Source organism: Streptomyces sp. NBC_01255 (assembly GCF_036226445.1).
Taxonomy (GTDB): domain Bacteria; phylum Actinomycetota; class Actinomycetes; order Streptomycetales; family Streptomycetaceae; genus Streptomyces.
In genome coordinates, this window is record NZ_CP108474.1 from 5,179,278 (window position 1) to 5,409,963 (window position 230,686).

The 230,686-nt window shown below is 71.8% G+C and carries 184 protein-coding genes, 1 tRNA gene, 3 rRNA genes, 1 other RNA gene, 3 pseudogenes and 1 riboswitch (2 of these 193 only partly in view); of the genes and pseudogenes, 123 read left to right on the top strand and 69 right to left on the bottom strand.

What is annotated here, in order from left to right; translation table 11 throughout:
* The 3 genes from OG357_RS23525 to OG357_RS23535 all read right to left on the bottom strand — a co-directional run.
* Positions 1-447, bottom strand: partial view of an alpha/beta fold hydrolase gene (locus OG357_RS23525; protein WP_329623031.1) — the 5' portion only. It extends 384 nt beyond the left edge of the window; only the first 447 of its 831 coding nucleotides appear in the window; the start codon lies at positions 445-447; its stop codon lies off the left edge, out of view.
* Positions 448-492: 45 nt separating this feature from the next.
* On the bottom strand, positions 493-1,164 hold the full coding sequence (locus tag OG357_RS23530; protein WP_329623032.1) for a DUF4097 family beta strand repeat-containing protein: 672 nt from the start codon (positions 1,162-1,164) through the stop codon (positions 493-495).
* 237 nt (positions 1,165-1,401) lie between these two features.
* Positions 1,402-2,964 (bottom strand): MFS transporter, encoded by a 1,563-nt coding sequence (locus tag OG357_RS23535; protein ID WP_329623033.1) that lies wholly within the window; start codon positions 2,962-2,964, stop codon positions 1,402-1,404.
* Between the two features lie 201 nt (positions 2,965-3,165).
* Here OG357_RS23535 and OG357_RS23540 point away from each other — a divergent pair, with 201 nt between their 5' ends.
* The 3 genes from OG357_RS23540 (at position 3,166) to mfd (ending at position 10,264) form a co-directional block, all read left to right on the top strand.
* Positions 3,166-3,954, top strand: coding sequence for an ABC transporter ATP-binding protein (locus OG357_RS23540; protein ID WP_329623034.1), 789 nt, complete (start codon positions 3,166-3,168; stop codon positions 3,952-3,954).
* Positions 3,951-6,527, top strand: a complete 2,577-nt coding sequence (locus OG357_RS23545) for an ABC transporter permease (protein ID WP_329623035.1) — start codon at positions 3,951-3,953, stop codon at positions 6,525-6,527. The genes OG357_RS23540 and OG357_RS23545 overlap by 4 nt, the downstream gene beginning before the upstream one ends.
* Positions 6,528-6,733: 206 nt before the next feature.
* On the top strand, positions 6,734-10,264 hold the full coding sequence (gene mfd, locus OG357_RS23550; RefSeq protein WP_329623036.1) for a transcription-repair coupling factor: 3,531 nt from the start codon (positions 6,734-6,736) through the stop codon (positions 10,262-10,264).
* A 113-nt stretch (positions 10,265-10,377) separates the two neighbouring features.
* Here mfd and OG357_RS23555 read toward each other — a convergent pair whose 3' ends face one another.
* The 3 genes from OG357_RS23555 to OG357_RS23565 form a co-directional block, all read right to left on the bottom strand.
* On the bottom strand, positions 10,378-11,637 hold the full coding sequence (locus tag OG357_RS23555; RefSeq protein WP_329623037.1) for an SGNH/GDSL hydrolase family protein: 1,260 nt from the start codon (positions 11,635-11,637) through the stop codon (positions 10,378-10,380).
* Between the two features lie 46 nt (positions 11,638-11,683).
* Positions 11,684-12,301, bottom strand: a complete 618-nt coding sequence (locus tag OG357_RS23560; protein WP_329623038.1) for a DUF1707 SHOCT-like domain-containing protein — start codon at positions 12,299-12,301, stop codon at positions 11,684-11,686.
* A 61-nt stretch (positions 12,302-12,362) separates the two neighbouring features.
* Entirely contained in the window at positions 12,363-12,941 is a 579-nt protein-coding gene (locus tag OG357_RS23565) for a TetR/AcrR family transcriptional regulator (RefSeq protein WP_329623039.1), read from the bottom strand.
* A 133-nt stretch (positions 12,942-13,074) separates the two neighbouring features.
* Between OG357_RS23565 and OG357_RS23570 the strand changes: the two genes are divergently transcribed.
* Positions 13,075-13,932, top strand: coding sequence for an SCO6745 family protein (locus tag OG357_RS23570; protein WP_329625673.1), 858 nt, complete (start codon positions 13,075-13,077; stop codon positions 13,930-13,932).
* Positions 13,933-13,966: 34 nt separating this feature from the next.
* On the opposite strand, the gene OG357_RS23575 is transcribed toward OG357_RS23570, so the two are convergent.
* Positions 13,967-15,820, bottom strand: coding sequence for a VCBS repeat-containing protein (locus OG357_RS23575; protein ID WP_329623040.1), 1,854 nt, complete (start codon positions 15,818-15,820; stop codon positions 13,967-13,969).
* Positions 15,821-16,010: 190 nt separating this feature from the next.
* Here OG357_RS23575 and OG357_RS23580 point away from each other — a divergent pair, with 190 nt between their 5' ends.
* Both OG357_RS23580 and OG357_RS23585 read left to right on the top strand, forming a co-directional pair.
* A complete protein-coding gene (locus OG357_RS23580) occupies positions 16,011-16,646 on the top strand; it encodes an HNH endonuclease family protein (protein WP_329625674.1) in 636 nt (211 codons plus the stop codon).
* A 60-nt stretch (positions 16,647-16,706) separates the two neighbouring features.
* Positions 16,707-17,453: an N-acetyltransferase gene (locus OG357_RS23585; protein WP_329623041.1), complete on the top strand. Its 747-nt coding sequence runs from the start codon at positions 16,707-16,709 to the stop codon at positions 17,451-17,453.
* Between the two features lie 7 nt (positions 17,454-17,460).
* Here the strand turns inward: OG357_RS23585 and OG357_RS23590 are convergent, their stop codons facing one another.
* Positions 17,461-18,174: a hypothetical protein gene (locus OG357_RS23590; protein ID WP_329623042.1), complete on the bottom strand. Its 714-nt coding sequence runs from the start codon at positions 18,172-18,174 to the stop codon at positions 17,461-17,463.
* Positions 18,175-18,263: 89 nt separating this feature from the next.
* Positions 18,264-19,070 carry a DUF4190 domain-containing protein gene (locus tag OG357_RS23595; protein WP_329623043.1) on the bottom strand — a complete coding sequence of 269 codons (807 nt, stop codon included), beginning with the start codon at positions 19,068-19,070 and terminating at the stop codon, positions 18,264-18,266.
* A 243-nt stretch (positions 19,071-19,313) separates the two neighbouring features.
* On the opposite strand from OG357_RS23595, the gene OG357_RS23600 reads away from it, so the two are divergent.
* The 6 genes from OG357_RS23600 to OG357_RS23625 all read left to right on the top strand — a co-directional run bounded on the left by OG357_RS23600 (position 19,314) and on the right by OG357_RS23625 (position 26,210).
* Positions 19,314-21,428: an N-6 DNA methylase gene (locus tag OG357_RS23600; protein ID WP_329625675.1), complete on the top strand. Its 2,115-nt coding sequence runs from the start codon at positions 19,314-19,316 to the stop codon at positions 21,426-21,428.
* A 156-nt stretch (positions 21,429-21,584) separates the two neighbouring features.
* Positions 21,585-22,199 carry a hypothetical protein gene (locus OG357_RS23605; protein ID WP_329623044.1) on the top strand — a complete coding sequence of 205 codons (615 nt, stop codon included), beginning with the start codon at positions 21,585-21,587 and terminating at the stop codon, positions 22,197-22,199.
* Positions 22,196-23,782 carry a serine/threonine-protein kinase gene (locus tag OG357_RS23610; RefSeq protein WP_329623045.1) on the top strand — a complete coding sequence of 529 codons (1,587 nt, stop codon included), beginning with the start codon at positions 22,196-22,198 and terminating at the stop codon, positions 23,780-23,782. The genes OG357_RS23605 and OG357_RS23610 overlap by 4 nt, the downstream gene beginning before the upstream one ends.
* Positions 23,783-23,936: 154 nt before the next feature.
* On the top strand, positions 23,937-24,344 hold the full coding sequence (locus tag OG357_RS23615) for an LppU/SCO3897 family protein (protein ID WP_329623046.1): 408 nt from the start codon (positions 23,937-23,939) through the stop codon (positions 24,342-24,344).
* Between the two features lie 191 nt (positions 24,345-24,535).
* Positions 24,536-24,931 (top strand): VOC family protein, encoded by a 396-nt coding sequence (locus OG357_RS23620; protein WP_329623047.1) that lies wholly within the window; start codon positions 24,536-24,538, stop codon positions 24,929-24,931.
* 499 nt (positions 24,932-25,430) lie between these two features.
* Positions 25,431-26,210, top strand: coding sequence for a helix-turn-helix domain-containing protein (locus OG357_RS23625; protein WP_329623048.1), 780 nt, complete (start codon positions 25,431-25,433; stop codon positions 26,208-26,210).
* A 22-nt stretch (positions 26,211-26,232) separates the two neighbouring features.
* Here OG357_RS23625 and OG357_RS23630 read toward each other — a convergent pair whose 3' ends face one another.
* Positions 26,233-26,622 carry a hypothetical protein gene (locus OG357_RS23630; RefSeq protein WP_329623049.1) on the bottom strand — a complete coding sequence of 130 codons (390 nt, stop codon included), beginning with the start codon at positions 26,620-26,622 and terminating at the stop codon, positions 26,233-26,235.
* A gap of 92 nt (positions 26,623-26,714) precedes the next feature.
* Here OG357_RS23630 and OG357_RS23635 point away from each other — a divergent pair, with 92 nt between their 5' ends.
* Positions 26,715-28,082, top strand: coding sequence for a choice-of-anchor A family protein (locus OG357_RS23635; RefSeq protein ID WP_329623050.1), 1,368 nt, complete (start codon positions 26,715-26,717; stop codon positions 28,080-28,082).
* Here the strand turns inward: OG357_RS23635 and OG357_RS23640 are convergent.
* The gene (locus OG357_RS23640; RefSeq protein WP_329623051.1) at positions 28,072-28,368 is read right to left on the bottom strand and encodes a DUF397 domain-containing protein; all 297 of its coding nucleotides are present in this window, start codon (positions 28,366-28,368) and stop codon (positions 28,072-28,074) included. The two genes, OG357_RS23635 and OG357_RS23640, sit on opposite strands and share 11 nt — an antisense overlap.
* Positions 28,369-28,470: 102 nt before the next feature.
* Here OG357_RS23640 and OG357_RS23645 point away from each other — a divergent pair, with 102 nt between their 5' ends.
* The 4 genes from OG357_RS23645 (at position 28,471) to OG357_RS23660 (ending at position 30,675) form a co-directional block, all read left to right on the top strand.
* A complete protein-coding gene (locus OG357_RS23645; protein ID WP_329623052.1) occupies positions 28,471-28,803 on the top strand; it encodes a hypothetical protein in 333 nt (110 codons plus the stop codon).
* 158 nt (positions 28,804-28,961) lie between these two features.
* Positions 28,962-29,357, top strand: a complete 396-nt coding sequence (locus OG357_RS23650) for a PPOX class F420-dependent oxidoreductase (protein WP_329623053.1) — start codon at positions 28,962-28,964, stop codon at positions 29,355-29,357.
* 86 nt (positions 29,358-29,443) lie between these two features.
* Entirely contained in the window at positions 29,444-30,172 is a 729-nt protein-coding gene (locus OG357_RS23655) for a DUF2625 domain-containing protein (protein ID WP_329623054.1), read from the top strand.
* Positions 30,169-30,675 carry a GNAT family N-acetyltransferase gene (locus tag OG357_RS23660; RefSeq protein WP_329623055.1) on the top strand — a complete coding sequence of 169 codons (507 nt, stop codon included), beginning with the start codon at positions 30,169-30,171 and terminating at the stop codon, positions 30,673-30,675. The genes OG357_RS23655 and OG357_RS23660 overlap by 4 nt, the downstream gene beginning before the upstream one ends.
* A gap of 104 nt (positions 30,676-30,779) precedes the next feature.
* Here OG357_RS23660 and OG357_RS23665 read toward each other — a convergent pair whose 3' ends face one another.
* Together OG357_RS23665 and OG357_RS23670 are read right to left on the bottom strand one after the other, a co-directional pair.
* The gene (locus OG357_RS23665; protein WP_329623056.1) at positions 30,780-31,598 is read right to left on the bottom strand and encodes a tetratricopeptide repeat protein; all 819 of its coding nucleotides are present in this window, start codon (positions 31,596-31,598) and stop codon (positions 30,780-30,782) included.
* Positions 31,599-31,607: 9 nt separating this feature from the next.
* Positions 31,608-33,947 (bottom strand): YfhO family protein, encoded by a 2,340-nt coding sequence (locus OG357_RS23670; protein WP_329623057.1) that lies wholly within the window; start codon positions 33,945-33,947, stop codon positions 31,608-31,610.
* 126 nt (positions 33,948-34,073) lie between these two features.
* Here OG357_RS23670 and OG357_RS23675 point away from each other — a divergent pair, with 126 nt between their 5' ends.
* The 4 genes from OG357_RS23675 (at position 34,074) to OG357_RS23690 (ending at position 37,073) form a co-directional block, all read left to right on the top strand.
* Positions 34,074-35,069 (top strand): glycosyltransferase family 2 protein, encoded by a 996-nt coding sequence (locus OG357_RS23675; RefSeq protein ID WP_329623058.1) that lies wholly within the window; start codon positions 34,074-34,076, stop codon positions 35,067-35,069.
* Positions 35,070-35,149: 80 nt separating this feature from the next.
* The gene (locus tag OG357_RS23680; protein ID WP_329623059.1) at positions 35,150-35,806 is read left to right on the top strand and encodes a SurA N-terminal domain-containing protein; all 657 of its coding nucleotides are present in this window, start codon (positions 35,150-35,152) and stop codon (positions 35,804-35,806) included.
* Positions 35,807-35,889: 83 nt separating this feature from the next.
* Positions 35,890-36,849 (top strand): nucleoside triphosphate pyrophosphohydrolase, encoded by a 960-nt coding sequence (locus tag OG357_RS23685; protein ID WP_329623060.1) that lies wholly within the window; start codon positions 35,890-35,892, stop codon positions 36,847-36,849.
* On the top strand, positions 36,846-37,073 hold the full coding sequence (locus OG357_RS23690; protein ID WP_329623061.1) for a hypothetical protein: 228 nt from the start codon (positions 36,846-36,848) through the stop codon (positions 37,071-37,073). Before OG357_RS23685 ends, OG357_RS23690 begins: the two co-directional genes overlap by 4 nt.
* A 9-nt stretch (positions 37,074-37,082) precedes the next feature.
* Here OG357_RS23690 and OG357_RS23695 read toward each other — a convergent pair whose 3' ends face one another.
* Complete coding sequence (locus OG357_RS23695) at positions 37,083-38,294, bottom strand: globin domain-containing protein (protein WP_329623062.1); 1,212 nt, start codon at positions 38,292-38,294, stop codon at positions 37,083-37,085.
* Between the two features lie 52 nt (positions 38,295-38,346).
* Here OG357_RS23695 and OG357_RS23700 point away from each other — a divergent pair, with 52 nt between their 5' ends.
* From OG357_RS23700 to OG357_RS23740, 9 genes are all read left to right on the top strand, one after another.
* Positions 38,347-39,672: a cytochrome P450 family protein gene (locus OG357_RS23700; RefSeq protein ID WP_443066719.1), complete on the top strand. Its 1,326-nt coding sequence runs from the start codon at positions 38,347-38,349 to the stop codon at positions 39,670-39,672.
* 184 nt (positions 39,673-39,856) lie between these two features.
* The gene (locus OG357_RS23705; protein WP_329623064.1) at positions 39,857-40,942 is read left to right on the top strand and encodes a transglycosylase family protein; all 1,086 of its coding nucleotides are present in this window, start codon (positions 39,857-39,859) and stop codon (positions 40,940-40,942) included.
* Positions 40,943-41,196: 254 nt separating this feature from the next.
* A riboswitch (cyclic di-AMP (ydaO/yuaA leader) is annotated at positions 41,197-41,370 on the top strand.
* A gap of 3 nt (positions 41,371-41,373) precedes the next feature.
* Positions 41,374-42,117: a transglycosylase family protein gene (locus OG357_RS23710; protein WP_329623065.1), complete on the top strand. Its 744-nt coding sequence runs from the start codon at positions 41,374-41,376 to the stop codon at positions 42,115-42,117.
* Between the two features lie 357 nt (positions 42,118-42,474).
* Positions 42,475-43,761, top strand: coding sequence for a phosphopyruvate hydratase (gene eno, locus OG357_RS23715; RefSeq protein ID WP_329623066.1), 1,287 nt, complete (start codon positions 42,475-42,477; stop codon positions 43,759-43,761).
* A 110-nt stretch (positions 43,762-43,871) separates the two neighbouring features.
* Positions 43,872-44,342 carry an FtsB family cell division protein gene (locus OG357_RS23720; RefSeq protein WP_329623067.1) on the top strand — a complete coding sequence of 157 codons (471 nt, stop codon included), beginning with the start codon at positions 43,872-43,874 and terminating at the stop codon, positions 44,340-44,342.
* A 39-nt stretch (positions 44,343-44,381) separates the two neighbouring features.
* Positions 44,382-44,975, top strand: coding sequence for a DUF501 domain-containing protein (locus tag OG357_RS23725; protein ID WP_329623068.1), 594 nt, complete (start codon positions 44,382-44,384; stop codon positions 44,973-44,975).
* A complete protein-coding gene (locus tag OG357_RS23730; RefSeq protein ID WP_329623069.1) occupies positions 44,972-45,886 on the top strand; it encodes a Ppx/GppA phosphatase family protein in 915 nt (304 codons plus the stop codon). Before OG357_RS23725 ends, OG357_RS23730 begins: the two co-directional genes overlap by 4 nt.
* 380 nt (positions 45,887-46,266) lie before the next feature.
* The gene (locus OG357_RS23735) at positions 46,267-47,646 is read left to right on the top strand and encodes an NAD(P)/FAD-dependent oxidoreductase (protein WP_317596010.1); all 1,380 of its coding nucleotides are present in this window, start codon (positions 46,267-46,269) and stop codon (positions 47,644-47,646) included.
* Between the two features lie 171 nt (positions 47,647-47,817).
* Positions 47,818-49,131: a cyclopropane-fatty-acyl-phospholipid synthase family protein gene (locus OG357_RS23740; RefSeq protein ID WP_329623070.1), complete on the top strand. Its 1,314-nt coding sequence runs from the start codon at positions 47,818-47,820 to the stop codon at positions 49,129-49,131.
* Between the two features lie 70 nt (positions 49,132-49,201).
* Here the strand turns inward: OG357_RS23740 and OG357_RS23745 are convergent, their stop codons facing one another.
* Positions 49,202-51,733: an ABC transporter permease gene (locus tag OG357_RS23745; protein WP_329623071.1), complete on the bottom strand. Its 2,532-nt coding sequence runs from the start codon at positions 51,731-51,733 to the stop codon at positions 49,202-49,204.
* A 69-nt stretch (positions 51,734-51,802) separates the two neighbouring features.
* Positions 51,803-52,573, bottom strand: a complete 771-nt coding sequence (locus tag OG357_RS23750; RefSeq protein WP_329623072.1) for an ABC transporter ATP-binding protein — start codon at positions 52,571-52,573, stop codon at positions 51,803-51,805.
* A 379-nt stretch (positions 52,574-52,952) separates the two neighbouring features.
* On the opposite strand from OG357_RS23750, the gene OG357_RS23755 reads away from it, so the two are divergent.
* A tRNA-Leu gene (locus tag OG357_RS23755) sits at positions 52,953-53,039 on the top strand.
* Positions 53,040-53,086: 47 nt separating this feature from the next.
* On the opposite strand, the gene OG357_RS23760 is transcribed toward OG357_RS23755, so the two are convergent.
* Positions 53,087-53,710 carry a hypothetical protein gene (locus OG357_RS23760; RefSeq protein ID WP_329623073.1) on the bottom strand — a complete coding sequence of 208 codons (624 nt, stop codon included), beginning with the start codon at positions 53,708-53,710 and terminating at the stop codon, positions 53,087-53,089.
* A gap of 181 nt (positions 53,711-53,891) precedes the next feature.
* Here OG357_RS23760 and OG357_RS23765 point away from each other — a divergent pair, with 181 nt between their 5' ends.
* Positions 53,892-54,791 carry a Bax inhibitor-1/YccA family protein gene (locus OG357_RS23765; protein ID WP_329623074.1) on the top strand — a complete coding sequence of 300 codons (900 nt, stop codon included), beginning with the start codon at positions 53,892-53,894 and terminating at the stop codon, positions 54,789-54,791.
* Positions 54,792-54,861: 70 nt separating this feature from the next.
* Here the strand turns inward: OG357_RS23765 and OG357_RS23770 are convergent, their stop codons facing one another.
* Positions 54,862-55,419 (bottom strand): TetR/AcrR family transcriptional regulator, encoded by a 558-nt coding sequence (locus tag OG357_RS23770; protein ID WP_329623075.1) that lies wholly within the window; start codon positions 55,417-55,419, stop codon positions 54,862-54,864.
* A 110-nt stretch (positions 55,420-55,529) separates the two neighbouring features.
* On the opposite strand from OG357_RS23770, the gene OG357_RS23775 reads away from it, so the two are divergent.
* Both OG357_RS23775 and OG357_RS23780 read left to right on the top strand, forming a co-directional pair.
* The gene (locus OG357_RS23775) at positions 55,530-56,402 is read left to right on the top strand and encodes an alpha/beta fold hydrolase (protein ID WP_329623076.1); all 873 of its coding nucleotides are present in this window, start codon (positions 55,530-55,532) and stop codon (positions 56,400-56,402) included.
* 39 nt (positions 56,403-56,441) lie between these two features.
* A complete protein-coding gene (locus OG357_RS23780; protein WP_329623077.1) occupies positions 56,442-56,771 on the top strand; it encodes a hypothetical protein in 330 nt (109 codons plus the stop codon).
* Between the two features lie 71 nt (positions 56,772-56,842).
* On the opposite strand, the gene OG357_RS23785 is transcribed toward OG357_RS23780, so the two are convergent.
* From OG357_RS23785 to OG357_RS23795, 3 genes are all read right to left on the bottom strand, one after another.
* Entirely contained in the window at positions 56,843-57,670 is an 828-nt protein-coding gene (locus OG357_RS23785) for a hypothetical protein (RefSeq protein WP_443066819.1), read from the bottom strand.
* A gap of 220 nt (positions 57,671-57,890) precedes the next feature.
* Positions 57,891-59,111, bottom strand: a complete 1,221-nt coding sequence (locus OG357_RS23790) for an acetyl-CoA C-acetyltransferase (RefSeq protein ID WP_317595997.1) — start codon at positions 59,109-59,111, stop codon at positions 57,891-57,893.
* Positions 59,112-59,223: 112 nt separating this feature from the next.
* Positions 59,224-60,255 carry an SGNH/GDSL hydrolase family protein gene (locus OG357_RS23795; protein WP_329623079.1) on the bottom strand — a complete coding sequence of 344 codons (1,032 nt, stop codon included), beginning with the start codon at positions 60,253-60,255 and terminating at the stop codon, positions 59,224-59,226.
* A gap of 121 nt (positions 60,256-60,376) precedes the next feature.
* Between OG357_RS23795 and OG357_RS23800 the strand changes: the two genes are divergently transcribed.
* Positions 60,377-61,765 carry a cystathionine beta-synthase gene (locus OG357_RS23800; RefSeq protein ID WP_329623080.1) on the top strand — a complete coding sequence of 463 codons (1,389 nt, stop codon included), beginning with the start codon at positions 60,377-60,379 and terminating at the stop codon, positions 61,763-61,765.
* Between the two features lie 350 nt (positions 61,766-62,115).
* Positions 62,116-62,967, top strand: coding sequence for a MurR/RpiR family transcriptional regulator (locus tag OG357_RS23805; RefSeq protein WP_329623081.1), 852 nt, complete (start codon positions 62,116-62,118; stop codon positions 62,965-62,967).
* 15 nt (positions 62,968-62,982) lie between these two features.
* Here OG357_RS23805 and OG357_RS23810 read toward each other — a convergent pair whose 3' ends face one another.
* The 6 genes from OG357_RS23810 to OG357_RS23835 all read right to left on the bottom strand — a co-directional run bounded on the left by OG357_RS23810 (position 62,983) and on the right by OG357_RS23835 (position 67,056).
* A complete protein-coding gene (locus tag OG357_RS23810; protein WP_329623082.1) occupies positions 62,983-63,354 on the bottom strand; it encodes a hypothetical protein in 372 nt (123 codons plus the stop codon).
* Between the two features lie 74 nt (positions 63,355-63,428).
* Positions 63,429-63,821 (bottom strand): roadblock/LC7 domain-containing protein, encoded by a 393-nt coding sequence (locus tag OG357_RS23815; protein ID WP_329623083.1) that lies wholly within the window; start codon positions 63,819-63,821, stop codon positions 63,429-63,431.
* Between the two features lie 41 nt (positions 63,822-63,862).
* Positions 63,863-64,651, bottom strand: coding sequence for a transcriptional regulator (locus OG357_RS23820; RefSeq protein ID WP_329623084.1), 789 nt, complete (start codon positions 64,649-64,651; stop codon positions 63,863-63,865).
* Positions 64,648-65,043 carry a hypothetical protein gene (locus OG357_RS23825; protein WP_329623085.1) on the bottom strand — a complete coding sequence of 132 codons (396 nt, stop codon included), beginning with the start codon at positions 65,041-65,043 and terminating at the stop codon, positions 64,648-64,650. Before OG357_RS23825 ends, OG357_RS23820 begins: the two co-directional genes overlap by 4 nt.
* A gap of 140 nt (positions 65,044-65,183) precedes the next feature.
* Positions 65,184-65,663, bottom strand: coding sequence for an SRPBCC family protein (locus OG357_RS23830; protein ID WP_329623086.1), 480 nt, complete (start codon positions 65,661-65,663; stop codon positions 65,184-65,186).
* Between the two features lie 67 nt (positions 65,664-65,730).
* Complete coding sequence (locus tag OG357_RS23835) at positions 65,731-67,056, bottom strand: diaminopimelate decarboxylase (protein ID WP_329623087.1); 1,326 nt, start codon at positions 67,054-67,056, stop codon at positions 65,731-65,733.
* Positions 67,057-67,161: 105 nt separating this feature from the next.
* Between OG357_RS23835 and hutU the strand changes: the two genes are divergently transcribed.
* From hutU to OG357_RS23860, 5 genes are all read left to right on the top strand, one after another.
* On the top strand, positions 67,162-68,838 hold the full coding sequence (hutU, locus tag OG357_RS23840; protein ID WP_329623088.1) for a urocanate hydratase: 1,677 nt from the start codon (positions 67,162-67,164) through the stop codon (positions 68,836-68,838).
* Positions 68,839-68,855: 17 nt separating this feature from the next.
* Entirely contained in the window at positions 68,856-70,064 is a 1,209-nt protein-coding gene (locus OG357_RS23845) for an allantoate amidohydrolase (RefSeq protein WP_329625676.1), read from the top strand.
* Entirely contained in the window at positions 70,055-71,401 is a 1,347-nt protein-coding gene (locus tag OG357_RS23850; RefSeq protein WP_329623089.1) for a formimidoylglutamate deiminase, read from the top strand. The genes OG357_RS23845 and OG357_RS23850 overlap by 10 nt, the downstream gene beginning before the upstream one ends.
* Positions 71,402-71,427: 26 nt before the next feature.
* Positions 71,428-72,675: an imidazolonepropionase gene (gene hutI / locus OG357_RS23855; RefSeq protein WP_329623090.1), complete on the top strand. Its 1,248-nt coding sequence runs from the start codon at positions 71,428-71,430 to the stop codon at positions 72,673-72,675.
* Positions 72,676-72,784: 109 nt separating this feature from the next.
* Entirely contained in the window at positions 72,785-73,558 is a 774-nt protein-coding gene (locus OG357_RS23860) for a hypothetical protein (protein ID WP_329623091.1), read from the top strand.
* A gap of 3 nt (positions 73,559-73,561) precedes the next feature.
* On the opposite strand, the gene OG357_RS23865 is transcribed toward OG357_RS23860, so the two are convergent.
* A complete protein-coding gene (locus tag OG357_RS23865; protein ID WP_329623092.1) occupies positions 73,562-74,194 on the bottom strand; it encodes a phosphotransferase in 633 nt (210 codons plus the stop codon).
* 155 nt (positions 74,195-74,349) lie between these two features.
* Between OG357_RS23865 and OG357_RS23870 the strand changes: the two genes are divergently transcribed.
* The 6 genes from OG357_RS23870 to OG357_RS23895 all read left to right on the top strand — a co-directional run bounded on the left by OG357_RS23870 (position 74,350) and on the right by OG357_RS23895 (position 81,523).
* A complete protein-coding gene (locus OG357_RS23870; RefSeq protein WP_329623093.1) occupies positions 74,350-75,441 on the top strand; it encodes a GNAT family N-acetyltransferase in 1,092 nt (363 codons plus the stop codon).
* A 239-nt stretch (positions 75,442-75,680) separates the two neighbouring features.
* Positions 75,681-77,042 carry a glycosyltransferase gene (locus tag OG357_RS23875; RefSeq protein ID WP_443066720.1) on the top strand — a complete coding sequence of 454 codons (1,362 nt, stop codon included), beginning with the start codon at positions 75,681-75,683 and terminating at the stop codon, positions 77,040-77,042.
* Positions 77,039-77,848 carry a polysaccharide deacetylase family protein gene (locus OG357_RS23880; protein ID WP_329623094.1) on the top strand — a complete coding sequence of 270 codons (810 nt, stop codon included), beginning with the start codon at positions 77,039-77,041 and terminating at the stop codon, positions 77,846-77,848. The genes OG357_RS23875 and OG357_RS23880 overlap by 4 nt, the downstream gene beginning before the upstream one ends.
* A gap of 115 nt (positions 77,849-77,963) precedes the next feature.
* A complete protein-coding gene (locus tag OG357_RS23885; protein ID WP_329623095.1) occupies positions 77,964-79,946 on the top strand; it encodes a hypothetical protein in 1,983 nt (660 codons plus the stop codon).
* A 66-nt stretch (positions 79,947-80,012) separates the two neighbouring features.
* On the top strand, positions 80,013-80,465 hold the full coding sequence (locus tag OG357_RS23890; protein WP_329623096.1) for a hypothetical protein: 453 nt from the start codon (positions 80,013-80,015) through the stop codon (positions 80,463-80,465).
* On the top strand, positions 80,462-81,523 hold the full coding sequence (locus OG357_RS23895) for a glycosyl hydrolase (protein WP_329623097.1): 1,062 nt from the start codon (positions 80,462-80,464) through the stop codon (positions 81,521-81,523). Before OG357_RS23890 ends, OG357_RS23895 begins: the two co-directional genes overlap by 4 nt.
* A gap of 6 nt (positions 81,524-81,529) precedes the next feature.
* Here OG357_RS23895 and OG357_RS23900 read toward each other — a convergent pair whose 3' ends face one another.
* From OG357_RS23900 to OG357_RS23910, 3 genes are all read right to left on the bottom strand, one after another.
* Positions 81,530-83,674 carry a lipopolysaccharide biosynthesis protein gene (locus OG357_RS23900; RefSeq protein WP_329623098.1) on the bottom strand — a complete coding sequence of 715 codons (2,145 nt, stop codon included), beginning with the start codon at positions 83,672-83,674 and terminating at the stop codon, positions 81,530-81,532.
* A complete protein-coding gene (locus OG357_RS23905; RefSeq protein WP_329623099.1) occupies positions 83,671-84,867 on the bottom strand; it encodes a DegT/DnrJ/EryC1/StrS family aminotransferase in 1,197 nt (398 codons plus the stop codon). The genes OG357_RS23900 and OG357_RS23905 overlap by 4 nt, the downstream gene beginning before the upstream one ends.
* A gap of 204 nt (positions 84,868-85,071) precedes the next feature.
* A complete protein-coding gene (locus OG357_RS23910; RefSeq protein WP_329623100.1) occupies positions 85,072-85,971 on the bottom strand; it encodes an RNA polymerase sigma factor SigF in 900 nt (299 codons plus the stop codon).
* A gap of 233 nt (positions 85,972-86,204) precedes the next feature.
* On the opposite strand from OG357_RS23910, the gene OG357_RS23915 reads away from it, so the two are divergent.
* The 6 genes from OG357_RS23915 to OG357_RS23940 all read left to right on the top strand — a co-directional run bounded on the left by OG357_RS23915 (position 86,205) and on the right by OG357_RS23940 (position 91,396).
* Positions 86,205-86,576 (top strand): STAS domain-containing protein, encoded by a 372-nt coding sequence (locus OG357_RS23915; RefSeq protein WP_329623101.1) that lies wholly within the window; start codon positions 86,205-86,207, stop codon positions 86,574-86,576.
* A gap of 74 nt (positions 86,577-86,650) precedes the next feature.
* A complete protein-coding gene (locus OG357_RS23920; protein ID WP_329623102.1) occupies positions 86,651-87,070 on the top strand; it encodes an ATP-binding protein in 420 nt (139 codons plus the stop codon).
* Positions 87,071-87,238: 168 nt separating this feature from the next.
* Entirely contained in the window at positions 87,239-87,940 is a 702-nt protein-coding gene (locus tag OG357_RS23925; RefSeq protein WP_329625678.1) for a peptidase, read from the top strand.
* Positions 87,940-88,761, top strand: coding sequence for a COG1470 family protein (locus tag OG357_RS23930; protein ID WP_329623103.1), 822 nt, complete (start codon positions 87,940-87,942; stop codon positions 88,759-88,761). The genes OG357_RS23925 and OG357_RS23930 overlap by 1 nt, the downstream gene beginning before the upstream one ends.
* Complete coding sequence (locus OG357_RS23935) at positions 88,758-89,825, top strand: hypothetical protein (RefSeq protein ID WP_329623104.1); 1,068 nt, start codon at positions 88,758-88,760, stop codon at positions 89,823-89,825. The genes OG357_RS23930 and OG357_RS23935 overlap by 4 nt, the downstream gene beginning before the upstream one ends.
* 14 nt (positions 89,826-89,839) lie before the next feature.
* Positions 89,840-91,396: a hypothetical protein gene (locus OG357_RS23940; protein WP_329623105.1), complete on the top strand. Its 1,557-nt coding sequence runs from the start codon at positions 89,840-89,842 to the stop codon at positions 91,394-91,396.
* 75 nt (positions 91,397-91,471) lie between these two features.
* Here the strand turns inward: OG357_RS23940 and OG357_RS23945 are convergent, their stop codons facing one another.
* Entirely contained in the window at positions 91,472-92,992 is a 1,521-nt protein-coding gene (locus tag OG357_RS23945) for a peptide MFS transporter (RefSeq protein WP_329623106.1), read from the bottom strand.
* A gap of 427 nt (positions 92,993-93,419) precedes the next feature.
* Between OG357_RS23945 and OG357_RS23950 the strand changes: the two genes are divergently transcribed.
* Both OG357_RS23950 and OG357_RS23955 read left to right on the top strand, forming a co-directional pair.
* Positions 93,420-94,097, top strand: coding sequence for a response regulator transcription factor (locus OG357_RS23950; RefSeq protein WP_024757648.1), 678 nt, complete (start codon positions 93,420-93,422; stop codon positions 94,095-94,097).
* A 9-nt stretch (positions 94,098-94,106) separates the two neighbouring features.
* Complete coding sequence (locus OG357_RS23955; protein ID WP_329623107.1) at positions 94,107-95,378, top strand: ATP-binding protein; 1,272 nt, start codon at positions 94,107-94,109, stop codon at positions 95,376-95,378.
* 37 nt (positions 95,379-95,415) lie between these two features.
* Here the strand turns inward: OG357_RS23955 and OG357_RS23960 are convergent, their stop codons facing one another.
* On the bottom strand, positions 95,416-95,931 hold the full coding sequence (locus OG357_RS23960; RefSeq protein ID WP_329623108.1) for a GtrA family protein: 516 nt from the start codon (positions 95,929-95,931) through the stop codon (positions 95,416-95,418).
* 188 nt (positions 95,932-96,119) lie between these two features.
* On the opposite strand from OG357_RS23960, the gene OG357_RS23965 reads away from it, so the two are divergent.
* The 4 genes from OG357_RS23965 (at position 96,120) to OG357_RS23980 (ending at position 100,059) form a co-directional block, all read left to right on the top strand.
* Positions 96,120-97,259 (top strand): 5-(carboxyamino)imidazole ribonucleotide synthase, encoded by a 1,140-nt coding sequence (locus tag OG357_RS23965; RefSeq protein ID WP_329623109.1) that lies wholly within the window; start codon positions 96,120-96,122, stop codon positions 97,257-97,259.
* Positions 97,260-97,294: 35 nt separating this feature from the next.
* The gene (gene purE / locus OG357_RS23970) at positions 97,295-97,792 is read left to right on the top strand and encodes a 5-(carboxyamino)imidazole ribonucleotide mutase (RefSeq protein WP_329625679.1); all 498 of its coding nucleotides are present in this window, start codon (positions 97,295-97,297) and stop codon (positions 97,790-97,792) included.
* Positions 97,789-99,015 carry a dipeptidase gene (locus OG357_RS23975; protein ID WP_329623110.1) on the top strand — a complete coding sequence of 409 codons (1,227 nt, stop codon included), beginning with the start codon at positions 97,789-97,791 and terminating at the stop codon, positions 99,013-99,015. Before purE ends, OG357_RS23975 begins: the two co-directional genes overlap by 4 nt.
* A 123-nt stretch (positions 99,016-99,138) precedes the next feature.
* Entirely contained in the window at positions 99,139-100,059 is a 921-nt protein-coding gene (locus OG357_RS23980) for a membrane dipeptidase (RefSeq protein WP_329623111.1), read from the top strand.
* Positions 100,060-100,134: 75 nt separating this feature from the next.
* Here OG357_RS23980 and OG357_RS23985 read toward each other — a convergent pair whose 3' ends face one another.
* Positions 100,135-101,466 (bottom strand): UDP-glucose dehydrogenase family protein, encoded by a 1,332-nt coding sequence (locus OG357_RS23985; RefSeq protein WP_329623112.1) that lies wholly within the window; start codon positions 101,464-101,466, stop codon positions 100,135-100,137.
* Between the two features lie 125 nt (positions 101,467-101,591).
* Here OG357_RS23985 and OG357_RS23990 point away from each other — a divergent pair, with 125 nt between their 5' ends.
* Positions 101,592-102,764, top strand: a complete 1,173-nt coding sequence (locus tag OG357_RS23990) for an acyl-CoA dehydrogenase family protein (protein ID WP_329623113.1) — start codon at positions 101,592-101,594, stop codon at positions 102,762-102,764.
* 58 nt (positions 102,765-102,822) lie between these two features.
* Here OG357_RS23990 and OG357_RS23995 read toward each other — a convergent pair whose 3' ends face one another.
* Complete coding sequence (locus tag OG357_RS23995) at positions 102,823-104,127, bottom strand: LCP family protein (RefSeq protein ID WP_329623114.1); 1,305 nt, start codon at positions 104,125-104,127, stop codon at positions 102,823-102,825.
* Positions 104,128-104,257: 130 nt separating this feature from the next.
* Here OG357_RS23995 and OG357_RS24000 point away from each other — a divergent pair, with 130 nt between their 5' ends.
* On the top strand, positions 104,258-104,791 hold the full coding sequence (locus OG357_RS24000; protein ID WP_267043951.1) for an acyl-CoA thioesterase: 534 nt from the start codon (positions 104,258-104,260) through the stop codon (positions 104,789-104,791).
* Between the two features lie 28 nt (positions 104,792-104,819).
* Here OG357_RS24000 and OG357_RS24005 read toward each other — a convergent pair whose 3' ends face one another.
* The gene (locus tag OG357_RS24005; protein ID WP_443066721.1) at positions 104,820-106,310 is read right to left on the bottom strand and encodes an LCP family protein; all 1,491 of its coding nucleotides are present in this window, start codon (positions 106,308-106,310) and stop codon (positions 104,820-104,822) included.
* Between the two features lie 125 nt (positions 106,311-106,435).
* Here OG357_RS24005 and OG357_RS24010 point away from each other — a divergent pair, with 125 nt between their 5' ends.
* Positions 106,436-107,461, top strand: coding sequence for a glycosyltransferase family 2 protein (locus OG357_RS24010; protein ID WP_329623115.1), 1,026 nt, complete (start codon positions 106,436-106,438; stop codon positions 107,459-107,461).
* 81 nt (positions 107,462-107,542) lie between these two features.
* On the opposite strand, the gene OG357_RS24015 is transcribed toward OG357_RS24010, so the two are convergent.
* The 4 genes from OG357_RS24015 to OG357_RS24030 all read right to left on the bottom strand — a co-directional run bounded on the left by OG357_RS24015 (position 107,543) and on the right by OG357_RS24030 (position 113,692).
* Positions 107,543-109,339 (bottom strand): LCP family protein, encoded by a 1,797-nt coding sequence (locus tag OG357_RS24015; RefSeq protein ID WP_329623116.1) that lies wholly within the window; start codon positions 109,337-109,339, stop codon positions 107,543-107,545.
* Positions 109,340-109,389: 50 nt separating this feature from the next.
* Positions 109,390-111,156, bottom strand: a complete 1,767-nt coding sequence (locus OG357_RS24020; protein ID WP_329623117.1) for an LCP family protein — start codon at positions 111,154-111,156, stop codon at positions 109,390-109,392.
* 258 nt (positions 111,157-111,414) lie between these two features.
* Entirely contained in the window at positions 111,415-112,638 is a 1,224-nt protein-coding gene (locus OG357_RS24025) for an LCP family protein (RefSeq protein ID WP_329623118.1), read from the bottom strand.
* Between the two features lie 301 nt (positions 112,639-112,939).
* A complete protein-coding gene (locus OG357_RS24030; RefSeq protein WP_329623119.1) occupies positions 112,940-113,692 on the bottom strand; it encodes a TIGR03089 family protein in 753 nt (250 codons plus the stop codon).
* Positions 113,693-113,828: 136 nt separating this feature from the next.
* On the opposite strand from OG357_RS24030, the gene OG357_RS24035 reads away from it, so the two are divergent.
* The 3 genes from OG357_RS24035 (at position 113,829) to OG357_RS24045 (ending at position 118,079) form a co-directional block, all read left to right on the top strand.
* Entirely contained in the window at positions 113,829-115,235 is a 1,407-nt protein-coding gene (locus OG357_RS24035) for a peptidoglycan recognition protein family protein (protein WP_329623120.1), read from the top strand.
* Positions 115,236-115,339: 104 nt separating this feature from the next.
* Positions 115,340-116,422 carry an NDP-sugar synthase gene (locus OG357_RS24040; RefSeq protein ID WP_329623121.1) on the top strand — a complete coding sequence of 361 codons (1,083 nt, stop codon included), beginning with the start codon at positions 115,340-115,342 and terminating at the stop codon, positions 116,420-116,422.
* Positions 116,423-117,032: 610 nt separating this feature from the next.
* Positions 117,033-118,079 (top strand): DNA-3-methyladenine glycosylase family protein, encoded by a 1,047-nt coding sequence (locus tag OG357_RS24045; protein ID WP_329623122.1) that lies wholly within the window; start codon positions 117,033-117,035, stop codon positions 118,077-118,079.
* Between the two features lie 57 nt (positions 118,080-118,136).
* Here OG357_RS24045 and OG357_RS24050 read toward each other — a convergent pair whose 3' ends face one another.
* From OG357_RS24050 to OG357_RS24060, 3 genes are all read right to left on the bottom strand, one after another.
* Positions 118,137-119,417, bottom strand: coding sequence for a coenzyme F420-0:L-glutamate ligase (locus OG357_RS24050; RefSeq protein WP_443066722.1), 1,281 nt, complete (start codon positions 119,415-119,417; stop codon positions 118,137-118,139).
* A 131-nt stretch (positions 119,418-119,548) separates the two neighbouring features.
* Positions 119,549-120,514: a 2-phospho-L-lactate transferase gene (cofD, locus tag OG357_RS24055; RefSeq protein ID WP_329623124.1), complete on the bottom strand. Its 966-nt coding sequence runs from the start codon at positions 120,512-120,514 to the stop codon at positions 119,549-119,551.
* A gap of 13 nt (positions 120,515-120,527) precedes the next feature.
* Positions 120,528-121,076: a cysteine dioxygenase gene (locus OG357_RS24060; protein ID WP_329623125.1), complete on the bottom strand. Its 549-nt coding sequence runs from the start codon at positions 121,074-121,076 to the stop codon at positions 120,528-120,530.
* A gap of 699 nt (positions 121,077-121,775) precedes the next feature.
* Here OG357_RS24060 and OG357_RS24065 point away from each other — a divergent pair.
* The 3 genes from OG357_RS24065 (at position 121,776) to OG357_RS24075 (ending at position 127,576) form a co-directional block, all read left to right on the top strand.
* Complete coding sequence (locus OG357_RS24065; RefSeq protein WP_015033978.1) at positions 121,776-122,039, top strand: WhiB family transcriptional regulator; 264 nt, start codon at positions 121,776-121,778, stop codon at positions 122,037-122,039.
* A 243-nt stretch (positions 122,040-122,282) separates the two neighbouring features.
* Positions 122,283-126,029, top strand: a complete 3,747-nt coding sequence (locus OG357_RS24070) for a glycosyltransferase family 2 protein (RefSeq protein WP_329623126.1) — start codon at positions 122,283-122,285, stop codon at positions 126,027-126,029.
* Positions 126,026-127,576, top strand: a complete 1,551-nt coding sequence (locus OG357_RS24075; protein WP_329623127.1) for a DUF5719 family protein — start codon at positions 126,026-126,028, stop codon at positions 127,574-127,576. Before OG357_RS24070 ends, OG357_RS24075 begins: the two co-directional genes overlap by 4 nt.
* Positions 127,577-127,757: 181 nt before the next feature.
* On the opposite strand, the gene OG357_RS24080 is transcribed toward OG357_RS24075, so the two are convergent.
* Positions 127,758-128,213, bottom strand: coding sequence for a metallopeptidase family protein (locus tag OG357_RS24080; protein WP_329625681.1), 456 nt, complete (start codon positions 128,211-128,213; stop codon positions 127,758-127,760).
* 288 nt (positions 128,214-128,501) lie between these two features.
* Here OG357_RS24080 and OG357_RS24085 point away from each other — a divergent pair, with 288 nt between their 5' ends.
* The 8 genes from OG357_RS24085 to OG357_RS24120 all read left to right on the top strand — a co-directional run bounded on the left by OG357_RS24085 (position 128,502) and on the right by OG357_RS24120 (position 137,298).
* Entirely contained in the window at positions 128,502-128,936 is a 435-nt protein-coding gene (locus OG357_RS24085; RefSeq protein WP_317601886.1) for a DUF3499 domain-containing protein, read from the top strand.
* A gap of 101 nt (positions 128,937-129,037) precedes the next feature.
* Positions 129,038-130,405, top strand: a complete 1,368-nt coding sequence (locus OG357_RS24090) for a phosphomannomutase/phosphoglucomutase (protein ID WP_329623128.1) — start codon at positions 129,038-129,040, stop codon at positions 130,403-130,405.
* A 118-nt stretch (positions 130,406-130,523) separates the two neighbouring features.
* Positions 130,524-130,706, top strand: coding sequence for a Trm112 family protein (locus OG357_RS24095; protein ID WP_329623129.1), 183 nt, complete (start codon positions 130,524-130,526; stop codon positions 130,704-130,706).
* A 511-nt stretch (positions 130,707-131,217) separates the two neighbouring features.
* On the top strand, positions 131,218-132,372 hold the full coding sequence (locus OG357_RS24100) for an SIS domain-containing protein (protein WP_329623130.1): 1,155 nt from the start codon (positions 131,218-131,220) through the stop codon (positions 132,370-132,372).
* A gap of 128 nt (positions 132,373-132,500) precedes the next feature.
* Entirely contained in the window at positions 132,501-133,652 is a 1,152-nt protein-coding gene (gene manA / locus OG357_RS24105; RefSeq protein WP_329623131.1) for a mannose-6-phosphate isomerase, class I, read from the top strand.
* Positions 133,653-133,732: 80 nt separating this feature from the next.
* Positions 133,733-134,698 (top strand): cation diffusion facilitator family transporter, encoded by a 966-nt coding sequence (locus OG357_RS24110; protein ID WP_329623132.1) that lies wholly within the window; start codon positions 133,733-133,735, stop codon positions 134,696-134,698.
* 377 nt (positions 134,699-135,075) lie between these two features.
* Positions 135,076-136,530, top strand: a complete 1,455-nt coding sequence (ahcY, locus tag OG357_RS24115) for an adenosylhomocysteinase (protein ID WP_329623133.1) — start codon at positions 135,076-135,078, stop codon at positions 136,528-136,530.
* Between the two features lie 153 nt (positions 136,531-136,683).
* The gene (locus tag OG357_RS24120) at positions 136,684-137,298 is read left to right on the top strand and encodes a hypothetical protein (RefSeq protein ID WP_329623134.1); all 615 of its coding nucleotides are present in this window, start codon (positions 136,684-136,686) and stop codon (positions 137,296-137,298) included.
* Positions 137,299-137,315: 17 nt separating this feature from the next.
* Here OG357_RS24120 and OG357_RS24125 read toward each other — a convergent pair whose 3' ends face one another.
* Positions 137,316-138,191, bottom strand: coding sequence for an RDD family protein (locus OG357_RS24125; RefSeq protein WP_329623135.1), 876 nt, complete (start codon positions 138,189-138,191; stop codon positions 137,316-137,318).
* Between the two features lie 119 nt (positions 138,192-138,310).
* On the opposite strand from OG357_RS24125, the gene OG357_RS24130 reads away from it, so the two are divergent.
* The 4 genes from OG357_RS24130 (at position 138,311) to rrf (ending at position 145,043) form a co-directional block, all read left to right on the top strand.
* Positions 138,311-139,318 carry a stage II sporulation protein M gene (locus OG357_RS24130; protein ID WP_329623136.1) on the top strand — a complete coding sequence of 336 codons (1,008 nt, stop codon included), beginning with the start codon at positions 138,311-138,313 and terminating at the stop codon, positions 139,316-139,318.
* Positions 139,319-139,908: 590 nt separating this feature from the next.
* Positions 139,909-141,434 (top strand): 16S ribosomal RNA (locus OG357_RS24135).
* 288 nt (positions 141,435-141,722) lie between these two features.
* A 23S ribosomal RNA gene (locus OG357_RS24140) occupies positions 141,723-144,843 on the top strand.
* 83 nt (positions 144,844-144,926) lie between these two features.
* A 5S ribosomal RNA gene (gene rrf / locus OG357_RS24145) occupies positions 144,927-145,043 on the top strand.
* Together the 16S, 23S and 5S rRNA genes form the textbook arrangement of a ribosomal RNA operon.
* A gap of 97 nt (positions 145,044-145,140) precedes the next feature.
* Here the strand turns inward: rrf and OG357_RS24150 are convergent.
* From OG357_RS24150 to OG357_RS24170, 5 genes are read right to left on the bottom strand one after another with little or no spacing between them, the layout of a single operon-like run.
* Positions 145,141-146,451 carry a DUF58 domain-containing protein gene (locus tag OG357_RS24150; protein WP_329623137.1) on the bottom strand — a complete coding sequence of 437 codons (1,311 nt, stop codon included), beginning with the start codon at positions 146,449-146,451 and terminating at the stop codon, positions 145,141-145,143.
* Positions 146,452-146,463: 12 nt separating this feature from the next.
* Positions 146,464-147,447, bottom strand: coding sequence for an AAA family ATPase (locus tag OG357_RS24155; RefSeq protein ID WP_329623138.1), 984 nt, complete (start codon positions 147,445-147,447; stop codon positions 146,464-146,466).
* Positions 147,444-148,649: a DUF4350 domain-containing protein gene (locus OG357_RS24160; RefSeq protein ID WP_329623139.1), complete on the bottom strand. Its 1,206-nt coding sequence runs from the start codon at positions 148,647-148,649 to the stop codon at positions 147,444-147,446. Before OG357_RS24160 ends, OG357_RS24155 begins: the two co-directional genes overlap by 4 nt.
* The gene (locus OG357_RS24165) at positions 148,646-149,338 is read right to left on the bottom strand and encodes a DUF4129 domain-containing protein (protein ID WP_329623140.1); all 693 of its coding nucleotides are present in this window, start codon (positions 149,336-149,338) and stop codon (positions 148,646-148,648) included. Before OG357_RS24165 ends, OG357_RS24160 begins: the two co-directional genes overlap by 4 nt.
* Before the next feature lie 4 nt (positions 149,339-149,342).
* On the bottom strand, positions 149,343-150,557 hold the full coding sequence (locus OG357_RS24170) for a hypothetical protein (protein ID WP_329623141.1): 1,215 nt from the start codon (positions 150,555-150,557) through the stop codon (positions 149,343-149,345).
* A gap of 330 nt (positions 150,558-150,887) precedes the next feature.
* On the opposite strand from OG357_RS24170, the gene mtrA reads away from it, so the two are divergent.
* The 6 genes and pseudogenes from mtrA to OG357_RS24200 form a co-directional block, all read left to right on the top strand.
* Positions 150,888-151,565: a two-component system response regulator MtrA gene (mtrA, locus tag OG357_RS24175; RefSeq protein ID WP_024758631.1), complete on the top strand. Its 678-nt coding sequence runs from the start codon at positions 150,888-150,890 to the stop codon at positions 151,563-151,565.
* Position 151,566: 1 nt separating this feature from the next.
* Positions 151,567-153,579, top strand: coding sequence for an MtrAB system histidine kinase MtrB (gene mtrB / locus OG357_RS24180; protein ID WP_329623142.1), 2,013 nt, complete (start codon positions 151,567-151,569; stop codon positions 153,577-153,579).
* On the top strand, positions 153,569-155,434 hold the full coding sequence (locus OG357_RS24185) for an LpqB family beta-propeller domain-containing protein (protein WP_329623143.1): 1,866 nt from the start codon (positions 153,569-153,571) through the stop codon (positions 155,432-155,434). Before mtrB ends, OG357_RS24185 begins: the two co-directional genes overlap by 11 nt.
* A gap of 205 nt (positions 155,435-155,639) precedes the next feature.
* Positions 155,640-156,455 (top strand): ComF family protein, encoded by an 816-nt coding sequence (locus OG357_RS24190; protein ID WP_329623144.1) that lies wholly within the window; start codon positions 155,640-155,642, stop codon positions 156,453-156,455.
* A gap of 294 nt (positions 156,456-156,749) precedes the next feature.
* The gene (gene hpf / locus OG357_RS24195) at positions 156,750-157,430 is read left to right on the top strand and encodes a ribosome hibernation-promoting factor, HPF/YfiA family (protein WP_317595863.1); all 681 of its coding nucleotides are present in this window, start codon (positions 156,750-156,752) and stop codon (positions 157,428-157,430) included.
* A gap of 314 nt (positions 157,431-157,744) precedes the next feature.
* Positions 157,745-158,413: pseudogene (locus OG357_RS24200) on the top strand (response regulator); the annotation flags it as partial.
* Positions 158,414-158,434: 21 nt separating this feature from the next.
* Here the strand turns inward: OG357_RS24200 and OG357_RS24205 are convergent.
* On the bottom strand, positions 158,435-159,604 hold the full coding sequence (locus OG357_RS24205) for a winged helix-turn-helix domain-containing protein (RefSeq protein ID WP_329623146.1): 1,170 nt from the start codon (positions 159,602-159,604) through the stop codon (positions 158,435-158,437).
* A gap of 44 nt (positions 159,605-159,648) precedes the next feature.
* Entirely contained in the window at positions 159,649-160,236 is a 588-nt protein-coding gene (locus OG357_RS24210) for a GNAT family N-acetyltransferase (RefSeq protein ID WP_329623147.1), read from the bottom strand.
* Positions 160,237-160,475: 239 nt separating this feature from the next.
* On the opposite strand from OG357_RS24210, the gene secA reads away from it, so the two are divergent.
* Positions 160,476-163,283, top strand: coding sequence for a preprotein translocase subunit SecA (secA, locus tag OG357_RS24215; RefSeq protein WP_329623148.1), 2,808 nt, complete (start codon positions 160,476-160,478; stop codon positions 163,281-163,283).
* Between the two features lie 108 nt (positions 163,284-163,391).
* Here the strand turns inward: secA and OG357_RS24220 are convergent, their stop codons facing one another.
* Positions 163,392-163,853 carry an Rv3235 family protein gene (locus tag OG357_RS24220; protein ID WP_329623149.1) on the bottom strand — a complete coding sequence of 154 codons (462 nt, stop codon included), beginning with the start codon at positions 163,851-163,853 and terminating at the stop codon, positions 163,392-163,394.
* Between the two features lie 274 nt (positions 163,854-164,127).
* On the opposite strand from OG357_RS24220, the gene OG357_RS24225 reads away from it, so the two are divergent.
* Both OG357_RS24225 and OG357_RS24230 read left to right on the top strand, forming a co-directional pair.
* Positions 164,128-164,634, top strand: coding sequence for a DUF6912 family protein (locus tag OG357_RS24225; RefSeq protein WP_329623150.1), 507 nt, complete (start codon positions 164,128-164,130; stop codon positions 164,632-164,634).
* A gap of 47 nt (positions 164,635-164,681) precedes the next feature.
* Positions 164,682-165,338, top strand: a complete 657-nt coding sequence (locus OG357_RS24230; protein ID WP_329623151.1) for an HAD family hydrolase — start codon at positions 164,682-164,684, stop codon at positions 165,336-165,338.
* Between the two features lie 288 nt (positions 165,339-165,626).
* On the opposite strand, the gene OG357_RS24235 is transcribed toward OG357_RS24230, so the two are convergent.
* Positions 165,627-166,181 carry a DJ-1/PfpI family protein gene (locus OG357_RS24235; protein ID WP_329623152.1) on the bottom strand — a complete coding sequence of 185 codons (555 nt, stop codon included), beginning with the start codon at positions 166,179-166,181 and terminating at the stop codon, positions 165,627-165,629.
* A gap of 430 nt (positions 166,182-166,611) precedes the next feature.
* Between OG357_RS24235 and OG357_RS24240 the strand changes: the two genes are divergently transcribed.
* Entirely contained in the window at positions 166,612-171,579 is a 4,968-nt protein-coding gene (locus OG357_RS24240) for an NAD-glutamate dehydrogenase (protein ID WP_329623153.1), read from the top strand.
* 48 nt (positions 171,580-171,627) lie between these two features.
* On the opposite strand, the gene OG357_RS24245 is transcribed toward OG357_RS24240, so the two are convergent.
* The 3 genes from OG357_RS24245 to OG357_RS24255 all read right to left on the bottom strand — a co-directional run bounded on the left by OG357_RS24245 (position 171,628) and on the right by OG357_RS24255 (position 174,795).
* Positions 171,628-172,923, bottom strand: a complete 1,296-nt coding sequence (locus OG357_RS24245; protein WP_443066723.1) for a glycosyltransferase 87 family protein — start codon at positions 172,921-172,923, stop codon at positions 171,628-171,630.
* A gap of 149 nt (positions 172,924-173,072) precedes the next feature.
* Positions 173,073-173,882 (bottom strand): ABC transporter ATP-binding protein, encoded by an 810-nt coding sequence (locus OG357_RS24250; RefSeq protein ID WP_329623154.1) that lies wholly within the window; start codon positions 173,880-173,882, stop codon positions 173,073-173,075.
* Positions 173,875-174,795 (bottom strand): ABC transporter permease, encoded by a 921-nt coding sequence (locus tag OG357_RS24255; RefSeq protein ID WP_329623155.1) that lies wholly within the window; start codon positions 174,793-174,795, stop codon positions 173,875-173,877. Before OG357_RS24255 ends, OG357_RS24250 begins: the two co-directional genes overlap by 8 nt.
* Positions 174,796-174,934: 139 nt before the next feature.
* Here OG357_RS24255 and OG357_RS24260 point away from each other — a divergent pair, with 139 nt between their 5' ends.
* Positions 174,935-175,534 (top strand): TetR/AcrR family transcriptional regulator, encoded by a 600-nt coding sequence (locus OG357_RS24260; RefSeq protein WP_329623156.1) that lies wholly within the window; start codon positions 174,935-174,937, stop codon positions 175,532-175,534.
* Between the two features lie 36 nt (positions 175,535-175,570).
* Here OG357_RS24260 and OG357_RS24265 read toward each other — a convergent pair whose 3' ends face one another.
* From OG357_RS24265 to OG357_RS24280, 4 genes are all read right to left on the bottom strand, one after another.
* Positions 175,571-176,512 carry a carbohydrate ABC transporter permease gene (locus OG357_RS24265; RefSeq protein ID WP_329623157.1) on the bottom strand — a complete coding sequence of 314 codons (942 nt, stop codon included), beginning with the start codon at positions 176,510-176,512 and terminating at the stop codon, positions 175,571-175,573.
* Positions 176,509-177,864 carry a carbohydrate ABC transporter permease gene (locus tag OG357_RS24270; protein WP_329623158.1) on the bottom strand — a complete coding sequence of 452 codons (1,356 nt, stop codon included), beginning with the start codon at positions 177,862-177,864 and terminating at the stop codon, positions 176,509-176,511. The genes OG357_RS24265 and OG357_RS24270 overlap by 4 nt, the downstream gene beginning before the upstream one ends.
* Positions 177,865-177,873: 9 nt before the next feature.
* Positions 177,874-179,238: an ABC transporter substrate-binding protein gene (locus OG357_RS24275; RefSeq protein ID WP_329623159.1), complete on the bottom strand. Its 1,365-nt coding sequence runs from the start codon at positions 179,236-179,238 to the stop codon at positions 177,874-177,876.
* A gap of 124 nt (positions 179,239-179,362) precedes the next feature.
* Positions 179,363-183,283, bottom strand: coding sequence for an FHA domain-containing protein (locus OG357_RS24280; protein WP_329623160.1), 3,921 nt, complete (start codon positions 183,281-183,283; stop codon positions 179,363-179,365).
* Between the two features lie 447 nt (positions 183,284-183,730).
* Here OG357_RS24280 and OG357_RS24285 point away from each other — a divergent pair, with 447 nt between their 5' ends.
* The 4 genes from OG357_RS24285 to OG357_RS24300 all read left to right on the top strand — a co-directional run bounded on the left by OG357_RS24285 (position 183,731) and on the right by OG357_RS24300 (position 189,302).
* The gene (locus tag OG357_RS24285) at positions 183,731-185,506 is read left to right on the top strand and encodes a serine/threonine-protein kinase (protein WP_329623161.1); all 1,776 of its coding nucleotides are present in this window, start codon (positions 183,731-183,733) and stop codon (positions 185,504-185,506) included.
* A 107-nt stretch (positions 185,507-185,613) separates the two neighbouring features.
* Positions 185,614-186,864, top strand: a complete 1,251-nt coding sequence (locus tag OG357_RS24290; protein WP_317595842.1) for a serine/threonine-protein kinase — start codon at positions 185,614-185,616, stop codon at positions 186,862-186,864.
* A 105-nt stretch (positions 186,865-186,969) separates the two neighbouring features.
* The gene (gene prfB / locus OG357_RS24295; RefSeq protein WP_329623162.1) at positions 186,970-188,073 is read left to right on the top strand and encodes a peptide chain release factor 2; all 1,104 of its coding nucleotides are present in this window, start codon (positions 186,970-186,972) and stop codon (positions 188,071-188,073) included.
* A gap of 398 nt (positions 188,074-188,471) precedes the next feature.
* Complete coding sequence (locus OG357_RS24300) at positions 188,472-189,302, top strand: LPXTG cell wall anchor domain-containing protein (protein ID WP_329623163.1); 831 nt, start codon at positions 188,472-188,474, stop codon at positions 189,300-189,302.
* Positions 189,303-189,445: 143 nt separating this feature from the next.
* Here the strand turns inward: OG357_RS24300 and OG357_RS24305 are convergent, their stop codons facing one another.
* Entirely contained in the window at positions 189,446-189,628 is a 183-nt protein-coding gene (locus OG357_RS24305; RefSeq protein ID WP_317595836.1) for a hypothetical protein, read from the bottom strand.
* A gap of 235 nt (positions 189,629-189,863) precedes the next feature.
* Between OG357_RS24305 and ftsE the strand changes: the two genes are divergently transcribed.
* The 6 genes and pseudogenes from ftsE (at position 189,864) to OG357_RS38870 (ending at position 195,006) form a co-directional block, all read left to right on the top strand.
* On the top strand, positions 189,864-190,553 hold the full coding sequence (gene ftsE, locus OG357_RS24310; RefSeq protein WP_317595834.1) for a cell division ATP-binding protein FtsE: 690 nt from the start codon (positions 189,864-189,866) through the stop codon (positions 190,551-190,553).
* A 23-nt stretch (positions 190,554-190,576) separates the two neighbouring features.
* On the top strand, positions 190,577-191,494 hold the full coding sequence (gene ftsX / locus OG357_RS24315) for a permease-like cell division protein FtsX (RefSeq protein WP_329623164.1): 918 nt from the start codon (positions 190,577-190,579) through the stop codon (positions 191,492-191,494).
* A 78-nt stretch (positions 191,495-191,572) separates the two neighbouring features.
* Positions 191,573-192,745, top strand: a complete 1,173-nt coding sequence (locus OG357_RS24320; protein ID WP_329623165.1) for a S41 family peptidase — start codon at positions 191,573-191,575, stop codon at positions 192,743-192,745.
* An 18-nt stretch (positions 192,746-192,763) separates the two neighbouring features.
* On the top strand, positions 192,764-193,306 hold the full coding sequence (gene smpB / locus OG357_RS24325) for an SsrA-binding protein SmpB (protein ID WP_329623166.1): 543 nt from the start codon (positions 192,764-192,766) through the stop codon (positions 193,304-193,306).
* Between the two features lie 108 nt (positions 193,307-193,414).
* Positions 193,415-193,807: a transfer-messenger RNA gene (gene ssrA, locus OG357_RS24330) on the top strand.
* A gap of 166 nt (positions 193,808-193,973) precedes the next feature.
* Positions 193,974-195,006 (top strand): annotated as a pseudogene (locus tag OG357_RS38870) (RNA-guided endonuclease InsQ/TnpB family protein).
* Between the two features lie 48 nt (positions 195,007-195,054).
* Here OG357_RS38870 and OG357_RS24340 read toward each other — a convergent pair.
* The 3 genes and pseudogenes from OG357_RS24340 to OG357_RS24350 form a co-directional block, all read right to left on the bottom strand.
* Positions 195,055-195,255, bottom strand: a pseudogene (locus tag OG357_RS24340) (Txe/YoeB family addiction module toxin); the annotation flags it as partial.
* A complete protein-coding gene (locus OG357_RS24345) occupies positions 195,243-195,527 on the bottom strand; it encodes a type II toxin-antitoxin system Phd/YefM family antitoxin (RefSeq protein ID WP_329623167.1) in 285 nt (94 codons plus the stop codon). The pseudogene OG357_RS24340 and the gene OG357_RS24345, both read right to left, overlap by 13 nt.
* Before the next feature lie 65 nt (positions 195,528-195,592).
* The gene (locus OG357_RS24350; protein ID WP_329623168.1) at positions 195,593-196,882 is read right to left on the bottom strand and encodes an MFS transporter; all 1,290 of its coding nucleotides are present in this window, start codon (positions 196,880-196,882) and stop codon (positions 195,593-195,595) included.
* 83 nt (positions 196,883-196,965) lie between these two features.
* Here OG357_RS24350 and OG357_RS24355 point away from each other — a divergent pair, with 83 nt between their 5' ends.
* The 7 genes from OG357_RS24355 to OG357_RS24385 all read left to right on the top strand — a co-directional run bounded on the left by OG357_RS24355 (position 196,966) and on the right by OG357_RS24385 (position 206,161).
* The gene (locus tag OG357_RS24355; RefSeq protein WP_329623169.1) at positions 196,966-197,934 is read left to right on the top strand and encodes a LysR family transcriptional regulator; all 969 of its coding nucleotides are present in this window, start codon (positions 196,966-196,968) and stop codon (positions 197,932-197,934) included.
* Positions 197,935-198,086: 152 nt separating this feature from the next.
* On the top strand, positions 198,087-199,469 hold the full coding sequence (locus tag OG357_RS24360; RefSeq protein WP_329623170.1) for a nitrate/nitrite transporter: 1,383 nt from the start codon (positions 198,087-198,089) through the stop codon (positions 199,467-199,469).
* A gap of 84 nt (positions 199,470-199,553) precedes the next feature.
* Positions 199,554-200,693, top strand: coding sequence for a uroporphyrinogen-III synthase (locus tag OG357_RS24365; protein ID WP_329623171.1), 1,140 nt, complete (start codon positions 199,554-199,556; stop codon positions 200,691-200,693).
* Positions 200,694-200,726: 33 nt separating this feature from the next.
* Entirely contained in the window at positions 200,727-201,290 is a 564-nt protein-coding gene (locus OG357_RS24370) for a GNAT family N-acetyltransferase (RefSeq protein ID WP_329623172.1), read from the top strand.
* 63 nt (positions 201,291-201,353) lie between these two features.
* Complete coding sequence (locus OG357_RS24375) at positions 201,354-203,705, top strand: HelD family protein (RefSeq protein ID WP_329623173.1); 2,352 nt, start codon at positions 201,354-201,356, stop codon at positions 203,703-203,705.
* Positions 203,706-204,094: 389 nt separating this feature from the next.
* The gene (locus OG357_RS24380) at positions 204,095-205,519 is read left to right on the top strand and encodes an NAD-dependent malic enzyme (RefSeq protein WP_329623174.1); all 1,425 of its coding nucleotides are present in this window, start codon (positions 204,095-204,097) and stop codon (positions 205,517-205,519) included.
* 360 nt (positions 205,520-205,879) lie between these two features.
* Entirely contained in the window at positions 205,880-206,161 is a 282-nt protein-coding gene (locus OG357_RS24385) for an HU family DNA-binding protein (protein WP_017237029.1), read from the top strand.
* Positions 206,162-206,287: 126 nt separating this feature from the next.
* Here OG357_RS24385 and murA read toward each other — a convergent pair whose 3' ends face one another.
* The gene (murA, locus tag OG357_RS24390) at positions 206,288-207,628 is read right to left on the bottom strand and encodes a UDP-N-acetylglucosamine 1-carboxyvinyltransferase (protein WP_024761664.1); all 1,341 of its coding nucleotides are present in this window, start codon (positions 207,626-207,628) and stop codon (positions 206,288-206,290) included.
* 286 nt (positions 207,629-207,914) lie between these two features.
* Here murA and OG357_RS24395 point away from each other — a divergent pair, with 286 nt between their 5' ends.
* The 15 genes from OG357_RS24395 (at position 207,915) to OG357_RS24465 (ending at position 225,653) form a co-directional block, all read left to right on the top strand.
* On the top strand, positions 207,915-208,475 hold the full coding sequence (locus OG357_RS24395) for a YqgE/AlgH family protein (protein WP_329623175.1): 561 nt from the start codon (positions 207,915-207,917) through the stop codon (positions 208,473-208,475).
* A gap of 30 nt (positions 208,476-208,505) precedes the next feature.
* Positions 208,506-208,793 carry a DUF3039 domain-containing protein gene (locus tag OG357_RS24400; protein WP_024761666.1) on the top strand — a complete coding sequence of 96 codons (288 nt, stop codon included), beginning with the start codon at positions 208,506-208,508 and terminating at the stop codon, positions 208,791-208,793.
* A 270-nt stretch (positions 208,794-209,063) separates the two neighbouring features.
* A complete protein-coding gene (locus OG357_RS24405) occupies positions 209,064-210,374 on the top strand; it encodes an extracellular solute-binding protein (RefSeq protein ID WP_329623176.1) in 1,311 nt (436 codons plus the stop codon).
* A 5-nt stretch (positions 210,375-210,379) separates the two neighbouring features.
* A complete protein-coding gene (locus tag OG357_RS24410) occupies positions 210,380-211,348 on the top strand; it encodes a carbohydrate ABC transporter permease (RefSeq protein ID WP_329623177.1) in 969 nt (322 codons plus the stop codon).
* On the top strand, positions 211,345-212,205 hold the full coding sequence (locus tag OG357_RS24415; RefSeq protein ID WP_329623178.1) for a carbohydrate ABC transporter permease: 861 nt from the start codon (positions 211,345-211,347) through the stop codon (positions 212,203-212,205). Before OG357_RS24410 ends, OG357_RS24415 begins: the two co-directional genes overlap by 4 nt.
* Before the next feature lie 4 nt (positions 212,206-212,209).
* Positions 212,210-213,880: a beta-N-acetylhexosaminidase gene (locus tag OG357_RS24420; RefSeq protein WP_329623179.1), complete on the top strand. Its 1,671-nt coding sequence runs from the start codon at positions 212,210-212,212 to the stop codon at positions 213,878-213,880.
* 225 nt (positions 213,881-214,105) lie between these two features.
* Positions 214,106-214,981, top strand: coding sequence for an FAD binding domain-containing protein (locus OG357_RS24425; protein WP_024761671.1), 876 nt, complete (start codon positions 214,106-214,108; stop codon positions 214,979-214,981).
* Positions 214,978-216,372: a (2Fe-2S)-binding protein gene (locus OG357_RS24430; RefSeq protein ID WP_329623180.1), complete on the top strand. Its 1,395-nt coding sequence runs from the start codon at positions 214,978-214,980 to the stop codon at positions 216,370-216,372. The genes OG357_RS24425 and OG357_RS24430 overlap by 4 nt, the downstream gene beginning before the upstream one ends.
* Positions 216,369-218,696 carry a xanthine dehydrogenase family protein molybdopterin-binding subunit gene (locus OG357_RS24435; RefSeq protein ID WP_329623181.1) on the top strand — a complete coding sequence of 776 codons (2,328 nt, stop codon included), beginning with the start codon at positions 216,369-216,371 and terminating at the stop codon, positions 218,694-218,696. Before OG357_RS24430 ends, OG357_RS24435 begins: the two co-directional genes overlap by 4 nt.
* A 121-nt stretch (positions 218,697-218,817) precedes the next feature.
* Entirely contained in the window at positions 218,818-219,288 is a 471-nt protein-coding gene (locus tag OG357_RS24440) for a hypothetical protein (protein ID WP_329623182.1), read from the top strand.
* Between the two features lie 92 nt (positions 219,289-219,380).
* Positions 219,381-220,886 (top strand): WXG100 family type VII secretion target, encoded by a 1,506-nt coding sequence (locus OG357_RS24445; RefSeq protein WP_329623183.1) that lies wholly within the window; start codon positions 219,381-219,383, stop codon positions 220,884-220,886.
* A 17-nt stretch (positions 220,887-220,903) separates the two neighbouring features.
* Positions 220,904-222,145 carry a type VII secretion-associated serine protease mycosin gene (gene mycP / locus OG357_RS24450; RefSeq protein WP_329623184.1) on the top strand — a complete coding sequence of 414 codons (1,242 nt, stop codon included), beginning with the start codon at positions 220,904-220,906 and terminating at the stop codon, positions 222,143-222,145.
* 45 nt (positions 222,146-222,190) lie between these two features.
* Complete coding sequence (locus tag OG357_RS24455; protein WP_329623185.1) at positions 222,191-222,607, top strand: hypothetical protein; 417 nt, start codon at positions 222,191-222,193, stop codon at positions 222,605-222,607.
* Between the two features lie 56 nt (positions 222,608-222,663).
* Positions 222,664-224,985 carry a DUF6571 family protein gene (locus tag OG357_RS24460; protein ID WP_329623186.1) on the top strand — a complete coding sequence of 774 codons (2,322 nt, stop codon included), beginning with the start codon at positions 222,664-222,666 and terminating at the stop codon, positions 224,983-224,985.
* A 5-nt stretch (positions 224,986-224,990) separates the two neighbouring features.
* Entirely contained in the window at positions 224,991-225,653 is a 663-nt protein-coding gene (locus tag OG357_RS24465; RefSeq protein ID WP_329623187.1) for a hypothetical protein, read from the top strand.
* 31 nt (positions 225,654-225,684) lie between these two features.
* Here OG357_RS24465 and OG357_RS24470 read toward each other — a convergent pair whose 3' ends face one another.
* The 3 genes from OG357_RS24470 to OG357_RS24480 all read right to left on the bottom strand — a co-directional run.
* Positions 225,685-227,784 (bottom strand): serine/threonine-protein kinase, encoded by a 2,100-nt coding sequence (locus OG357_RS24470; RefSeq protein WP_329623188.1) that lies wholly within the window; start codon positions 227,782-227,784, stop codon positions 225,685-225,687.
* Between the two features lie 69 nt (positions 227,785-227,853).
* A complete protein-coding gene (locus tag OG357_RS24475) occupies positions 227,854-230,049 on the bottom strand; it encodes a protein kinase domain-containing protein (protein ID WP_329623189.1) in 2,196 nt (731 codons plus the stop codon).
* 57 nt (positions 230,050-230,106) lie between these two features.
* A protein-coding gene (locus OG357_RS24480; protein WP_329625684.1) for a serine/threonine protein kinase crosses the window boundary here: on the bottom strand, positions 230,107-230,686 show its 3' portion. The gene runs 335 nt beyond the window's last position; only the last 580 of its 915 coding nucleotides appear in the window; its start codon lies beyond the right edge, outside the window — the gene reads right to left on this strand; its stop codon occupies positions 230,107-230,109.

Consider the following 230,686-nt stretch of genomic DNA (forward strand, 5'->3'; position numbering starts at 1 on the left):
CTGGGTTTTGGTGGCGTCGTCGAGCCAGGAGTGGGGCATGGCGCCGTCCACGGACACGACCCCGTGGACGCGGTCGGGGTGTTGGGCGGCCCAGTGGACGGCGAGCATGGCGCCGTAGGACCAGCCGACGAGGATGGGGCGTTCGATGCCGCGGGCTGTGAGGACGGCGTCGAGGTCGCGCAGGCAGGCGGCGAAGGAGTAGTCGGTGGAGAGTGCGGACTTGCCGCGGGCGCGCTCGTCGTAGGTGATGTGGCGGTAGTCGCCGCCGAGTTCGGTGATGACGTGGCGCCAGTGCTTCTGGTCGGCGTAGGAGCCGTTGAGGTAGACGACGGGGCGGCCGGGGCCGCCGGTGTCGGTGACAGCGAGGCGGGTGTCGTCGACGCAGACCGTACCGGTCCAGGCAGCGGGGTGGATGGCGGCGGCGGTGGCGGTGACAGTGACGGTCATGGCAGGCCTTCTTTCTGGGTCGCAGGGCTGTGGGCGGGGTGGTGGTCAGAGGCTGCGGGCGGTGATGTCGCCGTGGGCGGTGGTCGCGGTGATGTTCAGGCCTGCGGCCGAACCCTCGCTGTTGTGGAGGGTGTTGGTGATGCGGCCGTAGGTGGTGCCGGCGTCGAGGGTGGCGGAGACGCCGCGGGCGGCGCCGATCTCCAGGTCGCCGGACTCGGTGCGGACCGTGACCGTGCCGGTCTTCGCCTCGGCGATCGTGATGTTGCCCTGCTGGGTGCGGAGTTCCGCGGGGCCGCCCAGGCGGCCGACGGTGATGTCACCGGCCTGGAGCGTCAGGCGGGCGGAGGCGGTCTCGTCGAGCTTGACGGTGCCCTGCGCGCTGTCGATGGTCACGTCGCCGAGGCGTCCGACGCCGCGGAGTTCGGCGGTGGCGGTCCTGGCCTCGACGCGGGAGCCGGCCGGGAGCTGGACGGTGACCTCGACCGCACCGGAGTTGCCCAGGATCCGGCTCTTCGGCTCGGCGGCCTCGATCCGCAGCACACCGTCGGCGTAGTCGACGCTGATCCGCTCGGCGGCCTTGATGTCGTTGCTCTTGGCCGGGTTCGCGGGGAGGACCTCGACCGTGGTGTCGGCCCGGTCGGCGGCGATGAACCGGATCCGGCCCGCCGGGACGGCGAGGACGGCGACGATCGCGGCGGGGGTGGCGAACTTCTGCATGATGCGCTCCTTGTGTTCTCCGGGCCCGGACTCTCTGTCCGCGCCGTTTCCGACAAGAGAAACGCTACGTTGCGTTCAAAGATCGAGCAACGTCTTCGTTGCGCCAGATGCGCATCCGCGCAGGTCATCACCCGTATTTCATTGCAACGGTCGTGCGACCTAACGCAATAGTCGCCACTCTGCGCGTTGCAATGAATTGAGCGTTAAGGTCCGGCCGCAACGGCAGTCGCCCCTGCCCTAGTCGTTCGTCTCCTCCTTCAGGACCGGGAAGCGGCGCGGTGCCAGCGTCAGTAGGGCCAGGAGCGCCAGGGCTGCCGCGCCCGCCGCGCCCAGGTAGACGTAGTCGACCGCCGCGTCGACCGCCCGGCGCAGGTGGTCCATGGTCTCGGCGGTCAGGGACGCCGGGGTGTCCAGTGCGCGGGCCAGGGTGTCCAGGTCGGTGCCGCCGCCCAGGCGGGCCGCCAGGACCCCGTTGGCCACCGCGCCGAAGAGGGCCGCGCCGACGGTCTGGCCGATCTGGCGGCAGAAGAGGACCGAGGCGGTCGTCGTGCCTCTTTCCTCGTACGGGACCGTCGACTGGACTCCGACGATCAGGGGGAGTTGGAAGAGGCCCAGCGTCCCGCCCAGGAGGAGCATGAGGAGCGCGGGCTGCCACGGTTCGCCGGGGAACGGCAGGAACGGGAACGCGAGCAGCAGGAGCAGCGCGCCCGAGATGCCGAGGATCGCGGTGGCGCGGAAGCCGATGCGGTTGTAGACGCGGTTGGAGAGCGCGGCCGTGATGGGCCAGCTCAGGGTCCAGGTGGAGAGGACGAAGCCGGCGGCTATGGGCCCCAGGCCGAGGACGGACTGCGCGTACGTCGGGAGGAAGACCGTCGGTGCGACCATCAGGAGGCCCAGGGCGCCCAGGGAGAGGTTGACGGCGGCTATCGTGCGGCGGCGCCAGACCCAGCCGGGGATGATCGGTTCGGCTGCGCGGCGCTCGATGACGACGGTGAGGGCGCCGAGGGCGGCGGCTCCGCCGAGCAGGCCGAGGGACGGGGCGGAGAGCCAGGGCCAGGCGACGCCGCCCTGGACGAGCGCGGTGATGAGCAGGGCGCCGGTGGCGAAGACGGCGAGCGCGCCGGCCCAGTCGATCCGGGGCTTCTCGCGGGGCGCGGTCGTGGTGCGCTTCGGCTCCACCAGGTGACGGGTGACCAGCCACAGCGCGACGAGGCCGACCGGCACGTTGATCAGGAAGATCCAGCGCCAGTCGGCGTATCCGGCGAGCAGTCCGCCGACCGCCGGGCCGGCGACGGAGGACGCGGCCCACACGGAGGAGAGCCTCGCCTGGATCTTCGGGCGTTCCTTCAGCGGGTACAGGTCGGCGGCGATCGTCTGGACCGTTCCCTGGAGCGCGCCGCCGCCGAGGCCCTGGACGACGCGGAAGGCGATGAGGGAGGCCATGCTCCAGGCGGCGGCGCAGAGCAGGGAGCCGATGAGGAAGAGGACGATTCCGGCGATGAGGACGGGCTTGCGGCCGAAGGTGTCGCTGAGCTTTCCGTACACCGGCAGGGTCACGGTCACGGCGAGCAGGTAGCCGGAGAACAGCCAGGAGAAGACGGCGAGTCCGCCGAGGTCGCCGACGATCTGGGGGACGGCGGTGGAGACGATCGTGCCGTCGAGGGCGGCGAGCCCCATGCCGAGCATGAGCGCGGCGACGACGGGCCCTCGGCGCGCGGCCGTTCGGGGGTCGGGGGTCGCGGTGGTGGCCGGTGTCCCGGTCCCGCCCGCTCCCGCCGGTGTCGTGGACGGCTCGGTCACCGCGCAGTTCCTTTCTTCGTACACCTAAATGTTCGCCGACAGGGTCTCACCCGGACCTGGGTCGGAGGAACCCCTAGGGGTAACTCCTCCATGCGGACCAGGGTTCAGTCGTCCCGGCGGAGGATGAGAAGGCCGGTTTTTGATTCTTAACTTGGGCTTACAAGCCCACTCACCCTTCCGTCCCACTCCTAGGAGAAGATCGTGACTTCGGCTGTGACCATCCCCCGGCACGGGGGTAGCGGAGGACGTACGGCCGTCGTCGCGCGGGCGCGACAGGTCGTCAAGGCGTACGGCACCGGGGAGACCCGGGTCGTCGCGCTGGACTCCGTCGACGTGGACATCGCCCGCGGCGCCTTCACCGCGATCATGGGGCCCTCGGGCTCGGGCAAGTCGACCCTGATGCACTGCCTCGCAGGGCTCGACACCGTCACCAGCGGTGAGATCTTCCTCGACGAGACCGAGATCACCGGGCTCAAGGACAAGAAGCTCACGCAGCTCCGCCGCGACCGGATCGGCTTCATCTTCCAGGCGTTCAACCTGCTGCCGACCCTGAACGCCATCGAGAACATCACGCTCCCGATGGACATCGCGGGGCGGAAGCCGGACGCCGAGTGGCTGCGGCGGGTCGTCGACACGGTCGGCCTCTCCGACCGGCTCAAGCACCGGCCGAACCAGCTCTCCGGCGGTCAGCAGCAGCGCGTAGCCGTGGCCCGCGCGCTCGCCGCCCAGCCCGAGATCATCTTCGGCGACGAGCCGACCGGAAACCTCGACTCCCGGGCCGGCGCCGAAGTCCTCGGCTTCCTGCGGCAGTCGGTCGACGAGCTGGGGCAGACGATCGTCATGGTCACGCACGACCCGGTCGCCGCCTCGTACGCCGACCGGGTCCTCTACCTCGCCGACGGGCGGATCGTGGACGAGATGGAGCGGCCCACCGCCGACGCCGTCCTCGACCGCATGAAGGACTTCGACGCGCGCGGGCGGACGTCATGACCGTCCTCAAGACCTCCCTGCGCAACTTCCTCGCGCACAAGGGGCGCATGGCGCTCTCCGCCGTCGCCGTCCTCCTCTCCGTCGCGTTCGTCTCGGGGACCCTCGTCTTCACCGACACGATGAACACGACGTTCGACAAGCTCTTCGCGGCGACCGCCTCCGACGTCACCATCAGCCCGAAGAGCGCGGACGCGACCGAGGCAGCCCCGCAGACCGGCCGCCCCGAGACCCTCCCCGCCTCGCTCGTCGAGCAGGTGAGGAAGGCGGAGGGCGTCGAGACCGCCCAGGGCGGCGTCGCCTCCGTCAGCGTCACCGTCGTCAACGCCGAGAACGAGAACGTCGGGCCCACCAGCGGCGCCCCGACGATCGCCATCAACTGGAGCCCGAACGAACTCCGTTCGATGGAGCTCGTCTCCGGCCACGAACCGCGCGGCCCCACCGACGTCGTCGTCGACAGCGCCACCGTCGAGAAGCACGGCCTGAAGATCGGCGACGAGCTGCGGACCATCGCCGTCGACGGCGACTTCACCGCGCGGATCTCCGGCATCGTCGACTTCAAGGCCACCAACCCCGGCGCCACGCTCGTCTACTTCGACACCGCCACCGCGCAGCGCGAACTCCTCGGCAAGGAAGGCCTGTTCACGCAGGTCGCCGTCGACGCGAAGCCCGGTGTCAGCGCCGACGCGCTCAAGGCGAACATCGCCGCGACCGTCGGGGGCGACGGCTACAAGCTCCAGACGGCCGCCGAGGCCGCCGACGCGGGCCGCGAGAGCATCGCCGGACTGCTCGACGTCATGAAGTACGCGATGCTCGGCTTCGCCGGGATCGCCTTCCTCGTCGGCATCTTCCTCATCGTCAACACCTTCTCCATGCTGGTCGCCCAGCGCACCCGCGAGATCGGCCTCATGCGGGCCATCGGCTCCAGCCGCAAGCAGGTCAACCGCTCCGTCCTCGTCGAGGCGTTTCTCCTCGGGATCGTCGGCTCGGTCGCCGGCGTCGCGGCGGGCGTCGGGCTCGCCGTGGGCCTCATGAAGCTCATGTCCTCGATGGGCATGGAGCTCTCCACCCGCGACCTCACCGTCGCGTGGACGACCCCCGTCGTCGGCCTCGCCCTCGGCATCGTCGTCACCGTCCTCGCCGCCTACATCCCGGCGCGCCGGGCCGGCAAGGTCTCCCCGATGGCCGCCCTCCGTGACGCCGGCACGCCCGCCGACGGGAAGGCCGGACGGGTCCGGGGCGTCCTCGGCCTCGCTTTCACCGCCGCCGGAGCCGCCGCCCTGTGGGCTGCGACCCGCGCCGACGAGGCCGGTCCCGGCTCGCTCTGGCTCGGCCTCGGCGTCGTCCTCTCCCTCCTCGGCTTCATCGTCATCGGCCCGCTCCTCGCGGGCGTGGTGGTCCGTGCCCTCGGCGTCGTCGTCCTGCGGGTCTTCGGCCCGGTCGGCCGGATGGCCGAGCGCAACGCCCTGCGCAACCCGCGCCGCACCGGCGCCACCGCCGCCGCCCTGATGATCGGCCTCGCCCTCGTCGCCGGCCTCTCGGTGGTCGGCTCCTCGATGGTCGCCTCGGCCACGCAGGAGCTGGACCGCTCCGTCGGCGCCGACTACATCGTCCGGTCCAACACCGGTCAGCCGATCGTGCCGCAGGCGCAGGCCGCCCTGGAGAAGGTCCCCGCCCTCGACCACGTCACCGAGTACAAGTCGGTCGACGTCACGATCACCGACCCGCGCGGCCGGACCACGACGGCCGACCTGGCCGCCACCGACCCGACGTACACGAAGGACCTCCGCCGCGAGGTCACCTCCGGCACGCTCGCCGGCGCCTACGGCGCGGACGCGATGTCCGTCGGCAGCGACTACGCCACCGAGCACGGCGTGAAGGTCGGCGACGTGATGACCGTCGCCTTCAAGGGCGGCGAGACGGCGAAGCTCAAGGTCGCGGCCATCACCGCGGACATCGGCCAGGTCGACAAGGGCGCGATGTACACCAACGTCACCACGGTCGCCCGGTACGTCCCCGCCGACCGGATGCCGAAGAGCCTGCTGATCCTCGCCAGCGCGAAGGACGGCCAGGAGACCCAGGCGTACGAAGCGGTCAAGGACGCCCTCGCGCCCTACCCGCAGTACAAGGCCAGCAACCAGGCCGACTACAAGGAGGACCTCAAGAGCCAGGTCGGCCAGCTCCTCAACATCGTGTACGGGCTCCTCGCCCTCGCGATCGTCGTGGCGATCCTCGGTGTCGTGAACACCCTGGCCCTCTCGGTGGTCGAGCGGACCCGCGAGATCGGCCTCATGCGGGCCATCGGCCTCTCCCGCCGCCAGCTGCGCCGCATGATCCGCCTGGAGTCCGTGGTCATCGCCCTCTTCGGCGCCCTTCTGGGCCTCGGCCTGGGCATGGGCTGGGGCACGGCCGCCCAGAAGCTGCTCGCCCTGGAGGGCCTCGGCGTCCTGGAGATCCCCTGGCCGACGATCATCACGGTGTTCGTCGGCTCGGCCTTCGTGGGCCTCTTCGCGGCCCTCGTCCCGGCCTTCCGGGCCGGCCGGATGAACGTCCTGAACGCGATCGCGAGCGAGTAGCGGTACGTGTACCCGAGCGGCCCCGGTGGACCCCCGAAAGGGGTGTACGCCGGGGCCGCACCGCGTCGCCGCCCGGTGTTTCGGAAGCGACTGTCGTTGCCCCGTCGTACGCTGGGCACCCCGGCCCGTTCGACGTGTCGGGCTGTTCGCGTTGTCCGCCCCCGCGCCACCGCGCCCCGTACTCCGAACCCGGGATGGAAAGCTCCATGAGCCTGCACGGCCTGCTTGATGTAGTCGTCAAGGACGCGGCCCTCGCCGAGGCGGTGAAGGCCGCCGCCGACGGGAACCGCCCGCACGTCGACCTGGTCGGGCCCGCCGCCGCGCGGCCGTTCGCCGTCGCCGCGCTCGCCCGTGACTCGGGGCGCCCGGTCCTGGCCGTCACGGCGACCGGGCGGGAGGCCGAGGACCTGGCCGCCGCGCTCCGCTCGCTCCTCGACCCCGACACGGTCGCCGAGTACCCCTCCTGGGAGACCCTGCCGCACGAGCGGCTCTCGCCCCGCTCCGACACCGTCGGCCGCCGCCTCGCCGTACTGCGCCGCCTCGCGCACCCGCGCGACGACGACCCGGCCGCCGGCCCCGTGAGCGTGGTCGTCGCGCCGATCCGCTCCGTGCTCCAGCCGCAGGTCAAGGGCCTCGGCGACCTGGAGCCGGTGGCGCTGCGCAGCGGCCAGAGCGCGGATCTGAACGAGATCGTCGAGGGCCTGGCGGCCGCCGCGTACTCCCGGGTCGAGCTCGTCGAGAAGCGCGGCGAGTTCGCCGTGCGCGGCGGCATCCTGGACGTCTTCCCGCCCACCGAGGAGCACCCGCTCCGCATCGAGTTCTGGGGCGACGACGTCGAGGAGATCCGCTACTTCAAGGTGGCGGACCAGCGCTCCCTCGAAGTCGCCGAGCACGGCCTGTGGGCGCCGCCCTGCCGCGAGCTGCTCCTCACCGACTCCGTACGGGAACGGGCCAGGGCACTGGCCGAGGCCCACCCCGAGCTGGGCGAGCTCCTCAACAAGATCGCGGAGGGCATCGCGGTCGAGGGCATGGAGTCCCTCGCCCCGGTCCTCGTCGACGACATGGAGCTGCTGCTCGACGTGCTGCCGAAGGGCTCCATGGCCGTGGTCTGCGACCCGGAGCGGGTCAGGACCCGGGCCTCGGACCTGGTCGCGACGTCGCAGGAGTTCCTCCAGGCCTCCTGGGCGGCGACCGCCGGCGGCGGCGAGGCCCCGATCGACGTCGGCGCGGCCTCCCTGTGGGGGATCGCGGACGTCCGCGACCGGGCGCGCGAGCTGGGCATCGCCTGGTGGTCGGTGGCGCCGTTCGCGGCGGACGAGGTCCTGTCCGGCGACACCCTCGTCCTCGGCATGCGCGCCCCGGAGTCGTACCGCGGCGACACCGCCCGCGCGCTCGCCGACACCAAGGGCTGGCTGGCCGACGGCTGGCGGACGGTGTACGTGACGGAGGCCCACGGCCCCGCGACCCGTACGGTCGAGGTCCTCGGCGGCGAGGGCATCGCCGCCCGCCTCGACGCGGACCTCGCCGAGATCTCCCCGTCCGTCGTGCACGTGTCGACCGGCTCCATCGACTTCGGCTTCGTCGACCCGGCGCTCAAGCTCGCCGTCCTCACCGAGACCGACCTGTCCGGCCAGAAGGCGGCCGGCAAGGACGGCCAGCGGATGCCGGCCAAGCGCCGCAAGACGATCGACCCGCTGACCCTGGAGGTCGGCGACTACATCGTGCACGAGCAGCACGGCGTCGGCCGGTACGTGGAGATGGTCCAGCGGACCGTGCAGGGCGCGACCCGCGAGTACCTCCTCGTCGAGTACGCCCCCGCCAAGCGCGGCCAGCCCGGCGACCGGCTGTACATCCCGACCGACCAGCTGGAGCAGGTCACCAAGTACGTCGGCGGCGAGGCCCCGACGCTGCACCGGCTCGGCGGCGCGGACTGGACGAAGACGAAGGCGCGCGCGAAGAAGGCCGTCAAGGAGATCGCCGCCGACCTGATCAAGCTGTACTCGGCGCGGATGGCGGCCCCCGGGCACGCCTTCGGCCAGGACACCCCGTGGCAGCGCGAGCTGGAGGACGCCTTCCCGTACGCGGAGACCCCCGACCAGCTGTCCACGATCGCCGAGGTCAAGGAGGACATGGAGAAGACGGTCCCCATGGACCGGCTGATCTGCGGCGACGTCGGCTACGGCAAGACGGAGATCGCGGTACGGGCCGCGTTCAAGGCGGTCCAGGACGGCAAGCAGGTCGCCGTCCTCGTCCCGACGACGCTGCTCGTGCAGCAGCACTTCGGCACGTTCAGCGAGCGCTACTCGCAGTTCCCGGTGAACGTGCGGGCGCTGTCCCGCTTCCAGTCCGACACCGAGGCGAAGGCGACCCTGGAGGGGATGCGGGAGGGCGCGGTCGACGTCGTCATCGGCACCCACCGACTCTTCGCCTCCGAGACGAAGTTCAAGGACCTGGGCCTGGTCATCGTCGACGAGGAGCAGCGCTTCGGCGTCGAGCACAAGGAGCAGCTGAAGAAGCTCCGCGCCAACGTCGACGTGCTGACGATGTCGGCCACCCCGATTCCCCGTACGCTCGAAATGGCGGTGACGGGCATCCGCGAGATGTCGACGATCACCACCCCGCCGGAGGAGCGGCACCCGGTCCTCACCTTCGTCGGCCCGTACGAGGAGAAGCAGATCGGCGCGGCGATCCGCCGTGAACTCCTGCGCGAGGGCCAGGTCTTCTACATCCACAACCGTGTCGACTCCATCGACCGCGCGGCCGCCCGCCTCCGGGAGATCGTGCCGGAGGCGCGGATCGCGACCGCCCACGGCCAGATGTCGGAATCGGCCCTGGAGCAGGTCGTCGTCGACTTCTGGGAGAAGAAGTTCGACGTGCTGGTCTCGACGACGATCGTCGAGTCCGGCATCGACATCTCCAACGCGAACACCCTCATCGTGGAGCGCGGCGACAACTTCGGCCTGTCGCAGCTCCACCAGCTCCGCGGCCGCGTCGGCCGTGGCCGCGAGCGCGGCTACGCCTACTTCCTGTACCCGCCGGAGAAGCCGCTGACGGAGACCGCGCACGAGCGGCTCGCGACGATCGCCCAGCACACCGAGATGGGCGCGGGCATGTACGTGGCGATGAAGGACCTGGAGATCCGCGGCGCGGGCAACCTCCTCGGCGGCGAGCAGTCCGGCCACATCGCGGGCGTCGGCTTCGACCTGTACGTCCGCATGGTCGGCGAGGCGGTCGCGGACTACCGGGCGCAGATGGAGGGCGGCGTGGAGGAGGAGGCGCCGCTGGAGGTCAAGATCGAGCTGCCGGTCGACGCCCACATGCCGCACGACTACGCGCCGGGGGAGCGGCTGCGCCTTCAGGCGTACCGCTCGATCGCCTCCGCGAACTCGGAGGAGGACATCAGGGCCGTACGCGAGGAACTCACCGACCGGTACGGCAAGTTGCCGGAGCCGGTGGAGAACCTGCTCCTGGTGGCGGGCCTGCGGATGCTGGCGCGCGCGTGCGGCGTCGGCGAGATCGTCCTCCAGGGCCCGAACATCCGCTTCGCGCCGGTGGAGTTGAGGGAGTCGCAGGAGCTGCGCCTGAAGCGGTTGTACCCGCGCACGGTCATCAAGCCAGCGGTCCACCAGATCCTGGTGCCGCGCCCGACGTCGGGCAAGATCGGCGGGAAGCCGGTGGTGGGGCGCGAACTGCTCGCGTGGACGGGCGAGTTCCTCACGACGATCCTCGGCTCGTAGCTCCGTGGGCGTCCCCGGTCCGGCAGCGAGTCCTTCGTCGACCGGCTGACGCGCCGTCTCCAGCGCGCGGCGCCCCCCCGAGCCGTAGGGGGCGGGGCGCCGCGCCGCGGGGACTACAGCTCGTTCAGGTCCACGGCCTGGGCCATCGCCTCGTAGCCCGCGTCGTTCGGGTGGAGGCCGTCGCCCGAGTCGTACGCCGGGAGGATGCGGTCCGGGTCCGTCGGGTCCGCGACCGCACGGTCGAAGTCGACGACCGCGTCGTACGCGCCGGACGTGCGGATCCAGTCGTTGACGGCTTCCCTCTTGGCCTCGTTCGCCGGGGTGTCGTAGAAGGAGCCCTTGATCGGGGTGAGGGTCGCGCCGAGGATCTTGAGGCCCTTCGCGTGGGCCTCGCGGATCAGGGTGCGGTGGCCCGCGATCAGCTGTGCGGCGGAGACGTCAGGGGTGGGCGCGGCGGGGAAGGTCGTCGTGCTGCCGCCGATGTCGTTGATGCCTTCGAGGACGATCACGGTCCGGACGCCGGGCTCCGCCAGCACGTCCTGCCGGAAGCGCTTGAGGCCCTTCTCGCCCGCCCAGGTGGTGTCGTTGACGACCTGGTTGCCGGCTATCCCGTGGTTGACGACGGCGCGCGGCCGCCCGGACTCGGCGAGGCGCTCCGCCAGCGCGTCGGGGTAGCGGCTCTCGGTGTCGAGCGTGGAGCCGACGCCGTCGGTGATGGAGTCGCCGAAGGTCACGACGCCGTTGCGGCGGGCGGTGTCACGGCCGCCGGTGACCTCGACGCCGGAGAGGAAGTACCAGGACGCGCTGGTCTCCTGGAAGGCCGCGCCGCCCAGGTCGCCGCGGTGGTCGCCGTCGGCGCGGTAGCTGGTGGCCGAGGAGAAGTGGTGGAAGGTCGCGGGGCCGGTCTTCTCCGCGAGGTAGAGCGTGACGGTAAGGGATTCGAAGGCCTCGACGGGGAGGTTCGCGGTGTCGCTGAGGAGTGTGCCGCCGGCCGGGATCGTCACGGACGCCCGCCCGTCGAAGCGGAGTTGGCGTACGGAGCCGGGGCGTACGGCGCTGCCCTTCGCCGTGCGGGCGACGGTCGCGCCCGTGATCCGCAGGGGAGTGGAGCCGTAACGGTTCGTCAGCTCGATCCGGGCCCGGCTGCCGCCGGTGGTGACCCGGACGACCTGGCGGACGGTGTGGTTGTCGAAGCCCTGCTGCGACCAGTTGGCGGTGAACGGCGCGGTCGGTGACTGCGGGGACGCGGCCCAGGCGGCACGCCAGGAGGGGCCGTGGTGGCCGGTGTCGGCGAGTGCGGCGGGGGCGATGCCGAGGGCGGCGGTGGTGAGCAGGGCTATGGCGGCGCGGCGGAGGGTGCTCGTCGTTTGCATGCTTGCGTCAATTAATGGCTGGCGCGGGGTATTCCCGCCGACAGGCCTATTTCTGCGGCGGGTTGCTGTCCAGCTTGCGCTGTTCCCTGCGGTTGGGGTGCCGGATGACCACTCCTCCCGCGCCGCCGGAACCGGCGAGCCGGATCAGCGGAGTTCCCGGGAGCCGGTCGGGAGTGGTTGTGTCCGTCAGGCCGCCGCGGCCGGGATCCATGCCGCTGGTGTCTGCGGCCCACCCGTCGGGGATGACGATCGTGACGCCGGAGGTCTCCCCGTACGCCTCCACCACGACCTCCGTGAGGCGGCACTCGACCCGGGTGAAGTCGACCTTCACGCCCCCCACGCCTCCGTGCGCGATCACGTGCCCGGGAACCTCCCAGCGCCCGGGGCCTTGGGACGCGCCGAACATGCCGCCCTTGAGGACCAGCGGCGGCAGGCTCCCGGCGGGATTCAGCTTCGGCAGGTCGGCGGTCAGGACGGCCAACTCGGCGTGAGTCCTGGACTTCAGCGCCAGCTCGAGGCGCGAATCCAGCTCGTCGAGATCGATGCGCCCCTCGGCTGCCGCGTCGCGCAGCTGCTCCACCACGGCTTCCCGGTCGTCGTGAGAGGCGCGGAGCTCTCCTGGTGGAGCAGGGCGCGGAGAGGGCTCGGGGGGCTGGGCGGTCATGGCCGCAAGGATATGCGGCCGGCGGACCGAGTGGACGGGGACTCCCCGTCGCGAACGCTGCCTAGTCGCGTTCTTCTGTGGGGAGTTGGCCGGGGAAGAGCAGGCCGGTCAGGGAGCGGAAGTACTCCTCCGGGTCCCGGTCGCCCAGCGCCGCGTCGATGTTCCGCGTCAGGAGCAGGGTCGCGAACCCGTGGGCGAGCGACCAGGCGGCGATGCCCGCCGTGCGGGCGTCGGGGACGTCCGGCAGGCCGGCGACGCCCGCGCGGAGTTCGGCGGAGGCGCGTTCCTTGGCGGCGAGGAGCTCCGGGTCGTCGGTGCGGAGCAGGTCCGGCTGGAACATGATCTGGAAGTGGGCGGGGTGGTCCGCCGCGAACCGTACGTACCGCACGCCGCGTTCGCGCAGCTCGGGCGTCCCGGCGAGGGCCGCGGCCAGGAGGTCGTATCCCTCGGCGGCGATCGCCGTGAGGAGTCCGGTGCGGTCCTTGAAGTGGTGGGCGGGGGCGGCGTGGGAGACGCCGGCGCGGCGGGCGAGGTCGCGCAGGCTCAGCGCCCCGGGGCCGTCGGCGGCGATCACGTCGAGGGCGGCGGCGAGGACGGACTGCCGCAGGTCGCCGTGGTGGTAGGTCTTCCGGCTCGTCATGGCAGCAGCCTAACCCTTATCTAGTCATTGACAAGTTTGTGGGAGCGGGTGCAATCTTGTCAGTGACAAGTCGATGGGTGAGTGAGAGTCGATCACTAGGGAGACCGCCGTGGAATCCGGACGCGTACGTCAGATGTGGCACCTGCTCGAACCCCTGCACGCCCTGCTCTACTACGCCCCCGAGGCCTTCGACGAGGCCGCCGCCCTCGGCTACGACACCGCCGAGCGCTGGCCCTCCTACTTCGCGTGGCGCTCCGCCCCGCTCGGCGCGCCCGGCCCGGCCCGGGTGGCCTCGGCGTTCTACAGCTTCAGCCCCGAGATGGTCGCCCGGTACGTCACGGAGGGCGCCGGCCGGGAGGCTCAGGCCCCCACCGCGCTCCCCGCCGACGTCCTCGCCGCCCGCCTCCGGGCCGTCGACCGCACCTACCGTTCCGTCCTCGGCGAGGACACCGTCAAGAGCCCCGAGCTCGCCGAGGCCGCCGCCCTCGCCCGCCGCGCCGCCGAGGCGGCCGGGACCGAGGGGCGCCCGCTCGCCGCCGCCAACGCCGCCCTGCCCTGGCCCGAGGCCCCGCACCTCGTCCTCTGGCAGGCCGCGACGATCCTGCGCGAGCACCGCGGCGACGGGCACCTCGCCGCGCTCCTCGTCGCCGGGCTCGACCCGGTCGAGGCGCTCGTCTCCTTCGCGGCGATCGGCGCCGCGCCCGAGGCCGTCTTCGAGAGCCGCGGCTGGTCCGCCGCCGCCTGGTCCGCCGCCCGCGCCCGCCTCGCCACCCGCGGTCTCGTCCACGCGACGGGCGCGGCCACCGACGAGGGCCGCGCGCTGCGCGACCAGGTCGAGCTGCGTACGGACGAACTGGCCGCCGCCCCCTGGGCCGCCCTCGGCCCGGACGGCACGAGCCGGCTCGCCGAACTGCTCGGCGGCCCTTGGCTGTCCGCGATCGGCTCCGGCCTGCTCCCCGCCGAGAACACGCTGGGCATCGGCAAGGTGTGAGACCGGAGCGTCACGGGACGCGGATCGCGGAAGGTCAGAAGAGCAGTTCCCCTGCCGGGAAGCTCGAACCGGCCTTCACGCGCGGGGCGTAGCCGCCGCTGCCGTCGCCCTTGTAGGTGTAGAGGTCACCCCCGGCCTCGCGGCCGACCAGGTCCGGCTTTCCGTCGCCGTCCAGGTCGCCGGGTGCGACGAGGGCGTCGTAGACGTTCCAGGCGGTGCCGATGGCCTGGCGCGCCGAGAGTGTTCCGTCGCCGTTCCCCCGGTGGAGCCAGAGGCGGCCGGTGTCGTCGATGGCGACGAGGTCGGCGACCTTCGGGCCGCCGGTGAGGTCCTGGTCGAAGTCGACGGCGACCACGGACCGGTAGGTGCTCCAGGTGCTCCCGTCGCCGCCGGTGCCGCCGGTGCCTTCGGTGTCGGCGATCGGCGTGCGCGGGGCGTAGCTGTGTGCTCCGGTCCCCTTGTGGAGCCAGAGTCCGCCCGTGGTGTCGCGGGTGATCAGGTCGGCGACGGTGTCGCCGTCGACGTCGCCGGGGGCGAGGAGGACGTTGTCGTTCCCGAACCCGGTCCCCGCCGCCTTGCGGCCGGAGCCGCCAGAGTACGAGCCGTCGGCGGCGGCCTCGTAGTGCCACAGGTCGCCGGCCGTGTCGACGGCGGCGAGGGTCGTTCCCTGGCGGGCGACCAGCTTCATCCCGTTCCAGCCCGTGCCGACCTTGCACGGCTTCGCCAGGGCGGCGTGGGTGCCGTCGGCCCGGCCTGCGTAGCGGTACAGCCCGCCGGCCGCGTCCCGCCGGAACACGGCGCCGGGGGTGGCCCCGTAGGCGCCGCAGTCCTCCCAGTAGGCCGCGCCGCGGATCGGCAGGTGGTCGGAGATCCACTTGCCGACGGTCGGGGTCGTCGGCTCGGGAGGCACGTCGCCGACCTCGCCGCGGAAGTACCGGGAGCTGAAGAAGGTGTAGTCGAGCTTCTGCTTCTGCGCCGTGTGCGCCGCGTCGAGCTTGGTCAGCTGTCCGCTGCGGCACCGCGCGACCGGGGCGGCGCAGAGGGCGCCGCGCATCCCGAAGCGATCGGCGTCGGTCTCGTCGGCCTCGGCGAACGTGCCGTGGCCGCCTTCGCCGGCGCCGGCCTCGTAGAAGCGGTCGAGGACGTCTCCCCACGGGGAGGAGTTGAAGTCGCCGCCGAGGACGACGGGGATGCCCGCGTCCTCCCAGGTCCTGGCCTGCGCGGCCAGCTTGTCGGCCTCCCTGGCCATCACCGCGTGCATCGCCTGCTGCTGGGCGGTGGGGTCGGCGGGGAGGGTGGGGAGGCCCCACCACAGGTGCACCGAGCACGCCCAGGTCTGCCGGGACTGCACCCAGGCCTTGATGCACGGGGCCTTGATGTCCTCCGCGTTCGATCCCGGGACGGTGCCCAGGATCGCGGCCCGCGTGTCCAGGGTGAGGTCGACGCCGTCGACGGCGAGGCCCCTGACGAACGTCGCCATCCCGTAGCTCGGGGTGGTGGACCCGACCGGGTCCTTGCAGAGCGACCCGAGGTTGCCGGCCGCGACGGTCTCGACGTACCGGCCGGTGTATCCCCGGCTGCCGAGGCGGGCCTTCAGATCGTCGAACTGGTACCTGCAGACCTCGACGAGGAAGAGGTAGTCGGCGTTCCAGACGCCCGCCGCCGTCTCGTCGACGATCGTGTCGTACCGCGCCTCGTTGCCCGCGGCGCTGACGTCGCAGCCGCCGGTCCCGCCGCTGCCGCACATGTTGTACGTGTACGTCCTGACCGGCGGCGCGGCCGACGGGCCCACCGTGTCGGCCTGGGCCTGAGGTGCCGTCACCGCCAGTCCCGCGCAGATGAAGGCCAGTACGGCCGTCAGCGCCCGGAGCACTCCGGACCTTCGCATGCGTCCCCCTGAGGATGCGTATGAGGATGCGCATGAGGATGTGCATCGGAAGGACGGAACGCTACCCTCCGGCCGCGGGGGACGAAGCGCCCGTATCAGCCCAAGTCCGGGATTCCGGGGCGCCTAGGATTCCAGGGTGCTGACGTATCGGAAGACCCTGACCGCGACCGCGCTCGCCGCCGCCACCCTGATGGCGGCCACCGCCTGCACGCCCGCCTCCGACACCCCTTCTGCCGAGGGCGGCTCGGGCGGCAAGCCCGCCGCGCGCGGCTCCGCGCTCGCCGCCGTGGACGCCCTCACCGTCAAGGGCCGGGCCCCGAAGACCGGTTACGAGCGGGAGAAGTTCGGCCGGGCCTGGGCGGACGTCGACGGCAACGGCTGCGGCACCCGCGACGACATACTCCGGCGCGACCTGACCGGCGTCCGCCTCACGGACGGCCGCTGCAAGGTCGCCTCCGGGACCCTCACCGACGACCCGTACACCGGGACCACCGTCGAGTACGTCCGGGGCCGCAGCAAGGTCGACATCGACCACGTCGTGGCGCTCTCCGACGCCTGGCAGAAGGGTGCCGGGAAGTGGGACAAGGACACCCGCCGCCGCTTCGCCAACGACCCCCTCAACCTCCTCGCCGTCGACTCGTCGACGAACCGGCGCAAGTCCGACGGCGACGCCGCGACCTGGCTCCCGCCGAACAAGGCGTACCGCTGCACGTACGTGGCCCGGCAGGTCGCCGTGAAGAAGAAGTACGGAGTGTGGGTGACCGGCGCCGAGCGGGACGCGATGAAGCGGGTCCTCAAGGGCTGCCCGCAGCAGAAGCTGCCGTAGCGGGCTTGCCTCTCGGGAAAATCGCTTCCTCTCCCCGAAGATGATCTTTATCCTGCCCGCATGGACCTGAACATATCGACCCTCGCCGCCCGTCCCGAGCTGGAAGGGCCGATGTGGAGCATGCTCGACCTCTGGCCCGAGTTCATGATGTACGACCCGGTCGGCTGGGCGAACATCGGCCGGATCGTGCGCGAGCTGCCGGAGTACGTCCTCGTCGCCACGAACGACGAGGGCAAGGTCGTCGCCCGCGGCTTCAGCGTCCCCTTCCGGATGGACGTCGACGGCCGCCGCGCGCTGCCGCCCCGGGGCTGGGACGAGGTGCTGCTCTGGGCCTTCTCGGACCTGCGGGCCGGCCGTGAGGCCGACACCGTCAGCGCGATCGAGATCACGGTCGACACGAGCGCCCTGGGCAACGGCGTCTCGCACCGGATGCTCGCCGCCATGCGGGAGAACGTGAAGCGGCTCGGCTTCTCGGAGCTCGTCGCCCCGGTGCGCCCCAACGGCAAGCACCTGGAGCACGAGTCCTCCATCCACGAGTACGCCTTCCGCACCCGCGAGTCCGACGGCCTGCCCGTCGACCCGTGGCTGCGCGTCCACGTCCGCGCGGGCGGTGTCGTCGAGGCGGTGGCCCCGGCGTCGATGACGATCGGCGGCTCCGTCGAGCAGTGGCGCACGTGGACCGGCCTGCCGTTCGACACGGACGGCCCGGTCGAGGTCGACAAGGCCCTCGTCCCGGTGCACTGCGAGGCCTCGCGCGGCTACGCGGTCTACGTCGAGCCCAACGTGTGGGTCCGCCACATCCTCTGACGACAGATCAGTCCGCTACGACGACGTCCTCGGCCGGCGGGGCCTTCGCCTCGACCGGCCTGTCGTAGTCGTAGGTGGTGGTCCCCGGCACGTCGCCGCCCTTCGTGACGATCTTCAGGATGTACGGCGGGCCCTCCGTGGCGACGTAGACGGTCGTCTCGCTTTCGTTGCCCGGCCTCACCAGCTTCAGCGCCTTCCGCCCGTCGACGGTGGTGGGCTCCCCCTTCGCGGGGTCGTCGTCCCAGCCCTGCTCCAGAGTGGAGTGGAAGCGCACCGGGCCGCAGAGCGTCAGCTCGTCCGGGGCGTCGGGGCCTTCGGCGGGCGACTTCGTCCAGCGGCCCCTGAGCTTGTCGATCAGGGCGTCCAGGTCCTCCGGGGTCCGGTCCCTCTCCTCCCCGCGCAGGTGCGTCTCGCTGCGGCGCACGTACACGTCCTTGTCGACCTTGATGACGTCGACCGTGTCCGACGTGCCGTAGGTCAGCGTCGCGGTGCAGTTCCCCCGACTGTCGCGGGAGGTGCGGCTCTTCATCGGCACCGCCAACGAGAACCCGGCGGAGTGTGTGGACGCGGACTCCGCCGACTCCGTCGCCTCGATCGCCTTGCCGAGGATCTCGGACTTGGCCGGGTCGTCGACGTGCCGGTCGCACGCGGTGGCGGAGAGGGTGAAGGCCCCGCAGAGGAAGGCGGCGGTGACGGGGTGGCGGCGGAGTAAGGCGTGCATCGTGGCAGTGTCGCCGAAGGGGGGGAACGGGGGAAGGGGCCCCGTGGGGCCCCCGGTCCTGGTGGTGCGTGGTGATGGGCTGAGCCCGGTCAGCCGAGCTTCAGCTCCCACTGCGAGGGGTTGTAGTCGAAGCCGGGGTTGACCTCGACGGTCAGGGTCTTGGCGGCCTTCGGGGCGTCGAAGGCGACGGTGAGCGTGGCCTTCTTGCCGGGCAGGACGGAGCCCTGGAAGCCCGCGCCGACCTTCTCGTCGAAGATCTGCTCCGCCTCGACGCCCTCCGCACCGGCCCGCGCGCTCAGCAGGACGCCGACCGCGTCGAACTTCTTCGTGCCGCCGTTCTCGACGACGACCGTGACCTGGTAGGCCTTGTTGCCCTTGGTGTGGCCCACCGCGTACTCGCTCGCCGTGTACGCCTTCGGGTCCGAGACCGTGATCTTCAGCTTGTCGTCGTAGACCGACGAGTCGCCGTCCGCCAGGCCCTTCCCCTTGTCCGCCGTCCCCTTGTCCGACGTCCCGGCGTCGCCCGACGAGCCCCCGGCCTTCGTCGGATCCTGCGGGGCCGCGTCCTTGATGGTCTTGTCGATCTCCTCCACCGCGTCGCTGACCGCCGTGACCGTGATGACCAGGCCGACCGTCGCGAGGATCAGGGACACGAGGCCGAGGATCGCGCCGGTGAGCGTCACACCCTTGTTGTTCGCCTCGCCGCGCTTCACGCGGCCCTTGCCGACCAGGCCCAGGATCAGGGCGATGACGCCGAGCGTGCCGGCCAGCCAGAAGAGCAGCGGGATCAGGCCGGAGACCGCGCCGATGATGCCGAGGATCAGGGCCGCGGTGCCGAGGCCGTTGCGCATGGCCTGCTGCGGGGCGGCGGGCGGGACCTGGGTGTCGTACGACATGAGTGTGTCCTCCCGGACAGAGAAGCTGTCTGAAGCGATGGGTCAATCACAGCAGAGCTTGTGAACCGAGTCAACACGGTTCACGGAAAAGAAGTCTGCTCACGCTGTGAAGTGGTGCCGTGTGCGTCCAGCAGTAAGATCGATGTCACACGAGGACGTGGACGCGGGCGAGTCAGGGAGATGAGTCAGGTGCCAGAGGAGAGCGCAGGAGACGCGGGCGCGACGGACGCGGGCTCCGCAGAAGTGACCGCCGCCGGGATCGCCCGGCTCGCGGGGGTCGGCAGGGCCGCCGTCAGCAACTGGCGCCGCCGCCACCCCGACTTCCCCAAGCCCGTGGGCGGCACGGAGGCCAGCCCTTCCTTCTCGCTCGCCGAGGTCGAGCGGTGGCTCCGCGACCAGGGCAAGCTGGCCGAGGTCCCGCTGCGCGAGCGCGTCTGGCAGCAGATCGCGGGCCACCCCGCCGGCGCCGTCACCGCCCTCGTCCACGCGGGCTGCGCCCTCCTTCTCGTACGGGACAGGTCGGCGGCCTGGCCGGCGCTCGCCGCGCTCCCGGACGAGCGGCTCACGGGCGTGCTCCCCGTCGCGCTGGAGGAGACGCTCACCGAGCGCCTCGGCCCCGAGCGGCCCGTCCTCACCCCCACCGCCGCCGCGCTGTCCGCCTCCGTCGCCCTCCTGCGCGGGGTCGCCGAGCTCGCGGCGGAGACGGGCGGTGTCCGTCAGACCTTCGAGTTCCTGCTCGGCCGGCACCTCGACGCCAACCCCCGGCAGTACACGCTGACCCCGCCCGGCCCCGCCTCCCTGATGGCGGCCCTCGCGACCGGCCGCACGGAGCCCCCCGCCCCCGACGGCACCGGCACCCCGCTCACCGTCCTCGACCCCGCCTCCGGCACCGGCGGCCTGCTCAGCGCGGTCGAGTGGCCCGGCGCGGTCTGCGGCCAGGACGCCGACCACGACCTCGCCGCGCTCACCGCCCTCCGCCTGGCCCTCTCCACCGACGCCGACATCCGCGTCCGCTCCGGCGACAGCCTCCGCGCCGACGCGTTCCCGGCGCTCGCCGCCGACGCCGTCCTCTGCCACCCGCCGTTCAACGAACGCAACTGGGGCCATGACGAACTGGCCTACGACCCGCGCTGGGAGTACGGCTTCCCGGCCCGTACGGAGTCCGAACTCGCCTGGGTGCAGCACGCCCTGGCCCGCCTCCGCCCCGGCGGCACCGCCGTCCTCCTCATGCCGCCGGCCGCCGCCTCCCGCCGCTCCGGCCGCCGGATCCGCGCCGACCTGCTCCGCCGGGGCGCCCTCCGCGCGGTCGTCGCCCTCCCGGCCGGCGCCGCGCCCCCGTACGGCATCCCGCTCCACCTCTGGGTCCTGCGCAAGCCCGTCCCCGGCGAGCGGCCCCCCGCCGAACTGCTCCTCGTCGACACCGCGTCCGAGCACACGGGCCAGGGCCGGGACGGCCAGGGCAGGGACGGCAGGGACAGCAGGGACCGGCTCGACTGGCCGGCCGTCCACTCGACCGTACTGGACGCCTGGACGGCCTTCGACCGGGACGGGACCGTCGCCGCGACCCCCGGCGAGAGCCGAGGCGTCCCCGTCATCGAGCTCCTCGACGACGACGTCGACCTCGCCCCCGCCCGCCACCTCCCGCCCCCGGCCGCCGCCGAGGGCGTGACCCAACTCGCCCTGGTCCGCGAGCGGCTCGCCGCGACCCTGCACCGGACCCGCGAGCTGACCCCGCCGCCCGTGACCGACCCGGCCACGGCGGGCGGCGGTGCGGCGGGCCGGCTCACGGCCACGGCCGGCACGACCACCGTCGGCGAACTCGCGCGCGCCGGCGCTCTGGAGCTGTACGCGGGCGGCACGGGCACGGCCCCCGCCGGCGCCCCCGTCGCCGTCCTCACCGACCACGACGTCCTCGCCGCCCAGCCGCCCACCGGCACGCTCCCCGACGGCCCGCCCGAGGACCCGGTCCTCCTCGCCGTCGGCGACGTCGTCGTCCCGGTCCTCGGCGGCGGCGCGGCCGTCCGCGTCGTCGGGGCCCCGGCCGAGGGCGCCGCCCTCGGCCGCAACCTCCAACTGCTCCGCCCCGACCCGGCGACCCTCGACCCGTGGTTCCTGGCCGGATTCCTCCGGGCCACCGCCAACACCCGGCAGGCCAGCAGTTACGCGTCCACCGCGACCCGGCTCGACGTGCGCCGCCTCCAGCTGCCCCGCCTGCCCCTGGCCGAACAGCGGCGGTACGGCGAGCGGTTCCGAGCCCTCGCGGAGTTCGAGGAGACCCTGCGACAGGCCTCCCGGCTCGGCGAACAACTCGTCCAGGGCCTGTACGACGGCCTGGCGGACGGCACGGTCGCGCCCTGATCGGGACCGTCGCGGGCCTGATCCGGACCGGCGCGGCCACCGTCGCGCTCTGAGTCTGTTCGACAACGGTTCTGGACAACCCGGAACCGTTGTCGGTGACGGTGTATACGCTCGTCCTCGACCCGATCCGATCCGTTCGAGCAGGAGCAGCAGCCGATGTACGGCCCCCCGCAGGCCCCGCGGCCGTCGCCGCAGTCGCCGCCCGGCCCCGCCTCCGGTGGCCTGATCGCGCTGCGCGTTCTCTTCGTCGCGCTCCCGCTGCTCAGTTGCGGCTTCCTGGCCTGGGCGCCGATGCTGCGTCTCGCGATCCTGACGCAGAAGGTGCGGGACTGGGTGTTCTTCGGTCTGGCCTTCCTCGCGGCCACCGCGCTCTTCGTGTACATGGGCGTCACGGGCGAGAAGGAGGCCTCCGACCTGGAGGCGGTCATCGGGGTCGGCACGATCCTGGCCCTGGGGGCCGGTTCCGTCGCCTACTACCTGGTGGGGGAGATCCGGCACTACGACCGCCGCCGCGCTCTGCCGGCGGCCGTGCCGCCCCCGTTCCGGCCGCTTGGCTACGCGTACGGGCCCGACGGCTCCGCCGTCACGACGACGCCGAGCGGCGCCCCGGCCCCGTACATCTGCGCCCCGCCGCCCCCGGCCCAGCCCGTCCAGCCCCACCAGCCCCCCACCGTGCCCCGCATCGACCAGGTCCGCGCCGAGCTGGACGAACTGAGCGATCTGCTGCGCAAGGACGGACGGGACGGACGGGAAGGCGAAGGCCACCGGTGAACGGACGCGTCATCGGCGGGCGTTACGAGCTCGCCACCGTCATCGGCCAGGGCGGCATGGGCCAGGTCTGGACGGCGTACGACGGGCGGCTCGACCGCCGGGTCGCGGTGAAGCTGCTGCACCCCGCCGGCATCGCCGGGCCCGCGACCGCCGCCGACGAGCTGCGCCGCCGCTTCGTGCGCGAGTGCCGGGTCACGGCGCAGGTCGACCACCCGGGCCTGGTCACCGTGCACGACGCGGGCAGCGACGGCGAGGACCTGTACCTCGTCATGCAGTACGTGGAGGGCGCGGACCTCGCCGACCACCTGGCGGAGAACGACCCGTACCCCTGGGAGTGGGCCGTCTGCGTCGCCGCGCAGCTGTGCGCGGTCCTCGCCGCCGTCCACGCGGTGCCGATCGTGCACCGCGACCTCAAGCCGCGGAACGTGATGGTCCGCCCGGACGGCACGGTCACCGTCCTCGACCTGGGCGTCGCCTCCGTCCTCGACTCGGACACCACCCGCCTCACCCACACCGGTTCGCCCATCGGCAGCCCGGCGTACATGGCGCCCGAGCAGGCCATGGGCGGCGCCGTCGGCCCGTACACCGACGTGTACGCGCTCGGTGTCGTCCTCCACGAACTCCTCAGCGGGGACGTGCCGTTCTCCGGTTCGACCGCGCTCGGCGTGCTGCACCGCCACCTGTACGAGCCGCCGCGCCCGATCCGCCAACTGCGCCCCGAGGTCCCCGAGGTGCTCGAAGCGCTCGTGCTGCGGCTCCTCGCGAAGGACCCGCGCGACCGGCCGTCGGGCGCGCAGGAGGTGTACGAGCACCTGCTCCCGCTGCTGCCCGCGCGCGGCGCCCCGGCGGGCCCGATGGACCCGACCCGCCCGTTCCTGCGCCCGCACGCGCCGTGGCCGGACCGGAGCGCGACGCCGGTCGCGGCCACGCCGCCCGTACCCGCACGGGCGCCCGTACCCGCACAGCCGGCGTCTCCGCCGCCACCGGTCGACCCCCGGACGTACGGGACGCCGCAGCCCCCCAGGCCGGACGTCGCCGCGGCCGTCGACGAGGTCAAGCGGCTGCTCGGGGAGGGCTCGCTGACGCAGGCCGTGGACATCCTCGGCGGCATCCTGCCCGCCGCCGCGGCCGAGCACGGCGAGCGTTCGCCGGTCGTCCGCATCCTGCGCAAGCAGTACGCGTCGACGCTGATGGACGACGGCCAGTACCGGCGCGCGCTGCCGGAGCTGCGCCGCCTCGCGGAGGACCGTGCGGCGGAGGCGGGCCCGGCGGACCCGCAGACGCTCCAGTTCCGGTACGACGCGGCGGTGTGCCTGGAGCAGTTGGGCGAGACGGCGGCCGCGCTCGCGGAGTTCCGCGCCGTCCTGCCGTTCTACGAGCAGGCCGCCGACCCGGCGCGGGCCTTCGACATCCGGCACCGGCTGGGTCTGCTGCACCTGGCGACCGGGGAGCACGCGGCCGGACAGGCGGAGCTCCAGCGGCTGTTGTTCGACGCGGAGCGCGCGTACGGCCCGTATCACCCGCTTCCGGTGGACTTGCGCAGGGCGCTGGACCGTCAGCGGCAGCTGGGGCCCGGCTCCTGACGGACTGTCGGCGCGTAACGGTCAGGCCTCTGACGGCACGCCAGAATCACGACTCGGCATCTGATCGGGAAGTGGATCTTCCGGGTCCTTTTTGCGCGTTTTGGCGCATGTAACGTTCGCGTCTGATCATGTCCGCGCCCAGCAAGGAATCCTCATGACGACGCCGTCCGCGCCCCTCACCCCCGAGCAGCAGCCCGCCGCCTTCGGCGCCCCCGAGGCCCCCCAGGCGCCTTCGAAGGGGAAGAAGATCCTCAAGAAGGTCGGCGCCGTCCTGGTCGCGATCGTGGCCGTCCTGGCCTGGAAGTTCGGCGTCCCGTACCTCACGGGCGAGGCCCCGGTGCACGCCGAGGCCGGCGAGTGCGTCACGGTGACGGGTCCCGACAACGACCCGAAGGTCGACACGGTCGACTGCGCGGCCGGCAAGGCCGACACGTTCAAGGTCGTCAAGGTCGTCGAGGACACCTTCGACGTGAACAAGTGCGGGGAGGACCTCTCGGCCCTCGCGCAGCAGCTGGAGACGATCAAGTTCGTGCTCTGCCTCGAAGAGGTCGCCGCGAAGTAACGCGCGGACACGCGTACGGAGAAGGGCCGGAACCTCACGGGGGTTCCGGCCCTTTCGTACGTCTCAGGCGTGGTGGGCGGGGGTGGCGGAGCCGCAGGCGGTTACCTGCATATCGTCAAGCGTGGCCGAAAACCGCGTGTCCCCGTATATCTCCCTTGGTCTGCTCGCGGGCCGCGACTACCGTCGGTCGGATGTCCCATCCTTCTGACGCGATCCAGCTGAACCACACCATCGTCTGCTCCTACGACCGCTCCCTCTCCGCCCATTTCCTCGCGGACATCCTCGGACTGGAGGTCGGCGCCCCCTTCGGCCCGTTCCTCCCCGTCGACCTCTCCAACGGCGTGACCCTCGACTACTACGAGTGGAAGGACAAGCCGATCCAGCCGCAGCACTACGCCTTCCTCGTCCCCGAGGGTCGCTTCGACGCGATGATCGACCGTCTGGAGGCGGCCGGCGTGACGTACTACGCCGACCCCGGACACACCGAACCGGGCAAGGTGAACGGCCTCTTCGGCGGCCGGGGCGCGTATTTCGACGACCCGGACGGCCACAACATGGAGATCATGACCACGCCGTACAAGCGGTAGCGGACGGACCGGCGGGTATGCGAAAGGGCCGGGTCGCGGGATTCCGCGACCCGGCCCCTTTGCGTATGGGCTCAGAGGCCGGGTCGGGGTTGGCGGACCATCCGCTGGTGGGCGAGCCGTTGCGCAGCTCCTCGAAGAGGTCGAACCGCTTCTGCAGCAGCTTGACGAGGCCCAGCGACCGGCCCGTGGGGACCCGCGACGCGGTCGCTCACGACGTCCCTTGAGTACCCAGGGCAAATACCAACCCCACCCTTCCCATCCCCCGGCGGTCACCCTGAGGGGGGTCGTCACCCACACGAGCGAACTCTGCCAACTGGACTGGATTCCAGGGTGGTTGCCTGGCATATGCTCACGCCGACCCCAACTGAAAACAGTTCGGCCCCCGGCCGGGACTCGCAATCCCGATCGAGGGCCTGACCAACGAGGAAGCAGAACCTTCCCGATGGATACCCAGCACCCTAGCGCGCCCGCTTCTCGCAGGGGCGTCATCCACGTCAACGTGCCCCACACGACCAGCTACGTGGTCGTCGGCAACCATCTCGCCCAGCACGAGGGCCTCTCGCTGATCGCGATCGGCCTGGCCGTGCACATCCAGTCGCTGCCCACCGGAACCTCCATCACGGTGAAAGCGCTGGCCGAGCGCTTCCCGGAGGGGGAGATCCGCATCGCCGGGGCCCTCCGCGAACTGGAGGCCGCCGGCTACCTGAAGCGGGTCCACGTGCGGCTCCCCAACGGCCGGATCACGACGGAGACGTACTCGTACAACAACCCAGGAGCATCAAGGGACTTGGTCCCGGATCCTGCCCCGGACCCCGGCTGTCGCCCAGAGCCAGGGCCCAAGGTCGCCCCCGCGCCCGCGCCCGCCCCCGCCCCCGCGCCCGCGCCCGACCTCGTACGTGCCGAAGCCACGCGGCTCCCGCACGGCCCGGCCGCCGAGCTGCTCGCGGGCCTGCGCGTCGAGGACCCCCGACTCCTGCTCTCGGTACGGGACGTCGAGAGACTGGCCCCGGCCGTGGACGCCTGGTTCGCCCGGGGAGCCACCCCGGAGGCGGTCACCCGTACGTTGACGGCGGCCCTCCCGGCGACCCTCCAGCGCCCGGCGGGCCTGCTCGCCCACCGTCTGACCACGCTCCTGCCGCCACCCGTGCCCGCACGGCCGCGAGCGGCCGCGCCGCACCCGATCCAGTTCTGCGTGACCTGCGACGAAACGGCCTTCCGCGCCCCGCAACCGGGTCAGTGCCCCGACTGCGTCGCGCTGGCCAGGGAGCACGCGGCCTGACTCACGCGGCCCGCGCCGGACGTCACACGGGGTGGTGACGGCCCCGGAACCGGTTCACGAGCGGCGCCGCGATCCCGACCGCCCCCATGAGCGCGGCAGCGACCCAGTACCTCGGCTCCTGCCCCAGCGTCAGTACGGCGACGACGCCCACCCCGGCGCCCAGGCTCAGGCTCATGGAGGGCCACCAGGCTTCGCGGCGCAGCAGCCCGGGCACGGAGTAGATCGACACGATGAGCCCGGCGAGCAGGCCGAGCTCGTACCACCCGCCGCCCTCGGGCAGGCCGTAGTAGTTCGCGCCCCTCCCGTTGCTGCCGGTCCGCTCGAACCCCAGATGGACCGCGCCCGCCACACCCCAACAGAACGCGACCGCGCCCACGGCACCGATCGCCGCCCGCCACCCCTGACTGATCACCCGCCGGATGCTACAGCCGTCCAGGTGTTCCGGAGCGGGGAGCCGGGCGTGTCAGCACGTACGCGGGGGAGGGGCGGCAGGACCGTCTCCGTATGACGAAGCCGACCCAGCCGACGAAGTCCCTCGGGCTCACCGCCTGCGCCGCCGCCTGCGCCGTGGCCTCGCTGGCCCTCCCGGCGGGGGCGGTGGAGCCCCGGGCGGCCGCCGCGGCCGTGACCGTGGGCAACCCCGTCGCCGGGAACAACGGCTTCGGCGTCGTCACCGAGAAGCACGCCCTCCTCGGCAGTACGGAGTCCGAGGGCCCTGTCGCCGTCGGCGGCGATCTGGCCTACGGCGCCGGGTACAACGTCTCCCTCCACACCGCCGGAACGTTCACCGTCCCCGGCGACGCCCGCCCCACCGCGCTCCTGGTCGGCGGCCGGATCGACTACGCGGACAGCAGCCCGGTGGGCGTGCTGAAGGTCCTCGCCGACGGTTACGTGAAGATCGGCGACGCGAAGGGAAGCGAGGTCGTGACGAAGGACGCCAACGGAGCCACGGTCAAGACACAGGTCACGGCGGCGGGCGCGGGCCACGACGCGACGCCCCGCATCGAGCTCACCAACGAGCAGCCCGCGTCCTCCGTGGCTCCGGCACCGGGCCTGATGGACTTCACGTCACTCTTCGCGACGTACCGGGACCGCGCGGACGCGCTGGCGACCTGCGCGAACACCGTCGAGATCGCCGACCCCGGCCGCATCACCCTCGACGCCACCCGCACCAACGTCCTGCGCCTGACAGGCGCCGAGCTGAACGGGCTCTCGGAGCTGACCTTCCTCAACCGCCCGACGGCGACGGGCCCGCTGGTCATCGACGTGGACACGACGGCCACGGGCTCCGTGTTCACCTGGGACGTCCCCAACCTCGCCGGGGTCAGCGGCGAGGACGCCCCGTACATCCTGTGGAATTTCGCCGACGCGACGGCGGTCACGATCGCCACCGGCGACTCGATCGAGGGAACGATCTACGCACCCCGCGCCCACCTGACGGACCTCGACCCGGCGAACATCGAGGGCGACGTCATCGTCCGCTCCCTGACGGCGGGACCTCTGGAGGTCAACAGCCGGGCGAAGTCCCCGCGCAGGGGAATCCAGCGGGAGCTACGGGCCCCGGTGAACGCGGGCGAGATCCACTACGCCCCGTTCGCGACGAACCTTAACTGCGGAGACGAACCGACGCCCACCCCGACGCCGACGCCCACGGAGCCGACCCCGACCCCGACCGAGCCGGAACCGGAGCCCTCGACAGAGACCCCGAGCACCCCGAGTACGCCGAGCACCCCCAGCGCCTCACCGGGCCGCCCCGGCCCCGACGGCGATCTCGCCGACAGCGGCACGAGTGCCCGCACCTATGCGGCGGCCGCCCTCGCCGTACTGAGCACGGTGGCCGGCCTCCTGCTGGTCCGCCGCTTCAGGCGCTGAGCTGCCCGCCCTTGAACCCGTCGACGAAGGACGCCCAGGCGCCGGCCTCGAAGAGGAGCGCGGGCCCGGCCGGGACCTTGCTGTCACGGACGGGGACGAGGGGGAGGTCGTCGACGACTTCGAGGCACTGCCCGCCATCCTGGTTGCTGTAGGAGCTCTTGCGCCACGTGACGTTGCTCGACCAGGTGGCGCGCGTCGTGGGGGAGTTCCGGGGGGAGGCCGGGCCGTACGTGATGCTGCGGCCCGTCGGGGGTGGCCGGGAGTGGCAGGCGGACCCCGCCCTCATCTCGCGCAGGACCACCCTGAGGGCCTCGGGTTGTGCTGATCGGGTGGCAGGGGATCTCGCGTGTAGCCGGAATCCTGTACGGATCGTTGGCCGGATATGAACATGAAGAGCATCACCCTCCGCATGGTCACGGTCCTCGCCGTCGCCACGGTTCCCCTCGGCCTCGTCGGCGCCGCTCACGCCGCCGACAGCCCGCAAGTCAAGGTCAGCGCCGTCGCCGCCGACGCCACGAAGAGCGGCGACGCGGTAGTGGGGACCCTGGTCCAAGACGTGAGGGACCTCCTCGGCACCGGCCTGACCGGCAAGCCCAAGGGGGGACTCGGCCTGGTCGAGAACCTGGCGGACGGCCTCCTGGGCGAGACCAGCACGGCGCAGGCGGCGGGCACCGGCGCAGTCGTCGCGGCCAAGGACGCAAAGAAGGGGGCCGGCAGCTAGGTCGAGAACGGCGGGCGCGAGGTGGCATGGGCAGGGCAATCGCCTCTGTCCCTCCCCTCGCCCCGCCGGCCTGCCTGGCCGGTGACGGGAAGGAACCGGCCCTCGTCGCTGTTCTGCGCACAGAGCGAACTCATGCTGGTCGACAGAAGGGTGAGGCTGTGTCAGTCATATTCAACGAGGAGACGCGCAAGCTGCTGGACGGGCGGAACTTCGCCACCGTCGCGACCCTGAACCGGGACGGCGGGCCGCAGACCTCCGTGGTCTGGATCGCGCGGGACGGGGACGCGGTGCTGTTCTCCACCACGGCGGGACGCCAGAAGGCGCGCAACCTCGCCCGGGACCCGCGGATCAGCCTCACCGTCTTCGACACCGAGAACCCGTACCGGTCCGTGGACATCCGCGGCACCGCCGAGCTCATAGAGGACCCGGAGAAGTCGCTGCCGCTCGAGCTCTCCCGGAAGTACCTCGGCGAGGACCCGCCGGCCGAGCCGGCCGAGGTGCTCCGGCTCGTCGTCCGCGTGACGCCGCAGAAGGTCACCGGCTTCTCCGTCTGACCTGCTCCCTCCGCGGGCGCAACGAGACCGCGGGTCGGCGCTACGTCCCGGCGGCTGCTCGCCCGCGTGCGTGCGAGCATGCTCCGGTGCGTGAACTGAGTGAGCTGATCGAGGTCGAGGACCCGGCGTGGCCGGTCCTCGGCGAGGAGTTGCGAGGCGCGGCCGTGCCCGTCGAGGTGCTGGACGCCGACGCGGGGCGCGCCGCCGCCACGCTGGTGCAGACGCAGGTGACCGCGCGGTCGTTCCTGGGCGCGTTCGTGCTGCACAGCGGCGGGGCGTTCGTCGACGACGGCTGGCTACGGGTGTACGGCAGTGCGGCCGCCGACGACTCCCGGCGGCTGCCCGCTCTCGCGAAGGTCAACAACTACCCGCCCGTGACCGTCCCCGACTGGCGGCCCCAGGCCGGGCTCGTCGTGGCCCATGACGTCCTGGGTGGGGTGTTCGTCGTCCAGGGCGGACCCGCGGACCAGGTCGGGCTGCCGGGACAGCCCGGGGAAATGGTCTACTTCGCGCCGGACTCGCTCCGGTGGGACGCGCTGGGCGCCGGCTACGGGGCCTGGCTGTCGTGGATGCTCGCCGGAGGCACGGAGGAGTTCTACGAGGGTCTCCGCTGGCCCGGCTGGCGCGACGAGGTCCGTGACCTGGACGGGGACCGGGGGCTCACCCTCTATCCGCCGCTGTGGTCCGCCGAGGCGCACCAGGACCTGGCGGCGACGAGCCGCGGCATCGTGGCGATGGCGGAACTCCTGGACTTCGAGCGGGAGACGAGCGTGCAGTTCGACGAGGCGGACCCCGGATTCCTCGGGGCGCTGTGAGCGGCACGGTCGTGCCGAGCACCGAGCGGCTCGACCTTCTGCCGCTCGCCGTCGCGCACGCGGAGGAGATGGCCGATGTCCTGGCGGACCCGGCTCTGCACGTGTTCATCGGGGGCGCCCCGCTGACCGCGCCCGAACTGCGCGCCCGGTACGAGCGGCTGGCCGCCGGGTCGCCGGACCCCGCGGTGGTCTGGTGCAACTGGGTCGTGCGGCTGCGCGACGAGGGCCGGCTCGCCGGGACCGTACAGGCGACGGTCACCGACGGAGGGCGGGTCGCGGAGATCGCGTGGGTCGTCGGCACGGACTGGCAGGGACGGGGGATCGCCCGCGAGGCGGCCCGGGGACTCGTGGCACTGCTCGCCGACCAGGGCGTACGGACGGTGCTCGCGCACGTCCACCCCGACCACACGGCCTCCGCCGCCGTTGCCCGCGCGGCCGGGCTCGCGCCGACGGAGGAGTGGGAGGACGGGGAGATCCGCTGGCGCCTCGACCTTCCTGATTGATCTCTCCGGGGCCGAGACCGGGGCCGGGGCCGGTGCCGGTCAGGCGTGACTCGGCGTGTTCCGGGCCGTGGACAAGCCGTGGTCAGGCCGGGGCCGGGCCGTGGTCAGGCCGTGGTTCTGATGTCCGACCCGCCGCCCCACACCGTGGCGATCAGGGCGTCCGCCGTGGCGGGGTCGCCCGCCAGGCGGCCCGCCTCGCGGACCTGGTCGGCGTCCAGGGCGCCGGACTTCGCCAGTTCGATCGCCTCGTGGACGCCGTCGCCCTCGCCGTGCGCGAGCATCGTGAAGAACCAGCGCACCGCCTGCACGGGGTCCGGGTCGGTGCCGAAGCCGTCGCGGTACCAGCAGGCGGCGGCGTGCATCGCGCCCGTGTGGCCGCGCTCGGCCGCCCAGAGGTACCAGGTCAGCGCCTCCTCGTCGCGGTCCAGCTCCGAGAGGCGGTCGGCGAGCAGGGCGCCGGCGATGTCGATGCCCTCCCGGGTGGCCGCCTCCAGGAGGCGCCGGGACTCGTCGGGGTCGTCGACGAGCTGGGCGAGGTTCAGGCAGGCGTAGGCGTCCCCGGCGTCGGCGGCCGACCTGAACAGGCCCGCGGCACGGTCGTGGTCCTCGTCGACGCCTATCCCTTCGAGCAGCATGTACCCGTAGGTGCGCTGCCCGGCCGGGTGCCCTGCCCCGGCCGCCGCGCGGGCGTACCGCACGGCGTCGGGCAGGGCCGACTCGTCGAAGTACTCCAGGTAGATCCCGGCCAGCAGCGCGGCGGCCTCCGCCGACCCCGCGTCCGCCAGCGGTACGAGGCCGACGGTCACCTGCGTCGCCAGCTCGGCGCCCTCCGCGCTGCCGTCCATGGCGGCCCGCACGAACGCGTGCCCGGCCGCCACCCACTCCCCGGCCTCGGCGGCCTTCCGTCCCTCGTCCAGATGCATGCGACGACCTTAAGGCCGGGGCCGGGAACGCCTGAGGGCGGTCAGGCGCCAGAGCAGCAGTGCCGCCAGTGCCGCCGCTCCGGCCGCGAGGCCAGCCCGCAGGCCTGGTGGGCGGAACGTGCAGTCGATGGTTCCGGACGCCGGTGCCGGGAAGGAGAGCAGGCCGCCGTACGACGTCGTCCGGGCTCCCCCGGCGCACTGCCAGCCCGCGATGCGGGGGGCCGCCATGACCACGGTGCCCGGGCCCGCGGGGACGGTCGCGGTGATGCCGTCCGGTGTGGGGCTGATCGCCGTGGCCGCCCTCGTGCGGAGGGAGTTCACCGCCGCCCGTAGACGCGCGTGGTCCAGGCAGCCGATCTCGGGCCTGCCGCCGGCCGGGACCTCCACCTTCGTGCCCGCCGTCCGCTGGACGCCCAGCGACGTCATGGCCGCGCTGCGTTTCGGCCGGCCGCCCAGGAGGCCGGCCGTGCTCGCGCCCAGGCGGGCCCGGCCCGTCGCGTCGGGGGCCCAGAGGAAGACCTCGGTGCCGACCCGGCAGGCGCCCGCGCGCGGAGCCTCGTACACCCGGGCGCCCAGCAGGAGTTCCTGGTTGCGGAAGGGGGACGGGCCGTAGACCGGGGGCGGGCCCGGCGGGCGTACCGTCACGAGCGGGAGGTACGTGTCCGTGCGGGCCACGGCGCCGTCCCGCCACCGCGCCCCCACCCCGAACACCGCGTCCGTCACCGGGTTGTCCAGGCTCAGCAGGTTCCGGCCCCGCGAGGTCCAGCCGCCGCCGAGCGCCGTCAGCGTCGCCGTGAGGACCGCCGGGGTGTGGCTGCTGTAGTACGCGGCGCCCTGACCGCCCAGGAGGAGGGGATCGTTCCCGGCGAACCGGGGGAGGCCCGTGTCCGTGCGGTACGCGGGCCAGCCGTCGGCCGCCGCCAGGGCCGCCGCCCGCCGCTCCTCCTCCGGACCCAGCGGGGGGTAGTCGTCGAGGCGGGTCAGTCGCTCGCGGTCCGCGTACGCCGTCGTCGCCGCTGCCTGGCCGAGCAGCGTCCCTGTGACGAGGAGCGCGGCGAGGATCCCGTACCGGCCCCGGCGGGGGAGGAGCAGCGCGCCCGCCACCGCCGCCAGGCCCGCGCCCGCCAGGAGCAGCGCCCAGCGCGTGACGACCTCGCTCGGCAGCGCGCCCGCCACGAGGACCACGACCACGCCCGCGCCGCCGAGCAGCGCCCGGCGGTCCGGGAGGCCGTGGGAGACGGCCGTCCAGGCGGCGAGGACGAGGATGCCGGAGAGGACGAAGGTCTGGCGGTACGGGCTGCCGTTCGGGGTGGCGAAGACATGCCAGAGGAGGTGGGTCGGGCCCCACTGCATCGAGAGCGCGACGGCCGCGCACAGGGCCGGCCACAGCCATCGCTCACGGCCCGGGACGTCCCGGCGGAAGAGCAGCGTCCCCGCGAGCAGCGGCACCGCCGTGCAGACGAAGGCGGCCGGGGTGGCGAAGCTGTACGTCGCCGGGAGCAGCCGGGCGAGGACGTCCGTACCGGCCGCCGGGCCGAACTCCCTGACCATGCCGGGGTGGGCGTGGCGGGAGCCGAGGAAGACGGGGACGAGGACGGGGGCCGCGAGGCCGATGCCGAGCGCCGTCGTCGCCACCGCCCGGACCAGGGTCCGTACGCGGAAGGCGTCCGTCGTCGCCAGCCGGACCAGGAGGACGAGGGCGGCGCCGAGCGTCGCCATGTACGCCGTGTAGAAGTTCGCCAGCCAGCAGACCGCCACCACCAGCGGCCCCAGGAGCGGCCTGCGGCCCTCCCGTACCCACTCGCCGACCAGGCAGAGCAGCGGGAAGGCGATCAGGCCGTCCAGCCACATCGGGTTGTACGTGCCCTCCGCGAGCGACCAGCCGCACAGCGCGTACGCGGCGCCCAGGACCGCCGCCCACCACCACGCGCCGGTGCGCGGGCCCGGGCCGAGGCGGCGCAGCAGGAACGTCATCGCGGCCGCCGCGACCGCCGTCTTCAGGACGGTGATCCCGTACACCGCGTACTCGATGTCCGCGCGGGGCAGGAGCGCCACCAGCGGGGCGAAGGGGCTCGACAGGTAGGTGCCGTAGTCGGGGAGGAAGCTCGTGCCCCAGCCCGCCCGCCAGTCGAGCAACAGCCCGCCGTCCGCGCGCCCGTGCAGCAGGTCCCAGAGGTGCGCGTGGAACGGCACGAACTGGTTCGCGAGGTCGTTGACGGCCCGGTGGCGCGGCCCGAAGGGGAAGACGCGGGCGACGGCGTCCCCGGCGCAGACGGCGACCGTGGCGAGCAGGGCGGCCAGCAGGGACGAGCGCCTGGTGTTCGAAGCAGTGTGGGCGGTGTTCGGCATGACGGGTCGAATATGCCAGCGACCGCGCGGGAAAGGCCCGGCCCGGCAGGCCAGTTCACGCGATGGTCGCCTGCCCGTCATCCGCGCGGACCGGCCGGGTCACCGGGCTCCGTTGTCGTGGTCCGCGTGCTGCTCTCGATCGTGGTCCCGTGCTTCAACGAGGACGACGTCCTCACCCGCTTCCATGCCCGCGTGACCGAGGAATTCTCCCGTCTCGACGGGGAGTTCGAACTGGTCTACGTGGACGACGGGAGCCGGGACCGGACCCTGCCGCTCCTCCAGGAGCTCGCCGCCGCCGACCCCGGCCGCGTCCGCTACGTCTCCTTCAGCCGCAACTTCGGCAAGGAGGCCGCGATGCTCGCCGGGCTCCGGCACGCCGTCGGGGACGCCGTCGTCATCATGGACGCCGACCTCCAGCACCCGCCCGAGCTCGTGCACCGCATGGTCGCCCTGCACGCCGAGGGGTACGACCAGGTCGTCGCCCGCCGCACCCGCGAGGGCGACCGGGTCACCCGGACCCTGACCGCCCGCCTCTACTACCGGGCGATCAACCGGCTCGTGGACGTCGAGCTCGTCGACGGCGTCGGCGACTTCCGGCTGCTGTCCCGCCGTACCGTCGACGCCCTCCTCGGCCTCGGCGAGTACAACCGCTTCTCCAAGGGCCTCTTCGCCTGGGTCGGCTTCCGCACCACGACGTTCTCCTACGAGAACGCCGTGCGCGAGGAGGGCCGGTCCAAGTGGACCTTCGGCAAGCTCCTCAACTACGGGCTCGACGGACTCCTCTCCTTCAACAACAAGCCCCTGCGGGCCGCCGTCTACCTCGGCCTGCTCCTCGTCTCCCTCGCCTGCGCCTACGCCGCCTGGATCGTCGTCGACGCCCTCGCCAACGGCGTCGACACGCCCGGCTACGTCACGCTCCTCGTCGCCGTCACCGCGCTCGCCGGCGTCCAGATGGTGATGGTCGGACTCATCGGCGAGTACGTCGGCCGCATCTACTACGAGGTGAAACGACGCCCCCATTACCTGGTGCAGGAGACGGAGACGGGTCAGGAGGAGAGGGAGTTGCGGGCCGACACCCGGCGGTCCGGTGACTCGTTGTGGGAAACAGTCGCTCCGAAGTAGTGGCTACGGCCCCGGCGACTCCCTACCATCGATCACCGCAAGGTCGTTCAACTGACGCACGACCCGCCCGGGAGGCTCCTGTGCACCGCCGCGATCGCCGCATTGCTCTCTCCGTCGCCGCCGCGCTCCTCGCGGCGCCGTTGCTCACCGCCTGCGGGAGCGACGCCCACCCAGGAGCGGCGGCCGTCGTCGGCGGCGAGCGGATCGAGGTGTCCACCCTCCAGGCGCAGGTCAAGGACGTGCGGGCCGCGCAGGCCGCCTCGCCGCAGTCCGCCCAGCTGCTCGGGGCAAGCGGCGACCTCAACCGCCGCAAACTCAACGCCCTGATCTTCGACCGGGTCGTGAACAAGGTCGCCGACGACAACGGCGTCACCGCGACCCGCGCCGAGCTCCAGCAGACCCGCGCCGCCTTCGTCCGCCAGAGCGGCGGCGAGGACCGGCTCGCGGCCGCGCTGCTCCAGGAGCAGGGCGTGGCGCCCGACCAGATCGACGACGTCGTCCGCCGCAACGTCCTCATGAACAAGATCGCCGCCAAGCTGGGGATCACCGAGACCCCCGAGGGCCAGCAGAAGCTGACGGACGTCTTCACCGCCGCCTCGAAGTCCCTCGACATCGACGTGAACCCGCGCTTCGGCGCCTGGGACGACGCCCAGGTCCAGCTCGACGGCGGCTACAACGGTGCGCCGTGGCTGCGGCAGGTCAGCCAGGACCCGGGCGCGGCCCAGGCCGGAGCCTGAGCGAGGCAGCTCGGGGCCGGGGGCCATGTCCGGTCCCCGGGACCGAGTCCGGGTCCCCGCCCCCGTCCGGGTAGGTTCGAGGGGTGACATCTGAGAGCCCCGGCCGCATCGTCCTGCTGACCGCCAGCCACCGCGTGGCGCCCGGACTGCTGTCCTGGCCCGCGTGGCAGGCCCTGCACGGCGCGGACCGGGTGCTCTGTCCCGACGAGCGCCACCCCCAGCTGCCGTATCTGACGGAGGCCGGGGTCGCCGTCGAGCACGTCCTGCCCACCGCGCAGGAGCTCGTCGAGGACTGCGCCGGCGGCCGGACGGTCGTGCTGCTGCCCTCCGGCGAGGGCGACCGCGCCCTGACCGACGGGCTCGCCCGGCTCGCCGGCTCCGGCCGGGTCTCCATGCCCGACCTGGAGCTGCTCCCCGGCTCGTACGACCTGCCCGGCTCCCGCCTGCTCGACCTGGTGCAGGTCATGGACCGGATCCGGCGCGAGTGCCCCTGGTCGTCGCAGCAGACGCACAAGGCGCTCGCCAAGTACGGCATCGAGGAGGCGTACGAGCTCGTCGAGGCGATCGAGGAGGGCGACCACGAGGAGCTCCGCGAGGAGCTCGGGGACGTCCTGCTCCAGGTCGTCTTCCATGCCCGGATCGCCGAGGAGGACCCGGAGGAGCCGTTCTCCGTGGACGACGTCGCCGGGACGATCGTCGAGAAGCTGATCCACCGGCACCCGCACGTCTTCGGGGACGCGACCGCCGAGACCCCGGAAGAGGTCAAGGCCCACTGGCTGCGGACCAAGGCCGTCGAGAAGCAGCGGGAGTCCGTGACCGACGGCGTGCCGCTCGGACAGCCGGGGCTCGCGCTCGCCGCGAAACTGGCGGGCCGCGTGCGGACGGCGGGGCTCGACGTGCCGCTGCCGGAGGGCGAGGGCATCGGGTACGAGCTGCTCGGCCTCGTCGCACGGGCGGAGGCGGCCGGCGTGGACCCGGAGGCGGCCCTGCGGGCGGCGGCCCGGGCGTACCGCGACGCGATCCGCGCGGCGGAGGGGCTGTGACGGAGCCGAAGGAGCGCCGGCGGCCGGCCGCCGCCAGGCAGTGGATCCAGATGATCCCGATCGCCCTGTTCGGCACGGCGAAGGCGCTGGACGACGCTTCGGCCTGGTGGGTACGGGTCCTCTGCGCACTGTTCGCGCTGTGGGCCGTCACGGGGCTGGTACGGGTGGCCGTGTGGCGCCTGCGCAGGCGCGCCCGCGTCGTCGCCCGCTTCCGCCGGGCCTGAACCCCCGGCTCAGGACTCGCGCGGGGCGCGGGCCTCGGGGTCGTGCCAGTGGAGTGGGGGCGGGCCGAGGAGGCGTTCGGCGGCGGTGCTCGGGCGGGTCGAGAAACGGCCGATCGCCGGCAGCGTGTCGTGGTGGATCCGGTCCGGGTCGGTGCCGAGCTCCGTCAGGACCTCGGTGACCTCCGTCAGGAAGCCGGGCGGCCCGGCGAGGTAGACCTCGTGCGCGGGCCACTGCTCGCAGGCCTGGAGCGCGTGGACGAGGCGTTCGGTCGCCTGGTCGCGCCGGCGGCCGGGGGCCGCGGTGATGTAGGTGACGTTCAGTCCGGGGAGACGTTCCTTCAGGGACTCCGCGTCGGGGCGCCCGTACAGATGGTCCTTCGCGCGGGCCACGACGAACAGCCGGCCCTCAAGGCCCGGCTCCGTCTCGGTGGCCTCCTCCAGGAGGGCCCGCACCGGCGCCCAGCCCGTACCCGCGCATATATACGTGCGGAGTCCGCCCGAAGACGTCCGTGCCGTGAGGCCGCCGCCGGCGGCGCTGAGCCGCAGGACCTCGCCGGGACCGGTCTCGCCGACGAGCGCCGTGCTCATCGCGCCGCCGGGGATCCGGCTCACATGGAGGTCGAGCGTGCCGTCGTCGCGGGGCGCGTTCGCGACGGAGTAGGTGCGCCAGACGCGCGGGACGCGCAGCGAGCTGACGCTGACGTACTGGCCGGGTACATAGGGGAAGGGCTGCCGGGGCCGCAGGGTCAGGACGGCCAGGCTGTCGCCGTACCGCTCGTGGCGGACGACGTCCGCGTCCCACCAGGCGGGCTCGCCGGCCCCGGCGGCCTCGTCGGCGCCCGCCTGCATCAGCTCGACCACGAGCCCGTACGCCTCGGTCCAGGCCTTCTCCGCCTCGATGGTCCACGCGGAGCCGGCGGCGTGCGCGAAGGCGCCGATCAGGCTCTCGCCGACGGCGGCGTACAGCGCGGGCGAGGCGAGGAACTTGCGGTGGTCGCGGCCCAGGTGCCCCAGATAGGCGGCGAGGGCGGGATCCTCCAGGTGGGTCACCACATGCGTCAGCGCGGCGAAGAGCCGGTCCCGCTGCGGGACCATGTCCTCGGGGAAGAGCTCGCGCACTCCCGGGTTGTTCCAGAAGAGGTGCGAGTAGAAGAAGGTGACGGCGTGCTCGGCCCGTCTCTCGACGATCGCGAACGTGCTTCTGATCAGCTGGGGATCCACTGACATGAATCTAGGGCACATCCGGCACCTCATGATCACAGGTTCTCCATACATGTGCCCCGCCTGCCCGCCGGCTGTGCCCTGCCTGCGCCCCGCCGGTGACCCGGGGGCCTCCCTGTACGGTCGGGGAGTGAGTACCAGCCCCGCCCCCGAGCTCTTCACCTGGGAGTTCGCCAGCGATCCCTATCCCGCCTACGCCTGGCTGCGGGAGCACGCGCCCGTGCACCGCACCAGACTGCCCAGCGGGGTCGAGGCCTGGCTCGTCACCCGGTACGCGGACGCCCGGCAGGCCCTCGCCGACCAGAGGCTCTCCAAGAACCCGGCGCACCATGACGAGTCCCCGCACGCGAAGGGGAAGACGGGCATCCCGGGCGAGCGCAAGGCCGAGCTGATGACGCATCTGCTCAACATCGACCCGCCGGACCACACCCGGCTGCGGCGGCTCGTGTCGAAGGCCTTCACGCCGCGCCGGGTCGCGGAGTTCGCGCCGCGCGTGCAGGAGCTGACCGACCGGCTCATGGACGACTTCGTGGAGAAGGGGAGCGCCGACCTCATCCACGAGTTCGCGTTCCCGCTCCCCATCTACGCGATCTGCGACCTGCTCGGCGTGCCCCCGGAGGACCAGGACGACTTCCGGGACTGGGCCGGGATGATGATCCGGCACGGCGGCGGGCCGCGCGGCGGGGTCGCCCGGTCGGTGAAGAAGATGCGCGGCTACCTCGCGGAGCTGATCCACCGCAAGCGCGAGGAGCCCGGCGAGGACCTCATCTCGGGGCTCATCAGGGCCTCCGACCACGGCGAGCACCTCACCGAGAACGAGGCCGCCGCCATGGCCTTCATCATCCTCTTCGCCGGCTTCGAGACGACCGTGAACCTCATCGGCAACGGCGTCTACCAGTTGCTCCGCCATCCCGAGCAGCGCGAGCGGCTCCAGGCCTCGGTCGCGGCGGGGGAGACGGGGCTCCTGGAGACGGGCGTCGAGGAGCTGCTGCGGTACGACGGGCCGGTGGAGATGGCGACCTGGCGGTACGCGACGCAGGCACTGACCGTCGGCGGGCAGGAGATCCCGGCGGGCGACCCGGTGCTCGTGGTCCTCGCCGCCGCCAACCGGGACCCGGAGCGGTTCGCGGAGCCGGACACGCTGGACCTCTCCCGGCGCGACAACCAGCACCTCGGGTACGGGCACGGCATCCACTACTGCCTGGGGGCGCCGCTCGCCCGCCTGGAAGGACAGGCCGCGCTGGCCACGCTCCTGACGCGCCTGCCCGACCTGCGACTTGCGGCCGATCCCGCCGAACTGCGGTGGCGCGGCGGGCTCATCATGCGGGGATTGCGCACGCTTCCGGTTGATTTCACCCCTTCCGTACGCCTCCTGTGAGTTGACGGACCGTCAGAAATGTGATCTTCACGTGATCGGGGGTCCATCGACTTGTGACGAGCGTTCGAATGCCGCTACGTTTCCCGGCAGTCTCAGCCGTCACGCGAAAGGCCTCCCTATGCGCTCCGGGAACGGACGACACCGTCGCCCCCGTCAGGCCCCCGCCATCGTCGTCGCCGCGGGAGTGACCGGATCCGCTCTGGCGCTGCCGCTGCTCGCCAGTGGCTCCGCCTCCGCCGCCGACGCGGCGACCTGGGACCGGGTCGCCGAGTGCGAGTCCGGTGGCCAGTGGAGTGCCAACTTCGGCAACGGCATGTACGGCGGCCTCCAGTTCACCCAGGACAGCTGGGAGCGGAACGGCGGCCTCGCCTACGCGCCCAGCCCCGACCTGGCCAGCCGCGCCCAGCAGATCGCGATCGCCGACACGGCGCTCGCCGGTGGCAGCAATGACTGGGCCACCTGCGCGCCCATCGCCGGTCTGGCGAACGACGGCAAGGTCACCGGGGTCAACCCGGGCCCCGCCGCTGCCACGAAGGCGCCCACGGGGCCCGTGGCGGAATCGAACCGGACCGCGGGCGTCCCGGTCACCCCGTCGGAGACCGCCGCTGCCGAGAAGGCCACCGCCGCGGAGAGGGCCGCCAAGGCCACCGCGACCACCGAGGCCGCCGAGTCGCCCCGTACCGCGTCGAAGGCCCCCGCCGCGCCCGCCACCCCTGTCAGCCCCACCGCGCCGGTCAGCCCGACCGCGCCGGCGACGGCGGCCACGCCGACCGCCCCGGGCACGGCGACCACGCCGGCCACGCCGGTCGGCCCGACCGCGCCGGGCACCTCGACCACCACCCCGGCAGCGCCCGACGCGTCCCTGACGCCCGTATCGCCCGAGACGCCGAAGGGTGACGCCTCGTCGGCCACGCCCGGCACCGGCAAGCACCGGGGCGACGCAGCTCCGGAGGAAACCGGCAAGACGGACACTCCTGCCGAATCCGGAAAGCATGCTTCATCGACGGACAAGCTGGCGGAAAGCCCCGCCGGCACGCCCGTCGCTGACGAGGTGAAGAATTCGGACACAACGGACAGTCAGGGCGCTTCGGGCGCGTACACCGTGCGGCCCGGTGACAACCTGTCCGAGATTGCACAGGAGAACGAACTCCCCGGCGGCTGGAACGCCCTCTACGACGCCAACCGCGGGACCGTGGGCATCGATCCGGACCTCATCGTCCCTGGTCAGAGCCTCGACCTGACGATCGGTTCGGAAGCGAAGGCCGAGTAGTTCGGGAGCTTATGTCCGGTTCTGGGCAAGTGAGACATGGGTCTCTTCGCCTCAACTGGCGTGTCCCGTCCGCGAACTTTGCTCCCGTCACCTCCCACCTGCGCAAACGCCCCCCACCGGAGGGCAAGTAGGGGCGATATTTCCGCAATACGCCTCTTTGAACTTCCGGTGGGTCTGTGTCTACGGTCGTAACCGCTCGCCACCGCGGGCCCCGTCGACCGAAACGCCGAATCCTGCCGTCGGCCGATGGGAACGTCGCGTAAGCGCCGTAGGCAGGAGCGGGGGACCCAAGGTAAGTGCCGACCCCGGCCGTTGAGACAGACGGCCGACGATCGGCTAGGGGTTAAGTCGCGTGCTAGGACACGCGGCCGGACAACTCATTGGTCCGAACCCGACAGCTCACCTCGTAGGCGTCGGTGAGGAGAATCTCCATGCTGTTTTCCGGCAAGGGCAAACACCGTCGTCCCTCCAAGGCCACCCAGGTCGCCACGCTCGTCGGCGTCACCGGTGTCGCCGTCGCCGCCCCGCTGATGACCGCGGGCACCGCCTCGGCCGCCACGTCCTCCGAGTGGGACCGCGTCGCCCAGTGCGAGTCCGGCGGCAACTGGTCGATCAACACCGGCAACGGGTACTACGGCGGCCTGCAGTTCTCCGCCTCCACCTGGGCCGCGTACGGCGGCACCGCCTACGCCTCGACCGCCAACCAGGCGTCGAAGTCCCAGCAGATCACCATCGCCGAGAAGGTCCTCGCGGGCCAGGGCAAGGGTGCCTGGCCGTCCTGTGGCGTGGGCCTCTCCGGCGCCTCGTACGACGGCGGCTCCGCCGAGAGCGCGCCGCAGCAGGCCGCGCCGAAGCAGGAGACCCAGCAGCAGTCGCAGCCGCAGCGCTCGACCGAGCAGCCGACCACCCGCAGCGAGCAGCGCCAGGCCCCGAAGCAGGCCACGCAGCAGCAGGCCGCCCCGAAGGCCGCCACCAAGAAGACGGTCACCACCCCGACCGGCAAGGTGGTCAAGAAGGGTGACGGCGAGTACAAGGTCGTCGCCGGCGACACCCTCAGCAAGATCGCCGAGGCGCACGGCGTCAAGGGCGGCTGGGCCGAGCTCTTCGAGCTGAACAAGGACGTCGTCGAGAACGCCGACCTCATCTACGTGGGCCAGCAGCTCCACCTCAAGTGAGCCCGGCGGCTCGGGTGAGTCCGGCGGCTCGCCCGACCCCTCCTATGACCCTCCCGCGGTGACCACCCCGGTCCGGCGCACTCTCCCCCGTGCGCGCCGGACCGGGGTTCCGTGTGTCCGGGGTCCGTATGTCAGGGGTCCGTACGTCAGGTTTCCCGGGTTCGGGACGACTTGACGGTTACCGCCCAGTAGATCTGGGGCCCTTCGTCCCGAGATGCATGCCCTTGGGTCCTTTTTCGTCCCAGGGGGCGGGCGCAGGGCCGGCCGGAGCCCCGGAGCCGGTTAGGCTCTTGTCGCAAGGCCAAGCGACCCTGCACCGGCCATGCGTCACATCCAGCGTCACATCCCAAAAAGGAGATGCTCGTGCCGTCCATCGACGTCGTCGTAGCCCGGGAAATCCTGGACTCCCGAGGCAACCCCACGGTCGAGGTCGAGGTCGGCCTCGACGACGGCAGCACCGGTCGTGCTGCTGTTCCGTCCGGTGCCTCCACCGGTGCGTTCGAGGCCATCGAGCTTCGCGACGGTGACCCGAACCGCTACCTCGGCAAGGGTGTCGAGAAGGCCGTCCTCGCCGTCATCGAGCAGATCGGCCCGGAGCTCGTCGGGTACGACGCCACCGAGCAGCGCCTGATCGACCAGGCGATGTTCGACCTCGACGCCACCGAGAACAAGGGCTCGCTCGGCGCCAACGCCATCCTCGGCGTCTCCCTCGCCGTCGCGCACGCCGCGTCCGAGGCCTCGGACCTCCCGCTCTTCCGCTACCTCGGCGGCCCGAACGCGCACCTGCTGCCCGTTCCGATGATGAACATCCTCAACGGTGGGTCGCACGCCGACTCCAACGTGGACATCCAGGAGTTCATGATCGCCCCGATCGGCGCGGAGTCCTTCTCCGAGGCCCTTCGCTGGGGTGCGGAGATCTACCACACCCTCAAGGGCGTGCTGAAGCGCAAGGGCCTCTCCACCGGCCTCGGCGACGAGGGCGGCTTCGCCCCGAACCTGGAGTCGAACCGCGCCGCCCTGGACCTCATCATCGAGGCCATCAAGGAGGCCGGCTACACCCCGGGCACCGACGTCGCGCTCGCACTCGACGTCGCCGCGTCCGAGTTCTACAAGGACGGCTCGTACGAGTTCGAGGGCAAGTCCCGCTCGGCCGCCGAGATGACCGAGTACTACGAGGAGCTCGTCTCCGCGTACCCGATGGTCTCCATCGAGGACCCGCTGTACGAGGACGACTGGGCGGGCTGGAAGGTCCTCACCGACAAGCTGGGCGCCAAGGTCCAGATCGTCGGCGACGACCTCTTCGTCACCAACCCGGAGCGCCTCGCCCGCGGCATCGAGGAGGGCACCGCGAACGCCCTCCTGGTCAAGGTCAACCAGATCGGCTCGCTGACCGAGACTCTGGACGCCGTCGAGCTGGCCCAGCGCAACGGCTTCAAGTGCATGATGTCCCACCGCTCCGGCGAGACCGAGGACGTCACCATCGCCGACCTCGCCGTCGCGGTGAACTGCGGTCAGATCAAGACCGGCGCCCCGGCCCGCTCGGACCGCGTCGCCAAGTACAACCAGCTCCTGCGCATCGAGGAGATCCTCGACGACGCCGCGGTCTACGCCGGCCGCAGCGCCTTCCCGCGCTTCAAGGGCTGATCAGCAGATCAAGGGCTGACACCTCTCCGTAGTGCAGCTTCCGTACGTCCCCGTACTCGGTCCCGTACCGTGTGCGGGGACGTACGTATGAACAGGGGAGGCGACACGACATGGCCGCGAAGGACCGGGACCGGTTCTCGACCGCGACCCGGATCAGGCTGCTCGGCGAGCAGACCGCCGCCCGTGTCTACCGCTCCCAGACCCGCCGCCAGGCCCGCCGCTCCCGGCTCACCGGCCGCGCGGCCTTCCTCGCCCTCGTGGTCTGCTCCCTCGTCGTGGCCCTCGCCTACCCGATGCGGAGCTACGTCTCGCAGCAGGGCGAGATCGCCGACCAGGAGCGCCGGGCGGCCGAGGCGGCCCGGCGGGTCGAGGAGCTGCGGGACGAGAAGGCCCGCCTCCAGGACCCGGCCTACGTCCGCCGCCTCGCCCGCGAGCACCTGCACTACCTGCTGCCCGGCGAGACCGGCTTCACCGTGAACGACCCCGACGCGGAGCAGCGGCCCCGCGCCGACCAGGGAACGGCGGACCGTCCCTGGTACGACAACCTCTGGGACGGCGTCGACCACGCCGACCGCCCCTGACCCCTCCTCCGCGACAACGATCAAGGCAACCGAAAAAACATGGAAACGCCCCCTCCGCAGACCGAACGCACCGAGCCCACCGAGAAGGACATCGCCGCCTTCGAGCTCCAGCTCGGTCGGCCGCCCCGCGGCCTGCGCGCCATCGCGCACCGCTGCCCGTGCGGCAATCCGGACGTCGTCGAGACGGCGCCGCGGCTCCCCGACGGCACGCCGTTCCCGACGACGTACTACCTGACCTGCCCCCGGGCGGCCTCGGCCATCGGCACCCTGGAGGCCAACGGGGTCATGAAGGAGATGCAGGCCCGGCTCGCCACGGACCCGGAGCTCGCCGCCGCCTACCGGGCCGCGCACGAGGACTACATCGCCCGCCGTGACGCGATCGAGGTCCTGGAGGGCTTCCCGAGCGCCGGCGGCATGCCGGACCGCGTCAAGTGCCTGCACGTCCTCGTCGGCCACTCGCTGGCCGCGGGCCCGGGCGTCAACCCGTTCGGCGACGAGGCCCTCGCGATGCTGCCGGAGTGGTGGGCGAAGGGCGCCTGCGTCACGCCGTGCGCCGACAAGGGCGCCGACAAGGGCGCCGACAAGGGCGCCGACAAGGGCGGGGACAAGGAAGAAGAGGAGCAGGGCGAGTGACCCGGGTCGCCGGAATCGACTGCGGGACGAACTCGATCCGTCTCCTCGTCGCCGACGTCCACCCCGAGACGGGTGACCTCGTCGAGCTGGACCGGCGGATGACGATCGTCCGGCTCGGGCAGGGCGTCGACAAGACGGGCCGGCTCGCGCCGGAGGCGCTGGAGCGGACCTTCGCGGCCTGCCGCGAGTACGCCGCGGTCATCGAGGAGCTGGGCGCCGAGAAGCTCCGCTTCGTCGCCACCTCCGCCTCGCGCGACGCCGAGAACCGCCAGGACTTCGTGAACGGGGTCGTGGAGATCCTGGGCGTCGAGCCCGAGGTGATCACCGGCGACCAGGAGGCGGAGTTCTCCTTCACCGGCGCCACCGGCGAGCTGCACGGCACGGAGACGTACCTCGTCGTGGACATCGGCGGCGGCTCGACCGAGTTCGTCACCGGTAACAAGCACGTCGAGGCCGCCCGCTCCGTCGACATCGGCTGCGTCCGGCTGACCGAGCGGCACGTCCGCCACGACCCGCCGACCGCGGAGGAGGTCGCCGCGATCCGCGCCGACGTCCGCGCCGCGCTCGACCTGGCCGCGGAGACCGTGCCGATCGGCACGGCGGACACCCTCGTCGGGCTCGCCGGCTCGGTCACCACCGTCGCCGCGATCGCCCTCGGGCTCACGGAGTACGACTCCGAGAAGATCCACCACTCCCGGATCTCCGCCGAGCGGGTCGCCGAGGTGACCGACCGCCTCCTCGCCTCCACGCACGACGAGCGGGCCGCGATCCCCGTCATCCACCCCGGACGGATCGACGTGATCATCGCCGGAGCGCTCGTCCTGAGGGAGATCGTGGAGCGCGTCGGAGCGAGCGAGGTCGTCGTCAGCGAGCACGACATCCTCGATGGGATCGCCCTATCCGTGGCATAGCGGGCATCTATCGAGCGTCCTGACGACACACCGTCGGGAAAGTTCGTGAAGTTCTTCACAAGGAAAAGGGCCCTGATGGCGCCCGAAGGGGGTCCGGAGGGGGTCTTTGGGCCTTCCGAGGGCCGTCTCAGGGCCCTTTCGCAGGCGCGGAGGCCACTTCGCTCGTTGTTTCCATCGCGTGAACGCACCCGGTGGTTCAGCGTTAACGAGGCCTCTCCAGGCCAGTTCACGAGGGGTGAACAACGTTCACCCCCGCACCCCGGTTCCTTTGCACCGTCATGACATGGATCACGTGGGCGGCGGAGTGTAGCAGAGGTGCGCCAGGACCTTGTGAAGGGGCGCACGAGCAACCCCCCAGGGGTGGGTGGATACTCGATCTCATGAGCACCACGGAGCGTCCCAGGATCCTCGTAGTAGGCGGCGGGTACGTAGGCCTGTACGCAGCTCGGCGCATCCTCAAGAAGATGCGCTATGCGGAAGCGACCGTCACGGTCGTCGACCCGCGGTCGTACATGACCTACCAGCCCTTCCTGCCCGAAGCCGCCGCCGGCAGCATCTCGCCGAGGCACGTCGTCGTCCCGCTGCGACGCGTCCTCCCCAAGGCCGAGGTGCTCACCGGTCGGGTCACCACCATCGACCAGGACCGCAAGGTCGCCACCGTCGCGCCGCTCGTCGGCGAGGCGTACGAGCTGCCTTTCGACTACCTCGTCATCGCGATGGGCGCGGTCTCCCGCACCTTCCCGATCCCCGGCCTCGCCGAGCAGGGCATCGGCATGAAGGGCATCGAGGAGGCCATCGGCCTGCGCAACCACGTCCTCGAGCAGCTCGACAAGGCCGACTCGACCACCGACGAGGAGGTCCGCCGCAAGGCGCTGACCTTCGTCTTCGTGGGCGGCGGCTTCGCCGGCGCGGAGACCATCGGCGAGGTCGAGGACCTGGCCCGTGACGCGTCGAAGTACTACCAGAACGTCAAGCGCGAGGACATGCGCTTCGTCCTGGTCGACGCGGCCGACAAGATCCTCCCCGAGGTGGGCCCCAAGCTCGGCCAGTACGGCAAGGAGCACCTCGAGGGCCGCGGTATCGAGATCTACCTCGAGACCTCGATGGACTCCTGCGTCGACGGCCACGTCGTGCTGAAGAACGGCCTCGAGGTCGACTCCAACACGATCGTGTGGACCGCCGGTGTGAAGCCGAACCCGGCGCTCTCCCGCTTCGGTCTGCCGCTCGGCCCCCGCGGCCACGTGGACTGCAACGAGAAGCTCCAGATCAACGGCCTCGACTACGCGTGGGCCGCGGGCGACAACGCCCAGGTGCCGGACATGGTCGGCCGCAAGGCCGGCAACCCGAACGCCTGGTGCCCGCCGAACGCCCAGCACGCGCTGCGTCAGGCGAAGGTCCTCGGCGACAACGTGGTGGCCGGCATGCGCGGCTTCCCGCAGGCCGACTACAGCCACGCCAACAAGGGCGCCGTGGCCGGCCTCGGCCTCCACAAGGGCGTCGCGATGATCGTCATGGGCAAGGTGAAGATCAAGCTCAAGGGCCGTCTCGCCTGGTACATGCACCGCGGCTACCACGGCATGGCCATGCCGACCTGGAACCGCAAGATCCGCGTCTTCGCGGACTGGACCCTCGCGATGTTCCTCAAGCGCGAGGTCGTCTCCCTCGGCGCCATCGAGACGCCGCGCGAGGAGTTCTACGAGGCCGCCAAGCCCGCCCCCGCCCCGGCCGCGCCGGCGCAGGAGAAGGCCAAGGCCTCCTAAGGCACCGCAGTACACGCAATACCCCGAAAGGGCCGTCCGCCATCCGTGGTGCGGACGGCCCTTCGCGTGTTTTGCCGAGTCGTTGCGCTGCGCCGGGATGGGAAATACCTACGCAGGGTGTTCCCTTGGTGACGAGCATTTCTGGGGCACGAGATCACGGAGGTGTGCACCATGGCCGACGCCGCGTCGCGGCTGACGACTCTCGCCGAGGAACTCCTCGGAGGACCGCTCCCGGTCCGACTGCGAGCCTGGGACGGCAGCGAAGCCGGCCCCGCGGGCGCCCCCGTCCTGATCGTCCGTGACCGCCGCGCCCTGCGGAGAATGATCTGGAAGCCCGGCGAACTGGGTCTTGCCCGTGCCTGGGTGGCCGGGGAGCTCGACGTCGAAGGGGACCTGTACGAGGTCCTGGACCGGATCTCGGGCCTCCTCTGGGAGCGCCCCGAGGACACCAGGAGCCGCCTCACGGCCCTGCGCGACTCCGTACGGGACCCGAAGCTCCGCGCCGCCGCCCGCGCCCTGCTCGGGCTCGCCGGGCCGTTCCCGCCCCCGCCGCCGCCCGCCGAGGAGATGCGCGGCCGCAGCGGCCACAGCCACAGCAGGCGCCGCGACAAGCAGGCGATCAGTCACCACTACGACGTGGGCAACGACTTCTACGAGATCGTCCTCGGCCCGTCCATGGTCTACTCCTGCGCCTACTGGACGGAGGACGGGACCCTGGAGGACGCCCAGCGCGACAAACTGGACCTCATCGCCCGCAAGCTGAACCTCACCGAGGGCGACCGGCTCCTCGACGTGGGGTGCGGCTGGGGCTCCATGGCCCTGCACGCCGCCCGCGAGTACGGCGCCCGGGTCGTCGGCATCACCCTCTCCCGCGAGCAGGCCGCCTACGCCCGCAAGCGCGTCGCGGACGAGGGCCTCACCGACCTCGTGGAGATCCGCGTCCAGGACTACCGGGACGTCGCGGACGGCCCGTACGACGCGATCTCCTCGATCGGCATGGCCGAGCACGTCGGGGCCGTGAAGTACCGGGAGTACGCCGACACGCTGTACGGGCTCCTCAAGCCCGGCGGACGGCTCCTCAACCACCAGATCTCCCGCCGGCCCGAGCCCGACGAGGAGGCCTACGAGATCGACCCCTTCATCGACGCGTACGTCTTCCCGGACGGCGAACTCGCCCCCATGGGCCGGACGCTGTCCACCCTGGAGGACGCCGGCTTCGAGGTCCGCGACGTCGAGGCGCTCCGCGAGCACTACGCGCTCACCCTGCGCCGGTGGGTGGCCAACCTGGAGCGGGAGTGGGACCGCGCGGTCCGGCTCACCTCGCCCGGCCGGGCCAGGATCTGGCGGCTCTACATGGCGGCCTCCGCCGTCTCCTTCGAACGCAACCGGATCGGCGTGAACCAGTTCCTCGCCGTGAAGACCCCGCTGTCGGGGAAGAGCGGGACGGCGCTGCGGCCGCGCGTCTGGAACGAGAAGACGGCCTGAACACGCCGAAGGGCCGGTCTCCCCGCGGCGGGGAGACCGGCCCTTCATACGCACTGCTTTCGCTACTCCGCTACTCGGCCTTGATGGCCGAGAGCATGTTCAGCCGCGCGGCGCTCCGGGCCGGCCACAGGGAGGCGAGGACGCCGACCAGGCCGGCCAGGACCAGGAAGATCCCGATCCGGTCCCAGGGCAGGACCAGGGAGTAGCCCGGCAGGCTGTCGGCGAAGGTCTCGCCGATGGCCCAGCCGAGGAACGCGCCCAGGCCGATGCCGACGACCGCGCCGAACACCGAGATGACCACGGCCTCCAGACGGACCATCCGCTTCACACGGCGCCGGTCGAGACCGATCGCCCGCAGCATGCCGATCTCCTGCTGACGCTCGAAGACGGACATTGCGAGGGTGTTGACGACGCCGAGGATGGCGATGAGCAGGGCCATCGCGAGCAGGCCGTAGACGATGTTCAGGAGCAGGTTGATCTGCCCGCCGAAGGTGTCACGGATGTCCTTCTCGTCCATGATGCTGATGGCCGGGTTGTCGCCCAGCGCCTTCGCCAGCGCCTTCTCGTTGGCGGCCGACGGGCCGCCGTCCGTCTTCACGAAGATCTGCGGCGTGTAGGCCCGCTGCTCGTGCGCCTTGATGGTCTTGTGGTCGATCAGGACCGGCGAGACGAACTCGCTGTCCTTGTAGACCGCGCCGATCGTGAGCTTGGCCTTGGCCTTGTCGAGGTACTCGACCGGGACGGTGTCGCCGACCTTCAGGCCGCGCTTCGTCGCGGTCTTCTCCGCGACGGCGATCTTGCCGTCCTTGAGGGAGCCGAGCGAGCCGGTCACGACGTCGAGCTTGAGGACCTGCTCGACGTCGCCGGGGGTGACGCCGGAGGCCGAGGCGTAGTCGCCCTTGATCTTCAGGGCGCCGGCCTGCTGCGGGGAGACCGCCGTGACGCCCGCGGCCTTCTCCAGGGCGGCCAGCGCCTCGTCGCCGAGGCTCTCGCCACTGGCCATGGTGATCATGTAGTCGGCCTTGATCTGGTCGACCGTCATCTTGTCCAGGGCGCTGCCGACGGTCGCGCCGAGCACCGAGAGGCCGGTGACCAGGGTCAGACCGATGGCGAGCGCGGAGGCGGTGGCGCCGGTACGGCGCGGGTTGCGGACCGCGTTGAGGCCGGCGAGCTTGCCGGAGACCCCGAAGACGCTCACGAAGAGCGGGCGGATCAGGGCGATCACGGGCCGGGACAGGAACGGGATCAGCACGATGACACCGATGAGGGTGACGAAGGCGCCGCCCGCGATGAGCATGCGGCCCTCGTCGCCGCCCTGGCCGGCGCCGAGCACGATCAGGACGACACCGAGCGCGGTGAGCGCGGCGCCGATGGAGTTCCGCACGACGAGCGACTTGCCGCTGGGGGTGGAGTGGACGCTGCTCATGGCGGCGACCGGCGGGATCTTCGCGGCGCGGCGGCCGGGCAGCCAGGCCGCGAGCATCGTGATGAGGACGCCGACGCCGAAGGCGGCGAGGACGGGGGTGGCTTCGAGGACGAGCGGGCCGCCCGGAACCTTCAGGTCGAAGGCGCTCATGGCCGAGCGGAGACCGGCGGCGAGACCGATGCCCAGGGCGTAGCCGACGGCCGAGGCGACGAGACCGACGAGACCGGCCTCGGCGAGGACGGAACGGGTGATCTGCTTGCGCGAGGCACCGACCGCGCGCATCAGCGCCAGTTCCTTGGTGCGCTGCGCGACCAGCATGGTGAAGGTGTTGGAGATCAGGAAGACGCCGACGAAGAGGGCGATGCCCGCGAAGCCGAGCAGGACCTGGTTGAGGTTGCCGAGGCCGGACTCGATGTCCTTGGCCTGCTGGTCGGCGAGGGCCGCGCCGGTCTGGGCCGTGGCGGACTTCGGGACGACCTTCAGGACCTCGGTGAGGATCTTGTCCGCGTCGGTGCCGGGGGCGGCGGTGACGGTCAGGTCCCGGAAGAACCCGGGCTTCAGGTAGAGCTTCTGGGCGACGGGGGTGTCGAAGAGGATCAGGCTGCCGCCCGCGTTGACGGCGCCGTCCTCGGTCGTGAAGACACCGGAGAGGGTGTACTCCTTCACCGGGCCGTTGGTGGCGACGCGGACGCTGTCGCCGACCTTGTAGTCGCCCTTGTCGGCGGTGTCCTTGTCCAGGGCGATCTGACCGGCCTCGACCGGCCCGTCGCCCGCGGTGAAGGCGTACGCGCGGTCCTTGCCGTCCTTGCCGGGCGCGAAGTTGGTGCCCTTGTTGGACCAGCCGACGCCGATCAGCTTGCCGTCCTTGTCGGGGACACCGGCGAAGCCGTCGACGCGGGCGGAGACGGAGGCGACGCCGTCGAGCTTCCCGACGCGGTCGACGACCGCCTGCGACAGGCCGGGGGTCTTCTGGGCCTCCGCGTCGCTCGGGTACATGTTCACGGCGACGGCGACGTCGTCGTAGCTCTTGGCGGACTGGCTGCGGAAGGCGCTGGAGAGGGTGTCGGTGAAGACGAGGGTGCCGGAGACGAAGGCCACGCCGAGCATCACGGCGAGGACGGTCATCAGCAGTCTCGCCTTGTGCGCGAGGACGTTGCGCAGGGCGGTACGGAACATGGGTGTGTCCTGAAGGAGGGTGGGGCGGGACGGAGGTCGGGGCGGCGTGACGCTTCGGCGTCGCTCGCGTCAGCTCGTGCGGCCCTTGGCGTCGAAGGCCTTCATGCGGTCGAGCACCCCGTCCGCCGTCGGGTGCAGCATCTCGTCGACGATCCGGCCGTCGGCGAGGAAGATCACGCGGTCCGCGTAGGAGGCGGCGACCGGGTCGTGGGTGACCATGACGACGGTCTGGCCCAGCTCGCGGACCGAGTTGCGCAGGAAGCCCAGGACCTCGGCGCCGGAGCGCGAGTCCAGGTTTCCGGTCGGCTCGTCACCGAAGATGATCTCGGGGCGGGAGGCCAGGGCGCGGGCCACGGCCACGCGCTGCTGCTGGCCGCCGGAGAGCTCGGTGGGGCGGTGGCTGAGCCGGGCGGAGAGGCCGAGCATGTCGATGACCTGCTGGACCCATTGCTTGTTGGCCTTGCGGCCCGCGATGTCCATCGGCAGCGTGATGTTCTCCAGGGCCGTCAGCGTCGGCAGCAGGTTGAAGGCCTGGAAGATGAAGCCGATCTTGTCCCGGCGGAGCTGGGTGAGCTGCTTGTCCTTGAGGGTGGAGAGCTCGGTCTCGCCGATCCGCACCGAGCCGGAGGAGAAGGAGTCCAGGCCGGCGACGCAGTGCATCAGGGTCGACTTGCCGGAGCCGGAGGGGCCCATGATCGCGGTGAACTCGCCCTGCCGGAAGTCGACGGTGACGTGGTCGAGCGCGACCACCTGGGTCTCGCCCTGTCCGTAGACCTTCGAGAGATCCGTGGCGCGGGCGGCCACCGCGGTGGCACGGGACACGGTGGGGGTGGTGGTCACGAGGGGGACTCCTGTCACTGCGGGGCTGCTGCGGGAACCCCTCCATCGTGTCGAGCGTTCCGGCCCGGGACGTCCGTCCACGTGCCCGTTCTCGGGGCAGTCTCGAGTCGGACCGGAGCCCCCGATCCTCCTCCTGAGGTATGACGGTGTCCCTGAGAGACCGCTTCGAGCCGACGTGACAGACGTGCGACGACTTTTCGTCATTCCCGTGGGCTCGGCTTTGCGCCTGCGACCCCCGTCACAGTTCGGCGAAAAGCCCCTCACCTGCACTGACGAACCCTCAGGCGTCAATAAAATAAGACAACATCGGGCTGATCTTCCGCTGAACGAGGGAAGGGGCCCGGATAGGCTCCTGTGCCAACGCGGAGCTTCGCGGAACGCCCGGATGGTGGAATACGCAGACACGGCGAGCTTAAACCTCGCTGGCCTTCGGGCCGTACCGGTTCAAGTCCGGTTCCGGGCACCACCCCGGGCCGCAGGCGAGTGCCTGGGGCCCGGAACAGTCCCCTCTGTTCAGCTCGGCAGGTGCTCCAGCAGCCAGGAGCCGAGCTCCTTGGAGAGCAGGGCGGAGCCGGGGTCGGACCCGTCGGTCTTCGACTCGTCGAACGCCTCGACGTCGATCTCGCTCGCGGCGCCGCCGCCGATCAGACCGAGCTTGAGGGGCCTCACCGGCCAGTTGCCGTACCGGTCCAGGCGGTCGGCCTCGTCTCCTTCCGCGGGCGCGGTGCCGTCGTGGGAGAAGTAGGCCGCGGTCTGGTGGTCCATTCGCTGTGTCTCCAGCTTGGCGAGCGTGTAGCGGGCGGCCAGGGCGCCGCGTCCGGTGCCGCCGACGGTCAGCGGGGTGCTGCCCAGGCGCTCCGCGATCGTGCGCAGGACGACCTCCGTGACGGTGCCGCTGTGACGGTCCAAGGTGTCGTCGGCGGTCAGGCCGACGAGGATCAGGTCGCGGCCGCTCGCGTGCAGCTCCGCGAGGAGCGCGTACGAGCCGTCGTCGACGCTCGCGGTCAACGCGTCGAGGTCGGTGCCGGAGTCCCCGACGAGGATCACAGGCTTCTGGATGCCCTTGTGGCCGGGCGCCAGGAAGACCCGGGCCTTGCCTACGGGCAGCTTCCATTCGGTGGTCGGTGCGGTGGCCATCAGCTCTCCCGAGGGGGCGGGTACATGTACGGGAGGAGCGTCGCGGAGCGGTGGGCTCCGGAGTGGGGGAAGATCGAAATCTTCCGGGAAAAGATCCTCCCCGAGCACTAGGGAGTTTCTTTTGCCTACGCATTACCCTTGACGCAAGGCCGCGCCGTGCGGTCTGCCATGGAGGAGTGAGATGAGGAGCAGCAACCCGGTCTTCTCGCGACGGGGGTTCAGCCGCGACAACGGCTACGCGGTGAACGCGCAGCAGCCGCAGGCCGGGGGCCCCGCCGTCGGAACCAACCCGTACGCCACCGGCAACCCGTACGCCGAGGGTGCGACGAACCCGTACGCCACCAACCCGTACGCCCCGCAGGACGCCGCGCTCGGCGCCCCGCAGCAGGCCCGCGGCAACGTGATGACGATCGACGACGTCGTGAGCCGTACGGCCATGACGCTCGGCACGGTCGTGCTCACCGCCGTCCTGTCCTGGTTCCTGCTGCCGGTCGACTCGGCCAACCTGGGCAAGTCGTACGGCATCGCCATCGGCGCCGCGCTGGTCGCGTTCGTCCTGGCGATGGTGCAGTCCTTCAAGCGCAAGCCGTCTCCCGCGCTGATCCTGGGCTACGCGGCCTTCGAGGGCGTCTTCCTCGGTGTGATCTCGGCCGCCGTCTCGACGTACATCGCCGACGGCGTGGTCATCCAGGCGGTCCTGGGCACGATGGCGGTCTTCGCCGGTGTCCTGATCGCCTACAAGATGGGCTGGATCCGGGTCAACCGACGCTTCTACGGCTTCGTGATGGCCGCTGCCATGGGCTTCATGCTGCTCATGGTGGTCAACCTCCTCTTCGCCGTCTTCGCCGGCGGTGACGGCCTCGGCTTCCGCAGCGGTGGCCTCGGCATCCTCTTCGGTGTCATCGGCGTCATCCTGGGCGCCTGCTTCCTCGCCCTCGACTTCAAGCAGGTCGAGGACGGCGTGAACTACGGCGCGCCGCGCGAGGAGGCCTGGCTGGCCGCCTTCGGTCTCACCATGACCCTGGTGTGGATCTACCTGGAGATGCTGCGTCTGCTGTCGATCCTGCAGGGCGACGACTGACGCCTCTGAGCTCGGGGGAAGGGCCCGTCCGGCTTCGTGCCGGGCGGGCCCTTTCCGCGTGTACGGGGACCTATCGCGCCGCGTCGAGGAGGACGCGGGCGGCGGCCTTCGCCTGGGCGGCCGGCTCGGGGGAGCCGGTGATGCCGGCGACGACCATGGCGCCGTTGGCGAGCAGGGCGAGCTGGTCGGCGAGGGCGGGCGGGGCGCCGAGGGCGTCCGTCTGCGCGGCGAGGTACGCCCGCAGGGCCTCCTTGTGGTCGCGGGCGAGGGTGGTGACGTGCGGGGCGACGCCGCCGAGCTCCCCGAAGGTGTTGATGAACGCGCACCCCCGGAACCCGGGCTCGGCGAACCAGGCACCGAGCCAGTCGAAGACCGCGAGCGCCCGCTCGTACGGGCCGTCGGCGACCCGCGCGCCGTGCGCCGCGAGGGCGTCGCGCACGGCGCCGTCGCGGCGCCGCAGGACCGCCTCGACGAGGACGTCCTTGGAGGGGAAGAGCTGGTAGAGCCGCTTGAGCGAGACCCCGGACGCGGTGCGGAGCGCGTCCATGCCGACCGCCTGCACCCCGCGCTCGTCGAAGAGCCGCTCGGCGGTGTCGAGCACCTTCAGTTCGGCGGCTTCCGCGTCCATCGGCCGAGCACCCCTTGCGTAGAGAACCATCGTTCTCGTAGCCTACAGGGCACCGGGAGAACGATCGTTCTCCCGATCCGGAAACACGGCACCGGAAACGGGGAGTTCCCATGTCCGCCTTCGCCCTGCGCGCCCGCACCGTCACCGTCGACGGACTCGACGTCTTCTACCGGGAGGCCGGCGACCCGGCCCACCCCACGCTCGTCCTGCTGCACGGCTTCCCGTCCAGCTCGCACATGTACCGCGGGCTCATGGCCGAGCTCGCCGACTCGTACCACCTGATCGCCCCCGACCACATCGGCTTCGGCGCCTCGGCCGCGCCGGCCGTCGAGGACTTCCCGTACGGCTTCGAGAAGCTCACCGAGATCACCCTGGGGCTGCTCGACCGGCTCGGCGTCGACCGGTTCGCGCTCTACATCCAGGACTACGGGGCCCCCATCGGCCTGCGGATCGCCTCCCGGAACCCCGAGCGGATCACCGCGATCGTCAGCCAGAGCGGCAACGCCTACCTGGAGGGCTTCACGCCCTTCTGGGACGTGCTCTTCGCCCACGCCGAGGACCGCGAGGCCAACGAGGCCGGGGTGCGGGAGCTGCTGACCGCCGAGGCCACCCGCTGGCAGTACACCCACGGGGTGCCGGCGGACCGGCTCGACCGGATCGGCCCCGAGACCTGGACCCTGGACCAGGCGGGCCTGGACCGGCCCGGCAACAAGGAGATCCAGCTCCAGCTCTTCTGGGACTACCAGTTCAACCTCGACGGCTACCCGGCCTTCCAGGAGTACTTCCGCACCCACCGTCCGCCGCTCCTCGCGGCCTGGGGACGCGGCGACGAGATCTTCGGGCCCGCGGGCGCGGCGGCCTTCGAGCGGGACCTGCCGGACGCCGAGATCCACCTCCTGGACGCCGGACACTTCGCCCTGGAGACGCACGGCGAGGAGATCGCCGCGCTCGTCCGCGACTTCCTCGGCCGGCACGTGAAGTGAGGGGGAGGGGGGTTGCCGGGCGGCGCGTAGGGTGACGGGGTGCGCGATACGAGTGAACTGACCGCCGCCGTCGAGCGCTTCGCCGACCGGCTGCGAGCCGCCCCGCAGAGCCGCCTCCAGCGCGGGGCCGCGGCCGAGGGGCTCGCGCTCGCCCGGGAGCTCGCGGTGCGCGCCCAGCGCGCCGAGAACCCGGAGCGGGAGCCGCTGACGATGCCGGACGCGGGGGTCTTCACCGTCGCCGACCAGCTCGTCGTCGCCGGGAACGACCTGGCGGAGATCCTGCGAACGGCCCCGGCCGATTCCCGCGAGGGGGAACTGGGCGAGGCCGTGAGACTGGTACGTGAGGCGGCGGAGCGCTCGGGGCTCTGAGGCCTCCGGGGCTCCAGAGGCTGACGCCGCCCTGCTGTGAGGGTTGTGGGGGTTGTGGGGTCTTGTGGGGGCTACAGCGAGGCGATGACGCGGTCCGCCAGGATGTAGACGTTCTCCTCGTCCGTGTCGCCGTACGAGAAGGTGAGCGCGAAGGCGCCCGAGACGCCCGAGCCGCCGAGCAGCACCGGGGCGCGGCCCGCGCGCAGGGCCTCGGCGAGGCGCTCCGCGGTCTCGCGGTGTCCGGGGGTCATACAGAGCGTCGTGCCGTCCGCGAAGACGTACACGTCCAGGGTGCCGAGCGGGCCGGGGCGCACGTCGGTCAGCGCCGTGCGGGTGTCCGCGAGCTCCTCGAGGCGGGCCACCGTCCGCTCGTGGTCGGTGACGACCGGGGTCTGCACCGGCACGAAGTCCGGGTGCGAGGGGTGGCGGCGGCGGGCCGCGGCCAGCTCCGCGGAGTCCTCGGGGAACTCGTCCAGCGGGTCGGCGAAGTCGGCCACGCCGTCGAGCGCGGCGGCCTCCGCCTCCATGGCCTCCAGGGCCATCGCCTCCAGGCCCACGAAGTCGGCCTGGCGCGGGACGAAGAAGGCGCCGTCCTCGACCGGGCCGCCGAGCCCGCCGAGCAGGGACGGGGCGTCGGCCGCGTCACGGGCCTCCTGCGCGGCCCAGAAGGCACGGGCCTCCGCGAGCTCACGCTCGCGTTCCTCGGCCAGCGCCTCGGCGACCGCGGCCCGTATCTCCGCGGCGGGCGTGGCGCGCGCCGCGGGGACCGTGACGCCGCGGGCGGCCGCCAGCTCAGTGCGGAGGCCGGTGACCTCCTTGCGGAGACCGTGGACGGCGTGCAGGGCAGCAGCGCCCACGGCCGTGGCAGCGGCCGTGGTCAGCAGCAGGGCAAGAGACATGGCGCTCACTGACGTACTCCCGATTCCGAGTCGATCCCCCGACTTCCTACATCAGCTTGTCCTGGGGTGGTGCCTGCTGTCAGTGCATTACGTCACGAATTGGACAGGTATTTCGGCCGGGTGTTTAGTCCCGAAAGGGCTCTGACCTGGGAAAATGAACTCCCCCGGGACGTAGGTCACATCCTGGGGGAGATTCGGTCACGGCTCGGACGCGGAGCGGTTAGGAGAGGCGCTCGATGACCATGGCCATGCCCTGACCGCCGCCGACGCACATGGTCTCCAGGCCGAACTGCTTGTCGTGGAACTGGAGGCTGTTGATGAGGGTGCCGGTGATGCGGGCGCCCGTCATGCCGAAGGGGTGGCCGACGGCGATCGCGCCGCCGTTGACGTTCACCTTGTCCAGGTCCAGGCCCAGGTCCTGGTAGGACGGGATGACCTGGGCGGCGAAGGCCTCGTTGATCTCGGCCAGGTCGATGTCGCCGATGGTCAGGCCGGCGCGCTTGAGGGCCTGCTTCGACGCCTCGACCGGGCCGAGGCCCATGATCTCGGGGGAGAGGCCGGATACGCCGGTGGAGACGATGCGGGCGAGCGGGGTCAGACCGAGCTCGCGGGCCTTCGTGTCCGACATGATCACGAGCGCGGCGGCGCCGTCGTTCAGCGGGCAGCAGTTGGCGGCGGTGACCAGGCCGTCGGGGCGGAAGACCGGCTTGAGGCCCTGCACGCCCTCCAGGGTGACGCCGGCGCGCGGGCCGTCGTCGCCGGAGACGACGGTGCCGTCCGGCAGCGTCACGGGGGTGATCTCGCGCTCCCAGAAGCCGTTCTTGATGGCCTGCTCGGCGAGGTTCTGCGACCGTACGCCGAACTCGTCCATCTCCTGGCGGCTGATGCCCTTCCAGCGGGCCAGGTTCTCGGCGGTCTGGCCCATCGCGATGTACGCGTCCGGGACGATGCCGTCCTCGCGCGGGTCGTGCCAAGCGGAGCCCTCGGAGGCGGCGACCTCGGCGGTGCGGGCCTCGGCGTCGGCGAAGAAGGGGTTGTGCGTGTCGGGCAGCGAGTCCGAATTGCCCTTCACGAAGCGGGACACCATCTCGACACCGGCCGAGATGAAGACGTCGCCCTCGCCGGCCTTGATGGCGTGCAGCGCCATGCGGGAGGTCTGGAGCGAGGAGGAGCAGTAGCGGGTGACCGTGCAGCCCGGCAGGTGGTCCATGCCCATCTGCACGGCGACGATCCGGCCCAGGTTGTTGCCCTGCTCGCCGCCGGGCAGACCGCAGCCCAGCATCAGGTCGTCGATGTCGCGGGGGTCGAGCTCGGGCACCTTGGCCAGGGCGGCCTGGATGATGGTCGCGGTGAGGTCGTCCGGCCGCAGATCCTTGAGGGAGCCCTTGAAGGCCCGTCCGATGGGAGAGCGGGCGGTCGAGACGATCACGGCTTCGGGCATCACGGCTCCATGAGGGTGCGGAGTGAGCGGACTGAAAGGGAAGTTACCCGTACGTACCGCATGCGGTCACCGGCCCGGACGTGTGATGAGAACCTCTTTTCTAAGCGTACGCTCAGTTGGCTGGAGTCTCCGTCGACGGGGTGGTGTCGGCCGGTTCCTCCTTGACCGCTTCGGCGTCCCCGGCTACCGGTAGCCGCCGCCTCCGGCGGTGCTTCAGGAGGGCCCACGGCGCACGCGCGCCCGTGACCTCCGTGCCCGCCTCCTTCGCGGCCTCGGCCGCCGCCTTCGCCACCGGCAGGATGTTCTCCCGCCGCGCCGGCTCCAGCCGGTCGGTTTCCGGCCACACGCCGAGCGACGCGCACAGCGTCGGCAGCACCGCCATCGCCGCCGTCGCGTACCCCTCCGCCGACGGGTGGAAGTTGTCCACCCCGAACATCTCGCGCGGATTCGCCGCGAACTCGGGTCCGAGCAGATCGCCCAGCGACACCGTCCGCGCGCCCTGCTCCACCACCACGATCGTCTGCGCCGCCGCCAGCTGCCGTGAGGCCCGCCGGGCCAGCCAGCGCAGCGGCTGGTAGACCGGTTCGATCGTCCCCAGGTCCGGGCAGGTCCCGACCACCACCTCCGCACCCGCCGTCCGCAGCCGCCGCACTGCCGCCGCGAGGTGCCGCACCGACTCCGTGGGCGGCATCCGGTGCGTCACGTCGTTCGCGCCGATCATGATCACGCAGACGTCGGGCACCCCCACCGGCTGGGCGAGGAGCAGCGACACCTGGCGCTCCAGGTCGTCCGAGCGCGCCCCTGACAGCGCCACGTTCCGCAGGACCACCGGCCGCTCCGCCACCGCCGCGAGCCCCGAGGCGAGCAGCGCGCCCGGCGTCTGACCCGCGCGGCGCACCCCCTGGCCCGCCGCCGTGGAATCACCCAGAAGGGCCAGTCGCAGGGGCCCCTCCGTACCGAAGGAACGGCCGTAGAGGCCGTCCGACACCGGCGGCAGGGGCGCCGTCCCGTTCCCCACCGACCTCTTGGCCAGCTGCATCTCGGTCAGCAGGAGCCCGACCGCGGCCACGCCGAGGAGACCGATGCTCCCGCCGCCGTAGGCCGCACCCGCCGCGATCCGCCGTGCCACCCTCGCCCTCGACATCGGGGCCGTCACCTCCTCGAACCGTTCGGGGTCTTCAAGCCGTTCAGGGTCTAACTGCCCCGTAAGCCGCTCCGACTACGCATACGCTGGCCACACCATTACGGAGACCCCGGAGATTACGGTGCAATTCCACGACTCGATGATCAGCCTCGTCGGCAACACCCCGCTGGTGAAGCTCAACAACGTCACGGCGGGTATCCAGGCAACCGTCCTGGCCAAGGTCGAGTACTTCAACCCGGGCGGCTCGGTCAAGGACCGCATCGCCGTCCGCATGATCGAGGCGGCCGAGCAGAGCGGCGCGCTCAAGCCCGGCGGCACCATCGTCGAGCCCACGTCCGGGAACACCGGCGTCGGCCTCGCGATCGTGGCCCAGCAGAAGGGCTACAAGTGCATCTTCGTCTGCCCCGACAAGGTGTCCCTCGACAAGATCAACGTGCTGCGGGCGTACGGCGCCGAGGTCGTCGTCTGCCCCACCGCCGTGGATCCCGAGCACCCGGACTCGTACTACAACGTCTCGGACCGGCTCGTCCGTGAGACGGCCGGTGCCTGGAAGCCCGACCAGTACTCCAACCCGAACAACCCGCGCTCCCACTACGAGACCACCGGTCCCGAGCTCTGGGAGCAGACGGACGGGAAGATCACCCACTTCGTGGCGGGCGTCGGCACCGGCGGCACCATCTCCGGCACCGGCAACTACCTCAAGGAGGTCAGCGGCGGCTCCGTCAAGGTCATCGGCGCCGACCCCGAGGGCTCCGTCTACTCGGGCGGCTCCGGCCGGCCGTACCTGGTCGAGGGCGTCGGCGAGGACTTCTGGCCGACCGCGTACGACCGGAACGTCACGGACCGGATCGTCGCCGTGTCCGACAAGGACTCGTTCCAGATGACCCGCCGCCTCGCCAAGGAGGAGGGCCTGCTCGTCGGCGGCTCCTGCGGCATGGCCGTGGTCGCCGCCCTCGAGGTCGCCAAGGAGCTGGGCCCCGACGACGTCGTCGTGGTGCTGCTCCCGGACTCCGGCCGCGGCTACATGTCCAAGATCTTCAGCGACGAGTGGATGGCCGGACACGGCTTCCTGGAGGACACCTCCACCGCCACCGTCGCGGACGTCCTGCGCCACAAGGAGGGCGTCATGCCCTCCCTCGTCCACATGCACCCGGACGAGACCGTCGGCCAGGCCATCGAGGTGCTGCGCGAGTACGGCGTCTCCCAGATGCCCATCGTCAAGCCCGGCGCCGGCCACCCCGACGTGATGGCCGCCGAGGTCGTCGGCTCGGTCGTCGAGCGCGAGCTCCTCGACGCGCTCTTCACGAAGCGGGCCTCCCTGGAGGACCCGCTGGAGCGCCACATGAGCGCACCGCTGCCGCAGGTCGGCTCCGGCGAGCCCGTCGCCGACCTGATGTCCGTCCTCGGCGAGGCCTCCGACGCGGCGATCGTCCTGGTCGAGGGCAAGCCGACCGGTGTCGTCAGCCGCCAGGACCTGCTGGCCTTCCTGGCCAACGGCGGCGCGAAGTAGTCCGCTCGACCGGCGGTGCGGGGTGCGTGAAGCCGTTCGTACAACTGGTACGAGGGCGACACGTACCCGCAGCACCCGCTTAACACGCGTCCGGCACATTGGTGGTCGTCGGCGTCACGGACTTCCGGAGCGGCTCCCGGGCCTCCACAGACGCCGCGGACGCGGAGACCGGCCCTGACCCGGGCCCGTGTCCCACGCGGGGACCGCCGTCGTCCCGCCCCCCTTCACCGGGGGTGCGGCGGTCCCCGCGCCACTCTTCCCTTCCCTCGCCCGTTCCCCTCCCGGCACCCGGCTGCATATCCTTATGCAGAGTTATTCGTGGGTGAATAGGCGGAAGGGGGACGGACGGCATGAGCGACAGCCCGGCCGGACGGCTGCAGGCGCTCTTCGAGGGGCACCGGCTGACGCCGACGCAGCGGCGCATCGCGCACTGCATGGTGCGGCGCGCCGCCGACGTGCCGTTCCTGTCGAGCGTCGAGCTCGCCGAGCTCGCCGGGGTCAGCCAGCCCTCCGTCACCCGCTTCGCCGTCGCCCTCGGCTTCGACGGGTACCCGGCGCTCCGCCGCCATCTGCGGGAGGTCGCGCCCCCGGAGCCCGGCGCCACCGCCGCGGAGAAGGGCGGCGAGGGCCACAACGAGTACCAGCAGGCCGTGCTCGCCGAGATCGAGAACCTCCGGCACCTGGCCGGGCTGCTCGCCGACCCGAAGCCCGTCGAGCGGGCCGGCCGGGTCCTCGCCTCCTCCCGCCCGCTGCTCGTCCTCGGCCTGCGGGCCGCCTCCTCGCAGGCGCGCGGCTTCGCCTACTTCGCCGCCAAGGTGCACCCCGACGTCCGGCTCCTCGACGAGGGCGGCTCGATGCTCACGGACCGCGTCGACGCGGCCGTACGGGCCGGGGCCACGGCGCTGCTCTGCTTTGCCCTGCCCCGGCACCCCCGGGAGGTCGTCGAGGCCCTGGAGTACGCGCGGGCGGCCGGACTCACGGTCGTGGCCGTCGCCGACTCGGCGTTCGCGCCCGTCGCCGCCCACAGCGACCTGCTGATCCCGGCCGCCGTCGGCACGGGGCTCGCCTTCGACACCGCCTGCGCGCCGATGATGCTCGGCCGGGTCCTCCTGGAGGCCATGGCGGACGAACTCCCGGACGCGCAGGCGCGCCTGGAGGAGTTCGACACGAAGGCGGCGGCGCGGGGCCTGTTCGTCGAGTGAGGCGTCTTCGGGCCGTCAGACCTGGAGCTCGGTCGCGATCTTCTTGAGCTGGTGGCGGGCCATCGCGAGGTTCGCGCGCTCCTTGTCCAGGGCCAGGTACAGGAACAGGCCGTTCGCGCCCTGGCTCCTGAGCAGCCGGATCAGGTGGTACTGCCGGCCGAGGGTGATGAGGATGTCCTCGATCTCGTCGCCGAGGCCGAGCATCTCCATCGCCCGGACCTTGGCCCGGACCACGTCGGTGTTGCCCGCCGCGGCCACGTTCAGGTCGAGCTCCTTGCCGCCGCCGATGGTGCCGAGCGCCATGCCGCTCGTGTAGTCGACGAGCGCAGCGCCGATGGCGCCCTCGATCGAGGCGGCTTCCTTGAGGGAGGTCTCGGTGTTCGCCATGGTGTCGCACTTCCTTTTCGTGTTCTGCTGCGTGTTCTGCTGTGTGTTCTTCTTGAGCTGCTTCGGACTTCGGGTCAGATCAGGTCCTTGCGCTCCAGCGCCCCGTCGACGAGTTCGCCTATCCGGGTGCTGGACCTGCGGGCCTCCAGGTGGAGCCGTCCCACGTTGATCCGGGGCTCCGCGAGCAGCGTCAGGACGGCCGCGCCGCCCGCCGCGTACGTCGCCACGTAACCGCTCTCGCCGCGGACGAGGAGCTCGCGGAAGCGGCCCTGGCCCGTGCAGTCGGTCAGCCGCTGGCCGACGCCGAGCGCCGCCGCCGTCAGCGCGGCCACGCTCTCCGCCTCGCCGTCGACGGTGTCGTGGGCGAGGACGAGGCCGTCGGCGCTGGCGGCGAGGGCTCCGGTCAGCTGGGGCAGCCGGGCCCGCAGCCGTCTGAGTTCGCCGAGGACCTCTGTTTCCGCAGTCATGAGCTGTCTCCTCTCGGCGCGCAGGCGCAGGGCACGTCTCATCACAGATGTGCCTCCAGGGCGTCACGGAGCCGGCGCAGCAGGGCGATGTCGGGGTCGGCCACCTGCGGAGCCGCCAGGAGCGGTTGCGGGGGCGGTACGGGGTCGGGGCCGGGTTCCGGCGGGGTCTCGACGAGTCCGGCCGCGGCGAGCCGCCGGACGTCGAGGAGCGTGTGGAAGGCGGGGCGGCCGAGCAGCCGGGCGAGCTCCGCCGGGGGCCGCACCCCGTCGGCGAGGGCGAGCAGGGCGCGCTGCCGGGCCCCGACGGTCTGGCCGGGGGCGGCGGGGCGCGGCACGACGGGGGCGCTGTCGACGGAGGCGTACGGCCAGACGGCGTCGAGGAGTTCACGGCGGCGTACGGTCTCGCGCTCGACGGCCTCGGCGGAGACCGGCCGCACCGTGCCGAACCAGTGCCCGACCCCGTACCGGAAGCGGGTCGGTCCACTGGTGGGGGAGAGGGCGAAGAAGGCGGCGTCGAAGACGGCGCCGAGGTGGCAGATCTCCAGCTCGCCGTCGTGCAGCCGGCCGCTGTCGACGAGGAAGCGGCCGACGGCGCGGTGGGCGCCGGCGCGGTCGACGGCCTCGTCCCAGCCTTCGCGGGGCAGGCGCCCGCCGGTGGTCAGGAGGACGTCGACGCCGGGGGCGGCGGGGCTCTCGGCGTGCACGACGCGGCCGTCGACGAGGTACAGCGTGCCGTGGTCGCGCAGCAGCGCGCCGGTGGCCTTCTCGGCGGCGAGCCGGACCAGCATCGGGGAGACCGGTGGTGCGGGTGGTGCGGCGACGGGGCTCATCCGAGGACCAGCCTCTCGGCGAGGTCGCGGAGGCGTATGCGGGCGAGGGCGAGGTTGCCCTGGTCCCGGTCGAGCCAGAGGTGGAGGAAGACGCTGCTGTCGAAGGAGGTCTCGACGAAGCGGAGGACGTGGTAGCCGACGTGGGTGGTGACGATCAGGTCCTCGACGGGCGGGCCGGGCGGGGGAGTCCCTTCCCCCGTCGTCGCGAAGGAGTCGAACTCGGCTGCCGCCCGCGCAAGTTCGGCGGTCTCGGCGGCCGTGGTCTCATGGTCCCCGGTGGGGGACTCGCCCGCCGTCCCGAGCGCGAGCCCGCTGGTCCAGTCGACCAGGGAGGCTCCGCGAGCGCCTGGCAGGGCCATGGCCTCCAGCAGGCACTCGTCGATTCCGGGCACGCGGATTCCCCTCCCGATACGGCGCGCGAACGAACGGCGGTGACGGTGACGTTACTGAACGTTCCGGCCTGCGGGGGGTGTTCTGGCATTTTCCATCGGAACATGCCGGACGGTGGCGGGAATTGACCGATCCGTTTGCGTCAGGCGCGGGACTCGACGGCGTTCGCGATGTCGGTCAGGTCCTTCTTGAGCGCCTTGGCGACGGCCTTCGCGCCGAAGCGGGCGAGCAGCCGGGTGACGAATCCGGGGGTGCGGTCGCTCGCCGGCCGGGCCGAGAAGGTCATGCGCAGGGTGGTGCCCGCGTCGCCGTCGGCCTTGAGGGTGAGCTCGGAGACGTAGTGCATGCCGTGCGAGTCGGCGACCGTGACGTACCGGTCGGGCGGCACGCACTCGGTCACGGTCATCTCCTCGGTGGCCTCCTTGCCCAGCATCCGCCGCGTCTCGCGCCAGCGCGTGCCCACGCCGAAGCCGCCTTCGGTGAGCACCTCGACCTTCTCGACGCCCGAGAGGACGCGGGGCATGTCCCGGAGGTCGGTGATCGCCTCCCAGACGCGGCCGGGGGAGGCGGCGACCCGGCGCTCGACGACGACGGAGGTGGTGTCCGAACCCGTTCCAGTCATGTCCTCATCGAAGCCGGGGCGCCGCGCCCGCGCTACCCGACGGGTGCGTTTGTGTGCCCCGCCCGCGCTACCCGACGAGGGCGTTCGCGTGTGCCCCGCCCGCCTCCGCGACGATCTCGTCGAGCGTCTGGGGCCTCCGTACCGTCGAGAAGGTGACCGCCCCGTCCTCGGCCACCGTGAAGCCGTGGATCCCGGGCCGGGGCAGGCTGTTGTACGCGTAGTGGTGGGCGAAGTAGTACGCGCCGGTGTCCGGGACGGCCACGACGTCGCCGGGGTGCAGCAGCGGCAGCTTCCGGCCGGTGGCGAGCAGGTCCCCGGCGAAGCAGGCGGGGCCCGCCACGTCCTGGACGGTGACGTCCCCGGCGCGGGGGCGGCCCTCGGCGTCGTACGCGAGGATCCGCAGCGGCCAGGAGTCGGGGGCGTAGACCGTACGGGTGGCGAGCTGGACGCCCGCGTGGGTGACGGCGATCGGGCGGCCCCCGGCGGTCTTGGTGTACTCCACCCGGGCGAGGACCGTGCCGTGCTTGGCGAGCAGGGAGCGGCCGAACTCGGTGACGAGCCGGTAGCGGCCGTCGAGGAGGCCGGGGACGGTGTCGGCGAGCAGCCGGGCGTACTCGGCGTACGTCGGCGTCTCCTCGTCGGAGGTGAAGTTGACCGGCAGGCCGCCGCCGATGTCGAGGGTGTCGATCTGCTGCCGGCCCGCCTTGTGGTTGATCTCCTCGGCGAGGGCGTAGGCCTCCCCGACGCCTTCGGCCATCAGGGCGAGCGGGACGCCCTGGGAGCCGGTGTGGGTGTGCAGCCGGGTCAGCCACGGCCGGTCCAGGAAGGCCTGGACGACGCCGGCGCGGGCGCCCTCGTCGCGGAGGGCCACACCGAACTTGGAGGTGGCGGTCGCGGTCGAGAGCGCGCCGATGGAACCGGCTCCGACCTGCGGGTTCACCCGGAGTCCGAGGGGCGAGGCGGTGGGCGCGGAGGCGACGAGCGCGTCGAGGCGGTCCAGCTCCTGGAGGTTGTCGGCGTTGACGGCGATCCCGAGCGCGAGGGCCTGGCGCAGCTCGGCCGGGGTCTTGGCGGGGGAGTCGAGCACGGTGTGGGTGGGCGGGATCCCGGCGGCGCGGGCGAGGGCGAGCTCGCCGGGGCTGGCGACCTCGACACCGAGCCCCGCGTCGTGGAGGAGGCGCAGGACGGGGACGAGCGGGGCGGCCTTGACGGCGAAGGCATGGAGGACGTGGGCGTCGGTGACGGCGGCGAAAGCACTGGTCAGGGCTGCGGCGGAGGCGCGGATGCCGGTGGTGTCGAGGAGCGCGACGACCGGCTCGGCGGCGGAGAGGAGTCCCTGGTCGACGGAGGCTCGGACGGCGAGATCACGACGGTAGGAGGCCATGCGGTCCATCCCACCATCCCGACTCACCGGGACGGGTGACACCCGCCCTGTTGACTACAACTATTCAGCGCGCCAAGATGTGAATATCTGATCGACATTCGAGGAGGCACCCCCATGTCAGGACCCCGCCCCGTCCGAGCAGCACGCGGTACGGAACTGAGCGCCCTGGGATGGCAGCAGGAAGCCGCCCTCCGGATGCTCCAGAACAACCTCGACCCCGAGGTCGCCGAGCACCCCGACAAGCTCGTCGTCTACGGCGGCACCGGCAAGGCCGCCCGCGACTGGCGCTCGTACGACGCCATGGTCCGCACCCTGCGCACCCTGAAGCAGGACGAGACGATGCTCGTCCAGTCCGGCCGTCCCGTCGGCGTCATGCAGACCCACGAGTGGGCCCCGCGCGTCCTCATCGCCAACTCCAACCTGGTCGGCGACTGGGCGAACTGGGAGGAGTTCCGGCGCCTGGAGCAGCTCGGCCTCACCATGTACGGCCAGATGACCGCCGGCTCCTGGATCTACATCGGCACCCAGGGCATCCTCCAGGGCACGTACGAGACCTTCGCCGCCGTCGCCGCCAAGAAGTTCAACGGCACCCTGGCCGGCACGATCACCCTCACCGCCGGCCTCGGCGGCATGGGCGGCGCCCAGCCGCTCGCCGTGACGATGAACGACGGCGTCGCGATCTGCATCGACGTCGACCCGCGCGCCATCGAGCGCCGCATCGAGCACCGCTACCTGGACGTGAAGGCCGACAACCTCGCCCACGCGCTCCAGCTGGCCACCGAGGCGCGCGACGCCCGCCGCCCGCTCTCCATCGGCCTCCTCGGCAACGCCGCCGAGCTGCTCCCGCAGATGCTCGCCGAGGGCGCCCCGATCGACATCGTCACGGACCAGACCTCGGCCCACGACCCGCTGGCCTACCTGCCGGTCGGCGTCGCCTTCGAGGACATGGCCGACGCCGCCGCCAAGGACCCGGCCGGCTTCACCACCCGCGCCCGCGAGTCGATGGCCAAGCACGTCGAGGCCATGGTCGGCTTCATGGACGCCGGCGCCGAGGTCTTCGACTACGGCAACTCGATCCGCGGCGAGGCCCAGCTGGCCGGCTACGACCGGGCGTTCGCCTTCCCCGGCTTCGTCCCCGCCTACATCCGCCCGCTGTTCTGCGAGGGCAAGGGCCCGTTCCGCTGGGCCGCGCTCTCGGGCGAGGCGAGCGACATCCACAAGACGGACAAGGCGCTGCTCGACCTCTTCCCGGAGAACGAGTCCCTCCACCGCTGGATCAAGATGGCCGGCGAGCGCGTCCACTTCCAGGGCCTCCCGGCGCGCATCTGCTGGCTCGGCCAGGGCGAGCGCGACAAGGCCGGCGACATGTTCAACGACATGGTCGGCAACGGCACCCTCGCCGCGCCCCTCGCGATCGGCCGCGACCACCTGGACTGCGGCTCGGTGGCCTCCCCGTACCGCGAGACCGAGGCCATGCTCGACGGCTCCGACGCCATCGCCGACTGGCCGCTCCTCAACGCCATGGTCAACGTCGCCTCCGGCGCCTCCTGGGTCTCCATCCACCACGGCGGCGGCGTCGGCATGGGCCGCTCCATCCACGCGGGCCAGGTCACGGTCGCCGACGGCACCCCGCTGGCCGGCGAGAAGATCCGCCGCGTGCTCACCAACGACCCCGGCATGGGCGTCATCCGCCACGTCGACGCGGGCTACGACATCGCGGAGCGCGTCGCCGACGAGAAGGGCGTCCGCGTCCCGATGCGCGAGGGCTCCGACGACGAGGCCTCGGCGTGAGCGCCACCTTCCACGCCATGTGGCAGTCGCTGCGGCCCATCGGCCGCAGCGACGCCTCGGGCGGCTACCGCCGCTACGCCTGGACCGGCGCCGACGCCGACTGCCGGCTCTGGTTCCGGATGCAGGCCGAGGCCCGCCGCCTGGACGTCGAGACCGACCGCAACGGCAACCAGTGGGCCTGGCTCGGCGACCCCACCGCCGGTGACGCCGTCGTCACCGGCTCCCACCTGGACTCCGTCCCCGACGGCGGCGCCTTCGACGGCCCCCTCGGCGTCGTGTCCGCCTTCGCCGCGCTCGACGAACTCCGCTCCCGCGGGGCCGTGTTCCGGCGACCCCTCGCCATCGTCAACTTCGGCGACGAGGAGGGCGCCCGCTTCGGCCTCGCCTGCGTCGGCTCCCGCCTCACCGCGGGCCGGCTGACGAAGGAGCAGGCGTACGAGCTCCGCGACGCCGACGGGATCACCCTCCCGCAGGCCATGGAGGCGGCCGGTTACGACCCGGACGCCATCGGCCCCGACCCGGAGCGGCTGGCCCGCATCGGCGCCTTCGTCGAGCTGCACGTCGAGCAGGGCCGGGCCCTGGACCTGTCCGGGGACGCCGTCGGCCTCGCCTCCGCGATCTGGCCGCACGGCCGCTGGCGGTACGACTTCGCCGGCGAGGCCAACCACGCCGGCACCACCCGGCTCGTCGACCGCCGCGACCCGATGCTCACCTACGCGGAGACGGTCCTCGCCGCCCGCCGCGAGGCCGAACTCGCGGGAGCCGTCGCCACCTTCGGCAAGATCGCGGTCGAGCCGAACGGCGTCAACGCGATCCCGTCCCTCGTCCGCGGCTGGCTCGACGCCCGCGCCGCCGACCAGGGCGCCCTGGACAAGGTCGTCACGGGCATCGAGGCGGAGGCCCGCGCCTACGCCGACCGCCACGGCATCGACCTCACGGTCGTCCAGGAGTCCTTCACCCCGATCGTGGACTTCTCGCACACGCTGCGGGACGAGCTGTCCCGCCTCCTGGGCGAGAAGACCGGGTCCACCGGGAAGGTCCCCGTCCTCGGCACGGGCGCGGGACACGACGCGGGAATCCTCTCCGAATCGATCCCGACCGCCATGCTGTTCGTACGGAACCCCACCGGCGTCTCGCACTCCCCGGCCGAATTCGCGGCCGAGGACGACTGCGCGGCCGGGGTCCTCGCACTCGCCGACGTACTGGAGGGCCTGGCGTGTCGCTGACGACGTACTGGCTGGAGCACGCCTGGCTCGACACGAACGTCGAGCCGGGCGTGGTCCTCGAGGTGTCGGACGGCCGCATCACCGCCGTACGCACCGGGGTCGACACCCCGCCCCCGGGCGCGGTCGTCCTCCGCGGTCTGACGATCCCGGGCCTTTCCAACGCCCACTCGCACGCCTTCCACCGCGCCCTGCGCGGCACGGTCCAGGTCGGCTCCGGCACCTTCTGGACCTGGCGCGAGGTGATGTACACCGTCGCCCAGCGCCTCACCCCCGACAGCTACTTCGCCCTCGCCCGCGCCGTGTACGCGGAGATGGCGCTCGCCGGCGTCACCTCCGTCGGCGAGTTCCACTACCTGCACCACGCGCCCGGCGGCAGCCCGTACGCCGACCCCAACGCGATGGGCGAGGCCCTGATCGCCGCGGCGGCCGAGGCGGGCATCCGCATCACCCTCCTCGACACCGCCTACCTCTCCTCCGGCTTCGGCGCCGCGCCCGACAAGCACCAGCTCCGCTTCACGGACGGCACCGCCGAGCGGTGGGCCGAGCGCGTGTCCGCCCTCAAGGAGCGGGACGGCGTACGCATCGGAGCGGCGATCCACTCCGTACGGGCGGTCCCGGCGGACCAGCTCGCCACGGTCGCCCAGTGGGCGCAGGACAGGGAAGCCCCCCTCCACGTCCATCTGTCGGAGCAGACCGCCGAGAACGACGCCTGCCTCGCGGCGCACGGCCTCACCCCCACCCAGCTCCTCGCCGAGCACGGCGTCCTCGGCCCCCGCACCACGGGCGTCCACAACACGCACCTGACGGACACGGACATCGCCCTCCTCGGCACGTCGACGACCGGCACCTGCATGTGCCCGACGACCGAACGCGACCTCGCGGACGGCATCGGCCCGGCGGTCGCCCTCCAGCGCGCCGGCTCCCCGCTCTCCCTGGGCAGCGACAGCCATGCGGTCATCGACCTCCTGGAAGAGGCGCGGGCCATGGAGCTGAACGAGCGCCTGCGCACCCGCACCCGCGGCCACTGGACGGCCGCCGCCCTGCTCAGGGCCGCCTCCACCGACGGCCACGCGGCCCTCGGCTGGGCGGACGCGGGCACCCTGGAGACCGGCGCGCTCGCCGACTTCACGACGATCGCGCTGGACACGGTCAGGACAGCGGGACCGGTACCGCGTCTGGCAGCCGAGACGGCGGTATTCGCCGCGTCGGCAGCGGACGTCCGGCACACGGTCGTGGCCGGCCGTCACGTCGTACGGGACGGGGTCCACCACTCCGTACCGGACGTGGCCGGCGCCCTCGCGGACTCGATCGCCGCCCTGCACGGCCGAAACGGCTGAAACGGCTGAAGGAGACACCTCTCACCATGAACAACGGCCCCGCGGCGACGAACAACCCGGCGGCGACCTCCGCCCCCACCAGCGCGAACAGCGCCGTGGCGACGACCGCCACCGCCATCGTCAACATCGCCAGTCTCGTCACCAACGATCCCTCCCTCGGTGATGGCAGTCCTCTGGGCCTGATCCAGGACGCGGCCGTCGTCATCGACGGCGACCGCATCGTCTGGGTCGGTGAAACCAGCAAAACACCCGCCACTGACAACAGGGTCGACGCGGCCGGCCGGGCCGTGATCCCCGGCTTCGTCGACTCCCACTCGCACCTCGTCTTCGCGGGCGACCGCACCGCCGAGTTCAACGCCCGCATGTCGGGCCAGGCGTACAAGGCGGGCGGTATCCGCACCACGGTCGCGGCGACGAGGGCCGCCTCCGACGCCGAGCTCTCCGCGAACGTGGCCCGCTACCTGCGCGAAGCCCTCCGCCAGGGCACGACCACCTTCGAGACGAAGTCCGGCTACGGCCTGACGGTCGAGGACGAGGCCCGTGCCCTGCGGATCGCGGCCGAGCACACGGACGAGGTGACGTACCTCGGCGCGCACATCGTCTCCCCGGACTACGCGGACGACCCGGCGGCGTATGTGGAGCTGGTGACGGGCGAGATGCTCGACGCCTGTGCCCCGTACGCCCGTTGGGTCGACGTCTTCTGCGAGAAGGGCGCCTTCGACGGCGACCAGGCCCGCGCGATCCTCACCGCGGGCAAGGCGAAGGGCCTGCACCCCCGGGTGCACGCGAACCAGCTGACGTACGGCCCCGGCGTGCAGCTGGCGGTGGAGCTGGACGCGGCGAGCGCGGACCACTGCACCCACCTCACCGACGCCGACGTCGATGCCCTGGCCTCCGGCAACACGGTCGCCACGCTCCTCCCGGGCGCCGAGTTCTCCACCCGCGCGCAGTGGCCGAACGCCCGCCGCCTCCTGGACGCGGGCGTGACCGTGGCCCTCTCCACGGACTGCAACCCGGGCTCGTCCTTCACGTCCTCCGTCCCCTTCTGCATCGCCCTCGCGGTACGGGACATGGGCATGACCCCCGACGAGGCGATCTGGTCCGCAACGGCCGGCGGCGCCGCCGCCCTCCGCCGCACGGACGTGGGCCGCCTGACGGTCGGCGCCCGAGCGGACCTGACCTTCCTGGACGCCCCGTCCCCCGTCCACCTGGCCTACCGCCCGGGCGTCCCCCTGGTGACGGAGGTCTGGCGCAAGGGCGTCCGCGTGGCCTGAGGGACCGGCGAGGCGTCAAAAGCGGCGGACGGCAGTCCGATTGGCCCCAGGGTGCGGTTGAGTAGGGGTGCTCATGTGGGCGACCCCCGGTCGCTCGCATGATTCCCGCATGAGAACTCCGAACCGCCTCGCGAAGATCGTCCTGGCCGCCGCGCTCGGCAGCATGGCCCTGACCGCCTGCGGTACGGCGGACGCCACCGGCAGGCCCCCGGTCAAGGCGTCCGCCGTGGGCGTCGAGGCCCGGCCGACGTCGAAGCCGACGCCCGCGCCGACGTCGACGCGGCCGCTCCCGTCGGACGACCTGGCGAAGCACTCCGACCCGGAGACTCGCTTCCTGGCACTGTTCATCCGCGTCCTGGACGGCTGCGCGCCGGGCGGTCTGCCCGAGCCGCCCGCCGACCCGGCCGCGGACGACGCGACCCCGCCGCAGAACCTGCCGGACGGCGCGAAGCCGGAGGAGCCCGGGGACCTCTCGGTCCCCTTGGACGCCCCCGAGCCGCCGTCCTCCCCGGAGCCGGCCCCCACGAGGTCCGGCCCCGTCGAGGAGGTGCCGCTGACCGCCACCGACACGTGCGCCGGTGACGCGCACGCCCAGCGCATCCGCGAGGCGTTCGACGGCGCGGGCCCGGCCGACCAGCCGGCCCTGCGGACGAAGCTGACCGCCCTGGACTACCCGCCGTCGCGCATCCACCGGATGCCGGACCACGCGGGCTCGCCCCGGGCCCGGATCGACCTCCGGTTCATGGGCAACAACCTGGTCCTGGAGGTCACCGGCACCGGCGGCGGCGTGATTGTCGAACCGTTCGGGGTACCGGAGACGGTGGACGTGGACGTGGCCGAGGTGAAGCGGAAGCCCGGCGCGGACGACGCGACCGCGTCCTGACCGTCAGGCGGTCGCCAGGGACCTCACGAAGGACTCCGCAGCCCCCAGGGCGGCCACCTCGTCGGGGGTCAGGTTCGGGTCCGCCGCCCGGCGGCTGCGGGCCGCGGTGAGATGGGGGAGCAGCGGGGTGCGGACGGCCGCCAGGAGGGCGGCGACGCCCGCGCGGGCGCCGGGGGCGTACGGGGCGGGAGAGACCGCCACCTCCGCGAGGATCAGCGCCGACATGGCGCAGTCCAGACCGGGCGGGCCCTCCTCGGCGGTCTGCCAGTCGATGACGACGGGGCCCGCGGAGGCCGTGAGCATCACGTTCCCCGGGTGCAGGTCCAGATGCAGGAGGCGGGAGCCCGGCAGGCCGTGCAGACGGGTGAGGAGCTCCGCTATCAGTTCGCCCGCCGGTTCCGGCTCGTACGCACCCTCCAGGAGCGCGTCCAGGAGCGACGGCCCGGCGAGGCGCTCCATCACCAGGTCGGGCCCCTCCGCGCGTACCACCGCCGGAACCGGATAGCCGTGGCCCGCCAGCCGCGTCATCACCCCCGCCTCCCGCGTCGCGTCGTCGCCGTCCCGGTACCGCCGCAGCACCCGCGTCTCGTCGAGCGCGTAGACGTCCGCGGTCCTGCCCTGCCCGATGATCTTCAACTGCCCTGCCCCGTCCGCCTCTTGTCCACCAGAACCCTCACGCGACCACCGCTTCGCAGCGAGGCCACGGAATGGCCGAGTATGCCTGCCGAGGAGGGGTTCGGACCGGTACCGTCCTGTCCTGGCAGTACTCAGGGGACCGGGGGGTCGGCAAGGTGAGTGCTTTTCGTGTGCGGATCGTGAGGCCGGGGGAGCTGAGCGAGCGCGAGATCGAGGCGTGGCGGGAACTGCGCGCCACGTCCGGCGCACCCGCGAACCCCTTCATGGAACCGGAGTTCACGCGGGCGGTCGCCCAGGTGCGCCCCCGCTCGCGGGTCGCCGTGTGGTGGGAGGGGGACGAGCCGGTCGGCTTCCTCCCGTACGAGAAGGGGGCGTTGGGGCAGGGGCGGGCCATCGGCTTCGGCGTCTCCGACAGCCAGGGCGCCGTCCTGCGACCCGGACTGCGGCCCGGCACCCGCGCGGTGCTGCGCGCCTGCGGGGCCGTGGTGTGGGAGTTCGACAACCTGGAGGCCGGCCAGCCCGTCTTCGAGGGCGCCGCCACCGAGTCCTTCGCCTCGCCCGTGATCGACGTCGGCGAGGGGTACGCGGCCTACGAGGCGCTGCTGCGCGTCCAGTCGCCCAAGTTCCTCAAGACCACCCTCGCCAAGGAGCGCAAGCTCGGCCGCCAGGCTGACGGCGAGGTGCGCTTCGTCTTCGACGAGCGCGACCCGGCCGCGCTGCGCACCCTCATGGGGTGGAAGTCCGCCCAGTACCGCAGGACCGGGCGCGGCGACCGCTTCGCCAAGGAGTGGATCACCACCCTCGTCCGCCGCCTCCACGAGCAGCGCACGCCCGGCTGCTCCGGCGTCCTGTCCGTGCTGTACGTGGGCGAGCGGCCCATCGCCGCCCACTTCGGACTGCGGTCCGGGACCGTGCTGTCCTGCTGGTTCCCGGCGTACGACCCCGAGTTCGCGAAGTACTCGCCCGGCCTCGTCCTCCATCTGCGGATGGCCGAGGGCGCGGCCGCCGCCGGGATCGGGATGCTCGACCTGGGGCGCGGCGACGCCGAGTACAAGGACGCCCTGAAGACCGGGGAGTTGACGGTGTACGAGGGGGCCGTCTTCGTCCCGGGCGCGCGCGCCGCCCTGCACTGGCTCGGGCGCGAGCCCGCCCGGCGCGCCCACCGCTTCGTCCGCGACCGGCCGGCCCTCGCGGCCCGGGCCCGCGCCACCCTCAACGGGCTCGCCCGGCTGCGGGGGAACCGATAGCCGCCGCGGCAGCGGCGGTGCGTGCCGAGGCCACGCCCGTCACCCCCGCACCCCTCGCCTTCGCACCCGTCGCACCCGCACCCGCACCAGCGACCGTCGCACCCGCACCCAGCGCCGTCGCACCCGCACCCAGCACCGTCGCACCCGCATCTCTCGTCCCCGCGCGCGCCGGTTCCGCCCCGCCGCCTCCCTAGCCGTCGAGCCCGCGCCCGCCGCCGTACTCCCCTGGGGGATCCCCGTTGAGCAGCCGATCGAGCAGTCGACCGAGCACCCGCCCCGACCCACCCGCCCCGCCTCCACGCGCCGTCTCCGTCGCCGAGCTCGACCTCGACCTCGACACACCCGACGGGCCCGTCACGGCCCTGCGCCCCGCGCCCGGCGGGCCGCCCCTCGCGCCCGGTGACGTGTACGCGCTCGTACGGCTCCGGGGCCGGCCCGCGGCCACCGTCATCGGTGCCGTGCGGGAGGGCGAGGACCCCGCCGAGGTCCTCGGCGCCCTCGCGCGCGAGCGCGTCGAGACCGCCGCCCGGCCACGTACCGAAGCCGAACATCACGCCTCGAAACGGGAGGTGCCGCGGTCCGGGGGGACCCCCGCCACCCCGCCCCGCGCCTCCGTGATCGTCGCCACCCGCGAGCGCCCCGAGTCCCTCGCCCGCGCCCTCGACTCGCTCCTCGCCCAGGACCACCCCGACCACGAACTGATCGTCGTCGACAACGCGCCCCGCACCACCGACACCCACGACCTGGTCACCCACAAGTACGCCGGCCGCGTCCGGTACGTCCGCGAGGACACCCCCGGGCTCGCCGTCGCCCACAACACCGGCGCCGCCGCCGCCGACGGCGAGGTCCTCGCCTTCACCGACGACGACGTGATCGCCGACCCGCGCTGGCTGACCGCCCTCACGGAGCCGTTCGCCGCCGACCCGGGTCTCGGCTGCGTCACCGGCCTGATCCTGCCCGCCCGCCTGAGCACCCCCGCCCAGGTCCTCCTCGAATCGCACGGCGGCTTCGCCAAGGGCTTCGCGCCCCGCCTGTACGACTCCGCACGACCGCCCGCCGACGAGCCGATGTTCCCGTTCACCGCGGGCAGTTTCGGCTCCGGCGCCAACATGGCCTTCCGGGCGGCCGCCCTCCGCCAGGCCGGCGGCTTCGACCCGGCGACCGGCACCGGGACCCCGGCCAAGGGCGGCGACGACCTGTACGCCTTCGTCGCCGTCCTCTCCGCCGGCTTCCGCCTCCGCTACACACCCGAGGCGCTCGTCTGGCACCACCACCGGGAGACCTGGCAGGACCTGCGGAACCAGGCGTACGGCTACGGCGCGGGCCTCACCGCGTACCTCACCGCGACCCTGGTCCGCCGCCCCCGCATGCTGCCCGCGCTGCTCACCCGGCTGCCGCGCGGCCTCGCGTACGCACGGTCCATGACCGCCCAGCGCGGCGAGGGCGACGGCGGCGGAGTCCCCGGCGAACACGGCACCCAGCACCACCCCTGGCCCAGGAGCCTCTCCCGACTGGAGCGACGCGGCATGTTGTACGGACCGATCGGCTACGCGAAGGCCCGCGTCGCGCAGGCCGGTCTGCGGAAGGCGGCGGCCCGATGACGAACGTCCCCCTCCGCACCCGGATACCCGTCCTCCTCTATCACGCCGTGATGGACGACCCTCCGGACTGGATCGCCGAATTCACCGTCTCCCCCAAGGAGTTCGCCTCCCAGCTCGACGCGATCGTCGCCAGCGGGCGCACCGCGATCACCGTCGGCACGCTCGCCGCGCACTTCGCCACCGGCACCCCGCTGCCGCCCCGCCCCGTCGTCCTCACCTTCGACGACGGCTTCGCCGACCTCGTCGGACCGACGGCCGAGGCGCTCGCCGCCCGCGACCTGCCGTCCACCGTCTACCTCACCACGGGGGCCATCACGCCCGGCCGGCCCTGTCTGCTGCCGCCCGCGCCGATGATGACCCTGTCCCAGGCCCCGCGCCTGGCGCAGTACGGAATGGAGGTCGGCGCCCACACCGTCACCCACCCGCAGCTCGACACCCTCGCGCCCAACCTCCTGCGGCGCGAACTGCGCGAGGCGAAGACGGTCCTGGAGGACGTCCTCGGGCACGAGGTGCGGCACCTGGCCTACCCGCACGGCTACAACAGCCCCGCCGTACGCCGGGCCGTAGCGGCCGCCGGGTACACCTCGGCGGTCGCCGTCCGGCACGCGCTCAGCTCCGAGTCGGACGAGATCTACCGCATCGCCCGGCTCATCCTGCGCCGTGATCACACCGTCGCCGACATCGGGCAGTGGATGGAGGGCCGCGGCGCGAAGGCCGCGCCGTACCCGGACTCGCTGCCGACGATCGGCTGGCGGATGTACCGCAGGACCCGCGCCCTGCTCAACGGACCCGAGTTCGCCGGCTGAGCCACACCGTCGGCAAGATCGTCAACTCCCGTGCCGGAGCCGGGGATTGAATGTGCGTACAAAACCGAAGTACGTTCCTTTGTTTCACCAAGGGGACAGTGGGGGGAGAGCCGTCGTGCAGCACCATGTGCCATCAACACCGGTCACCGGGAGCGACGGCGTACCGTCACAGCCCTCTCCGAAGGACCGGGAGGCCACGGAGCGAGAAGCCACGGAACGAGAAGCCGCGGAGCGAGGGGCCCCGCAACGGGAAGCCGCGCAACGGGAAGCCGGGACGACTCCGACCCCCCGGCCCCGGTCCGGCCCCCTCGCCGCGCTCCGGTCCCCGGCCGCCTTCAACCTCGCCCCGCTCCTCCTCGCCGCCGTTCTCTGGCTGTGGGCGCTGCCCCAGATCGACTTCCGGTCCATCGAGGAGTTCGGCCTCCTCGACCGCTTCCCCCTCGCCTTCTACGCCGCCCTCGCCGTCCTGACCGGCGGCTTCGTCCTCACCCTCCGCCGCGCCGGTACCGCGCCCCTCTGGCCCGCCACCTACTGCGCGGCGATGCTCGTCGCCCTCAAGGCACCGCCCGCGATCCTCTACGACACCGTCCGCTACGCCTGGGCCTCCAAGCACGACGCGATCATCAGCAGGCTGCTCACCGAGGGCACCGTCCACCCCGGGCGCGAGCTCTCCGGCGGCATGTCCGCCTACGACCAGTGGCCCGGCTTCTTCTCCCTCGACGCGGCCCTCGTCCGCGCCTTCGGCGTCGACGCCGCCGCCTCGTTCATCAACTGGGCCCCGGTCGCGCTCGGCCTGCTCACCGTGCCCGTCCTCATCCTCGTCTACCGCACCTTCAGCGACGACTGGCGGCTCGTGTGGACCGGCGTGTGGATCTTCCAGCTGGCGAACTGGGTCGGCCAGGACTACCTCTCCCCGCAGGGCTTCTCCTACCTGCTCTACCTCACCGTCTTCGCCGTCGTCGTCCGGCACTTCGTGCTGCCCGGCTCGGCGGGCGCGCTCCGCGACCGCTCCGGACTCGACCCGGCCGCCGCGGCCGTCCCGCCGCCCACGACGACCCGCCAGCGCGCGGTCGCCGTCCTCTTCCTGGTCCCGATCATCGCCACCATCAACGCCTCGCACCAGCTCACCCCCGTGATGCTGTGCGCGAGCCTCTTCGCCCTCTGCCTCACCCGCCGCTACCGCAACCTCGGGCTCCTCGCCACCACCGGCCTGATCATGCTGGTCTGGAACCTCACCATGGGACGGGAGCTCTTCCTCGACACCCTCGGCACCCTGCGCGAGAAGGCCGGCGACCTCCTCGGCAACTCCCGTCCCGGCTTCGCCGGCGACCCCACCGGCCCCGGCCCGGAACTCGTCGGCAGCGCCAACGTCCTGATGGTCCTCGCCCTCGGCGGCCTCGCCGCCGCCGCTGTCCTGCTCCGCCGCAAGCTGGCCCGCAGCGCCCTGCCGCTGGTCCTGGCCGCCGCGGCGCCCCTCCCGATGTTCGCCGTCAACGACTACGGCGGCGAGATGATCTTCCGCGTCTACCTCTTCGGCCTGCCCGGCTCGGCCTTCTTCGCCGCCGCCGCGCTCGTCCCCGCCGTCGGGGCCGCGAGCCGGGCCGCCGCCATCGCCCGCCGCACGGCCGCCGTCGCCCTGCCCGTCACCCTCGTCGCGCTGCTCGCCGGCTTCCTGCCCTCGTACTACGGCAAGGAGGGCATGCACTACGCGCCGCCCGGCGAGACCGCGCTCACGCGTCGCGCCTTCGACCGGGCGCCCGAGGGGGCCCTGATCCTCGCCGCGACCGGCGCCTTCGCCGACTCGTACTACCGGTACGACCACTACGAGCGCTGGTTCTTCACCGAGCAGGAGGTCGACGAGAACCTCCGCATGCTGAAGGACCCGGCCGGCTACCTCGCCGGCGGCATCCCCGAGGGCCGCCCGGCCTACGTGATCCTCACCCCCACCCAGGGCGAGGCCGTCATCGGCGAGGGCTACCTCCCGGAGGGCGGCTTCGACACCCTCCGCGACGCGCTCAAGAGATCCCCGCTCTTCGAGGTCGTGGAGGAGAGCCGGTACGGACTCGTCCTCCGCTACCGGCCCACCACCACCGGCTGACCCGCCGCCCCGCACACGTCCCGGACCCACGCAGGCACATCCGCACGCACGAGGAGTAGGTACGCCATGACCGGCCCACGTCTGACCCCGCGAGTCCAGCGCAGAGCCGCCCTCGCGGCCTCGGGATGGGTCGCGCTCGCCGCGACCGCGTTCCCCGGCGGCTCCCCGCTGCGCTGGATCCCCGTCCTCGCCTTCGTCGTCCTCGCGCCGGGCCTCGCGCTGCTGCTCCCGCAGCCCCTCGGACTGCGGCCCGGTGCCCGTCTGGAGGCGCTGGCGCTCGCCGCGCCCGTCAGCCTCTCCGTGGCCACGCTCACCGCGACCACCCTGTTCCTGACGAAGACCTTCTCGCTCACCGCCTTCCTCGTCGCCCTCGCCCTCTTCGTGACCATCGCCGCGATCCTGCCCGGGGTGCCGCTGCCGGCCGCCACGCGCGGCGCCGTCGAGCGTGACGGCGCCGGCACCGCCGGGCCTACGTCCCTGCTCGCGGCCCGGTTCCGCAAACGAAGGTCCGGCGCATGACCGGGCGCCACGGCCGGGCCGACCCCTGGACCCGGCTCGTGATCGCACTCGCCGCCGTCGGCGCGCTGACCGCCGGCATAGGCGTCTGGTCGACCCTCTCCGAGGACGACGACCGCTGTGCGCCCGACACCTCGCTCGTCGCACCCTGTGGCGCCTGGTGGGGCGCGTACATCCCGTACGACAGCGACAGTTCGCTCACCCGGCCGGTGTACGCCTTCGAGAAGAAGATCGGCCGCAAGCTCGACCTCGTCTACACGTACCACGACATGTCGGGGAGCAAGGCCGACGGCGAGCTGCTCACCCCCGACGAGCGGGAGCTCGGCCGGGACCGACTCCTCATGCTGGCCTGGGAGTCCACGGTGTGGACCGAGAAACACCACGCCGACTGGACCGAGAAGCAGCTGGGCTGGAAGAACATCGCCGCCGGCACGTACGACACCTCGGTCATCGACCCGCAGGCCCTCCGGGTCAAGGAGTACGGCAAGCGGGTCTTCTTCTCCTTCGACCAGGAGGCCGACTTCCGCATCGAGCAGGGCGCCGGGACCCCGGAGGAGTACGTCGCCGCCTACCGCCACGTCCGCGACCGCTTCGAGAAGCTGGGCGTCACCAACGTGGTGTGGGTCTGGACCGTCTCCGGCTGGCTCGGCAACGACACCCTGATGAAGCGGCTCTACCCCGGCGACGACTACGTCGACTGGATCGGCATGGACCAGTACAACTACTACCTCTGCCACAAGTCGCCGAACTGGCTCGACTTCGACAAGAGCCAGCGCCCCAGCTACGACTGGCTCCGGAAGAACATCTCCGCCGACAAGCCGATCATGCTCTCCGAGTTCTCCACCGCCCCCGACCCGAAGCAGCCCGCACGGCAGCGCGACTGGTACACCGCGATCCCGGGAGTGGCGCCGACGCTGCCGGAGGCGAAGGCGTACGTGCACTGGAACCGTGCCGTGCCCGGGCCCGGGTGCGACCTGACGGTCGACTCAGGGCCGGGCCTGGAGGGTTACCGGATCGCCGGCCAGGACCCGTACTTCAAGCAGCCCCTGCCGCGCCGCTGACCACTCCTAACGGCGGCCCGCCGCCACACCGCGGAAGGCGCAGACCGCCATCGTGGCGCCGGCCAGGCCCAGGAAGAGCGGGAGCGGGGCGGCGGCGAAGGCCTGCTGCCCCGCCCATCCGGCCCAGACGAGCACCCACACCACGCCCGCTGTGACCCGGTCGGCCACGCCGAGGACCCACAGCAACAGGGCCGCGAGCAGCAGGCACAGCGCCTGGAGCACGATCGGGGTCACGACCGCCGCAGGTCCCGCGGCCTCGCCGAGGAGTTCCGCGCCCGGGCCGCCGGCCGCCGCGGGCCCCAGGCCCAGCAGGGGCGGTGCGGTGTGCAGGGCGAGGAAGGTGGCGAGCAGGACCGCTCCGGCGAACGCCGGCCGGAAGGCGCGGAGGCCGACGGCGGCGCCCTGGAGGGCGACGAGCAGCAGCCCCGCGAGCAGCGTGACGGGCGGGAGCGCGGTCAGCAGACCGGTCCCGGAGAGCCGCTCCACGTCGAGGGCGCCGGCCCCGGCGAGCGGGAGCCAGAACAGCACGGCGGCCAGGCCGAGGGACAGCCAGAGCCACAGCCGGAGCCGGGCCGTCGTCCGGTCGGGCCCGTCCGGCCGGTCCGTACCCCCCGCCTCCCGCCGCGCGGGAGTGATCGTCGGCTCGTCCGTCCGCTGCCGGGGTACGTACACGGGGATGCCGAACGCGGGCGTCACCGAGTCGTGCGTCCCCCGCAGATAGGCGCTCTCCCGCGCCCAGTTCGTGCCGTACCCGTCCTCCGCGCGCTCCTTCACCCGCGCGGCCGCCCTGGCCCCCTCGACCGGCGCCCGGCCCTTGAGCGTGGCCCGCAGGCCCGGCACGGACGCCACCGCCATCAGGGTCATCGAGCCGAGCACGGCGTACCCCGCTCCGGCGATGCCGAAGGGCCCGAGGAGGAAGACCGCGCTGCCGAGGACCATCACGCACATCGCGCCCTGGAGCGCGGCGAGCATGCCCGTACGGCCCTGGACGCGCAGCACCCCGATGTACAGCTCGACGGCGACCCGGGGGAGCGCCGCGGCGGCGAGCAGCCGCAGCACGGTCGTGCCGTTCCGGGCGTACTCCCCGCCGAAGGGCGCGAGGATCAGCGGCGCGAAGACGACGAGGACGAGGACCACCGGGACAAGCAGCAGCGCCATCCGGCGCAGCGCTCCCCTGACCCCCTCGGCGAGGGACTCGGGGCTGTGCGAGGCGTGCGCGGTGAGCGAGGAGGCCATGTTGATGGCCATGAACTCCATCGTGCCGCCGACGGTGTAGGCCGTGTAGAAGAAGGCGTTGTGGGCGGCGTCGAAGCGGACGGCGACCATCATCGGCAGCAGGCTGATCATCAGCAGGCTGAAGACCGAGCCGACGGAGTCCCCGGCGAGGAAGCGGCCGATCTCGCGCAGGGTGGGCGGCTCGCGGTCCCGGTCGGCGTGCGCCTGCCGGGGGATCAGGTGCCGGAAGACGAGCCAGCCGACCGGCACGACGGAGAGCACGATGGCCGCCGCCCAGGAGACGAAGACGCCGAGCACCGGCACGCCGACGGCGAGGACGACGAGCAGCACGAGCTTGCCGAGCGAGAAGACGGCGTTGCCGACGGGGACCCAGACGGCCCGTCTGAGTCCGGTGAGGACCGCGTCCTGGAGGGTGAGCAGGGCCCAGCCGATGCTGGCCGCGGTGAAGAAGATCCCGGCGGACACGGTGCCGAGCGGGGCGTACGAGGGTCCCCACCAGTCCAGGGTGAGCAGGAAGACGCCGCAGGCGACGGCCACGACCGCCGTGCTGACCAGGTAGAGGCGGACCACGAGCGGCCCGGTGGCGCGCCCGGCCCGGGGCACGTACCGGACGACCGCGCCCGTCAGCGTCGTCGCGGTCAGCGAGGCGAGCATCCGCTGCGCGGCGATGGCGGCGGAGCCCTGGCCGACGGCCTCCTCCGTGTAGTAGCGGGCCGCGACCAGCCAGAAGCCGAGCCCGAGGGCGGCGGAGACGCCGGTGGAGAGCATCAGCGCGTAGGCGTTGCGGAACATGGAGCTCTCGCCGGATTCGCCCTTCCCGTGCTGCTCCCCGGAGGGTTCCGGCACGGCGTCGGCCGAGGTCTCCCCGGTCTCCGCCGCCGTGCCCGATTCCCGCAGCCGTACGGTGTCGGTCACCGGGCGCCGCCGGGGGCCTCCGACAGGCGCGCCGGCCGGGTCCCGGACGCGCGCAGCACGCCGAGGACCTCGTCCGCGCGGCGCGGGTCCACCGGCAGGGCGTGCCGGGCGAACCGGGCGGCGGCCTCCGGCGCGGGGGAGAGGTCGGTGAACGCCTCGCCCGCGTAGGTGTCGAGCGGCGGGTCGTAGACGTAGCCGGTGGTGATCCGGTGCCGGGCGAGGGCGGCGATCGCCGCGTCCCGGTCCTCGACGAGCAGCGGTACGCGGAACAGCGGCTGCGCCGGCTCGTCCGCCGCCCCGGGCGTGCCGTACTCGCTCGCCAGGAGCAGGGCCGTGCCCGAGCGGTGGGCGGCGAGGACGCCGTCGAGCCGGGCCAGTTTGCGGGTGGTGCGGCGAAGCCGTCCGGGGCCCGGCCGGAGCCGGTAGTCGTGCATGTCGACCCGGACCCAGGAGTGGAAGGGGGCGAGCGCGGGCGCGGCCGGCAGGGCCCGCAGCAGCTCGTCGGCGCGGAGCGGCATCCGGATCTCCTCCCGCTCCTCCATCCCGAGCAGCCGCACCGTCGCGCGCGCGGCCCGTACGAGGCGCATGCCGCGCACGGCGGCCTCCGCGTACGGCCGTGCCAGGTAGGCGAGTTCGCCGGTCGTACGGGTCGGGTGCAGCAACGCGTCGCGCGCGGCGGTGAGTTCCTCGCGCAGCGCCGGGTCGGCGAGGGCGACGAAGCCGCCGGTCTTGGCGGCGGTGTGCTTCGAGAGGCTGAAGACGGAGGCCTCGCCGTACGTGCCGACCGGGCGCCCGCCGACGGTGGAGCCGATCGCGTGGGCCGCGTCCTCGATCAGCGGGATGCCGAGCCGGTCGCAGTGGGCCCGCAGCTCCGGGGCCGGGTCGGGATTCCCGTACAGATTGGTGGTGAGGACCGCGGACAGGCCGCGCCAGACGGACTCCGGGACGGCCGCCGTGTCGATCGACCCGTCCCGGGGGTCGAGCGGTGCCTGCACCGGGCGGAGCCCGGCGGCGAGGACGACGAAGAAGATCACGTCGTCGTTGACCGGTGACATCAGCACCCGGCCGCCGGGCTCGCACCAGTGGCGCAGCGCGAGGTAGAGACCGAAGCGGCACGACGGCACGTAGAGGCACTCCCTGCCCCCGAGCCGGTCGCGCATCCGCCCTTCCAGTTCCGCGTACGCAGAAACCATGTGATTCCCCCCTGAATCCCCGGGCTCAATGTGGCCCAATCCGGACGGCGCGTCAACAAGGCCTTCCGGGCGCGCGATCGGCCTGGTGCGGTGCTGCACGCGCGGTCGTACGGAAGGGCCCGTTCCGGGTCGGCGGATCGAGAACGCGACCGTGAACGGGCCCTTTCCGGAGCCATCTTGACGGCTCGGGGGAGCCGACGGAGGTCATTCCTCCAGAGTGAGACCGCGGCGCAGCCGGGCGAGGGTGCGGGAGAGGAGCCGGGACACGTGCATCTGCGAGATCCCGAGCTCCGTGCCGATCTCGGACTGCGTCATGCCGGAGACGAAGCGGAGGGAGAGGATGTGCCGTTCGCGGGCGGGCAGCGAGGCGATCATCGGCTTGAGGGAGGCGATGTACTCGATGCCGGTGAGCCCGTCGTCCTCGTAGCCGATCCGGTCGGCGAGGGTGCTGTCCCCGCTGCCGGCCTCGTCCTCCTCGGTCTTGGCGTCGAGCGAGCTCGCGGTGTACGCGTTGCTGGCGGTCATGCCCTCGACGACCTCCTCCGCGGAGATCCCGAGCTCCTCCGCGAGTTCGGCGACGGTGGGGGCGCGGTCGAGGCGCTGGGCGAGCGTGTCACCGGCCTTCGCGAGGTCGAGCCGGAGCTCCTGGAGCCTGCGGGGGACGTGCACGGACCACGAGGTGTCGCGGAAGAACCGCTTGATCTCGCCGATGATCGTCGGCATGGCGAAGGTGGGGAACTCGACGCCCCGGGTCAGCTCGAAGCGGTCGATCGCCTTGATGAGGCCGATCGTGCCGACCTGGACGATGTCCTCCATCGGCTCGCTGCGGCTGCCGAACCGGGAGGCGGCGAACTTCACGAGGGCCAGGTTGAGTTCGACGAGCGTGTTCCGGACGTACGCGTGGTCGTGGGTGCCCTCCTCCAGGACGGCGAGCCGCGCGAAGAGCTGCTTCGACAGGGCGCGCGCGTCGACCGCGCCGATGCGGTCGAGGGGCCGGTCGGACAGGTCGTCGCGCATGGCGGGGCGCTGGGCGGGCAGGTGGTCGAGGGGGACTGCTGCCGACGGCGCGTCGGGGGTGCGCGGGACGTCGAGCCGGGGTGACATGGGTCTCCTCCATTGTTCTTCTGCTGCGGTTTGCGGCGCCTCCGAGGCCGGTCGTGTCGGGTGTTCTTTCAGGTGTTCCCTTCTAGCCCTACCTGGTGGACCGCGATGGTTGCAAGTGTCAATAATCCGCTTTGTCACGGTTTATGTAGGCCGCGTGTGCGTCGGAGGGTGCCCCGCTTGTAGGGTTCGACGCACGTCAGTCGGCAGCCGCGAGAGCGAGAAGAGGCACGGCCATGGACCGCCAGCACATCGGCAGCGCGCAGCCCGCGCGGCTGCGGGTCGAGGCCCGGACCGTGGACGCGGGGAGCGAACTCCTCACGCCTGTGGGTGAGCTGGATCACCACACCGCCGAACTGTTGCGCACGCCACTCGACGCCGCGCTCGACGTGGGCCGCTCGCGGCTCGTCGTCGACTGCTCGGGCCTCGACTTCTGCGACTCGACCGGGCTCAACGTGCTGCTCGGCGCCCGGCTGAGGGCGGACGCCGCGGGCGGCGGGGTCCATCTGGTGGCGATGCGGCCCGCTGTCGCCCGGGTGTTCCACATCACCGGTGCGGAGGCCGTCTTCACGCTGCACGACACGCTCGACACGGCCCTCCCCGGCTGAGGCGCGGCGGTCGCTCCGCATCCGCTCCGTACGTCCCACCCCTCTGTCTCGTCAATCGGTGAGGTGAAGCGCTGATGGACCAAGCTTCCGACGTCCGTACGCTCGCCCTCGGCGAGACCAGCGGCACCGTCCCGCTCGCCCGCGACTTCACGCGGTCGGCGCTCCAGGAGTGGGGGTGGCTCCCGGCCGCCACCGCCGACCGCAGGGCCGCCGCCGAGGACGTCCTGCTCGTCGTCTCCGAGCTCGTCACCAACGCCTGCCTGCACGCCGAGGGCCCCGAGCGCCTGCGCGTCCTGCGCGGAGACCAGGTCGTACGCCTCGAAGTCACCGACCGCGGCGCCGGACAGCCCGCGCCCCGCACCCCGCACCGCTCCGGACGGCCCGGCGGCCACGGCATGTTCATCGTCCAGAGGCTCTGCCTGGACTGGGGCATCGACCGCACACCCGGCGCCCCGGGCAAAACGGTCTGGGCCGAACTGGCCGCACCCGCCTGAGTCACCCGCCTGAGGTACTCGCCGAGGCGCCCTCCGCGGGCGCCCCCGGGGACTTTCACAAGTTCACCTGTTCCTCTGCCTTCCCTCCGTGAGGCCCCCGGCGTACCTTGACGGCCAATCTGAAAGACCGTCAGTTACGTTGCGGTGAGGGGTGCTCGGGTGTCCAAGGTGCCGAACCGAAGGAGAACGGCCGCCGGTCTCACGGCGGCGGTCGCGGTGGCGGGCGCCGCCGTGCTGACCGCCGCGCCGACCGCCCAGGCGACCGTCGTCGATGTGAACTACGCGTGCGTGACGAAGATCGGCCCGAAGGACGCCGTCTCGCCCGTCGACATCAAGGCCGTCAAGAGCGGCAGCGGCTACACGATCACGATGTCCTTCGAGAAGGGCGTCTCCGACAGCCCGATCGAACTCCCCAAGGGAGTCATGACCCCGCGCGCCGAGCTCGTCCTCGGCGGGGCCGCGTCGGGCACGGTGAAGGTCAAGGGCACGCCGAACACGGCCGCCATCCCGCCGGACACCCCCATCAAGATCGGCACGCTGACCGGGACGTTCACGCCGACGAAGAACGGCAAGGTCACCTTCACGGCCGGCACCCTCATCGTGCACGCCCTCGGCATGGACGCGGCCGAGTGCAAGCCGAAGAACAACCCCGCGCCCTCGCTGGAGCTCGACGTGACCGGGGTCGCGGGCGGGGACGACACCCCGCCGGCCGAGAACGACAACGGCGAGGACGACGACAACGGCTCCGGGACCGAACTGCCCAAGACCGGCCCGCTCGACTCCGCCCTGGCCCTCGGGACCCTCGGTGGAACCGTCCTGCTGACCGGCGCCGCCGGAGTCCTCTGGCTCACGCGGCGCACGGCACGCTGATGCGGGCGGCGGTGCGCTCCGGGCTCGTGGCCGCCGCGACCGCCCTCGTCGGCGCGGTCGCGGCGGCTCCCCCCGGAGCCCCGGCCTGGACGGCGGCACCCGCCGCCGGACGGCCGTACGCCTATCTGGAGGGCCCCGCGGGGAGCGTCCTCCAGGACACCCTGTCGGTGACCAACCCGGGCGCGCGGCCGCTCACCGTACGACTCGCGGGCGAGGGCGCACCGGTGGCCTTCGCCGCGCGGACCGTCACCGTGCCGGCCAGGACCCGGGCGGACGTGCCGTTCGCCGTGACCGTCACCGCGGACACCCCGCCCGGCGCCCACCGGGGCACCGTCCGCGCCACGGCCGCCGGACGCGAGCTGAGCGTGGAGCTGCTCCTGCGGGTGAGCGGCCCGCGCCTCGCCGCGCTCACCGTCGAGGACGTCCGCGTCGACGAGGCCGCCGGCGGCCTCCGCTACACCCTGGTCAACCGCGGTACGACGGTCCTCGCCCCGACCCTCGCGGTCCGTGCCGAGGGCCTCCTCGGCACGGTCCTCGACCGGCCGGAGCGCGCCCTGCCGCTCACCCTGCGCCCCGGCGAGCGGGTCACCCGCACCGAACCCTGGCCCGATCCGCCCGCCCTCGACTCCGTCACCGTCCGGCTGACCGCCGGCGCCCCCGGCGCGGTCCCCGCGGCCGCCCGTACCGAGGCCGCCTTCGCCGAGGGCCCCGCACTCGCGGGGACGGCGGGACTGCTCCTCGCGGTGGCGGGCGGCGGGTACGCGGCGTGGCGGCGCCGCAGGTCCCGTACCCAGCGAGCCCCGGAGGGAGCGACACCATGAGGACGATCCGTACGGCTGCCGCCGCCCTCCTGGCGGCCCTCGCCCTCGTACTGCCGCCCGCGGTCACCGCGACGGCCGCGCCCGGGCCCGTGGTCGAGCTCTCCCAGGCCGAGGGCGGCAAGGGCGGCACGATCACCGTCAGCGGCAGCGGCTGGAAACCGGGCGCGCTGCTCATGCTCCTGATCTGCGGCCAGTCCGCGCCCGGCAAGGGCATCATCGGCGGCACCAACTCCTGCGCCAACAGCGAGGGCCGGGCCGCCACCGTCGACGCCAGGGGAGCGTTCAGCACGAAACTCCCGGTCTCCGAACCGCCCAAACCCTGCCCCTGCGTGGTGCACGTGGCCGGTGTCACGGGCCAACAGGACGCGGTCGACAAGGCGTTCACGGTCGCCGGACACCCCACGGCCCCGCTCCCCGAGGCCTCGGGCAACGGGCGGCTCGCCGTCCTCGCGTCCGTCCGCCTCGACGGCTCCAGTGGCCTCCTCGTCTGGTTCGGGGCGCCGCCGCGCCGGGAGGTCGTCTTCACCGTCGGCAACCTCGGCTCGGCCGCCGTCAAGGACCCGGTCTTCGAAGTCGGCACGAGCCACGGCGTCTTCGCGCCGCAGTACGAGGAACGCCAGTGGCGCGGCACGATCGAACCCGGCAAGAAGGCCCTGGTCCGGCTCCCGGCCGAACTCACGGCGGGCGCGCACGGCGACTACCAGGTCTCCGTCCGGTACGCGGGCAAGGTCCTCGTCGAGCAGCCGTGGGGGGTGGGCCGCCCCTGGGGCGTGACGCTGTTCTGGGTGCTGCTCGCCGTCGTCGTGCCGGCGGCGCTGTTCCGGATCGGGATGGCCGTGGTCGACCGCGCCCGGCCCGCGGGCCGCCCGACCGCCGGACGCCCGGCCGGCCGCGTTCCCCGCACTCGTACGGCCGCACTGCGCCGCCGTACCCGCACGTCCGTCCCCGCCCCCGCCGACGGCGACGCGAGGGACGACGAACCGACCACGGTCCTGCCGTGGTTCAGCCCTGACTCCGCACCGTCAGCGCCAGAGAGCAGTCCGACGACGAAGGGACATGCGTGAGTACGCAACGGAGGATGAGCGCGGCCGGGGTCGCGCTGATGCTCGGCGGCGCGGGGATCCTGATTTCCGCCGGCCCCGCACAGGCCGCCGAGGTCTCGTACAAGACGGAGTGCATCCCACCGTCCATCTCCGGTCTCCCGCCGGTGCAGGGCACCACGAAGGTGCTCGTCACCGCACCGGCGGAGGCCAAGGTCGGCGACGAGGTCGAGATCGTCTGGAAGACGGTCCAGGCCGCCTCGAAGAACCCCGACGTGCTCGACCTCGGGGCGGACACGGTGAAGCCGAGCGGCGTCCTGAAGGTGGGCGGCGCGGGGAGCGGCACCGTCGCGATGGAGGGACCGCGGAGCAACCCGCCGATCCCCAAGAACAGTCCGATGGTGCTGCCCGAGATGAAGGGGAAGCTGAAGCTGACCGCGGCGGGCGACATCACGCTGACGCCCGACAAGTACACGATCAACGTGTCCAAGCCGCTGTCGACGGACACGAAGTGCACCCCGAAGGAGGCCGTCCCGGTCGCCGCGACGATCAAGGTGACGGCGGCCGGGGGCACCACCTCCGGTGGCAGCTCCGGCTCCAGCACCACGACCTCGGGTGGTTCCAGCACGACCACTTCGGGCGGCAGCAGTACGACGACCTCGGGCGGCAGCAGCACCACGACGTCCGGGGGCAGCAGTACCACCACCTCCGGGGGCAGCAGCACGACCACTTCCGGCGGGCACACGGGCAGCGCCGGTACGGGCAGCTCGACGTCCAGCTCGGGCGGCAGCTCCACCTCTGGCAGCAGCTCCACCTCGGGCGGCAGCTCGACCTCTGGAGGAAGCTCCAGCTCCGCCGGTGGCTCGACCTCCACCGGCGGCTCCTCCGGCGGCAGCGGCGGGCAGACCGACTTCCCGGGCAAGGAAGTCACCGTCGCCTTCACCTGCACGTCCCCCGGCCCGCCGAACATCAACTCCAAGGTGACGATCAGCGCGAAGAAGAACGGCGCCGTCTACGACCTCACCGTCAAGACGGCCAAGGGCGTCATGAACAGCCCGGCTCCCCTCCCCAAGGGCGCTCTCGTCCCCACCATGGCGGTCAAGATCGGCGGGGCCGACAGCGGCACGGTGCTGGTCACCGGCGCCCCCAACCCCACCGCGGTCGAAGCGGGCGCCCCGGTGAGCCTGGAGGACATGAAGGGCACGTACAAGCCCGGCGCGACCGGGAAGTCCACGCTCAGCCCGGGCGCGCTGACCATCAAGGTCACGCTCGGCTCCGCCAAGATGGACATCCCGTGCCAGGTCAAGGGCGCGGTGAACGCCTCCCTTGAGCTGGACACGAGCAAGCAGGCGGGCGGGGCGAGCGGCGGCTCCGACGGCGGTTCGAGCGCGTCGGGCTCCGGCTCGGGCTCCGGCTCGGGCTCGGGCTCCGGCGGCAGCGCGGCGGCCTCCGGCGGCTCCTCCGGTGAGAACCTCGCCGAGACCGGCGCCGAGAGCGACGGCGCCCTGCGCGCCCTCGCCCTGGTCGCGGGCACGGTCATCCTCCTCGGCGGCGCGGTGTTCACCTTCACACCGTGGGCGCGGCTGAGGCGCTGAGAGCGCCGATGAACGGCGAAGGCCGCCGCACCGGAACCGGTGCGGCGGCCTTCGCATGTCCTGCGGGGGACGGCGTCAGTGGACGCTGCCCATGAGCCCTTGGACCTTCTTGCGGTACATGTAGATCGCGAAGCCCGCGAGGACGGCCAATGAGGCTTCCATCGCGATGATCCCTGTCCCGTTGAGGTCGACGCCGGCCAGCGAGAGCAGACCGGTGGTGCAGTCGCCGGCGGTGACGGCGAGGAACCAGACACCCATCATCTGGGAGGCGTACTTCTGCGGCGCCATCTTCGTCGTGACGGAGAGGCCGACGGGGGAGAGGCACAGCTCGCCGATGGTCTGGATCATGTAGATCGAGACGAGCCACATCGGGGAGACCTTGGTGCCGTCGCCCGCCATGTTCATCGGGACGATGAAGACGAAGAAGGACGCGCCGACCAGGACGAGACCCATCGCGAACTTCACGATGGTGTTCGGCTCCTGGTTCTTCCGGGCCAGCCACAGCCACAGCCAGGCGAAGACCGGGGCCAGCGCCATGACGAACAGCGGGTTCAGGGACTGGTACCAGGTGGCCGGGAAGCCGAAGCCGAAGACGCTGTCGGCGGTCTTGCCGTCGGCGAAGAGGGCCAGGGTCGAGCCGCCCTGGTCGTAGATCATCCAGAAGACGGCGGCGGCGACGAAGAACCAGATGTAGCCGGTCATCTTCGACTGCTCGGTCTTGTCGAGGTCCTTGTCGCGCTTGATGCGGACGAGGACGGCGACCGGGATGATCAGACCGGCGAGGGTGATCGGGACGAGCGCCCAGTTCAGGGTGTACATGCCCAGGGCCACGACGACGCCGTAGAAGACGGCGACGAGCACGGCGACGAGCGAGACCTTGACCAGGATGGCCTTCCGCTCCTCGGAGGAGAGCGGGTTCGGGACGAGGTTGCTCTTCGGGCTCAGGCTCTTGCTGAAGGACAGGAAGCACGCGAGGCCGAGCGCCATGCCGGCGGCGGCGAGGGCGAAGCCCAGGTGCCAGTTGACCTTCTCGCCGATCGTGCCGACGACGAAGGGCGCCACGAAGGCACCCAGGTTGATGCCGATGTAGAAGAGCGTGAAGCCACCGTCACGGCGCGGGTCGTCCGGGCCGTCGTAGAGGTGGCCGACCATCGTCGAGATGTTGGCCTTGAGGAGACCGGAGCCGGCCGCGACGAGCGCGAGGCCGACGAAGAACATCGCCTGGCCGGGGAGGGCCAGCGAGACGTGACCGGCGATGATCACGAAACCGGCGATGGTGACGGTCTTGCGGGCGCCCCAGACGCGGTCGCCGAACCAGCCGCCGGGCATGGCCATCAGGTAGACCATCGACACGTACACGGAGTAGATCGCCGTGGCCGTGGCCGCGGTCATCGCGAGGCCGCCGCCCTGGCTGCCGGTGGCCGCGTCCGCGCCGCCGGAGACCAAGTACAGAACGAGAAGAGCCCTCATGCCGTAGTAGGAGAAGCGCTCCCACATCTCGGTGAAGAAGAGGGTGGCCAGGCCGCGGGGGTGGCCGAGGAACGTCTTCCCGGAACCAGGGGTTCCGGTCGAAGCCGTCGTCAGGCTGGACGCCATGTCGATCCTTGCTCTGTCGGGACGCTCGCCTTGTGAGCGGGGTGCGCCCGGTGGGGGAGGCCGGCACCGGCAGAGCCGTTGGACTCCGCCGGGATCCACGCCCCGGGAGGCGCGTCATCGCGTCCCGGAACCCGGCCCACAGGTCGTTCACTGTCTTCGAGGATCGGCGGAGCCGACCTCACGCAGAAAGAGGACCTTGGCGCATGAAGCTGGCCAAAGGTCCCCGATTACCGCTACAGACGTCGAGCCACCATACGACACGACAGTGCCGGATATGGAAGGACTTGAGAGATGGATCACAGGCGGTAATGCAACCACGCAAGGCCATTCCAAGGTCATGAACAGGATGCCCACAGGATACGGAGGGGTCACCCGGGCCGAACGGATCCCGCCACGGCCCGGTGGCCGTGCGGACTACCATCACCCCATGACCCGTGTACTGCTCGCCGAGGACGACGCATCCATCTCGGAACCGCTGGCCCGTGCCCTGCGGAGAGAGGGGTACGAGGTCGAGGTCCGCGAGGACGGTCCGACCGCCCTCGACGCCGGACTCCAGGGCGGCGTGGACCTGGTCGTACTCGACCTGGGGCTGCCCGGCATGGACGGCCTGGAGGTCGCCCGGCGGCTGCGCGCCGAGGGCCACGCGGTCCCGATCCTGGTCCTCACCGCGCGGGCGGACGAGGTCGACACCGTCGTCGGGCTCGACGCGGGCGCCGACGACTACGTCACCAAGCCCTTCCGCCTCGCCGAGCTCCTCGCCCGGGTCCGGGCCCTGCTCCGGCGCGGCTCCAGCGAGCCCGTCGTCGCCCCCTCGACCCACGGCGTACGGATCGACGTCGAGTCGCACCGCGCCTGGATGGGCGACGAGGAGCTCCAGCTCACGGCCAAGGAGTTCGACCTGCTCCGGGTCCTGGTCCGGGACGCCGGCCGGGTCGTCACCCGCGACCAGCTGATGCGCGAGGTCTGGGACACCACCTGGTGGTCCTCCACCAAGACCCTCGACATGCACATCTCCTGGCTCCGCAAGAAGCTCGGCGACGACGCCGCCAACCCGCGCTACATCGCCACCGTGCGCGGAGTCGGCTTCCGCTTCGAAAAGAGCTAGGAAAGCGTCTTGCGCCGCCGTCTGATCAACTCCACGCTCGCCGTGGTGCTCGTCGTCATCGCCGTCTTCGGCGTCTCCCTCGTCATCGTCGAGACCCGCACGATCTCCAGCAGCGCGCAGGAGAGCGTGGACTCGGAGGCGCTGCGGATCGTCTCCATCGTCGACAGCCGGCTCATCGGCGGCGAGCCGGTCAACCCGGACATCCTGGCCGAGCAGAGCGGCGCCAAGCGGTACGCGCAGATCCGCATCCCCGGCCGCGACACCATCGAGATCGGCACCCGCCCCGACGGTGACGTCATCCGTGGCCTCGCCGAGGGCGAGCGCGGCGAGACCGTGGTCGTCGAGGAGTCCCGTTCCACGGTCACCGCCGAGGTCGGCCGCACGCTCCTGATCATCAGCGCGGTGGCGCTGCTCGCCGTGATCGCCGCCGTCCTCCTCGCCATCCGCCAGGCCGACAAGCTGGCGTCCCCGCTGACCGACCTGGCGGAGACCGCCGAGCGCCTCGGCTCCGGCGACCCCCGGCCCCGGCACAAGCGGTACGGGGTGCCCGAGCTCGACCGGGTCGCGGACGTCCTCGACGCCTCCGCCGAGCGCATCGCCCGGATGCTGACCGCCGAGCGCCGGCTCGCCGCCGACGCCTCGCACCAGCTCCGTACGCCCCTCACGGCCCTTTCCATGCGCCTGGAGGAGGTCGCCCTCGCCGACGACCTGGACACGGTCAAGGAGGAGGCGACGATCGCGCTCACCCAGGTCGAGCGGCTCACCGACGTCGTCGAACGGCTCCTGACCAACTCCCGGGACCCCCGCACGGGCTCCGCCGTCGCCTTCGACCTCGACGAGGTCGTCAAGCAGCAGCTGGAGGAATGGCGGTCGGCCTACCGCAGCGCGGGGCGGGCCATCGTGCACTCGGGCAAGCAGGGGATGCGGGCCGTCGGCACCCCGGGCGCGGTCGCCCAGGTCCTCGCGGCGCTGATCGAGAACTCGCTCATGCACGGCGGCGGCACCGTCGCCGTACGGACCCGGGTCACCGGCAACCAGTCGGTGATCGAGGTCACGGACGAGGGGCCGGGCGTCCCGTCCGACCTCGGCGCGCGGATCTTCGAGCGGGCGGTGAGCGGTCGCAGCTCCACGGGCATCGGCCTGGCCGTCGCCCGCGACCTGGCGGAGGCGGACGGCGGGCGCCTGGAACTGCTCAAGGAGCACCCGCCGATCTTCGCGCTCTTCCTGAGCCGGGAGGTCAGGAGCGTCTCGGACGAGACGCGCGACCGCCCCGTACGGTAGCTCGGTACGGGGCGGTCAGGTACGACGGAAGAGCAGGTCAGACGCGGTCGGGCTGGCGGCGGGCCGCCTGGCGCGGGGGCTGCTCAAGGAACGATTCGGCGGCCTGCACGGCTTCCTTCGCGGGCAGCGCGCGGAACACCCAGGTGCGGTACGACCAGAAGCGGAACAGGGTCGCGACGCCGATGCCGAAGAACTTGAAGAAGTTGCTCGCCAGCGGGCCGTCCCAGCCGAAGCCGTACGTCGCCGCGAACAGCAGACCGTTCTGGATCACCAGACCGATCAGGCTGAAGACGAGGAAGAGCGACATCTCCTTGGTGCGGCTGCTCTTGTCCCGGTCGCGGTACGTGAAGTAACGGAACCCCACGTAGTTGAAGGCGATCGCGACCAGGGTGGCGATGATGCTCGCGCGCACGACCGGGAGATCCGTGAAGTGGCGTACGAGGTTGAACACCCCGAGGTCGACCAGGACACCGACAGCCCCCACTGCCCCGAACTTGGCGACCTCACGGAAGAGCCCGTTGAGTCGCATGCGCAGCGCGCCGGGTTCACTCATGGTGATGGCTCTGTCCCGTCCGTCCGGGTGACGTCCGGGCGACGTCAACCCAACCATGCTAACCAGCCCCCCTGTCACCCGCCCGGGTACCTCGTAAACCACGGGGAAAGCCGGGTCCCACCTGCGCTGTCCTTGTGACAAACCACAGGCGGACGAGTGTTCCCCGGTGGTGCGGATACCCTAAGAGAGTGACGTTCCCGGTAGTCGGCATGGTCGGTGGCGGACAGCTCGCCCGTATGACCCACGAGGCGGGCATCCCCCTCGGCATCAAGTTCAAGCTCCTCAGTGACACCCCGCAGGACTCGGCGGCCCAGGTGGTCAGCGACGTCGTCATCGGCGACTATCGCGACCTGGACACGCTGCGTGACTTCGCGCGCGGATGTGACGTGATCACCTTCGATCACGAGCACGTCCCCACGGAGCACCTGCGGGCCCTGGAGGCGGACGGCATCCCCGTCCGCCCGGGGCCCGACGCGTTGGTGCACGCCCAGGACAAGGGGGTGATGCGCGCCAGGCTCGACGAGATCGGCGCGCCCAGCCCGCGCCACCGCATCGTCGCGGACGCGGCGGACGCGGTGGCCTTCGCGGCCGAGGTCGGGGGCTTCCCGATCATCCTCAAGACCGTGCGCGGCGGCTACGACGGCAAGGGCGTCTGGTTCGTGCGTACGGAGGCGGAGGCCCGCGACCCGTTCCTCGCGGGCGTCCCGGTGCTCGCCGAGGAGAAGGTCGACTTCGTACGCGAGCTCGCGGCGAACATCGTCCGCTCCCCGCACGGCCAGGCCGTGGCCTACCCGGTCGTCGAGTCCCGCCAGGTCGACGGCGTCTGCGACACCGTGATCGCCCCGGCGCCGGACCTCGACGACGAGCTCGCGGGCCAGGCCCAGGAGCTCGCCCTCCGCATCGCCAAGGAGCTGGGGGTCGTCGGCCACCTCGCCGTCGAGCTCTTCCAGACCACGGACGGCCGCATCCTCGTCAACGAACTGGCGATGCGCCCGCACAACTCCGGTCACTGGACCCAGGACGGCGCGATCACCTCGCAGTTCGCCAACCACGTCCGGGCGGTTCTCGACCTCCCTCTCGGCGATCCGCGGCCGCGCGCCCGCTGGACCGTGATGTGCAATGTCCTGGGCGGCGACTACCCGGACATGTACTCCGCGTACCTGCACTGCATGGCCAGGGACCCGCAGCTCAAGATCCACATGTACGGCAAGGACGTGAAGCCCGGCCGCAAGGTGGGACACGTCAACACCTACGGCGACGACCTGGACGAGGTGCTGGAGCGCGCCCGTCACGCCGCCGGCTATCTGCGAGGAACGATCACCGAGTGAGCAGCATCAGCACCGCCCCCGTCGTCGGCATCGCCATGGGATCCGACTCCGACTGGTCCGTCATGGAGGCCGCCGCCCAGGCCCTGGACGAGTTCGAGATCGCGTACGAGGTCAACGTCCTCTCCGCGCACCGGATGCCGCGCGAGATGATCGCGTACGGCGAGGAGGCCGCGGGCCGCGGGCTCAAGGCGATCATCGCGGGCGCGGGCGGCGCCGCCCACCTGCCCGGCATGCTCGCCTCCGTCACCCCGCTCCCGGTCATCGGCGTGCCGGTGCCGCTGAAGTACCTCGACGGCATGGACTCGCTGCTCTCCATCGTGCAGATGCCGGCCGGCGTCCCCGTCGCGACGGTCTCCGTCGCCGGCGCGCGCAACGCGGGCCTGCTCGCGGCCCGCATGCTCGCCGCGCACGACCCCGAACTCCTCACCCGGATGAACGAGTTCCTCCAGGAGCTCAACGACCAGGCCACGGAGAAGGGCAAGCGCCTGCGGGCCAAGGTCGAGGGCGCGGACTCGTTCGGCTTCGGCAAGTGAGCGCGGGGGACAGGGCCTCAGGCGGCGCGGCCTCCCGCCTCGCCGAGGCCCGCGAACTGCTCGCGGGCCACCCCGTCGTCGACGGCCACAACGACCTCCCGTGGGCACTGCGCGAGCACGTCCGCTACGACCTGGACCGCATGGACATCGGCGCGGACCAGACCGGCGCGCTCCACACCGACCTCGCCAGGATGCGGGCCGGCGGCGTCGGCGCCCAGTTCTGGTCGGTCTACGTGCCCTGCCGGCTGGCCGGGGACGACGCGGTCAGCGCGACCCTGGAGCAGATCGACATCGTCGACCAGCTCCTGGAGCGGTACGCGGGCGACCTCGCCCCGGCCCTGACGGCGGACGGCATGGAGGCGGCCCGCAAGGAGGGCCGTATCGCCTCGCTCAAGGGCGCCGAGGGCGGCCACTCGATCAACAACTCCCTCGCGACCCTGCGCGCGTTGCACGCCCTGGGCGTCCGCTACATGACGCTCACGCACAACGACAACAACGACTGGGCGGACTCGGCGACCGACGCGCCGGGCGTCGGCGGGCTCTCCGCCTTCGGCCGGCAGGTCGTCCGCGAGATGAACCGCTCCGGCATGCTCGTCGACCTCTCGCACGTCGCCGCCACCACCATGCGGGACGCGCTCGACACCTCGACCGCGCCGGTGATCTTCTCGCACTCCTCGGCCCGGGCGGTCTGCGACCACCCGAGGAACATCCCGGACGACGTCCTGGAGCGGCTGCCCGCCAACGGCGGCGTCGCGATGGCCACCTTCGTGCCGAAGTTCATCCTCCCCGCGGCCGTCGAGTGGACCGCGCGGGCGGACGACAACCTCCGGTCGCACGGCTTCGACCACCTCGACACCACCGCCGCGGCGATGAAGCTGCACCGCGCCTTCGAGGCGGAGAACCCGCGCCCGATCGCCACCGTCGCCACGGTCGCCGACCACCTCGACCACATGCGCGAGGCCGCCGGCATCGACCACATCGGCATCGGCGGCGACTACGACGGCACGGCCTTCACCCCGGCCGGACTCGACGACGTCGCGGGCTACCCGAACCTGATCGCGGAGCTCCTGCACCGCGGCTGGTCGCACCCGGACCTCACCAAGCTGACCTGGTCCAACGCGGTCCGCGTCCTCCGCGACGCGGAAACGGTCTCCCAGGACCTCCGCTCCCGCACGTCCCCGTCGAACGCGACGATCGACTCCCTCGACGGCGACACCGCGTAACCGGGTCGTCACCCGGACGGTCCACTCCGCCGCGCCCCGCCCCGGGGCCGGTGGCACGGTGGACGGTACTGCCCCGCCGCTTTGGGCGGGGCAGTACTGCATCACCGAGTTCGGAGTAGCACCATGGCAGATCTCGACGACCATTCCCCCTTCTCTGCCGCCCCCGCCGCCGTCGGCGCGCTCGATCCCCCCGATCCACCACCGCCGCTCGACGAAACGGCCCGGGCCCGCGCCATCCTGGCCGCCCAGCCCGTCGCCGAGGGCCACACCGAGCTGCCCCGGTCCCTCGACCCGGAGGACCTCCCGCCCGTCCGCGCGGCGGAGGCCGGAGCGCAGTTCTGGTCCCTGCACGTGGAGGCCGACGAGGGCGTCATCGGCACGCTGCGGCGGATCGACGCGATCCGCGCCCTCGTCGCCGCCTGTCCCGAGGACCTGCGGCTCGTGTACACCACGTCCGAGATGGCCCACGCCGGGAACTGCGGCCGGGTCGCCGCCCTGCTCGGCCCGGTCAGCTGGCCCGCGCTCGGCGGCTCCGCGGCCACCCTGCGGGCCTACCACGCCCTGGGCGTCCGGGCCGTGAACCTCACCCGTTTCGACCGCTTCGCCCGCGAGGCCGTACGGGAGATGAACCGCCTCGGTCTGGCCGTGGACCTCTCCGGCGCCGACCAGGACACGGTCCGCCGCGCCCTCGCGGTCACCCGGGCCCCGGCCCTGCTGACCAGGGCGGCCCCGGAGGGCCTGCCGGACGACGTGCTGCGGCTCCTCGGCGAGAACGGCGCCGTCTGCATGGTCACGGTCACGGACGACCCGGCCGCCGACGCCGACCTCCTCGACCGGGTGCGTACGGAGGCGGGCCCGCGCTCCACGGGCGTCTCGCACACCACCGCCCCGGCCCGCGGCTACGTCCCGCTCTTCGCGGAGCTCCTGCGCCGGGGCTGGCCCGCCCAGGACCTGGTCGGCCTCGCCCACGCCAACGTCACCCGGGCGCTGCGCGAGACGGAGTTCCTGGCGCGGACGAACCGGATCCGCCCGGCCGCGGCCTGACGGTACGAAGCGGCCCGACCGCACAAGAGGGGGAGGGGCGCCGACCGGCGCCCCTCCCCCTCTCCTTGCGTCGTCTCAGGCGCGCGGGCGGCCCATCGCCCGGTACGTCCAGCCCGCCGCCCGCCAGCGCTCCGAGTCCAGCGCGTTGCGGCCGTCGAGGATCACCGGCGACGAGACGACAGCGGCGAGCTCCGCCGGGTCGAGCTCGCGGAACTCCCGCCACTCGGTCAGGTGCAGCACCACGTCCGCCCCGCGCACCGCGTCCAGGGCCGTGTCGGCGTACCCCAGGGTCGGGAAGAGGCGGCGCGCGTTCTCCATGCCCTTCGGGTCGTAGACGGTGACCTGGCCGCCCTGGAGGTGTATCTGACCTGCCACGTTCAGCGCGGGGGAGTCGCGGACGTCGTCCGAGTCCGGCTTGAAGGTCGCGCCGAGCACGGCCACCCGGGCGCCCAGGAAGGAGCTCCCGCCGAGGACCTCCCGCGCCATCTCCACCATCTGGCCGCGCCGCCGCATGTTGATCGAGTCGATCTCGCGCAGGAAGGTCAGCGCCTGGTCGACGCCCAGCTCGCCCGCGCGGGCCATGAAGGCCCGGATGTCCTTGGGCAGGCAGCCGCCGCCGAAGCCGACCCCGGCCCGCAGGAACTTGGCCCCGATCCGGTCGTCGTGGCCGATGGCCTCCGCCAGCTTCACGACGTCGCCGCCCGCGGCCTCGCACACCTCCGCCATCGCGTTGATGAAGGAGATCTTGGTGGCGAGGAAGGAGTTCGCGGCCGTCTTCACGAGCTCGGCCGTCGGGAAGTCGGTCACCACGAACGGCGAACCCTGGCCGGTCGGCACCGCGTACACCTCGCGCAGCGTCTTCTCGGCCCGCCCGCCGGCGTCCTGCACGCCGACCACGATCCGGTCCGGGCGCAGGGTGTCCTGCACGGCGAAGCCCTCCCGCAGGAACTCCGGGTTCCAGGCGAGGTCGACGCCCTCGGGCAGCAGGCCCGCGAGCCGCTCCGCCGAGCCGACCGGCACGGTCGACTTGCCGACGACCAGGGCCCCTTCGCGGACGACCGCGGCGAGGGAGGTGAAGGCGGCGTCGACGTAGCTCATGTCGCAGGCGTACTCGCCGTGCTTCTGCGGGGTGTTCACGCAGACGAAGTGCACGTCGCCGAAGGCGCCGACCTCCTCCCAGGAGGTGGTGAACCGCAGCCGGCCGCTCGACCCCTCGATACCGGCCACGTGCTTCGCGAGGAGGTCCTCGAGCCCCGGCTCGTACATCGGGACGCGCCCGGAGGACAGCAGCTCGATCTTCTCGGGGACCACGTCCAGGCCGAGCACCTCGAATCCCAGTTCCGCCATGGCCGCGGCATGGGTGGCGCCGAGGTAGCCGGTGCCGATCACAGTGATCTTGAGGGCCATGCGGTACTCCAGTGACGTCGGGCGGAATGCCTGCCCGAGCATAGTCGTGCCCTGGCCCGGCGCCGGGCCACGCCCTACCCTTTGGGTTACTTAACGGTAGTTAGCAAGCGTGGGAGTGAGTGAACGTGGCGGGTTCGACTGATTTCGACCTGTATCGGCCCTCCGAGGAGCACGACATGCTCCGGGAGTCGGTGCGTGCGCTGGCGGAGGCGAAGATCGCGCCGTTCGCGGCCGCGGTGGACGAGGAGGGCCGGTTCCCGCAGGAGGCGCTGGACGCGCTGGTCGCCAGCGACCTGCACGCCGTGCACGTCCCCGAGGCGTACGGCGGCGCGGGCGCGGACGCGCTGGCGACGGTGATCGTGATCGAGGAGGTCGCGCGGGTGTGCGGCTCCTCGTCGCTGATCCCGGCGGTGAACAAGCTGGGCTCGCTGCCGGTGATCCTGTCCGGTTCGGAGGAGCTGAAGGCGAAGTACCTGGGCCCGCTGGCCAAGGGCGACGCAATGTTCTCCTACGCCCTCTCGGAGCCCGACGCGGGCTCGGACGCGGCCGGGATGAAGACCCGCGCGGTCCGCGACGGCGACTTCTGGATCCTCAACGGCGTGAAGCGGTGGATCACCAACGCCGGCGAGTCGGAGTACTACACGGTGATGGCCGTCACCGACCCGGACAAGCGCTCCAAGGGCATCAGCGCCTTCGTCGTGGAGAAGTCCGACGAGGGCGTGTCCTTCGGAGCCCCGGAGAAGAAGCTCGGCATCAAGGGCTCCCCGACCCGCGAGGTCTACCTCGACAACGTCCGCATCCCCGCGGACCGGATGATCGGCGACGAGGGCACCGGCTTCGCCACCGCGATGAAGACCCTCGACCACACCCGCGTCACCATCGCCGCCCAGGCCATCGGCATCGCCCAGGGCGCCCTCGACTACGCCAAGGGCTACGTCAAGGAACGCAAGCAGTTCGGCAAGCCCATCGCCGACTTCCAGGGCATCCAGTTCATGCTCGCCGACATGGCCATGAAGCTCGAAGCCGCCCGCCAGCTCACCTACGCCGCCGCCGCCAAGAGCGAGCGCGTCTCCGCCGGCGGCGACAAGGAAGACCTCACCTTCTTCGGCGCCGCGGCCAAGTGCTTCGCCTCCGACGTCGCCATGGAGGTCACCATCGACGCCGTCCAGCTCCTCGGCGGCTACGGCTACACCCGCGACTACCCCGTCGAGCGCATGATGCGCGACGCCAAGATCACCCAGATCTACGAAGGCACCAACCAGGTCCAGCGCATCGTCATGGCCCGCAACCTCCCGTAGGACAGGCGAAAGGGCGCCCCCCCGGCCGGGGAGGGCGCCCTTCTCGTACATCAGAGGGTCACTTCGACTCGACGGTGACCTTCTCGTCGTTCCGGATCTGCTCGACCAGCTGCTTCACCTTCGGCATGTCCCACTTGAGGGAACCCTGCGGCGCGCTGCCCGCGATCGGCATGTTCATGGACTTGCCGTCGCCGCCGCTGATGCCCTTCATCGCGAAGAACATCTTCCCGAGGTCGTACAGCGACATGTCCTTGTCCACGATCAGCGTGTCCAGACCGGCGCCCAGCGTCGGGTACAGCGCGAACGGGTTGAGGATCGTGCCCGGCGTCGCCGCCTCGTTGGCCAGGGCGGAGAGGAACTTCTGCTGGTTCTTCGTCCGTGCGAGGTCCGACTCGGCGAAGGCGTACCGGGTCCGGACGAACGCCAGGGCCTGCTCGCCGTTGAGGGTCTGCTCGCCGGCCTGGAAGTCGGCCCCGGACTTCTTGTCCTTGAAGCCCTTCTCGATGGTGAGGTCCACACCGCCGAGCGCGTCCACGATGTTCGCGAAGCCGGCGAAGCCGATCTCCGCGTAGTGGTCGATGCGCAGGCCGGTGTTGAACTCGACGGTCCGCACGAGCAGCTCGGGCCCGTCCATCGCGTACGCCGCGTTCAGTTTGGAACCGCCCCGGGCCGCGAACTGCTTGCCCGACTCGGAGCCGACGAAGGAGGGGATCGTCACCCACGAGTCGCGGGGGAGCGAGACCATCGTGTTCCCGCTGGAGCAGGCCGCGAGGATCATCATCGAGTCGGTCCGCTTGCCCGCGGCGGAGCCGGTGTGCAGCTTCTTCTTCTCCTCGGCGGACATGCCCTCACGGCTGTCCGAGCCGACGATCAGGTACGTCGTGCAGTCGCCCTCCGACGGCCGCTCGATGACCTTGGAGAGGTCGACCTCGTTGCGCATCTGGGAGCTCGCCCAGGCGTACGTGCCGATGCCCCAGGCGAGGACGCCGACGACCAGCACGATCGAGCCGATCTTGGCGCGCTTGCGCCAGTCCGGGGCGGGACCGCCACCGGGCCTCGGCGCGTACTGCGGGGGTACGGGTCCTCCGCCGCCGCCCTGGGCGCCGCCGCCCTGCTGCGGGCCGCCGTAGACCTGGCCGGTGTTGTAACCGGAGTCGTAGCCCGAGCCCTGGGCCTGCGTGTAGTTCGGGTTGTAGCCCTGGCCGCCGTCACGGGGCTGCTGCCCGTACGGCTGCTGCTGCTGACCGTAGGGGGGCTGCTGCGGGACCTGCGGACGCTGCACATGGCTCATCCGGCGAGGTCCCTCGGGCTGGGAGTTCGCGTTGCCACGGCCGTGTCCGCCGTCATGGGGCCAGTCATTCATGCGGACCAGTGTGCCGGGCGGGGGAATCCCCTGGACAGGCCGGGTGGAATATCGGACCGGCCCTGTTGCCAAGCTGATGCAAAGCGGACCCCACGGGGACGGCACCGGGACCCCGCATAAGGTGGAGGGCATGACAGATCAGGGCGATATCCCCGGCAAGCCCACCTCGGCCTCCCGCACCACTCTCAGCCACATCATGACCAGCCACGACACCAACCTCCTCGGTACGGTGCACGGCGGCGTGATCATGAAGCTGGTGGACGACGCGGCGGGCGCCGTCGCGGGCCGGCACTCGGGCGGCCCGGCGGTCACCGCCTCGATGGACGAGATGGTCTTCCTGGAGCCGGTGCGGGTCGGGGACCTGCTCCATGTGAAGGCCCAGGTCAACTGGACCGGCCGGTCCTCCATGGAGGTCGGCGTACGGGTCATGGCCGAGCGCTGGAACGAGTCCACGCCCGCCACCCAGGTCGGCTCGGCCTATCTGGTCTTCGCCGCCGTCGACGCGGACGGCAAGCCGCGGCGCGTCCCGCAGGTCGTCCCGGAGACGGAGCAGGACAAGCGCCGCCACCAGGAGGCCCAGATCCGCCGCACCCACCGGCTGGCCCGCCGCCAGGCCATCAAGGAGCTCCGCGAGCGCCGGGCCGCCGAGGGCTACGAGGACTGACCCGGCCCAGGTCCGTGCCCGTACCCGCCTACGGGCACACCACCTGGTCCCCGGTCACCGCCTCGAACGGCCCACCCCGCCCCGCATCCTCCGCCCGGACCCCCGTGACCCCCCGGTAGTCCGCGCCCACCGTCACCCGCAGCGTCCCGCCCCGCCCCGCCACCGCCCGCAGCTCCGCCCCCGGCAGCGCCGCCGCGAGGGTCTTCGCCGAGCGGTCCCAGCGCGGGTCGTACTCCACGAGCGTCCGCGCCCGCTCCTGCCCGGCCCCGGTCATCGGCGTCCGGGTCGTGTCGAAGCCCGTGCCGCGCAGCGCGTCGTCCACCTTCCGGCCGAGCCCGTCCGTCCGGGTCCCGTTGTAGACCTGCACCCGGATCGTGCGCGGCGGCACGTCCACGACGACCGACTTCGGGGCGGCGCCCTTCCCGGAGGAAGCCGCCTTCTGCGCGGCGGTCGCCGGCGCCAGCGGCCGGTCCTCCCGCAGCGCCTGGAACAGCTTCTGCGCCTTCGCCGCGTCCCACTTCACCGTCGACCCGATTCCCTTGACCGGGAAGCTCATGTCGCCGATCGGCACGGACACGAACTCCGACGACGCCGGCGTGAAGCCCCGCATCGCCTTGGCGAGCGCCAGCAGCTGATCCGTACCGAAGTCCTCGTCCGCCCGGACCGAGCTCAGCATCGTCGTGGCCATCTCACGGAACCGCACCGGGTTCAGCAGCACCCCGCCGCTCGTCGCCCGGTCGATCAGCGCCGCCAGGAACTTCTGCTGCCGCTGCATGCGCCCGATGTCGGCGGCCCCGTCGATGTGCCGGGACCGGACGTACTGGAGGGCCTGCCCGCCGTCGAGCTCATGGGTGCCGGCCGGGAGATCAAGTCCCGTGTAGGAGTCCTTGACGGCCCTGGTCGTACAGATCTGCACCCCGCCGATCGCGTCCACGGTCCGCATGAAGCTGGTGAAGTCGACCTCCAGGTAGTGGTCGATCTTGACGCCGGTCATCGACTCGACGGTCCGGACGGTCAGCCCGGGCCCGCCCTCCGCGTAGGCGGCGTTCAGCTTCACGGGATGGGACTGGTGCTTCTTGCCGCTGGTCAGATCGGTGTGCTCGGGCATCTCGGCGTACGAGTCCCGGGGCAGGCTGACGACGCTCGCCCGCTCCCGGTCCTCCGAGATGTGCACGAGCATCACGGTGTCGGTGCAGTGGCAGGGCGCGCCGCCGAGCCGGTACTTCTCCTTCTCCTCCGGGGTGATCCGGTCCCGCCCGTCGGTGCCGACGACGAGGACGTTCATCCCGTGCCCGGCCTGCGGCCGGTTCTTCATGTCCTTGAACGGGTCGACCCGGGTGATCCCGGTGTCGAGGCCGGTCACCACCGCGTGCCCGATCCCGCCCGCCGCGAGGACCACCACGGACAGCGCGGTCGCCATCCGCATCCCCCACCGGGGGCGCCGCGGTCGCCGCCGACGGACCGGTACGGGCGGCCGGTGGACGGGCCGGCGACGGGGCGCGGGGGGCGGCGTGGGCACGGACGGACACCTCCGCGGTGGGACAAGGGGAACCGTGAGCACGGTAGGCCCATACGATCAGCGCAAGGGTGCACCACCCATGCGGCGCGCACCGGTGTCCCCCGTTCGCGGTAACGTGGCGGGCAATGAACGCCACGCCCCCCGTCTCCGTGATCATGCCGGTCCTCAACGAGGAGCGGTATCTGCGCACCTCGGTTCGTCACATCCTGGAGCAGGAGTACGACGGCGAGATGGAGGTGGTGATCGCCCTCGGCCCGTCCACGGACCGTACGGACGAGATCGCCGCCGAGCTCGTACGCGAAGACCCCCGCGTCCAGACCGTGCCGAACCCCACGGGCCGCACCCCCGCCGCGCTCAATGCCGCGATCAAGGCCTCCCGTCACCCGATCGTGGTGCGCGTCGACGGCCACGGCATGCTCTCGCCGAACTACATCGCCACCGCCGTCCGGCTCCTGGAGGAGACCGGCGCGCAGAACGTCGGCGGTGTCATGCACGCCGAGGGCGAGAACGCCTGGGAGGACGCGGTCGCCGCCGCGATGACCTCGAAGATCGGCGTGGGCAACGCGGCCTTCCACACGGGCGGCGAGGCCGGCCCGGCGGAGACCGTGTACCTGGGCGTCTTCCGGCGCGAGGCCCTGGAGCAGCAGGGCGGGTACAACGTGGAGTTCATCCGCGCCCAGGACTGGGAGCTGAACTTCCGCATCCGCGAGGCCGGCGGCCTCATCTGGTTCTCGCCGGAGCTGCGCGTCCAGTACCGCCCGCGGCCCTCCGTGAAGGCCCTCGCGACCCAGTACAAGAACTACGGCCGCTGGCGCCACGTGGTGGCCCGCTACCACCAGGGCTCCATCAACCTCCGCTACCTGGCGCCGCCGACCGCCGTCTGCGCCATCGCCGCGGGCCTCGTGGTGGGCGCGACGCTCACCCCGCTCGGCTTCGTGATCCCGGCGGGCTACCTCGCCGCCATCGCGGCGGGCTCGGTCCCGGCGGGCAAGGGCCTGCCGCTGAAGGCCCGCCTGCAGATCCCGGTGGCGCTCGCGACGATGCACATGTCGTGGGGGTACGGCTTCCTGACGAGCCCGCGCTCGCTGGCCCGGAAGGTCATCGCGAGCCGCCGCCCGGCGGTGAAGGCGGGCGAGTCCGAGTCGGTCTGACCGAATCGGATCGCACACACGACTGACGGCCGGGTCCCTCCAGGGGCCCGGCCGTCGGTCATGTGCGAGTGGGAGGGGGGATCAGCTCTTCCCGTCCCACCGATAGACCGAGTAGATGTCCATGCACTCCGCCTTGTCGTCGGCGCCGTCCGGCAGGTCACCGGCGACCTGCGTCGGCTTCTTGTACGTGGTGCCCTCGCGCCAGTCCGCGCCGACGACCAGGGTGATGCCCTTCGCCTCGGCGTCGGCCCGGACGGCCGAGTCGGGCAGCCCGAGCGCCTTCGTCACGGAGAGCGCGTTCGCCTTGCCCTGGTCGCCGTCCGCCTTGGGGTAGGTGACCACGGTGTCCTTGCGGCCGCCGCCCTCCTGGGAGGAGTCGGCCTGGGTGAAGCCCTTGGCCTGCAGGGCCTCGGCCATGGCGCCGGCCCGGCCCTCGACGGCCGGCTCGTCGGCGCCGTCGGTGCCGTTGACGACGGTCACCGGGAAGGAACCGGGGTCCTCGGCCGGGGTCTTGGGCTTGGGCGAGGCGGTGGCCTTCGGCTTCGCCTTGGTGCCGGACTTGTCGCCGTTCTTGTCGTAGGCGACGTCGTCACGGAGCATCGCCCACATCTTGTCGGCGGAGGAAGGCCGCAGCTGGAGCCACTCCTTCGGCCGCTGCGGATAGGGGTCCGTGGGGACGGTCGCCGTCGTCAGGCGGTCGATCTTCACGTTCTTGAGCTGCATCGACAGATCGAAGAGCTTCTTCACGGTGTCGAGGTCCTGCGAGACCTTGAGGGACTTGGTGGCGGTCTCGGCCAGGCCCGTCAGCCGCCCCGTGTCGGTCCAGGCGTTCTGCTCCTGGAGCTTCTTCATCATGCCGTTCATGTACATGTGCTGGGCCTTGGCGCGGTTCTGGTCGCTGCCGAAGGCGTGCCGGGTACGCAGCCACTGGAGCGCCTGCTCGCCCTGGACCTCGGTGGTGCCCTCCGGCAGCTTCAGGCCGGAGCCGCCCTTCACCTGACGGGTCGACTTGTCGTGCACACCCGTCTTGACGCAGACGGGGACGCCGCCGACCTCGTCCGCCATGGCCACGACACCGGCGAAGTCGACCATCAGCCAGTGGTCGATGTAGACCCCGGTGAGGCTCTCCCAGGTGGTGAGGGTGCAGCCGGGGCCGCCGCGCTGGAGCGACTCGTTGATGGGCCGGTTCGTGGTGGCGGCGTAGGGAGTGCCGTTCTCGTCCTTGCACTCCGGGATCTTGACGACCGTGTCGCGCGGGATGGAGATGAGCGAGGCGTTCTCGCGGTCCGCCGAGACGTGGAGCAGCATCTGCACGTCGGCGAGCGGCTTGCGGTCCTTGTCGTTCCGGCCGCCGCCCAGGGCGATGTTCTTCTCGTCCTCGCGACTGTCGGAGCCTATGAGGAGGATGTTGAGCGGGGTGTCGCCGAGCGCGTTCGGCGGGGCCTTCTTCACGCCGCTGCTGCCGCCCGCGCGGTCACCGCTGATGATGTTGCTGTTGAGGTGCTCGTAGTACAGGTATCCGGCGCCGGCCGTCCCGAGTATCAGTACGGCCAGGGTGATCGCCACCCAGCGCAGCACCTTGTGCTTGCCGGCCTTCTTGGCCCGTCGGCGCGAGCCGCCGCGACGGTGGCTCGTCCGGGCGTCGCCGCCGGCGCCCGCCCCGCCCCCGCCGCTGTTGCCATTGCGCCGCCGCTCGGCCCGGGTCGACGCCGACGCGGACGTACCGGAGGATCCGGCACCCTCGGAGGTGCTGTCGCTGCCGGCTTCGCCCCCGGCGCCGGTCGCCTCCCCCGCCGCGTACAGCTCGTCGTCCCAGCCCAGTTCACGGGCGCGCGGAACGCGTCCCCGCGTTCCCTCCCCACGCACGTTCTGTCCCACCCCAGGTCCCCTCGTGAATCAGCCGTGCGCCGAGGCCTGGTGTTTCCAGGTCATTCGGCACACACCTTCTTGTCGGCTTCTACCTTGTCGACGTCCGGCGCCTTCGTCGGACCCTTGATGGGCACCCCCGCGCCCTTGAAGTCGGAGCCGAGGACGAGCGTCATGGGCTCGCGTTCCGCGGCGTCCACAGTGCCCGGCTTGAGAGCCGTGGCGGCCAGACCCATCATGTCCGCGAGCTTGCGGGCCTGATCGGCCTGGTTCGGTGCGTAGCTGAGTGTGGTCTTCGCCGCCTTGTCGGGGGCGTTGCTCTTGTTGGTGGAGCGGTTCACACCCATGTCGTTCTGCAGCCAGTTGATCGTGGACTGCGCGGCGCCCGTGATGCCGCTGCCGTTGTAGACGTCGACGCGTACGTCGGCGGCCTGCGCGCGCGTGCCCTGGAGGAGCTTCGCCTGGGCCTGCGCCTTGGCGTTCTTGGCGTCCTTCTCCTTCTTCTTCACCTCGGTGAAGGAGACGTCGTTCTGGATCATGCTGAAGACCTGCGGGGCCTTGGTCTGGTCGAGGACCACGGTCGCCCGCTTGTTCGGCGGCTCGTCGGGGTTGTCGACGACCGGCACGGTCATGAAGCTGATGTTCTTGAGGTCGACCTTGCCGATCTCCTTGGCGAGGCTGGTCAGCTTCAGGGCACTTCCTATGCCCTTGTCGACCGTCAGCGCGTCGGTCGCCGCCTCCGCGACGTCGAGCAGCTGCGTCGGGCTGTCCAGCGTGTCTTCCTTCAGCTGGCGCATCATCGACGCGAGGAACTGCTGCTGCATCTTGATGCGGTCCAGGTCGCTCTCGTTGCCGAGGCCGTGGCGGTTGCGGAGGAACGCGAGCGCGTCCTCGCCCTGGATGCGGTGCTCGCCCTCGTCGAGGTCGAGCTTGGAGCTCTTGTCGCGGATGGGCTTGGTCAGGCAGACCTTCACCCCGCCGACCGCGGTCGACAGCGTCTTGACCGCGTTGAAGTCGACCATCATGAAGTGGTTGATGCCGATGCCGGTCATCTCCGTGATGGTGCGCATGGTGCAGCCGGGGTCGCGGCCGTTCACCCCGAACGACTCGTTGAACTTGGTCCTTCCCACCGAGCCGGGAATGACCTTGGTCGAGCCGTCGGGCTGCTTCGTGGGGCAGTCCGGGATCTCGATCTTGAGGTCCCGGGGGATGCTCACCGCCGTCGCGTTGGTGCGGTCCTCGGCGACGTGGATCAGGAACGTCGTGTCGGCGTGGCCGGTGACGTTGGTCTTGTTCCCGTAGCTCTCGTTGCCCTCGCCGGTCCGGACGTCGTTGCCGATGATGAGGATGTTGAGCGGCCCGTCCATGCCGGGCGTCGCCTTCGCCGCGTCGCCGACGTCGACCGTGCCGATGTTGCCGTCGAGCTTCTTGTAGAGCATGTACGCGCCGGTGGCGCCGCCCACGAGCACGAAGGCCATCGTGCCGCCGGTCCACAGGAGGACCTTCTTCTTGCGGGACGCGCCCTGCTTGCGCTTGCGGCGGCTCGCGGGCGGCTGACCGCCGCCGCCCTGCTCGGAGACGCGGCGACGGCGCTGACCGGGGACGGGCACCTCGGTGGCCGTGCCGGTGCCGGCGGTGGCGCCGTGGCCGGTGTCGGCTCTGTCGGCGGTGGTGGCCGGGTTCGATCTCCGGGGCCGGGACGGCGAATGCGGCTGCGGCTGCCCACCGGAGTGGTCCAGTCGCAGTTCGTAGTTGCCGGTCTGCGGGTTGAGCACCCACTGGTCGGCGGGGTCGATCTCGTCCGCCCGTCCACGGCTGTGCGCGTCCACGGTTACTCGAGTCCTCCGTCGGTGCCACGCGAGGCGCCTCCCCCGAAGGGCGCCGCTCTCTCGGTCGTTCGATCCTTGGTGAGTGCGACGACCAGACGGTCGGGGTGCACCGGATCGCGTCACACTATCCGCCCAGTTCAGCGTGGGGCGACGTCAGTGACAAATTCCACGCCCCTTACAACCGGGCAATTTGCCCAAACCTCATCCCTCACTGCCCTCCCCTTGGGGCGCCCTTTACTCACCGCCCCCGAGGGGTGTTCAGGAGCACACCCCTTCCGCCGCGTTCCGGCCCGTGAAGGTCGGCGTCGTGGAGGGCGTCGGGGCGTCCGCGTCGTCGGGCTTCCCGTCGCCGCGGCCCCCGCCGCCCGTCCCGCCGGTCCCCTCGCCGCCCTCCTCCTCGGTGTGCGGGGTCACGAGGACGGGCTTGTCCTCCCGGAGCTGCCGGAAGAGTTGACTCGCCGCCGGCTGTACCAGTTCGTCCCGATTCGCGTCGTACGTGTACGGGCGGCGCGGCACCGTGAGGAACTGCACCTTCTCGGTCGGGATGGCCCGCATCGCGCGCGCCAGGTCGTACAGGTCCCGCAGCGAGTCGAGCCCGGGGTCGGTCGTGATCGCCTTCGTGGCCGCGTCCAGGACCGGGTAGAGCTTGGTCGGGTTCAGCAGGACCCCGTCGCTCTGGACCTTGTTGACGAGGGCGCCGAGGAACTGCTGCTGGCGGTCCATGCGTTCCGTGTCGCTGCCGTTGCCGATCGACTTCCGGGCCCGTACGAAGCCGAGGGCCTGCTCGCCGTGGAGCGTCTGGCGCCCCGCGGGCAGCTTCAGCTTGGCGTCGGCGTCGTCGACGGGCTCCTTGAGGCAGACCTCCACCCCGTCCACGGCGTCGACCATCTTCTTGAAGCCCCGGAAGTCGATCACCATGTGGTTGTCGACGCGGATCCCGGTCAGCTTCTCGACGGTACGGATCGTGCACGCCGTGCCGCCGAACTCGAAGGCCCAGTTGAACTGCGCGAACTGCTCGCGGGTGCGGGTCCCGTCGGGCTTGGTGCAGCTCGGGATCGTCACCATCAGGTCGCGCGGGAGGGAGACGGCCGTCGCGCTCGACTTCTCCGCCGACAGGTGCAGCAGGATCGTCGTGTCGGAGCGCTGGGTGCCCTTGTCCTTGCCGTACTTGCGGTTCCCCTCGCCGGTCCGGGTGTCCGAACCGATGAGCAGGATGTTCCGGGCGGCGGTGGTGCCCGCCGTCGGCCGCTCCTTCTCGTACTTCCGCAGCTCGGCGGCGGCCGTCGTGTCCGTGGTGATGTTGCCGTCGAGCTTCCGGTAGAACCACCAGCCGACCCCGGCCGCGATCAGCAGCACGACCGAGATCGCGAGGGCCGTCCACCGCAGCCAGTGGCGTTTGCGCGGCTGCTCCGGAGCACCGGGCGCCGTGTCCTCCGCTGCCGGGGGATCCGGTTCGGGGGGCGTGCCAGCACGGTCCGTCACGTCTCAGTCCGTCCTTCAAGGCGTCGGCGGCGCGCCCGGCGGCCACCGGTCATGGAAGGAGACGGCCGAACCCGACGCATGGTTGTGCGGAAGGAGTCGACTCCCCCTCGGCCGATCATGTACCGGAGTCGGCGCGGGGACCCGGGGACTCGGCGCGGCACTAGTCCGAACGGGGGTCTCATCGGGTCAGGCGGCGCCATGGTCGGTGGGGGCTGGTGCCGGAGGGTGTCGACCGGGTGCTGGGCCGGGGTGGGTGGGCGCCGTGCGGCCCGGGGGCGGACAGGCGCGCTTGCCAGGGTGCTCAGAGCACCGTGTGCGTCACGCGCTCGCTCTCCACGCGCTTCTCCAGGGCTTCGGGGGCGACCTGGCCCAGGTTCCTGCACAGCACCACCGAGCCGCCGGCCGCGAGCGGCGCGTACAGACCGGACGAGAGCCCCTGCCAGCCGTCGTAGTCGAGGCCGGAGAGCAGCCGGGAGCCGGGGGCGAGGCCGAGTGCCGCCGCGTCCACGCGGGCCTGCTCGACGAGCTGCGTGCCGCTCCGTTCCGTGCCGTCGACGACGAGAGCGGGAGCCTCCGCGTCGACCGGGACGAACGGAGCGAACCGGTCGCCCTGGCTCGGCACCTCGACCGCGTAGTCCGCGTACCCGGCGGGCGGGGCGGGGAAGCGGCGCCCGAGCGGCGCCAGCGAGAGCGCGATCCGCTCACCGGAACAGGCGAGACCCGCCTCGAGGGTGTCCGGCCCCGCGACCACGACGTCGGCGTCCGCGGGGTCGCCGCCGACCTCGACGGCCACGCCGACGGAGGAGCAGGCGAGCAGCCAGACGGCCGTCTGCCAGTGCGCGGGCAGCAGTAGCGCGAGCCGGTCGCCCGGTCCGGCGGAGAGCTCGCCTTGGAGCAGGTTCGCCGTCTTGGCCACCCAATTGGCGAAGGTGGCGACGGACAATTCCACGCGCTCACCGGTGGCGTCGTCGTAGAAAGTGACCAAGGGGCGGGCGGGGTCCGCGGCGAGCGCGGATCGCAGCAGGTCGGCGGGGGTGCGGTCGCTGGCGTTCACGCCGGACAGCGTACGCGGGCGGGCGCGCGCGGTCCTCCGTACCGGTGACGCCGTCCACCGGTCGGCCCGACGGTCCGTCAATTTCCGCGTGGATTCCCGGCGCGCGGAACGGCCCGGGGATACGCACGATCGGCCCATGCGTGCCTCACTCGCCACCTCGATCGCCGTCACCTGTGCGGCGGTGCTCGCCCTGCCGGCCTCCCTCGCCGCACCCGCGGCGGCCACGGCGCCACCGGCGGTCGCCGCGCTGCCACCGGGGCCCGAGCAGCTGCCCGGCTCCACCCAGTCGCTGCCGCTCGAGCCCCTGGGCGATTCCGTACGCGGCTTCGGCGGCGGAGACGGCTCCGATCCGGGCGAGCGGGGCCTGGCCCGACGCGACGTCAGACCGTTCTCCCTCGTCGGCGTCGTCTGGGACGACCCGACGGCCGCGCTGCACGGCACCGTGCAGGTCCGCACCCGGGCCACCGGCGGCGGGATCTGGTCGGAGTGGCAGGACGTGGAGACCCACAACGACGAGCACGGCGCCGACCCGGAGACCGCGGAAGGCGCCGGCCGGGCGCTCAAGGGCTCCACGGCACCGCTGTGGGTGGGCGACTCGGACGGCGTCGAGATCCGCGTACGGGGTGAGGGGCAGCTCCCCGAGGGCCTCCGCCTGGAACTGGTCGACCCGGGCGCGGACCGGGCCGGCACCGCCCCCCGGGTCCGTACGGCCGCGGCCCCGGCCGGCCCGACAGCGGCGGAGGCGGCGGCCAGCGCGGTCAACTCCCAGCTGGCGCCGTACGGCGCGGCCTGGATCCCGGCGCTGTCGAAGGAGGCGACGGAGGTGACGTTCCGCCACTTCCCGAAGGAGGCAAGGCCTGCACAGCCTCCGAAGGCCCCCCAGGCCGCCCAGGCCCCCCAGGCCGCACCGATTGCGGCGGTCGCGGCGAAGCCGTACATCGGCCCCCGCCCGAAGATCATCACGCGCAAGGGCTGGGGAGCCGACGAGAAGCTCCGCGAGAAGGGCTTCGTCTACACGAAGAGCATCAAGGCGGCCTTCGTCCACCACAGCGCGACCGGCAACAACTACACGTGCGGCCAGGCGCCCTCCGTCCTGCGCGGTATCTACCGCTACCACGTCCAGAGCAGCGGATGGCGGGACTTCGGCTACAACTTCGCCGTCGACAAGTGCGGGAACATCTACGAGGGCCGGGCGGGGGGCGTGGCCAAGCCGGTCCTGGGCGCGCACACGCTCGGCTTCAACACGAACAGCATGGGCGTCGCCGTCCTCGGTACGTACAGCAAGACGAATCCGCCGGCCGCCGTGCTCACGGCCGTCGCCAAGCTGACGGCGTGGAAGCTGGGTCTGCACGGCGTGAACCCGACGAGCACGACGTATCTGACCTCAGGTGGCGGAAACCTGTACAAGAAGGGCACGAAGGTCAAGCTCCGCACGATCGCCGGACACCGTGACGGATTCGCCACGGAGTGCCCCGGCGCACGCCTGTACGGCAAGCTCGCCACGGCCAGGACGACCTCGGCGAAGTACCAGGGAAGGCTCTGATGGGGTCAGCCGGGCAACCATCTGCATAAACTGACCGGTCATATCGCACGGAAGACCGAGACGGGCGGGCGGACCGGCCCCGAACAGGAAGCAGAGACGACAAGGTGACTGAAGCGATCCTCCTGGTCGGTGGCAAGGGCACAAGGCTGCGACCCCTCACGGTCAACACGCCCAAACCCATGGTCCCGGCGGCGGGCGTCCCCTTCCTGACGCATCAGCTGGCCCGCGCCCGCGCCGCCGGCGTCGAGCACATCGTGCTCGCCACCTCCTACCTGGCAGAGGTCTTCGAGCCGCACTTCGGCGACGGCTCCGACCTCGGCCTGAGCATCGAGTACGTCACCGAGGAGGAGCCCCTCGGCACGGGCGGCGCGATACGCAACGTCGCCTCGCGCCTCCAATCGGGCCCCGACGACCCGGTCCTGATCTTCAACGGCGACATCCTCACGGGCCTGGACATCAGGGCCCTGGTGGACACCCACGCGTCCTCGGGCGCGGACGTCTCACTCCACCTCACGCGGGTGGAGGACCCTCGCGCCTTCGGCCTGGTCCCCACAGACGCCACGGGCCGGGTGACGGCCTTCCTGGAGAAGCCGCAGACCCCGGAAGAGATCGTCACGGACCAGATCAACGCCGGCGCGTACGTCTTCCGCCGCTCGGTCATCGACAGGATCCCGGCAGGCCGCCCCGTCTCGGTGGAACGCGAGACGTTCCCGGAACTCCTCTCCTCGGGAGCGCACCTCCAGGGCATGGTCGACTCGACGTACTGGCTGGACCTCGGCACCCCGCAGGCCTTCGTCCGCGGCTCCGCCGACCTGGTCCTCGGCCGCGCTCCCTCCCCGGCCGTCCCGGGCCGCTGCGGCGACCGCCTGGTCCTCCCGTCGGCCCGCGTGGCCCCGGACGCCAAGCTGACCGGCGGCACGGTCGTCGGCGCGGACGCGCAGGTGGGCGAGGGCGCCCGCATCACCGGCTCCACGATCCTGGCGGGCGCGGTCATCGAACCGGGCGCGGTGATCACCGACTCCCTCGTCGGCGCGGGCGCCCGCATCGGAGCGCGTACGGTCCTCACGGGCGCGGTCATAGGCGACGGCGCCCACGTGGGCCCGGACAACGAACTCCGCGACGGCATCCGCATCTGGTGCGACACCACCCTCCCGGCCAACGCGGTCCGCTTCTCCTCGGACCAGTAGACGCACACCCGCCCCGGCGTGGCCCCGCCCCCACCCACGCCGGGCCCGGCCCCCACACGCCCACGCCGCGCCCCCACACGCCCACGCCGCGCCCCCACACGCCCACGCCGCGCCCCCACACGCCCGCGCCGCGCTTCCGCGCCCGCGCCGCGCCCCCACACGCCCACGCCGCGCCCCCACACGCCCGCGCCGCGCTTCCGCGCCCACGCCACACGCCCGCGCCGCGCTTCCGCGCCCACGCCACACGCCCGCGCCGCGCTTCCGCGCCCACGTCGCGCGCCCGCGCCGCGCGCCCGCGCCGCGCTTCCGCGCCCACGTCGCGCGCCCACGTCGCGCGCCCGCGCCGCGCGCCCGCGCCGCGCTTCCGCGCCCACGTCGCGCGCCCACGCCGCGCTTCCGCGCCCGCGCCGGGCACGTTGCGCCCACGGCGGGGCCGCCGCCACCCACGTTGTGGGCATACGTTCCGCAGGGCGGAACGGGTGGGCACAACGCCCCCAGGGCGTCGCCCGCTCCCTGCTCGTTCGCCCCCAGGACCCGCACGGCACCGGGCAGGACCCGCACGCCTCCGGGCCAAGGCCGCCTCGCAGGAGCCCCCGCTAGGCTCGTAGCCATGGCCGGCCGCTTCCCACCCCGCACCCCCACCACCCGCACGACGGTGCGCGGCGGCGCCGTCCCCGTACCCGCCACAACGGACGCCACGGCGGACCAGGACCAGGACGAGGTCCAGGACCTGGACCTGGACCTGGACCAGGGTCCGGCGCAGGGTCCGGCCAAGGCCACGCCCCCGGACCTCGGCCTCACCCTCGGCCCCCTCCGCCGCGGCCCCGCCGACCCCACCTTCCGCGTCACCCCCGACGGCTCCGTCTGGCGGGCCAGCCGCACCCCCGCCGGCCCGGGCACGATCCGCGTCGCCGTCCGCGACGGCACGACGGAAGCCGAAGCCTGGGGCGCGGGCGCGACCTGGCTCCTGGACCGCCTCCCGGCGCTGACCGGCGCCGAGGACGACCCCACCGCCTTCGTCCCCCGCCACAAACTCCTCGCCGCCATCCACCGCCGCCGCCCCGGCCTCCGCCTCACCCGCACGGGCCTGGTCCTGGAGTCCCTGATCCCGTCGGTCCTGGAGCAGAAGGTCACGGCGGACGAGGCCTACCGGTCCTGGCGGCTCCTCGTACGGAAGTACGGCGAGCCCGCGCCGGGCCCGGCCCCCGAGGGCATGCACGTGATGCCGGACGCCCGCACCTGGGCCCTGATCCCGTCCTGGGAGTGGCACCGTGCGAACGTCGACGGCAAACGCTCGGCCACGATCGTCCGCGCGGCCAGGGCGGCGGCCCGCCTGGAGGAGGCGGCGCACATGGACCCGCCGGCGGCCCGCCGACGGCTGGAACTGATCCCGGGCATCGGCCCGTGGACGAGCGCGGAGACGGTCCAGCGCAGCAACGGCGCGCCGGACGAGGTCACCACGGGAGACCTCCACCTCCCGGGCATCGTCGGCTGGGCGCTCAAGGGCGACCGCACGACCGACGACGCGGCGATGCTGGAGCTCCTGGCCCCGTACGAGGGCCAACGCCACCGCGCGGCCCGCCTGATCCTCCTCAGCGGCCGCGTCCCGCCCCGCAGGGCGCCCCGGATGACTCCGGGCAGGATCGCCCACCTCTGAAAAAGGCTCAACGAACCTCAAAAAGGCTGAACGAACCTCAAGAGGGTTCGACGAACCTCAACGAACCTCGACGAACTCCGCAGCACGCCGCGCCGGCCGCGCACCCGCCGCCACCGCCGCATGCCCGATCGCCACCGCGCCCATCGGGTCCCAGCCCTCCGGCAGCCCGAGGACGTCCCGTACGACGTTCCGGCAGAACATCGTCGACGACACCCACGCCGAGCCCAGCCGCTCACCGGCCAGCGCCACCAGGAAGTTCTGTACGCCCGCGCCCGCCGCGACCACGAACATCTCGCGCTCGGCGGCGTCCCGGCGCGGATCGCCGTAGTGGTGGGCGCCGTCCATGACGAGGCAGGGCACGGCCAGATAGGGCGCGTTGCGCAGGACGTCCCCGCGCCGCACCCGCTTGGCCACGGACTCCTCGGACTTCCCGTCCCGCCGCAGGTCCGCGATCCACGCGTCCCGCATCGCGTCGAGCAGCCGCACCCGCGACTCGGGCGACTCGAGCAGGACGAACCGCCAGGGCGTGGTGTGGTGCGGGGCGGGCGCCGTCACGGCCGCGGCGACCGCACGCCGTACCGCGCCCGGGTCGACCGGCTCGTCGGTGAACTCCCGTACGGTCCGCCGCAGCGTCACCGCCTCCCGTACGGCCTCCGACGTCCCGAGCCGGAACATGTCGTCGGCGGCGCCGCGCACGAGCGCCCGCGCCCCCGGTTCCTCGTCCCCGCCCACCACGTGCGGCAGGCCGCGGACGACGGCGACGGGCAGCCCGTTCGCCTTGCCCTTCACCAGGTCGCCGGCGGCGGCGAGTTCGTCGGCGGTGGCGACCACGGTCGCGCTCAGCGGATTGCCGTGCGCGTCGGTCCCGCCGCGCAGGTCGTCGAGGACCCGTACCCCGGCCGCGCCGATCGCGACATCGGTGAGGCCGCTGCGCCAGGGCCGCCCGAAGGTGTCCGTGACGACGACCCCGACGTCGACGCCGAGCGCGTCGCGAAGCCCCGAACGGATGCGCCGCGCCGAGGCGTCGGGGTCCTCGGGCAGCAGCAGCACCGTCCCGGAGGGGGTGTTGGAGGCGTCGACCCCGGCGGCTGCCATGACGAGGCCCTGCCGGTTCTCGACGATCCGCAGCGTGCCGCGCCGCGCCACCACCCGTACCGTCTCGGCGTCGATCGCCTCCTCGCGGTCGTCGGCGGCGATCACCCGCCCCTCGGCCTTGCTCACGATCTTGGAGGTGACGAGGAGGACGTCACCGTCGACGAGCCCCGGCGAGACGGAGGCGATGAGCTTGGCCAGATCGTCCCCGGCCGCCACCTCGGGCAGCCCGTCAAGCGCCCACACCCGGTACGAGGGGGAGCGGCCGACAGCGGAACCACCGACAGGAGAGCCACCGGCAAGGGACCCGCCGACAGCGGAACCATCAACGGCGGAACCACCGACAGAGGAGCCGTACGAGGACGGGCCGCCGCCCGTCACCCCCGTACCTCCTCGGCGAGCGCCAGCGCCTCACGCGCCATCGCGGCCGTCGCCTCCACGTCCGTCATCATCAGCGGCACCGCACGGCAGCGGATGCCCGCCGCCTCGACGTCCGCCACGGCGCCCGCGTCCACGGTGTCCACCAGCCAGCCGGCGACGAGTTCGGAGCCGTAGTGCACGGCGACCGCGGTCGCCGTGGACTCCACGCCGACCGCCGCGAGCACCTTGTCGGCCATGCCCCGCACGGGCGCGTCGCCGACGATGGGGGAGAGCCCGACGACCGGTGTCCCGGCGGCGCCGGCCGCGACGATCGCGTCGCGGATCCCGGGCACGGCCAGGATCGTCCCGACGCTCACCACGGGGTTGGACGGCGGGAAGAGGATGACGTCCGCCTCGGCGATGGCGTCCAGGACGCCCGGCGCGGGCTTCGCCGTCTCCACGCCGACCGGCACGACGGCCTTCGCGTCCACGGAGGCGCGCAGCTTCACCCAGTACTCCTGGAAGTGCACGGCCCGCTGCTCGCCGTCGACCTCGATCGCGACGTGCGTCTCGACGCGGTCGTCGGTCATGGGGAGCAGCCGCACGCCCGGCTGCCAGCGGGCGCACAGCGCCTCGGTGACGGCGCTCAGCGGGAAGCCCGCGCCGAGCATCTGGGTACGGACGATGTGGGTCGCGAAGTCGCGGTCGCCGAGGCCGAACCACTCGGGTCCGACGCCGTACGCCGCGAGTTCCTCCTTCACCGTGAAGGACTCGTCGAGGCGGCCCCAGCCCTGTTCCTCGTTGATGCCACCGCCGAGGGTGTACATCACCGTGTCCAGGTCGGGGCAGACCTTCAGCCCGAAGAGATGGATGTCGTCACCGGTGTTGCCGACGACCGTGATCTCCGCGTCCGGCGCGGCCTGCTTGAGGCCGCGAAGGAAGCGGGCACCACCGATGCCACCGGCCAGAACCACAATGCGCATGTCCAGCAGTCTGTCAGGCGACGACGACAGCCGGGGCGCCCGGGGCCACCGGGGCGGGGGAGCCCACCGCGACGGGCTCCGATGCGCACTGCGCCTGGACCGACTCGTGCATCGGCATGTCCGTCAGGCCGGGGAAGTAGACGTGCAGGCTGACGGCCGGTTCGAGGGAGTCGTTGACGACCTCGTGGACGTACCCCGGCGCGAACACGCGCTGCGCGCCGCCGTCGAGCGTCCGCGCGCCCCTTTCCGTACGTTCCGTCAACTCGCCCTCCAGGACGGTCAGGACGCCGGAGGAGAGGCCGTGGTCGTGGAGCCCGCTGCCCTGGCCCGGCACCCAGGAGAGCAGCCACACCTCGTAGCCGGGGCCGGTGCGGAGCCGGTGGTACCAGCGGGTCGTGGCGTCGTACTCGACGTACGGGGCCCACTGGGAGCGGTCGTCGGCGATGGAGCGCGCGAGCCCGGCGAATTCGGCCACGGTGACGGGGTGGGCGCGCTCGGGCTGGAGGAGGTGCGGGACCTCGAGGATGTCGCCGGCGATCTGAAGGTCGCTGTCCATGTTCATGGGTGGGGAGGTTCCTCAGCAGAAACAGAAGCGGGGGGTCACGGAGAGGGGTGACGCGAGTGACGCGCAGGTGACGCTGGGTGACGCTGGAGGGAAGAAGCTGGAGCTCTACGGCATCAACAGCTGGAACAACAACAGCGACAGTCGACCTGGACAGCGCGGCGGAACCCACGGGCGTGGGTCGCGGCGGTCGCAGTGGTCGCTGGCATGCCACCAAAGGTGGCGGGCGGAGGACCCGACTGTCAACCCAATGCCCGATTTGGCGGTAATGTTTCACCTCATCCGGTTAAAGTGCGCGGAGAAAGGTTTGTTCACGTGCGGACCAGGAGAGATGGCGCATCAACCGTGCCCGTAAACATGGCGGCGCCCGCGCGGCGAGCCTCGGCTCGCTCGTCACTCTCCGTGATCGGAATGTGATCCGGATCGCTTCCATGGCTGGATCGCAACAAGATCCAAGTCTCGGACGTCCTTTCTTGCGAGGGGCCTGTGCGGTACGGCCAGGTCGGTGGCATGTGTCACGTTTTTTGGTGATTTGAACACTTTCCGCATAGGCTTGGTTCCGCAGAGTGAATACGGGGCCCAATAGCAGATCTCGGCTTGACTCGCACAGAGCACGAACTTGTAATTTCACTCGTGTCGTTCGGCCGGGTTCGGCAACGGCCACATCACGGGGACGCACAGAACAGACGAGGGGCGCACATGACCGAGTTGTTCCAGGAACTGCTGGTCGAGGACGCGGACGAGGAACTCGGCTGGCAGGAGCGCGCGCTGTGCGCCCAGACCGATCCCGAGTCCTTCTTCCCCGAGAAGGGCGGCTCGACCCGCGAGGCCAAGAAGGTCTGCCTCGCCTGCGAGGTCCGCTCCGAGTGTCTCGAATACGCCCTGCAGAACGATGAGCGGTTCGGCATCTGGGGCGGCCTCTCCGAGCGCGAGCGCCGCCGCCTGAAGAAGGCCGCCGTCTGAGCCGCGCCCGGCCCCCAAGCCACCGGCTCACCCCCGGTCACGGAACGGCTCCCGAAGCCTTCCGGGCCCCGCGCGCGGATGCGCGCACACCAGGACATGACGAACGGTCCGCCCCCTGTGCTCTGTCCACAGGCGGCGGACCGTTCTGCGTGCCGCCCCGCGCACAGCCGTTAGTGTGGGCCTCCGTCCGAGACGCACCCCACGCCCCCCGCGGGCGACCCCGGCCGGAGGGCCCGTAGCTCGATGTCCTCAACTCCTGAGTTTCCGCGACACGTCGTCACCGCCGTGCTCGTCACCCACGACGGTGCCCGCTGGCTGCCCGACGCCCTCGCCGGGCTGCTCGCCCAGGAGCGCCCCGTGCAGAACGTCGTCGCCGCCGACACCGGCAGCGCCGACGACTCGGCACGGCTCGTCGCCGACGCCGTCGGCGCCGACCGCGTCCTGCACCTCGCGCGCCGCACCGGCTTCGGCACCGCGGTCGAGGAGGCCGCCCGCACGGCCCCCGTCCTGGGACCCGAGGACCTGCCGTACCTGAAGCGCCCCAGCGGCTGGGACCCCGTCAGCCGGACGTGGAACGACGACGCCTACGACCTCCCCGAACTCCCGCACGGCGAACCGGTGCAGTGGCTCTGGCTCCTGCACGACGACTGCGCCCCCGAGCCCGGCGCCCTCGCCGAACTCCTGCGCGTCGCCGACTCCGACGCGTACGCCGCCGTCATCGGCCCCAAGCTGCGCGGCTGGTACGACCGGAAGCAGCTCCTCGAAGTCGGCGTCTCCATCGCCCACAGCGGCCGCCGCTGGACCGGACTCGACCGGCGCGAACAGGACCAGGGCCAGCACGACCAGGTCCGCTCCGTCCTCTCCGTCTCCACCGCCGGCATGCTCGTCCGCCGCGACGTCTTCGAGGAGCTCGGCGGCTTCGACCGCCGCCTGCCCCTCATGCGCGACGACGTCGACCTGTGCTGGCGCGCCCACTCCGCGGGCCACCGCGTCCTCGTCGCCCCCGACGCCGTCCTCCGGCACGCCGAGGCGTCCGCCCGCGAGCGCCGCACCGTCGACTGCGCCGGGCGCACGGCCGCCAGCCCGCACCGCGTCGACAAGGCCGGCGCCGTCTACGCGCTCCTCGCCAACACCCCGGGCCGCGCCCTCCCGTACGTCCTCCTGCGACTCGTCCTCAGCACCCTGGTCCGCACCCTCGCCTCACTCGTCGGCAAGGTCCCCGGCCAGGCCGTCGACGAGGTCACCGGCCTCCTCGCCACCCTCCTGCGGCCCGAGAAGATCCTCGCCGCCCGCAAACGGCGCAAGAACCCGGCCGTCGCGGCGAGCGAGCTCCGCCCGCTCTTCCCGCCGCCCGGCGCGACCGTCCGCGCCGCCGTCGAACAGCTCGCCGCCAACGTCGGCGGCGCCGAGGCCGACTCGGGCGGCTCCCGCCACGGCGTCGTCGAGTCGGGACCCGGCGGCGACGACGCCGACTACCTGGAGATCGAGCAGTTCGCCCGGCTCAAGAAGATCGCCCGCAAGCCCGGCCCGATCCTCTTCGGCCTCCTGCTCCTCGTCTCCCTCGTCGCCTGCCGCAACCTCTTCGCGGGCGGCTCGCTGGCCGGCGGCGCCCTGCTGCCCGCCCCCGACACCGTCTCCGACCTCTGGTCGCGGTACGCCGACGCCTGGCACGCCATCGGCACCGGCGGCACCCAGACCGCCCCGCCCTACCTCGGCGTCCTGGCCGCGCTCTCCGCGCTCTTCCTCGGCTCCACGTCCACCGCGCTGACCCTGCTGCTCGTCTGCTCGGTCCCGCTGGCCGGCTTCACCGCGTACTTCGCGGCCCGCCCGATCGTCGAGTCCCGGCTCCTGCGCGCCTGGGGCGCCATCGCGTACGCGTTCCTGCCCGCCGCCACCGGGGCCCTCGCCACCGGCCGGCTCGGCACCGCGGTCCTCGCGATCCTGCTCCCGCTGATCGCCCGCGCCGCGGTCGCCGCCCACGGCTTCAACAGGCCCGACCGCGGCAGCTGGCGCGCCACCTGGGCGTACGCCTTCCTGCTCACCTTCGCGTCGGCGTTCACCCCGATCGTGTGGCCGCTCGCCGTCCTCCTCGGCCTCGGCGTCCTCTTCGTCCACCGCTCCGACATCACCGCGTACGGGCTCCGCTTCCTCGCCGCCGTCGGCACCCCGATCCTCGCCCTCGCGCCCTGGTCGCTCTCCCTGCTCACCGACCCCGCCGCCTTCCTGCACGAGGCCGGTCTCGACGTCCGTACGGGCACGGCGACCGCGCTCGACCTGCTCGCGACGAGCCCCGGCGGCCCCGGCACCACCGGCGGCCTCCTCCTCATCGGCCTCGTCCTCGCGGCCCTCGCCGGCCTCCTGCGCGAGGAGCGCAGGTTCGCCGTCCTCGCCGCCTGGACCGCGGCCCTCGCCGGACTTCTCTTCGCCGTCCTCTCCAACGGCGCGGACGGCACCGGCTGGGCCGGCCCCGCCACCCTCGTCTACGGCGCCGCCCTCATCGCCGCCGGCATGATCGGCGCCGAGGGCGGCCGCACCCGCGTCGCCGCCCACGGCTTCGGCTGGCGCCAGCCCGTCGCCGCCCTCATCGCGCTCGCCTGCGCCGTCGGCCCCGCCGTCGCCGCCGCCGGCTGGATGATCGGCGGCGCCGACGGCCCGCTGACCCGCCGCGACCCGGTCCAGGTCCCGGCCTTCGTCGCCGAGGAGAGCGGCACCCGCGACCAGCCCCGGACGCTCGTCCTCGGCGGAACCTCGCCCGGCGAGGTCACGTACACCCTGGTCCGCGGCTCCGGCGCCCGCCTCGGCGACGGCGAACTCTCCGCCACCGCCGACACCGACCCCCGCCTCGACGCGGTCGTCGCCCACCTCGTCGCCGGCTCCGGGGCCGACCAGACCCAGGAACTCAGCGGCTACGCGATCCGCTACGTCCTCGTACGGGACGGGGCGCCGCGCCAGATGAGCCGCGTCCTCGACGCGACCCCCGGCCTCAGCCGCCTCAGCCAGCTCGACGGCAGCGCGCTCTGGCGCGTGGACCGCGAGATCGCCCGGATCATGATCGTCCCGCCGGCCGCGAAGACCGGTGAGACGGCGGCGACCGGTGAGACGGCGGCGAGCGGTGACACGGCGAAGCCGGTCGCCGTCGCCGCAGGCCCCGTCGAGGCCCACACCGACATCCCGGCCGGCCCCGCGGGCCGCGTCCTGCGCGTCGCCGACCGCGCCGACGAGGGCTGGACCGCCACCCTCGACGGCAAGGAACTGACGGGCACCACCGTCGACGGCTGGGCCCAGGGCTTCGAGCTCCCCGCCCAGGGCGGCCGCCTCGACCTCACGTACGACCAGCCGCTCACCCACACCATGTGGACCTGGACGCAGTTCGGCATCGCCGTCGTCCTGCTCGTCCTCGCCCTGCCGGGCCGCCGCCGCGAGATCGACGACGACCTGCCCGAGGAGGAGCTCGCGATCCCCGCCCAGGCGACCGACGGCGACGGCCGCCGCGCGCGCCGCCTCCGCGCCGCCGCGGAGGCGGAGGCCGCCGAGGACGCCGGGACCGAGGCAGAGGACCAGGAGCAGCACCCGGCTCCGGTCCCGATCCCGGAGCAGCAGGCGTACGAGCCCCGGGAACAGGCACAGGACCAGGCCTGGGACGGCAGCGGGTACGACCCGGCCTACGCCCAGACCGCCCAGCCCCAGGCGCAGGACCAGGGCGGCGTCCAGGACCCGACGCACACCCAGCCGTACGCGGACCAGGGCTACTACCAGGAGTACGCGGCGGACCCGTACCAGCAGCAGCCGTACGCGTACCCCCAGCAGGGCTACGAACAGCAGCAGCCCCAGCAGTACGCGGACCAGGGCTACGAGCAGCAGCAGTACGACCCGCAGGCGCAGTACGAACAGCAGCAGCCGCAGCAGCAGTACGACCCGTACGCCTACGGCTACGACTACCCCCAGGGTCACGAGACCGAGCAGCGTCCCGACGGGAGCAGCAACCAGTGAAGCGCACGACCCTCTCCCTGATCGCGGTCACCACGGCCCTCACCGCCGTCACCGGCTTCGCCACCCTGACCACCCCGGACAGCACCCCCGCCGCCCCCGTGGCCAAGGCCCCCACCCGGCTGCCCGTGCAGCGCGCGGGCCTCGTCTGCCCGGCACCGAGCACCTCCGAGGTGGCCGAGACCGTCTACACCTCGTACACCCCGGCAGGCACGCCGGGTACGACCGCGGCGGGCACGACGGCGGGCACCTCCGCCAAGGCGGAGCAGCCCACGGCCCAGCTGCGCCCGGCGGCGAGCGGGGCGACCCGCGGCGGCAGCTCGGGCGGCGGCAAGAAGTCCAAGGCCCCGAAGGCCCCCGCCACCGTCACCGCCCCCGGCAAGCCCGTGACCGCCGAGGCGAACGGCGGCTCCGCGCCCGCTCTCACCGGCGCGGCGACCGGCACCCTGGCCCCCGGCTGGAGCGTCCAGCAGACCACCGCCGTCACGGCGGGCGGCGCCCGCGGCCTCCTCGGCCTCACCTGCGGCGCCCCCGACACCGACTTCTGGTTCCCGGCGGCCTCCACGGCCAAGGAGCGCCAGGACTACGTCCACCTCACCAACCCGGACGACACGGCCGCCGTCGCCGACATCGAGCTGTACGGCCCCGAGGGCGTCCTCAAGTCCCAGTTCACCGAGGGCATCCCGGTGCCCGCCCGCTCCACGGTCCCGGTGCTCCTCTCCACCCTCACCGGCGCGTCCGCCGAGCGGGACCTCACCGTCCACGTCACCACCCGCACCGGACGCGTCGGCGCCGCCATCGGCGCGGCCGACGACAAGCTCGGCAGCGACTGGCTCGCCGCCGCGGCCGACCCGGCGAGCAGCGCCGTGCTCCCCGGCATCCCGGCCGACGCCACCTCCGTACGGCTCGTGGCCTTCGTCCCCGGCGACGACGACGCCGACCTCAAGATCCAGCTGGCCACCCCGACGGGCACGATCGTCCCCGCGGGCGCAGGCACGCTGCACGTGAAGTCCGGGATGACGGCCTCCGTCGACCTGCCGGACCTCACCCGGGGCCAGGCGGGCTCCCTGCTGCTCACCCCGAGCGACCCGAAGAAGGCGACCCCGGTGGTGGCCGCCCTCCAGGTCGTCCGCGGCAAGGGCGAGAGCACCGAGATCGCCTTCATCCCGGCGACGTCGGCGATCTCCGCCCGCGCCACGGTCGCCGACAACCGTGCCAAGGCGTCGACGCTCGCCCTCACGGCGACCGGCGCCGACGCCCAGGTCAAGGTCACGGCCTCGGCGGGCTCGCGAGGGGGCACTCCGGTGTCGAGGACGGTCACCGTCAAGGCGGGGACGACGACGGCCCTGACCGACCTCGTCCCCCAGGGCTTCAAGGGCGCCTACGCGCTGACCGTGGAACCGGTCTCGGGCGGCAAGGTGCACGCGTCACGGACGCTGGCGCTGCCGGAGGACGACGTCAAGATGTTCACGATCCAGCCGCTCTCCGACGACCGGGGCACGGTCGAGGTCCCGTCGGCGCGCCAGGACCTCAAGGTCCTCGAAGACTGAGCAGGGCGGCACACGCCCCGTAAGAGTGGTTCCGCCACCCTTACGGGGCGTTCTTGTACCGGGAGCCACTTCTTGCCCGTACGGGGGTCAGCCCTGCCCGTACGGGGTGAGTCCTCCCCACACGGAGGTCATACCGGGGGTCAGCCGCCCGTACGGGGGTCAGCCCTGCCCGTACCGGGGATCAGTCCTGCCCGTACCGGGGGTCGACCGACTCGGGGGAGAGCCCGAGGAGCTCGGCGACCTGCTCCACGACCACCTCGTGGACGAGGAGCGCGCGCTCGTCGCGGCTCTTCGAACGGATCTCGACCGGCCGCCGGTAGACGACGACCCGGGCCGGCTCGCCCTTGTCGGCGGGCGCCGAACCGCCCAGCGGCACCGTCTCGCCCGGCACGGGCGGCGGCACCTCCATCACGAGGAACTCGATGTCCGCCAGCTGCGGCCAGTGCCGTTCCAGGCGCTCGACCGAATCCAGCACCAGATCGCGGAAGGTGTCGGACCGGCTCGTGGAGAGCGGCACCTGGGGCGGGGCGACCGGCCCCCGCATCCCGCGCCCGTGACGGTCGCGGCGGCGGACCCGAGGCTCCGCCGGGGGCTCCGTGGAGGGGTGCGAGGGGTTCGGCGGCACAGGACTGTCCATCACTGACGCAGCGTAACCCTCCTCGGTGTTTCCGCACCGTGGCGGATCCTCGCCACGTTCCCCCACCCCACCACCCCAACTGTCGAAACCTGAACATTCCGGCCGCCCACGCGCCCGAATCGGCAGCGTGTCACGATCGGCCATCTGGCCCTGGTTGACCGGATTTGTATCCCCGACTGTCCGGATCGCCTCCTGCCCCCACCGCCGTACGCCCCCTCCCGTGCAGGTCAGCACCGCCGCGGCACGAAGGCGGGTGTCGGAGGTCACAGCGCGACACGGGGGAGTGACCTGAGGGAGAGTCGTCGCGGCCCGGTCAAGAGTGCGGTACCGTCCAACGTCGTGAGCCCTGTACGTCGCTGTTCGCGCACCGCGTGCGGCCGCCCTGCCGTCGCGACACTGACGTACGTCTATGCCGACTCGACTGCGGTCCTCGGCCCGCTCGCCACCTACGCCGAGCCCCACTGCTACGACCTGTGCGCCCAGCACAGCGAGCGCCTCACCGCGCCGCGCGGCTGGGAGGTGGTGCGGCTCACCGACGGTTCCGCCCCGGCCCGCCCCAGCGGCGACGACCTCGAAGCCCTGGCCAACGCGGTACGGGAGGCGGCCCGCCCCCACGAGCGCACGGCCGAGGCCGGCGGCAAGGGCGGCGGAGGCCGTGGCGGAGACCCCATGGAGGTCGGCCGCCGAGGGCACCTCAGGGTGCTCCGTTCGCCCGACAACTGACGCCAACCGGCCACCGTCCGCGTAGCCCCGATCCTCTCCGGGTAGCTTTGGCGTTCCTACACGCGCCGCACACGCGTGCCGAGAACTCAGGAGGGTGATCCGTGACTGCCGATCTGTCGCAGATCGTGAAGGCGTACGACGTCCGCGGAGTGGTACCGGACCAGTGGGACGAGGAGCTCGCGGAGCTCTTCGGCGCCGCCTTCGTACGGGTGACGGACGCGGACGCGATCGTCGTCGGCCACGACATGCGACCCTCGTCGCCCGGCCTCTCGAACGCCTTCGCGCGTGGCGCGGCCCGCCTCGGCGCCGATGTCACCCTCATCGGGCTCTGCTCCACCGACCAGCTGTACTTCGCCTCGGGCAGCCTCGGCCTGCCGGGCGCGATGTTCACGGCCTCCCACAACCCGGCCCAGTACAACGGCATCAAGATGTGCCGCGCGGGCGCGGCCCCCGTGGGCCAGGACACCGGCCTCGCCGACATCCGCGCCCTCGCCGAGGAGTGGTCGGAGACGGGCGCCCCGGAGGCGGCCGCCACCGCCGGCACCATCACCGAGCGCGAGACCCTCGACGACTACGCCGCCCACCTCAAGGGCCTGGTCGACCTCACCGGGATCCGCCCGCTGAAGGTCGTCGTCGACGCGGGCAACGGCATGGGCGGCCACACCGTCCCCACGGTCTTCGAAGGCCTCCCGCTCGACACCGTCCCCATGTACTTCGAGCTCGACGGCACCTTCCCGAACCACGAGGCCAACCCCCTCGACCCGAAGAACATCGTCGACCTCCAGGCCCGTGTCCTCGCCGAGGGCGCCGACCTCGGCCTCGCCTTCGACGGCGACGCCGACCGCTGCTTCGTCGTCGACGAGCGCGGCGAGCCGGTCAACCCGTCCGCGATCACGGCCCTCGTCGCCGCCCGCGAGCTCGCCAAGAACCCCGGCGGAACGATCATCCACAACCTGATCACCTCCTGGTCCGTGCCCGAGGTCGTCCGCGAGAACGGCGGAGCCCCCGTCCGCACCCGCGTCGGCCACTCCTTCATCAAGGAGGAGATGGCGAAGACCGGCGCCATCTTCGGCGGCGAGCACTCGGCGCACTACTACTTCAAGGACTTCTGGAACGCGGACACCGGCATGCTCGCCGCGCTCCACGTCCTCGCGGCCCTCGGCGGCCAGGAGGGCACCCTCTCCGACCTGGTCTCCGCCTACGACCGCTACGCCTCGTCGGGCGAGATCAATTCCACGGTCGCCGACCAGCAGGCCAGCACCGCGAAGGTCAAGGCGACGTACGCCGCCGAGGACGGGGTCACCTTCGACGACCTCGACGGCCTCACGGTCACCGCCGCCGACTGGTGGTTCAACCTCCGCGCCTCGAACACCGAGCCGCTGCTCCGCCTCAACGTCGAGGCCCGCGACGAGGCCACCATGACCAAGATCCGCGACGAGGTCCTGGCCCTGGTCCGCGCGACCGGCTGACACCACCCCGCCGGGGGTACGGGAGGACCGGCCGCCGAGCCGCGCCCCCCGTCCCCCGGCGGTAGGCTGACCTGGCCCGAAGGGCAGCACCACCACCGTTTGTTCGAAGGGACACCCCATGCCGCTCGAAGCCGGCCTCCTGGAGATCCTGGCCTGCCCCGCGTGCCACGCTCCGCTGAACGACCGCACGGCGGACGAGACCCCCGAACTGGTCTGCACCGGCACGGACTGCGGCCTCGCGTACCCGGTCCGCGACGACATCCCGGTCCTCCTCACCGACGAGGCCCGCCGCCCGGCCTGACCCACCCGGTGCTCCCCGCCCCGAGCCCCGCGACACCCGGCCCCGGAACACACCAGACACCCCGGGGCCCGGGCCGCAGAACGACGCCCCCGAGCCACCTCACGGTGGCTCGCGGCGCGCCCCCACGGGCCGCATCGCCCGCCCGCGCGACACCCCCTGGCGCGGTGCCCCGCAGAGGCAGCGGGCGGCGGGTGCCCCGCCTGGTAGCCGTGCCACGACCGGCGCCGACGGCGACGGGCACCCCGGCCCACGGGCCCGCAGCCCCGCCGGAATCCCCGGAGGGCCCGCCGCCGACGGCGAGCACCCCCCACGGGACGACCCGCACCTCTGTCTTCCCACCCGCACGGGTGGTGCACGTGGGAACACAAAAAGCCCTGCCGAAGGCAGGGCGCACCCGGCACCACCGCGCACCCGGCACGCGCACCCTCACCCGCGACCACCGCGCACCCGATACCCGCACCCGGCACCACCACCCGCAAACACCCCGCACCCACCCGGGAGGCACCGCCACATGCTCGACGAGACCCTCCTCGACGCACCGGACGCCCTCGCCCTGGCCGACCGTCGCGGCCTCCTCCGCGGCGCCGCCGAAGCCGGCGCCCGGGTACGGACCGCCGCCCGCCACGCCAGCGAGGCGGGCATCGCCGCCCTGCGCCCCGAGGGCCGTCCCCGCGCGGTCCTCGTCGCGGGCCCCGGTACCGCCGCCGCGGGCGTCGCGGACCTGATCGGCGCCCTCGCGGGAGCCTCCGCCCCCGTCGTACGGCTCCAGCCGACCGGCGTCGCCCCCGCCGCGGGCGCCCTGCGCTGGGCCCTGCCCGGCTGGGCGGGCTCGGTGGACCTGCTCCTGCTGCCCACCACCGACGGCTCGGAACCCGGCCTCGCGCTCCTCGCCGAACAGGCGTACCGCCGCGGCATCACGGTCGTCGCCGTCGCCCCCAAGGCCTCCCCGCTCGCCGAGGCGGTCGGCGGCTCGCACGGCCTGTTCGTCCCGATGGCCACCGCCCCGAACGAGTCGCCCGACGAGTACGCGGAGAGCCTCGCCGCCAGCCCCGGCGCCCTGTGGGCCCTCTTCACCCCGCTCCTCGTCCTCCTCGACCGCGTCGGTCTGGTCGACGCGCCGCAGGAGGCCCTGGAGAAGGTCGCCGACCGGCTCGACCGCACGGCCGAGCGCTGCGGCCCGGCCATCGCCACGTACAGCAACCCGGCCAAGACGCTCGCCGCCGAACTGGCCGACTCGCTCCCGCTGATCTGGACCGAGGGGACCGCCGCGGGCCCCGTCGGCCGCCGCTTCGCGAGCGTCCTGGCCGAGCTCGCGGGCCTGCCCGCGCTCGCGGCGGAACTCCCCGAGGCCCTGCCCGCGCACGGCGTGCTGCTCGCGGGCGACTACGCGGCGGGCGCGGACCCGGACGACTTCTTCCGCGACCGAGTCGAGGAGTCGCAGGCGCTGCGCGCGAGGGTCGTCCTGCTGCGCGACAGACCGGCCGACGGCCTGACCGCCGCCCCGGCGGCGAGGGAGCTCGCCCTCGGCCACGAGACGGCCATCAGCGAACTGGAACCCGAGGAGGGCGGCGACCTCGAAACCCTGGCCGAACTGCTCGCCGTGACCGACTTCGCGGCGGTCTACCTCGCCCTGGCGACCCCGGGCCGCCCGGACCACGGGCACTGACCCGCCGCGTCCATCACCCCGTCACCACCCCGTCCCCCACCGCGTCACCCACCCGTCACCCGCCCCCTGTCACCTGTCACCCGACACCCCTCACCATCCGTCACCACCCCGAGGAGCTGGCAGGCATCATGGACCGCCTCGTCAACACCGTCCGCCCCTACGCCTGGGGGTCCCCGACGGCCATCCCCGAACTCCTCGGCGTCGCCCCCACCGGCGAACCCCAGGCCGAGATGTGGATGGGTGCCCACCCCGGCGCCCCCTCCCGCACCGAGCGCGGCCCGCTCAACGAGCTCATCGCCGCCGACCCCGTACGCGAACTGGGGGAGCCCTCCGTCGCGAAGTTCGGCCCGCGCCTCCCCTTCCTGTTCAAGGTGCTCGCCGCAGGCGCCCCGCTCTCCCTCCAGGTCCACCCCGACCTGGACCAGGCCCGCGCGGGCTTCGCCGCCGAAGAGGCCGCCGGCATCCCCGTCGACGCCCCGCACCGCACTTACAAGGACGCGAACCACAAGCCCGAACTGATCTGCGCCCTCACCCCCTTCGAAGGACTCTGCGGCTTCCGCGCCCCGACCGAGGCCGCCGACCTCATCGCCGCGCTGGGCGTCGACTCCCTCAAGCCGTACGTGGACCTCCTCCACGCCCACCCCGAAGAGGCAGCGCTCCGCGAGGTCCTGACAGCCCTGCTGACAGCCGACCGCGAGGAGATGGCGCACACCGTCGCCGAGGCAGCGGCCGCCGCGGACCGCCTGGGCGGCGCCCACGCCCCGTTCGCGAGCCTCGCCCACCACTACCCGAGCGACCCCGGCGTCATCGCCGCGATGCTGCTCAACCACGTCGTGCTCCAGCCGGGCGAGGCGCTCTACCTGGGCGCGGGCGTCCCGCACGCCTACCTCGACGGCATGGGCGTCGAGATCATGGCCAACTCCGACAACGTGCTGCGCTGCGGCCTCACCCCCAAGCACGTCGACGTCCCCGAACTCCTGCGCGTCGTCCGTTTCGAGCCGAACGACGCCGGCGTCCTGCGCCCCGAGGCCTCCCCGTCCGGGGAAGAGGTCTACGACACCCCGATCGACGAGTTCCGCCTCTCCCGCTTCGTACGGGCCGAGGGCGCCGCCCCGACCGACGTCACCACACCCACGCCACAGATCCTGCTCGCCGTCGCGGGCCGCCCGAAGGCCGGCGAGGTCACCCTCGCCCCCGGCCAGTCGGTCTTCGTGCCGGCGGGCGAGACCACCGAACTCTCCGGCGAGGGAACGGTCTTTCGCGCGACCGTCGTGGCCTGACCGCCGTGGCCTGATGCGAGAATGACCGGCCGAACCGCGGCGACAGAGCCGGAGCATCGACGAAGGGACCTCGTACACCCATGAGCGCGTCAGGCGGAACCAAGGCGATCGTGGCGGCACTCGCCGCCAATCTCGCGATCGCCGTAGCCAAGTTCGTGGCGTACCTCTTCAGTGGGTCGTCCTCGATGCTCGCGGAGAGCGTGCACTCGCTCGCCGACTCCGGCAACCAGGGCCTGCTGCTCCTCGGCGGCAAGAAGGCCCAGCGCGAGGCGACCCCGCAGCACCCCTTCGGTTACGGCCGCGAGCGCTACATCTACGCCTTCCTCGTCTCCATCGTGCTCTTCTCCGTCGGTGGCATGTTCGCCATCTACGAGGGCTACGAGAAGATCAAGGACCCGCACGCCATCGAGGCCTGGTACTGGCCGGTCGGCGTCCTCGTCTTCGCGATCATCGCCGAGTCCTTCTCCTTCCGGACCGCGATCAAGGAGTCGAACGAGGTCCGCGGCGGCCTCACCTGGACGCAGTTCGTCCGCCGGGCGAAGGCCCCCGAGCTCCCCGTCGTCCTCCTGGAGGACCTCGGCGCCCTCGTCGGTCTCGTGCTCGCCCTCGCGGGCGTGGGCCTCGCCCTCGGCACCGGCAACGGCGTCTGGGACGGCATCGGCACCCTCTGCATCGGCGTCCTGCTCATCGCGATCGCGATCGTGCTCGCCGCCGAGACCAAGTCGCTGCTCCTCGGCGAGTCGGCCGGTATCGACGACGTCGAGAAGATCGAGGCGGCGGTCGTCGACGGTGTCACCGTCACCCGCCTCATCCACATGCGCACGCTGCACCTCGGCCCCGAGGAGCTGCTCGTCGCGGCCAAGGTCGCGGTCCGCCACGACGAGACGGCGACCGAGGTCGCGAACGCCATCAACGCGGCCGAGGAGCGCATCCGCGCGGCGGTCCCGATCGCCAGGGTGATCTACCTGGAGCCGGACATCTTCAGCGAGACCGCGGCCGCGGCGGGCGAGAACCCGGCCAAGGCACCGGGCGACTCCGCCCACTGACCCACCACGGCGAGGCCACCGACCCCGCCACCACCACCATGCCCCCGCGACCTCCAGGTCACGGGGGCATGGTGCGCTCGCACGACTCATCGAGTTGATCAAGCCAGAACGGACCACCGCTGGCCAGAACTGACGTGAACCCGCCCGAACTGCCTCCGATGCGGACTGTGGGCGGCCGCACCTGTCGGTGTAGATTCGAGATCAGCCAGACGTCGCTGCTGATGGCGGTCGGGCGGTCCAGCGGACCGGCCGAGGGAGAGAGGGCCTCCGACGACGGCACCGTGGAAACGCCCGGGCATTCGTGTGCCCAGGTCCGCCCGTGGTGCCCAGGTGCCAACCGACCCTCGCACTCCCACCACATGAGGAGCAGCACAGTCATGACGACTGCCGCCCATCAGGACTTCAAGGTCGCCGACCTCTCCCTGGCCGTCTTCGGCCGCAAGGAGATCACCCTCGCCGAGCACGAGATGCCCGGCCTGATGTCGATCCGCCGCGAGTACGCCGAGCAGCAGCCGCTCGCCGGCGCCCGCGTCACCGGCTCCCTGCACATGACCGTGCAGACCGCCGTCCTCATCGAGACGCTCGTCGCGCTCGGCGCCGAGGTCCGCTGGGCCTCCTGCAACATCTTCTCCACCCAGGACCACGCAGCCGCGGCCATCGCCGTCGGCCCGAACGGCACCCCGGAGAACCCGCAGGGCGTCCCGGTCTTCGCCTGGAAGGGCGAGACCCTGGAGGAGTACTGGTGGTGCACGGAGCAGGCCCTGACCTGGCCGAACACGCCCACCGGCGGCCCGAACATGATCCTCGACGACGGTGGTGACGCCACCCTCCTCGTCCACAAGGGCGTCGAGTTCGAGAAGGCCGGCTCCGCCCCGGACCCGTCCACCGCGGACAGCGAGGAGTACGGCTACATCCTCCGTCTCCTCAACCGCACCCTCACCGAGAACCCGCAGAAGTGGACCCAGCTGGCGTCCGAGATCCGCGGCGTGACCGAGGAGACCACGACGGGCGTCCACCGCCTGTACGAGATGCACCGCGAGGGCGAGCTCCTCTTCCCCGCGATCAACGTGAACGACGCCGTGACGAAGTCGAAGTTCGACAACAAGTACGGCTGCCGCCACTCCCTCATCGACGGCATCAACCGCGCCACCGACGTCCTCATCGGCGGCAAGACCGCCGTCGTCTGCGGCTACGGCGACGTCGGCAAGGGCTGCGCCGAGTCCCTCCGCGGCCAGGGCGCGCGCGTCATCATCACCGAGATCGACCCGATCTGCGCGCTCCAGGCGGCCATGGACGGCTACCAGGTCACGACCCTGGACGACGTCGTCGAGACCGCCGACATCTTCATCACGACCACGGGCAACAAGGACATCATCATGGCCGCCGACATGGCCAAGATGAAGCACCAGGCCATCGTCGGCAACATCGGCCACTTCGACAACGAGATCGACATGGCCGGCCTCGCCAACACCCCCGGTGTCGTCAAGGACGAGGTCAAGCCGCAGGTCCACACCTGGACCTACCCCGACGGCAAGGTCCTGATCGTCCTCTCCGAGGGCCGCCTGCTGAACCTCGGCAACGCGACCGGCCACCCCTCCTTCGTCATGTCGAACTCCTTCGCGGACCAGACCCTGGCCCAGATCGAGCTCTTCACGAAGCCGGAGGAGTACCCGACCGACGTCTACACGCTGCCGAAGCACCTGGACGAGAAGGTCGCCCGTCTCCACCTCGACGCCCTCGGCGTCAAGCTGACGACCCTCCGCCCGGAGCAGGCCTCGTACATCGGCGTCACGGTCGACGGTCCCTTCAAGCCGGACCACTACCGCTACTGATGCCCCGGCCGGCGGCCCCCGCGCGCTGACGCGACGCCGCCCCGGACACCCGTAGAGGATCAAGGCAGGCCCCCCGCACCCCCGTGTCGGGGGGCCTGCCCCGTCCAGCCCTCACCACCGCTTCCGGAAGCGCACCCTCCCGAGGACCGATCCATGCCCCGCGGCCGATATTCGCTCCATGACCCGCACGACCACACCCCCCTCGGTGAAGAACACTTCCACTGCGCCCCCGGCCCCTCCGGCTGGCGCTACGTCTCCCAGACCGTCACCCCCTCCGGCGACCACCTCGGCTCCGTCGACCTGGCCGTCGACGAACTCGGCCGCCCCATCCGTCTCGAACTCAACGCCGCGAGCTGGCAGGTCCGCGGCGCGGCCCTCGACGGCGTCACCTGGGTCCGCACGGACCCCACCGGAACCCACGCCACCGAAGGCAATGTGCGCGCCCACGCCTTCACCGGCACGTCCCCGGCGTTCCTCGTCGCGATCACGCGACTCCTGCGACTCACCCCCGAGTCCCCCGAGACCCGCCTCAGGCTCGTCGCCTTCACGGATCCGGTGCTCGCCCCCCTCACGGTCGACCAGTCCTGGGCCCTGCTGAAGAGTGAAGCGCACGCCACTGACAACGGCCCCCTGATCGTCGACGAGTACCAGGTCAGCACCCTGGACACGGGGGAGCGGCACACCGTCCACATCGCCGGCGACGTGGTCCTCGCCGCCCCCGGCATCGAACTGGAAGCCCTGGAAACACCGCCCTCGGTCTTCCCCTGACCGTCTTCCGCTGACCGTCAGGCGGGCGGAGCGAACCCGGTGGCCCGAGGCCCGTCCTCGTCCCGCACCGCACCGGCCGCCGGCACCACCGGCGTCACGACGACCGGAGCGACGACAGGAGCAGCCGACAGGCCCTCCACCGACGACGGGGCGAACGCCCGCCGGGAGTCCCGCGCCTGCCGCTCGGCGACGACCCCCGCCAGAAAGGCGTCGGCAGGCACCCCCGGCGGCGGAGGCGTCCCGGTCACCGCCACCAGCTCGTCGGCCAGCCGCTCGGCGAGCCGCCGCCCCACGAACGGGTCCAGCTCACCCGCCCGCGTCAGGTACTGACGTATCTCCAGCCACAACCGCTCCGGTACCGACGACAGATCGATCCCGGCGAACCGCCCCACCAGCCAAGGCGGCGGCGGAGGCACGACGAGAGCCCGAGCAGCAGGTATCCGCTCGCGCACGACCAGAGTCCCCGCGAACACATCCCCGATCCGTCGCCCCCGCTCGGACACGAGCGAGGCGATACAGGCGATCGCCCCGAAGGTCATCAGGATCTCCACGACGCCCATCGCCCCCCGGACCAGCGCGTGCCGGAACCGGATCGGCCCTCCGTCGTCCCGCACGACCCGCAGCCCGCAGGCCAGCTTCCCCAGCGACCGCCCGTGCGACAGCGTCTCCACCGCGATCGGCGCACCCACCAGCACCAGCAGAAAACAGGCGATCGATATGGCCGTCGCCGCGGCCTCGTCCAAGGACGCCGTCGCGAACGCCAGCCCGATCATGACCAGCAGATACACGGCCCACACGACGACGAGGTCGATGAGCACCGCCAACGCCCGGCTCGGCAGCCGCGCCGACTGCAGCCCCAGGACGACGGCGTCCCCCGTCACCACCCCACTCACGGCGCCCACCTCTCCCAGACTCTCCGAGACTCTCCGAACGCCAGTCTGCCAAGCTGATCCGCAGCGCGCCGCAGTAGTACGGACCTGTCCGCAGCAAGTGCCTGGAGCAGCAGCCGATCATGGACCTCGACGTCTACGTCACCGCCCACCGCGCCGAGTGGGAACGCCTGGACCTCCTCCTGCGCAGGGGCGGCAAGCTCACAGGCGCCGAAGCCGACGAACTCGTCTCCCTCTACCAGCGCACGGCGACGCACCTCTCCATCGTCCAGTCCACCGCCCCGGACCCCCAGCTCACGGCCCGCCTGACCCAGCTCGTCGCCCGGGCCCGCGCCACGGTCACCGGCACCCGCCGCTCCTCCTGGCGCGACGCTGCCCACTTCCTCACCTCCGGTTTCCCCGCGGCCGTCTACCGCTCCCGCCACTGGTGGATCCCGACAGCACTCGTCTCCACCCTGCTGGCCGTCCTCATCGGCTGGTGGATCGGTACGCACCCGGAGGTCCAGTCCTCGATCGGCGCCCCCACGGAGCTCCGGGAGATGACCCGCCCCGGCGGCCAGTACGAGACGTACTACTCCAGCCACCCGGCGGCGTCCTTCGCGGCCCAGGTTTGGACGAACAACGCCCAGGCCGCCGCCATGTGCCTGGTCCTGGGCGCGTTCCTGGGCATCCCCGTACTGGGGATCCTCTTCCTCAACATGCTGAACCTCGGCGTCGGCATCGGCCTCATGTCCTCCGCGGGCCGTCTCGACGTCTTCCTGGGCCTGATCCTTCCCCACGGCCTGCTCGAACTGACAGCGGTCTTCGTCGCCGCCGGCACGGGCCTCCGCCTCGGCTGGACCGTCATCGACCCCGGCCCCACCACCCGCCGCGCCGCTCTGGCGGAGCAAGGACGCGCGGCCGTCGGCATGGCCATCGGCCTGGCCCTCGTCCTCTTCGTCTCGGGCCTGATCGAAGGCTTCGTCACCCCCTCGGGCCTGCCGACTTGGGCCCGCATCGCCATCGGCATCGCAGCTGAGCTGGCCTTTCTCGCGTACGTCTACATCCTGGGCGGCCGCGCCTCCCGCGCCGGCGCCACGGGTGACCTCGACGAACCCGACCGCAGCGCGGCACTCCCCACCGCAGCCTGATGTGCGGACCACCCCGCTGACCTGCTAGTCTCCTCCGGTGCCCACAAAAGCCCTTGACACGGCTGCTGTGGGGAGGTAGATTCAAACGGTTGCCTGGAACTGGACAGTTCGGCAGCAACCGAGTAGAGTCTTACTCACTCCAGTCGGGAATTCTTCCCCGGAGTCATTCCGATTCTCATTCGAATCACGAAAGCCACCGATTAGGTCGGCCGAAATGAATCTGATAAAGTCGGAAACGCCGAAAGGCCCCCGGAGTGAAAACAAAAGGGACCGGAAAGCACCGAGGAAATCGGATCGGAAAGATCTGATAGAGTCGGAAACGCAAGAACACGAAGTACCGAAGGGAAGCCCGGAGGAAAGCCCGAGAGGGTGAGTACAAAGGAAGCGTCCGTTCCTTGAGAACTCAACAGCGTGCCAAAAATCAACGCCAGATTAGTTGATACCCCGTCCATCTTCGGATGGTCGAGGTTCCTTTGAAAAAGTCCACCCCTAGCCGGGTGGCACACAGCGAGGACGCTGTGAACGATCGGTCTTATTCCGACTCGATCGTTCCGCTCAACGCGAGTGTATCGCCGGATTACCGGCAAACATTCACGGAGAGTTTGATCCTGGCTCAGGACGAACGCTGGCGGCGTGCTTAACACATGCAAGTCGAACGATGAAGCCCTTCGGGGTGGATTAGTGGCGAACGGGTGAGTAACACGTGGGCAATCTGCCCTTCACTCTGGGACAAGCCCTGGAAACGGGGTCTAATACCGGATAACACCGGCTTCCGCATGGGAGCTGGTTAAAAGCTCCGGCGGTGAAGGATGAGCCCGCGGCCTATCAGCTTGTTGGTGGGGTAATGGCCTACCAAGGCGACGACGGGTAGCCGGCCTGAGAGGGCGACCGGCCACACTGGGACTGAGACACGGCCCAGACTCCTACGGGAGGCAGCAGTGGGGAATATTGCACAATGGGCGAAAGCCTGATGCAGCGACGCCGCGTGAGGGATGACGGCCTTCGGGTTGTAAACCTCTTTCAGCAGGGAAGAAGCGAAAGTGACGGTACCTGCAGAAGAAGCGCCGGCTAACTACGTGCCAGCAGCCGCGGTAATACGTAGGGCGCAAGCGTTGTCCGGAATTATTGGGCGTAAAGAGCTCGTAGGCGGCTTGTCACGTCGGGTGTGAAAGCCCGGGGCTTAACCCCGGGTCTGCATCCGATACGGGCAGGCTAGAGTGTGGTAGGGGAGATCGGAATTCCTGGTGTAGCGGTGAAATGCGCAGATATCAGGAGGAACACCGGTGGCGAAGGCGGATCTCTGGGCCATTACTGACGCTGAGGAGCGAAAGCGTGGGGAGCGAACAGGATTAGATACCCTGGTAGTCCACGCCGTAAACGTTGGGAACTAGGTGTTGGCGACATTCCACGTCGTCGGTGCCGCAGCTAACGCATTAAGTTCCCCGCCTGGGGAGTACGGCCGCAAGGCTAAAACTCAAAGGAATTGACGGGGGCCCGCACAAGCAGCGGAGCATGTGGCTTAATTCGACGCAACGCGAAGAACCTTACCAAGGCTTGACATATACCGGAAAGCATTAGAGATAGTGCCCCCCTTGTGGTCGGTATACAGGTGGTGCATGGCTGTCGTCAGCTCGTGTCGTGAGATGTTGGGTTAAGTCCCGCAACGAGCGCAACCCTTGTCCTGTGTTGCCAGCATGCCCTTCGGGGTGATGGGGACTCACAGGAGACCGCCGGGGTCAACTCGGAGGAAGGTGGGGACGACGTCAAGTCATCATGCCCCTTATGTCTTGGGCTGCACACGTGCTACAATGGCCGGTACAAAGAGCTGCGATGCCGCGAGGCGGAGCGAATCTCAAAAAGCCGGTCTCAGTTCGGATTGGGGTCTGCAACTCGACCCCATGAAGTCGGAGTTGCTAGTAATCGCAGATCAGCATTGCTGCGGTGAATACGTTCCCGGGCCTTGTACACACCGCCCGTCACGTCACGAAAGTCGGTAACACCCGAAGCCGGTGGCCCAACCCCTTGTGGGAGGGAGCTGTCGAAGGTGGGACTGGCGATTGGGACGAAGTCGTAACAAGGTAGCCGTACCGGAAGGTGCGGCTGGATCACCTCCTTTCTAAGGAGCACAGTACCGATTGCAGACAAACGTTCTGCACGGTCAGCTCATGGGTGGAACGTTGATTAGTTGGCACGGTCTCAAGGATCTCCTCACAAGTACTGCTTCGGCGTGGAAAGTGACGGGGATGCGGAGGATCGTGCCTGGCACGTTGTTGGGTATCTGAGGGTACGGCCGTATGGTCGTTGCCTTCGTGATGCCGGCCCCAGTGAACTCATCGGCTTGTCCGGTGGGGTGATGGGTGGCTGGTCGTTGTTTGAGAACTACACAGTGGACGCGAGCATCTGTGGCCAAGTTTTTAAGGGCGCACGGTGGATGCCTTGGCACCAGGAACCGATGAAGGACGTGGGAGGCCACGATAGTCCCCGGGGAGCCGTCAACCAGGCTTTGATCCGGGGGTTTCCGAATGGGGAAACCCGGCAGTCGTCATGGGCTGTCACCCATGCCTGAACACATAGGGCATGTGGAGGGAACGAGGGGAAGTGAAACATCTCAGTACCCTCAGGAAGAGAAAACAACCGTGATTCCGGGAGTAGTGGCGAGCGAAACCGGATGAGGCCAAACCGTATGCGTGTGATACCCGGCAGGGGTTGCGCATGCGGGGTTGTGGGATCTCTCTTTCACAGTCTGCCGGCTGTGAGACGAGTCAGAAACCGTTGATGTAGGCGAAGGACATGCGAAAGGTCCGGCGTAGAGGGTAAGACCCCCGTAGCTGAAACATTAACGGCTCGTTTGAGAGACACCCAAGTAGCACGGGGCCCGAGAAATCCCGTGTGAATCTGGCGGGACCACCCGCTAAGCCTAAATATTCCCTGGTGACCGATAGCGGATAGTACCGTGAGGGAATGGTGAAAAGTACCGCGGGAGCGGAGTGAAATAGTACCTGAAACCGTGTGCCTACAAGCCGTGGGAGCGTCGGAAACAAGCTTGCTTGTTTCTCGTGACTGCGTGCCTTTTGAAGAATGAGCCTGCGAGTTTGCGGTGTGTTGCGAGGTTAACCCGTGTGGGGAAGCCGTAGCGAAAGCGAGTCCGAATAGGGCGATTTAGTAGCGCGCTCAAGACCCGAAGCGGAGTGATCTAGCCATGGGCAGGTTGAAGCGGAGGTAAGACTTCGTGGAGGACCGAACCCACCAGGGTTGAAAACCTGGGGGATGACCTGTGGTTAGGGGTGAAAGGCCAATCAAACTCCGTGATAGCTGGTTCTCCCCGAAATGCATTTAGGTGCAGCGTCGTGTGTTTCTTGCCGGAGGTAGAGCACTGGATAGGCGATGGGCCCTACCGGGTTACTGACCTTAGCCAAACTCCGAATGCCGGTAAGTGAGAGCACGGCAGTGAGACTGTGGGGGATAAGCTCCATGGTCGAGAGGGAAACAGCCCAGAGCATCGACTAAGGCCCCTAAGCGTACGCTAAGTGGGAAAGGATGTGGAGTCGCAGAGACAACCAGGAGGTTGGCTTAGAAGCAGCCACCCTTGAAAGAGTGCGTAATAGCTCACTGGTCAAGTGATTCCGCGCCGACAATGTAGCGGGGCTCAAGCGTACCGCCGAAGTCGTGTCATTGCAGCAATAGGGCCAACGCCCGCTGTGATGGGTAGGGGAGCGTCGTGTGCCGGGTGAAGCAGCAGCGGAAGCTAGTTGTGGACGGTTCACGAGTGAGAATGCAGGCATGAGTAGCGATACACACGTGAGAAACGTGTGCGCCGATTGACTAAGGGTTCCTGGGTCAAGCTGATCTGCCCAGGGTAAGTCGGGACCTAAGGCGAGGCCGACAGGCGTAGTCGATGGACAACCGGTTGATATTCCGGTACCCGCTTTGAAACGCCCAATATCGAGCCCATTAATGCTAAGGCCGTGAAGCCGTTCCGGACCCTTCGGGGAAAGGAAAGTGGTGGAGCCGTCGACCCAAGGTGGTAGTAGGTAAGCGATGGGGTGACGCAGGAAGGTAGTCCAGCCCGGGCGGTGGTAGTCCCGGGGTAAGGGTGTAGGGCGTGTGATAGGCAAATCCGTCACACATTAAGCCTGAGACCTGATGCCGAGCCGATTGTGGTGAAGTGGATGATCCTATGCTGTCGAGAAAAGCCTCTAGCGAGTTTCATGGCGGCCCGTACCCTAAACCGACTCAGGTAGTCAGGTAGAGAATACCGAGGCGTTCGGGTGAACTATGGTTAAGGAACTCGGCAAAATGCCCCCGTAACTTCGGGAGAAGGGGGGCCATCACTGGTGATCGGATTTACTCCGTGAGCTGGGGGTGGCCGCAGAGACCAGCGAGAAGCGACTGTTTACTAAAAACACAGGTCCGTGCGAAGCCGTAAGGCGATGTATACGGACTGACGCCTGCCCGGTGCTGGAACGTTAAGGGGACCGGTTAGTCACATTTCGGTGTGGCGAAGCTGAGAACTTAAGCGCCAGTAAACGGCGGTGGTAACTATAACCATCCTAAGGTAGCGAAATTCCTTGTCGGGTAAGTTCCGACCTGCACGAATGGCGTAACGACTTCTCGACTGTCTCAACCATAGGCCCGGTGAAATTGCACTACGAGTAAAGATGCTCGTTTCGCGCAGCAGGACGAAAAGACCCCGGGACCTTTACTACAGTTTGATATTGGTGTTCGGTTCGGCTTGTGTAGGATAGGTGGGAGACTTTGAAGCCGTGACGCCAGTCATGGTGGAGTCGCCGTTGAAATACCACTCTGGTCGTGCTGGATGTCTAACCTCGGTCCGTGATCCGGATCAGGGACAGTGTCTGATGGGTAGTTTAACTGGGGCGGTTGCCTCCCAAAGGGTAACGGAGGCGCCCAAAGGTTCCCTCAGCCTGGTTGGCAATCAGGTGTTGAGTGTAAGTGCACAAGGGAGCTTGACTGTGAGACCGACGGGTCGAGCAGGGACGAAAGTCGGGACTAGTGATCCGGCGGTGGCTTGTGGAAGCGCCGTCGCTCAACGGATAAAAGGTACCCCGGGGATAACAGGCTGATCTTCCCCAAGAGTCCATATCGACGGGATGGTTTGGCACCTCGATGTCGGCTCGTCGCATCCTGGGGCTGGAGTCGGTCCCAAGGGTTGGGCTGTTCGCCCATTAAAGCGGTACGCGAGCTGGGTTTAGAACGTCGTGAGACAGTTCGGTCTCTATCCGCTGTGCGCGTAGGAATATTGAGAAGGGCTGTCCCTAGTACGAGAGGACCGGGACGGACGAACCTCTGGTGTGCCAGTTGTCCTGCCAAGGGCATGGCTGGTTGGCTACGTTCGGGAGGGATAACCGCTGAAAGCATCTAAGCGGGAAGCCTGCTTCAAGATGAGTATTCCCACCTCCTTGAGAGGGTAAGGCTCCCAGTAGACCACTGGGTTGATAGGCCGGATGTGGAAGCCCAGTAATGGGTGGAGCTGACCGGTACTAATAGGCCGAGGGCTTGTCCTCAGTTGCTCGCGTCCACTGTGTTAGTTCTGAAGTAACGAACACGCCCCCTTTGGGTGGTGCGGCGGTTCATATCTTCATAGAGTTTCGGTGGTCATAGCGTTAGGGAAACGCCCGGTTACATTCCGAACCCGGAAGCTAAGCCTTTCAGCGCCGATGGTACTGCAGGGGGGACCCTGTGGGAGAGTAGGACGCCGCCGAACAATCATTGTGGGAAAGCCCCGCACCTTATGGTGCGGGGCTTTTCTGCGTTTACAGGGAGTATTCCTTTCGGTGGTGGGCCGAAGGTGGATGTCCGTGTCAGAGGCGGCCGGCTGCTTTCAGGGCGAGGTAGGCGTCGGCCAGGGCGGGAGCGAGGGTCTCGGGGGAGGCGTCGACGACAGTGACGCCGTGGCGGCGGAGCTGGTCCGCGGTACGGACGCGCTGGGACTGCGTCTGGGTGGCCGCGGCGGCTTCGTAGACGCCTTCGACCGTGCCGCGGGTGCCTGCCATGGTGGCGATCTTCGGATCGGCGACGGAGGCCACCAGGACCGTGTGGCGCTGCGCGAGCTGCGGCAGTACCGGGAGGAGGCCCTCTTCGATCGGGGCCGCGTCGAGGGCCGTCAGAAGGACGACGAGTGAGCGGCGCGGGGCGCGCGACAGGGCAGTGGCGGCGAGGCCGCGGGCGTCCGTCTCCACCAGCTCCGGTTCGAGCGGGGCGAGGGCGTTGACCACCGCGGGCAGGACGTCACCCGCGGACCGGCCCTGGACCTGGGCGCGGAGACGGCGGTCGTAGGCCACGAGGTCCACGCGGTCGCCGGCTCGGGAGGCGAGCGCGGTGAGGAGGAGGGCGGCGTCCATCGCCGCGTCCAGCCGGGGAACGTCGCCGACGCGGCCGGCCGAGGTGCGGCCGGTGTCGAGGACGATGAGGATGTGGCGATCACGCTCGGGGCGCCAGGTGCGGACGGCGACCGCGGTCTGTCGGGCCGTGGCCCGCCAGTCGATCGAGCGGGTGTCGTCACCCGGGACGTACTCGCGGAGGCTGTCGAACTCGGTGCCCTCACCGCGGGTCAGCACGCTGGTGCGGCCGTCCAGTTCGCGGAGGCGGGCCAGGCGGGAGGGCAGGTGCTTGCGGCTGGTGAAGGGCGGCAGGACACGGACGGTCCAGGGGACCTCGTGGTTGCCCTGCCGGGCGGCGAGGCCCAGGGGGCCGTACGAGCGGACGGTGATCCGTTCGGCTCGGCGGTCGCCGCGGCGGGTGGGGCGCAGGCTCGTGGTGAGACGGCGGCGCTCGCCGGCGGGGACCGTGAGCTTCTGGCGTGAGGCGGCCTGCTCGGTGCCGGGAAGCCAGCTGCTGGGCGGCCAGGCGTCGCGGAGCTGGGCGCGGAGGCGGCGGCGGGACGGGTTGGTGACCGTCAGCTGCACCTCTGCCGCGTCACCGAGTCGAACGAATGTGTCACCACTTCGGGTGAATTGGAGCGTTCGTACTGGCGCGGCCAGGGCGTAGTCGCACAGAATTGCTAGTGAGAGGGGCGCGTTCACCGCGAGCATCCCCGCCCAGCTGGGGGCGAGGATGCCGACGGGGAGCGATCCGAGGGCGGCGAGCAGCGCGGTTCGTCCGGTGAGGGCCATGGGGCGCTCTTCTCAGCGGGGGACGGGGACGTGGGCGAGGATCGAGTTGATGACGGAGTCACCGGTGACTCCCTCCATCTCGGCCTCGGGCCGCAGGTGGATGCGATGACGCAGGGTGGGGAGCGCGAGGGCCTTCACATCGTCCGGGGTGACGTAGTCCCGGCCGGTGAGCCAGGCCCAGGCGCGGGCGGTGGACAGCAGGGCGGTGGCGCCTCGGGGGGAGACCCCGAGCGTGAGTGAGGGGGATTCACGCGTGGCACGACAGATATCGACGACATAGCCGGCGATCTCGGGGGAGACCGCGACCTTGGCCACGGCGGCCCGGGCGGCTTCGAGTTCGGTGGGACCCGCGACCGGGCGGACGCCGGCGGCCTTCAGGTCGCGGGGGTCGAAGCCCTCGGCGTGCCGGGTGAGGACCTGGATCTCGTCGGTGCGTGAGGGCAGAGGGACCGTCAGCTTCAGGAGGAAGCGGTCCAGTTGGGCTTCGGGGAGAGGGTAGGTGCCCTCGTATTCGACGGGGTTCTGGGTCGCGGCGACCAGGAAGGGCTCGGGGAGCGGGCGCGGGATGCCGTCGACGGTGACCTGACGCTCTTCCATGGCCTCAAGGAGCGAGGACTGGGTCTTCGGGGGTGTGCGGTTGATCTCGTCGGCGAGCAGCAGGTTGGTGAAGACCGGGCCGGGCTGGAAGGAGAACTCGGCGGTCCGGGTGTCGTAGACCAGCGAGCCGGTGACGTCGCTCGGCATGAGGTCGGGGGTGAACTGGACGCGTTTGGTGTCGAGTTCGAGAGCTGCGGCGAGCGAGCGGACCAGGAGGGTCTTGGCGACTCCCGGGACGCCTTCGAGGAGCACGTGTCCCCGGCAGAGCAGGGCGACGACGAGACCGGTGACGGCGGGGTCCTGGCCGACCACGGCCTTCGCGATCTCGGTGCGCAGGGCCTCCAGGGAGGCGCGGGCGCTGTCCGAGTCCGTAGCGGTCTCGGGGGTCGGGGCGCTCATGAGGTGCGTACCTCTCTTTCGAGGGCGTCGAGTTGGTCCGCCAGGCGGATGAGGGTGGCGTCGTCGGCGGGAGCCGGGCCGAAGAGAAGCGTGCGGGGGTCCGCGCCGGTCTCGGGGAGACGGGTGGAGAGAGCGGGGAGGAGGCGCTCGGGGGAGTGGGCGTCCTGGACGGGGACGCCGAGGAGGGGGGCGATGCGGGTGCGGGTCGCCGTGCGAAGGACGGTGGCGGCGCGGTCGCGGGCGTTCGCCTTGCGGTAGAGGCGGGCGCGGCCCTCGGTGGTCTCGGAGGCGCGGACGGCGACGGGGAGTCGTTCGGTCACCAGGGGGCCGAGGCGGCGGCCGCGCCAGATGGCCGCGAGCAGGGCGGCGACGGCGAGTTGGAGCGTGCCCCACAGCCAGCCGGAGGGGATGAGCGTAAGGAAGTTGTCCGTGGTGTCGCCGGTGGGTGCGTCGGCGGTGGCCGAGGTGTCGGCGAGGGAGGGGAGGTACCAGACGAGATGGGGTTGGGAGCCGAGGAGTTGGAGGGCCAGCGAGGCGTTGCCCTGCTGGTCGAGGCGGTTGTTGTAGAGGATGTCGGGCGAGCCGAGGAGGACGGTGTCGGCGGTGCCGGTGTCGCCGGGGAGGCGGACCAGGGTCGGCCTGCCGTCGGACGGGTAGCAGGCATCGGCCTCGGTGCCGGGGGTGATCACGTAGCGCTCGCCGCCGAGCTCGACGCTGCCGGCGCGCGTGGCGGCGGGCAGGGTGCAGGCGGGGGCGCGGTTCGTCACCGGGGTGTCGGCGGCGCTGGTGACTTGCGGGGCCAGGGTGGGGAGGGAGGCGAGGCCGGCGCCGAGGAGGACGGTGCGTGCGGCCGAGTGCGTCATCGTCTCGCGCAGAGCGGCTTGTTGAGCTTCCGTCAGCAGGTCGGGCGTGGTGACCAGGAGGGTGGCTCGGGTGTCCGTGGCCGCCGTCGCTTCGTCGAGCGTGGTGGCTGTGGTGACCGTGACGCCGCGGTCCCTGAGGAGCTCGGCCACGGCACGGCTGCCGGTGGGGTCGGCGGAACGGGGGTCGAGGGCGCCGTGGGATTCGGTGGAGCGGATCGTCGCGAGAGCGATGCCGCCGATGAGGATCAGGGCCAGGACGAGGGCGGCGCCGCGGGCGCGGGTCCAGATCTGGCGGGCGGACAGGGCGGTCGAGGTGGACTCGACGGCCGGTCGGCTCATGAGGGCGTCCCCGGGGAAGCGGCGTCGAGGGTGGGGCGGGTCCGCTCCAGGGCGGTGTCCAGTTCCTCGATGCGGCGGTACGCGGGCTCGTCGGCGGTGCGGCCGCCGTATGTCACGTCGTCGAAGGCGCGGGCCGCGAGGCGCAGGTCGTCCGCGTGGGAGGGGAGTGAGCGGCCGGCTTCGGCGGCGGCCTCGTCGGCGGTGCGGCCGGGGCGGGGGTCGAGCAGGACGCGTTCTTCGAGGGAGCGGACGATGGCCCGCATGCGTTCTTGGACGGCTTCGTTCCAGTGGCCGGCGGTGGCGTGGCGGGCGGCGGCCGCGCGGTGCTCGTCGGCGGTGCGGGGGCCGTCGGCGAAGAGGGAGTCGCCGGTGGTGCCGGGCGACCGGTGGGGGGTGCCGAGTCGCCACCACAGGGCGGCGACAAGGGCGATGACGATCAGGAAGACGGCGACGACTCCCACGCCGCCGCCGGGGGTGGCTCCGGAGGCCGCGCCGAAGAGGTCGTCGACCCACTCCCAGAAGCGGTCGAGGCCGCGCTGGAGGAAGTTCGGGTCGTTCGCGTGGTACATCGGCTCGGACAGCTCCCGCTCCGCCGCCTCGCGGGCGGGGATGCGGGAGATGTCCACCGGTACGTCGCCGTCGGCGCGCAGGAGCGTGAGTGGTGCGGTCGTTCCCCCCGGGACCGTCACGGCATCAGCCCCCGATGGTCTCGGCGCCCGGAGTGGGGCCGTAGCCGGGGAGTCCGGCGGCCCGGGCCAGTTCGAGGTCCAGGGCTTCGCGGCGGATGCGCTGGTCCACGTAGAGGAGGACCGTCACGCCGGCCGAGATCGGGTAGGTGACCGCGCTGGTGAGTACGCCGCCGATGCCGGTGACGATCAGGAACGGCCAGCCGAAGGAGGTGGAGGAACCGTCGAGCAGGCCGGCGAAGCCGTCGCCGTCGACCGCGATGCCGACGATGGCGAACGGGATCGCGATGATCATGGCGAAGATGAAGATCAGCAGCTGGGTGAGGATCGTGATGCCGAAGATCCGCCACCACGCGCCCTGCACGAGCTTGGCCGAGCGCTTCAGCGAGGTCATGATGTCCTGCCGCTCCAGCATCAGGGCGGGGGAGGCGAGGCTGAAGCGGATCACCAGCCAGACCATCGCCGCTGTGGCGCCGAGCCCGAGGAGCAGGATCAGGGCCACGCCGGCGGCGCCGCCGATCAGGAGACCGGGCAGCAGACCGGCCAACATGATGCCCGCGCTCAGTGCGGCCAGCAGCAGGGTCAGCCCGGTGAGCTGGAGCAGGCGAGGCCGGGCCTCGCGCCAGGCCTCGCCGAGCGAGACCGGGCGGCCCACGACGGCGCGGCTGATGACGACCGTCAGCAGGGCGGCGCAGAACACGGAGGCCATCAACGTGACGAGCAGGGCGGGGCCGAGACCGATCAGGGAGTTCTCGGCCGACTGGATCGACTGCTCCAGCTGCTCGGCGGGTGTCGCGTCGGGGCTGATCGCCGGGGTCGCGGGGACGAGATACCGCTCGGCCAGAATGCTGACGATCTGGGAGATCACGGCGACCGTGACCGAGAAGGACAGCACCGTGCGCCAGTAGGTGCGCAGGGTCTTCACCGAGCCGTCGAGGATCTCGCCCATGCCCAGGGGGCGCAGCGGGATCACGCCCGGCTTCGCGGCCGGCGGCTTGCCCCAGTGGGTGTTCGGGGGAGGGGGTCCCCAGTTCCGGCCCGGGGCCGGGGGTGGCGTCTGGCCGGTGGGCGGGGTCCACTGGCCGGCGGGCGGCTGGTCCTTGGACCACTGAGGGGCGGAACCGTTCGCGTCGGCGGGAGTGGTGGGCCGGGGGATCCCGGAACCGTCCTGGCCGTCGGAGGGGGCGGATCCGGGCGAGGTCCAGCCCGGAGTGTCGTTCACGGTCGTCCACCTCGGGGAAATGGTCGCGGTGCCGGATCGGCGAACCGGCTCGGTCACGGCGGCCGACACCTGACACGGCGGCGGGCCGGGTGCCATCGTGCCACGCGGGACGCGCCCGTGGGCGGGAGCGGCCTTGTCGTTCGTACCTTTGTCCGGACCTTCATTGTCCGGCCGGTAGGCGGCACACTGTGCGAATACCCGACCAGGACGCGCGATCCGTGCGACGGCGGGCCGAGGGGAGCGCGATCCACGAGGTCGTGGCCCAGGCTGAGGGAGTCGCTGTGGGACAGGTCACGGCAGGTAACGATTGGCTAATGGGATGATGTCGATATGAAGGGACGCGTTCTTGTCGTCGACGACGACACCGCACTGGCCGAGATGCTCGGCATCGTGCTGCGGGGTGAAGGGTTCGATCCGTCGTTCGTCGCGGACGGTGACAAGGCGCTTGCCGCATTCAGGGAGGCCAAGCCTGACCTGGTGCTGCTGGACCTGATGCTGCCGGGGAGGGACGGCATCGAGGTGTGCCGGCTCATCCGGGCCGAGTCGGGTGTGCCGATCGTCATGCTGACCGCGAAGAGCGACACCGTCGACGTGGTGGTGGGCCTGGAGTCCGGGGCCGACGACTACATCGTCAAGCCGTTCAAGCCGAAGGAGCTCGTCGCCCGTATCCGGGCGCGGCTGCGGCGGTCCGAGGAGCCGGCGCCGGAGCAGCTCACCATCGGTGACCTGGTCATCGACGTGGCCGGGCACTCCGTGAAGCGGGAGGGGCAGTCCATCGCCCTGACCCCGCTCGAGTTCGACCTGCTCGTCGCCCTGGCGCGCAAGCCGTGGCAGGTCTTCACCCGTGAGGTCCTGCTGGAGCAGGTCTGGGGATACCGGCACGCGGCCGACACCCGGCTGGTGAACGTGCACGTCCAGCGGCTGCGCTCGAAGGTCGAGAAGGACCCCGAGCGTCCGGAGATCGTGGTGACCGTCCGTGGTGTCGGGTACAAGGCGGGGCCGAGCTGACATGACTACAGGCAGTACTGCTCCGAAGCCCGGGGACCCGGGAGACCGTACGGGGCGGGCTGCCGGACCGGGGCGGGGGGGCCCGCGTTTCGGCCGTCCGCTGGGCGGGCGGCTCCTCAACGACGGTGCGCCGGGTGGACCGGTGTTCCGGCTCCTCGCTCGCTGGCTCCGCCGACCGCTGCTGCCCGCTGTGCGGCTGTGGCGGCGGAACATTCAGCTGAGGGTCGTCGCGGGCACGCTCCTGATGTCCCTCGGAGTGGTGCTGCTGCTCGGCCTCGTCGTCATCGGGCAGGTCCGTAACGGGCTGCTCGATGCCAAGGAGAGGGCCGCCCAGAGCCAGGCCGCCGGCGGGTTCTCCGCCGCCCAGGACCGGGCGGCGACGACACCGTCCGCACCGGGCCAGCAGGCCGGCGGGCGGACCGGCGCGTCCGTGAACTGGCGCTCCACACTCGTCGAGCAACTCGCCAGTGGCGGCCAGAGTGCCTTCAACGTGGTCGCGCTCTCCCTCGACAACGGTGACACCGCGAGCCGTGGCGCCCGCGCCTCCGGCGAGGTCGACCCGACCACGAGCATCCCCGCCGGCCTGCGGCACTCCGTCGCCCAGGGCACGAACACCTTCCAGAAGTCGACCCGGATCCACTACACCAGCGGCAAGGCGTCCGAGGCCGGGCTGGTGATCGGCAAGCGGCTGAACGACGCCGACGGCACCCCGTACGAGCTGTACTACCTCTTCCCGCTCACGCAGGAGGAGGACTCGCTCACCCTCGTCAAGGGCACCCTTGCGACCGCCGGGCTGTTCGTCGTGGTGCTTCTCGGCGCCATCGCCTGGTTCATGGTCCGCCAGGTCGTGACGCCCGTCCGGATGGCCGCCGGGATCGCCGAGCGGCTCTCGGCCGGCCGCCTCCAGGAACGGATGAAGGTCACCGGCGAGGACGACATCGCCCGGCTCGGCGAGGCCTTCAACAAGATGGCCCAGAGCCTCCAGCTGAAGATCCAGCAGCTGGAGGAGCTGTCGCGGATGCAGCGGCGGTTCGTCTCCGACGTCTCGCACGAACTTCGCACCCCGCTGACCACGGTCCGGATGGCCGCCGACGTCATCCACGAGGCCCGTGTCGACTTCGACCCCGTCACCGGGCGCGCCGCCGAACTCCTCGGCGACCAGCTCGACCGTTTCGAATCGCTGCTCTCCGACCTCCTGGAGATCAGCCGCTTCGACGCGGGAGCGGCAGCCCTGGAGGCGGAGCCGATCGACCTGCGCCAGGTCGTGCGCCGGGTGATCGGCGGCGCCGAACCCCTCGCCGAGCGCAAGGGCACCCGGATGGTCGTCCTCGGCGACGAGCAGCCCGTGGTGGCCGAGGCGGACGCCCGCCGGGTCGAGCGGGTGCTGCGCAACCTCGTCGTCAACGCCGTGGAGCACGGTGAGGGCCGGGACGTGGTGGTGAAGCTCGCTGCCGCCGGCGGTGCCGTCGCCGTCGCCGTCCGCGACTACGGCGTCGGACTCAAGCCGGGCGAGGCGACCCGGGTGTTCAACCGCTTCTGGCGCGCGGACCCCGCCCGCGCGCGCACCACCGGCGGTACGGGCCTCGGCCTGTCGATCGCCGTGGAGGACGCCCGGCTGCACGGCGGCTGGCTCCAGGCCTGGGGCGAGCCCGGCGGCGGTTCGCAGTTCCGGCTGACCCTGCCGAGGACCGCGGACGAGCCGTTGCGGGGCTCCCCGATCCCGCTGGAGCCCGAGGACTCGCGGCGCAATCGTGAGCAGGCCGCCGCCGGACTCGTACAGGAGAGCGCGCGCCGCGTGGCGGTTCCGGCGCAGCCCGTCGGGGACCGGCCGTCGCTCCCCGTACCGTCGAGGCTGCCCGCGTCGCCGCGGGCGACCGTCGACCTGACGGCCCTGCCCGGCAGCGGCGCCAGGGTGGTGCCGCGAGCGGCGACGGACAGCGACGGTGGGGCGAGCACGGCGACGGCCGGGGGAACCGGGAACGCGGAGCGGGAGGACGGGACACGTGGGCGCTGACTCCCGAGTGGGACGCGCGGGGCGGGGCCGGAGCACGCGGGCGGTGGTGCTCGCCGCGTGCGGCGGGCTCGTCGTCACCGGGTGCGCGACGATGCCCGACAGCGGGGAGGTGGAGACGGTCAAGGGGGCGAACCCCGGCGACTCGCAAGTGCGGGTCTACGCCGTCGCCCCGCGGGAGAACGCCGACCCGGACGAGATCGTCGACGGCTTCCTGGAGGCGATGACCAGTGACGACCCCGGCTTCGCCACCGCCCGCAAATACCTGACGAAGCATGCCTCGCAGACGTGGAAGCCGGCGCAGAGCATCACCGTGCTCACCAGCGCGCCCGACCGTGAACCGGCCGACCGCAACGTCGACCCGGACAACCAGGGCCGCGCCTACCCGCTCTCCGGCCGCAAGATCGCGACGGTGGATGCCCGCCACGCCTACGAGCCGAACAGCCCCGCCACGTACGTCGAGTCCATCCACGTCGTGCAGCAGCCCTCCGCGGACGGCAAGGGCAAGGAATGGCGCATCGACAGCCTGCCGTCCGGCCTGGTGCTCGGCGAGGCCGATTTCCTGCGCAACTACCGGTCGGTCAACAAGTACTACTTCGCCTCCGGGGAGGACTGGGTCGTGGCCGACCCGGTCTACATCCGGCAGCGGCAGGACCCGGTCACCCGGATGGACCCGGTGACACAGACCGTCAAGGCGCTGCTCGAAGGACCGACGAACTGGCTGAAGACGGCCGTCGACTCGCAGTTCCCCTCCGGTACGGAGCTGAAGGCGGGCGTCACCTCCCTGACGACGGACGACCAGTCCACGCTGAAGGTGCCGCTCAACGCCAAGGCCGAGCTGGTGAGCGGCGAGGCGTGCCGTCGGATGGCGGCGCAGCTGCTCTTCACGCTGGGCGACCTGACCTCCGTACGCGTCGAGCAGGTCGAGCTCCTGAAGCCGAGCGGGGACTCGCTGTGCCGCCTGGGCAAGGGGCAGGCGGCCGAGTTCGCGGCGGTCCGCAACACCGTGCCCGAGGAGCACCCGTACTTCCTCGACGAGCACGGCAAGCTGATGATGCTCGCGGTCCAGGGCAAGGAGGCCGACGAGCCGGCCGAGCTGCCGGGGCCGTTCGGCAGTGGGACGACCCCGCTGTCCTCGGTCGCCGTCGACCACGGCGAGACCCGGGCCGCCGGGGTCGGGGCGAACGGACGCGATCTGTTCGTCTCCTCGATCACCACGGAGCAGGACCCGCTGCCGGCGGTGCTGTCGAGCAAGGGGGCCCGTCCCACGGACCGGCTCTCGGCACCGAGCTGGGACGGCCAGGGTGACCTCTGGGTTGCCGACCGCAACCCCGCGACGCCGCGTCTGTGGATGGTGCCGGACGGCTCCGGCGAACCCGTCGAGGTCCGTACGCCGTGGCTGACGGAGGGCACGCGCGTGGAGGCACTGAAGGTCTCGGCGGACGGCGTGCGGATCGCCCTGCTGGTCAAGCAGGGGGAGCGCACCACCCTGCAGATCGGCCGGGTCGAGCGGCAGAAGGCGGGGGCGGAGCCCACGGTGTCCGTCGAGGGCCTGCAGCCCGCCGCGCCGCGCATGGAGTCGGTCACGGCCGTCTCCTGGGCCGGACCGAGCCGGCTGGTCGTCGTCGGCAAGGAGGCGGGCGGCGTCCAGCAGATCCGTTACCTCCAGACCGACGGCTCGACCTCGGCGAGCTCGGTGCTTCCCGGCCTGAACGGGGTGACCTCGGTCGCCGCGCCCAACGGCGACGGGGCACCGGTGGTGGCGAACTCCGGGAACGACGGCATCGTCCGGCTGGCGCCGGGGCTGAACTGGCAGCCGGTGGTCAAGGCGGGCGCTTCGCCCGTCTACCCCGGGTAGGGAGCGGGAAGGCCCGGGCCGGTGTCCGGGTCGGTCTCCGTGTCCGGCCGGGACGCGACCTGACGGACTCGGGGTGTCCGGGCGGGAATCCCGCGCGGGCCGACGAGCCCCGGCCCTCGGGGCGCCCCTCCCGGTCGGTTCGGGGTGCGCGACCGGGTTTTCCACAGGGGTGGTCCGCGGCGGCGGGAGCGCGCACAGTGGAGTCATGCGGGGGTGGTGGCGCGAGATCGCCGGGCTGGTGCTGCCGGTCGCCTGCGGAGGCTGCGGCAGGCCGCGCACTGTCCTGTGCCCGGAGTGCGCGGGCGCGCTGGCCGGGGCCGGACCGCGCAGGGTGCGGCCCGCGCCCGAGCCGGCGGGGCTGCCGGCGGTCCATGCCGTCGCGCCGTACGCCGACGCCGTACGGGAACTCCTCCTCGCTCACAAGGAACGCGGGGCGCTGGCACTCGCCGGGCCCCTGGGCGGCGCGCTGGCCGCCGCCGTGGCGGCCGCTGCAGGGCCCGCCACGGGCCTCGTCTCCCCGCCGCTGCTCCTGGTACCGGTGCCGTCCTCACGGCGCTCCGTGCGGGCGCGTGGCCACGATCCGACGCGACGGATCGCGCTGGCCGCCGCCGCCCGGCTGCGGCGCGCGGGACGGGCCGCACGGGTCGTGCCCGTGCTGCGTCAGCGGCGGTACGTGGCGGACCAGGCGGGTCTCGGTGCACGCGGGCGGCTGGCGAACCTTTCGGGGGCGCTCGAGGTCGTACCAGGCGGTGCGCGTCTTCTCGGGACCGGAAGGGTGGTTCTCGTGGACGATCTGATGACGACGGGCGCTTCGCTCGCGGAGGCGGCGCGCGCACTCGGAGACGTACACCTTCCGTTCATTCCCGGATTACCGCAGGCATTGACGGAAAGATCGCCGACACGTTCCGCGCAGCATGGATTCGAACAGCGGCGGGCGGCTGTGATCGCATCCTCTCCCGCTTCGTTCGAAATAAACCGGAACTCGCCAGGAACTTGGATCGTTGCAGGTGGTGAGAGGTGAAAGCGCCCGAACGGAGGTATGTCGCGGTAGCGGGTGCCGACACCCGTCCGAAGGGGCTATGTTCGGTTGTGAGGAATGGCGAACGCCACTGCCTCGCCGAATACATGGTTGCGCCTACAGGACAGGAGTTCAGGGCGAATTAACCTCTTGTCGATGGGGTGGGGATCTTGTCGACTGGGGAGGAGGAGGTGAAAGTCGCCAAGTCCGAGCTCCGGTAACCACCGGAGTCTGGTGCAAAGGGAGATGCCCGGCGGCCGAGGAGCCGATCAGGGCGATCCGGGAACGGAGTTCTGCGTGGACATCGTCGTCAAGGGCCGCAAGACCGAGGTGCCCGAGCGGTTCCGCAAGCACGTGGCCGAGAAGCTGAAGCTGGAGAAGATCCAGAAGCTCGACGGCAAGGTGATCAGCCTCGACGTCGAGGTGTCCAAGGAGCACAACCCGCGGCAGGCCGACAGGTCCGACCGCGTGGAGATCACCCTCCACTCCCGAGGCCCGGTGATCCGGGCGGAAGCTGCGGCAGGCGACCCGTACGCAGCCCTCGACCTCGCCAGCGACAAGCTGGAGGCCCGGCTGCGGAAGCAGCACGACAAGCGTTACACCCGCCGTGGCAACGGCAGGCTGTCGGCAGCGGAAGTCGGGGACGTGGTGCCCGGCGCCGCCCAGCTCAACGGAGACGGCCAGCTGGTCGCCGACGAGTCCGACAAGGTGCCCACCACGATGATGGGCTCGATCGAGGTTCAGGGCGAAGGCCCGCTGGTGGTGCGCGAGAAGACCCACCGGGCCGCCCCCATGACGCTCGACCAGGCGCTCTACGAGATGGAGCTGGTCGGCCACGACTTCTACCTGTTCGTCGACGCCGACAACAAGCAGCCGAGCGTCGTCTACCGGCGACACGCGTACGACTACGGCGTCATCCACCTGGAGAGCGACCCGCTCGCCGAGGGTGGCGGCGCCGGCGGTGCGCTCGGCGGCTGACAGACCGCCACCGCATCACCCACATCCACCTCAGGTGTCCCTCACGGTGCCCCTGGAGCGCGGTTCGCGCCCCCAGGGGCACCCCCGTGCGCCCATGGGTAACCCCGCGCGCCGCCGGGGCATGAAAGCATGTCGTGCACGCCAACCGGTGCTCGTCGAGCATCGGTTGGAGGACCGGAAACGAATTCAGGCCACGGCCTTCAGGGGGAGGAACGATGGCGGACAGCTTCGGGCCGGTGCTCAGGGGACGTGAGCCCTATGGCGCGGTCACTCCGGAGAGCACGGCGGAGGGATTGGATTCGGACAGCGGCGACTGCCGCAAAGAGCCGATTCGGGTCCTCGTCGTGGACGACCACGCCCTCTTCCGCCGGGGTCTGGAGATCGTCCTCGCCCAGGAAGAGGACATCCAGGTCGTCGGCGAGGCCGGTGACGGGGCCGAGGCGGTCGATAAGGCCGCCGATCTGCTGCCCGACATCGTCCTGATGGACGTGCGGATGCCCCGGCGCGGCGGCATCGAGGCGTGCACCTCCATCAAGGAGGTGGCCCCCAGCGCGAAGATCATCATGCTGACGATCAGCGACGAGGAGGCCGACCTCTACGAGGCGATCAAGGCCGGGGCGACCGGCTACCTCCTCAAGGAGATCTCCACCGACGAGGTCGCGACGGCGATCCGCGCGGTCGCGGACGGGCAGTCGCAGATCAGCCCGTCGATGGCGTCCAAGCTCCTCACCGAGTTCAAGTCGATGATCCAGCGCACCGACGAGCGCAGGCTCGTGCCCGCGCCCCGGCTGACGGACCGTGAGCTGGAGGTCCTCAAGCTCGTTGCGACCGGGATGAACAACCGGGACATTGCCAAGGAGCTGTTCATCTCCGAGAACACGGTGAAGAACCACGTGCGGAACATCCTGGAGAAGCTGCAGCTCCACTCCCGCATGGAGGCCGTGGTGTACGCGATGCGGGAGAAGATCCTCGAGATCCGGTAGGGCGCTCGCGCGCCCGTCCCGTCAGCTCAGGGCCCGTACCAGCTCCGGTGCGAGCTCGGGGTGGTTCACGCGCTCCGGGACCACGGACACCGCGTCGCAGCCGACCCACTCGGCGGCCTCGCGCAGTGCCTGCGCCACCGCCGGAACGGCCTTGGGGCCGTCCAGGGTGATCTGCCGGGCGACCAGGGTGCCGCCCTCGCGCGCCGGGTCCACCCGGCCGACCAGACGGCCTCCGGACAGGACCGGCATCGCGAAGTAGCCGTGCACCCGCTTCTGCTTCGGCACGTACGCCTCCAGGCGGTGCGTGAAGCCGAAGATCCGCTCCGTCCGCGCCCGCTCCCAGACCAGCGAGTCGAACGGCGAGAGCAGCGTCGTCCGGTGCCGGCCGCGGGGCTCGGTCGCCAGCGCCGCCGGGTCCGCCCACGCGGGCTTCCCCCAGCCCGCCACCGTCACCGGCACGAGCCCCGACGCCTCGACCACCGCGTCGAACTGCTCCCCCTTGATGCGGTGGTAGTCGGCGATGTCCGCGCGCGTGCCCACGCCCAGCGCCTCGCCCGCCTGCCGCACCAGGCGCCGCACGCACTCGGCGTCGTCCAGCTCGTCATGGAGCAGCGCCTGTGGGACCGCCCGCTCCGCCAGGTCGTAGACCCGCTTCCAGCTGCGCCGCTCGACCACCACCACCTCGCCGTGCATCAGCGCCCGCTCGACGGCGATCTTCCCGTCGGACCAGTCCCACCACTCGCCCTTGTTCTTCGCGCCGCCCAGCTCCGTCGCGGTCTGCGGGCCCTCGGTCCGCAGCTGGTCGATCACCTTGTCGTACGCCCCGGCCGACAGATCGTGGTGCCAGTGCGGGCGGTCGCGGTACGCGCGGCGGCGGAACGCGAAGTGCGGCCACTCCTCGATCGGCAGGATGCAGGCGGCGTGCGACCAGTACTCGAAGGCGTGAGCGTCGGTCCAGTAGGCGTCCTCGACCGTCTTACGGCCCACGGCGCCCAGGCGCGCGTACGGAATGAGCTCGTGCGAGCGGGCCAGTACGGAGATCGTGTCGAGCTGGACCTGACCGAGGGCGCGCAGCACCCCGCGGACCCCGGACCTGCGGTCGGGAGCGCCCAGGAACCCCTGAGCGCGCAGCGCGATCCGGCGGGCTTCGTCGGCGGACAGTTCGGCGGCGGGGCGCGGCGCAGTCGTCATGGAACGCACCCTAGGGCCCGGCACTGACAGTGACGGCTGGCGGTTCAGCCCTGGGCGGGCTGGTCGCGGGCCGGGAGGTACGGCAGCGGGCTCGGCAGGCCGAAGTCCGAGGGGAGCAGGGCGCCGACCCAGCAGTCGCGCAGCGTGCCCTTGTTGACGAGGCCGGCGCGCTGGACGCCCTCCACGGCGAAGCCGACGCTCTCGGCCACCGCGCGCGACCCGGTGTTGCCGAGCTCCGCGCGCCAGAGGAGACGGGTGCAGCCCAGGCTCGTGAACGCCCAGTGGGCCAGGGCCCGGACGATCTCCGTCATGTAGCCCTGGCCCCGGTGCTCCTGGCGCATCCAGTAGCCGACCTCCCAGACTCCCGAGCCGCGGCTGGTCAGCGAGCTCGCCGCGAGCAGAGGGCCGCCGGCCACGGGCTCGACGGCGAAGGTGTAGTCCGAGTCCTCGCGCCAGCCGTCGGGCACCAGCCGGTTCAGGAAGAAGTCGGCGTCCTGCCGGGTGTAAGGGTCCGGGACGACGGTCCAGCGCCGGATGTCCGGGTCCTGGCAGATTTCGTACACCGTGTCGAGGTCTTCGGGGACGAAGTTCCGCAGACGCAGTCGGTCGGTGGTGAGGGTGATCGGCTCCATGCCTGGATTGTCGTGAGCCGCCCGGCCGGAAGCGAACACTTTTCGGGTGGGGCGGCACCTTCCGCCCACCTCGTGCGTTCTCTTTGAGGGTGGCCTCGCGGCTCGGGCACTGCGGGCCTCCCTTCGCGAGGGCGGTCTCGCTTACGATGGCCGTTGCGGTGGGGACCACCTGCCGTGCCCGCGCTCGCGTCGATCACAAGACCCAGTGCCAGGCCCGACCGGCAAGGAGACCAGCCTCAGTGTCCGTCTTCAACAAGCTCATGCGTGCAGGCGAAGGCAAGATCCTGCGCAAACTGCACCGCATCGCGGACCAGGTCAACTCCATCGAAGAGGACTTCGTCAACCTCTCCGACGCCGACCTGCGGGCGCTCACCGACGAGTACAAGCAGCGGTACGCCGACGGCGAGAGCCTCGACGACCTGATGCCGGAAGCCTTCGCGACCGTGCGTGAGGCCGCCAAGCGCGTCCTCGGACAGCGCCACTACGACGTCCAGCTGATGGGCGGCGCCGCGCTCCACCTCGGCTACGTCGCCGAGATGAAGACCGGTGAGGGCAAGACTCTCGTCGGTACCCTGCCGGCGTATCTCAACGCGCTCTCCGGCAAGGGCGTGCACCTGATCACGGTCAACGACTACCTGGCCGAGCGCGACTCCGAGATGATGGGTCGCGTCCACAAGTTCCTGGGTCTGAAGGTCGGCTGCATCCTCGCCAACATGACCCCGGCCCAGCGCCGTGAGCAGTACGCCTGCGACATCACGTACGGCACGAACAACGAGTTCGGCTTCGACTACCTCCGCGACAACATGGCGTGGTCCCAGGAGGAGCTCGTCCAGCGCGGCCACAACTTCGCCTGTGTCGACGAGGTCGACTCGATCCTCGTCGACGAGGCCCGTACGCCGCTGATCATCTCCGGCCCCGCCGACCAGGCCACCAAGTGGTACGGCGACTTCGCCAAGCTGGTCACCCGCCTCACCAGGGGCGAGCCCGGCAACCAGCTCAAGGGCATCGAGGAGACCGGCGACTACGAGGTCGACGAGAAGAAGCGCACCGTCGCCATCCACGAGGCCGGTGTCGCCAAGGTCGAGGACTGGCTCGGCATCGACAACCTCTACGAGTCGGTGAACACCCCGCTTGTCGGCTACCTGAACAACGCCATCAAGGCGAAGGAGCTGTTCAAGAAGGACAAGGACTACGTCGTCATGGACGGCGAAGTCATGATCGTCGACGAGCACACCGGCCGTATCCTCGCCGGTCGCCGCTACAACGAGGGCATGCACCAGGCGATCGAGGCGAAGGAAGGGGTGGCGATCAAGGACGAGAACCAGACCCTCGCCACGATCACCCTGCAGAACTTCTTCCTCCTCTACTCGAAGCTGTCCGGCATGACCGGTACGGCCATGACCGAGGCCGCCGAGTTCCACCAGATCTACAAGCTGGGCGTCGTCCCGATCCCCACGAACAGGCCGATGATCCGCAAGGACCAGTCCGACCTGATCTACCGGACCGAGGTCGCCAAGTTCGCCGCCGTCGTCGACGACATCGCGGAGAAGCACGAGAAGGGTCAGCCGATCCTCGTCGGCACGACCTCCGTCGAGAAGTCCGAGTACCTCTCGCAGCAGCTCTCCAAGCGCGGTGTCCAGCACGAGGTCCTCAACGCCAAGCACCACGACCGCGAGGCGAGCATCGTCGCGCAGGCCGGCCGCCGCGGCGCCGTCACCGTCGCCACGAACATGGCCGGTCGCGGTACGGACATCAAGCTCGGCGGCAACCCGGACGACCTCGCCGAGGCCGAGCTGCGCCAGGCCGGTCTGGACCCGGTCGACCATGTCGAGGAGTGGGCCGCGGCCCTCCCCGGCGCCCTGGAGCGCGCCGCGAAGGCCGTGAAGGCGGAGTTCGAGGAGGTCAAGGACCTCGGCGGGCTGTACGTGCTCGGCACCGAGCGGCACGAGTCCCGCCGTATCGACAACCAGCTGCGCGGTCGTTCCGGCCGTCAGGGCGACCCCGGCGAGTCCCGCTTCTACCTCTCGCTCGGCGACGACCTGATGCGCCTGTTCAAGGCGCAGATGGTCGAGCGCGTGATGGCCATGGCCAACGTGCCGGACGACGTGCCGATCGAGAACAAGATGGTCACCCGGGCGATCGCCTCGGCCCAGTCGCAGGTCGAGACGCAGAACTTCGAGACGCGTAAGAACGTCCTGAAGTACGACGACGTCCTCAACCGGCAGCGCCAGGTCATCTACGGCGAGCGCCGCCGCGTCCTGGAGGGCGAGGACCTGCACGAGCAGATCCAGCACTTCATGGACGACACGATCGACGACTACATCCGCCAGGAGACCGCCGAGGGCTTCGCGGAGGAGTGGGACCTCGACCGTCTGTGGAACGCCTTCAAGCAGCTCTACCCGGTGAAGGTCACCGTGGACGAGCTGGAGGACGCGGCCGGGGACCGGGCGGGCATCACCGCCGAGTTCATCGCCGAGTCCATCAAGGGCGACATCCACGAGCAGTACGACGCGCGTGAGAAGCAGCTCGGCTCGGAGATCATGCGTGAGCTGGAGCGGCGCGTGGTCCTGTCGGTCCTGGACCGCAAGTGGCGCGAGCACCTCTACGAGATGGACTACCTCCAGGAGGGCATCGGCCTGCGCGCCATGGCGCAGAAGGACCCGCTGGTCGAGTACCAGCGCGAGGGCTTCGACATGTTCACCGCCATGATGGAGGGCATCAAGGAGGAGTCCGTCGGCTACCTGTTCAACCTGGAGGTCCAGGTCGAGCAGCAGGTCGAGGAGGTCCCGGTGCAGGCGAGCGGTCCGTCCCTCGCGAAGGAGGACGCGGTGCCCGCCGGCGCCGGGCGTCCGGAGATCCGCGCCAAGGGGCTCGACGCGCCGCAGCGGCCGGACCGGCTGCACTTCTCCGCGCCGACCGTCGACGGTGACGGCGGGGTCGTCGAGGGCGACTTCGCCTCCGACGAGGAGGCCGGCGACGGGATGACGCGGGCGGAGCGTCGTAAGGCGCAGAAGAACGCGAGCGGTGGGCGTCGTCGCAAGAAGTGACACGGTTGGCCGCAGTGGCCGCAGTGGCCGCAGTGGCGGCGGTGGCGGCGTGAGGCCGTGACGGCGTGACGTGGAGGGGTTGGCACCCGGTGGGTGCCAGCCCCTTCGTCATGGGTGCCGGGCGGCCACGCCGAGCCCGTCGAGCTCCACGGCGGCGCAGCGCCAGCGCTGATCGGCGCCGAGCTCCAGGCGGAACGCCATGGCCCGGACACGACGGCCGGTGGCGATGCTCGCGAAGGCCTCCATGGTCGTGCGGTGGGGGTCCAGCTGCACGGAGCAGCGGCGAAGGACGGGGCGGGGTCCGAGTGACCGCAGGGGCGTCGCCGGGGCGAGCCGGACGAGCTGCTCGTACGCCTCGCCGACGGTGTGGCCGAGCATCCAGTGGACCGGCCGCTCCCCGCTGAGCACCGCGAGCAGGCGCTCCGCGAAGACGGTGTGCGGGGGACGTGCGCGGGGCGGTGTGCGGGGGTGGGTGCCCGCGCCGCCGCGGGGGCGGGTGCCGGCGGGGCCGCCGGGGGCGGTGCGAGGGAGAGGAGTGCGGGGGCGGGTGGTGGCCGTGTAGCTGTTCATGGTGGGCCCCTGTCGTTGCGTAACCGATTGGTACCAGTCGGTAACTTCCGTTGGGGATCTTGTACGGGTGAGGCATGAGCCCCCGCAAGGAGTCCCCGGCCGCGGGGCCCTCCCGGGGGCGAATCACCTATCAGGGTGACGCGGGGGAAAAGCCGCTCTTCAGGGCCTTGGCGGGGCTGTCCGGCGGTGGACGGGCGGTGCGTTCGTCCCGCCACCCCGAAGGGGGACTCCGCACGTATCCTGAGGGCCTCTCCGTCTACGAAAGCGGCCAGCCATGCGCGTGTACGTCCCCCTGACCCTCCCCGGTCTCGCACAGGCGCACAAGGCGGGCGAGCTGGGCCCCGGCCCGCTGACCGCCTACGCCGTCACCCCGGCGCTGCGCGAGTGGTACGTCTCCGACGACATCGAGGAGCTGGAGTACGCGGCGCTCAACCGGGCCGCCTCCGCCTCCCTGCGGCTCCTCGCCGGTGACCCCCAGGCGCCCCGGCGCCGGGTCGTCGTCGCCGTCGACGTGGCCGACAAGGACGCCACCGCGGATCCCGACCGGGGGCTCGACGCCGGTTCGATCGGCGAGGTCCGGATCGCCGGTGCCGTACCGCTGGCCAAGGCCGCGGCGGTGCACGCCGACGCGGACGACGCCGAGGCGGACGTCACCGCGGCGGCTTCCGCGCTCGGGGCGGCGGACCAGGGCGACGACGACGCGCGCTTCGTGGTGGACGGGGCCGAGGATCACGAGCTGCTGTGGTTCGGGGTGCAGGAGATTCCCGGGCTGCTGGGGTAATCCGTCGCCTGTGGTTCGTTGTCGGAGGTGGCCGGTACCGTTTCTCCATGGGGAAGCACGGTAAGCATCTGGTCTGGGACTGGAACGGGACACTGCTCGACGACATCGGCGCGGTGATCGGGGCGTCGAACGCGGCCTTCGCCGAGATCGGGCTCGAACCGATCACGCTGGAGCGGTACCGCGAGCTCTACACGGTGCCCGTGCCGAAGTTCTACGAGCGGCTCATGGGGCGGCTGCCCACCGACGAGGAGTGGACCGTCATGGACGGCGCCTTCCATCGGCACTACTGGGCGCGGGCGGAGGCGTGCGCGCTCACGCTCGGCGCGGCGGAGCTGCTCGCCGCGCGGCAGGACTCCGGCTTCACGCAGTCGCTGCTGTCGCTCGCGCCGCACGCGGAGCTCATACCGCTCGTGCGGCGCCATGGGATCGCCGAGCGCTTCGTCCGGATGGACGGGCGGGTCGGCGACTCGACGGACGGGAAGTCCGGGCACATGGTGCGGCACCTGGAGGCGCTGCGCGTCTCGGCGGACCGGGTCGTCGTGATCGGCGACGCGGCGGACGACGCGGTGGCGGCGGCGCACGTCGGTGCGAAGGCGGTGCTGTACACCGGGGGGTCGCACAGCCGGGATTCGCTGGAGCGGGTGGGGGTGCCGGTGGTGGACTCGCTGGCGGAGGCGGTGTCCGTGGCGGAGGAGCTGGTGTAGCCGGGTCGGGCCGGGCCGGTGCTGTGGTGCCGGTCGGTGGGCCCGTGCGGGCCGGTGGAGTGCGCCCGGCCTTCGGCCGGGCTGGGGTTCCCACCCGCACCACCCGTACTTTGACGTCGACCTCGGGTCTTCCCGTGGGCGGCCGACCGCCGTCGGCGGCTGCCGGCCGGTGGGGGGCATGGGAACCGCCGCCGTCGCCCGCCGGGGACCCCCCCGTCGGCCGCCGACGGCCGGTGGGGAATCCGTCGGCGTCGGCGGGCGGTGGGGTGGGAGACGCTTCCGTGGGTGTCAGGCCTTGGCGCGGAGGACCTTCAGGAATTCGCGCATCCAGGTCGGGTGGTCCGGCCAGGCTCGGGAGGAGACCAGGAGGCCGTCGACCACGGCCGCCGCGTCCTGGAAGGTGGCGCCCGCCGCCTGCATGTCGAGTTCCAGGGCCGGGTACGCCGTGACCCTGCGGCCCTCCAGGCCGCCGACCGCCGCCGTCAGGAGCGGGCCGTGGCAGATCTGGGCCACCGGCTTGTCCGCGTCGAAGAAGGCCTTCAGGATCTTGCGGAGCTCCGGGTCGTTGCGCAGGTACTCCGGTGCCCGGCCGCCCGGGATCACCACCGCCACGTACGCGCCCGGGTCGACCTCCGAGAAGGCCAGGTCCGCGGGCCAGGTGTAGCCCGGCTTCTCGGTGTACGTGTCGAAGCCCGGCTCGAAGTCGTGGACGACGAAGCGGAGCTGCTTGCGCGCCGGGGCCGCGATGTCGACCTCGTAGCCCTCCTCCAGTAGCCGCTGGTAGGGGTACATCACCTCCAGCGACTCCGCCGCGTCCCCGGTCACGATCAGGATCTTCGCCATGGCTCTCCCAGATCACAGATGGTCGGTCTGTCGTGCTGTGCCCATGCTTGCGTACACGCTGCCTCCGGCGGGCCGCTTTGCCAAGAGGACACGTGTCGCTGTCCATAACGTCAAACTTGGCCCGCTCTTTTGTACGCATACGGCTCATGACGGTTCGGGGGGCGGGGGCGATAGGCTTTTGCCGTGATCAGCGCGATACGCCGTGGGGGCAGCGAAGCCCCCGGCTGCCGCCCGGACCGCGACAGCGGCCGGGTCGGCCCTGCGTTCGCCGATCCTTCTCGTCCGGACGCGCCACGTTCCGTGGCCGATAACGATCCGGGCATCTCTCATCCGGGCATAACGTCGTCTTCGACCGGAATCACCGCGTCGAGGCGTTGTGTCCTTTCTTCCACCGACGTCACGCAACGGCGCGCGACAGGAGTCAGAGGACATGCAGACCAAGCTGGACGAAGCCAAGGCCGAGCTGCTCGAAAGGGCCGCTCGGGTAGCTGAGCACAGCCCGGTCGGGGGGCGACTTCCGACGGGGCCGGAGGGTGCCGGGGAGCGCCCGGACCGGGACACCGTGCTCGAATACCTCCAGCGCTACTACCTGCACACCGCGCCGGAGGACCTCGGCGACCGGGACCCGGTCGACGTGTTCGGCGCCGCTCTCTCTCACTACCGGCTCGCGGAGAACCGTCCGCAGGGCACGGCGAACGTGCGCGTCCACACCCCGACGGTCGAGGAGAACGGCTGGACCAGCAGCCACTCCGTCGTCGAGGTCGTCACCGACGACATGCCGTTCCTCGTCGACTCCGTCACCAACGAGCTGTCCCGCCAGGGCCGCGGCATCCACGTCGTGATCCACCCGCAGGTCCTCGTCCGCCGTAACGTCGCCGGCAAGCTCATCGAGGTCCTCTCGGCGCAGATCCAGGGCGAGCTGCCGCACGACGCGATCACCGAGTCCTGGATCCACGTCGAGATCGACCGCGAGACCGACCGCGCCGACCTCAAGCAGATCACCGCCGACCTGCTCCGCGTCCTGTCCGACGTCCGCGAGACGGTCGAGGACTGGGACAAGATGCGCGATGCCGCGCTGCGCATCGCCGAGGGCCTCCCGGCCGAGCCCACCGCCTCCGACCTGCGGCCCACCGAGGTGGACGAGGCCCGCGAGCTGCTGCGCTGGCTCGCCGACGACCACTTCACCTTCCTCGGCTACCGCGAGTACGAGCTCGTCAACGGCGACGCCCTGTCCGCCGTGCCCGGCACCGGCCTCGGCATCCTGCGCTCCGACCCGCAGCACGCCGGCGACGACGAGGGCCACCACGCGCACCCCGTCTCGCCCTCCTTCAGCCGGCTGCCCGCCGACGCCCGCGCCAAGGCGCGCGAGCACAAGCTGCTGATCCTGACGAAGGCCAACAGCCGGGCGACCGTGCACCGCCCCTCGTACCTCGACTACGTCGGCGTGAAGAAGTTCGACGCGGACGGGAACGTCATCGGCGAGCGGCGGTTCCTCGGACTGTTCTCGTCCGCCGCGTACACCGAGTCCGTCCGTCGCGTCCCCGTCGTCAAGCGCAAGGTCCAGGAGGTCCTGGCGGGCGCCGGCTTCTCGCCGAACAGCCACGACGGCCGTGACCTGCTCCAGATCCTGGAGACGTACCCGCGCGACGAGCTCTTCCAGACCCCGGTCGACCAGCTCCAGTCCATCGTCACCAGCGTCCTGTACCTCCAGGAGCGGCGCCGGCTGCGGCTCTACCTGCGCCAGGACGAGTACGGCCGCTACTACTCGGCCCTCGTCTACCTGCCGCGCGACCGCTACACCACCCGCGTCCGGCTGCGGATCATCGACATCCTCAAGGAGGAGCTCGACGGCATCAGCGTCGACTTCACCGCCTGGAACACCGAGTCGATCCTCTCCCGGCTGCACTTCGTCGTCCGCGTCAAGCCCGGCACCGAGCTCGCCAAGCTGACCGACGCCGACGTCGACCGCATCGAGTCCCGGCTCGTCGAGGCCGCCCGCTCCTGGGCCGACGGCTTCGGCGAGGCGCTCAACGCCGAGCTGGGCGAGGAGCACGCCGCCGAGCTGCTCCGCCGCTACGGCAACGCCTTCCCCGAGGGTTACAAGGCCGACCACTCGCCGCGCGCGGCCGTCGCAGACCTGGTCCACCTGGAAGCCCTCGCCCGTACGGACAAGGACTTCGCTCTCTCCCTCTACGAGCCCGTCGTCGCGGGCCCCGGCGAGCGCCGCTTCAAGATCTACAAGACCGGCGATCCGATCTCCCTCTCCGCCGTCCTGCCGGTCCTCAACCGGCTCGGCGTCGAGGTCACCGACGAGCGCCCGTACGAGCTGCGCTGCTCCGACCGCACCCGCGCCTGGGTCTACGACTTCGGTCTGCGGATGCCGGCCCCGACGGGCAACGGCGGGGACTACGTCGGCGACGACGCCCGCGAGCGCTTCCAGGAGGCCTTCGCCGCCACCTGGACCGGCGAGGCCGAGAACGACAACTTCAACTCCCTCGTCCTCTCCGCCGGGCTCACCTGGCGCGAGGCGATGGTGCTGCGCGCCTACGCCAAGTACCTGCGCCAGGCCGGTTCGACGTTCAGCCAGGACTACATGGAGGACACCCTCCGCAACAACGTCCACACCACCCGGCTGCTCGTCTCCCTCTTCGAGGCCCGGATGGCCCCGGAGCGCCAGCGCGCCGGCACCGAGCTGATCGACGCGCTCCTGGAAGAGCTGGACGCCGCCCTCGACCAGGTCGCGAGCCTGGACGAGGACCGGATCCTGCGGTCCTTCCTCACCGTCATCAAGGCGACCCTGCGGACCAACTTCTTCCAGAAGGCGGCGGACGGGAACTCGCACTCCTACGTGTCGATGAAGTTCGACCCGCAGGCCATCCCCGACCTGCCCGCCCCGCGCCCCGCCTTCGAGATCTGGGTGTACTCGCCGCGCGTCGAGGGCGTCCACCTGCGCTTCGGCAAGGTCGCCCGAGGCGGCCTGCGCTGGTCCGACCGCCGTGAGGACTTCCGTACGGAGATCCTCGGCCTGGTCAAGGCGCAGATGGTGAAGAACACCGTCATCGTGCCCGTCGGCGCCAAGGGCGGCTTCGTCGCCAAGCAGCTCCCGGACCCGTCCGTGGACCGCGACGCCTGGCTCGCCGAGGGCATCGAGAGCTACAAGACCTTCATCTCGGCGCTGCTCGACATCACCGACAACCTGGTCGCGGGCGAGGTCGTGCCGCCGGTCGACGTGGTCCGCCACGACGAGGACGACACCTACCTCGTCGTCGCCGCCGACAAGGGCACCGCGACCTTCTCCGACATCGCCAACGGGGTCGCCGAGGCGTACGGCTTCTGGCTCGGCGACGCCTTCGCCTCCGGCGGCTCCGCCGGCTACGACCACAAGGGCATGGGCATCACCGCCCGCGGTGCCTGGGAGTCGGTCAAGCGCCACTTCCGCGAGCTGGGCCACGACACGCAGACCGAGGACTTCACGGTCGTCGGCGTCGGCGACATGTCCGGTGACGTCTTCGGCAACGGCATGCTGCTGAGTGAGCACATCCGGCTCGTCGCCGCCTTCGACCACCGGCACATCTTCATCGACCCGAACCCGGACGCGGCCACCTCGTACGCCGAGCGCCGCCGCCTCTTCGACCTGCCCCGCTCGTCCTGGGCCGACTACGACACCTCGCTGCTCTCCGCGGGCGGTGGCATTCACCCCCGTACCGCCAAGTCCATCCCGGTCAACGCGCAGGTCAGGGCCGCCCTCGGCATCGAGGACGGCGTCACCAAGATGACCCCGGCCGAGCTGATGAAGGCCGTGCTCCACGCGCCCGTCGACCTGCTGTGGAACGGCGGCATCGGTACGTACGTCAAGGCCGCGGTCGAGTCCAACGCGGACGTCGGCGACAAGGCCAACGACGCCATCCGCGTCGACGGCCAGGACGTGCGCGCCCAGGTCATCGGCGAGGGCGGCAACCTCGGCGCGACCCAGCTGGGCCGTATCGAGTTCGCCCGCACCGGCGGCCCCGAGGGCCAGGGCGGCAAGGTCAACACCGACGCCATCGACAACAGCGCCGGCGTCGACACCTCCGACCACGAGGTCAACATCAAGATCCTGCTGAACGGGCTCGTCGCCGAGGGCGACATGACCGTCAAGCAGCGCAACAAGATCCTCGCGGAGATGACGGACGAGGTCGGCACGCTCGTCCTGCGCAACAACTACGCGCAGAACACGGCCCTGGCCAACGCCGTCACCCAGTCGCCCTCGCTGCTCCACGCCCACCAGCGCTTCATGCGCCGCCTGGGCCGCGACGGCAGCCTCTCCCGGGAGCTGGAGTTCCTGCCCAACGACCGGCAGATCCGCGAGCTGCTCAACAACGGCCGCGGCCTGAGCCAGCCGGAGCTCGCCGTCCTCCTCGCGTACACCAAGATCACGGTGGCCGACGAGCTGATCGGTACGGAGCTGCCGGACGACCCGTACCTGCGCGGGCTGCTCCACGCGTACTTCCCGACGCTGCTGCGCGAGAAGTTCACCGAGGCCGTCGACAACCACGCCCTGCGCCGCGAGATCATCACCACGGTCCTGGTCAACGACACCGTCAACACCGGTGGCTCGACCTTCCTGCACCGCCTCCGCGAGGAGACCGGCGCGTCGATCGAGGAGATCGTCCGCGCGCAGACCGCGGCCCGGATGGTCTTCCGCCTCGGCCAGGTCTGGGACGCCGTCGAGGCCCTCGACAACCAGGTGCCCGCCGACGTCCAGACCCGGATGCGGCTGCACTCGCGCCGGCTCGTCGAGCGCGGCACGCGCTGGTTGCTCAACAACCGGCCGCAGCCGCTCCAGATCGGCGAGACCATCGAGTTCTTCGCCGACCGGGTGGACGAGGTCTGGGGCCGGCTGCCGGAGCTGCTGCGCGGCGCGGACCTGGAGTGGTACCAGTCGATCGTGGCCGAGCTGACCGAGGTCGGCGTGCCGGAGGAGCTCGCGCTGCGGGTCGCCGGCTTCTCGTCCGCCTTCCCGATCCTCGACGTCGTCGCGATCGCGGACCGGACGGGCAAGGAGCCGCTCGCGGTGGCCGAGGTCTACTACGACCTGGCCGACCGGCTGCGGATCACCGACCTCATGGACCGGATCATCGAGCTCCCGCGCAGCGACCGCTGGCAGTCGATGGCCCGCGCCTCGATCCGTGAGGACCTGTTCGCGGCGCACGCCGCGCTCACGCAGGACGTCCTGACGGCGGGCAACGGCACGTCGAGCCCGGAGGAGCGGTTCAAGGCCTGGGAGGAGAAGAACGCGGCGATCCTGGGCCGCGCGCGGACGACCCTGGAGGAGATCCAGGGCTCGGACACCTTCGACCTGGCGAACCTGTCGGTGGCCATGCGGACGATGCGCACGCTGCTGCGTTCGCACAGCTGATCGTGAAGTGAGGAAGGGCCCCGCCGGTGTTCCGGCGGGGCCCTTCCGTCATTCCGCCGCCGGGGTGGCGACCGTCGAGGTCCACAGGCGGCGGGCGGCGAGCAGCGCCGCCGCGAGGAGCAGGGCGTTGCGGACCGCCATGACGGTGAGGCCTGCGGGGGTGCCGGCGAGGACGTCCAGGTACAGGACGGGGTACGCGAGCGAGCTCAGCGCGGCCGCCGGGAGCAGCAGCAGGGCCACCGGGCGCATCACGGTGCTGCGGGAGGTCAGGCAGACGGCGGCGAGCCCGAGCAGCCAGATCATGTACTGGGGGCTGATGACCCGGCTGGTGACGGTGAAGAGCAGGACGGCGGCGAAGGCCGCGTCGAGCGGGGTCGCGGGGGTCCAGCGCCGGGCCCGGACGCGCCAGAGCAGCAGCCAGCCGAGGGCGATGACGGTGAGCAGCAGGGCGAGGTGGCCGAGGCTGGAGACGTACGGGCCGACGTACTCGAAGGAGCCGTAGCGGAACTCGACCCGGCCCGGCCAGACGCCGGCGGCCCGGGCCAGCGCGAGGGCCGTGCCGCCCAGGGACTCGATCTGGATGCCGCGGTTGCCCTGCTGGCGGAGGAAGCCGAACGACCCGGAGAAGAACAGTGCGAGGGTGGCGACGAGGGCGACCGCGGCGGTGACGGCGGCGGTCCAGGCCTCGCGGGTGGTTCGGCCCCGGGGGGTGCCGATCAGGACGAGCGCCGGCCACACCTTGACCATGGCGCCGATTCCGGCGAGCGCCCCGCCGAGCTGGTGGGCGCCCGTCGAGCGGGCGTTGACGGCGAGCAGGGCGAGGACGGCGAGGGCGGTGGTGTGGACGTCGTACCGCGCGAGGGGGAGGTGCAGGAGGAGCGGGAGGCCGCAGACCCAGTACCAGGCGCCGTGGGTGACGCGTTCGCTGTCGGCGCGGGCGAGGGCGAGGGTGATGACCGCGTCCGCGAGGAGGGCGAGGGCGACGAAGGCCTGGAAGTACGTGAGCGAGGGCAGGATGCCCGGGGCCATGATCACGAGGCCCGCGCCGGGCGGGTACTGCCAGGTGACGTCGCCCGGCGGGAAGGTGCCGGTCGCGAACTGCCCGTACCAGTGCTCGTAGAGGGCCACCTCGCGGCCGACCCCGCCGATGCCGAGGTCGTCGCGGAGGAGCAGCAGGAGCATGCCGACGCGGGTGAGGAGCCAGACGGCGGCGAGGGCGAGGGCGGGGCCGCGGCCGACCATGACGAAGGTGGCGGAGGTGAAGGTGTCCGATGTGAACGGGGACCCGGTCAGGGAGGGGGGAGGGGGCGCGGTGGCGGGTGGGGGCGCGGGTGGTGGTGCCATCGGCGCGACCGGAGCGGCGGGGGACACGGGGGATGCGGGCGCGGCGGAGGGTCGGGGCTCGGTGGGTGACGGAGGGTCGTTCCGGGCCCGGCGGCGCGGCGGCTGCGGGTGATCGTTCGTCATCCCTCGGCACTCTAGTCCGGTATGCACTATTTCTTAGGTCTTGTCGCCCTCGTACCCGTGTACTCCTCGTACGCCGCCACCACCTCCTTCGCCGGGCCGTCCATCCGCAGGGTCCCCGCTTCCAGCCACAGCGCCCGCTCGCAGGTCTCCGTGATGGTGGAGTTCGAGTGGCTGACCAGGAAGACCGTCCCCGCCTCCGCCCGCAGCTCGTCGATCCGCCGCTGACTGCGCCGGCGGAAGCGCGCGTCGCCGGTCGACAGGGCCTCGTCGATGAGCAGCACGTCGTGGCTCCTGGCGGCGGCGATGGAGAAGCGCAGCCGGGCACCCATCCCGGAGGAGTACGTCCGCATGGGGCGGGAGATGGCGTCGTCCTTCTCGTTGATGCCGGAGAACTCGACGATGTCGTCGTAGCGCTCCCGGACCTCGGCGCGGCTCATGCCCATCGCGAGGCCGCCCAGGACCACGTTCCGTTCGCCGGTCAGATCGCCCATCAGGGCCGCGTTGACGCCGAGGAGGGCGGGCCGGCCGTGGGTGTAGACCTGGCCCCGCTCGACGGGCTGGAGGCCCGCGACGGCCTTCAGGAGCGTCGACTTGCCCGATCCGTTCGAACCGATCAGGCCGATCGCCTCGCCCCGGTACGCGGCGAAGCTCACGCCCTTCACGGCGTGGACCCGGCGGCCGGCCGGAGCCGTACGGCCGCGGCGCAGCATCCGGCCGAGGGCGGCGGTGGCGCTGCCGCGGCCACCGGGGTGCCCGCCGTGGACGGTGTAGGTGATGTGGACGCCGTCGACGACGACGGTCGGGGTGCGCGTCTCGATGTCGGGGGTCTCAGCCACGGCCGTACGTCTCCTCCGCCTTCCAGAACCAGATGAAGCCGCCCGTGAAGGCCGCCAGGGCCCAGCCGACGGCCAGCGCCCAGACGTGTGGCGGCAGCTGCGCCGCCGTGTAGCTCTCGATCAGCGCGAAGCGCATGAGGTCGATGTAGACCGCCGCCGGGTTGCACTGGAGGGCCAGCACCACGGCGTCCGGGAAGCGGCCGGTGCTCGCCAGGTTCTGGATCGACCACATGACGCCCGAGGCGTACAGCCAGGTGCGCAGGACGAACGGCATCAACTGGCTGATGTCCGGGGTGCGGGCCGCCAGCCGTGCCAGGACGAGGGCGGCGCCGGTGTTGAACAGGGCCTGGCAGAGGAGCGCGGGGACGGTCAGCAGCCAGCTCCAGGTGGGGAGCTCGCCGCAGCAGACGAGGATCACGCCGAGCGTGGTGAGCGAGAGGAGCAGCTGCTGGAGCTGCTGGAGCGCGAGGGCGATCGGGAGGCTCGCGCGCGGGAAGTGCAGGGCGCGGACCAGGCCCAGGTTGCCGCTGATCGCGCGGGTGCCGGCCAGGACCGTGTCGGAGGTGAAGGTCCACACGAAGATGCCGGTGAGCAGGAACGGGACGTAGTCGGGGACGCCGTGCTTGGCGTTCATGAGGACGCCGAAGATCGCGTAGTACACGGCCGCGTTGAGCAGCGGCGTCATCACCTGCCACACCTGGCCGAGTCGGGCCTGGCTGTACTGGGCGGTGAGGCGGGCGGTCGCGAAGGCGGCGATGAAGTCGCGGCGGGACCAGAGCTGCCGGACGTAGGCGGGGAGCGAGGGGCGGGCCCCGCTGACGGTCAGGCCGTGGCGCAGGGCGAGCGCGCGGAGGTCCTCGGGCGGGGGCCGTCGCCGGTCTTCTCGTGCGGGTGGGGCGAGGGTCGTGGTCACGCGGGCCGCTTTCGACGAAGGGTGCGGATGTCGTCGGCGATGGAACGGGTCCGTATCGTCGCTACGGGGAGGTTAGGGCGCTCGCACGTCGGAACGCAACCGTATCGTCGTGACGTCGTCGTTGGTTAGGATGCCGTTCATGACCGAACCGACCCCCCGCCGCGCCCCCGCCGGAGCCGCCGTACTCCGCGAGGACGTGACCGAGGCCATCCGTGACGCCGTCTTCGAGGAGCTCGCGGCCGTCGGCTTCGCGCGGATGTCCATCGAGGGCATCGCGCGCCGCGCGGGCGTCGGCAAGACCGCCGTCTACCGGCGGTGGAAGTCCAAGCTCTCCCTCGTCCTCGACCTCGTCGGCGCCTTCGCCGCCCAGGGCGTGCCGGTGCCCGCCACCGGCTCACTGGACGGGGACGTGCGCGCCCTCCTGGAGATGGCCTCGTACGCCCTGCGCCACCCGGTCGCCTCGCAGGTCATCCCCGACCTGCTCGTCGAGGCCGCACGGCAGCCGGAGATCGCCGACGCCATCCGCGAGGCGCTGCTCGACGGCCAGCAGGGCGTCATGGCCCGGATCGTCCGCGAGGCCGTCGCACGCGGCGAGCTCCCCGAGGGCACCGACCCGGCCGCGGCCCTCGACCTCGTCGTCGGTCCGCTCTACTGGCGCCTCGTCGTCGTCCGCACGCCGCTGCCCGAGGGGTACGTGGACGGGCTCGCGCGCGCGGCGGTGGCGGCGCTCAAGGCCTGAGGCCGCCGACTGCCGACTGCCGACCGCCGGGGAGTGCTACTTCACCGCGCCCGCCATCACCCCGGTCGCGAACTGCCGCTGGAACGCGAAGAACACCGCCAGCGGCACCACCATCGACAGGAACGCCCCCGGCGCCAGCACGTCCACGTTGTTGCCGAACTGCCGGACCTGCTGCTGGAGCGCCACCGTGATCGGCGGCGACTGCGAGTCCGCGAAGATCAGCGCGATCAGCATGTCGTTCCACACCCACAGGAACTGGAAGATCCCCAGCGAGGCGATCGCCGGACCGCCGAGCGGCAGCACCACCCGTGTGAAGAGCCGCACCTCGCCCGCCCCGTCGAGCCGCGCCGCCTCCAGGAGCTCGCGCGGGATCTCCGCGAAGAAGTTCCGCAGCAGGAAGATCGCGAACGGCAGGCCGAACGCGGTGTGGAAGAGGACGACCCCGAGCGTCGTCTCGAAGAGCCCGACCGCGCCGAAGAGCTTCGACACCGGGACCAGCGCGACCTGCACCGGGACCACGAGCAGGGCCACCACCCCCAGGAACCACCAGTCCCGGCCCGGGAACTCCAGCCACGCGAAGGCGTATCCGGCGAACGAGCCGAGGACGAGCACGAGGAGCGTGGCCGGGACGGTGATCAGGACGGTGGAGAGGAGCGACCCGGTGATCGTCCCGTCGGCGAGGAGCCCGGTGTAGTTCTCGGTGGTCAGCCGCGCCGGGGCCGTGAACGCCTCCCACCAGCCGCTCGCCGCGATGTCGGAGGGCGAGCGGAAGGAGGAGAACAGCAGCCCGGCCGTCGGCAGCAGCCAGAACAGCCCGGCCAGGACGAGGAAGACGCGGACCGCGCCGCCGGCCGCGCGGGCCGCGATCCGGGAGACGCGTGAGGTCTTCGGAGCGGGTGGGGTCGACGGGGTGGGTGGGGTCGACGCGGCGCGTGCGGGGGTCGGGGCGGGAGCGGGCGTCGGGGCGGGAGCGGTCATCGGCGGGTCTCCCTTCGGATGCGGCGGATGTTGACCGCCATCACCGGCAGCACCAGCAGGAGCAGCACGACGGCGATGGCCGAGCCGACCCCGAGGTCCGCGTCCGTGCCGAAGGACGAGCGGTACAGCTGGAGCGCGAGCACGTTCGCGTCGTCCTGCGCCGAGCCCGGCGCGATGACGAAGACCAGGTCGAAGACCTTGAGCACGTTGATCATCAGCGTGACGAGGACGACCGCGAGGACCGGGGCCAGGAGCGGGACCGTGATCCGGCGGAACACCTGCCACTCGTTCGCCCCGTCCACCCGCGCCGCTTCGAGGAGTTCGCGCGGTACGGCCGCGAGCCCGGCGCCGATCAGCACCATCGCGAACCCGGCCCACATCCACACGTACGCGCCGATCACGGCCGGCGTGACGAGCGAGGGGCCCAGCCACTCCACGCCGTTGTACTGCTCCCGGAAGTTGCTCGCGGGGAGGCGGAGTACGGCTCCGTCGGCGCGGTCGGCGGGCAGGGCGAAGGTGCCGTCGGCCGCCGCCGTGGCCGTGGCGACCACCTTGCCGTCCCGTACGGCCTCGATCCGCAGCCCGGCGAGGCCCTGTTCGGCCGGGTCGACGACGTTCGGCTTCCCGCCGCCGCCCTTGGTGAAGTCCAGCCAGGCCGTTCCGCTGATCGTGTCCGCGGCGGTCGGCGACGCGGTCGGCTCGGCGGCCGGGCGGGCCTCCTTCGGCATCCGGCCCGGAGCCACCCCGACGAGCGGCAGCCGGACGGGCTCCCCGGCGCGTACCGCCTCCTTGGTGACGTACGCGCCGCCGCCGGCCGCCGTGAGCGGGTGCACGGGGAGCGGCCGGGCCCGGGGGAAGCCCGAGGACTCGGCGAAGGTGTCGTGGACCCCGACCCAGACGGCGTTGGCGACGCCCCGGTCCGGGTCCTGCTCGTAGACGAGCCGGAAGATGATCCCGGCCGCGAGCATCGAGATCGCCATCGGCATGAAGACGACCAGCTTGAACGCTGTGCCCCAGCGGATGCGTTCGGTCAGGACGGCGAACAGCAGACCGAGGGCGGTGGCGACCGCGGGGGCGAGAACCAGCCAGATCAGGTTGTTTTGTACGGCGGTGCGCAGCGAGTCGTCGGTGACGAGCGCGAGGTAGTTGTCCAGGCCCACGAAGGAGGAGCCGGAGCGGTCGAAGAACGAGCGCTGGACGGAGTATCCGATCGGGTAGACGACCAGCGCCCCGAGCAGGAGCAGCGCGGGGAGCAGGAACCCCGCCGCGACCGCCCTGCTGTTGCTGTTGCTGTTGCTGTTGCTCGTGCTCGTGCTCTTGTTCGCGCTGCGGATGCGGGTGGCCTTCGGCATGCCGGGGCCTCAGCTCTTCGCGGCGGCCCGGTACGCCTTCGCCGCGTCCGCCTCCAGGCGAGCCTGGGCCCCGGCGACGTCCTTCGGGTTCTTCAGGAAGTCCTGGAGCGCCTTCCACTCGCCCTTGCCCGGAGTCCCGCCGAACGACTGCGGCATCTGGTCCGACATGTCGAAGCGGAAGTCGTCGCCGGCGCCGATGAGGGCCTTGGCGATCTCGCGCTGGACGTCGTTCGGATACGCGGCCGGGTCCAGGTTCTTGTTGGGGGAGAGGAAGCCGCCCTCGGCCGCCCAGATCCTCGCCGCGTCAGGGGAGGCCAGGAAGGCGAGCAGCGCCTGCGCGCCCTTGGTGTCCTTCAGCGCCACGGCCGCGTCGCCGGCCGTCACGACGGGAGCGATGCCGTCGCCGACCGTCGGGAACGGGAAGGCCTTCGCGTCCGTACCGATCTTCGCCTTCGTCTGGGCGATGTTGACGGCCGCGAAGTCGCCCTCGAAGACCATCGCCCCCTTGGGCTGGTCGCCGCCCGTGAAGGTCTGGGTGACGGAGACCGGGTACTCGGTCTGGAGCGCGCCGCTCGTCCCGCCCGCGAGCAGCGCCGGCTTCCCGAACAGCTCGGCGAGCGTGGTGAGGGCCGCGGCGACGGACGGGTCGGTCCACTTGATCTCGTGCTTCGCCAGCTGGTCGTACTTGGCCGGGCCCGCCTGGGACAGGTAGACGTTCTCGAACCAGTCGGTGAGGGTCCAGCCGTCCGCGCCGCCGACCGAGACCGGGGTGACGCCGGAGGCCGAGATGGTCTCGGCGGTGGTGAGGAACTCCTTCCAGGTCTTCGGCTCGGTCGCGCCCGCGTTCTCGAAGACCGCGGTGTTGTACCAGACCAGGGACTTGTTGGCGGCCTTGAAGTAGACCCCGTACTGGGTGCCGTCGACCGCGCCGAGCTTCTGCCAGCCGGGCGAGTAGTTCGCGGCGAGCTGGGCCTCGGCCTCGGGGCCGACCGGCTTCAGCCACTTCTGGGCGGCGGCCTGCTGGATCGCGCCGACCTGCGGGAGCATCGCCACGTCGGGCGGCGAGCCGCCGGCGATCTTCGTCCCGAGGAAGTTCACGATCGGGTCCTGGGCGGGCACGAACGTGACGGTCGCGCCGGTGCGCTTCTCGAACTCCTTGAGGACCTTGGTGAAGTTCTCCTGCTCGGGGCCCGTCCAGACGGCGGCGACCTCGATCTTCTCGCCCTTGAGGGAGGTGCCGGTCGTGGCGTCGCCCGGGCCCGGGCGGGCCTCGCCGTCGCCGCCCCCGCCGCAGGCCGCGAGGACCAGTGCGGTGAGCGCCGTGAGCGCCGTGGTGGTCACTGCGGCCTTGCGTGGACGAAGAGTTGTCCGCATCGCTGCCCCGTCTCTCCCGTGCGCGTCGCTGTCCCGTGCCGACAGGTCTACGCCGGATGCCGGAGCCCCCGCAATACCGCCTTCCGTGTCAAGTGGGGGATCGTGATGCCCTCGTGACGTGCCGTCAGGCGCGGGTGGCGGGCGCGAGCGGCGGTATCGGCGTCGCCTCGACCGAACGGGCCGCCCGGTCCAGGGCGCTCGCGAGGAGGGCCAGATCCGTCGGGCCGTTGCCCAGCTCGCGGACCGGGCGGCGGGTGGGCGGGTCGCCCATCCGCTCCCACTCCAGCGGGACGACCACCGGGCGGAGCGTCGCCGTCCGCGGGATGCGGCCGGTGACGCGGCCCGCCTGGAACGGGGTCACGCGGCCGTCCGGATGGCCGAGCCTGCCCCGTCCGGCCGCCGGTACGTCCGGGCCCGCGGCCACCGGGGGCGGATCGAGCACGATCCGCAGCCGGGCCCCGTGGGCCAGCTCCGTGTCGGCGGTACGGTCCGGGCGGGCCGAGGTCGCGACGAGGTGCACCCCGAGCCGCTCGCCGTGCCGGGCGACGGCCTCCAGGGCCCGTACGACGGACCCGGCGGCCGGCCGGCCGGAGGCTCCGAGCGCGGGGGCGACCAGGGCGTCGAAGTCGTCGACGAGGACGACGAGCCGCGGCAGCGGCCCGGCACCCGCCGCCCGGGCGGACGCGGACTCCCCGACGGCGGGCCGCGGAATCCGCCCGCCGGCCTGGTCGCTCACTCCGGGCTGCTCGCTCGCGGGGTGCGGTACGCGGCCGCTCGGGTGGTCGGCGAGGTCGCCGTCGCCCGTGCGGAGGGTGCGGCTGCTCGGGCGGTCGTCCAGGGACCCGCCCTCGCGGCGGGGGAGCCGCCCGCTGGGCGTGTCGGCGAGGAAGGCGTCCCCGCCCGCGGACCGCGCCCCACCGTCACGCGCCACCCGCCCGCTGGAACGGCCGTTCAGGTCGTCGGCGCCGGGGTACGGGACCCGCCCGCTGGAGCGCCCGCCCAGGTCGTCGGCACCGAGGTGTTGTACGCGGCCGCTCGGGCGGTCGCCGAGGTCGCCGGAGCCCGTGCGGGGCACGCGCCCGCTGGAGCGCCCGCCCAGGTCGTCCGCGCCGGGGTACGGGACGCGGCCGCTGGAGCCGTCGTGGAGGCTGCCGTCACCCGTGCGGAGGGTGCGGCCGCCGGTGCGGCCGTTCAGGTCGTCCGAGGCCGAGTACGTGATCCTGCCGCTCGGGCGGCCGCCGAGGTCGCCCTCGGGTGTGCGGGCGCCGCGCGTGCTCGGGAGGGAGCCGATCGTGCCGTCGCCCGTGCGCAGGGTGCGGCCGCTCGGGCGGTCCGTCAGATCGCCCGGGTCGGACACGCGGACGGTCGCGCGGGCGCCCTGCGGTACGGATTCCGCCGCGCTCGGGGAACGCTGGCCGATCAGCCGGTCGGCGTTGGCGGCGGGCGCGGCACGGGACCCGCGCCGGTCGGCGAAGTGGCCGTCGCCCAGGAGCTCCGCGCGGCGCTTCAGCTCGGCGCCGAGCGCCTGCGCGAACTCCCGCATCCGTACCGGGTCGGAGGCGACGAGGTGCTCGGTGACGTGCGGCAGCTCCGTACAGACCGCGAGGCCCTCGCCGCGGTCGCCGCCCGCTCCGTCCACGAGGAGCAGGCCAAGCCGGTCCGGGCGGCCGCCGGCCGCGAGGGACGCGGCGATCGAGCGGAGCAGCTCCGTGCGGCCGCTGCCCGCGGGGCCCTCGATCAGCAGGTGCGGGCCCTCCTGGGTGAGGTCCACCGACAGCGGGCCGCGCGGGCCCGCGCCGAGCACGGCCGTCCCGTCCCCGGCGGAGGCCCAGCGGGCCAGCAGGGAGGCGGGGGTCGCCCGGGCGAGGCCGAGCTCGTCGAGCAGGCGCGCCGACGGGGGCAGCGTGGCGGCCCGGCCGTGCGGCGCCGCCGCCGTCTCCGTACGCAGCGGGGCGAGGGCCCGGCCGAACCGGTCGGCCCAGGCGACGGAGACCGCGTCGACCACGCCGACCGTGCCGTGGCCCGCGACCCGGCCGCCGGAGGTGCGGACCAGCCGCAGCGCCGTCGCCACGTCGCCGCTCAGGAGCGCGGCGGCCCCGCACTCGCGGAAGGCGAGGGACGCGGCGCAGGCGGCCTCGTAGGTGGCGGCCACCGGCGATTCCGGGGTGGCCGAAGGTGCCTCGGCGAGGCACAGGAGGTGGATGCCCGCCGCCGCTCCGGCGCCCGCGAGCCGCGCGACCGTCTCGCGCAGCGCGGCGGAACCGGGGTCGCCGTCGACGATCACGACCGTCGCCGTCCCGGCGTGGCGCGCGGCGGCCTCGGCGACGGACGCGCGGTCGGCGCTGGGCCAGCCGGGCCCGAGGGGACCGTCGTCGAGCCGCCGGGTCAGCTCGGTCGTCCGGGCCTGGGCCTGCTCGCGGTCGTACGCCAGGAGCAGGCGGCAGTCCTGGCCGTGGGCCGGGCGGGCGTGCGGGAGCCAGCCGAGCCAGCCCCAGGCGCGGCGCCGCTCCTCAAGGGAGCGGTTCCGGTCGGCGCTGATCAGCACGATCTCCAGATCGGCGGGGGAGTGCAGGGCGGCGAGCTGGGCCACGACCGAGCGGGCGAGCCCGGCGAGCCGGTCGGCGGGGCCGGCGAGACCGAGCGAACCGGCCTCGCGCAGTCCGACGGTGACGGGCACTCCGGAGAGCTCGGCGCGGTCGGTCGTGCCGAGCCGGACCACGAGGGACTCGGCGTGGTCCTGGGCCCGCTCCCAGAGGCGGGGGCCGGGGCCGAGGGCGGTGAGCAGGACGGTGGCCGGGTCGGGCCAGGTGTCGGCCACGGCGCCGGGGCCGGTGGCCGTGCCCCGCCCGCCGGGGCCCGGACGGGCACCGCTCAGGGCGCCGGCGGGCGTGCCCGCGTGGGTGTCCGGGGCGGACCCGGAGCCGGTGTCCTGGGCCGGGAGGTCCTCGCGGCCGCCCGCGAGGCGCCGGGCCCACGCGCCGAGCCCACGCTTCCCGCCGGGACGGCCGGGCGCCGGGGCCGGTTCCGTGCCCTGGCGGCGGGACTGCCGGGTCCTGCTGTGGGCCTCGCCGCCGGTGTGGTCGTGGGGGCCCCGGGGCTCCTCCGCGCGCGTGTGGCCGGCGGAGCCGGGGCGGTCGCCGTAGGGCTCGGCGGCGTACGGATCCGCGTGCGGACGCGCGTACGGATCGACGTACACGTCGTCGTGCCGGGTGTCCTGGGAGGCGTGGTGAGAGGTGTCGTGCGCGCCACCGCGCGCGCCCCCGTGCGTGCTGTCGTCGGCCGCGTGTCCCGAGGATGCGTGTCCCGAGGCCGGGTGTCCCGAGGACGCGTCGGGACCGGCGGGCGCCTGCGTCGCGGCCGGCCCGGCCGTCCCGCCCGCGACCCGCAGGTGGCCCTCGCCGTCGGGGGTCGTCGCCACCGTCTCCGTACCGCCGGGTTCGTCGCCGGGGCCGGTCAGCCGGAGGGCGGACTCGCCGAGGCGCAGCAGGGAGCCGGGGAGGAGCCGGACAGGGCGGTCGCCGACCGGCACGCCGTCGAGCGTCGTGCCGTTCGTCGAGCCCAGGTCGGAGACGGTGACGCGGCCGTCGGCGCCGACGGTCACCGTGCAGTGCGCGCGCGAGACGTCCGGGTCGTCGAGCGGTACGTCGGCGTCGACGGAACGGCCGATTCTGATCGCTCCGCCGTGCAGCAGGTGCACCCCGCCCGCGTCCGGTCCGGCCACCACGTGCAGCCGGGCGGAGGCGGCCTCGCCGACCCGGTCGTCGGGGCCGGGGACCTGGAGCGAGAGGACGGCGCCGTCGACGAGCGGAGGCTCGCCGAGCACACAGCGCCTGCTGTCGAGCCGGTCCCCGCCCGCGTAGAGCACGGTCGTGCCCGAGGCGGAGGTGTCGGGGCCGGTGACGGCGGCGGCCAGACCGGAGGCGACGGCGGCGAGCGCCGTCCCGGCGGGGGCCGTGACGAGGACGTCACAGGCGCGCCCGGAGCCGTGGCCGCCGTGGCTGCCATGGCCGGAGTGCGGCGCGAGGACGGTCAGCCGGATCTGCATCGCCGTCAGCGGTCCCTTCTGCGCGAGATGCCCGGCAGGGGAACCGCCCTGTGACTCCCCCCACCCGGCACGGACGCGTCGTCCGGTACAGGTCGGCACGGCGCGGGGGGCTCCCGACCCCACCGATGCGACGTGCTGTAGGCATCCTCGCACCTGCCACCGACAACCCGCCCCCGGGTCGGCCACAAGTGATCTTGAATGGTCGGCTGTGGTCCTAAAAATGCCTGGTTGGGCATGCCTTCGGAGCATGCCTGGCAACCGCCGCGGTCCGCGGAGCGTCTTCTTCCGGACAAGTTCGGTGCACGATCCGGCTGTGGACGACCGGCCTGTGACCCGTTCGGCGGCACTAAAGTGGGTCGGACACCCGGACGGGTCACAACAGAGGACAGGGACCCCGGGGACCACACGAGACCACCCCAGGACCACGATCAGCAGGGAGCGCGTGACGTGCGGCCTATCGGCAGCAAGTACCTGCTCGAGGAGCCGCTCGGACGCGGCGCCACGGGCACCGTCTGGCGAGCCCGCCAGCGGGAGACGGCGGGCGCCGAGGCGGCCGTGCCCGGCCAGCCCGGCGAGACCGTCGCGATCAAGGTCCTCAAGGAGGAGCTGGCCAACGACGCGGACATCGTGATGCGCTTCCTGCGCGAGCGGTCCGTGCTCCTCCGGCTCACCCACCCGAACATCGTGCGGACCCGCGACCTGGTCGTCGAGGGCGACGTCCTCGCCCTCGTCATGGACCTCGTCGAGGGCCCCGACCTCCACCGGTACATCAGGGAGAGCGGACCGCTCACCCCGGTCGCCGCCTCCCTCCTGACGGCCCAGATCGCCGACGCGCTCGCCGCCAGTCACGCCGACGGCGTCGTCCACCGCGACCTCAAGCCGGCCAACGTCCTGCTCGCCGAGCAGGGCGGCCAGATGCACCCGATGCTCACCGACTTCGGCATCGCGCGCCTCGCGGACTCCCCGGGCCTGACCCGGACGCACGAGTTCGTCGGCACGCCCGCGTACGTGGCGCCCGAGTCCGCCGAGGGGCGCCCGCAGACCTCCGCCGTCGACATCTACGGCGCGGGCATCCTGCTCTACGAGCTCGTCACCGGCCGGCCCCCGTTCGCGGGCGGCACCGCCCTGGAGGTCCTCCACCGGCACCTCAGCGAGGAGCCGCGCCGCCCCTCTACCGTGCCCGGCCCGCTGTGGACGGTCATAGAGCGCTGCCTCAGCAAGGACCCCGACCGCCGCCCGAGCGCCGAGAACCTGGCCCGCGGCCTGCGCGCCGTCGCCGCCGGCATCGGCGTCCACGCCACGCCCGCCCAGATCGAGGCGGCGGACGGCGTCGGGGCGCTCCTCGCCCCGGACCCGGCGCCCGCGCCCGTCCCGGAGACCCCGGGGGCCGCCGACGCCACCCAGGTGCTGCCCAGCGGCGCCGGGAACCCGTTGCAGTACGACCCCGCCGCCGCGACCAGCGTGATGCCGACCAGCGGCCCGGCGGGCGTCGCCGACCCGACGGCCGTCATGCCCCCCGTACCGGCCCAGCCGCCGCAGTCCGAGGACCCGCACCCCTGGCAGAACCAGCTGCGCGCGGCCCGCGACCGCAACGAGCAGACGCAGGTGCAGTACCTCGACCCGAGCGAGGACCCGCTGCGCCGCCGCCCGCAGCGCCCGCAGCAGCAGGGCCAGCCCGGCCAGTACGGGCAGCAGGGCCAGCAGGGCCAGCCCGGCCAGTACGGGCAGCAGGGCCAGCAGGGCCAGCCCGGCCAGTACGGGCAGCAGGGTCAGTACGGGCAGCAGGGGCCGCCGCAGCACCAGCAGCAGCGCCCGGCGCCGCCGCAGCAGTACCAGCAGCAGCACCAGCCGCAGCAGTACGCGCCCCCGCCGCCCCCGCAGCAGTACGCGCAGCCGCAGCAGCCGCCCCAGCAGCAGTACACGCCCCCGCAGCCGCCGCCCCAGGCGCCCGCGCCGCGCGAGCCGCGCCCGCCGCGTCAGCGCAGCGCCAACCCGATGCGGATCCCCGGCCTCGGCTGCCTCAAGGGCTGCCTGTTCACGATCGTGCTGTTCGTGGTCGCGGGCTGGCTCATCTGGGAGCTGACCCCGCTCCAGGGCTGGATCGCCGAGGGCAAGGGCTACTGGGAGGCCATCGGAGACGGCATCTCGACGGTCACGGACTGGATCTCCACGATCGGCGAGGCCACCGGCTCCGGGGGTACTACCGGCGGTACGGGGCAGTAATACTGCCGATTTATCGACTTCCGAGGGGTGATTTCCGTTCGGAAGTGACGACCGGCGGCTGCGGACGCGTAGCTTTGACGCGAACCGCAGCCGCTGAGGGAGCAGTCTTGGCACGGAACATCGGCAGCCGCTACACCGCCCACCAGATCCTCGGGCGGGGCAGCGCCGGAACGGTGTGGCTCGGCGAGGGACCCGAAGGGCCCGTCGCCGTCAAACTGCTGCGCGAGGACCTGGCGTCCGACCAGGAACTCGTCGGCCGCTTCGTCCAGGAGCGCACCGCCCTGCTCGGCCTCGACCACCCCCGGGTGGTCAAGGTCCGCGACCTCGTCGTCGACGGCAACGACCTCGCCCTGGTCATGGACCTCGTGCGCGGCACCGACCTGCGCACCCGTCTGGACCGGGAGCGGCGGCTCGCCCCCGAGGCCGCCGTCGCGATCACCGCCGACGTCGCCGACGCCCTGGCCGCCGCGCACGCCGCCGGGGTCGTCCACCGGGACGTCAAGCCCGAGAACATCCTGCTCGACATGGAGGGCCCGCTCGGCCCCGCCGGCGCCCACCCCGCCCTCCTCACCGACTTCGGCGTCGCCAAGCTGATCGACACCCCGGGCCGCACCAAGGCCACCCGGATCATCGGCACCCCCGACTACCTCGCCCCCGAGATCGTCGAGGGCCTCCCGCCGCGCGCGGCCGTCGACATCTACGCCCTCGCGACCGTCCTGTACGAACTGCTCGCCGGCTTCACGCCCTTCGGCGGCGGACACCCCGGCGCCGTTCTGCGCCGCCACGTCACCGAGACCGTCGTCCCGCTCCCCGGCATCCCCGAGGAGCTGTGGCAGCTGATCGTGCAGTGCCTGGCGAAGGCCCCGGCCTCCCGTCTGCGCGCCTCCGAGCTCGCCGCCCGCCTCAAGGACGTCCTGCCGCTCCTCAAGGGCATCCCGCCGCTGGACGTGGACGAACCCGACTCGGAACCGGCTTCGGCGTCCGCGTCGGAGCCGTACGAGGAGGACGCGTACGCCACCGGTACGGCTGCCGGTGAGCCCGGTCCGCGCCGGGCCGCCGTCCCGCTCGTCCCCGGCGCCTCCGCCGACTCCAACCGGGACACCCACACCTCCATGCGGGTACCGGCCCCCGACGAGCTCTCCGGCGGCCCCCTCGGCACCGCCCGGGCCCCCCGCCCGGCGGGCGCCCGGCGCCCCGGCTCCGCCCGCCACAAGGCGGGCGTGGTCCGCAAGCGCCGGATCACCCTCGCCGTCGCGGCGGTCGTCGTCGCCGGAGCACTCGGCGCCGGCGGCTACCTGGCGGCCTCCGGGGACGGGGACGCGCCGCCGCAGGACTCGAAGCAGTCCTCCCAGCCGTAAGGGCGGCTCCCAGCCGTAAGGGCGGCCGCCCGGCCACAGGGGACAGCCGTACGGCCGTCACGGCCAAAGGTTCGGCTCCTCGCCCGGAGCCGTTACGCTGGACGCGTGGCAGTCGTCGATGTATCCGAAGAGCTGAAGTCCCTCTCCTCGACCATGGGGTCGATCGAGGCCGTCCTGGACCTCGAGAAGCTGAGGGCCGACATCGCCGTGCTCGAAGAGCAGGCCGCGGCCCCGTCCCTGTGGGACGACCCGGAGGCGGCGCAGAAGATCACGAGCAAGCTTTCGCACCTCCAGGCGGAGGTCCGGAAGGCCGAGACCCTGCGCGGGCGGATCGACGACCTCTCGGTCCTCTTCGAGCTCGCCGAGGAGATGGACGACTCGGACACCCTCGCCGAGGCCGAGACGGAGCTCACCTCCGTCCGCAAGGCCCTCGACGAGATGGAGGTCCGCACGCTCCTCTCCGGCGAGTACGACGAGCGCGAGGCCCTGGTCAACATCCGTGCGGAGGCCGGCGGCGTCGACGCCTCCGACTTCGCCGAGCGGCTCCAGCGCATGTACCTGCGCTGGGCGGAGCGCCACGGCTACGCGACGGAGATCTACGAGACCTCGTACGCGGAAGAGGCCGGCATCAAGTCGACCACCTTCGTGGTGAAGACGCCGTACGCCTACGGCACGCTCTCCGTCGAGCAGGGCACCCACCGACTGGTCCGCATCTCGCCCTTCGACAACCAGGGCCGCCGTCAGACGTCCTTCGCGGGCGTCGAGGTCCTCCCGGTCGTCGAGTCCTCCGACCACGTCGAGATCGACGAGTCCGAGCTGCGCATCGACGTCTACCGCGCCTCGGGCCCCGGCGGCCAGGGCGTCAACACGACCGACTCGGCGGTGCGCATCACGCACATCCCGACCGGCATCGTCGTCTCCTGCCAGAACGAGCGCTCCCAGATCCAGAACAAGGCGAGCGCCATGAACGTCCTCCAGGCCAAGCTCCTGGAGCGTCAGCGCCAGGAGGAGCGCGCGCGGATGGACGCGCTCAAGGACAGCGGCAGCTCCTGGGGCAACCAGATGCGCTCGTACGTCCTCCACCCGTACCAGATGGTCAAGGACCTCCGGACGGAGTTCGAGGTCGGCAACCCGCAGTCGGTCCTGGACGGCGAGATCGACGGCTTCCTGGAGGCCGGCATCCGCTGGCGCAAGCAGCAGGACAAGTAGTCTCCCCGGCTGACCCGTTCAGCCGTACGAGTCCGGGCCCCGCACCTTCTCGGTGCGGGGCCCGGACTCGTTCCGTACCGTCGTGCGGATTCGCTGACGCAAGCGGAAGCGGGGCCGTCGGGGCGCTTTGTCGACAAGGGAACTGCTGTCGCCGGGCCCGGAGTTACGGGTTTACGTCACAGTTGCATCGTCTCATGCCGGTCACTTGTGGATCTTTCGGGCATCGCACGCGCAACGGCCTTGACGCTTCATCGGAAACTCGGAAGGGTGACGTACTGGCATGCGCATTTCTGGGGCGCGTGTGAACGGGGGCCGGCCCAGTCGTGACGCCACCCCTGCTGCGCGGGGCCCCGAGCGCTGCCCCATGACGAGTTTGAGCTACTGGGGGTAGCAGCCAGATGACCAAGCAGATGCGAATCCGTTTCGCGCGCATTGCCGCCGGAGCGGTGATCGCCGCCGGAGCTTCGCTGACCGCGGCCGGTGCCGCGCAGGCCGTGGGTGCCTTCGGCGAGGGCGAACCGACTCCGACGGAGACGTGCCTTCCCGGCACCGCCGGTTGCGATGCCACGCTTCCGCCGACGACCCCGCCGGTGGAGACCACGCCTCCGGTGGAGACGACTCCGCCGGTGGAGACCACTCCGCCGGTCGAGACGACCCCGCCGGTGGAGACCACGCCTCCGGTGGAGACCACTCCGCCGGTCGAGACGACCCCGCCGGTGGAGACCACTCCGCCGGTCGAGACGACCCCGCCGGTCGAGACCACCGAGCCCGGTGGCGGCGAGACCACTGAGCCCGGCGGTGGCGAGACCACCGAGCCCGGCGGTGGCGAGACCACCCAGCCCGGCAACGGCAACAACGGCAACAACAACGGTGGCAACGACAACGGCGGTAACGGCAACGGCGGGACCGAGCCCGGTCCGACCGACAGCCCCGTGACCCCGGACGAGGGCACCGACGGTGGCTCCACCGGCTCCGGTTCCGGCGACCCCGGCACCTGCACCGTCGACCTCGACGGCGCCGAGTGCGTGGACACCGGCAACAACAACACCGACACCAACAACGCCGGCTCGCAGCCCGTGCAGCAGGGTCAGGCGAAGGAGGAGCTCGCCGAGACCGGTGCGGCCGAGACCTCGTTCCTGATCATCGGCGCCGCGACCATGATCGCCGGCGGCATCGGCTTCCGCATGCTGCCGCGTCTCGTCGCCGGTGGCGGCAACGCCGCCGTCTGACACGACCGCGTGAGCGCGTGAGAGCGCGCGCATGACGAAGGGCCGGGGAGATCAGTCTCCCCGGCCCTTCGTCATGCTCCGGCTCGTGCGGCGTCCTCGTATGGCGTCCTCGTGTGGTGTCTCTCGGACCGCCGAGACGCCTCTCAGGCCGCCTGGACCACCGCGAGCAGGGCGATCGCGGCCAGTAGGGCGATCGCCAGCGTCAGCAGCATCGCGGGGGACGGACCCTGAGGGGTCAGACGCTCCCGGTTCGCGCGGCAGACGGGGCAGCGGCCCTCGGCGACCGGGGCCGCGCAGTTGGCGCACACCAGTCGGTCGTAGGTCATGCGCTCTCCTCCTCCCGCACAGGGATCCACACCAGGACAACGCCCGGAGGGGTCCGGACGTTCCCCCTACCACTGTGCCAGCTCCGGGGCGTTTCGGCGCGCCCCACCGGATTGCCCGCCTTCCGCCCGGAAGGGCGAAAAGGATAAAGCACGCAAGCCAGGACCGCGACTGCGCGGGCCATCCCCGTTCGCGTAAGGTCACGCACACCTACTCCCGGCCGACCGTGGTGCATCCGTGATCCGATTCGACAACGTATCCAAGTCCTATCCGAAGCAGAACCGCCCCGCGCTCCGGGATGTCTCCCTGGAGATCGAGAAGGGGGAGTTCGTCTTCCTCGTCGGTTCGTCCGGCTCCGGAAAGTCGACTTTCCTGCGGCTGCTCCTGCGTGAGGAGCGCGCCAGCCAAGGCCAGGTGCACGTCCTCGGCAAGGACCTGGCCCGGCTCTCCAACTGGAAGGTGCCGCACATGCGGCGCCAGCTCGGCACCGTCTTCCAGGACTTCCGTCTGCTTCCCAACAAGACCGTCGCCGAGAACGTGGCCTTCGCCCAGGAGGTCATCGGCAAGCCGCGCGGCGAGATCCGCAAGGCCGTACCGCAGGTGCTCGACCTGGTCGGGCTCGGCGGCAAGGAGGACCGGCGGCCCGGCGAGCTCTCCGGTGGTGAGCAGCAGCGCGTCGCCATCGCCCGCGCCTTCGTCAACCGCCCGATGCTGCTGATCGCCGACGAGCCCACCGGCAACCTCGACCCGCAGACCTCCGTCGGCATCATGAAGCTGCTCGACCGCATCAACAGGACAGGGACCACCGTCGTCATGGCGACCCACGACCAGAACATCGTCGACCAGATGCGCAAGCGCGTCATAGAGCTGGAGAAGGGCCGCCTCGTCCGCGACCAGTCACGCGGCGTCTACGGATACCAGCACTGAGCAGGTAGGGGACAGAACACACCATGCGCGCTCAGTTCGTGCTCTCGGAGATCGGTGTCGGTCTCCGGCGCAATCTCACGATGACCTTCGCCGTCATCATCTCCGTGGCCCTCTCGCTCGCCCTTTTCGGTGGTGCCCTGCTCATGCGCGAGCAGGTCAGCACGATGAAGGACTACTGGTACGACAAGGTCAACGTCTCCATCTTCCTCTGCAACAAGGCCGACGCGGCCGACGGGGCCAAGTGCCCCAAGGGTGCCGTCACGGCGCAGCAGAAGGAGCAGATCAAGGACGACCTCGAGGAGATGGACATCGTCGAGTCCGTCTACCAGGAGTCGACCGACGAGGCGTTCAAGCGGTACAAGGAGGAGTACGGCGACACCGCCATCGCCTCCGTCATCACGCCGGACCAGATGCAGGAGTCGTTCCGGGTCAAGCTCAAGGACCCGGAGAAGTACAAGGTGGTCGCCACCGCCTTCGCCGGCCGTGACGGCGTCGAGTCCGTCCAGGACCAGCGGGACACCTTGCAGAACCTCTTCGACCTGATGAACGGCATGAACATCGCCGCGCTCTGCGTCATGGGCCTGATGCTGGTCATCGCGCTGATGCTGATCGTCAACACCGTCCGTGTCTCGGCCTTCAGCCGCCGCCGCGAGACCGGCATCATGCGGCTCGTCGGAGCGTCCAGCTTCTACATCCAGATGCCGTTCATCATGGAGGCCGCCTTCGCCGGGCTCCTCGGCGGCGGCGTCGCGTGTGTGCTCCTGCTCGTCGGCCGGTACTTCCTCATCGACCACGGCATCGCGCTCGCCGAGAAGATGCAGCTGGTCAACTTCATCGGCTGGGACGCCGTCCTCGCCAAGCTGCCGCTCGTGCTCGCCATCGGTCTGCTCATGCCGGCCGTGGCCGCGTTCATCGCGCTGCGCAAGTACCTGAAGGTGTGAGAAGACACCACTGACGGCGGATGGCGTCGTACGGGCAAAGCCCGTGCGGCGCCATTCCCTTGTCCTAGAGTGGGCGCCATGCCGGCCGACGCCGATCACCGCCTCTGTATCCGGCCCCGCGGACTGCTCCGTGGGGCCGTTCTGACGTTGGTCTTCACCGGTGTCCTCGCCACCGCCGCCGCCACCGGGTCCCTGCCCCGGCGGGACGCGGGGGATGACCGGTCGCCGGATTCCGCCCGTACGGCCACGGTGGACCGCGCCGCCCTGAACCGGGCCGCCGCCGCGGCCATGGCCGACGGGAAGTCCGGCAAGCAGGCCGCCGAGGAGTTCGTCAGCCGCAGCGGCGACCGCTGGGGCGCGGTGTACGACAAGAAGGAGTACGCCGACTTCGAGCAGGCCCTCGACGGCGCCTACACGGGTGTCGGGCTCTCCGCCGGCCGGGCCGCCGACGGCACCGCGGTGCGGGTGACCCGCGTCCAGGCGGGCGGCCCCGCCGAGCGGGCCGGACTCCGGGCCGGCGACCGGCTCGTCTCCGTCGACGGACGCCCGGTCGGCGGGCTCTCCGTCTCCGAGGTCGTCTCCCTGCTCCGCGGCGACGGCGTCCCCGGATCGGCCGTCGCCCTCCGGGTCGAGCGCGGCCGCGCCGCCTGGACGGAGACCCTGCACAGGGCTCGGCTCGCGACGGACCCGGTCACCGTCCGCCGCCTCGACGACGGGGCGGTCCTGATCAAGGTGGCCGCCTTCACCAAGGGCGCGGGCGCGCGCGTACGGGACGCGGTACGGGACGCCCCGGCCGGCGCCGGCGTCCTCCTGGACCTCCGGGGCAACGCCGGAGGGCTGGTCGCGGAGGCCGCCGTCGCCGCCTCCGCGTTCCTCGACGGCGGTCTCGTCGCCACGTACGACGTCGAGGGCGAGGAGCGGGCCGTGTACGCGGACGGGGGCGGCGACACCGGCCGGCCCCTGGTGGCGCTGATCGACGGCGGCACGATGAGCGCGGCCGAGCTGCTCACCGGCGCCCTGCAGGACCGGGGCCGGGCCGTCACGGTCGGCTCGCGGACCTTCGGCAAGGGCTCGGTGCAGATGCCGAGCGCGCTGCCGGACGGTTCCGTCGCGGAGCTGACCGTCGGCCACTACCGCACGCCCGCCGGGCACGCGGTGGACGGCCGGGGCATCACCCCCGACCTGACGGCGGCGGAGAAGGCCGAGGAACAGGCTCGTACGGTATTGAGTGGCCTCGGAGGGGGCTCGTAGTGCGAAAATAGCCGCACTATGGCAAAGGGACTCGTGAACGTGCAGGGCAAGCCTGCGAAGAAGAGCGCGGACAAGGCGCCGGAGCGCAAGCTCATCGCGCAGAACAAGAAGGCGCGCCACGACTACCACATCGTCGACACGTACGAGTGCGGTGTGGTCCTCATGGGCACCGAGGTGAAGTCGCTGCGGATGGGCCGGGCGTCGCTGGTCGACGGCTTCGTGCAGATCGACAACCACGAGGCGTGGCTGCACAACATCCACGTGCCGGAGTACACCCAGGGCAGCTGGACGAACCACTCGGCGAAGCGCAAGCGCAAGCTGCTGCTCCACCGCGAGGAGATCGACAAGCTGGAGGCGAAGTCGAAGGAGACCGGTCACACGATCGTGCCCCTCGCGCTGTACTTCCTGGGCAGCCGGGTGAAGGTCGAGATCGCGCTCGCCAAGGGCAAGAAGGAGTTCGACAAGCGTCAGACGCTCCGCGAGAAGCAGGACACGCGCGAGACCAGCCGGGCGATCGCGGCGGCGAAGCGGAAGCAGCGGGCGGCCCAGGCCGGCCAGTAGGCGGCCGGTACCCGTCGGTCGCCGTTAATACGCTGGCGACGGCGCCCGTCGGTCACGTACGATGGGCCGTGCACACCCCGCAAGGTGCGCACTTTGAAAAATAAACATGGGGATGATCGGTTTCGACAGCGGATACCGATGCAGAGGAAGCGTGTCGAGGAAGCGGCAATGATCTCGTTAACCATATGTCGCAACCAATAATCGCCAACTCCAAGAGCGATAACTCCCGCTTCGCCCTCGCTGCCTAATTTTAGGTAACGACAAGAAGCCTCTGTGAGGAGCGTCAGCCCGGGGGTGGTCCCGACCCGGATCCTGGCGTCATTTAGGGATCTAAACCTCTAGCCCCGGTCACGGGGGTTAGAGGGAAATCAAACAGTGACTGAGCCCGTCGGAGACTTGTCCGCGTGATCTCCGGGGCTGAGAAACTCGTAGCGGACTGCACACGGAGAAGCTCTGCTTCCGTACCGTTGGACGCGGGTTCGATTCCCGCCATCTCCACCGAGCGTCCGAGGGGGCCAGCCCCGCTCGGACACCTCATCCCATGTGGGCGAAGGCCTGGCAGTCAGCACGACTGCCGGGCCTTTGTCATGTGTCGTTGGCGGTAGCGGGCCTTGGGGGTCCTCACCTGTCCTCTGCCGAGGAAGCTGGGCTTCAGTCGCCGGGAGTTATCGGGCTCCTCGGGCGGAGGTGCGCAGACGCGGATGCTCTGGTGGCGACCCTGCGTGCCTGCAACCGGGCCGCGAACCAGGCTTCCGAGGTGGCGTTCGCCAAGGACCTCAAGCGGCGGAACATGTTGCAGGACGAGGTGTACTACCGGCTCAAGGCGGACTACGACCTCGGTGCCCAGCCCGCTGTGCGGGTGGTGAAGAAGGTGTGCGACGCCTACGCCACTCTGAAGGCGAACACGAAAGCCGGAAACCTCGGCGGGGAGGGCTCGAATCGCCGTCTTCGGGCGGAGGCGAAGCCGATCCGGTTTCGTGAGGACGCGGCGCAGCCGTTCGACGACCGCATCCTGACGTGGAACCTCGACGCCCGTACGGTGTCGATCTGGACTGTCGCGGGGCGTATCAAGCACATCCCGTTCGTCTGCTCCGAGCAGGCGATGGAACTCCTGGCCTCCCGCAAAGGCGAATCCGACCTGGTGATGCGGGACGGCAGGTTCTTCCTGATCGCCACCATCGACCTGCCCGAGCCCGAGGTGTTCGAGCCGGAGGGGTTCCTCGGCGTGGACCTGGGCATCGTCAACATCGCGACCACCTCGGACGGCGAGATCATGGCCGGACGCGGGCTCAACCGGTACCGGCAGCGGCACCGCGATCTGCGGCAGAAGCTGCAGAAGAAGCGCACCAAGAGCGCGAAGCGCGTCCTCAAGCGTGTCCGGCGCCGCGAGACGCGGCGCGCGGGATCAGCGGGCACGACTGCATTCCTGGGCGTTCGCCCAGCTCGGCGGTTTCGTCGAGTACAAGGCGCGTCGGGCGGGGGTGCCCGTGGTCTTCGTGGACGCGCGCAACACCTCGCGCCAGTGCTCGGAGTGCCGGCACACCCACCGTACGAACAGGGTGACTCAAGCAAGGTTCGTCTGCCGGTCCTGCGGGGCCGTCATGCACGCGGACCACAACGGCTCCCGCAACATCGCCCACCGAGGCGACGCCGCGTGGAAGCGGGGCGCGGTCAATCGCCCCAGAGTCAGCACACGCTGATTCCGGACGCGGGGGACAACGCGACAGCCAGCCGCGCTCCACCTGTAATCACGGCCCTTCACGGATCGGGTGACAAGCTCGGTCCTTCAGAGTCGAGAAGTTGACTTCCTTGTCGTCCGCCCGGTAGGCGGGGCGGTGCTCGTCGTCGATCCGGCGGGACCAGCTGCCCGACAGGTCGCCCTGCAGCGGCTCGGGCTTGCCGATGCCGGTGAAGGGGTCGCGCTGGATCTCGCCGATCAGGCGGGTGATCCCTCGTCCCCGGCCAACTCCCTCGGCTCGTCAATGGTCTTCGTGACCACGGACGAGCTCTCTCGGTCGCGGGCCACGGCTTCCATCAGGCGCGTGACGTCGGCGGGAGAGCGGAGCAGGTAGACGGTTTCCTGCCAGGAGTCGTAGTCGTCGGCCGACATGAGGACGGCGTCGCCGCTCTCGGAGGTGATGCGCACCGGGGCGTGGTCGGTGTTGACGCGCTCGATCAGGGGGAACAGGGTCGCCCTGGCTTCGTTGGCACTTATGGACATGGCACCACTCCTCTGATTCGTGCGAGACCAGGGTGCGAGAGTGGTACCGGAAGCCCGCGCGGGCTTCAGCGGACGGGAGGACCGGCGGTCGTCGTGGTCGCCACGCAGAGGATCAGCGCCAGGGTGGCCGCCGTGAGCGGGACGAGGAAGCCGAAGGCGGGGAAGGGGGCGTGGTCGGCGGACCAGCCGCCGGTGGCGGAGCCCGCGGCGATGCCGGCGAGGAGGGCGGTCACCGCGAGGGTCATGCCTTCGTTGAGCTGGGACGCGGGCGTCAGGCGCTGGACCAGGCCCATGCCCGTGACCATCGTCGGGGCCGTCGCCATGCCCGCCAGCAGCAGGCCGCCCGCGAGCGCGAGGAGCGAGCCGGTCGTGGCGGCGAGCAGCGGCAGCGTCATCAGGACGGCCATCGCGGCCAGGCAGGTGCGGAGCCGGACGGTGCGGCGGGCGCGGCCGTAGAGCAGGCCCGCCGCGCAGGAGCCGGCCGCCTGGAGGGCGAGGACGGGGCCGGCGACGGGGCCGTCCACGTACGCGAGGGTCACCACCTCCATGGAGCCGAAGACCGCGCCGGTGGCGAGGAAGACCGCGAGCAGCGGCACCATGCCCCGGGTCCGCAGCGGGGAGCCCGTGGCGGTGCGGGGGGCGATCGGTGGCTCGGTGGAGCGCTGGGCCGCGAAGAGCAGGACGCCGGTGAGGAAGAGAGCCGCGGCCGCGAGGGTGCCCGCCTCCGGGAAGAGCGTCGAGCAGAGGAGCGCGGCCAGCACCGGGCCGAGCATGAAGCAGAGTTCGTCGGTGGCCTGCTCGAAGGCGTTGGCGGTGTGCAGGGCGTCCCGGTCGCCCCGGAGGAGGTGCGCCCAGCGGGCCCGGGACATGCCGCCGGTGTTCGGGGCGGTCGCGGTGGCGGCGGTGACGAGGAAGAGCGTCCAGGCGGGGGTCTTCTCGTGGACGCAGAGGAGCAGGAGCAGATGGCCCAGGACCGCGTACGCCGTGGCCGGGACGGCGATACGGGCCTGGCCGTACCGGTCGACGAGCCGGGCGATCCAGGGGGCCGTCAGGGCCCCGGCGGCGAGGCCGGTGGCGGTGACCGAACCGGCCAGGGCGTAGGAGTCGTAGCGGCCCGCGATCATGATCACGGCGCTCACGCCGAACATGCCCATGGGCAGCCGGGCGATCAGATTGCCGGCGGTGAAGGCGCGGGTGCCGGGGAGGGTGAAGAGGCGGAGGTAGGGGTTGCGGGGCGAGCTCCGGCGTACGGCGGTCCGGCGGTCGGAGTCCCGGTGCCCGGCGGTGCGGTGTTCGCTGTAGCGAGGGGCGAGGGCCGGGCCCGCCGGGGTGAGGGTGAGGTCCGGTTGCGGCATGGATCAAGGTTCGCGGGCGGGGGGCCGGGGGGTCCAACACCTGATCGGTGGCCATTCACGCACCTGTGTTGTTAAATGCGGCGGTGACCTTCTCCGGCCCCTCGTATGACATCGACCCCCGCCTTCTGCGCGCCTTCACCGCCGTCGCCGAGGAGCTGCACTTCACCCGTGCCGCCGCCCGCCTCTACCTCGCCCAGCAGGCCCTCAGCCGTGACATCCGGCGCCTGGAGAGGGAGTTGGGCGCCGAGCTCTTCGTGCGGACCACCCGGCAGGTCGCCCTCACCCCCGACGGTGAACGCCTCCTCCCGTACGCACGAAGGGTGTTGGCCGCCCACGACGAGCTCGGCGACGCCTTCCGCGCCACGCCCCGGCCGCTGCTCGTCGACCTCAACACCCCCGGCCTCGCCCAGGAGCGCATCCTGCACCGGGCCCGCGAACTCGCCCCCGAGCAGGAGCTGATGGCCCGCTACGAGAGCGGACTGACCGGCGCCGCGCGGGAGATCCTCGCAGGGCGGCTCGACACCTCCTTCGGCCGGTACGGAGGGCTGGCCGCCGACCTCAGGGCGCGGCTCGACTCCCAGTTCGTGCGGTACGAGCGGATGGCCGTGATCCTCCCCGAGGACCACGAGCTCGCCGCTCTCCCCGAGGTGCCGCTCGCCCGGCTCGCCGGGGAGCAGGTCTACGCGGGCGCGGGCAACGACCGCACGCCCGAGTGGACCGACCTCGCCGCGCGGCTCTTCGCCGGGCGCGGGATCGAGGTCGCCGCGCCCGCGCCGCTCGCGATCGGCCACGAGGAGTTCCGCCGGATCATGGCCAAGCACCGCAACCCGGTCCTCGCCGTCGTCGACTTCCCGCCCATGCCGGGCTGCGTCCTCCGGCCCCTCGTCGACCCCGTACCCCTGTCACCTGTGAGCCTGGTGTGGCGCAAGGGGCTGCGCCACAGCGGCCTGGACGCCCTGCGGACCGCCGCCGCGGAGATCGGCGCCCGCGAGGGCTGGCCGACCCGCCCACCCGGCTCCTGGCTCCCGGAGGGGGAGCCGGGGGTGCCGTAGGGGCGCTCACAGAGCCGTCGCGCGCCGGGTGAGAGCAAGGTTCCGTCGCCGTCACGTCGCGGCACCGGGCTGAAACGCGGCCTCCCTAGCGTCGGCGTCAGGTGGACCGGGGCTGTGGACGCCCCAGGACCCGACACCCGCGGAGGTACGACATGGGCGGCGGCCGGTGGATCGAGCAGTGGGAGCCGGAGGACGAGACCTTCTGGCGTGAGAAGGGGGAGCGGATCGCGCGGCGGAACCTGATCTTCTCCGTGCTCTCCGAGCACATCGGCTTCTCCATCTGGAGCCTGTGGTCCGTCATGGTGCTCTTCATGGGGCCGCAGTACGGCGTCGACCCGGCCGGCAAGTTCTTCCTGATCGCCACCGCCACCTTCGTCGGCGCGCTGATCCGGATCCCGTACACCTTCGCCGTCGCCCGCTTCGGCGGCCGCAACTGGACCGTCTTCAGCGCCCTGTTGCTCCTGCTGCCCGCCGGCTTCGCCTTCGCGGTGATGGAGCCCGGCACCTCGTACACGACGTTCGTCCTGGTGGCCGCGCTCACCGGCGTCGGCGGCGGCAACTTCGCCTCCTCCATGACCAACATCAACGCCTTCTTCCCGCTGCGGAAGAAGGGCTGGGCACTCGGGCTCAACGCGGGCGGCGGCAACATCGGCGTCCCCGTCGTGCAGCTCGTCGGCCTGCTCGTCATCGGCACCGCCGGGGCCATGCACCCGAGGATCGTGCTCGGCGTCTACCTGCCCCTGATCGTCGTCGCCGCCGTGTGCGCCGCGCTCTTCATGGACAACCTCGCCCCCGTCAAGAACGACACCGGCGCCGCGAAGGAGGCCGTGAGGGCCCGCCACACCTGGATCATGGCCTTCCTGTACATCGGCACCTTCGGCTCGTTCATCGGCTACAGCTTCGCCTTCGGCCTCGTGCTCCAGACCCAGTTCGGACGCACCCCGCTCCAGGCCGCCTCGCTCACCTTCGTCGGCCCGCTCCTCGGTTCCCTCATCCGGCCGATCGGCGGCTCCCTCGCCGACCGGCACGGCGGCGCCCGCATCACCCTGTGGACGTTCGTGGCGATGGCCGCCGCGACCGGAGTGGTGATCTACGCCTCCGTCGCCGAGTCGCTCGCCGTCTTCCTCGTCGGCTTCATCGGCCTCTTCGTCCTCAGCGGCCTCGGCAACGGCTCCACGTACAAGATGATCCCGGCGATCTTCCTCGCCCAGGGGCACCGCAAGGGCCTCTCCGGGGACGCGGCCGAGGCCTACGGGCGGCGGCTCTCCGGGGCCTCCATGGGCCTCATCGGGGCCGTCGGCGCGCTCGGCGGACTCGGCATCAACCTCGCCTTCCGCCAGTCCTTCCAGACCGCCGGCACCGGCACCGGCGCCTTCGTCGCCTTCCTCGCCTTCTACGCCGCCTGCATCGTCGTCACCTGGGCGGTATACCTTCGGCGGCCGACGGCCGTGCCCGAGACCGCGGAAGGGGCCGCGGACGGGACCACGGGCGAGGTCGTCGACGAGCGGACCCGGCCCGGATACGCGAAGGTGTGATCCACGGTGCCCGGCGCGGACCGTAACGACCAGGAAATACGCGCGAACCGAGTCCGTCACGCATCCCCGTCAGGCTCTGGCCCCATGGACGAGCAAGAACACGGCCCCCTCGCCGGCTTCACGGTCGGTGTCACCGCGGCGCGGCGCGCGGACGAACTCATCGCGCTGCTGCGCCGGCGCGGCGCGGCCGTCGTCCACGGCCCCGCCCTGCGGATCGTGCCCCTCGCTGACGACACCGAGCTCCTCGCCGCCACCAAGGAACTCATCGCCCACGCCCCGGACGTCGTCGTCGCCACCACGGCGATCGGCTTCCGGGGCTGGGTCGAGGCCGCCGACGGCTGGGGGTACGGCGACGACCTCCTCGCCGTCCTGCGGCAGGTCGAGCTCCTCGCCCGGGGCCCGAAGGTCAAGGGAGCCGTACGGGCCGCCGGACTCACCGAGTCCTGGTCGCCCTCCTCGGAGTCCATGGCCGAGGTCCTCGACCGGCTCCTCGCCGAGGGCGTGGCCGGCCGGCGCATCGCGCTCCAGCTGCACGGGGAGCCGCTGCCCGGCTTCGTGGAGGCCCTCACGGCCGGCGGCGCCGAGGTCGTCGGCGTCCCCGTCTACCGCTGGATGCCCCCGGAGGACCTCGGCCCGCTGGACCGGATCCTCGACGCGACCCTCGCCCGCACCCTGGACGCGGTGACCTTCACCAGCGCCCCGGCCGCCGCCTCCCTCTTCTCCCGGGCGGAGGAGAGGGGCGTACGGGCCGAACTCGTCGCCGCGCTCCGGCACGACGTGCTCGCGGTGTGCGTGGGGCCCGTGACGGCGCTCCCGCTCCAGGCCGAGGGCATCGTCACGTACCAGCCGGAGCGGTTCCGGCTCGGCCCGCTCGTCCAGCTGCTCTGCAAGGAGCTCCCGGCCCGCGCCCGGGTCCTGCCGGTCGCCGGCCACCGGGTGGAGGTCCGCGGCCACGCGGTCCTCGTCGACGGCGGCCTGCGCCCCGTCCCGCCTGCCGGGATGGCCCTCCTGGGGCTGCTCGCCCGCCGCCCCGGCTGGGTGGTCTCCCGGGCCGACCTGCTGCGGGCGCTGCCCGGCGCCGGCCGCGACGAGCACGCGGTGGAGACGGCGATGGCCCGTCTCCGGACGGCGCTCGGCACCCCGAAACTGATCCAGACCGTCGTCAAGCGCGGCTACCGGCTGGCCCTGGACCCGGCCGCGGACGACAAGTACGACACGCCGTAGAGCCGTCCGGGAAGCGGGCGTTACGGTACGGGGATGATCGCCGATGGCCTCCGTATCCGCCCCGCCGACCCGGCCGGCCCCGCCGACGCGGAGGCGCTCGCCGCCGCGCTGCTGCGGAACCGGGAGCACATGAAGCCCTGGGAGCCCTACCGGCCCGAGCGGTACTACACGGCCGAGGGGCAGGCCGAGCGGCTCGTGGACGGCGGGGTGCGGTGGTTCGCGGTCGACGGGGACCGGGTGGTCGGCTCCGCGACCCTCTCCGGCATCGTCCTCGGGCCGTTCCGCAGCGGCTCGCTCGGCTACTGGGTCGATCACGAGTACACCGGGCGGGGCGTGGCCACCGCCCTCCTCGAGGAAGCCTGCCGCGCCGCCCGCGAGGAGCTCGGCCTCCACCGGATCGAGGCGTGCACCGTCCTCGACCACGTCGTCTCCCAACGGGTCCTGGACAAGGGCGGGTTCGTGCAGATCGGCACCGCGCCCCGCTACCTCCACATCGCCGGGGAGTGGCGCGACCACCACCTCTTCCAGCGGCTCCTGCACGACGACCCGCCGCCCGGCTTTCCGGGATCCCTCCCGGTGAACGGTGATCGCGCCTGACACGGTGCCCCCCGGTGGCGTACGCTCGACGGCTGCCCAGTGCACGTCAGAAGGGGGCCTTAGGTGGCCGCGCAGGAAGCCGTGGACACGGTCAGAGACCGTGAGATCGGTGTCGAGCAGGAACATCTGGATCAGGTCTACCGCCGGCTGGAGGAGAAGATCCACGAAGCGGAGTTCCTGATGAACGACGCCGCCCAGCGGGGCCAGGTCGGCACGCCCGGCGCCCTCGCCGAGCGCGACGCGCAGGTGTTCCGCGCCGGCATCCACCTCAACAGGCTCAACAACGAGTTCGAGGACTTCCTCTTCGGGCGGATCGACCTGCTGTACGGCAAGGACGGCAAGAAGGGACCCGACGGCGCGTACACCTCCGTGGAGCCCGCCGAGGACGCCGTACGCCAGGACAACACCGCCGACATCGGCGAGACCCTCCACATCGGGCGGATCGGCGTCCTCGACTCCGACTACGCCCCCTTGGTGATCGACTGGCGCGCGCCCGCCGCCGCGCCCTTCTACCGGTCGACCCCGGTCGACCCGGGCCGGGTCGTGCGCCGCCGCGTCATCCGCTCCAAGGGCCGCAGGGTCCTCGGCGTCGAGGACGACCTCATGCGCCCCGAGCTGCGGGCCACCCTCGACGGGCGCGAGCTGCCCGTGATCGGCGACGGCGCCCTGATGGCCGCCCTCGGCCAGGCCCGCAGCCACACCATGCGGGACATCGTCTCCTCCATCCAGGCGGAGCAGGACCTCGTCATCCGCGCGCCCGCCGCCTCCGTCACGTACGTGGAGGGCGGCCCCGGCACCGGCAAGACCGCCGTCGCCCTGCACCGGGCGGCCTATCTGCTCTACCAGGACCGGCGGCGGTACGCGGGCGGCATCCTCATCGTCTCGCCGACCCCGCTCCTCGTCTCGTACACCGAGGGCGTCCTGCCCTCCCTCGGCGAGGAGGGCCAGGTCGCGATCCGCGCCGTCGGCAGCCTCGTCGACGGCTGCGAGGCCACCGCCTACGACGAACCGGCCGTCGCCCGCATCAAGGGCTCCTCCCGCATGCTCCACGTCCTGCGGAAGGCGGCCAGGGGCGCCCTGGAGACCCCGGCGCCCCGCCGGCCGGCCGCCGGGGACCAGCTGGAGTTCGGCGAGGAGCCCGCCGAGCCCACCGGAACGCCCACCCGGCTCCGGGTCGTCGCCTTCGGCCGCCGGATCGAGCTGGAGGCCGACGACCTCCGGCGCATCCGCCACAACGTCCTCGGCGGCACCGCCCCCGTCAACCTGCTGCGCCCGCGCGCCCGCCGGCTGCTCCTCGACGCGCTCTACGCCAAGTCCGGCGCCGTCGGCCGGCACAGCGACCCCGAGCTCGCGGCCGAGCTGCGCTCCTCCTTCGACGAGGACGTCTCCACCGAGGACTCCTTCCTCGGCTTCCTCGACGCCTGGTGGCCCGAGCTCACCCCGCGCAAGGTGCTCGACGCGATGGCCGACGAGCGGCGGCTCGGCCGCTGGGCCCGCCGGATCCTCAACCCGGGCGAGGTGCGGCGGCTCGCCCGCTCGCTGCGCCGCCGGGAGCTCTCCGTCCACGACGTGGCGCTCCTCGACGAGCTGCACACCCTGGTCGGCGCGCCGGCCCGGCCCCGCAAGAAGCGGGAGTACGACCCGCTGGACCAGCTCTCGGGCCTGGAAGAGCTCATGCCCGTACGGGAGGAGACGCAGCGCGAGCGGGCCGAGCGGCTCGCCGCCGAGCGCACCGAGTATGCGCACGTCATCGTCGACGAGGCGCAGGACCTCACGCCCATGCAGTGGCGGATGGTCGGGCGGCGCGGCCGGCACGCCACCTGGACGGTCGTCGGCGACCCGGCGCAGTCCTCCTGGTCGGACCCGGACGAGGCCGCCGAGGCGCGGGACGAGGCCCTCGGCAGCCGGCCGCGGCGCCGCTTCGAGCTGACCGTGAACTACCGGAACCCGGCGGAGATCGCCGAGCTCGCCGCCAAGGTCCTCGCCCTCGCCATGCCGGGCAAGGAGTCGCCGCGCGCGGTCCGCTCGACGGGCGTCGAGCCCCGGTTCGTCCCGGTTCGGGAGACGTCGGGGAAGGCGGACTTGGCCGAAACCGTTCGGTCCGAGGCCGCTCTGCTCCTGGAGCGGGTCGAGGGCACGGTGGGCGTCGTCGTCGCCATGAACCGGCGCGCGGAGGCCGCCCGCTGGCTCGCCGAGCTGGGCGACCGGGTGGTGGCGCTCGGCTCCCTGGAGGCGAAGGGCCTGGAGTACGACGCGACGGTGGTCGTCTCGCCCGCGGAGATCGCGGACGAGTCGCCGGCCGGCCTGCGGGTGCTCTACGTGGCGCTGACGCGTGCGACGCAGCAGCTCACGGTGGTCGCGGCGGCGGGGGACATGCCGGACGAGGCGGGGGTGCCGGACCTGCTCCGGGACTGAGCTCCCGCGCCGTCCCGGGGTTGATTTCCAGTCAACCTGTGGCGCTGGAATCACTATCCAGGGTGGTTTGTTAGCCTTGTCGTGGCACCGGCTCGATCCAAGCCCCCGGGCCCAACCTTCGTCCCTTAGAGGGACCACTTGCCGCGAGGCGAGCATGGCGGGTCGGTGCCATTTAGACATACGTACAAAAATGAGGCTCCAGTCACCTCCGGTGACTGGAGCCTCTTCTGTTCCCCCGAGACTTCTCGTATGGTGGAAACTACTTTCCGAAAACAAAATGACCGCATTACCTGCTACCGGCAGGTAGGTGCGACCATCGGAGGGCGCCGCCAGGCAACCAGCCGGGGCGGCGTAGCAACGAAGCTCAGGGAAAGCAGAGGAACTCGGCCATGGCAACGGCGCCCAGCGTCTCGTATTCGATGACGGTCCGGCTGGAGGTTCCCGCGAGCGGAACCGCGGTCTCCCAGCTCACCACGGCGGTGGAGTCCCACGGCGGATCCGTCACCGGCCTCGACGTGACCGCCTCCGGCCACGAGAAGCTGCGGATCGACGTCACCATCGCCGCGACCTCCACGGCGCACGCCGACGAGATCGTCGAGCAGCTCCGCACCATCGAGGGTGTCGTCCTCGGCAAGGTCTCCGACCGTACGTTCCTGATGCACCTCGGCGGCAAGATCGAGATGGCGTCCAAGCACCCCATCCGGAACCGTGACGACCTCTCGATGATCTACACGCCGGGCGTCGCCCGGGTGTGCATGGCGATCGCCGAGAACCCCGAGGACGCCCGCCGCCTCACCATCAAGCGCAACACCGTCGCGGTCGTCACCGACGGCTCCGCCGTCCTCGGCCTCGGCAACATCGGCCCGATGGCCGCCATGCCGGTCATGGAGGGCAAGGCCGCCCTCTTCAAGCGCTTCGCCGACATCGACGCCTGGCCGCTCTGCCTCGACACCCAGGACACCGACGAGATCGTCGCGATCGTCAAGGCGATCGCCCCCGGCTTCGCGGGCATCAACCTGGAGGACATCTCGGCGCCCCGCTGCTTCGAGATCGAGGCCCGGCTGCGCGAGGCCCTCGACATCCCCGTCTTCCACGACGACCAGCACGGCACGGCCATCGTCGTCCTCGCCGCCCTCACCAACGCGCTGCGCGTGGTGAGCAAGGGCATCGGTGACGTACGGGTCGTCATGTCCGGTGCCGGCGCGGCCGGTACGGCCATCCTCAAGCTGCTCATCGCGGCGGGCGTCAAGCACGCCGTCGTCGCCGACATCCAGGGCGTCGTGCACGCGGACCGCGCGGACCTCGTGGACGCCCCGGCCGACTCGCCGCTGCGCTGGATCGCCGACAACACCAACCCCGAGGGCGTCACCGGCACCCTCAAGCAGGCCGTCGTCGGCGCGGACGTCTTCATCGGCGTGTCGGCCCCGAACCTGCTGGGCGCCGAGGACGTCGCCGCCATGGCGGAGGGCGCCATCGTGTTCGCGCTCGCGAACCCCGACCCGGAGGTCGACCCGGCCGCCGCGCGCCAGACGGCCGCCGTCGTCGCCACGGGCCGCTCGGACTTCCCGAACCAGATCAACAACGTGCTGGTCTTCCCGGGTGTCTTCCGCGGCCTCCTCGACGCCCAGTCCCGTACCGTCAACACGGAGATGATGCTGGCGGCGGCCTCGGCCCTCGCCGACGTCGTCACCGAGGACGAGCTCAACCCGAACTACATCATCCCGTCGGTCTTCAACGACAAGGTCGCGGGCGCGGTCGCCGGAGCCGTGCGCACCGCGGCCAAGGCCGCGGGCGCGGGGTCGAACGGGCGTTGACGCCGTGTGCCGGGCGCGCGCCGACCGTACGTGTCGAGCGCGCGCTGACGGCGCGTCGCGATTCGCGATGCCGCAAACCCGCCTTTAGGGTGGCTTTTCGGCTCCGCACGGAAATCGTGGAGTCGACGGAACGTCACCACCACGGGGCTCCGGCGCTTTTCGTGTGACCCCAGGGGGTGCCGGATTGGCGTTCCCGCCGCTGGTGGGGGCAGGATGCGTGTTTGGGCGCGAGGGTCTGTCATTAGACCCGGGTCCGGGGACTGTCCGAAGGCCCTGGCAGCATCGGCTTCGCTGTACCCAATCACGCGGCTTCCGCCGCGTGGCACGCCTCACAGGCAAGAAGAACACGGGAGTAACAACATGAACCGCAGTGAGCTGGTGGCCGCCCTGGCCGACCGCGCCGAGGTGACCCGCAAGGACGCCGACGCCGTGCTGGCCGCTCTCGCCGAGACCGTCGGTGAGGTCGTCGCCAAGGGCGACGAGAAGGTCACCATCCCCGGCTTCCTGACCTTCGAGCGCACCCACCGTGCCGCTCGCACCGCTCGTAACCCGCAGACCGGCGACCCGATCAACATCCCGGCCGGCTACAGCGTGAAGGTCTCCGCGGGCTCGAAGCTCAAGGAAGCCGCCAAGGGCAAGTAAGGCCGCCAAGGCCGCGTAAGCAGCCTGGAGGCGCAGAAAGGGCGGCCACCCTGTCAGGGGGTGGCCGCCCTTTCGTTTGCGCCTCAGAAGGCGCTGTACGGGCCTCGGGAGGCCCGTACAGTCCTGCTAGACCAGTGCGCTGCCCGGAAGCTCGACCTTCGCGCCCAGCTCGACGAGCTTCTCCATGAAGTTCTCGTAGCCGCGGTTGATCAGCTCGATGCCGTGGACCCGGGACGTGCCCTGGGCCGCCAGGGCCGCGATCAGGTACGAGAAGCCGCCGCGCAGGTCGGGGATGACCAGGTCGGCACCCTGGAGCTTCGTCGGGCCGCTCACGACCGCCGAGTGCAGGAAGTTGCGCTGGCCGAAGCGGCAGTCGGAGCCGCCCAGGCACTCGGGGTAGAGCTGGATGTGCGCGCCCATCTGGTTCAGCGCGGAGGTGAAGCCGAGACGCGACTCGTACACCGTCTCGTGGACGATGGAGAGGCCCGAGGCCTGCGTCAGGGCCACGACCAGCGGCTGCTGCCAGTCCGTCTGGAAGCCGGGGTGCACGTCCGTCTCCAGGGCGATCGCGTTGAGCGAGCCGCCCGGGTGCCAGAAGCGGATGCCCTCGTCGTCGATCTCGAAGGCGCCACCCACCTTCCGGTACGTGTTGAGGAAGGTCATCATCGAGCGCTGCTGGGCGCCGCGCACGTAGATGTTGCCCTCGGTCGCCAGCGCCGCCGACGCCCAGGAGGCCGCCTCCAGGCGGTCCGGGAGCGCCCGGTGGGTGTAGCCGTCGAGGCGGTCGACACCGGTGATCCGGATGGTCCGGTCGGTGTCCATGGAGATGATCGCGCCCATCTTCTGCAGTACGCAGATGAGGTCCTCGATCTCGGGCTCCACGGCCGCGTTCGACAGCTCGGTGACGCCCTCGGCGAGCACCGCCGTCAACAGCACCTGCTCGGTCGAGCCGACCGAGGGGTACGGGAGGCGGATCTTGCAACCGCGAAGACGCTGGGGGGCCTCCAGGTACTGACCGTCGTCCCGCTTCTCGATCGTGGCGCCGAACTGGCGCAGCACGTCGAAGTGGAAGTCGATCGGCCGGCCGCCGATGTCGCAGCCGCCGAGGCCCGGGATGAAGGCGTGGCCCAGGCGGTGCAGCAGCGGGCCGCAGAACAGGATCGGGATGCGGGACGAGCCGGCGTGCGCGTCGATGTCGGCGACGTTCGCGGACTCCACGTGCGTCGGGTCGAGGACGAGTTCGCCGGGCTCCTCGCCCGGACGGACCGTCACCCCGTGCAGCTGGAGCAGTCCGCGGACCACGCGGACGTCACGGATGTCGGGAACGTTGCGCAGTCGGCTGGGACCGCTGCCGAGCAGGGCGGCGACCATCGCCTTGGGCACGAGGTTCTTCGCGCCGCGGACGCGGATCTCGCCCTCCAGCGGGGTTCCGCCGTGGACAAGCAGGACATCGTCTGTGCCGGTCATGAATCTCGCGTTCCGGTGGGGTCGGTCGGGTGGCCAGAGAAAAGGGTAAGGGGCCATGAGACCCCTTTCGGGTGTGTCGGGGGGTCTGGCAGATGTAATGAATTCGGCACAACACCCTCTGTTCCCGTGATCTTGCGGAGCGTCACCGTCCGCTTGTGCCGGTTCGTCCACGCGGGAAGAGCCCCCGCGCCCTTCTGAACTGCGAAGGCCGTCGACTTCCCGCCACCGCGCCCCGATCGCCCCCGACAGTGCCCGCGAACGCCGAAGATGCGGGATCATGTGTCGCATGACCGAGGTGTCCTCGCTCACAGGACGGCTGCTCGTGGCCACCCCCGCGCTGGCGGACCCGAATTTCGACCGCGCGGTCGTCCTGCTGCTCGACCACGACGACGAGGGCTCGCTCGGCGTGGTCCTCAACCGGCCGACGCCGGTGACCGTCGGCGACATCCTCGCGCCCTGGGCCGGACTCGCCGGCGAGCCCGGCGTCGTCTTCCAGGGCGGCCCCGTCTCGCTCGACGCGGCGCTCGGCGTCGCCGTGATCCCCGGCGACGAGGGCCCCCTCGGCTGGCGGCGGGTGTTCGGGGCGATCGGCCTCGTCGACCTGGAAGCCCCGCCCGAGCTGCTCGGACCGGCCCTCGGCTCCCTGCGGATCTTCGCCGGGTACGCCGGCTGGGGCCCCGGCCAACTGGAGTCCGAGCTGGGCGACGGAGCCTGGTACGTGGTCGAGTCGGAGCCCGGCGACGTCTCCGCGCCGCACCCCGAGACCCTCTGGCGGCAAGTGCTGCGCCGCCAGCGCGGCGAGCTCGCCATGATCGCGACGTACCCCGACGACCCGTCCCTCAACTGACCCCCACGGCTTTCAGTACCCTTGGCGGTTATGAGCACTCTCGAGCCCGAGCGCGGGGCAGGTACGGGAACCCTCGTGGAGCCGACTCCGCAGGTGTCCCACGGTGACGGCGACCACGAGCGCTACGCCCACTACGTCCAGAAGGACAAGATCATGGCGAGCGCCCTCGACGGGACTCCCGTCGTGGCGCTGTGCGGGAAGGTCTGGGTGCCGGGGCGCGACCCCAAGAAGTACCCGGTCTGTCCCATGTGCAAGGAGATCTACGAGTCCATGGGCGCCGGCGGTGGCGACAAGGACAAGGGCGGCAAGGACAAGTAAGCGGGGATCCCTCGGGTCCTGACGTCGGGGACGGCCCCCGTCGCGCGTGCTTCGGCACGCGTGACGGGGGCCGTTTCGCGTTTCCCGGGCGCCTCGGCCTCTTCCCGGCCGCCTCGCCGTTGCACAGGGTGCTTTCGCCGGTCACGGAGTGGTTGAGGTGGTCGAGACCTCTTGTCGGCTCACCGGAAGCACGCCTAACCTCACGCGTGTTGTGCAGAACGAAACGCGCATTGCGCATGTTGCAACGCACGCATCCGGAGGGGATCCGCCATGAAGCTTCCTGCCAGCCTCGCCGCCACCGCCGCCGTACTCCTGCTCGCGGGCCTCACCGCCACCGCCTGCGCGCCCCAACCGCAGACGGCGCACGGCAAGGCCGCGGCGGACGAGAAGAGCGGCACCCTACGCGTCTGGCTGTTCCAGGAGGTGAGCAACAAGCCCAAGGAGCAGGTCGTCGACCAGGCCGTCGCCGCCTTCGAGAAGCGGAACCAGGGCGCGAAGGTCGAGATCGAGTACATCCCCGTCGAGACCCGCGCCCAGCGCGTCAAGGCCGCGTTCAACGACCCCGAGTCCGCGCCCGACCTCATCGAGTACGGCAACACCGACACCGCCGGATACGTCAAGGACGGCGGACTCGCCGACATCAGCGCCGAGTTCGCGGCCTGGGACGAGGCCAAGGACACCGACCCGACGGCGAAGCAGTCCGTCACCGTCGGCGGCAAGGTCTACGGCGCCCCGCTCTTCGTCGGCCTCCGCGCCCTCTACTACCGCACCGACGTCTTCAAGGAACTCGGCCTCACCGCCCCCAAGAGCCAGGCCGAACTGATCGCCACCGCGAAGAGGATCCGCAAGGCGAAGCCCGACCTGTACGGCATCGCCGTCGGCGGCGCCTACACCTACGGGGCCATGCCCTTCGTCTGGGCGGCGGGCGGCGAACTCGCGACGGAGAACAACGGCTCCTACAAAGCAGCAGTCAACAGCGAGGCCGCCGTCAAGGGCATCGCCACCTACACCTCGCTCTTCGGCGACGACAACTGCCCGGCCGCCAAGTGCGCCCAGATGGGCGGCAACGCGACCGTCACCGCCTTCGCCTCCGGCAAGGCCGCCATGGCCATCGGCGGCGACTTCAGCCACGCGGCCGTCGAGGCCGGCACGGTCAAGGGGAAGTACGCGGTCGTCCCGCTGCCCGGCACCGCTCCCGGCTCCATCGCCCCGGCCTTCGCCGGCGGCAACAACATCGGCGTCCTCAAGAGCACCTCGCACCGCACCCTCGCCGTCGACCTCCTGAAGTCCCTCACCGGCAAGGACACCCAGGGCAAGCTCTTCGACGCGATGGGCTTCCTCCCCACCTACACCGACGTGCGGGCCGCCGCCGCACAGCGCCAGCCCTTCGTGAAGCCCTTCATCGACACCCTCGACGCCGGCACCAAGTTCGTCCCCGCGTCCCCCGGCTGGGGCCAGATCGACTCCTCCCTCGTCCTGCCGACGATGTTCCAGGAGGTCGTCAGCGGCCGTAAGGACGTCAAGGCGGCGGCCGACGACGCCGCGAAGAAGATGGACGCGGCCTTCACGCCGGCGAGCTGAGACGCGTGACGACCCAGATCGAGCTCACGGAGAAGCGGACCGGCACGACCGCGCGCCCGGCCCCCCGGCGCGGCGCGCGGACCCCCCGCACCGCCCGGCGCACCAGCGCCTGGACCCCCTGGCTGTACCTCCTGCCCGCCCTCGCCGTCATCGGCGGACTCCTCGTCTACCCCGTCTACCAGCTGGGCCTCATCTCCTTCCTGGAGTACACCCAGGCCCAGGTCAGCGGCGGCGAACCCACGTCCTTCAAGGGGTTCGGCAACTACACGACCCTCTTCACCGACCCCCAGTTCTGGCAGGTCCTCCTCGCCACCGTCCTCTTCGCCGCCGCCTGCGTCGTCACCACGCTCGCCGTCGGCTGCGCCCTCGCGGTCCTCCTGACCCGGGTCCGGGCCCTGCCCCGGCTCGCCCTGATGGTGGCCGCGCTCGGCGCCTGGGCCACGCCCGCCGTCACCGGCTCCACCGTCTGGGTCTTCCTCTTCGACCCCGACTTCGGGCCGGTGAACCGGCTCCTCGGCCTGGGCGACTTCTCCTGGACGTACGGGCGGTACAGCGCCTTCGCCCTCGTCCTCCTCGAAGTCGTCTGGTGTTCCTTCCCGTTCGTGATGGTCACCGTCTACGCGGGCATCAAGGCCATCCCGTCCGAGGTCCTGGAGGCCGCCGCCCTCGACGGCGCCTCGCAGTGGCGGATCTGGCGCTCGGTCATGGCGCCGATGCTCCGGCCGATCCTGGTCGTCGTCACCATCCAGTCGATCATCTGGGACTTCAAGCTCTTCACCCAGATCTACGTGATGACCAACGGCGGCGGCATCGCCGGCCAGAACCTCGTCCTCAACGTGTACGCGTACCAGAAGGCCTTCGCCTCGTCCCAGTACAGCCTGGGCTCGGCGATCGGCGTCGTCATGCTGCTGATCCTGCTGGCCGTGACCCTGGTCTACCTGCGGCTCCTGCGACGCCAGGGAGAAGAACTGTGAGCGCCCCGACCTCCTTCCGCATCCGTACCCGGATACGGCGGCCCGGGCGCCTCGCCGCCGAGGCGGTCACGCTCCTCGTCGCGGCGGCCGTCGCCTTCCCCCTGTACTGGATGGTCCTCTCCGCCCTGAAGCCGGCGGGCGAGATCCAGTCGACCGACCCCCGGCCGTGGACCCTCTCCCCGTCCCTCGACTCCTTCCGGCGCGTCTTCGACCAGCAGGACTTCGGCCGCTACTTCCTCAACTCGCTCCTGGTGGCGGGCACGGTCGTCCTCGCGTCCGCGCTCATCGCCTTCCTGGCGGCGACGGCGGTCACCCGGTTCCGCTTCCGGTTCCGGACGACGCTCCTCGTCATGTTCCTGGTCGCCCAGATGGTGCCGGTCGAGGCCCTCACCATCCCGCTGTTCTTCCTCATGCGGGACTTCGGACAGCTCAACACCCTCGGCTCGCTGATCCTGCCGCACCTCGCCTTCTCGCTCCCCTTCGCGATCTGGATGCTCCGGGGCTTCGTCAAGGCGGTCCCGGAGGCCCTGGAGGAACAGGCCCAGATCGACGGGGCGAGCCGCACCCGCTTCCTGTGGCAGATCCTCTTCCCGCTGGTCTTCCCCGGCCTGGTGGCGACGAGCGTCTTCTCGTTCATCTCGACCTGGAACGACTTCCTCTTCGCGAAGTCCTTCATCATCAGCGACACCTCGCAGTCGACCCTGCCGATGGCCCTGCTCGTCTTCTTCAAGCCCGACGAGAACGACTGGGGAGGAATCATGGCCGGGTCGACCGTGATGACGATCCCGGTGCTCGTCTTCTTCGTACTCGTACAGCGCCGCCTGGTCTCCGGACTGGGCGGGGCGGTGAAGGACTGACGTGATGGCAGACGACCTGGACCTGATCCCCGCGCCGCTGACGGTCGAGCAGCCGGGGAGCGCCCCGGGGCGCTTCACGCTCGACGAGCGGACGACGCTCGACGCCGACGCGGGCACCGAGAGCACCGCGCGCTGGCTGCGCGCCACCCTGGGCGCCGCCACCGGACTGCCGTTCGCCGCCGGCGCCGGACCGCACGCCGTCCGGCTGCGGATCAGCGAGGAGGTGGCACGGGAGCACGGCCCCGAGGGCTACCGCCTCTCCACGGACGGGTCTCCCGACGGCTCGGCCGCCGACGCGGCCGTCGTCATCGAGGGCGGCGGCCCCGCCGGGGTGTTCTGGGGAGCCCAGACCCTCCGGCAGCTCCTCGGCCCGGACGCGTACCGCAAGGCGCCCGTGACGGCGGGGGAGTGGAGCCTGCCCCGCGTCACCGTCCGGGACGCGCCCCGCTTCGGCTGGCGCGGGCTCCTCCTCGACGTCTCCCGGCACTTCCTGCCCAAGGACGACGTCCTGCGCCAACTCGACCTGCTCGCCGCCCACAAGCTCAACGTCTTCCACTTCCATCTCACCGACGACCAGGGCTGGCGCATCGAGATCAAGCGCCACCCCAAGCTGACCGAGGTCGGCGCGTGGCGGTCCCGTACCAAGTGGGGACACCGGGCCTCGCCCCTCTGGACCGAGGCCCCGCACGGCGGTTTCTACACCCAGGACGACATCCGCGAGATCGTCGCCCACGCCGCCGAACGGCACATCACCGTCGTCCCCGAGATCGACCTCCCGGGCCACGCGCAGGCCGCGATCGCCGCGTACCCCGAACTCGGCAACACCGACGTCGTCGACACCGCCGCCCTCACCGTCTGGGACACCTGGGGCGTCAACCCGAACGTCCTCGCCCCGACCGAGGCCGTCCTCCGCTTCTACGAGGGCGTCTTCGAGGAGGTCCTCGGCCTCTTCCCGGCGGCCACGTCGCCCTTCGTCCACGTCGGCGGCGACGAGTGCCCCAAGGACCAGTGGAAGGCCTCCCCGACCGCCCAGGCCCGCATCAAGGAGCTCGGGCTCGCCGACGAGGACGGGCTCCAGTCCTGGTTCATCCGCCACTTCGACCGCTGGCTCGCCGCACGCGGACGCCGCCTGATCGGCTGGGACGAGATCCTGGAGGGCGGCCTCGCCGAGGGCGCGGCCGTGTCGTCCTGGCGGGGGTACGCGGGCGGGATCACCGCCGCCGAGGCCGGCCACGACGTCGTCATGTGCCCCGAGCAGCAGGTCTACCTGGACCACCGTCAGGCGCCGGGCGACGACGAGCCGATGCCCATCGGGTACGTCCGCACCCTGGAGGACGTCTACCGCTTCGAGCCCGTCCCGCCGGGGCTCTCCGCGGAGGCCGCCGCCCACATCCTGGGAACCCAGGCCAACGTCTGGACCGAGGTCATGGAGAACCGGGCCCGCGTCGACTACCAGGTCTTCCCGCGCCTCGCCGCCTTCGCCGAGGTCGCCTGGTCCGCGCTGCCCGCCCCCGACGACCGCGACTACGCGGGCTTCGAGCGCCGGATGGACACCCACTACCGGCGCCTCGACGCCCTCGGCGTCGACTACCGCCCGCCCGCCGGACCGCACCCCTGGCAGCGACGCCCGGGAGTGGTCGGACGGCCTCTGGAGGGGACGCCCCCGATCGTGTGAGGGAGGTCGCGCCCCCGGTTCACCCAAGAGCGGCGAAACGGAAGTTACCGTCGCTCCTGGGGCGTCCCGGACGGAACAGTCCTTCGCGGACCCTCGCGCCGGACGGCTCGGAAGATGTGCCAGAGTTGCCACGTCCGGCCTGTGAGCACGTACGGTACGCCCACACGCAGGCGCGACCGCCGGGCACAGTCGGGGACCACCGGGACACCGGGAAGGGGCAGCGGGTTGACCACGCACGCACCACAGACGGCGCAGTCCGTGACGCTGCCCGCCTCGCTCGACGAGGCCGTGGCGGCGCTCACCGCGATGCCGGCCGCCGTGCCCGTCGCCGGCGGCACCGACCTGATGGCCGCCGTCAACAGAGGTCAGCTCCGCCCCGCCGGACTCGTCGGCCTGAGCCGCATCAACGAGATCCGCGGCTGGCAGTACCAGGACGGCCACGCCCTCCTCGGCGCGGGCCTCACCCACGCCCGGATGGGCCGCCCCGACTTCGCCGCCCTCATCCCGGCCCTCGCCGCCGCGGCCCGCGCCGCCGGGCCGCCCCAGATCCGCAACGCCGGCACCCTCGGCGGCAACGTGGTCACCGCCGCGCCGACCGGCGACTCGCTGCCCGTGCTCGCCGCCCTGGAGGCCGACCTCGTCGTCCTGGGCCCGCTCGGCACCCGCGAGATCCCCGTCTCCCACCTGCTCGCGGGCCGCGACCTGCTGGCCCCCGGCGAGCTGGTCGGCTTCGTCCGCGTACCGCTGCTCCACGCCCCCCAGGTCTTCGTCAAGGCCACCGGCCGCACCGGCCCGGCCCGCGCCACCGCCTCCGTCGCCGTCGTCCTCGACCCGGCCCGGCGCGGGGTGCGCTGCGCGGTCGGCGCCGTCGCACCGATGCCTCTGCGCCCGCTGGAGGCGGAGCGCTGGATCGCCTCGCTGGTGGACTGGGACAACGACCGGGGCCTGGCCCCGGAGGCGCTCGCGGCGTTCGGCGAGTACGTCGCCGCCGCCTGCATTCCGGACCCGCCGGGCGACGAGCAGCTGCCGCCGGCCGTACTGCACCTGCGGCGCACGGTCGCCGCACTCGCCCGACGGGCACTGGGGAGGGCACTGGCATGAGCAACGACGAACAGCACGGGAACCCGGGCGGCTGGGAGCCGATCCCGCAGAGCGAGGGCTACGACGGCGACGCGACCGCCTTCGTCCAGCTGCCGCCCGACTTCATGCTGGACGGCGTGCCCCTGGAGGCGCCGGGCCACGGCTACGTACCGCCGATGATCATGCCGCTGCAGCCGCTCACCCCGGCGGCGGCGACCGATCCGTCGGCGACGGGCACGTGGAACGTGCACCTGCCGACGGAGGCGGAGCAGGTCCAGCACTACGATCACGTCGAGCAGGTCGACCACGAATTCGGCCAGGGCGGCCAGGGGACCGAGTACTTCGAGCAGGGCGAGTACGTCCAGCACTTCGAGCAGCCCGTCGAGGGGTTCGGCCAGGACCCGCACGCGACGGCGGAGTGGAACTTCACGGGCACGGCGGGCTCCACGGGCCAGTGGGAGATCCCGGTCGCGGCGGAGGCCGCCGTACCGGACGCCGTCGCGCCGGAGGTGGCCGAGCCCCCGCTCCTCACCGCGTACGACCAGGCCCCGGCGACCCTGCCGGGCGGCGCGCCCGCGCCCTGGGCGCTCCCGGAGGAGCCGGTCGCCGAGGAGCCGGTCGCCGAGACCGAGGTCGTCGACGCCGGCGAGGCGGAAGCAGCCGCAGAAGCCGAAGCGGCCGCGGAAGCCGAAGCAGCCGCGGAAGCCGAAGAGGAGCCCGAGCCGGAAGAGGCCCCGGCGGCGGTCCCCGCGGACGCCGCGGCCGACGCTCCGGCCGAGGGGGTCGACGCGACGGCCTCCGCGCCCGGCGGCGCCTTCGCCTCCACGGACAGCGACGAGCACCCCCACACCTCGTACACCCTGCGTGTCAACGGCACCGACCGGCCCGTCACCGGTTCCTGGATCGGCGAGTCCCTGCTCTACGTCCTGCGCGAGCGCCTCGGCCTCGCCGGGGCCAAGGACGGCTGCTCCCAGGGCGAGTGCGGCGCGTGCAACGTGAAGGTCGACGGCCGGCTCGTCGCGTCCTGCCTGGTCCCGGCGGCGACCGCCGCCGGCTCCGAGGTGCGGACGGTCGAGGGGCTCGCCACCGACGGCGAGCCGTCCGACGTGCAGCGGGCGATGTCCAAGTGCGGCACCGTCCAGTGCGGCTTCTGCATCCCGGGCATGTGCATGACCGTGCACGACCTCCTGGAGGGCAACCACGCCCCCACCGAGCTGGAGACCCGCCAGGCCCTCGCCGGCAACCTGTGCCGCTGCTCCGGCTACCGGGGCGTTCTCGAAGCCGTACGGGACGTCGTCGCCGAGCGCGAGGCGAGCGCCGCGGCCACGGCACACGCGGCGCCCGACACCGGGGCGGCCGAGCCCCGCGTCCCGCACCAGATTCCCCACCCGCACGACGGAGGCATGGCGTGAGCAGCGACGCGACCACCGCCGTTCCCGTTCCCCTGCTCCTGGACACCCCCGGGGCACCGGACCAGGAGCCGGCCGCGCACGGCCTCGGCACCTCGCTCCCGCAGGCCGAGGCGCGGGCGAAGACCGAGGGCACGTTCCCGTACGCCGCCGACCTGTGGGCGGAGGGCCTGCTCTGGGCCGCGATCCTGCGCTCCCCGCACCCGCACGCCCGGATCGTCTCCGTCGACACGTCGGCCGCGACGGCCATGCCGGGCGTACGGGCCGTGGTGACCGCCGCCGACGTGCCGGGCGCGGCGACGTACGGCCGCCGCGTCGCCGACCGGCCCGTCTTCGCCTCCGACCTGGTCAGGCACCACGGCGAGGCCCTCGCGGCCGTCGCCGCCGACCACCCCGACACGGCCCGGCTCGCCGCGGCCGCGATCAGCGTCGAGTACGAGATCCTCGACCCGGTCACCGACCCCGAGAAGGCCTTCGCCGCCGAGGCGCTGCACCCCGACGGCAATCTCATCCGGCACATCCCGCTGCGCTTCGGCGACCCGGAGGCCACCGGCGAGGTCATCGTCGAGGGCCTCTACCGGATCGGCCGCCAGGACCCGGCGCCGATCGGCGCCGAGGCCGGGCTCGCCGTGCCCCGCCCCGACGGAGGCGTCGAGCTCTACACCGCGTCCACGGACCCGCACACCGACCGGGACCTGGCCGCCGCCTGCTTCGGCCTCCAGCCCGAGCAGGTCAAGGTGGTCGTGACCGGCGTCCCCGGCGCCACCGGAGACCGGGAGGACCCCGGCTTCCAGATCCCGCTGGGCCTGCTCGCGCTCCGTACCGGCTGCCCCGTGAAGCTCACCGCCACGCGCGAGGAGTCCTTCCTCGGCCACGCCCACCGCCACCCCACCCTGCTGCGCTACCGCCACCACGCGGACGCGGAAGGGCGCCTGGTGAAGGTGGAGGCGCAGATCCTCCTCGACGCGGGCGCGTACGCCGACTCCTCGTCCGAGTCGCTCGCGGCGGCCGTGGCCTTCGCCTGCGGCCCGTACGTCGTCCCCCACGCCTTCGTCGAAGGCTGGGCGGTCCGCACGAACAACCCGCCGTCCGGCCATGTGCGGGGCGAGGGCGCGATGCAGGTGTGCGCCGCCTACGAGGCGCAGATGGACAAGCTCGCGGCCAAACTGGGCGTGGACCCGGCCGAGTTGCGCATGCGGAACGTGATGGCGACCGGCGACATCCTGCCGACCGGACAGACCGTGACCTGCCCGGCCCCGGTAGCCGAACTTCTCTCCGCAGTACGGGACTTCCCGCTCCCGCCGCTCCCCAAGGACACCTCGGAGGACGACTGGCTGCTGCCCGGCGGCCCCGAGGGCGCGGGCGAACCCGGCGCGGTGCGGCGGGGCGTGGGCTACGCCCTCGGCATGGTGCACATGCTGGGCGCGGAGGGCATGGACGAGGTCTCGACGGCGACCGTACGGGTCATGGACGGCGTCGCCACCGTCATCTGCTCGGCCGTGGACACCGGTTCGGGCTTCTCCACGCTCGCCCGCCAGATCGTCCAGGAGACCCTCGGCATCGACGAGGTGCAGGTCGCTCCCGTCGACACCGACCAGCCGCCGGCGGGCCCGTCCGCACACGGCCGCCACACGTGGGTCTCGGGCGGGGCGGTGGAGCGCGCGGCCAAGATGGTCCGTACGCAGCTCCTCCAGCCGCTGGCCCACAAGTTCGGCATGTCGACCGAGCTGCTCCAGATCACCGACGGCAAGATCACCTCGTACGACGGCGTCCTGTCGACGACGGTCACGGAGGCGATGGACGGCAAGGAACTCTGGGCGACCGCCCAGTGCCGACCCCACCCCACCGAGCCCCTCGACGAGCACGGCCAGGGCGACGCCTTCGTCGGACTCGCCTTCTGCGCGATCCGCGCGGTGGTGGACGTGGACATCGAACTCGGCGCCGTACGGGTCGTGGAGATGGCCGTCGCCCAGGACGTCGGCCGCATCCTCAACCCGGCCCAGCTCGCCACCCGCATCGAGGCGGGCGTCACCCAGGGCGTCGGCGCGGCCCTCACGGAGAATCTCCGCACCGCCAGAGGTCTGGTCCGGCACCCCGACTTCACGGGCTACGCACTTCCGACATCCCTGGATGCCCCGGACATTCGCATCGTGAAACTCATCGAAGAGCGCGATGTCGTGGCCCCGTTCGGCGCGAAGGCGGCGAGCGCGGTCCCGGTCGTCACCTCACCCGCCGCAGTGGCCTCAGCGGTGCGCGCCGCGACCGGACGACCCGTCAACCGGCTCCCGATCCGCCCGCAGGCGGCGGTCGCCGTGCCCAATTCGTAACCATGTGATGTCCGTTGCTTGTGCAACCCGGAGGTGCGCACTGTCGTCGTTCCTGACTACAGTGAACTCCTAGACTTGGATTGACGCGGCACGGTAGTTCACACGGGGGAGGAGCGCGGGCATGCAAGCCTCGTTGGGTGGGATGGCGTCCGGGATGCGGGCGCAGGCTGTCAAGTACAGCGCCGACTCCATGGAGACGTTCAGGAAGCGGATCGACGGGCTCATCGCAGAGCTCCAGGGCTCGGGCGCCGGAACCGGCCAGCTGAAGGCCGACCCGGTGACCCGCACCCAGTTCGGCGGCGGCGGCCCCGCGTGGGGCGAGGCCGAGGGCGCTTACGCGGCGTACGACGGGACGCTCTCGCGTCTGGTGGAGCTCTCCGGGCTGCTCAACGACTGCCTGGTGGGCCTGGGGATCGCGGTCGTCGCCTCGAAGAACGGCTTCGAGGAGATGGAGGACGACATCAAGCGCAAGATGATCGACATCCACCAGCGGACCTTCGACGCCAAGGAGAAGGCGGACAAGGCAGCGGGCCGTGGGGCGTCGGCGAGTAGCGGCGACAAGGCCGCCGAGAGCGACACCTCCTTCCAGTAGGCGGGTGCGGACGGAATTTCGGGGACACGGGGAAGAGGCGAGAGATGAGGCCTGCAGAGGGCGGCGGAGGCGGCGGAACCAACTTCCGCGGCATGTCCCATCAGCAGATGTTGGCTTGGCTGGACGAGGCGAGCAGTTTCTACGTCGGCGACGCGGCGACCCGGCTGAAGTCGGTCTCGACGCAGCTGGAGGAGATCGCTGCCGAACTGAAGGCCAGCATGGACCGCATGGACTGGGAGGGCGAGGCCGAGAAGGCCTTCGCCGAGTGGGCCGCCAACGTGGCCAACTCGATCAAGGGGCTCGCGGACTACAGCGAGCGCGGGGCCGTCTGGATGGCCGACAACTCGTCGGCCATCGCGTCGGCGCAGAGCGCCATGCCCCGGTACACGTCGCACGCGTCCGCCAAGGAGAACCTCGAAGCGGCGCTGAAGTACCGCAACGACCCCGACTCCCGGACGATCGCCGGCAACACCCGGTCGCAGATGGCCGCGAGCGAAGAGCTCGATGCCATCAAGGCCAAGGAAGAGGCGAACCGCGAGGCGGCGGCGGCCGAGATGGAGCGCCTCTCGTCCGCGTACTCGTGGTCGAGCTCCAACATGAGGAACAACGTTCCTCCGACGTTCCCGCCGCCGCCGGGGGCGTTCGTGCCGCCGGACTCCGGAACCAGCCGGTGGGGCGAGAGGGAGCGCAGCCAGTACCCGACCAGCGACAGCCGGACCACTGGCACGGACACGCGGACCGGCACGGACAGCGGCCGCACCCAGCCGGACTCCCGGACCACGCCCGACTCGCCGGTGACCCCGCCGACGGGCGACCGGCCCAGCCCGACAGACGTGGTCAAGCCTGGCGACAGGCCCGACGTCCCGACCGACGTGAGGCCGCCCGACGTCAAGCCCGACGTTCCCGTGGACCTCGGCATCGACAACGTGGACACGCTGCCGCCGCAGACGCCCACCACGACCGGCCCGGGACCGACGCAGAACACGCCGCCGCCGATCACCAAGGACGGCGGTACGCCTCCGTACGTGACCACGGGCATGCCGCCGTTCCCCTCGAAGAGCGGACCGGGTCCCCTGACCTCCACCCCGCCCATCAGCGGCGGCGGCAACGGAAACCCTCGTGGCCCGGTGCCCGGCAGCCAGCGCACCGGTCTCGGCGTTCCCCGCGAGGGCATCAGCGGCGGACGCCAGGTGCAGAGCACGCACGGGCGCCCCGCGACCGGCATTCCGCGCAGCACCGTCATCGGCACGGAGCAGGGCGGGCGTAACAGCACGGGCATGGGCCGTGGCCCCATGGGCGGCGGTATGGGCAGCCCCATGGGTGGTGGCACGGGCGCCGGCCAGAACGGCATCAGCGGCGGTCGCCGCCTCGCCGGTGAGACCGGCGGGGTCGTCGGCGGCAAGGCACAGCGCCCCGGCGCTGCCGCAGGCGGCGCGCGTCCCTTCACGCCCGGCGGCTCCGGCCTCGTGCGCGGAGCCACGACACCGACCGGCCGCGAGCCCGAGGACACCAAGGGAGAGCGTCCCGACTACCTCGTCGAGGACGAGGAAACCTGGCAGCAGGGCAACCGCCGCGTGGCACCGCCCGTCATCGACTGATCAGCGCGAGGAAGCAGATGTCTACCAGCAGTACGCGTCGGAGCCGTGCCCGAGTGACCGCCTCGGCCGCCTTGGGGATGCTGCTGGTGGGCATCGCCTCCGTTCCCGCCCAGGCAGCGGGTGCCCGTGACAAACAGTGGCACCTCGACGCCATGGGGGCCGAGGAGATCTGGCAGCTCAGCACAGGCAAGGGCGTCACGGTCGCCGTGATCGACAGCGGCGTGGAGGCCACCCACCCCGACCTCCAGGGGCAGGTTCTGGACGGTAAGGACCTGGCCCCCAAGGCGGCCGGGGACGAGCACACCGACGGCGAAGGCCACGGCACGGGCATGGCGGGGATGATCGCCGGAACGGGCAAGGCCAACGGCGGGGCGGGGGCGTTCGGCCTCGCCCCCGGGGCGAAGATCCTCCCCATTCGGATTCCGGCCCCGGACCAGGACCGCAGCGCCGCGGCATCGGACGAGCAGTTCAACAGGGTGGTCCCCGAAGCCATCCGGTTCGCGGTCGACTCCGGCGCAAAGGTCATCAACATCTCGCAGGGCGCCAACGCGGGCTCGAAGGCGCTCACGGATGCTGTGAAGTACGCCCTCGACAAGGGGTCCCTCGTCTTCGCCTCCGTCGGCAACACCGGCCACAAGAGCAACAGAGTCGAGTACCCGGGGGCCACTCCCGGCGTCGTCGGTGTCGGCGCGGTCGATCAGAAGCTCACCCACCTCCCGATGTCCCAGCACGGGCGACAGGTCGACATCGTGGCCCCCGGCAAGGACATCTTCTCCGCCTGCAACGACGGTGGCTTCTGCAAGTCCAGCGGTACCAGTGACGCCACCGCCCTCGCGTCCGCCGCCGCCGCGCTCCTCTGGTCGAAGCACCCCGACTGGACCAACAACCAGGTCCTGAAGGTCATGCTCAACACCGTCGCCGGGCCGAAAGACGGCGACAAGCGCAGCGACTTCATCGGGTACGGGGCCATCCGTCCGCTCCGTACGCTGAAGACGCCCGGCGACCCCGGTCCGGCCGATGTCCGGCCCATCGACGACCTCACGGAGGTCGCGACCGCCACGCCTTCCGCTCCCGAAACCCTGCCCCCGGCCGACCCCGGCCCGGTGGAGACCACCACCGCCGCCCCCGCGCCTGCTCCGCAGGCAGCCGCGGCCGAAGAAGGCGGCAACACCGGGCTCTGGATCGGGCTCGGGATCGGTGCGGCTGTGCTGCTCGGTGTCGGTGTCGCCGTACCCGTACTCCGTTCGCGGCGAGGCTGAGTCAGCCCGTACCGCTGAACGTCCGTGACTCACTTGGGGAATCAGATGTCGTTCGACGACGAGTGGGGCCAACTCCGCAGCGAGAACGCTGCCATGAGGCTCAACGGTGTGCCCGCCGAATCCGGCGGTGGTGGTGGCGCCAGTGACTACAAGGTGACGTCCGCCGACCTCAAGGCCATCGGCAACGAGGCCCAGGAGCTTTTCCACTGGTTCGAGCGCGACGCCTTCCACGCGGGCGCGCAGACCGACGCGGCGGGCAAGAGCCTGGACGGCGACGGGTTCCTGACCGGATCGGCGTTGTGGGCCATGTGGAGCACCTGGCGCGACCAGGCCGAGACGCTCCTCAGTGCCTGCGCGCACATCCACAACCATCTTGAGGACACGGTCATCAGCCACGCCAACCATGAAGAAGTGCTGGTCACGAACTTCTCCATGTCCACGATCAACGAGCACTTCAAGTAAGCCGCCGGCAGGGCACAGCACAGCACGGCGCGGCAACGGCTGACGAGGGACGTTAGATGCTGAAGTTCGACCAGGTTCTCCACGCCCGGCTCGGCAGCCTCAAGGAGGCTGTGACGGGCTGGTCGGAGGCGGTTTCCAAGCTGGAGAAGTCCAAGGAAAAGGCCGAAACCGGGCTCAAGGGCAAGGCCGACAAGGCCGACTGGAAGGGCGAGAACGCCGGGATCACCCAGGAGTTCGTCCGGAAGACCGCCAAGGAGTTCGGCGACGCCCTCATCGGGGCGACCAGCATCCGCAACATCCTGCGGGACGCGGAGAGCGAGTTCCAGGCCGCGAAGAGCGAGCTGGAGAAGCTGGTCGCGGAAGCCCCGGGCAAGGGCATCCGCATCGACCAGGACGGCGTCGTCAGCTATCTGATCCACCCCGACCGCCGCGGCAAGGACTACGACGGGCCCAAGCCCGAGCAGGCCGAGTTCGAGGCGATGCGCTCGGCGATCAAGGCCGCGCTCGACCGGGCGAACAACGCCGACGACGTGGCCTCGCGGGCGCTGCGCGGCCTCGTCGGCTCGGACAGGAACAACTTCTCCGGCACGAGCTACGACTCGCTCGCCGCCGCCTCGAAGGCGCAGGACGCCGAGGACGCGCACGCCGCCTACGAGCTGTACAAGAAGGGCGACGAGGCCACCCCGGCGGAGATCGACAAGCTCAACGCCCTCTTCAAGGCCAACCAGAAGGACCCGTACTTCGCCGAGAAGTTCGCCCTGGAGGTCGGGCCGAAGGGCAGCATGGAGTACTGGGCCGACATGGGCGACCCGAGCGACGGCTCGCGCCTCGGTGTCGACCACCGGGACAAGCTGAAGGAGCTCCAGACGAACTGGAGCATGACGCTCGCCACCGCCACCCACTCCACGAGCCCCGAGATGGAGCAGTGGAAGTCCGACGTCATCAAGGCCGGCAGCGAGCCCATCCAGACGCGCGGCACCAGCCCGTACGGCTTCCAGGTCATGAGCAACCTGATGCGGGTCGGCGACTACGACGACAAGTTCCTGAAGGACTACGGCAACGGTCTCGTCGTCACCGAGCGGAAGATGACGCACGACGGACGCCTGCCGGCCGACCGGGCCTGGCACGCGATGGGCGGCATGCCGAGCCACCTGAACTGGCAGGGTGGCGACCTCGGCAACGACCCCATGATCGGCTTCATGGAGGCGCTCGGGCACAACCCCAAGGCGTCGACGGAGTTCTTCAACAGCAGCATCGACGTCACGCCCGAGAACACCAAGGACAACAAGAAGCTCGACCCCTTCGACTACTTCTCCAAGGACCGCCAGTGGCCCGAGGAGCTGAACGACAAGGGCGACAGGACCAAGGAGCCCGGCTACAACGCGCTCGGCCACGCCCTGGAGTCCGCGACCACCGGCCATCCGTACGACGCCGAGGTCGAGGGCCTCAAGGACGTGCGGACCAAGGAGAACGCGGAGGTCATGCAGAAGGTCGTCGAGCGGTACGGCGACGACCCCAAGTACATGCATGAGCAGAAGGGCATCGACGACAGCCTCGGCAAGATGGGCGCCGCCTACATCGACGAGCTGAACCGCTCCCTGGAGACGGACAGCGACACGACGATGGAGGAGAAGACCAACTCCCCCTTCGGTAACAACGACGACAAGGGCAAGTCCCGGTTCGGCGAGGAGTTCGACACCGGGCTGCTCTGGAACCGCGGCGACGCCGTCAACTTCATGGGCATCGTGTCGCAGAGCGAGACCGGCCACTCCACGCTCTCGGCGGCCGAGATGCTGTACACGACGAGCGTCCTCGACGAGGTGGGCCCCAAGCCCGGATCCAGCTTCGAGGACCGGGACCTCACCGACGCCCGGACGACCCTGCGCATCGGGTCGGAGGCGCAGGGAATCATGGACGAGTCCCGCATGGCGCAGATCGACAAGGACTACGAGAAGGACTCCGAGGAGCACAAGAAGGCCGTCGGCAAGACGACCGAGTGGGTCAAGTTCGGGGTCGGCGCGGTCGCGGCGGGCGGTGTCGTCGCCCTGACCGGCGGCGCCGGTGGCGTACTCGTACCGCTGGCCGCCGAGACGGTGGGTGGCGCCGTGGTGACCTTCATCGGCATGGAAGCCACCGACATGGCCGAGAAGTACGAGAAGGACGACCTGCTCAAGAAGAAGTCGGACGACCTGAAGGACGAGGCGCTGGCCATGGGCAAGGAGAACTCGCTCAGGCCGGGCATCGCCTACGCGAACGCCCCCGGCTGGAGCGAGCGGGACCGGAACTACCTCGACGAGGAACTGGTCAAGTACGTCCGCGACTCGCGTATGCACTCCCGCGACAACTCGCTCCCCGACCCGTACGAGCAGAAGAAGTGACCGACATGCGGTCTGCGTTGACGCGACTGGGGGCGGCCGTGGCCGCGGCCGCCCTCCTCGCCGGCTGCTCCGGCGGCGACGGCGGGGAAACCCCGAAGGAACCGGAGGGCCTGGCGGCGGCCGAGGTCTGCGGGGGCTTCGCCAAGGACGCGCCCGCTGCGGCGGCGCTCAAGGCCGCCATGGGCAGTGAGCGTTTCCGGGACAGCCTGTCCAACCCGGAAAAGGCCCTCGACCTGCTGCGGGACGCGACCAGTGCCCCGCTGGCCGACTCGTACAGGCCCCAGGCGGTGAAGTACTGCGGGCTCCTGCCCATGGAGAGCGGGAAGGACTCCCTCTCCATCGAGCTCAATCCGGCGCGAGAGGCACCCGGGCTGCATCCGGAGCACGCCAAGAAGGTGACCTCCTACACCACGGGGTTGCAGGCCTTCTCGTCCTCAGGGCTCGGCAGGATCTACTTCTCCTGCCGTCTCAAGGCGCCAGCCCACGAGATCGTCGTCGAGACGGTCGTCCGGGGCCCCGGGGGCGTCCCGGAGACCGACGTGGCGCAGCGGACACGCCTCATCACCCTCGCCAACGCGGCGGCCCGGCAGGTGTCCGGGGAACTGGGCTGCGAGGACGACGGGCTCGCGACGGGCGTGCCCTCGCGCACCGCGCACCCGGCATCGTGAGAGGGCGGGGCGGGTGCCGCCCCGCCCTGTCCTACTGGCCGTAGACCGGCATGGCGTAGAGCCGGCCGCCGCGGGCGATGAAGATGCGGTTCGCGTCGCTCGCCAGCTGGTAGGCGCCCTCGTTCTTCATCTTCGCGACGAAGAGGCGCTCGTGGGTCTTCTGGTGGACGACCTGGACGTGGGTGTTGTCGGGCGCGTGGACCCAGACCGTCGAGCCCGCCACGGCCGGGGGGTTGACCGTGCCGACACCCGTGCCGTCCAGGACCTCGTACCACTCCGAGACCGGGAAGTTGATGTCGAGCATGGTCTTGTAGCGGTAGATGTTGTATCCGTCGGCCGCGATGACGTGGTCGCCGTCGACGGCCGGCGTGCTCCAGCCGGGACCCCCGTCGTTCTTGGCCTCCTCGTCCCACAGGTAGTCGCCGCGGTCGAGGCGGCGGGCCATGAGCACGCGGCCGCCGAGGTAGGCGGTGTTGTCGCCGAGCGCGGGGGCCTGGCCGTCGGTGCCCTGGTCCTTGATGTCCCACTCCGTCTCGCCGGTCTCCGTGGAGAGCGCGGCGACGGAGCCGTCCCGGCCGTGGATCACGAGTCGCTTCCTGCCCACGGCGGCCTTCGCGGGGCCGAGGTGGGAGCGCGGCGAGGTCATCGGGCGCTTCCAGGTGGTGGCCAGGGTCCAGGCGTCGATCGCCCGCAGCTCGTTGTCCTTCGACACCAGGTAGACGTGGGTGTCGTCGGCGGCGAGGAGGTGGTCGACGTCGTTCTGGGTCTGCCAGACGGGCTTGCCGGTGGAGGCGACGAAGGCGTGCGCGACGCCGTTCCTGTCGACGCCTACGACGAGCCGGCCGGCGACGGAGACGTAACCGGCGGCGGTGTCGATCTCCTTGGCCCGCCACCGCTCCTTGCCCTTCGTGACGGAGAGCGCGAGCAGACCGCCCGTCTTCGCCTGCACGACCACCACGTCCCGTACCGGCAGCGGGAGTTCGGTCCCGTCGACCGCGATGTCGACGGGCCCCCACAGGGGCTTCGGGACCTCGCCGTACGCCGTGTCGATGATCGAGACGAAGGCTGCCTCCGGGGTCGCCACGGCGGGCGGCACATCGGCGGTCGGTGACTTCTCCTCGCCGCGGTTCAGCCACCAGGCGCCCGCCCCGCCACCCGCGCCCAGGACCGCCACGCCCACGGCCGCGCCGGTGAGGAAGCGCCGCCGGGTCGGCTTCCCGCCGGGTACGGCGGTCTCCTCGGGGGCCGCCAGGCGCTTCGTCGCGGTCTCGCGCCGCTTGATGTCCTCCGCCAGCGGGCCCTTGCGCCAGGCACGGTCGGCGCCCTTCGGCGGGGCGAAGGCCTGGGCCACCTGCGGCGGAGCCGGGCGGTACGCCGGGTCCTTCGCCAGGCACGGGCCGATCAGCTCCTGGAGCTCCGGCGGCACCAGGCTCAGATCCGGGGTGCCGTGGACGACCTCGTACTGCACCGCCGCCACATGGGCCGCGTCGAAGGTGCGCCGGCCGCTCGCCGCGTACGCGAGGACCGCGCCGAGCGAGAACATGTCCGAGGCCGGGCCGACGCGCTGCCCCAGGACCTGCTCCGGTGCCCCGTACCCCGGGGTGACCGGGATCTGGCCGGTCGTCGTGAGGGTCAGGCCGTGCTCGGGGCGGGCGATGCCGAAGTCGATGATCCGGGGACCTGTGGAGGTGAGCACGATATTCGCGGGCTTGAGGTCGCGGTGGACGAGCCCGGCGGCGTGGATGTCGTGCAGCGTGCGCGCGAGGTGGGCGGCGAGGGCGCGGACCGTCGGCACGTCCATCGGCCCGTACGCGCGGACGGCGACGTCCAGCGTCGGGCCGGCGAGGAACTCGGCGGCGATCCACGGCCGTCCGCCCTCCGTCTGCGCGTCGAGGACCCGGGCCACGCCGTGGCTCGTGACGGCCCGCGCCATGTCGGCCTCGCGGACGAAGCGCTGGGCGAGGTGCTGGTCGTGGGCGAGCTCGGGGCGGAGGACCTTGACGGCCGCGGGGGTGCCGGAGGCGTCCCGGCCGACGTACACCTTGCCCATGCCGCCCTCGCCGAGGACGCCGAGGAGGCGGTACGGGCCGAGCCGGAGCGGGTCGCCGGTGGCGAGGGGCTGCGTGGTCACGAAGGGTGCTTTCCGGTCGGTGGAGGTGGAGGTGGGGGTGGGGGTGGGGGTGGGGGTGGGGGTGGGTGCTCAGGCGAAGGGGATCGCCACGACCGACGACGTTCCGGCCCCGATGATGCGGGCCTGCTCCTTGTCGACGACGTACCGCGTGGCGTCCGTCGGGAAGACCCAGGCAGAGCGGCGGGTCGACAGGTCGACCGCGCTCAGGCCGCCCCGCACCGGCGCGTACGCGTACTTCTTCCCGATGACCGGCCTGTAGGTGAAGACGGGGGTCAAAGGACGGTTGCCGGGTTCCTCCGCCCAGAACTCCTTGCCCTTGGCCGCGCTGACGGCCACGAGTCCCTGACCGCTCACGTTCGTGTAGACGAGGTCGTCCGAGACGGCGGGCACCCCGTAGGCGAAGGGGTCCTTGCCGGTCCCGTACTCCCAGGCGACCGCCCCGTCCGTCAGGCGCACGGCCCGCAGACGGTCGCCGCCCGTGTAGACGTGCCGCTCGTCGGTGGAGAGCTGGCCGGGGACGAACCTGGCGGACTCCTTCAGCGGCAGCCGTCGCTTCCACAGCTGCCGGCCCGTGCGCACGTCCCTCGCCTGGAGGAGGAAGGAATCGAGGTCGCCGCTGTTCTTGCCCAGGATCAGCCGGTCGCCGACGACCTGGGCGAGCCAGGGCCGGACGCCGTCCCACTCGTACGGTTGCCGCCAGGCCTCCTTGCCCGTGCGCAGGTTGACTGCGAGGAGGTGCCAGCCGATGTTGTCCAGGTCCGAGTCGAGCTCCCGTTTGCCCAGGCGTGAGGCGGTGAAGAGGATGCCGCCGACCGCGGTGAGCATCTCCGTCGTCGTCCCGTCGATGCCCTTCAGCACGATCGTCCGGGCCGCCTCCTTGCCCGTGCGTGCCGCGAGCGTGCGGATCTTCAAGACCCCGGGGCCCTCGTAATTGCCGTCGGACAGGAAGTAGTTCGTGCCGTCGGTGGTGATCTGGTGGGGTTCGGAGACCATGGAATCGGCCCAGAGCTCGCTGCCGTCCTTCGTGTCGACGGCGCGGAACGAGACCGTCTCGGCGAAGCCCACGACATCCGCGCCGGCGAGCAGCGGGGCGATTCTCTCCTCGCGGTCGAGGACGTCGTCGTCCTTCCACAGCGGCGCGGGCGTGCCGTCGGCGGCCGTCGGGGCGGGGACGGCGGTGGGGCCGGTCGGGGTCGGGGTGGCGCCCGTGGCCGTACCGCCGTCCGTGTCCCGGGAGTTCAGCCACGCCCACACCCCCGCGCCCGCTCCCGCGAGGCCGAGCAGGGAGCCTCCGCCCAGGGTGAGGGCGCGGCGGCGGGAGAGCGGGGTGTCCGGGGCGGTCTCCGCGAACGCGGCTCCCGCCGGGGTCGGGAGGCGGTGCGGCGCGTGGAGCCAGACGTCCGTCGCGCGGCGGGCGATGTCGGCGAGGAGCAGCGGCGGGAGGTGGTCGGCGAACTCGCCGTGGCCGTCGTGGAGACGGGCGGTGATGTCGGCGGTGGTGGGGCGGGCCGCGGGGTCCTTGGCGAGGCAGGCCGTCAGGAGCGGCAGCAGCGCCTCCGGTACGCCGGTGAGGTCGGGCTCGGCGTAGCGCACGCGGTACAGGAGGTCGGCGGGGGAGCCCGTACCGAAGGGGCCGTGGCCGGTGGCGGCGAAGACCAGCACGCCCGCGAGCGCGAACACGTCGCCGGCCGGGGGGTGTTCCTGGCCGCTCGCCTGCTCCGGCGACATGAAGGCGGGGGTGCCGGCCGCCGCTCCCGTACGGGTCAGGTGGTCGTCGCCGGCCGCGCGGGCGATACCGAAGTCGATGATCTTCGGGCCGTAGGCGGTGACGAGGACGTTCGAGGGCTTCAGGTCGCGGTGGACCACGTCCGAGGAGTGCAGCTGGGCGAGGGCTCCGGCGAGTGCGGCGCCGAGGGCGCGGACGGTCGGCTCGGGGAGCGGGCCGCCGAGCGCGACGGCGTCGTCGAGCGGCGGGCCGAGGACGTACTCGGTGGCCAGCCACGGGGTCTCGGCCAGCGGGTCGGCGTCGACGACGGCGGCGCCGTGGCGCGCGCCGATGATCCGCGCCGCGTCCGTCTCCAGCCGGAAGCGGGCGCGGAAGGCGGGGTCGGTGGCGAGCCGGGCGTGGACGGTCTTGAGGGCGACCGTACGGCCGCCGGGCGTGCGCGCCAGGTAGACCGTGCCCATGCCGCCGGAGCCGAGGCGGGCGAGCAGGCGGTACGTGGCGACCGCGGCCGGGTCGTCGTGGGTCAGGGGCGACAGCATGAGGTCAGGTCCGTCGGATCGAGAGCGGGGGCAGGGAGAGGGGAGCGGGAGGACGTGTCAGGTGAGGGCAGGCGTGGCGGGCTCCGCGGGGCCCGCGTGCTCGGGTGCCACGGGCAACTCCGCGGCCAGCAGCTCCGCCGACTGGCGGGCGAGCGCGGCGACCACCCGGCCCGGCAGCCAGCCGGGGGTGAGCAGGGCGCCGGCCGAGTTCAGCACCGTCTGGTGCGAGGTCGGCGGTGCGAGCGCGGACATCACGGCGGCCGCCGTGGGGCGGTCGGCGGGGTCGCGGGCCAGACAGGAGGAGACCACCTGGCGCAGGGCGGGCGGGAGTTCCTCGCGTTCGGGGACGGTGTGGCCGGTGGCGGCGTACGCGAGGACGGCGCCGAGCGCGAAGACGTCGCCCGGCGGTCGCGGGCGGCCGCCCGAGGCCTGTTCGGGGGCGAGCGACCCAGGGTCGAGGCCCGGCAGGCCGGTGCGCGGCTCGCCGTCGGCCGCGGCGGCCCGTACCGCGCCGAAGCAGCTCAGCCGCGGGCCGTCGGCCGTGAGGAGGACGGCGGCGGGGGAGACCCCGGCGTGCGTGAGGCCCTGGGAGTGCGCGGCGGCGAGCGCCTCGGCGAGGGCGGCGCCGACGGCCCGG

Bases quoted from the DNA above. Each gene is read 5' to 3' on its own strand.
- OG357_RS23530 (WP_329623032.1), bottom strand. From the start codon at position 1,164: ATGCAGAAGTTCGCCACCCCCGCCGCGATCGTCGCCGTCCTCGCCGTC.
- OG357_RS23545 (WP_329623035.1), top strand. From the start codon at position 3,951: ATGACCGTCCTCAAGACCTCCCTGCGCAACTTCCTCGCGCACAAGGGG.
- mfd (WP_329623036.1), top strand. From the start codon at position 6,734: ATGAGCCTGCACGGCCTGCTTGATGTAGTCGTCAAGGACGCGGCCCTC.
- OG357_RS23555 (WP_329623037.1), bottom strand. From the start codon at position 11,637: ATGCAAACGACGAGCACCCTCCGCCGCGCCGCCATAGCCCTGCTCACC.
- OG357_RS23560 (WP_329623038.1), bottom strand. From the start codon at position 12,301: ATGACCGCCCAGCCCCCCGAGCCCTCTCCGCGCCCTGCTCCACCAGGA.
- OG357_RS23565 (WP_329623039.1), bottom strand. From the start codon at position 12,941: ATGACGAGCCGGAAGACCTACCACCACGGCGACCTGCGGCAGTCCGTC.
- OG357_RS23570 (WP_329625673.1), top strand. From the start codon at position 13,075: ATGTGGCACCTGCTCGAACCCCTGCACGCCCTGCTCTACTACGCCCCC.
- OG357_RS23575 (WP_329623040.1), bottom strand. From the start codon at position 15,820: ATGCGAAGGTCCGGAGTGCTCCGGGCGCTGACGGCCGTACTGGCCTTC.
- OG357_RS23580 (WP_329625674.1), top strand. From the start codon at position 16,011: ATGGCGGCCACCGCCTGCACGCCCGCCTCCGACACCCCTTCTGCCGAG.
- OG357_RS23585 (WP_329623041.1), top strand. From the start codon at position 16,707: ATGGACCTGAACATATCGACCCTCGCCGCCCGTCCCGAGCTGGAAGGG.
- OG357_RS23590 (WP_329623042.1), bottom strand. From the start codon at position 18,174: ATGCACGCCTTACTCCGCCGCCACCCCGTCACCGCCGCCTTCCTCTGC.
- OG357_RS23595 (WP_329623043.1), bottom strand. From the start codon at position 19,070: ATGTCGTACGACACCCAGGTCCCGCCCGCCGCCCCGCAGCAGGCCATG.
- OG357_RS23605 (WP_329623044.1), top strand. From the start codon at position 21,585: ATGTACGGCCCCCCGCAGGCCCCGCGGCCGTCGCCGCAGTCGCCGCCC.
- OG357_RS23615 (WP_329623046.1), top strand. From the start codon at position 23,937: ATGACGACGCCGTCCGCGCCCCTCACCCCCGAGCAGCAGCCCGCCGCC.
- OG357_RS23620 (WP_329623047.1), top strand. From the start codon at position 24,536: ATGTCCCATCCTTCTGACGCGATCCAGCTGAACCACACCATCGTCTGC.
- OG357_RS23635 (WP_329623050.1), top strand. From the start codon at position 26,715: ATGACGAAGCCGACCCAGCCGACGAAGTCCCTCGGGCTCACCGCCTGC.
- OG357_RS23640 (WP_329623051.1), bottom strand. From the start codon at position 28,368: ATGAGGGCGGGGTCCGCCTGCCACTCCCGGCCACCCCCGACGGGCCGC.
- OG357_RS23645 (WP_329623052.1), top strand. From the start codon at position 28,471: ATGAAGAGCATCACCCTCCGCATGGTCACGGTCCTCGCCGTCGCCACG.
- OG357_RS23665 (WP_329623056.1), bottom strand. From the start codon at position 31,598: ATGCATCTGGACGAGGGACGGAAGGCCGCCGAGGCCGGGGAGTGGGTG.
- OG357_RS23670 (WP_329623057.1), bottom strand. From the start codon at position 33,947: ATGCCGAACACCGCCCACACTGCTTCGAACACCAGGCGCTCGTCCCTG.
- OG357_RS23700 (WP_443066719.1), top strand. From the start codon at position 38,347: ATGTGCCCCGCCTGCCCGCCGGCTGTGCCCTGCCTGCGCCCCGCCGGT.
- OG357_RS23710 (WP_329623065.1), top strand. From the start codon at position 41,374: ATGCTGTTTTCCGGCAAGGGCAAACACCGTCGTCCCTCCAAGGCCACC.
- eno (WP_329623066.1), top strand. From the start codon at position 42,475: ATGCTCGTGCCGTCCATCGACGTCGTCGTAGCCCGGGAAATCCTGGAC.
- OG357_RS23720 (WP_329623067.1), top strand. From the start codon at position 43,872: ATGGCCGCGAAGGACCGGGACCGGTTCTCGACCGCGACCCGGATCAGG.
- OG357_RS23725 (WP_329623068.1), top strand. From the start codon at position 44,382: ATGGAAACGCCCCCTCCGCAGACCGAACGCACCGAGCCCACCGAGAAG.
- OG357_RS23735 (WP_317596010.1), top strand. From the start codon at position 46,267: ATGAGCACCACGGAGCGTCCCAGGATCCTCGTAGTAGGCGGCGGGTAC.
- OG357_RS23740 (WP_329623070.1), top strand. From the start codon at position 47,818: ATGGCCGACGCCGCGTCGCGGCTGACGACTCTCGCCGAGGAACTCCTC.
- OG357_RS23745 (WP_329623071.1), bottom strand. From the start codon at position 51,733: ATGTTCCGTACCGCCCTGCGCAACGTCCTCGCGCACAAGGCGAGACTG.
- OG357_RS23760 (WP_329623073.1), bottom strand. From the start codon at position 53,710: ATGGCCACCGCACCGACCACCGAATGGAAGCTGCCCGTAGGCAAGGCC.
- OG357_RS23765 (WP_329623074.1), top strand. From the start codon at position 53,892: ATGAGGAGCAGCAACCCGGTCTTCTCGCGACGGGGGTTCAGCCGCGAC.
- OG357_RS23770 (WP_329623075.1), bottom strand. From the start codon at position 55,419: ATGGACGCGGAAGCCGCCGAACTGAAGGTGCTCGACACCGCCGAGCGG.
- OG357_RS23775 (WP_329623076.1), top strand. From the start codon at position 55,530: ATGTCCGCCTTCGCCCTGCGCGCCCGCACCGTCACCGTCGACGGACTC.
- OG357_RS23785 (WP_443066819.1), bottom strand. From the start codon at position 57,670: ATGTCTCTTGCCCTGCTGCTGACCACGGCCGCTGCCACGGCCGTGGGC.
- OG357_RS23790 (WP_317595997.1), bottom strand. From the start codon at position 59,111: ATGCCCGAAGCCGTGATCGTCTCGACCGCCCGCTCTCCCATCGGACGG.
- OG357_RS23795 (WP_329623079.1), bottom strand. From the start codon at position 60,255: ATGTCGAGGGCGAGGGTGGCACGGCGGATCGCGGCGGGTGCGGCCTAC.
- OG357_RS23805 (WP_329623081.1), top strand. From the start codon at position 62,116: ATGAGCGACAGCCCGGCCGGACGGCTGCAGGCGCTCTTCGAGGGGCAC.
- OG357_RS23810 (WP_329623082.1), bottom strand. From the start codon at position 63,354: ATGGCGAACACCGAGACCTCCCTCAAGGAAGCCGCCTCGATCGAGGGC.
- OG357_RS23815 (WP_329623083.1), bottom strand. From the start codon at position 63,821: ATGACTGCGGAAACAGAGGTCCTCGGCGAACTCAGACGGCTGCGGGCC.
- OG357_RS23820 (WP_329623084.1), bottom strand. From the start codon at position 64,651: ATGAGCCCCGTCGCCGCACCACCCGCACCACCGGTCTCCCCGATGCTG.
- OG357_RS23830 (WP_329623086.1), bottom strand. From the start codon at position 65,663: ATGACTGGAACGGGTTCGGACACCACCTCCGTCGTCGTCGAGCGCCGG.
- OG357_RS23835 (WP_329623087.1), bottom strand. From the start codon at position 67,056: ATGGACCGCATGGCCTCCTACCGTCGTGATCTCGCCGTCCGAGCCTCC.
- hutU (WP_329623088.1), top strand. From the start codon at position 67,162: ATGTCAGGACCCCGCCCCGTCCGAGCAGCACGCGGTACGGAACTGAGC.
- OG357_RS23845 (WP_329625676.1), top strand. From the start codon at position 68,856: ATGTGGCAGTCGCTGCGGCCCATCGGCCGCAGCGACGCCTCGGGCGGC.
- hutI (WP_329623090.1), top strand. From the start codon at position 71,428: ATGAACAACGGCCCCGCGGCGACGAACAACCCGGCGGCGACCTCCGCC.
- OG357_RS23860 (WP_329623091.1), top strand. From the start codon at position 72,785: ATGAGAACTCCGAACCGCCTCGCGAAGATCGTCCTGGCCGCCGCGCTC.
- OG357_RS23880 (WP_329623094.1), top strand. From the start codon at position 77,039: ATGACGAACGTCCCCCTCCGCACCCGGATACCCGTCCTCCTCTATCAC.
- OG357_RS23890 (WP_329623096.1), top strand. From the start codon at position 80,013: ATGACCGGCCCACGTCTGACCCCGCGAGTCCAGCGCAGAGCCGCCCTC.
- OG357_RS23895 (WP_329623097.1), top strand. From the start codon at position 80,462: ATGACCGGGCGCCACGGCCGGGCCGACCCCTGGACCCGGCTCGTGATC.
- OG357_RS23905 (WP_329623099.1), bottom strand. From the start codon at position 84,867: ATGGTTTCTGCGTACGCGGAACTGGAAGGGCGGATGCGCGACCGGCTC.
- OG357_RS23910 (WP_329623100.1), bottom strand. From the start codon at position 85,971: ATGTCACCCCGGCTCGACGTCCCGCGCACCCCCGACGCGCCGTCGGCA.
- OG357_RS23915 (WP_329623101.1), top strand. From the start codon at position 86,205: ATGGACCGCCAGCACATCGGCAGCGCGCAGCCCGCGCGGCTGCGGGTC.
- OG357_RS23920 (WP_329623102.1), top strand. From the start codon at position 86,651: ATGGACCAAGCTTCCGACGTCCGTACGCTCGCCCTCGGCGAGACCAGC.
- OG357_RS23930 (WP_329623103.1), top strand. From the start codon at position 87,940: ATGCGGGCGGCGGTGCGCTCCGGGCTCGTGGCCGCCGCGACCGCCCTC.
- OG357_RS23935 (WP_329623104.1), top strand. From the start codon at position 88,758: ATGAGGACGATCCGTACGGCTGCCGCCGCCCTCCTGGCGGCCCTCGCC.
- OG357_RS23940 (WP_329623105.1), top strand. From the start codon at position 89,840: ATGAGCGCGGCCGGGGTCGCGCTGATGCTCGGCGGCGCGGGGATCCTG.
- OG357_RS23945 (WP_329623106.1), bottom strand. From the start codon at position 92,992: ATGGCGTCCAGCCTGACGACGGCTTCGACCGGAACCCCTGGTTCCGGG.
- OG357_RS23950 (WP_024757648.1), top strand. From the start codon at position 93,420: ATGACCCGTGTACTGCTCGCCGAGGACGACGCATCCATCTCGGAACCG.
- OG357_RS23960 (WP_329623108.1), bottom strand. From the start codon at position 95,931: ATGAGTGAACCCGGCGCGCTGCGCATGCGACTCAACGGGCTCTTCCGT.
- purE (WP_329625679.1), top strand. From the start codon at position 97,295: ATGGGATCCGACTCCGACTGGTCCGTCATGGAGGCCGCCGCCCAGGCC.
- OG357_RS23980 (WP_329623111.1), top strand. From the start codon at position 99,139: ATGGCAGATCTCGACGACCATTCCCCCTTCTCTGCCGCCCCCGCCGCC.
- OG357_RS23985 (WP_329623112.1), bottom strand. From the start codon at position 101,466: ATGGCCCTCAAGATCACTGTGATCGGCACCGGCTACCTCGGCGCCACC.
- OG357_RS23995 (WP_329623114.1), bottom strand. From the start codon at position 104,127: ATGAATGACTGGCCCCATGACGGCGGACACGGCCGTGGCAACGCGAAC.
- OG357_RS24000 (WP_267043951.1), top strand. From the start codon at position 104,258: ATGACAGATCAGGGCGATATCCCCGGCAAGCCCACCTCGGCCTCCCGC.
- OG357_RS24010 (WP_329623115.1), top strand. From the start codon at position 106,436: ATGAACGCCACGCCCCCCGTCTCCGTGATCATGCCGGTCCTCAACGAG.
- OG357_RS24035 (WP_329623120.1), top strand. From the start codon at position 113,829: ATGCGTGCCTCACTCGCCACCTCGATCGCCGTCACCTGTGCGGCGGTG.
- OG357_RS24045 (WP_329623122.1), top strand. From the start codon at position 117,033: ATGGCCGGCCGCTTCCCACCCCGCACCCCCACCACCCGCACGACGGTG.
- cofD (WP_329623124.1), bottom strand. From the start codon at position 120,514: ATGCGCATTGTGGTTCTGGCCGGTGGCATCGGTGGTGCCCGCTTCCTT.
- OG357_RS24060 (WP_329623125.1), bottom strand. From the start codon at position 121,076: ATGAACATGGACAGCGACCTTCAGATCGCCGGCGACATCCTCGAGGTC.
- OG357_RS24065 (WP_015033978.1), top strand. From the start codon at position 121,776: ATGACCGAGTTGTTCCAGGAACTGCTGGTCGAGGACGCGGACGAGGAA.
- OG357_RS24070 (WP_329623126.1), top strand. From the start codon at position 122,283: ATGTCCTCAACTCCTGAGTTTCCGCGACACGTCGTCACCGCCGTGCTC.
- OG357_RS24080 (WP_329625681.1), bottom strand. From the start codon at position 128,213: ATGGACAGTCCTGTGCCGCCGAACCCCTCGCACCCCTCCACGGAGCCC.
- OG357_RS24095 (WP_329623129.1), top strand. From the start codon at position 130,524: ATGCCGCTCGAAGCCGGCCTCCTGGAGATCCTGGCCTGCCCCGCGTGC.
- OG357_RS24100 (WP_329623130.1), top strand. From the start codon at position 131,218: ATGCTCGACGAGACCCTCCTCGACGCACCGGACGCCCTCGCCCTGGCC.
- manA (WP_329623131.1), top strand. From the start codon at position 132,501: ATGGACCGCCTCGTCAACACCGTCCGCCCCTACGCCTGGGGGTCCCCG.
- OG357_RS24110 (WP_329623132.1), top strand. From the start codon at position 133,733: ATGAGCGCGTCAGGCGGAACCAAGGCGATCGTGGCGGCACTCGCCGCC.
- ahcY (WP_329623133.1), top strand. From the start codon at position 135,076: ATGACGACTGCCGCCCATCAGGACTTCAAGGTCGCCGACCTCTCCCTG.
- OG357_RS24120 (WP_329623134.1), top strand. From the start codon at position 136,684: ATGCCCCGCGGCCGATATTCGCTCCATGACCCGCACGACCACACCCCC.
- OG357_RS24130 (WP_329623136.1), top strand. From the start codon at position 138,311: ATGGACCTCGACGTCTACGTCACCGCCCACCGCGCCGAGTGGGAACGC.
- OG357_RS24150 (WP_329623137.1), bottom strand. From the start codon at position 146,451: ATGGCCCTCACCGGACGAACCGCGCTGCTCGCCGCCCTCGGATCGCTC.
- OG357_RS24155 (WP_329623138.1), bottom strand. From the start codon at position 147,447: ATGAGCGCCCCGACCCCCGAGACCGCTACGGACTCGGACAGCGCCCGC.
- OG357_RS24160 (WP_329623139.1), bottom strand. From the start codon at position 148,649: ATGAGCCGACCGGCCGTCGAGTCCACCTCGACCGCCCTGTCCGCCCGC.
- mtrA (WP_024758631.1), top strand. From the start codon at position 150,888: ATGAAGGGACGCGTTCTTGTCGTCGACGACGACACCGCACTGGCCGAG.
- mtrB (WP_329623142.1), top strand. From the start codon at position 151,567: ATGACTACAGGCAGTACTGCTCCGAAGCCCGGGGACCCGGGAGACCGT.
- OG357_RS24190 (WP_329623144.1), top strand. From the start codon at position 155,640: ATGCGGGGGTGGTGGCGCGAGATCGCCGGGCTGGTGCTGCCGGTCGCC.
- OG357_RS24205 (WP_329623146.1), bottom strand. From the start codon at position 159,604: ATGACGACTGCGCCGCGCCCCGCCGCCGAACTGTCCGCCGACGAAGCC.
- OG357_RS24210 (WP_329623147.1), bottom strand. From the start codon at position 160,236: ATGGAGCCGATCACCCTCACCACCGACCGACTGCGTCTGCGGAACTTC.
- OG357_RS24220 (WP_329623149.1), bottom strand. From the start codon at position 163,853: ATGAACAGCTACACGGCCACCACCCGCCCCCGCACTCCTCTCCCTCGC.
- OG357_RS24225 (WP_329623150.1), top strand. From the start codon at position 164,128: ATGCGCGTGTACGTCCCCCTGACCCTCCCCGGTCTCGCACAGGCGCAC.
- OG357_RS24230 (WP_329623151.1), top strand. From the start codon at position 164,682: ATGGGGAAGCACGGTAAGCATCTGGTCTGGGACTGGAACGGGACACTG.
- OG357_RS24235 (WP_329623152.1), bottom strand. From the start codon at position 166,181: ATGGCGAAGATCCTGATCGTGACCGGGGACGCGGCGGAGTCGCTGGAG.
- OG357_RS24240 (WP_329623153.1), top strand. From the start codon at position 166,612: ATGCAGACCAAGCTGGACGAAGCCAAGGCCGAGCTGCTCGAAAGGGCC.
- OG357_RS24245 (WP_443066723.1), bottom strand. From the start codon at position 172,923: ATGGCACCACCACCCGCGCCCCCACCCGCCACCGCGCCCCCTCCCCCC.
- OG357_RS24260 (WP_329623156.1), top strand. From the start codon at position 174,935: ATGACCGAACCGACCCCCCGCCGCGCCCCCGCCGGAGCCGCCGTACTC.
- OG357_RS24265 (WP_329623157.1), bottom strand. From the start codon at position 176,512: ATGACCGCTCCCGCCCCGACGCCCGCTCCCGCCCCGACCCCCGCACGC.
- OG357_RS24270 (WP_329623158.1), bottom strand. From the start codon at position 177,864: ATGCCGAAGGCCACCCGCATCCGCAGCGCGAACAAGAGCACGAGCACG.
- OG357_RS24275 (WP_329623159.1), bottom strand. From the start codon at position 179,238: ATGCGGACAACTCTTCGTCCACGCAAGGCCGCAGTGACCACCACGGCG.
- OG357_RS24280 (WP_329623160.1), bottom strand. From the start codon at position 183,283: ATGCAGATCCGGCTGACCGTCCTCGCGCCGCACTCCGGCCATGGCAGC.
- OG357_RS24300 (WP_329623163.1), top strand. From the start codon at position 188,472: ATGACCAAGCAGATGCGAATCCGTTTCGCGCGCATTGCCGCCGGAGCG.
- OG357_RS24305 (WP_317595836.1), bottom strand. From the start codon at position 189,628: ATGACCTACGACCGACTGGTGTGCGCCAACTGCGCGGCCCCGGTCGCC.
- ftsX (WP_329623164.1), top strand. From the start codon at position 190,577: ATGCGCGCTCAGTTCGTGCTCTCGGAGATCGGTGTCGGTCTCCGGCGC.
- OG357_RS24320 (WP_329623165.1), top strand. From the start codon at position 191,573: ATGCCGGCCGACGCCGATCACCGCCTCTGTATCCGGCCCCGCGGACTG.
- smpB (WP_329623166.1), top strand. From the start codon at position 192,764: ATGGCAAAGGGACTCGTGAACGTGCAGGGCAAGCCTGCGAAGAAGAGC.
- OG357_RS24345 (WP_329623167.1), bottom strand. From the start codon at position 195,527: ATGTCCATAAGTGCCAACGAAGCCAGGGCGACCCTGTTCCCCCTGATC.
- OG357_RS24350 (WP_329623168.1), bottom strand. From the start codon at position 196,882: ATGCCGCAACCGGACCTCACCCTCACCCCGGCGGGCCCGGCCCTCGCC.
- OG357_RS24360 (WP_329623170.1), top strand. From the start codon at position 198,087: ATGGGCGGCGGCCGGTGGATCGAGCAGTGGGAGCCGGAGGACGAGACC.
- OG357_RS24365 (WP_329623171.1), top strand. From the start codon at position 199,554: ATGGACGAGCAAGAACACGGCCCCCTCGCCGGCTTCACGGTCGGTGTC.
- OG357_RS24370 (WP_329623172.1), top strand. From the start codon at position 200,727: ATGATCGCCGATGGCCTCCGTATCCGCCCCGCCGACCCGGCCGGCCCC.
- OG357_RS24380 (WP_329623174.1), top strand. From the start codon at position 204,095: ATGGCAACGGCGCCCAGCGTCTCGTATTCGATGACGGTCCGGCTGGAG.
- OG357_RS24385 (WP_017237029.1), top strand. From the start codon at position 205,880: ATGAACCGCAGTGAGCTGGTGGCCGCCCTGGCCGACCGCGCCGAGGTG.
- murA (WP_024761664.1), bottom strand. From the start codon at position 207,628: ATGACCGGCACAGACGATGTCCTGCTTGTCCACGGCGGAACCCCGCTG.
- OG357_RS24395 (WP_329623175.1), top strand. From the start codon at position 207,915: ATGACCGAGGTGTCCTCGCTCACAGGACGGCTGCTCGTGGCCACCCCC.
- OG357_RS24400 (WP_024761666.1), top strand. From the start codon at position 208,506: ATGAGCACTCTCGAGCCCGAGCGCGGGGCAGGTACGGGAACCCTCGTG.
- OG357_RS24405 (WP_329623176.1), top strand. From the start codon at position 209,064: ATGAAGCTTCCTGCCAGCCTCGCCGCCACCGCCGCCGTACTCCTGCTC.
- OG357_RS24420 (WP_329623179.1), top strand. From the start codon at position 212,210: ATGGCAGACGACCTGGACCTGATCCCCGCGCCGCTGACGGTCGAGCAG.
- OG357_RS24430 (WP_329623180.1), top strand. From the start codon at position 214,978: ATGAGCAACGACGAACAGCACGGGAACCCGGGCGGCTGGGAGCCGATC.
- OG357_RS24440 (WP_329623182.1), top strand. From the start codon at position 218,818: ATGCAAGCCTCGTTGGGTGGGATGGCGTCCGGGATGCGGGCGCAGGCT.
- OG357_RS24445 (WP_329623183.1), top strand. From the start codon at position 219,381: ATGTCCCATCAGCAGATGTTGGCTTGGCTGGACGAGGCGAGCAGTTTC.
- mycP (WP_329623184.1), top strand. From the start codon at position 220,904: ATGTCTACCAGCAGTACGCGTCGGAGCCGTGCCCGAGTGACCGCCTCG.
- OG357_RS24455 (WP_329623185.1), top strand. From the start codon at position 222,191: ATGTCGTTCGACGACGAGTGGGGCCAACTCCGCAGCGAGAACGCTGCC.
- OG357_RS24460 (WP_329623186.1), top strand. From the start codon at position 222,664: ATGCTGAAGTTCGACCAGGTTCTCCACGCCCGGCTCGGCAGCCTCAAG.
- OG357_RS24465 (WP_329623187.1), top strand. From the start codon at position 224,991: ATGCGGTCTGCGTTGACGCGACTGGGGGCGGCCGTGGCCGCGGCCGCC.
- OG357_RS24475 (WP_329623189.1), bottom strand. From the start codon at position 230,049: ATGCTGTCGCCCCTGACCCACGACGACCCGGCCGCGGTCGCCACGTAC.